We start from the raw sequence: 230,686 nt of genomic DNA on the forward strand, positions 1-230,686 counted from the left end.
GTAAAATCGAAAATGCTTTTGAAAGGACCATTTTCTGCCCTTTCTTCGATTACGGAATGTACAGCAGCTCCCCCGGCACCTTTAATAGCGGCGAGACCAAAGCGGATTTGTCCCTCTTGGTTTACAGTAAAGCCATCCTTGGATTCATTTACATCTGGCCCCAGCACTTCAATGCCCATTCGCTTACATTCCTCCATAAAGAACGTCACCTGCGTGATGTCATTCATGTTGTTACTGAGCACAGACGCCATATATTCTGCAGGATAGTGGGCTTTTAGGTAGGCGGTTTGATAGGCTACCCAAGCATAACAGGTGGAGTGGGACTTGTTAAAGGCATAGGAAGCAAAGGCTTCCCAATCCTTCCATATTTTTTCGAGTTTGGTTTTGTCATGGCCTTTTTCGGCCGCTTGGTTGACGAATTTTGGCTTCATCTTGTCCAAGACATCACGAAGCTTTTTACCCATGGCTTTCCGAAGTACGTCGGCCTCACCTTTGGTAAATCCTGCAAGCTTTTGAGAAAGTAACATTACCTGTTCCTGATAAACGGTAATCCCATAGGTCTCCTGGAGGTATTCTTCCATGTCGTCCAGGTCATAGGCGATGGGCTCTAGTCCATGTTTCCTTTTGATGAAACTTGGAATGTATTCCAATGGCCCCGGACGGTAAAGGGCGTTCATGGCGATCAAGTCAGCAAAAACCGTTGGTTTGAGCTCTCGCATGTATTTCTGCATGCCTGGAGATTCATATTGGAAGATACCAACGGTTTCGCCTCGCTGAAAGAGCTCATAGGTTTCCTTATCATCAATTGGGAAATTTTCCGGATCCAATTCGATACCATGGCGTTCTTTTACGATACGAACGGCATCTTTGATAAGCGTGAGGGTCTTTAGGCCCAAAAAGTCCATTTTCAGCAGGCCAGCATTCTCTACCACGGAGTTGTCAAACTGCGTACAGTACATGTCCGAGTCCTTTGCCAGTGCCACAGGTACAAAATTGGTGATGTCATCCGGCGTGATGATCACACCACAGGCATGGATGCCGGTATTCCGGACAGATCCTTCGAGAATCTTGGCTTGGTTGATGGTTTTGCTAAGGTCATCATTGCCTTTGGAGATATTGATCAGCTCATAGGCCTTGTCAATGTTCTCGGAATTGTTTTTAAGCTTCTCGGCCAGCTTTGCCCGGTCATTGGCCAGTCCAAAGAGTGCTTTTAGCTTGATGTCGGGCACCAATTTGGCCAGGCGGTCGGCGTCTGAGAGCGGTAAGTCCAAAGCCCTGGCAGTGTCACGAATGGCTGATTTTGCCGCCATGGTACCATAAGTAATGATTTGTGCCACTTGGTTGGCACCGTATTTTTCGATCACGTAATCGATTACTTTTTGACGGCCGTGGTCATCAAAGTCAATGTCAATATCGGGAAGGGAGACCCTGTCCGGATTAAGGAATCTCTCAAAAAGGAGGTCGTACGCAACGGGATCTACATTGGTGATGCCGATACAATAGGCGACTGCCGATCCTGCTGCTGATCCACGGCCAGGCCCCACGGATACGCCCATTTCCCGTGCTGCAGTGGTGAAGTCTTGAACAATCAAGAAGTAGCCCGGATATCCCGTGTTGGCAATAATGGACAGCTCAAAGTCCAGCCTTTCCCTGATTTCCTCGGTGATTTCAGGGTAGCGGCGCTTGGCCCCTTCATACGTCAGGTGCCGTAAATAGGCGTTTTCACCACGTTTGCCACCGTCCTCATCGTCCTGGGGATCCTGGAACCTTTCGGGGATATTGAATTTTGGGAGGAGTACTTCCCTCGCCAGTTTATAGGCTTCTACCTTTTCGATGATTTCATTGGTGCATTCAATGGCTTCTGGGAGATCAGCAAAGAGCTTTTTCATCTCTTCGGGTGTTTTGATATAAAACTCCTCATTGGGAAAGCCATAGCGGAACTCCCGGCCTTTCTTGCCAATATATCTTTTGGGTTTATCTACCTTCTCTCCATCTTTTACGCAGAGTAGGATGTCGTGAGCCTTCGCGTCATTCTTGGTGTTGTAATAGGTGTTGTTGGCCGCAAAATACTTGACGTCATATTTTTGGGCAAAGCGGAGGAGGACTTCGTTTACTTTTTCTTCTTCCGGAATGCCATGCCGGTTTAGCTCCACATAGAAGTCATCGCCAAACTGTTCCTTCCACCATACGAAGGCTTCTTCTGCTTGCGTCTCCCCGACATTGAGGATAAGAAAAGGAACTTCTCCCCAAAGGCCGCCAGTGGTGGCGATGATATCCCCTTTGTACTGGGTCAACAGTTCCTTGTCAATTCGGGGGACATAATAAAACCCTTGTGTATAGGCAAAAGAAGCTAATTTAGCCAAATTGTGATAGCCCGTTTTGTTTTTGGCAAGCAATACTGCTTGGAAGCCATCATCTTTTTGGGATTTGTTTTGGTGGTCACGGCAGATATTGAATTCACAACCTACCACAGGTTTTATGTCATTGTCCATAGCTGCTTTTACAAAGTGAAAAGCAGCCATCATATTGCCATGATCGGTCATGGCGATGGCAGGCATGTTAAACTCCTTCGCCCGGGCGACCATGGCCGGGATCTCAGAGGTGGCTTGGAGAATGGAGTACTGGGTATGGACGTGCAAATGGCTGAATGGAGTGTCCACCAAATCACTGATGTCAGCTTTTCGGGCCTGCTTGATCACATCTTGGGCGGCCTCCTTTTGCTGGTCCCTGGCCGCTGCAAAGTTGGCTGCATCCAGTTTTGGCGGCTCGTAAATGACTTCCTCTACGGCAAGGCCTTCTTCTGGCGGCTGTACCTTTGCAGTGATCAGGCCGAAGAAACATTTGGCGGTGGCATCCACGTCATAAGCAGCATCGTGGGCATCCTCGAAGCCTACACCGAAGAGTTTTTGGTGGAGCTCTGTGAGGGTAGGCCATTTGTATTTGCCTCCTTTTCCCCCAGGGATCGCACAGAAATCCGTGGAGATATCCTTGGTGTCAAGCTCTTTCTTTTCCAAGAGCTGCATGGGCAGGTCCACCCGTAAAAATTCCGCTCCGCAGACATTGATGTCGAAGCCAATATTGTGACCGACCAGGTATTGGGCTTTTTCTACATCCTTATGGAAAATCTCCAGAACTTCTTTCAGGTCATGCCCTTCTTTTAATGCTCGGTCGGTGGAAATGCCGTGGACCTTTTCCGCATTGTAGGGGATGGTAAAGCCTTCTGGTTTGACAATGTAATTTTGATTGGAAATCAGTTTGCCCCGCTCATCATGAAGCTGCCACGCCAGCTGTACCAATCGCGGCCAGTTGTCCAGATCAGTGATCGGGGCATTGTAATTTCTGGGTAAACCAGTGGTTTCGGTATCAAAAATAATGTACATATAGACTCCTTGGATTTTTAGAAATTGGGGAATCTAAATTAAGCCTAAACTTTTGAATCTGCCAGTGGGAAGACGGGAATTGTCCCAGTATTTTGATTCCCGTATCCAGGAAGATACCTCCTTTGTTATTATGAAGTTTACCCTCAAGGTTTTGGGGAAATCCACAGGACATGTTTCGGGATTACAGCAAATGGGTATTTCGTGTGATGACCAAAAAATGGTACAAAATTCAGGTTTTTAGGGCATGTTTGATGGAAAGTTTACTTTGTTGTATTCGATATTTTTGTTATATTGAAGTATGAAATTTTAGGCGGATATCTTGTCAAAATCACACCAAAATACAGCTTGTCTTCTCTTATTTTTAAGAAAACCACAAAATAATTATGGGAAAAACAATTATTGTCTCTAACAGGCTGCCTGTTAGTTTACGGCATAAGAACGGAAAATTTGAATTTAAACCCAGTGCAGGTGGATTGGCTACCGGTTTGGGCTCCATTTACAAGGAAGGAGAGAATATATGGATCGGCTGGCCAGGCAACGATGTGGAAGACCCGGAGCAGCGTGCTGAAATCATCATTGAACTGCACGAGTTGAAAATGGCACCGGTTTTTTTGACGAGGGAGGATATCGAGCAATTTTATGAGGGATTCAGCAACGAAACCCTTTGGCCGGCATTTCACTATTTCACCCAAAACATCAATTACGACGAGCACCATTGGGAAGCTTATGTGCGGGTGAACAAGATGTTTTGTGACGCCATTTTGAAAAAAGCAGACCCGGATGATACGATATGGGTACATGATTATCAGTTGCTGCTGCTGCCGCAAATGCTTCGGGAGAAATTGCCCAATGCTACTATAGCCTTTTTCCAGCACATTCCTTTTCCTTCGTACGAGGTGGTGAGGATGTTGCCTTGGCGGCATGAGATTTTGACGGGGATGTGTGGGGCGGATTTGATCGGCTTCCATACTTATGATGACATGAGGCACTTTTTGAGTGCCGTGGGACGGATCATGGGCTTGTCCAATGAAAGTGGCTATATCCAGGCAGAAAACCGCCTGATCAATGTGGACAGCTTTCCAATGGGGATCGATTACGATAAGTTTGCCAAGTCGGCCAAATCCAAAAAGACGCAGACCATCGCCAAGAAATTTTTGGAATTGCTTGGCGATCAGAAGCTTCTGCTTTCCATTGATCGGCTGGATTACTCTAAAGGGATTCCCAAGCGTATCAAAGCCTTCGATCGCTTTTTGGAAGAAAATCCCGAATACCACGGAAAGGTTTCCATGATTATGGTAGTAGTGCCTTCTCGCGACAAGGTGCGGTCTTATCAGCGGCTCAAAGAAGAAATCGATACGTTGGTGGGACGTATAAACAGTGACTATTCCACCCTCAATTGGGTGCCGATCCATTATTTCTATCGAAGTTTTCCATTTGAAGAGCTGAGTGCCTTCTATGCGATGTCTGATATTGCCTTGGTGACGCCTTTGCGGGATGGGATGAACCTTGTCTGCAAGGAGTTTGTGGCGAGTAAGGTGGACAAGAAGGGCGTGCTGATCCTTTCTGAAATGGCGGGGGCGAGCAAAGAGTTACAGGACGCTATTTTGGTCAATCCAAACAATAACAAGGGCGTGGCAGAAGCCATCAAGCAAGCCATCACCATGACCGAGAAAGAACAGCGCGCGCGCATCGTGTCCATGCAGGAGACCATTCAGCGTTATGATGTGTTCCAGTGGGTAAAAGTGTTTATGGACCGATTGCAATATGTCAAGCAAAAACAGCTGGATCTCCAGTCCAAAGAAGTGGATGCGGATGTGATCAGTGAGCTGCATGAGAATTTTAAAATAGCCAAAAAGCCTATTTTGTTCCTGGATTATGATGGTACGCTGGTCGGGTTTAAGGGCAAGCCGGAGGAAGCCAGTCCCGATGAAGAACTGAAAAGTTTGGTCAGCAAGCTGACCAAGAAATCTCAAGTAGTCGTTATCAGCGGGAGGGATAAGGAGACCCTGGGCAAATGGTTTAAAGGCCAGAAAGTGGATATCATCGCTGAACATGGCGTATGGCTGAAAATCAATGGCGGGAAAGACTGGGAGCTTTACGCTGACATAGATGACCATTGGAAGCCGGACATCAAATCGGTCATGGAATATTATGTGCAGCGTACGCCCGGTGCGCACATTGAGGAAAAACACCATTCCTTGGTATGGCATTATCGCAAGGTGGAAAGTGGATTGGGCGATCTGAGGATGCGTGAGCTCTTTAGCCACTTGAAATACATGGCCAGGGGACATAATCTACAAGTGCTGGAAGGAAACAAGGTGCTGGAGATCAAGCGTCCCGATATCAATAAAGGGCGAGCTGCCACTGCCTTTATGAAAGGAAATGAGTACGATTTCATCTTGGCCATTGGTGATGATTGGACCGATGAGGATACCTTCCAGGCCATGCCCGAAAATGCATTCAGCATCCGCGTAGGCTACAGCTATACCAAAGCCAATTACAATATCAAGAGCCCAAAAGAGGTGCGGTATCTGCTGAATAAGTTGACGTGATTGTATAAACCTGAGTTCGAGACTACAATGCAAGTAAAACTGTCAAAAACGTCATTGCGAACGGAGAGCAGCGGAGTGAAGCAATCTCGTATAAGGGACATTACCCCCTCGAAAAGGATGGACTTTGGGACAGGAGACTGCCACATCCTCCTTCCTCGGATTCGCAGTGACGGGAAACATAACGATAGGAAAGAAAAATGGAAAAAGGCGGATGCATTTACATATTGACAAACCAAAACAACACAACCCTCTATGTAGGTGTTACATCAAACCTTATTAAAAGAATACACGAACACAAATTCACTGAAAGTACTAAATCCTTTACATACAGATATAACATAAACAAACTCGTCTATTATGAAACTTTTCATTCCATTGAAGATGCTATTATTAGAGAAAAACAAATAAAAGGTGGAAGCCGAAAAAAGAAAAAAGAGTTAATAAACTCATTCAATCCTGACTGGAAAGATTTGTGGGATGATATTCAGAAATGGTGAAAATTTACCGCGAACACATCACTTACCCGTCATACGAACGCAGCGACAGCGGAATGAAGCAATCTCCTCTTCGGGACAGGGGACTGCCGCGTCGTTCCTCCTCGCAGTGACGAAATAGGAAAACGTCATTGCGAACCCTTTTTGGGGAGGCATGTGCGTTGGAAAAGGGTGTGGCAACTCGCCGCGGCGAGCTGCCACGGCTCCTCCACGCAAATCCATACTCACACCTCGCAGTGACGGTTTTTAAAATCGACCTGAGGTTATAAGGTATAAAGTCATCTGTTTGTAAAATCAATTAACGGTATAGGTTGACCTGGGAAACGTATAATGTTCTCAGGTCAACTTGTTTTTAAGTCATACGTTAATGTTTTAGATCGCTAAACTTTTAACCTCAGCTTTATGAAATTCAATCTGGTTTTTCTTTTGACGGCTTGTGTTTTTCTTTTTCAATGCCAAAAGTCAACTAAAACGACATCGGATATCCCCGTTATTCACATTGATCACGATGAGAAGAAAGCGGTTCATCTGGAGGATTTCGCGAGTGATTATGTAGAAATTCCATTAGAATTGACAAATTCTAGTATGATTAAATACGTCCAAGATATTGCTGTTTCGGATGAGCATCTTTACATTGTCGATATCAAGAATGGAGTTTTGCAGTTTGACCTAGAGGGTAACTTTGTTAAAAATATTGGGGAAATAGGAGATGAAGGTCCCGGGACGTATTTCACGCCGACTTCAATCGCATTTGATGATGATGAGCACGCGGTTTTAATTTCAGATATGTATCGGTTTTCATTGCATAAGTTTGATACAGCAGGGAAGTTAATGGCAGCGGTCAAAAAATTGCCTAGCAATCCCATTTTTATCAAAAATGCTATTGATGGCTATCAGGTGGTGGCAGAGAAGTTTGTCAATGGAGATGATGGTGAATATTATATTTCAGCGGAGATTTTTAGCACTAGTGAAGAATTTGATATTCAAAAAAAGATAAAGGTAGATCATCTAAAATTAAATGGCTCATCGGGAGCTGTGAGGAGTCAACCTTCTCTAATGTTTTTTTCAGAATACGACTCGATAAATTATTTTTATAACCCCATACTTCTTCCTCCTCGTGCATACAGGGGTAAATTCATTCGCGACACGTTGTATCAAGTGGAGAATGATCGTGTTTTACCAAAAGTGAGGTTTGAATTTTCAAGGAAAGTCTGGGATGGAAAGGAGAAAGTTTATCACCTCCGAAATGTCATGGCTTTCGACCATTTTTTCCTTGGTCAAATATGATTATCGGAACACGCCCTATTTGTTTATTTATGACAGGGATTCCAAAGAAGGGTTTGTGGTCAAAGAAGGCTTTAGTGTGCCGGGATATGAGGAAAAATATATGCCACACTCAAAATCCAATGGACAGATGTATTTGATCGTCCAGCATCCGCCCAAACCTGGCGAAGTCGAACCTAATCCATCCGTAATTCTTTTTTGACCTACCTATGATTCTGCCCTTTCCATCTGGGAGCGTGCTCCCAAAGGAATATCAATTACCGCCAGAAAGCCCTTTCCTAGCTGGCTTTCTATATTAAAAGTTCCTTTGAGCATCTGGACTTTCGCTTCAATGCCCAGCAGGCCAAAACCGCTGGAAGTTTTTTGTTGGTCCATGCCTGCCCCATTGTCTTCAATGGTGATGTTTATGGAGTCTCCGTGGTTGATAAGCTGCAGGTGAAGGTGGGATGCTTGTGCATGTTTGAGGGTGTTTTGGACGAGTTCTTGACAGATTCTGTAAATGGTAAGTTCTGTATGTTCAGGTAAGCGTTCGCTCAGTCCCAGGATTTGAAGTTCTCCAAACATTTTACCGCTTGCATTGATGTGCTCGATGAGGGTTTGTAATGCCGATGGAAGGCCAAAGCGTCTCAAAGAAACCGGAGACATATTATGTGCTATTCGCCGTACTTCTTCAATGGCTTCATCCATTTTATTCAGGGTGTCCAGGTTGCTTTTGGATGGAGACTTGGTAAAGCTTTGCAGGCCTTGCAATTGTATTTTGATAGTGGAAAGCAAGGATCCCAAGCTGTCATGTAGGTCTCCCGCGATGCGTTGTCGTTCGTCTTCCTGGGTCTGGATCAGGTCTTTGAGGTGATTGTTTTTTTGCTGTTCGATAAAGGAAATCAACTGCTTTTTTTCTTCTATCTCTTTGCTGATCTCCTGATTGAGCATGAGCGTTCTTTCGTGTGTTCGGGCATTTTCGATAATCATCCCGCCTTGGTTGGCGATGATACGGATCCAACGGGTCATGTCTTCGGTAAAATGTTCCTTGGCGTAACGGTTTTCCAGGTAGATGACCATGGAGAGGTAGCCGTTGATATTTATGGGCTGAATGAGAAATGATTTCACTCCACGGCTTTTCAGTGTCGCTATTTCAGAGAAACTACTTTCCTTGGCAAGGTCATTTACGATAAGTGGCATTTGGGTACGGTGGCACATGAGCATCAGTCCAGAAGGTACGAACGCGCCGTGCTGGGTTTTGGGAAGGAGGGCATGCTTTTTTTGGTCCAGTACATCACCATTGCTTTCGATCCATTCGATAGCGGTGCTGTCCGTTCCGGTAATTCTCATCAATAAGACCATGAGTTTTTTGCACAAAGGATCTAGCTCCAGGTCTCCGCTAAGTTCCCTTAGTACCGTTTCGATGTTGGGTTCAAGGTGGATAGCGCCCTCATTGAGAAGTACTTGGTATTGCTGGTACAATTGTTTTACTTTGGCAATTCCCTCCCATGCTGTATAGGCTTGGATAGCTATCTTAAGGTGTTTGGTGGCATCCTCGTTTTCTGATTTTTCGAGCAGGTATTTGGCCAGTAATTCGTTTGCGAGAGCAAGGTCATAATGGTTTTTACCGGCTTGATGAATGGATTTTTGATAAAGCTCTTTTACTGCATGATATGGCTGGTCATTTATCTTGGCCCACTCCGCTTGAAGGAGCCAAAAGATAGCCGCATAATTTTCGGGGGCATGATGGTACCAATGGTCACAGGCAGCAAGAATATCCCTAAGTTCATCAAGGTGATGATTTGCTTTATGGGGAGGCAGGTTATGCCAATTTTGGGTAAGGGAAAGGAACAGCAGTACCTGATTGGCTGGAACCAAAGGAGATCCCTCCTGTAGTTTTCGGTTTGCATTGGCTTCCCTGGCACTGTGCGAAGCCTGTTCGTAGTGACCCAAAAGAAAATAGTACCTTGCCCAAACGTGGTTGCGATAAAAGAGTTCCTCCTGAATGGTCAGTTTTGCAGCTAGCCAACTGGGCTGTTGTCGGGGAATGGAAAAAAATGTACGTTCTCCACAGAGGTAGCGAATTAGGCTTTTTTGGTAGTGGGTGATATAATATGTGAGCTCCATTCCGGGATAGGATTCCTCAAAGGCAAAATCAAGCAAAGACCGGATAGGGCGTCCGGAAAGAAAATGAAGGTTGAAAAGGTGGGTTTTGAGAATGTAAAGCCCAATGAGATCTCCTGTTTTTCTTCCCGCATCCATTCCTTCATTTAGCAGGGCAACGCTATGGTCAAAGGCTTTTTTCCACGGTTGGATATAAAATGCAAACACTCCAAAGACCCGGCACCGGTACTGCAGGTCTTTCCGGTATCGATTGATTTGGAGTCCTTGGGTGCCAAGCTGATATCCTTGGTCAATATTACCAGCGATGATGTTCATTCTCCCATAACTCACATAACCAATGGCTTTTACCCCTTCGTCTTCGCTGTTTTGAGACCTGTTGATGATTTGCAGGGCTGCCCAGATCATCAAGGTATCAGCGGTGTGGTGGAGGGCCATTCCGCCTACATACAGTAGTTTTAGAATGAAGTGTTGGTTGGTGCGGGCTTTGCGGGGGCTATTGCCAAGCGGCTGGTTTGCGTTATCGATCTCGTGTTTTAGTATTTTAATGGCCTCTTGGAGGGTTGTTTCACTTGAGGGAAGGATGAGGCCGAGTTCTGAAAGCGCCTCACGCAGGATAGACACCACTTTTCTATATCTTCCGAGATGGTTGTTGATGGTGATTTTAAGGATGTAACTTTCTGTCCTTTTTTCTTGATCCAGTAATCTTTCCAGTAAATGGTCCAGGTGGATTTCGGCTAGGTCATATTCTCCAAGATAATACTCCACCTTTGCCCTTTCCATATTGGTTTCCCAATAATGATCTTTTATTTCTTCCCAAGGGAGTGTCTTGAAGAGATCGGAGCTGATCTTTAAAAAATGGCGGGCCTGCTCGTGGCCATTGTCTTGCTTTTGCAGTTTGGCTACTTCCAAGTTGAGTTTGGCGCAAGTCAGGGTATGCCCTTTTCCCTTGACCAGGTCGAGAGACTGGTTGAAGTGCTGGGCTACCAGTACCTTTTCGGTACTGCTGAGTATTTCCAAGCCTCTACGGATAATGTGCTCGCCTATGAGGTAATGGATATTTGCTTTTTCGCTAAGTGGGATGCCATCATAGATTACTTCGCCAATGTACGTTTCTGCAAACCGGTAATCACCTTTTTGAAAAGTGAGCAGCCCCATTTCCAATGACTCCTGAAGGCTTTGCCGAAGCAGTTGCTCATTGCTTTCAAATAAGGAAAGCAATACTTTTTGGTTATAGTTGCCTATACAGGACAGCCAGGTGAGCAGCTTTAAAGACGGCTGGCTAAGTGCTTTTAGGCGATCCCATAGGATATCACGGGCATTCTGGCCATTGTAGCGCCGTTGGATTTTGTCGATGTTCCCGGACCATTTCCCCTTTTGACGGACGATCAGCTTTTCGGCTTTTAAGCTTTCGGCCAGGATTTGCATATAACTTGGGTTTCCCTCACAAAGTTTGTGAAACAAACGGTGGAGATGGGGCATGACAGATGCTCCCAGGATTTCCTCAAGAAAGCTATGGGTCTGTTCGGTGCGAAGGCCATGGAGTGGGATGATTTCCAGGGTTTTGGTTTCAAAGTTTAGCCATTCCATCAATTGGTTTACACGAAGGATATTTTCTTTGGACTCCCTACTGGCGCCGATTAGCCGCAGCTGCTGAGGAGATAAGCGAAGCAAAAGATAGTGCAACAGGTTAACGCTGGATCCGTCCATCCACTGCATATTGTCTGTAAAGACCAAAAATGGTTTGCCCAGAAAATCACTTAAAAAACCAAAAAGAGTGGTGAAAAGCGAATAGAGTTGGTTTTCTACTTTTGGGGTGGGAGAGGTGGGGGGGATCGTGTCCTTGCCAAGTAGTAAGGTCAGTTCGGGTATATAATCAAAAAGAAGCGGGAAGTGCTCGCCAAGTTTCTTTTTTAACTGCCCTGAGAAAACATCGAATTGGTCAGGAGTCAATTCTCTATAGACTTTTCTCAAAAACTCCCCGATACCGATTTTTATCCCTGCATACGGAATGTTGCGTTGTTGCTGTAAATGACTGATGGTGATCAGCAAATACTCGTCCTTATGTGTGTTTATGTAATGCTCTATCAAGTGGGTTTTCCCTACTCCGGAAGGTCCTGTGATGATGAGCCCACATGGCGATGACAGTCCTGTTTGGATAGGAGTCCCTATGAACTCATCCAGTTTTCTGGCGAGCTCAGGGTGGTGGGGGATAAGGGGCGGGGAAGAAGCGGGATAGGACATGGGTTGCATAATGATGTATTTGACCAGATTTCTGTATTGTCATTTCTGGTCAAATGATTTCTTCGCAATCAATTTAATTCTTTTACCTTTTTATAGCTAGCAACAATCCCAAATAAGTCAAGGCACCATTGACCAGTAGGATTTCAAACCCAAATTGATAGCCACCAAACCATGCTGCGGAATGGCTGTCCAAAATAAAGCAGATGACCGGGGAAGCCAGGCAAATGGCCGGAACCCACTTGTCTTTTACGGTGAGTTTGTTGGATAGGCCAAAGGCGAACAGCCCGAGCAGTGGGCCATAAGTAAATCCTGCTGCTTTGAAGACCGCACTCACCACACTGCTGTCATTGAGCAGGTCAAATACCACAATGACCAAGAAGATCAGCACTGTAAATCCGATATGAACCTTTAGGCGGGTGGCTTTTTGGTTGAGGTGCCGTTTGGTCGGTAATTTCATGATGTCCACACAAAAAGAAGTAGTCAATGCTGTCAAGGCCGAATCAGCACTGGAAAAGGCTGCGGCGATAATGCCCAGCAAAAAAGTAATGCCCGCCAAGGTGCCAAAATGATCCAATGCAAGGATAGGGTAGAGCTCATCTGTGCTTTCTGGAATGGCAATGTTGTTTTGGGCAGCAAAGTAATACAGCAAAACCCCAAGCGACAGAAAGAACAGGTTGGAAATAAAGAAGCTGATCGAGAACCACAGGATGTTCTTTTTTGCTTCTTTTTGGTCCTTGCAGGTGAGGTTTTTCTGCATGACGTTTTGGTCCAGCCCATTCATGGTAATGGTAATAAATACACCCGCAAAAAACATCTTGAAGAAGTTTTTATTGGACAAGGGATCCCATTCGAAAACGGTTGAGAGCGGGCTCTCCTGAATGACACTGGTGAGTTTTCCTACATTAAGATCAAGCTGTTGGCTGATGATGACAATGCTGATGATGACCGCCAGCAATAGGAAAGTCGTTTGCAGGGTATCGGTCCAAACGATGGTCTTGATACCGCCTTTGTAGGTGTAGATCCATATCAATGTGGCAGTGGTCAATACGGTCACAAAGAAGGGGATGTTATAGGCGTCAAAAAAAGCAATTTGTAGCACCGTTGCTGCCAAGAACAACCGGAAAGAGGCTCCGATCGTTTGGGAAACCAAGAAGATCACCGATCCCGAAAGGTAAGCTTTCGGCCCAAATCTATCCCGGAGGTATTCGTATATAGAGATAAGATGGAGCCGATAGAAGAGCGGGATCAGGATCATGGCGATCACGGCATACCCGACCATATTCCCCATGACGAATTGCAGGTAATTCCAGGAAGAATTGCCCACCTCGCCGGGAACAGAGATAAACGTGACACCAGATAGCGATGCCCCCACCATCCCAAAGGCTACCAAATACCATGGAGACTGTCGATTGGCTGTATAAAACGTCAGGTCATCAGTTTTTCTCGAGGTCAGGTAACTGATCAAGAGAAGCAGCAAGAAGTAAGATGCGATGACGATGAATACAAGTGATTGGCTCATGGGAATGCATTATTTGTTTTGACACGTTTCACTTCGTTTTTTATGCTAATCTTGATTTTTTACTCTCCATTAACCTGCTTTCTTTTGCCCTTGGTGTCAACGGTGATGATTGGGGATAACATGCTTTCATTGTGAAGCCTGTCCACGGCGGTGATGCCATAATGGTAGGTACTCCGTTGCTGAATGGTCGTGTCTTTCCAGTTTTGCAGGACGTATGGAGACTTTGGTACTTTGGCTATGATCTGCGCCGGATTATTGAGGTCCAAGGCTCCTTTATTTTCGCACCGGTAAATTACAAAATAACTGGCATCTTCCTTTAAGCTTGCCCGCCAATTCAGGATGATCCCCGTTTCAGGGCTGCCTTTCGCCGTGATGTGATCAGGAGCAGAAGGGGTCGATTGGTTGATCCAGGGCATTATGGGAGGGAGTGAAGGTTGGGGGTAAACTTTCTCCAATTGGGATTTGACGTTTTCCTTGTCTTGGACAATGGTCTTGGCACTGAAAAACATGCTTCCCTTGACGATGGGGAAATTTCTGTTGTACTGGATTTGATTGACCACTTCTTGGTGGTCTTCCCAGCCTTTCTGTCCCACACGATAAATCCCTTGGCCGATATAAACGTGGCGATTATAGCTGTTTTCGGCCCACCACTTCACCAGTGTTTTGTATTCTGCCAGTTCAAATCCAATGTGCCAGTATATTTGTGGCGTGACATAGTCGATCCATCCCTCTTTTAGCCATTTGAGGACGTCTGCATAGAGGTCGTCATAGTTGGTCTGTCCAGCCTTAGTGGCGGATCCTCTGGGATCTACATCGTCGTTACGCCAAACCCCAAATGGGCTGATGCCGAATTTTACGAAGGGTTTTTCTGCTTTGATCCTCTTGGAGAGTGCCTCGACAAAGTAGTCCACATTGTGCCTTCTCCATTCTCCAATATTCCCAAATCGTTTGCCATATTGAGCGAATGAGCCCCTGTCGGGAAATTCCTCTCCGGCTATTTTATAGGGGTAGAAATAATCGTCAAAATGAACCGCGTCGAGGTCGTAGTGTTTGACCACTTCAATGATGGACTGCAGGACAAACTCCTGTGCTTCTGGAATACCGGGATCGTAATACCACTTTCCACCGTATTGCACAAACCAGTCCGGGTGTTTTACCAAAGGGTGCTCAGCCGAAGGGACAAAATCAGGACTGTTAGAGGCCCTGTAGGGATTAAACCAAGCATGGAATTCCAAATTCCTTTTTTTTGCCTCATCGATCATAAAGGCCAATGGATTGTAAAAGGGTTTGGGCGGAGTGGCTTGTTTGCCCGTGAGGTAAGCGGACCAAGGTTCATAACTGGACGGGTAGAAAGTGTCTGCAGTAGGGCGGATTTGCATGACGATGGCATTCATTCCAGCGGCAGCCAGCGTGTCCAAAAGTTGGACGTATTCTTCTTTCTGCTCAGCTGCGGAAAGTCCCGGTTGGCTTGGCCAGTCGATGTTGTTGACCGTAGCGATCCACGCGGCTCGTAGTTCCCGTTTGGGAGATTCTTGGGCCATTGCCGACCCAAATATCAGGAGGCTTATAAAAAAGAATACCGCCGTTCGTGTCTTGGTAAACGTCATGATAGTTTTAGGTTTTTTGGTATGCTTCAATGGCTTTTTTTACAGAGCCGTGTGCTGTCAATAGGTTCAGTGCTGTTTCTTCGTCCAGATCAGGGATTTCTTCCTGGATCATCCCAATGCCTCTTTTGACCAATTTTTGGTTGCTGAGCTGCATGTTGATCATTTTATTGCCTTTTACCTTGCCGAGCAAAATCATCAGGCTGGTGCTGATCATGTTCAGAACAAGCTTTTGAGCAGTTCCGGACTTCATTCGCGTACTCCCCGTGACAAACTCAGGTCCCACTTCCACTTCTATGGGATAGTCAGCTTTGGTAGAGATCAGGGAATTGGTATTGCAGGAGATGCTTCCTGTCAGTATCCCGTGCGCTTTGGCGGTATGTAAACCTCCCAGTACATATGGAGTTTTGCCAGAAGCCGCGATGCCAATGAGGACATCCTTTTCGGTGATTTGCTGGGCCCTCAAATCCATCCAAGCTTGGTCGAGATTGTCTTCTGCACCTTCTACTGCATGGCGGATGGCCTTGTCTCCTCCGGCGATTAGTCCACAGACCAAATCCGGCGAAGCGCCATAAGTGGGCGGAATCTCTGAGGCATCCAAAATGCCTAGCCTTCCAGAAGTCCCCGCACCAATATAGAACAAACGGCCTCCATTGGCCAGTTTGGCGACAGCTGCGGTGACCAGTTTTTCGATTTGAGGAATGGCCGCTTGTACTGCCGTTGCGACTTTTTGGTCTTCCTTATTGATGTTTGTCAGGAGTTCCCTGGCATTCATGGTGTCCAATCCCTCATAAAGCGAGGAGGTTTCTGTAGTGAGAGCATTTTGAGCAGTCATGGTGTTATTTGATAGCAGGAACGGTTTGACAGTGATATTTTACCAGACCATTCATCGGGTGTTGTACGATTTTGTTGATTTCTAATCCATACTCCTCCGCGGTGGCATGCAGGAAGTCACTAAAGTGATAAGCGATGGATCCTGTGAAAGTAATGGCCTCGGAAAGATGCTGCTGGTCATAGGCCAAAACATAATATTCAAAAAACTTCCTGAAGTTGTCCTTAAGGATTTTTTCGCAAGCCTTATGGTGTGCATATTTGAGAAGAAACGGTGTAAAAGAGGCCAAGAAACGGTTTGCCTGTGGCTTGTTGTAGATTTTGTCGAGCATTTGCCGGAGATCCATCGGGTAGGTGGCATGGAAGTCATCCTTGATTTCGGAATCAATCTTTTCTTGTAGGATAAGAGAAATCAAGTCTTTGCAAAGGACCGTTCCGCTACCCCAATCTGCCAAAATGTATCCCAGTGAAGGGACATTGTCGATGATGCCGTGTCCGTCATAGACGCAGGAGTTGGCTCCCGTTCCGAGGATGCAGGTAATGCCCTGCTGATCCTGTAGCAGGCTTCTGGCTGCCCCGAGAATGTCTCCATAAACTTCTGTAGGATATTTTAAGGGAAGTACGGATTCGATGGCATTCTTTACTTGGCAAACCTTTTCAGGGAGCCCGCAACCGGCTCCATAAAAAATCACCTTTTCGATTCCCTTGGCGACGGGAGCTACTTCATTCTGGATTATTCGTGCAATTTCACTTTCTGTTAAAAAATACGGGTTCAGGCCCTTGCATTGCACTGCATCGATGGTATTTCCCTCTTCATCCACCAATCTCCAATCGGTCTTGGTGGATCCACTATCTGCGATTAACAGCATATTGATCGGTTTAATTTGACAAAATGGGTGACTTTTCCTTGGATCAAAGCGTCACTTCTGTTACAAAGATGTTGGTATTTGCTCCTTTAGGCATCCCTGAAAATAGGGATTTGGTATAATCACTGGATTATCCTCAAAGGTACTTCTTGTATAAATTATGTAATATTCGAATATCGTTTCGGCTTAGTGGCGATTCAATGTCCTGCTGGATAAAGTGAAGTTTGAACGACTGGATGGCTGCATCAGGGTCGCTGATATCGAAGCCAATGATCCGCAGCGCTTCCAAAGGGTTAAAGGATGCTGGAACAGCTTCCAGCATTACGGTTTCGGTTATATAGCCTGCTCCTCCAGTGGGGACATCGATTTCCATCAGGAGAAAGTCATCGTACCAATAGCCAAAGCCCTGTTCTGCCAGCCTTTTCCAAGGAAAGTGGACACTGGGATCTACCTTTCTTCCGGGAGCTAGATCAGCGTGACCAATAAAGTTGGCCGCTGGGATATTGTAATCTTCCTTGAGTCTTTTGAGCAGCTTGATGAGGCTTTCGATTTGGGCATCTGTAAAGGGTTCACTGCCGTTATTGTCCAGCTCGATTCCTAGTGATGAGGAGTTGAGATCAGTGTCATGGCCCCACTTTCCCCTTCCGGCATGCCAAGATCGGAGGTAATCATTTAGCATTTGGACGATGGTGCCGTCCCTGCTGATGACATAATGGGAGCTTACTTGGGAATGAGGGACAGTGAAGGTGTGGATGGTCTGTTCAATTGAATCCTGTGCAGTATGGTGGATGACGACAAAATTTGGTCTTCTAATACTGAAATTAGTCGTGCCTACCCAAAGGTCATTGAGGTGTGTGGTATCGGAGGCGTCCTGCTTTACTGTTGGAGTAGCGGTGATTTTTTCGACCTGTGCCTCTACCTGCTTTTTGTGGGCCTTGTTGATATCCGCATAGGGTTTAGGACTGCATGAAAAGAGCAATATTCCCAGTAAGGTAAAGAGAAAAAACGCTTGATAAGTGGTATTATTCAGCATAGGGGATTCCTGAGTGAGTAATGAATATACAAATATCAGGGAAATAAGTAGGTTTTAGCTCACCGAAAACAGGGATTTTGAGAAAAACGTGAGCATATTTATGGTATATTGTATAGGGTCACCAGCTGGGCACTTGGCTCAGATGGCAGCCTGAACATCTATATTTACCGAAGGGATGAAGAGGGCAAGTGGGAGGAATTCGCGGTAGTGTTTGGAGGTTTTGTATAAGTTCCCAAAAGGTCATTGTACTTTAGGGGGATAAGTCCATGGGCGGCGGGGACACAGGCCACGGTAGCCAAACCTTAAAACCTGCTAAACCTATCAACGTCCAAACCTCCTTCACCCGATCAACCTTCTCTTATATGCATTATTGACCAGTTCGGCGGTGTTTTTAGCTTGGAGTTTATAGAGCAGGTTTTTGCGGTGGGTCTCTACGGTGTTTTTGCTGATAAAGAGCTTATCGCCGATTTCCTGGGTCGTAAGTCCATTCGCAATGCAGCCCAGCACTTCCATTTCACGGTCAGAAAGCTTTTCGTTAAACGGATTTTTACCTGACTGCTTCATAAAGCTACTCAGCAGGGTCTTGCTGACTTCTTCTCCCAGATAGGTGCCACCATTATGAAGGGTTTTGATGGCTTCTACCAAGTCATCTTTTCCGGTGTTTTTGAGGATATAGCCTTGCGCACCGGTCTTCAGCATATCAGATACAAAATGCCTATCGTTATGCATGCTCAGTCCCAATACTTTCAGTGCCTTATGGGCTTTCAGCAGTTGTTTGGTGGCGGCTACACCGTCCATTACAGGCATATTAATGTCCATGATGACAATGTCCACCGGTTGGTCGATACAGTAATCCAAAGCTTCTTGTCCATTTAGGGCTTCGCCCACCACTTTGATTCCGGGAATGTCAAGTAGCATGGCCTTTAGCCCATCTATAAACATGCGGTGGTCATCCGCTATCAGTACATTAATCATGGTGCCAGCATTTTTATCCTTTTGGGAAAATAATTAACATTAATTTACAATTTTTTAAAATAGGATTTACATTAGCGGTAAGACGATATTCCCGGTAAATCAGTGATTTTTGCCTAAAATACAGGTTTAATTGCGCCTTCAAGGCGTTTATTGAATATTGCTTAAAATTGGCGGAAAAATAAAAAATCACTGTTTTCAGGGATAGGGGAGTATGCAGAAAATTAAAAATTTGTAAGCATGATATTTAGGTGCAATATCAACAACATGAGGATTGGTCCGTGTGGTGCACTGGTGGTTTTGGTTGCCTTGCTGGGTTGCAGCGGCCCTACCTACCGGGTGTTTGATAAGCGGGTCAAGTTTGATGAAGAAAGGAAGCAGTTGACCTTGGAATACCTTGCCTCGCATTACGGCTTGGTGCAGGATGAACCGACCATCGATCCAAGGATGGTGGTGCTGCACTGGACGGCTATTCCAGATCTGGAGCGGTCATATGATGCGATGAATCCGGTTCGTCTGCCTGGTAGTCGAGAAGGGATTGCTGCAGCAGGTGCCTTGAATGTGTCTGCCCATTACCTGATCGATCGGGATGGAACCATCTTTAGGCAGTTGCCGGATACGATCATGGCCAGGCATGTCATAGGCTTAAACCATTGCGCCATTGGCGTAGAAAATGTAGGTGGTGCGAAAGCTCCTCTTACCAAGGCACAGGTAAAGGCCAATGAAGCCTTGGTAAGACATCTGAAGAGAAAATATCCGATTGACTATGTGATTGGTCATTATGAATACACTGCTTTTGAAGGTCACGAACTGTGGCTGGAAAAGGATGAAGGATATCGGACGCAGAAAACTGACCCAGGAGAGGGTTTTATGAAAAAAATCAGAAAGCGGTTAACGGATTTGGACTTGAAGGAAGTTCCTCAATGATCTTTTTGGTTCTATATGATTTACTATGGGTAACTATTACTTTGCATGTCAAATTCTAGCTTGCCTTTCATCTTGTTGCCTTGTTACTTTTTCCCTTCAGGTGAAAAACGTAACCAAAAAAACCCGCTGCGGTGAGCTATATGACTAAAATCAAAGCCAGCACTCACGCAGGCAAACTCCTCTATTTGTGCAGCATACCAATTTTTTGTACTGATTCACGTCAAACAAGCCTGCGCTTTTTCCAGCCCACTTCTTTGATTTCTTAACGTCAAATACCTCAAGGCAGAATAGAAAATTGCCCACTGAAAAGGAACATGAATCAACATTAATTTAACCGGAATAATATCTTTACCCACTATAATCCATATAGAGCCATCTTTTTTTACCGTTGTAGTGACATTTTGGGGTGCCAGTGTTTTTGGAAAAAAACTACTGGCACCCAGTTTTATTCATTTAGTTTAACCTGTTTAAAAACCTGAAAAACTCAGAGTCTGTGGACAGGATGATACTGGTGTTTTCATCAAGTGATTTTTCGAAGCTTTCCATGGTTCGGAGAAATTTATAGAGTTCGATTGATTGCCTGTTTTGATTATACGCTGAGGCATAGATGTCGGTAGCTTCAGCATCAGCACGGCCTTTGATCTCTTCTGCCTCACGAAAGGCTTCAGATTGGATTTGGGCGAGGTCTCTTTCCTTGTCCCCTTGGATTTTTCGGGCTTCACCTTGCCCCTCTGAGCGGAACTGATCGGCGATACGATTTCGTTCACTGATCATTCGGTCATATACCCTGTCCCTTACTTCATTTACATAATTCATGCGCTTGAATTTGAAGTCAAGGATGCGGACACCCAGATCTGTTGTTCTTTCATTGGCCTTGGAAAGCACGATTTCTTCGATTTTTTCACGGCCGACAGTGATTTCTTCCAGGACTTCCAGTTCTTCCATAAAGTCTTCGGTTACCTCGGGGTCGCGGTTGGTAGAGCGTACCACATCCAGGAGGTTATGACTGGCAATGGCATTTCGGGTCTCTCCGTCGAGGATATCATCCAGTCTGGATTGGGCAGACCTTTCGTCCCTAAGACGGATGAAAAACTGCAATGGATCCGTAATTTCCCAGCGGGCGTAGGTGTCCACGAAAATGAATTTCTTGTCTTTGGTGGGGACTTGGTTTCGGTCACCGTCCCATTCCAGGTACCTTTTGTCAAAGAACTGTACTTTTTGCAAAAAAGGTACTTTGAAGTTGATCCCTGGCGTAGTGCGGGGTTCCCCAATGGGTTTCCCAAATTGTGTCACGATGGACTGCTGGGTTTCATCTTGAATAAAGATGCTGCTATTTACGGTGATCAGTAGGGCGATCCCTACAACGATATAGATGATAATGCGCTTTTTCATTTTTCGGTACCTCCTTGTTTGTTCAGGTTAAGCAATGGTAAAACATTATTGCCTTCTTCATCGACGATTACCTTATTGTCCAGTTTGGGCAATACTTTTTCCATGGTTTCCAAATAGATTCGCTGTTTGGTTACTTCAGGAGCCTTTTGGTATGCATTAAAAAGTGAATTAAAGCGTTCAGCTTCTCCTTTGGCGCGGTTTACCCTGTTCAGGGCATAGGCTTCTGCCAGTTCGATCGTCTCTAATGCTTCGCCACGAGCCCGAGGGATGACACGGTTGTAATCGGCTTCTGCTTGGTTGATCAGCGTTTCCCGTTCTTGCTGCGCTTCGTTGACAGCGTTAAAGGATGGTTTTACGGGGTCTGGTGGATTGACATCCTGAAGGACCACTTGGTCGATCCGAATGCCGTTTTCATATTCGTCACACAGTTCTTGCAAGAGTTGCTCTACACTACTGGCAATTTCTTGCCTGCCTACAGTCAGCACCTCGTTTACGGTGCGGTCGCCGACAATTTTCCGCATGGCCGCTTCGGACATGTCACGAAGTGTCTTGTCGGCATTTCGGACTTTGAACAGGTACTTGTAGGAATCGTTGATCCGGTACTGGACCACCCATTCTACGTCGGTGAGGTTCAGGTCACCCGTGAGCATGGTAGATTCACCGATATAGCCTTCTTTGACATATTCGGATCGTTGATTGGGGGAGCTGGTGCGGAAGCCAAATTCTTGTTTTAGCTGTCTTTGGACGGGGATTTTGTGCATTTTTTCGATGCCAAAAGGAAGGGTAAAGTTCAAACCGGGTGGTACTGTCCGGTTGTATTTTCCCATTTGGATGACGACGCCCTCTTCTTCAGGCCCGACCGTATGGATAGCACTGAATGCCGCAACAATGATCAAAAGCCCCAAGATTATTTTTCTCAGGTTCCTTTTGATCATGTCGGGATCAATATTAATGTTAAAATTTCTGTTACTCATGAGAAGTATGTGTTTTTTAAGCTAATGAATGATCAATCTTCAAAAAATTATTGAGACCACCTCGAGGAAAGGTCTGAAATGTCCATGTTTTTTCGAAATGGCCTTTATTAAGCCCGATAGTTTGGTTTCGTATTGTGGTGATTTTGGAATATCCCTGTTTTCAGGGATGGAATAGGTCGATTTTTTAGGAAAATTTGACCAAAGAAAATAAGAGAGGAATTCTGATGGGCAATTGACAGTAAACCCAAAATCAGTAAAGTGCCCATTTTTATTCCGCTCTTGTCCAAAATCAATTCACTTAACTATTACTAAAATGACAAACATGAAAAAACTTTTACGCTGTTGCTTCGTGGCAGTTTGTTTTCTCCTGTTCCATTTGCAGGTGTTTGCACAGACCGTGACCATATCTGGGACGGTCTCCAGTGCCGATGATGGAGGGACTTTGCCCGGAGCGAGTATCTTGGTAAAAGGAACCACCAGGGGTGTGACCACCGATGTGGATGGGAATTATCAGATCCAAGCCGAGCGTGGTGAGGTGCTGGTGTTTAGCTTTATCGGCATGATCGCTCAGGAACGTGAAGTAGGAGACCAGACGACTGTTAACGTGGCGTTGGAAGCAGAGGCCAAGTCACTGGAAGAAGTGGTGGTCGTGGGTTATGGTACGCAGAAGCGCAGTGACCTTACCGGAGCCGTGTCCACGGTGGATACCGAAGTACTGGAATCACGTCCAATTACGGATGTTGGCCGTGGCCTTCAGGGGACTACCCCGGGACTGACCATCACCACGCCGAGTGGACAGATCGGCCAAAATCCATCCATCAGGCTACGGGGCATGACAGGTACCTTGAGTAATTCTGGAGGTGCCCAGCCGCTGATTTTGGTGGATAACGTGGAAGTGCCCAACCTGCAACTGATCAACCCGGAGGACATAGAGTCCATTTCAGTACTGAAAGATGCTGCTTCGGCGTCGATTTATGGCTCCCGAGGTGCTTGGGGGGTGATTCTGATTACCACCAAAACAGGCAAAAAAGGAGAAGCTCCGAAAGTAAGCTATTCCAATAACTTTTCTTGGGCCACGCCTACCAAAACACCGGTAATCGCGGATGCTGCCGAAGGAGCCGAAATGGCCTTTAGTGCACTTCAACGTACGAATCCTTCCACCAATGTTTTTGGTGTAGTAGGGATGTATTTTGACCAAGAGGGCATTCAAAAGATGCGTGAATGGGAACAACAATATGGTGGTCAAGACCTTGGCAACGAAATGGTGCTGGGGAGGGATTTTGAGATCCGTGACGGTCGTCTTTTCTTCTATCGCCCTTGGGATGCAGGAGATATGTTTATGCGAGATTGGACACCACAGCAAAAGCACGATGTATCCGTGTCCGGCGGTAGTGACAAGACCACTTACCGTTTGGGAGTAGGATATTTGGGCCAGAATGGTGTGCTCAAAGTAAATCCCGATGAATTTAATCGCTATTCAGTAGACTTGAGTGTGAATACTTCTGTAACGGACTGGATGGATGTACGGGGAAAAGTGCTTTACAGTAAAACCAAATTTACCCGTCCGTTTTATTTTAGCTCTGAAACCTATGATCCTTGGTATTATCTGTTCAGATGGCCGAAAACCTATCCTTATGGTACATATGAAGGCTATCCCTTCAGAAGTGCAGTGACGGAAGTAAGTCAGGCGAAAATGAATGAGGAATCCACTTCTATGAGCCGAATCAATCTGGGAACCACCATTAGACCGGTAGAGGGATTAAGCATTAATGCCAACTATACCTTTGACTCCAACAATTTCCATGATCATAGAACAGGAGGCGTGATTTCAGCTTATAATTTCTGGGCTACTGGAGCCGATCTTGAATATGCTCCATATTCAAGTGCGTCCTATAATAGAGTGGAATACCGTTCTTCTTGGAGCAATAGGAATGTGGGAAAACTCTTTGCAACCTATGAGAAAAGTGCCGGCGACCATGAAATGAAGTTTATGGCAGGCGGAGATATAGAAGCTTACGAATACTGGTACCAAAGCAGTCAAAGAAGGGACTTGATGGACCTAGATCGTGGGGAGCTGGACTTGGCTTCCGGTGATCAGTTTGTGGATGGATCACGGAACCAATGGTCCACCATGGGGGTATTTGGTAGGATCAATTATAACTACATGCAAAAATACTTCCTTGAACTCAATGGACGATATGATGGATCTTCTAGGTTGTCCCCGACAGACCGATGGGCGTTTTTCCCATCTATGTCAGCAGGGTATGTGATTACGGAGGAGCCGTTTATGGAGCCTGTAACCAATGTGATGTCGTTCATGAAGTTGCGTGCCTCTTGGGGTGCGATAGGTAACCAGAATGCTTATTTGAGCGATATTTACCGGATCATGAACTCCTATTCTTCAGGGTGGCTTGTCGGCAGCGACAATCAGCTGACCTTTGGTACTCCCGGTGCATTGCCTTCATCCTTGACTTGGGAGACGGTGACCACTTTGGATTTTGGATTTGATTCCCGGTTTTTTCAGGATAAGCTAGGCGTGACATTTGACTGGTATCGAAGAACTACCAGTGATATGCACAGTGCCGGTGCTGTACTGCCTGCGTCCTACGGTACCAGTGCTACTAAGCAAAACTTAGGAGAGTTGGAGACCACTGGTTGGGAATTGGCAGTGGATTATTCCCATTCCTTTTCCAATGGCTTTAACCTTAATGCCACGGCCATGCTTTCGGATTTCAAAGAGCGAATTACTGAATTTGCGGACAATACCAGTATTTATTCCAATCGCAAAGGACGAGTTCTTGGCGAAATTTGGGGATATGAAACGGACAGGTTGTTTACCAACGACGACTTTGTGCAGGATGCAAATGGAGAGTTGATTACCGAAAACGGTAAATATGTCCTGAAAGAAGGTATTCCTTCCCAATCACTTTATGAAAGCGGGTGGTTCTTTTATGGCCCAGGGGATGTAAAATACAAAGACCTTAACGGGGATGGAGAAATCACCTATGGATCCAATACGGTAGAAGATCACGGAGACCTCAAGGTAATCGGTAACTCTACACCTCGTTACCAATATGGATTTAGATTAGGAGGAGATTATAAAGGAATCGATTTTAGCTTCTTTATCCAAGGTGTAGGCAAGCGGGATTACTGGGCGAATGGGCCGCTTTTCGTTCCCGGTTACCGTCCGGGAGAGGCATGGTTTGCGCATCAGCAAGACTACTGGACGCCAGAGAATCCAGACGCTTTCTACCCACGTCCTACGGATGCTGGCCAATCCAGCAATTCACGTAACTTCTTGAGGCAGACACGCTACTTGCTGGACATGTCCTATATGAGAATGAAAAACATCACTATAGGCTATTCCCTACCGCAATCCGTTATAGGAAAATTAAACATTGATAAGGTGAGGGTTTATTTCAGTGGAGAAAACCTGTTTGAGTTTGATAACCTCGACCTTCCTATTGACCCGGAAGTGGATTATACCAGTTCAGGATTAAATGACTCCAACACCTTTGGCAGGGTTTATCCTTACAGCAGGAACCTTTCTTTCGGTTTGCAGGTGACACTTTAAAACGCATCAAATCATGAAAATCAGAATATTAACATTATTAGCAGCAATTGTGACATTGGTGAGTTGTGAGGATTTTCTCGAAAAACCACCATTGGATGAGCTAACAGACGAGACGTATTGGTCCAGTGAAAATAACGTAAGAAGTTTTTCGTGGGGATTTTATACGGCTTACTTTAGTGGTTACGGTTCTGGGTATGCCTGGGGAGATTTTTTCTCCGGACAAAGCCTAAACGATGACTTTGGCCCTACCAGTCCGTCTCAGTTTAGACAAAATATCCCTACAGGGGCAACAAGTTCCTACTGGACTTTTGCTTGGGTAAGAAAGGCCAATATTTTCTTGGAAAGGATTCAAACTGTTCCAATGGATGAAGAAGCCATCAATCATTGGTCAGGAGTAGCACGTTTTTTTAGGGCTATGGAGTATCATGACCTCGTGAAGCAGTTTGGAGATGTTCCTTGGTACGACCATGAACTGGACGAAACCAATGAAGAAGACCTCTACCGGCCAAGAGATCCCCGCGAGTTTGTGATGGACAGGGTATTGGAAGATCTTCAATTTGCGGCTGACAATGTCCGTCAAGTAGATGGAGATCCTGGCCTTTCTGTAAATCGCGATGTTGTGTTGGCGTTTATGTCCAGAATTATGCTATTCGAAGGGACATGGCAAAAATACCATGAGGGAAACACGGAGAAGGCCCAGTCTTATCTGGAAGCAGCCAAATGGGCTGCCAACGAAATTATCAGTGCGGGGAATTATTCACTGGACAACTACAGGGAAGTTTTTACCTCTCTCAATCTTTCCGGAAATCCTGAAGTGATCCTTTATAGACACTATGAACCTGGATTGGTAACACATGCGCTCAATAGCTATAACAACAAGGAACCACAAACAGGTGTCTCCAAAGATGCCGTAGAAAGCTACTTGGCCAGTGATGGTCTGCCAATTACTATATCGCCTCTATATCAGGGAGACAAGGGGATAGATAATGTGATGGCCAATCGCGATGGAAGGGTTTACGGTACCTTGGTGACGGATGAGTTGCGGCTCAATGGAATCTTGTCAAATTACAGTACCACGGGCTATGCCACCCTTAAATTTCTCAATGAAGAAATCAAGGACGACCCAGAAGGCAGCTCTAACCTGAACTATACCGATTCCCCTGTAATGCGCTATGGTGAAGTGCTGATGAACTATGCTGAGGCAGTTGTAGAATTGGCCACTGTGGGTGGACCTGCCATGACTCAGGCTGATTTGGATATGTCCATCAATGTCCTGCGCGATCGCCCTGGAGTAGGAATGCCTCACTTGACACTGGTGGGCAATGAGCCAGGTGTGAACGGGGTGGCCTATGATGATCCGGAAAGAGATCCAGATGTGCCTTCTTTGATCTGGGAGATCAGAAGGGAGCGAAGGATTGAACTGATGATGGAAGGCTTTCGATTGGATGACCTGAAGCGTTGGGAAAAGCTGGAATATAGCGATACCGAAGCCAATGAGGATATCAACCGTGGTGCTTGGATCGACAAGGCAGATTATCCAGACCTACAAAGTAGTGTGACGCTAACTGACGGTGAGACAGGCTATATCATTCCCGCCACAGCAGCGGCATCACAAAGGAGGTTTGAAGATCCCAAAGTGTATTTGGATCCTATTCCCTTGGACCAAATCACCCTTTATGATGAACACGGGGTGACGCTTGAGCAGAATCCAGGCTGGGAGCAGTAGGGGAATATGCGGCGTTAAGTACGAAGTATTAAGTATGTCCCTCTTTTCCAAATGGTGAAGAGGGACATTTTTAAGCGTTTTATGGTTATGGAAACTTCTGTGCTGTTTACAAGTGCTGCAAGGGCCACTGTGCTGACCTTGTGTTGGCTGCTTGCTTTAGAAGTGGCTGGTCAACCAGGTAAAGGGCAGCTCATTTCCCATGGAGCGGTCATTAGAGGGGATACTGCTAAAAGGCAATTGGCACTGGTGTTTACAGGGCATCAATTTGCGGAAGGCGGATCGGCCATTTTGAAAGCACTGGAAGAGGAGCAGGTCAAGGCTTCCTTTTTCTTTACGGGTGATTTCTATCGAAGGATTGCTTTTCGACCACTGATAGAAGATATTAAGCGGCGCGGGCATTACCTGGGAGCGCATTCGGATAAACACTTGCTTTATTGTGATTGGGAGCAGCGAGACCGTCTTTTGGTCAGCAAGCAGGAATTTGCGGAGGACCTGAAAAACAATTACCGTGAGATGGCGAAGTTTGGTATTGGAAAAGAGGATGCCAGATGCTATTTGCCTCCTTATGAGTGGTATAACGATTCGATCAGTAAGTGGACAGCAGAAATGGGACTCCAGTTGGTGAATTTCACGCCCGGCACTCGCTCCAATGCAGATTATACATCCCCAGAGATGGAGAATTATGTGAGCAGTGAAGCAATACTAAGAAGTATTATGGATCAGGAAACCTCCAAGGGACTGAGTGGCTTTATACTCCTGATGCATATTGGCGTAAGCCCCAAAAGAACCGATAAGTTTTATGATAAATTACCTATATTGATTAGTACATTACGACAAAGAGGATACCACCTCGTGACCGTGGATGAATTGCTTTGTTTGCAGCATTAACCCTTTACGATGTTAACGATTTTAATTTCACTAGTAAGCTTTCTTGGTTTTTCGGCCCCTCATCCATCGAGTGCTGACACCGTTTATTTCCTTGTGAACCAATTGGGCTATCTGCCTGAAGATGCCAAAAGTGCCGTGGTGTTTAGCCGTGGAACCATCAGCGAGCGTGTACAGCTCATTTGTGTGGAGACAGGGGAGGTGCAGCTTGAAATCAAACCGCAAAAAAACAAAAATGAAGGTTGGGGAGCGTTTGATTATGCTACTGTAGATTTTTCATCTGTGGAGAAAGAGAGCGACTATTATTTACAAACAAAACGCTCAAAGTTCAGGTCCCCGTCTTTCCAAATTAATCAAAATGCCTATGCCCATCAGCAAGAGACTTTGCTGGAATTTATGCGGCAGCAGCGTTGTGGTTATAATCCTACCTTGGATATGGTCTGTCACCAGCATGACGGACGGGCGTTTTTTGGGCCGATGCCCGATAGCACGTTTGTGGATGTCAGTGGTGGATGGCACGATGCCGGTGACCAGTTAAAATACCTCATTACGTCAAGTTATGCTACGGCCCATATGCTGCTTGCCTACGAGATGTACCCGGATCGTTTTCAGGATAGGGTAAATGCTTTGGGACAAGATGGTGCAAATAGTATTCCTGATATCTTGGATGAGGCTAAATGGGGACTCGACTGGATATTAAAAATGCACCCAGAACCGGATCAACTTTTTCACCAAGTAGCCGATGACCGTGATCATAAAGGTTACAAAATCCCTGACCAAGACAATTCCGACTATGGCTGGGGAGCCAACAGCTACCGTCCGGTTTATTTTGCCACCGGGGAGCCGCAAGGTTTACAAAAGTATAAGAGCGAAGCTACTGGTCTGGCCAATTTGGCCGGGAGGTGTGCTGCGGCAATGGCCTTAGCTGCGCGGATATGGGAGAATGATGTGGAGGATCCCCTCTTGGCAAAAAAATACAGGGAGGCGGCAGTGAGCCTCTATGCCTTGGGTAGGGAGCAAGAAGGCTTCCAGCAGGGCAATTCCTATAGCGCGCCTTACCGCTACAATGAGTCCACTTGGGCAGATGACATGGAATGGGGAGCGGCAGAACTGTTTAAACTTACCGGTGAAAAAAGATATTTGGAGCAGGCCAAGGACTATGCCCTTCAGAGCAATACAGCCGATTCCTGGACGGTAAAGGATTCAACAGACCATTACAGGCTATACCCTTTTATCAATATGGGGCATTTTGTCCTTCATGACTTGGTGGACGAACCATTTCAGGAGAAATTGGAAAGTTATTACCAAGTCGGGATCGAATATACCCTCAATAGGGCCAATAAAAATCCTTTTCAGGTTGGTGTGCCTTTTATCTGGTGTTCCAATAACCTGATGACAGGCTTGATCACCCAAATGATCCTATTGAAGAAAATGACCGGAAGCAATCAATATGATGGCTATTTGGCACGTCAGCGGGATTGGCTTTTTGGGAGGAATCCTTGGGGCACATCCATGTTTACCGGAATGCCCGCCCATGGAGAATTTCCTGAGGCGGTACATACGAGCTTATATGTTTTGTTAGGGTTGAAGGTCCCGGGAGGATTGGTAGATGGGCCTGTTTACACGTCTATTTACAGCAATCTTCTCGGGCTTCATTTGCAGGAACCGGATGAATTTGCTGAATTTCAGAACGAGAAAGTGGTGTATCATGATGATTCGGGAGATTACAGCACCAATGAGCCCACGATGGATGGTACGGCAGGTGCCATACTGATGATGACACATTGGAGTGAGTGAGGAGGTTGGAAAATTGGAAGATTTAAAAAATCTTAATTTTGACTTTAGGCATTCTTGCCAGTAGATTTTATTTCTCACGGAAGGCACATAACACCCAGAATGAATTATGGGGCGTGTGTGTCGCCCTTCGACTCCGCTCAGGGTGACACCGTAGGCGGTTTGGATATTCACCCTTCGACTTGCACGGAGTCGATAATTATTAAACAAGAAAAGGACAAATTATACATAAACAATGAACTACCGATTACTAAAAAGCGGGTTGCTGGTACTGGCCATGGTCAGTGGGCTGAGTATGGTCAATGCCCAATCCGATGGTAAGGACAGTAAAATCCCATTTTTGCAGCAGAAAAGTACTTGGGCGGATTCCGTTTTTAAAACCATGAGCGAGGAAGAACGCATTGCGCAGCTCATCATGATTCCAGTTTATTCCAATCGCGACAGGGCTTATGAGGATTCCATTGCCCAGTTGGTGGAAGAATACAAGGTAGGTGGGTTGATCTTTTTTCAGGGAGGCCCGGGCAGACAGGCCAGCATGACCAACCGTTATCAGCAGATCAGTGAGGTGCCCTTGATGGTTTCGATAGATGCCGAATGGGGGCTGGGGATGCGTTTGGACAGCACCATGAGTTTTCCATACCAAATGGCACTCGGCGGAATAGAAGATGAACGTTTGATCTACGAAATGGGAGCTGAAATTGCCCGCCAGTGTAAGCGGATCGGTGTGAATGTGAATTTTGCCCCTGTCGTGGACATCAATAACAATGCAAATAACCCGGTGATCGGCTTTCGGTCTTTTGGGGAGGACAAGGAAAATGTAGCGTCCAAGGCCATGGCCTATATGCGTGGCATGCAGGATGAACACGTGCTGGCCAATGCCAAGCACTTTCCCGGACATGGAGATACCGACGTGGATTCCCATGTGGGGCTTCCTTTGATCAGCTTTTCGAGGGAACGACTGGAAAAGACCGAACTTTATCCCTTCCGGAAGCTGATGAATAACGGCCTGGGAAGTGTGATGGTGGCACATATGAGCATCCCTGTGCTAGATGATACGCCCAATTTGGCTTCTACGCTTAGCAAGCCGATCGTCACGGATTTGCTGAAAGGCGAAATCGGGTATGAAGGGCTGGTATTTACCGATGCACTAAACATGCAGGGCGTAGCGAAGTTTTATCCTCCCGGTATTGTGGATGTGAAGGCACTCCTGGCAGGAAATGACATGCTGCTCAACACGATGGATGTAAAAACCACCATTGTGGAAGTAAAGAAGGCCATAGCAAATGGTGAAATCACCCAAGAAGAGGTGGACAAGCGTGTGATGAAAGTGTTGCGCGCAAAGGATTGGCAAGGCCTTAGTGATTGGCAGCCAGTGGTCATGGAGGGAATCTATGAGGACCTGAACAGTTCGAAGGCAAAATACCTGAACCGGCAGCTAGTGGAGGCCTCCATTACGCTATTGAGAAATGAAGAGGAAATACTGCCCATAAAAAAACTTGCTGATGAAAAGCTCGCCTATGTGTCCCTTGGCACCGATGAGGAGACCGCCTTTCAGCAAGGCCTCAGCCGCTACGTGGAGGCCGACCAATTTTTTGTGTCGAAGGAAACTTCTTTGTCAGCGCTGGAGGGTTTGCTCGGAAGGCTCCAAGGCTATTCCAAAGTGATCGTAGGGGTGCATCATTTGGGGCTGAAAGCCAGTGTGAAGAATTTCGGTATTACCGCTGAAATGAATGTGATGTTGAAAAAACTGATTGCTTCCCGGCCGACAGTGGTGGCTGTCTTTGGCAATGTTTACAGCCTGGATAAGTTGGAGGATCTGGAGAAGGCGTCTGCGGTGATCGCTGCTTATCAGGAGTCGGAGCTGACCCAAGATGTGGTCTCCCAGCTTGTCTTCGGTGGAGTAGGCGCCAAAGGAAAATTGCCCGTGACGATCAATCGTCATTTTGCTTTTGGCGACGGGCTAACCACTGCAGGAGGTTTTCGTTTTTCCTATGTAGAGCCAGAGGCAGTCGGTATAGCAAGGCAGAACCTGGACAGCATCCAAGGATTGGTGGAGCAGGCCATAGCCGAAAAGGCCATTCCCGGTGCCTCTGTATTGGTGGCCAAGGACGGTAAGGTTTTTTATCAACAGGCATTTGGTCATCATACTTACGAAGAGAATGTGCCAGTGCAAATTACCGATCTCTATGATCTGGCTTCCGTGACCAAAATAAGTACGTCCCTTGCGGCGTTGATGCAACTCCATGGTGAAGGGGAATTTGACGAAAACAAAACCCTCGGAGATTACCTCCCCATGGCCAGGGGAACAAATAAGGAAGACCTTATTTACAAGGACATTTTGACCCACCAGGCCGGGTTGACTTCGTGGATTGCATTTTGGAAAAACACCGTGAGGAAAAATGGTTCTTTCAAGTGGTTTACTTTTAAGGACCACCAAAGCAAGCGATTTCCCATCAAGGTGGCCGATAATCTTTACATCCACCGACACTATGCGGACAAGATCTATAAAGAAATCATGAAGTCCCCTGTTAGCTCAGAAAAGGAATACGTCTACAGTGACCTTTCCTTTATCTTGGCTCCTAAAGTGGTGGAGCATATTACGGGAGAGAATTTCATTGATTACCTGAATGAGACAATTTACGACCATTTGGGGGCAAGCACCTTGACCTTTAATCCCTATCAAGACTATCCTGTGGACAGGGTAGTGCCCACGGAGTACGATAGTCTTTTTAGGCGGCAATTGCTGCATGGGACCGTTCATGATGAGGGAGCGGCGATGTTGGGAGGAATCAGCGGTCATGCGGGGCTTTTTGGTGATGCCAATGACCTGGCCAAGCTGATGCAGCTGTACCTGAATGATGGTGAGTATGCCGGAGAAATGTTGATCAAAGGGAATACAGTGAGTGAATTTGGTAAATGTCAGTTTTGTCCTGAAAACTACCGTGCCTTGGGATTTGACCGACCGAGGAAGCCTGGTGATCCCAATGGGAATTCAGCCCCCAGCGCACCAGCGAGCAGCTTTGGCCATACAGGGTTTACAGGTACTTACGCTTGGGTAGATCCAGAAAACCAGTTGGTCTATATTTTCCTTTCCAACCGTGTAAATCCTACTAGGGAAAACACTAAACTCTACCAGCTCAATACCCGCACGAATGTATTGGAAGTGGTATATCAGGCGATGAAGTGAGTGGGGAATATTGAGACTTTAGATGTGAGACTTGAGACAATTGTATATCAAATTCTTCCCCGCGGCGGGCAGGTTAGGTGGGATTGCTGGGTTTTGCGGGGGCACCAGCACTGGGAAGTTTTGAGTTGCTGAGACAATTAAACTGTTCCTAATTCCTGTCCTGAGCAAGTGGAAGGATGAAGTCAACAAATTGCGAAAATAAATAACTTAAATAACCAATAATCATTAACTAAGCTATGAAAAATTTACTGGCATTGCTTCTGGTGATGCAGTTCGGGGTTGCCTTTGGCCAAAATTTCAAGTTTGCCTTTGTGACAGATACTCATATTGGTTCTCCCAACGGTGCTGCAGAGGAAGATTTGGAGCGAACGGTGGAGGATATTAATGCGCAAAGCAATTTGGAATTTGTACTGCTCACGGGAGATATTACGGAGATGGGCACAGATGAAGAAATAGCGCGTGCAAAGGACATTATAGGCAAGCTGAACATTCCGTTTTATGTCATTCCCGGCAACCATGATACCGGCTGGTCCGAATCGGGAGGGGTGAGTTTTATCAAGGCGTTTGGGTATGATAAGTTTGTGTTTGAGCATGAAGGGTACAAGTTTATAGGGACAGCTTCTGGGCCTTATGTGCGCATGTCTGATGGGCACATCCCGAGGGATGCGGTGGTGTGGATGGACTCAGTATTAGCGGCCACGCCAAAAGACCAACGGATCATCAATGTGAACCATTACCCTTTGGACAATAGCCTGGACAATTGGTTTGAACTAACGGACAGGTTGAAGCGATATAATACGCAGTTTTCGATATGTGGTCATGGACACCGTAACAAACCTTATGATTTTGAAGGCATTCCCGGGGTGATGGGAAGGTCAAATCTACGTGCGAAAGATGAAGTTGGTGGGTATAATATCGTCACTATCTCGCAGGATACCGCTTATTTCGCGGAACGAACACCCGGGGTGAAGACCGACAGGCCATGGCGAAAAGTAGCCCTGGGCGATCGGGATTATCCATCCGACATTCCCTATGAGAGACCTGATTTTAGCGTGAATAGTCAATATGATCAAGTAACCGTTAAGTGGAGCTATCACTCTGACGCCAATGTGATCTCTACCCCCGTGGAAGCAAAGGGAAAAGTGGTTTTCGGTAACAGCGTGGGAAAAGTGGAAGCACTGTCCAGCGAAAGTGGAGAAGTGCTGTGGGATTTCCAGACAGGGGCAGGGATTTTTTCTTCCCCGGCAGTCCACGATGATTTGGTGATTTTGGGGTCGGGTGATGGTAATATCTATGCATTGGGCTTGGGCCAGGGGGAGCTGGTATGGAATACACCAACAGAAGCTTCCGTTTTGGGCTCTCCCGTGGTGAAAGAAGGGGTTGTTTACATTGGTGGCAGTGATGGTAAATTCCGTGCCTTGGATGCTACGGATGGGGATGTGTTGTGGGAGTTTTCCGGACTGGAAGGGCCAGTGGTGAGCAAACCGCTGCTGTATGAGGGGAAGGTGTATTTTGGGGCGTGGGATAAGCACTTATATGCCTTGGATAGCGATAGTGGAGAACTGGCCTGGAAGTGGGACAATGGTTCGGCCAACAGAATGTATTCACCTGCGATGTGTGTTCCAGTGGCTCATGAAGAGGTGGTGTATATCGTGGCACCTGATCGCTACATTACAGCGTTGGATGGGGCTACTGGGGCCGAACTTTGGCGAAGTAATGAAGCCACCGTAAGGGAATCCATTGGTATTTCAGCTAATGGGAAATGGGTATATGGTAAAACCATGAACGATGAAATTGTGGCTTTTGAGGTAGGTAGAGCATCCGCCAAACTTGCCTGGCGAATGCACTGCGGTTTTGGTTATGAACATGTGCCATCGATGCTGATAGAGAATAGTGGCGCGGTTTATTTTGGGACAAAAAACAGCACGGTTTACAGTGTTGATCCAGTTTCGAGAAAAATCAATTGGGTGCACAAAATCGATAATTCCATGGCCAATACGGTGAACGTGATCAATGATCACTCCCTGTTAGTAGCGACGATGGATGGAAAGGTGGAGTGGTTGGAGTTTTAGTTTTTTATTGGAATATCAAAAAGCTTAAAAGTAAAGGTATGAGAAAGTATAGATTAATGAGCGCATTGTTGTTTTGTGCTGCGGTAGGGCTGCTAGGCGGCTGTGGTAGTAGGACGTCAACAGAGAAAGAAGAGCGAACAACTGCCGAGGGGCAGCCCACGCGGGTAGTGATCGGAGCGGAAAGGCTGTTGGAACCTGATTATTTTTCTTTGGTAAAAGCAAAGAAAGTGGCCTTGGTGACCAATCATACTGGTCTGTTGCCAGATGGCAGGCATTTGGTAGATGTGCTTTTTGAGCATAAAGAAGTGGACTTGACGTTGCTTTTTGGGCCAGAGCATGGGATTCGGGGGGAAGAAGATACACATGTCGCTGATGGGAAAGACAAAGACACCGGTTTGCCAGTGGTTTCGCTTTATGGAAAGGTGCGTAAGCCAACTCCCGAGATGCTGGAAGGAATTGACGTGGTGCTTTTTGATATTCAGGATGTAGGAGCGCGGTTTTATACCTATATCGCCACGATGAACCATGTATTGGAAGCCGTTGCGGAGCAAGGGATTCCGTACGTCGTACTGGACAGGCCTAACGCTATTGGAGGTGAATACGTGGGTGGTCCAGTCGGCGATGATCAACTAAAACCGATTGTCGGGGTAGATCAGCTTCCTGTGGTGCATGGAATGACCGTGGGCGAATTGGCCCATATGTTTAACGAGGAGCGTGGGAAAAGTGGCTTGCCAAAAGCTGATCTGACCGTGGTAAAGATGATAAACTATCGTCGGGACATGTGGTTTGATGAAACTGGGCTGCCATGGATCAAGCCTTCACCGAATATGCTTACGCTGACGACTGCAACGCTTTATCCCATGACCTGTCTTTTGGAGGGAACCAATGTCTCTGAAGCTAGGGGGACGCTGCATCCATTTGAGCATATTGGTGCGCCATGGATAGATGGAAAGGCCTTAAGTGATCAGCTTACTTCTTATGGATTAGCAGGAGTGACGTTTGGGCCAAGCAAGTATGTGCCAGGCAGGGTGGTAGATGGTATTGAGATCTATCCGCCAAAATTCCTTGGGGATACCTGTTCCAGTGCCAGTATTCATATTACGGACAGAAATAGCTTCGAATCAGCCAAAGCAGCTGTCTATATGCTGGAGGCACTTTTTGAACTTTATCCCGATCAATTGGAGTGGAAGGAGAAAAGGATGGATGGTTTGTGGAAGACATCGGCTATTCGAGAACAGATCAAGAAGGGGAAGTCACCAGAAACCATCATTCAAGCTTGGGAAGGAGGATTACGTTACTTTTCAGAGGGAAGGTCCGGTTATCTCCTGTATTGAACAGTTGTATTTTTAGCATTCAAAAAAGAAACCATGTGGCCTTCCGCATGGTTTTTTTGTTTTTCCGTGTTAAGGGGGGAAATACTAAAATTGGTCTTTTCGCCTAATTAGTTAAAATATGATATTGTTTGTTTACTAGTTTGATTTGTTTGTCCCTAATTATTGATAATATTTTTACAATTGTTTTTATATTCTTGTTATTGAATGATATCAACTTTAAATTTAAACTAATCAATATTAGTTGTGCTTTAATACACCATTTCACTTTTATTTATTGAAAAATAGTCTAAAAACTTAATCTATATAAAGATTAAAATTCTTTATAATGTGTAGGTGGTAAGCCTGAGTGCATTCAGTATGAGCTTTCGAGAGAGAGCAGGTTCTCCATAAGGGGAGTTGTTAGAAACGAATTACCGTTTTGTAGTATTGATTTTTACATATTCAAACTAGAAATTAAGAATATTTATGGCGATTAAATTAATTCCAGGAGGTATTGATTCTGATGTCTTCATGGTAGGAAACAGGACCTTTACCAAAGGCAAATTTTTTCTTTACAGGAAAGGGGAAACCGTTTTGGTAAATAGTAATGAAATGGGAGCTGTGGTGGCTTTTGGGCACTATACGGACTTTGAAGATGAGCAGGGGAATTCCTTCTCATCCGTGGACGAATTGATGGAATACCTGAATGATATGATATTCGGGAAGAGTGGGGCAAATATGAGCCGGAGCCAGCTTGATTATCAATATACAGAGGGTAGTGTGCTACAATATGATAGAAAAAGGATGTTTGGTTCCCATACCAATCCCCTCTCCGGACAGATTATGGACTATAATGATGGTTCGATAGATTCGACTAGGGGGGAAGGGCTTATTTTTCACAGAGACGAAAATGAACCGACTTTTCCAAATGGTTTTATCCATGGTGGAGGTACCTATTCGCCAGGGGAATTGAATTTGATACGATACCAATATTTCACGAAAGGGTTTAAGCTTTATACCATCGAAAACTTATCGGGATATGAAGGCGGAGATGTGTTTGATGGGCTTGTGCTTTACTATGATTTTAGCAAAGGCGGGGATATTGAAAACTCGTTGCTTGACCAGAGCGGATATAATAATAATGGATATATAGAACACCCAGAAGATGCCATATGGGATGAAGAAGAGGGTACCATTACATTGGGCAATAATGAAGATGTGGAGCTTCGGAGCTTTATTCGGGTGCCTTTCTCTAAAAGCCTAGGGTACGTGAAACATCAATTTACCATTTTGGTTGATTTTGGAAAGCGGGGCCAGTTTTCAGGAGTGATTTTCGGGAGTAACACTACTGGTAGTGGAAACAATGGGATCAATATGGGGATTGTCAGTGACGGAAGAGTGGAGCTTGAGGTAAACGAAGAGTCGTTAGGGTCAGGGGGAAGGGGGAGATCTACTTCACCTGCGCTATATCCTACCGATGGAAGTACATCGAAGTTTGTGATTACATATGATGGCCGTGATGTCCGATTCTATTACAATGGATCGCTGAATAAATCCAACGAGATTTCTGAAGGAGAATATATGTACAATGAAGAGGATTGGTATATCGGAAAACAGAATGGCAGGACGGTAAGTGCCATTACTATTTTCAGGCATTTTGCCGTTTGGGACCGTGTGTTGTCGGACGAGGAAATTGCGAATGTTTGGAATCATTTTGAAAGTGTAAGGCAAGAGGAATGCTAGTGCCTTACCGTTTAATTTAGTTTTATCACATAAATAAAAATCTATGGCTATTCAGATATCTCCAGGCGAATTGGGTTCCGGTATTTTTTGGGTGGGGGACGAGTCGTATCCTGCAGGACAGTATTTTATCTATAGAGTGCAGGAAATCGTATTGGTCAACAGCAATGAAATGGGGAAAGTGGCCTTGTATGGTCATTTTTCAGAATTTGTAGATGAGCATCAAAATCCCTTTTCCTCCATAGAGGACTTTATTAGTTACCTGAACAAGGTTGTTTTTCTTGATGAAAGAGAATCCTCTGAGGGAAATCCATATATATACGAGTTTACTGGAGGGAGTACGATTGCTTTTGACCGGCGGAGGCGCTATGGGGCTCAAACCACTCCGTTGACCGGAGATATAACGGAGGATTTGTCAGATGATTATTTGCCAGGGGAAGGGGAAGGCTTCATCTTCCATAGAGCTGCTTCCGAACCCAACTTGCCGGAGAGTTTTATAAAGGAAAGTGGGGAATATGCTGTCAACCAACTGAATATAATTAAATATCATTTTGTCGATAAGGGGTTTGTGTTGTATTCGGTTATGAGTACTGCGGATTATCAGCCAAATGATGTTTACGACGGCGTCGTAATCCACTATAGCTTTAATCAAGATCCTGAGTTTAGGGATTATATTGAGGATATGAGTGGATATGGTAATCATGGGAAGATCGTCAATCCTGAAGATATTCAGTGGGAGTCCACGCTGACGGGATTCAAGGTGAAATTGGGGAATAATGAAGAAGCGGAATTGAGGAGTTATATATCTATACCTTTTGCCAAATCTCTAAGTTTTGTTAAAGAGAAGTTTACGGTTTTGGTGGAGTATGGTAAAGGATCGAAATCAGCAGGTTCATTTTTTGGCTCCTATACATCGGGCAGTGGAAATAATGGTTTTCGTTTGGGTACTGTTTCGGACGGAAGGATGGAAATGGGCATCAACCCTGAATCCGAAGGAAGTAATGGTAGGGGGAGGTCAACGGGGGCATCCGGCTCCTACCCTACGGATGGAGATACCTTACTGTGCGTGATTACATACGACGGAGAGTCGATGCGGTTTTATACTGACGGGAAGCTCAATAAATCCAATGACGTCACGGATGGAATGAATGTCTATAATGATGAGGAATGGACACTTGGAAAATTAAATGGCACCACAACCAGTTACAGGAGCGTCATCAGTAGGTTTGCTGTCTGGAAAAGGGTGCTTTCTGAAGATGAGATCGCTGCTATCGATAAGTATAGCTTGGAGAAGAAGCCTATTGAGATATTAAAATATTGTCCATTTCAGGATATTATTGAGAACAGTGAACTGGATGCTGAGGGCGCTACAGACTCTTGGGTTCAAAGACAGTGTTATAGAGACCCTAATGATATTATAGTAAGTTCTGATTATGCCAGAGTAGGGACCACCAGTGGTAGGTTTTACCTTAGGAAAGGATTGAGGTACCAGTTAGAAAAGCACCGTACGGAAGTGTTGTCCATGTCCGGGATGGAAACGGAAATGTCCAAGATGAAGAAATGGATGTCCTATTCGATCTTTTTTCCCTCGGACTACTATATAGATCCTTCACATACCATCGCAGAGGTTATACAGCAGCTCCATGTAGGGTTTAGTCAGTCACCACCAATTAGTATACGAACAGAATTGGATGGTTTCTATCTTCAAGTCTGTTATGGGGAGTTTGATCGTAAAGTCGAGGAGCACGCCGAACTAAAAGAGACCATGCGTAGATATTATCGATTTAAGGGCATAACCCCTGGTAAGTGGCATGACTTTATACTTTATTATGAGCTCGATCCGACGGATGGAATAGTGAAGTTGTGGCTGAACCGTGAATTGGTGGTGGATCATAAAGGGCCTACCATGTATTCCAATGATTTGGATTACCATTATTCTTGGAAAGTAGGGTTGTATTGTTCGCAATGGGGCGCCGGTACTTTGGAGACCATTCCCGAAGAACGCGTACTATACTATGATGAGGTCAGGATTGCCAATAATGTGGCTCCAGCCTATGTCATGTTTTCCAAAATGGATCCAGAAGGACGAAGGGCGCTTAGTGGAGTGGAGTATCCAAATTACTACTGGGAGAGGGCAATTGAATGAAACCATCAATAGTTAGTTTGAATAAAGAGATCGGTATTATACCGATCTCTTTATTACTTTACAAGAAGTTAGGTCTATCCAGTTTTTGGCCGATGCGATAGGCTGCATTCATGAGGCCTACGTGGCTGTAGGCTTGGGGGAAGTTGCCCCATTGACTGCCCGTTTTGTGATCGACATCTTCAGAAAATAGCTGGAGGTGGTTGCAGTATTTGGTAAGGGTCTCGAAGCCTTCTACTGCCTCATCAAGACGGTTCACACAGGCCAATGCCTCAATATACCAAAAAGCACAAATTAAAAATGTGGTTTCCGGCACGCCAAAGTCATCCATGTGCTTGTAGCGGTAAAAAAGGTAGTCTTTGGCCAAGAGGTCCTTTTCAAGCATTTTCAAGTGGTTGTTGGCACGTTCGATGTCATTGCCGAAGTATCCCATGGTGATAAGCTGTAAGGTACTCGCATCCATGTTTTTGGTGCCAATAGCCTGCGCATAAGCTTTCATCTCTGGGACATAGCATGCCTCTATTTTTTCGATCGATTGTAGCCGGAGCCTTTCGGCTTTTTCTTTCATGGAGTCATCCTGAAGACGATCGGCAATTTTGATGGCCGCACATGATCCTGCCCAATGGAAAATAAATGTATAGCAATGCTCTTGTGCCAAATTTCTAAACTCCCAAAGCCCCGCATCTTTCTCATTCATGGTTTCCTCTATTTTATCCAACAGGTTGTGGATAAAAGGTGCAGAGTGGCTTTTTTCAGATTCAATAAAACGCTTGTCAGCATAAAGGGGTAAAAGACTTACCAATACTTGGCCATATAGGTCGTTTTGAATGTGGGTGTAGGCTTGGTTGCCAAAACGGACTGGTTGGTTGTCAAGATAACCTGATAGGTCACTGAGTTCTTCCTCCAATAACGCAGACCCTGTAATGGAATAAAGTGGTTGATAGCGGCCATTGATATTGGTGGGTAGGTTTTGAATGTATTCAAAATACCTTTCCAATTCTTGGAAGTGGCCAAGCGAGTTAAAGACATTTAGCGTATAGTAACTGTCCCGTATCCAGCAATAGCGGTAATCCCAGTTTCTGGTAGAACCCGGCGATTCCGGGAGGCTGGTTGTGGAAGCAGCAATGATGGCTCCGGTATCTTCAAACTGGTGGATTTTTAGCGCCAGTGCAGACCTGACTACCAGCTTTTGATAGAAGTGGGGGATGCTGGTAGATTTAATCCACTCTCGCCAGTATTGGGTAGTGGCTTGCAGAAAACGCTCAGCAGTGCTTTCTACCGGTGCTTCCAACGGCTGACCATAAGTGAAAAACATGTAAATGGGGCGTTGAAGCCTGAAGGCACGGTCTTCCATGATGTAGTTTACAGAACAATTTGCCGTCAGCCGCACTTCCTGTTCAGCCCCCAAAAATTCAATATGGTTGCTGTTCATGCTGGGTTTGAGCTTCTTCTTCCCCCTGTTGGTGACCGGTTTACAGTTGATTTTGATTTTCGGCTCGCCTGAGATGGGCTCGATTTTTCTGACCACCATCAGGGGCTTGTGGTACCGTTCGAAGTTCATGAAGCGGGGGGCAAAATCCGTTACTGCATAAGCTTCTTCACCATTGTCGAGCGTGACGGTGGTTTTTAGAATATTGGTGTTTTCAAGGTATTCTTGCTCGGTGGTAAAAGCATTGTCTTCTGGTAAAATGCTGAACTCTCCCCCTTTTTCTCGATCCAGCATTCCTCCAAAAATGAAGTCACTGTCAAAACGTGGGAAGCAGAGCCAACTAATATTGGTGTTTTTTTCAATGTGGGCGATATAAGCACAGTTTCCGATCAGCCCTGTACCATAAAGATGTCTTTTTGTCATATATTTTTGGTTGAATGGTGTAAAAAAGTAGGCAACTTTGGGTTAACGCTGAATATAGTAAAAAAATGAAAAGGTAAGAAGGTTGTGCAGTTGAAATGTTGTAGGGTTTGAAAGTTGGCCATGAACAATGCTGCTTAATCGATGGCCAGCATCAGTCAAACAAACCCTTAGACTTCAGTAAAGCTAATGAATACTACCTTTTTCCTTCATAAGGAACATAGACCACTTTTTTGGTTTCGAAGAAAGGCTCTTTGAAATAGTCTGCCAAGTGGTAGGTTACATAAGAGATCGGTAGTTCTTCCATTTCTTCGTCCACATCTCCTCCTTTGAGATAAAGGATGCCATTCGTGAATTCATTGAAATCCTCCTTCTTAAATTTGCCTTTTACCCAAGGATAGAAATTGGCCATGCGCGTAACCGCCCTACTTACGATAAAATCATATTTTCGATGGAGTGATTCGGCCCGTATTTGCTGGGCTTCCACATTGCTTATTTTCAGGGTTTTGGCGATGTCTTTTACCACGGTGATTTTCTTTCCGATAGAATCCACCAAGTGAAAGTTGGTATCGGGAAATAAGATGGCTAATGGGATGCCCGGAAAACCGCCTCCTGTGCCAATGTCCAATACCCAAGTGCCAGGTTCAAATCGCATGACCTTGGCGATTCCCAAGGAATGTAGCACATGATGGAGGTAAAAAGCATCGATGTCTTTCCGGCTGATGACATTTATTTTCTGGTTCCATTCCCGGTAGAGGTTTCCCAAAGCAGCGAATTGTTCTTTTTGCTTGTCGGATAGGTCGGGAAAATAGGATAGGATCAGATCTAATTCCTGGTTCATATATGTTGTAGGCGTAATTCGTGTAACAGATTCATAGGACAAGCATTAAAAGGCGGGGCATATTGAATGGTTTTCCCCTTTCTGTGAAGCCTTAAATGAATTTTTGCTTTCCTTGAGCGATTTCATAGAGAAGTTCGCGAGAGCGGTGCAGCTGAGCTTTTACCGTTCCCAGTGGTTTATCCAGCTCTTGTGCGATTTCATCATAAGAAAGCTCATCAAAATACCTCAGCTTCACTAATTTGCGGTATTTCGCGGGGAGTTTGTCCACAAAAATACGTACCATTTCGATCCGTTGGCTTTTGATGAACTCATCCTGCGGGTTATTATCGTCATCTTCCACATCTATGTTTACCGAGTTTCCCCCGTCATCGGTGAGGGTATTGTTAAGGCTCATGGTTTTGAGCTTTTTCTTTCGGATAAAGTCGATCGTATTATTAGTGGCGATCCGAAAAAGCCAAGTGCTAAAAGTATAGTCTTTTTTGAACTTGTGAAGATTTCTGAAGGCCTTGGCAAAAGCTTCCATAGTAAGATCTTCCGCATCATCCGCGTCACGGATCATTTTTAAGATCATAAAATAGACCGCCTTCTTATAGCGCTTCATAAGTGTAGCATAAGCCTGTTGGTCTTTTTGTTCTACCGCTTGATCTATTAAGTCAAAATCTTCTAATGCTTTGTCTGAGAACCCTCTTTCGTTTATTTCCATCTAACTGTCTTTGATAGGTAACCTTTAGCCCCAATAATCCAAAAATAACTTAAATACATTAAATCGAAAAACATGGTCCATAACACTTTCTTCGGACCCTCGATTTTTTTAATAGCGCTATTGAATATGGAGAATTGAAGCACTGCCCTTGTTAATATAATACTGACAATAACGCCAATTGGTTCCCATTTTTGCGTAATACTGATCAAAGCTATGGCTGTAGCCCAAAAAAACAAATGACTTATTGCATAAAGTCCTATTTTGGCTTTATCAGTGGTCTTATAATATTTCCCTGCTTGGAAATGCCGTGTCTTCTGGAGATAATATTCTTTAAAGGTCTTTTTGGGAATTGAGCGGGTAATGCCTTCCGGATGGATGACCACTGCTGTGTTGTTCTTTTTTGCGTGCCTATTGACATAGAGATCATCATCTCCGCCAAGGATTTGCCAGAGATCTTTGAATGCCTTTTGGTCCATGAAATACTTTCGGCGATAGGCCAGGTTTCGTCCCACTCCCATGTAGGGTGCTTTCCATAAAGCAAAAGAAAAATATTGGATGGCGGTAAACCACGTTTCATATTGGATGAGGGCATTCAAGAACCCCTTGTCCCTGTCATAGCCTCCATAGCCTAGGGAAAATGTCTTCCCTGCATTTCGGATAGGGTTGGTCATTCGCCTGATCCAGTTTTCCGATACGGGAAGGCAGTCGGCATCGGTCAGTAAGAGTACATCGTATTTGGCCACTTTAATGCCCAAGGTAAGTGCGTATTTTTTGGCTGTTACATGCTCAGGGGTGTATTCGATGGTGACGGTACGGAGCAAAGGGTACTCAGTCATCATCTGCTCCAAGAGATGCCGCGTGCCATCATATGACCTGTCATTAATGATCAGCACCTCAAAGGCAGGGTAGTTTTGCTGGAAGAGTAATGGGATAAGTTTCCGGAGGTTTTGTTCCTCGTTATGCGCCGCAATCACAATGCTCACGCCCTCTTGGTTTTGGTCGGCAAGGGCATCGCTTTGGTCATCATAAAAAAAACTTAGCTTGCCGTAAATAAACAAAAAGTAGCTGATTTGTATAAATGTAGCAGCCCCGAAAATGAGCCAGAGCAAATCGATGATCATGTGTCGTTTGGATTTCCCTGCAAAGATAAAATCAAAAACAGCAACTCTTTTAAGGATAAGCTTATATTTTTGTGCTTAAATTGATAACTAAATCAGCACAAGGTCGTTTGACTTTGTTCGGAAAGAATGATTGATGAAATTCACTCTAGAAAATACAGATCAGAAGAGTAAGGCAAGGACGGGAGTGGTCAAAACTGACCATGGAGATATTCAGACTCCGATATTCATGCCAGTGGGTACGGCGGGTTCGGTCAAGGCGGTACATCAGCGCGAACTTACCTATGATATCAAAGCCCAGATCATTTTGGGCAATACCTATCACCTTTACTTGCGCCCAGGCTTGGATGTACTGGAAAAAGCAGGTGGTCTGCATAAATTTAACGGCTGGAATAAGCCGATTCTTACCGATAGTGGCGGATATCAGGTGTTTTCACTTGCAGGCACACGGCAGATCACGGAGGAAGGAGTCCTGTTCAAATCCCATATTGATGGGTCCAAACATAAATTCACTCCCGAAAATGTCATGGATATCCAACGGAGCATTGGTGCGGATATTATCATGGCATTTGATGAATGCACACCTTATCCTTGTGAGTTTGGCTATGCCAGAAAATCCATGGAAATGACCCACCGCTGGCTGAAGCGGTGCATTGACCAAGTGGACAGTACTTCTGGAAAATATGGCTACAGCCAAGCGCTTTTTCCGATTGTGCAGGGTAGCGTTTACAAGGATTTGAGAAAGCAGTCGGCCGAATTTGTGGCTTCATGTGGACGTGAAGGAAATGCCATTGGCGGCTTGTCCGTGGGGGAGCCTGCCGAAATGATGTACGAAATGACCGAGCTGGTGACCGATATCCTTCCAAAGGATAAACCACGATATTTGATGGGGGTGGGAACTCCTGCGAATATCTTGGAATGCATCGCCTTGGGGGTGGATATGTTTGACTGTGTGATGCCTACCCGCAATGCTCGCAATGGGATGCTATTTACCTCCGAAGGGATTATGAACATGCGCAACGAAAAGTGGAAGGATGATTTCTCACCGATTGACCCTAATATCAACAGTCATGTGAGCAGTTTTTATTCCAAGGCTTACCTTCGCCACCTTACCGTCAGCAAGGAGATCTTGGCCGCCCAGATAGCGAGTGTTCACAACCTCAGCTTTTACCTTTGGCTGGTAGCTGAAGCAAGGGAGAAAATCAAATCAGGGGAATTTGCCGCTTGGAAGGATGTGATGGTGAAAAAAGTAAGCACAAGGTTATGATAAAATTACTGGATAAACTGATCATTAAGGATTTTCTGAAGACCTACTTTTTTGTGGTCCTGATGCTGATCTTGATTGTTTTGGTGTTGGATTTCACCGAAAAGAATGATGATTTTATCCGAAACAATGTGCCTACTGGCGAGATCGCCAAGTACATGTTTAATTATGGCCTTTACCTCAATAACCTGCTGACACCCATCACGGTGTTTATCTCGGTGATTTTTATCACTTCGCGAATGGCAGGGAGAACTGAGATAGTGGCAATACTAAGCAGCGGGGTGAGCTTTGTTCGGATGTTAAGGCCCTTTTTGATTGGTGCTTCGATGATTGCTATTGCCAGTTTTTTGCTCAATGGCTGGGTGCTTCCTGGAGCCACTGCGGGGGTATATAGTTTTAAGGTGGAATACCTGGAAGATGATGCCCAGTACAACTATCAGAATTTTCACGTAAAAGTAGCCCCCGATGTATATGCCTATATCAGCAAGTATTATACAGGTCCCAAGACAGGCTATACCTTTACTTTGGAGCATGTTGAAGAAGGGAAATTGATTTCCAAGCTTTCTGCTGACCGTATCGTATGGGATACTGCTGCCAATGCATGGGAAGTGCGGAATTATAAAATCCGGACACTGGAGGATATGGGAGAAGCGTATCAAGTGGGTGAGGAGATGGATACGGTGCTATCCATTACCCCGGCGGATTTTGATCTTCCGCCAAATCACCACGAAACCTTGAACCTGCCCGAACTGGGGCGGCATATTAAGGTCCTGGAGGACAGGGGGGCTGACAATGTGAATTTTTACAAAATTGAACGTTATGTGCGTTTTATGTCTCCATTTGCCGCGATTATTCTGACCTTCATTGGGGTGATAGTGGCCTCTAAGAAAACGCGCGGAGGGTCAGGATTTAAGATAGCCTTGGGCTTCTTGTTGGCCTTTGTGTACATTATTTTGTTTTTGCTCTCCAGGACATTTGCAGAAGCTGGCACCGCCTATCCGATCTTTGCCGTGTGGTCTCCCAATATCATATTTGCGGTCACGGGAATGATTATGTACAAAACCATTCCGCGGTAATCCCATGACCGGTACTGCTGTAAAAGATTATTTGATGCTTCACCTTACGGTGTTGATTTGGGGTTTTACCGCTATTTTGGGGCTCTTGATCGTCATACCTGCCGTAGAAATCGTTTTTTATAGGACGCTTTTAGCTTCCTTGATTCTTGGCGTTTTGTTTTTGATCCAAGGGAGAAAAGTGAGATTGCCATGGAAGGAACTGGCGAAAGTGCTGGGGACAGGGATGCTGATAGGGCTGCATTGGATCTTGTTTTTTGGTGCGGTAAGGGTGTCTACCGCTTCGGTCTGTCTGGCTGGGGTGGCCACTTGCTCCTTATGGACAGCATTCATTGAACCTTGGGTAAACAAGACCAACATCAAATGGTATGAAGTGATGCTGGGAATAGTGGTCTTGGTGGGGCTGTATGTGATTTTTAGATTTGAGGTGGATCATTGGAAGGGACTGGCCATGGCGGTAGGGGCGGCTTTTTTAGGCGCTTGCTTCACCGTGAGCAATGGCCAGTTGACTAAAAAGCATGCTGCTTATGTAATTACATTTTATGAGATGATAGGCGCCTGTTTGTTTTCGTTGTTATTCATGCCTATTTATGTGAAGCTATGGGCAGGTGAAGAAGGTTTACAGCTAGTTCCTGCTCCTATGGATTGGTTTTGGCTCCTGCTGCTAGGGGGCGTGTGTACGGTATATGCTTTTTCTGTTTCGGTGGAATTGATGAGGCGCTTGAGCGTTTTTGTGATTAACCTCACGGTAAATCTTGAACCCGTTTATGGGATTGTCCTTGCCGTGCTGATTTTTGGTGAGCAAGAAAAAATGACCCCAGGATTTTATATGGGCGCACTGATCATATTGGCTTCTGTTATCATGTACCCTGTTTTTAATTTCCTTTATAAAAGAAAAAAGAACAAGCAATTGTTAAGAATGCAATAAATCCGAGGCTAGGAAATACTTTGATGCCAGAAGTTACAATTTCCCAGCAAAAGTAAAGTATTCCTCTGGCCATTCACCAAGGGCGGTTTCTGTATCAAAAAGCCCAAAAACGGTAGCACCCGAACCCGACATGGCCGCATAGAAAGCGCCTTTTTCATATAGTTTTTCTTTAATGGCAGCGATTTGGGGGTGTTTTGGGAAGATGCTGGCTTCAAAATCATTGACCAATCGGTCTTTCCATAGACTGCGGTCAGCAATGGTCTCCTTGAGGTCAAATTCGGGATGTTTGGGCGTTACGCCCGCATAGGCCTCCTTTGTGCCAATGTGTATGTTTGGATTGACCAAGATGAGGTGGCAATCTTTTAGATTGATGTTTACATCTTCCAATATTTCTCCTCTACCGGTGGCGATTTTAGGGGTGTTTTCGATAAAAAAAGGGCAGTCGCTGCCAAGTTGGGCAGCATAATCCTCCAAAAACCAGTCTTCCAGGTGAAGGTCAAAGATATTGTTCATCATGGAAATGGCAAATGCAGCATCGGCAGATCCGCCACCGAGCCCCGCTCCCATGGGAATGGCCTTATGAAGGTGGAAATGGACATTCGGAAGGTCGTTAAAATCCCTTCTCATAAGTTTAAATGCCTTCAGGATCAGGTTGTCTTTTTCTGCGCCTGGAATTGGTAGGCCTGTACTTTTGAAGGAGGTTTTGTCTGCAAAAGTGATTTCCAAGGCATCATGGAGCGGAACAGGCAACATGCAGGTGGTGATGTCATGATAGCCATCCTTCCTTTTGCCATTTATGGATAAACCCAAGTTGATCTTTGCATTTGGAAATAATACCATTTTCTAAGATTTTGAAGACTTCGGAGGTAAAGATAATAGGCAATGGAGAAAAAGTGTCCAAGGAAAGGGAGAAACAGGGTGAATGTATAAAAAAATGTCCCAATTTGCATTTATACCTACCGTTCCTGTGGAACTTATCCTTTTGTATGTAACCCTTATTGGTGCAGTTCGACACCCTCACCGCGTGTAAGATTTTCCGATAACGGCGGGTTAGGCAGCAGTATGCGCAGTCGCTGACTATAGAACCCAACTGTCCTTTAATAAGCCGCGCACCATACATGCACAAAAGGGGGAAGGAGCCAGTGGTACGGATGATAGCCATGCCAATACGAAACTTGTTTCATTTCAATAAATAAAATCCGTTTGTCTTGGAGGGAAAAGCCAATTCCTTTGTGGCATTAAATCGGTACTGTGCGTTGAAAATAAATAACTCAAAACGATGAAAAAGGAGATATTAATTATTGCGTTTTTTATAAAGTATCACTGATATGTTGGGGTTTGGCCTGAAAACGACCTTAAATATTGGTTTTACTGATCTATTTTCAGGTTTTTTTTAACAAAAATTTAATTTTTTTGGAAATCAGAAGAAAATTTCGAAAATTGAAAAAATGTTTTTCTAATAAAACATAAAAAAGCGTATTGCATAAAAAAGCCCCTTAAAACTGAAGCATTCTATCAAGTAAGCAATAGTTTAATTTTTAATTCATTTTAAAAAAAGAAATAAAATATTGTAAGTCTCAAATTAGGGTTTTACTTTTGTTAAGCAATTAGAAAAAACGAATATCAGATACCACTAAACACATAAAAAGCATGTTAAGAATAGTCAGCGTCATTAACCTTATTGTCATTCTCATTTTCAACTGTAAATGAGGCGCTAGACTATTGTAAAACATCCATAAAACAATAAAGTGCCTCATATCGTGAGGCACTTTTTTTTATAAGGGAATAACAGAAGATTATATATATAATGAGTGATTCAAAGAAATATAGTTGGGAAATCAGTGATAATGAGGAGAATCCGGCGGCAATGGCGATGCTGTATGCGACCGGTATCACTGATAAAAAGATGAAACAGCCTTTCGTAGGTGTGGCAAGCTGCGGTTATGAGAGCAATCCTTGTAACATGCACTTGAACAGTTTTGCGGAAGACATCAAGGCTTCCACAAACGAGGCAGACCTTTCAGGTTTTATTTTTAATACTATTGGTATTTCTGATGGGCAGTCCATGGGAACTTCTGGTATGCGGTTTAGTCTTCCTTCCCGAGAGGTAATAGCAGACTCTATCGAGTCCTTCATCCTAGGGCATAGTTTTGACGGTGTGGTGACGATACCGGGATGTGACAAAAACATGCCAGGTGTGGTCATGGGAATGCTTCGCGTAAACCGTCCGGGGATCATGGTCTTTGGCGGGACGATCAGGTCTGGAAACTATAAAGGGGAGAAACTGAACATTGTTTCGGCTTTCGAAGCTTACGGTAAGAAGATCAACGGGCAAATTTCTGATGAAGACTACATGGGGGTGATCAAGAATGCCTGCCCAGGTGCTGGCGCATGTGGTGGTATGTACACCGCTAACACGATGTCGTCAGCTATCGAAGCGATGGGCCTTTCCCTCCCGTTCAGTTCTTCCTATCCGGCTACCTCCAAAGAAAAAAGAGAAGAGTGCAAAAATATTGGGAAATACATCAAGCAGCTATTGGCTTTGGATATCAAACCTAAAGATATCATCACCAAGAAGAGTTTAGAGAATGCCGTTAGGGTGACTGTAGCACTCGGGGGTAGCACCAATGCTGCGCTACACATTTTGGCGATAGCCAAAACGGCTGGGATTGATTTTACCCTTGAGGACTTTAAGCGAATCAATGCTGAGACACCTGTGTTGGGGGACTTCAAGCCAAGTGGTAAATTCATGATGGAGGATCTTTACGAAATGGGCGGCTTGCCTGCATTCTTGAAGTATTTCCTGAACGAAGGATTGCTTCATGGTGATTGCTTGACCGTTACGGGCAAGACGATGGCCGAAAACCTTGCAGACGTAGAACCTGTAAAGGTATCCAAAGAAAGCGTGATCCATCCATTGGACAATCCTATCAAGGAATCCGGTCATCTATGTGTGCTTCATGGCAACTTGGCTCCGGAAGGTGCCGTGGCTAAAATTTCCGGTAAGGAAGGGAAATCCTTCACTGGGACAGCTAAGGTGTTTGACGATGAGTCTTCTGCTAATGCCGCCATGAAAAACAAGGAAATCCAAAAAGGTGATGTGGTGGTCATTCGCTATGTCGGACCAAAAGGTGGACCTGGAATGCCAGAAATGTTGAAACCTACTTCCATTATTATCGGTGCAGGCCTAGGTTCGGATGTGGCGCTGATCACAGATGGTAGGTTCTCTGGAGGTACCCATGGCTTTGTAGTAGGGCACGTGACGCCCGAGGCCTATGTGGGTGGCCCAATAGGCTTGATCCAGAATGGAGACAAGATTACTATTGATGCCGGAACGATGGAGATCAGGGTGGATGTAAGCGAAGCTGAATTTGCAGAGCGTAAGAAAAACTGGAAAAATAAAGACTTGAGCCATCTTCAAGGCACGTTAAAGAAATATGTCCAATTGGTGTCTACCGCGTCTGAGGGTTGTGTTACTGACAAGCAGTGATACAATAGACCAACCAAGATGAGACCTAAACCTCAAATATAATTTAGTTACACATGAAATCAAGCATGACGTCAATGACACATAGAGAGGTGACATTATCATGTGAGATTCTATGTGACCTTTAAAAATCAATTATAAACACATGAAAGATTCGAGAATCAGAGGAGCTGAGATCGTGATCAAATCCCTGGTATCTGAAAATTGCGATTACATTTTCGGATACCCAGGAGGTGCTATCATGCCTGTGTATGATGCACTCTATGATTACGCGGACCAAATCAAACATGTACTGACGAGACATGAACAGGGAGCAATCCATGCTGCACAGGGGTATGCACGCGTCTCCGGAAAAGTCGGTGTATGCATGGCTACTTCTGGGCCTGGTGCGACTAACCTGATCACAGGGATAGCCGACGCCCAGATTGATAGCACTCCTCTGGTCTGCATCACTGGTCAAGTAGCCTCGCCGCTGTTAGGTACAGATGCTTTCCAAGAAACCGACGTAGTGGGTTTTTCTATGCCGGGAACCAAGTGGAATATCCAAGTAAGAAAAGCAGCGGATATTGCTCCAGCCATTGCAAAAGGCTTTCATATAGCGAGGTCTGGAAGACCGGGGCCTGTACTGATAGATATTACCAAGGATGCTCAGAATGAATTGTCAGAGTTTAATTATGTGCCTTGCTTGGGCATCAGGTCTTACCGTCCATATCCTATAGTGAAGGACAGTGAAATCACTGCAGCCGCTGAAGTCATCAATGCCGCCAAAAAACCTTATGTGCTTTTTGGACAAGGTGTTGTAATCGGTAATGCTGAGGAAGAATTCAAGGCTTTTTTGGACAAAACAGGAATCCCCGCAGCTTGTACCTTGTTAGGTTCAGGAGCACTTTCTGAAGACCATCCACAATATGTAGGTAAGCTGGGAATGCACGGTAACTATGCTCCCAATCTGCTGACCAACCAATGTGATGTTCTGATCGCGGTGGGGATGCGTTTTGATGACCGGGTGACCGGTGACCTTAAGCGGTATGCCAAGCAGGCCAAAGTAGTCCACCTAGAACTTGACAATGCAGAGATCGATAAAAACGTGAAGTGTGCAGTGTCTGTACTGGGGAATTGTAAAGAAAGTCTTCCAATGCTGACCGAAAAAGTCAACGAAGGAACCCACGATGAGTGGTTGGCAGCGTTCAGAAAATTGGAAGAAAAAGAGAAAAGTGCAGTGGTATCCCTTGACTTGCTTCCTACCAAAATCGGCTTGACCATGGGGGAAGTAATTCGATATATCAATGACTATAAGAAAGATGACGCTGTATTGGTCACCGATGTAGGACAGCACCAGATGATAGCATGGAGATATTTTAAATATAAGACTACTAGGACACAAGTGACTTCGGGTGGTCTGGGGACCATGGGCTTTAGCTTGCCTGCTGCCCTCGGAGCGCAGTTGGCGGATCTAAGCCGACAAGTGGTCTGTGTGGTAGGTGATGGTGGTATCCAGATGACCATTCAGGAGCTAGGTACCATCATGCAGACCAAAGCACCGGTAAAGGTAGTCTTGTTGAACAATGACTTCCTCGGGATGGTACGGCAGTGGCAGCAGCTGTTCTTTGATAAACGGTATTCGTTCACAGAACTGGACAATCCAGACTTTATCAAAATCGCAGAAGCCTATAACATGAAGGCCACCAAAGTGACCGAACGGGAAAATCTAAGTGATGCCGTAGCGGAGATGATGATCCATGAAGGTCCTTATTTTCTTGAGGTAGTGGTAGAAAAAGAGGATAATGTATTCCCAATGATTCCTACAGGATGCTCTGTAGAGGAGGTCAGACTGAGCTAAGTGGTCATCATGACAGGCCTCGCGGATTCCGGGTGCCTGAATGGAGGATAGTCCAAAAATACCAGTTACTTGATACTAGATACTAGATACTAAATTATGAATCGATATACCGTATCCCTTTTTACCGAAAATTTCATTGGTATCCTGAATAGAGTTACCTTGATCTTTACCCGAAGGGGAGTGAATATAGATGCCCTTACTGCTTCGGAGAGTAAGGAAGATGGTGTGCACAGGATCACCATTGAGGTGACCACCACAGAAGATCAGGTGCTCCAGATCGTCAAGCAAACCGAGAAGATCATAGATGTGATCAAGTCGTTTTATTATAAGGATGACGAAGTGGTGTACCAGGAAATTGCCCTGTACAAAATACCGATCAGCAGTCTTGACCCGGGATTGGAGAAAGTGATCAGGCAATACAATGCCCGGATCATATCCGCCGAGAAAGAATTTGTGGTGATCGAAATGACCGGCCATAAAGAAGACACCAAGGCTTTACTGGAGATTTTGCAAGATTTTAATATCCTCGAATTTGCCAGATCAGGTAGAGTGGCCGTGGCCAAACCAATGGGAACAATTGAACAATATTTGAATAATTAAATTTAGAAACAATGAAACTGAAATTCGGAACAGTTGAAGAAGATGTAGTAACAAGAGAGGAATTCCCTCTTGAGAAAGCCAGAGAAGTCCTTAAGGACGAAGTGATTGCCGTACTGGGTTATGGTGTGCAAGGCCCCGGCCAAGCCCTAAACCTGAAGGACAATGGCTTTAATGTCATCGTCGGACAGCGTAAAAACTCCAAGACTTGGGACAAAGCCGTAGCAGATGGCTGGGTTCCTGGCGAGACCCTTTTTGAGCTTGAAGAAGCCTGTGAAAAAGGAACTATCCTTCAGTTCTTGCTTTCTGATGCTGGACAAATCGCTTTGTGGCCAACTGTTAAGAAGCACCTTTCTCCTGGAAAAGCACTCTACTTTTCCCACGGCTTTGGGGTGACATATAATGACCAGACAGGTATCGTGCCACCAGAAGACGTAGATGTAATCTTGGTCGCTCCTAAAGGCTCCGGTACTTCTTTGAGAAGGATGTTTGTAGAAGGTAGAGGATTGAACTCTTCTTTTGCCATCTATCAGGATGCCACTGGCAAAGCAAGGGAGAGAGTCATTGCACTTGGTATCGGCGTAGGTTCTGGATACTTGTTCGAAACCGACTTCTACAGAGAGGTGACTTCTGACCTTACTGGTGAAAGAGGTACCTTGATGGGCGCTATCCAAGGGATTTTTGCTGCTCAGTACGAAGTATTGAGGGAAAATGGTCACTCTCCATCTGAAGCATTTAACGAAACAGTGGAAGAATTGACGCAAAGCTTGATGCCACTTGTAGCAGAAAACGGTATGGATTGGATGTATGCCAACTGTTCTACTACTGCCCAAAGAGGTGCCCTTGACTGGTGGAAGCCTTTCAGAGATGCTTCCAAGCCAGTGTTTGAGCAACTTTACAAAAGTGTAAAAGACGGCAAAGAAGCTGCTAAATCCATTGAATCAAACAGTAAAGCAGACTACAGAGAGAAACTGGAAGAAGAACTTAGCGAGTTGAGAGATTCTGAGATGTGGAAGGCAGGAGCTACTGTTCGTAAGCTGAGACCAGAGAATAACTAATTTAAACTTAGTGGAAAGTCTAGCGATGGGAATTAAAACTAAGGCCTATTGTGTTATAGCTAATAGACTTTCCCCAAAGTGTACTTTTGGGAGGAATAGGTGAAAATTGGAGATGTTTTTACCTGTTCCTCCCGAACTTTATGACGATTGACAACAGAAGCGATGGAAAAGAAAACATTATTTGATAAAGTCTGGGACGAACATGTAGTCAAATCCGTTCCGGGTGGGCCTGATGTGTTTTTCATAGATAAACATTTTATTCATGAAGTCACCAGCCCCGTGGCATTCCTAAACCTCGAAAAACGAGGCAACAAAGTGCTCTTTCCCGAGCGCACGGTAGCCACTCCTGATCACAACGTGCCGACCATCGATCAGGACAAAACCATTAAAGATAAGCTTTCCCGCATGCAGGTGGAAAAGCTACGCGAAAATTGTAGCAAATACGGAATTGAACTGCACGATCTGGGGACAAACCACCATGGTATCGTGCACGTTATTGGTCCGGAATTGGGCATTACCCAGCCGGGTATGACCATTGTGTGTGGGGATAGCCATACGTCCACGCACGGTGCTTTCGGGGCGATAGCCTTTGGTATAGGTACCAGTGAGGTGGAAATGGTATTTGCTTCCCAGTGTATTATGCAGTCCAAGCCCAAGCGTATGCGGATTACTGTAAACGGTGAGCTTGGCAAGGGAGTGACCTCTAAAGATATTATCCTTTACATCATCTCAAAAATTTCGGCCAGTGGTGGTACCGGGTATTTCATTGAATACGCAGGTTCGGCCATCCAAAGCCTCAGCATGGAAGCGAGAATGACCATCTGTAACATGAGTATCGAAATGGGAGCAAGAGGTGGATTGATCGCGCCAGATGAGGTGACTTTTGATTACCTTAAAGGAAAAGAGCATGCACCAAAAGGAGAAGATTGGGATAAGGCCTTAGCCTACTGGAAATCCCTGAAAACCGACGAGGGTGCTAAATTTGATTTGGAATATACCTATGATGCCGAGGACATCGAGCCGATGATCACTTATGGTACCAACCCTGGTATGGGCATCAAGATCAAAGATATTATTCCTACCACTGACGGTATGGAAGGGAGCAACAAGAAAACGTATCTAAAGTCTTTGGATTATATGGGCTTCCAGCCTGGAGAGCCTATTAAAGGTAAAAAGATCGATTATGTCTTTGTGGGAAGTTGTACCAATGGCCGAATCGAAGATATCCGTGCTGTAGCGGAATTTGTAAAAGGCAAGAAAAAGGCTGACAATATTACTGCGTGGATCGTGCCGGGCTCAAGGGAAGTGGAAAGCCAAGCCATCGAAGAAGGACTGGTAACCATCCTTGAGGAAGCTGGGTTTAAATTGAGACAGCCGGGATGTTCTGCATGCCTGGCCATGAACGACGACAAGATTCCTGCCGGTAAATACGCTGTATCTACCTCCAATAGGAACTTTGAGGGACGCCAGGGGCCAGGGGCAAGAACCTTACTGGCATCACCATTGACAGTAGCAGCTGTGGCCATTACAGGTGAAGTGGCAGATCCTCGTGAAGTTTAATTAAAAATCGATCAAGAAAATGGCTTACGATAAGTTCAATTTATTAAAAAGTACTGTGGTACCGTTGCCTACCGAAAATGTGGATACGGACCAAATCATCCCTGCAAGATTTCTGAAAGCTACCGAAAGGAAAGGTTTCGGAGAAAGCTTGTTCATGGATTGGAGATATGACAGTGAAGGAAATCCGAAAGCTGATTTTGTGCTGAATGACCCTACCTACTCCGGTAAAGTATTGGTAGCTGGCAAAAACTTCGGATCAGGATCCAGCCGCGAGCACGCCGCTTGGGCGATTTATGATTATGGATTTAGATGTGTGGTGTCCAGCTTCTTTGCGGATATCTTTAAAAACAATGCCCTGAACGTAGGCATTCTGCCAGTGACTATTTCACCAGAATTTTTGGATGAGATTTTTGCAGAAGTAGAAAAAGATCCTGCTACGGAAGTGGAAGTAGATATCGCCAAGCAAACCATCACCCTTCTAAGTACAGGAAGTTCAGAATCGTTTGATATCAACGCTTACAAAAAACAAAACATGCAAAATGGTTTTGATGATATCGACTATTTGCTGAACATGAAAGATCAGATCGTTGAATTCGAGAAAACGAGATAATAACACGTCCAACAATACTTATCCAAGCCATGGTGATCTGTACCACGGCTTGGATACTTTGTTGGTCCAGCCACTTGATCCTTAATACCAGACACTAATATAATCATGCGTTTTGATAAGAAAATAGAAATCATGGATACCACACTGCGGGATGGTGAACAGACCTCAGGCGTGTCCTTTTTACCTTCTGAGAAACTCCAGATAGCTAAGCTGTTGTTGGAGGAGCTGAAGGTGGACAGGATTGAAGTGGCATCGGCAAGGGTTTCTGAGGGAGAGCTTGAGGGAGTAAAGAAAATTACGCATTGGGCTGCTGAGAGAGGGTATTTGGACAAGGTAGAAGTGTTGGGTTTTGTGGACACGCCGGCATCGGTGGATTGGCTGACTGAGGCTGGAGCTAAAGTACTTAACCTCTTGACCAAAGGATCCCTTAACCACCTTACTCACCAGCTAAAAAAAACACCTGAGCAGCATTTTGCCGATATCCAAAAGTGCATTGCCTATGCCAATGAAAAGGGGATTGCGGTGAATGTTTATTTGGAAGATTGGAGTAGTGGAATGCGCCACTCTAGGGATTATACCCTAGAGCTGATTGCTTTTTTAGCAGAGCAAAATGTAGAAAGGATCATGTTGCCGGATACCTTGGGGCTTCTTAAGCCTGCTGAGGTGGCGGAATTTGTGGGGTTAGTAAGCAGTTCTTTTCCTAAGGTGCGTTTTGATTTCCATGCTCATAACGATTACGACCTGTCTGTGGCAAATGTCCTGGAAGCCATAAACCATGGTGTGTCAGGTGTGCACTCCACCGTGAATGGTCTTGGAGAGCGGGCCGGAAATGCACCATTGGAGAGTATAGTGGCCACGATTACGGACTTTACAGATGTAAAGCTGAATGTCCAAGAAAATAAAATTTACCGTATCAGTAAGCTGGTAGAGCAGTTTTCAGGACTTCATATCCCCTCCAATAAGCCAGTGGTAGGCGAGAATGTTTTTACCCAAACGGCTGGCATCCATGCAGACGGGGACAACAAGAAGAATCTTTATTTTAACGATCTCTTGCCAGAACGATTTGGCCGGACAAGGAAGTACGCTTTGGGTAAAACTTCAGGCAAAGCCAATATCCTTAAAAACCTGTTGGAGCTGGGCATAGAACTGGAACCTGAAGAGCTGAGCAAGGTCACGCAAAAGATCATTGAGTTGGGAGATCGGAAAGAACGGGTGACCACGGAAGACCTTCCGTATATCATTTCCGATGTACTTCAGAACAACTCCATCAAGAAGGACATCAGCATTGAAGGATACCACATGACGCACTCCAAAGGCCTTAAGCCTACAGTGCAGCTGAAGCTGAAATTTTACGATCAATTCTATGAGGCCCATGCTTCTGGCAATGGACAGTTTGATTCGTTTATGCTGGCACTTCAAAAAATCTATAAGTCCCTGGACAAAAAACTTCCCAAGTTGACCGATTTTAGTGTGAGTATTCCTCCCGGTGGTAAAACAGACGCCTTTGTGGAGACGGTCATCACATGGGATTTTGGAAGGATCATCAAGACCAAAGGCTTGGACAGTGACCAGACCGTGGCTGCCATGATGGCCACAGAAAAAATGCTCAATATCATCGAACAAATCAATTCAGGAAATCGTGCAGGACAAGAGCATCTCACGAAGGCATGATGATCAATCAAGCGAGATTCAATGTGACCATTAAGCATTATTTATAGTAGATTAAAACCAGAAAATAAAAATTTATATGGAAATGAATATAGCGCTGCTGCCAGGTGATGGTATCGGCCCTGAAGTGATCGAACAAACGGTGAAAGTGGTTAAAGCCGTAGGAAAGAAATTTGGCCACAACATGACTTTTAAGGAAGCCGTAGTAGGGGCAGCAGCGATAGATGCCACAGGGAATCCCTATCCTGATGAAACCCATGAGGTATGCCTACAGGCGGATGCTGTACTATTCGGCGCCATTGGTGATCCAAAGTACGACAATGATCCCAAAGCCAAGGTGAGGCCAGAGCAAGGGCTGCTGGCCATGAGAAAGAAACTGGGACTTTTTTCCAACGTACGACCTACCTTCACTTTTCCTTCATTGATCCATAAGTCACCCTTAAAAAAAGAGCGAATCGAAGGCACCGATTTGGTGTTTTTGAGAGAATTGACCGGTGGTATTTACTTTGGAGAGCCTAGAGGGCGTAATGAGCAAGGCACCAAGGCATTTGATACCAATGTATATACCAAAGAGGAAATCACCCGGTTGGCTCGGATGGGGTTTGAATTTGCCCAAAAACGAAGAAAATTATTGACCTGTGTGGATAAGGCAAATGTATTGGCCACTTCCCGACTTTGGAGAGAAACGGTGCAGGATTTGGAGCCAGAGTATCCTGATGTTAAGGTAGAGTATGAATTTGTGGACGCCGTGGCCATGCGCCTGATCCAGTGGCCAAAAGCTTATGACGTGTTGATTACCGAAAACCTGTTTGGTGACATCCTTACCGATGAGGCCAGTGTGATCAGTGGGTCGATGGGTTTGATGCCATCTGCTTCCTTGGGCACCGACGTGAAGTTGTTCGAACCGATCCATGGTTCTTATCCCCAAGCCGCAGGAAAAGACATTGCCAATCCTTTGGCGACGGTACTTTCTGCTGCGATGATGTTTGAATATGCCTTTGACCTGAAGGAAGAAGCAAAGGCCATCACTGATGTGGTGAACCTTTCCCTGGCCGAAGGCGTGGTGACTGAAGATATCGCCGAAGAAAGCAAGCCAAGCAAAACCTCTGAAGTAGGGGACTGGCTGGCTGAGCAGATTCTAAAATAATGGAGATTTAATTGATATGAATAGTGGAAGACGGAGCCCGAGTTGGGTTCCGTTTTTTAGTTTTGACCATGGCCGACTGGGAAATACAAAAACCTCAGTTCGATTATAAAACCGTTTCCATACAGTGCGGAACATGCACTGCGAGCTTGTCTGGAGCCAAACAGGGCTTAGGGGGAGATTTGAGAAGTGGAAGCCGTAGCAGTCTTCGTATTTGGGGATTGCCACACCCTTTTTCAACTCTCTAGTTTCGCATTTGAAATGCGAACTGCCGAGAATGGCATTTGCAATGCCTCCTTGCAGTGAAGCCACCAGAAATATGGTTTGATCCGAATTGAAATCCCCATATGTAAAAAACATAGAAACGGATAAGGAGTATCAGGGCCTTCCATGTAGTATTTGAAAGGGGTATGCTTCGGTTTGTTTCTGGCGCCACTGCATCAAATGTTGTGTGATTTTTTGCTAACTTCACCTCCATGACCGATAACCTTGTCAATACGATACAGTCCATGATTTACCTCGACGAGACAGGGGTCAGGGGGCTAAAAGCCATCAGCCAAATCAAAAGGTTTTCGAGTGGAGAGCATTGGATTAGAGAAGGACAGGTGCCGAGCTCTTTTGGTTTTGTGGACAAGGGCCTATTTCGGATTTATTATGCCGATGCCGATGGACATGAAGTGACGAAGGGTTTTTTTCAGGAAGGAAGTTTTCCTACTGCTTATACTTCTTTGCAGACCGAAAAGCCTTCTTATTTTTTTATTCAAGCATTGGAGGATGCCCAGTTGGTGACCATTGATTATAAAAAGTGGTTGGGGATGTACCGTGCCGATCCCGTTTGGAAGGATTTTTTGATTGCCATGCTGACGAAAGGGTACGCCAAAAAAGAAAAGCGTGAAAGAGAACTTTTGCAGCTTTCTGCGGAAGAACGGTATCGTGGCTTTTTGACAGAATACCCAGGATTGGACAAGCGCATCAAACAACATTACATTGCATCGTACCTAGGGATTACCCCTGTGGCCCTCAGTCGTATTCGAAGAAAAATGGGACTCGTTAACCTAGGTTAATGTACAGGTGGTCATAAAGGGCGAAATTGGCAGAAAACTAATCCGTTATGAAACTTCACGACAACACGATTTTGATCACTGGGGGCAGCTCGGGGATAGGGTTGGAATTGGCGAGAATGCTGGCCAAAGACAATGCCATCCTGATCTGTGGAAGATCAGCAGAAAAACTCGCGGCAGCAAAGCGCCAAATTCCCACGCTCTACGCCTTTGCCTGTAATCTGGCTGAGGAGACCGATCGCCATAATCTTTATAAGTGGGTGAAGCACCATCATCCAGACTGCAACGTACTGATCAATAACGCAGCTTTGGTCCATCGGACGGCGTTTAAGGACGATCCTGAGATGAATCGCAAAGCAAAATTGGAGATCGAGACCAATCTGGTAGCCCCTATGGTGTTGTCTAAGTTGTTTTTGCCGCTTTTGGAACGCCAAAGGAGTGCTCAGATCATTAATATTACCTCCGGTCTGGTGTACGCTCCAAAGGCGACGTATCCTATTTATAATGCCACCAAAGCAGCCTTACACAGTTTTTCCCAGACCTTGAGGCTACAGCTAAAAGAGACGCAGGTAAAGATTAGGGAAGTGATGCTGCCGGTGGTGGATACACCATGGCATGACGGCCAGGTGCCCAAGATGGCCATCAGTGCCAAGGAAGCAGTGGGTAAAATGCTGAAGGGATTGCAGTCTGACAAGGATGAAATCCATGTGGGCAAGGTGAAATTATTATATTTCATTTCACGCTTGTCTCCAAGGATCGCCTCAGGGATCATCAACAGGGCTTAGCTCCTTAATTGTCTCATGATCTCTTGCACCCCTTCAAGATATCGGTCGGTTACGTCCGCATCTGGTGTGGTGTCCCAATTGCCGTTGATGCCATTTCCGCCAAGCATTATCCCATCTTGGCGGGGAATAAAGTACACGCCTCCCATGCTGGCCCGATAGTGTAATTCCGGCTGTGGTACCAAAAATGCCAATTGACCTGAAATCGGCATAAGCTCTTCATCGCCAAATAACTCCAGCGAGCCCAGTCCGGTGCAATTGGCAATACACATTTGTGGAAGGGCAACAATATCTTCAGGTCGCTTGAATGTTCTGATCGCTATTTTCCCACCGGCCAAGAGGAAATCATCCCGTAGCATTTTCATATAGGTGGGGATGTTGAAGATTGTTGTCGGCGAGCGATATACCGTAGGTTGTTTAAATGGGTTCTCTCTTTTGCCCAATAGGGTGGGGGATGGATAAAAATCCATAGAGGAAGTGTAAAGCTTATCATGAAGCCCTTGGTGGTTATAGGAGTTTGACGATGGTTTACCACTTCTGATGCGGTAACTTTCCATCCAATCCACCATGTGATGAATGCCCAAAAGCCGCTGAAAGGTGTCATAAGAATATTGACATGCTTTCTGAAATTTGACCGTAAATTCTGGTGTAAGCCTCTCAGGATCTAATAACCTGGAAGTAGGTGACCAAGTACCGGTGGCCAAAGCAGAAGTGACATTAGGATATACCTCTTTGGTGTAAATGGTGACTCGATATCCTTTGTTCTGGAGGGTTCTGGCAGTAGAAAGTCCGCTAATACCACAACCAACCACTGCAATGTCCTTAGTTCCTGTTTTTTCAATAAGTTCCGTTGCGAGCATGGCTGTTCCCCAAGATAATGACCAACCACTGCCACCATGACCATAGTTGTGGACAATGGTCTTGTCTCCTAAATTTTGGCTTTGGATTCTGGGGCCACTTTGGCGAAATGGTCTTAACCCTACGGTCTCTTTAATGATACGCTTCCGTGATACGACTACCTTTGGCAGTTTGGGATGGTTAATGTAGAAGTTTGCGGTAGAGGCTTGGGGTACGTAACTGGTACATGCTCCTAAACTGGCCGCTCCGATACTGAATAAAGCAGTTTTTTTGAGAAAATCTCTCCTGTGGTTTTTCATATTGTCCCCTTTTATGATGAATGATCGTGAGATTAGTAATGGGGAATTCCGCAGAAAGATCGAAATGGGTATTGCTATGGATAGCAAGTACTAAACTAATAGATTTATTTGAATTTTAGTACAAAGTAGGATGCGTAAAGGAAAAAAATTCGATGGAAAAAATGTGAAAAGTGCCAGTTCTTTTGGCTCAAAGAAAAGTCTCATTCGGGTAAAGGGACAACACCCAAAGGGGAATAATGCCTTGGCGACTATTCAGGCAAATGCCGATGTCCCCAAGGCACTCATGTTTTATTTTTGATCAGAAAACTTTTCCATGATTTCTTCAGAAATACCCGTATTGGAGTATCCGCCATCATGATAAAGATTCTGCATGGTGACCATTCTGGTGAAGTCCGAAAACAAAGATACGATGTATTCTGCACAAGCTTCAGCAGATGCGTTTCCAAGTGGAGATACAGAATCAGCGAAATTATAGAATGCGTCAAATCCACCGATACCGGAGCCGGCAGTGGTTACGGTAGGAGATTGGGAGATGGTATTTACCCGTACTTTTTTACTTTTTCCAAATCGGTAACCAAAGCCCCTTGCGATGCTTTCCAGCAACGCTTTGGCGTCAGCCATATCCGTATAAAAAGGGAAAACCCGTTGGGCAGCGATATAAGAAAGGCCTACGATCGATCCCCATTCGTTCATAATGTCTTTTTTCTCTGCCACTTGCATCATTTTGTGAAAAGATACCGCTGATACATCATAAGACTTCATGGCCCAGTCGTAGTTTAGGTCACCATAAGCACGTCCTTTTCTAATGTTTGGAGACATTCCGATAGAATGGAGCAAAAAGTCGAAGTTTCCCCCTAAGTATTCCTTGGCTTCGTCATAAAGCTTTTCCAGGTCTTCTACAGAAGTGGCGTCAGCCGGGATGACGATGGTGTCACATTCCTTGGCCAGTTCGTTGATGGCACCCATCCTCATGGCGATAGGGGCATTGGTCAGCACAAACTTGGCACCCTGCTCCTTGGCTTTCAGGGCGGTTTTCCAGGCAATGGAATTTTCGTCCAGTGCACCGGTAATGATTCCTTTTTTTCCTTTCAGTAGGTTCTCAGGCATGATTTATTTTTAAATTGATTATTCCCTATTTGCTAAGTGGTAAAATTAATTAAATTTTCCCCTTTTCTAACTGTATGTTCCTGAATATTGCCGTTTTCGTGGTGTCAATCAAGCCAATATCTTATCATCTAAGTAAATCCATGGCACTTTGCATGGCACTTTCAGAAGGATTGGCTCCGGCGATCATTTTGGCAATTTCCGTAATGCGTTCTTTCTGGGTCAAGGCGCGTATTTTACTCATGGTTTTGGCGGCACTGTTGTCTTTATATACAAAGTAGTGCTTGTCCCCTTTGGCAGCGACTTGTGGAAGGTGACTGATACAGATTACCTGGTGTCTTTTGGCAATTTCCTGCATCATCTTGACCATTTGGAGTGCTACTTCACCAGAGATTCCTGTGTCGATTTCATCAAAAATCAAGGTGGGCAGGGCGATTTTGTCAGCCATGATGTATTTGATCGCAAACATCAGCCTCGAAAATTCTCCACCGGAGGCTACTTGACGGATAGGCTGGGGTTTTACACCTTTATTGGCTGTGAAGAGGACCTCTACTTCATCTATCCCAGTGGCCGTCGGAGCGACTTTCTGATGGGAAATTTCAATGGTGGCATTCTCCATGCCCAAATGAACCAACAGTCCTGTGATCTCCTTTGCAAAGCCTTTAAAGCACTTTTGACGCTTTTGGGAAAGTAGTTCGCCGGCTTTGGTAAGGGTATGGGAAGCCGCTTCAGTAGCTGATTTTAACTGCTCCAATTCCTCATCGAGGTTGCCGATTTGAAAGGCTTTGTCCGCCAATTCTTTTTCCAAGGTCATCAGCTCTTCCACTGTTTGCATTCCATGCTTTTTTTGGAGTTGGTAGATTTTGCTGAGGCGCTCCCTGATTTCTTCCAATTTGTCAAAATCTACTTCCACTTTGCCGTCCTCATCTTCCAGCGTGGCAGCAATATCGTTTACTTCGATGCATACACTGTCAAATCGCTCTTTGAGCTCATTAAAGCGGTTGCTGTACCTGGTGAGCTGTTGAAAACCTTGATTGATTTGCAATAGGAGGGTGGAAACCCCTATTTCATCACCTTGAAGCAATTGGAGGTTTTCGTTGATTTTGGACTTGATTTCCTCGGCATTGTCCAAGACTTCCTGTTCGTTTTCCAGTGTTTCCTGTTCACCTTCCTGCAGTTGGAGAGCGGATAGCTCTTCCAGTTGAAATTGATTGAAATCGGCTTCTTTACGTAATTCTCCTGCTTCATGAAGCAGCTTTTCGTATGCTTTTCGTGATTTTTTATAGGCTTTGAAGGCTGTCAGATAGCTTTCCTTTTCCGCTTGGGTATTGGCAAAGGCATCGATCAGGCTCAGCTGGTATTCACCAGCGGCCAATAGCAGGGTGTCATGTTGGGAATGGATGTCCATCAATGACTTGCCCAAGGATTTGAGGATGTCCAGTTTTACAGGAGTGTCATTGACAAAGGCCCTTGATTTTCCCGAAGGGGTTATTTCCCTACGAATGATACATTGGGCTTCATAATCCAGGTCTTCGGCTTGAAAGTAACTTTCCAGGCCATAATTACCGATCTCAAACACCCCTTCAATAATGCACTTTTTTTCGTCATCGAAAAGTGCTTTGGTATCCGCCCTGTTTCCGAGGAGTAAACCGATAGCACCGAGCATGATGGATTTACCGGCTCCTGTTTCCCCGGTAATCATGTTGAGTGCAGGGGAAGGTCCCATTTCCAGGGTTTCGATCAGTGCATAGTTGGTGATGCTCAGGTTTTTTAGCATAAAATAAGATCCGTTTTCAGCTTAGCGAGTGTAAAGTTACAAGGAATTTTATGGATATAAAGTGGGAATATCGTAACCTTGTCTAGGTTCACCGTGAAATTTCAACCCATTTGCTTTTAACCTCCATTCCTATATCATAGGTGTGTCCTACATTATTTTCCTTTACAGGATATCATTGTATTTTCTGGCATTGTTAGGATCCACCTGTAGGAGGTAATCCACCGCTTGTTCTTTGATCTCCAATGGAGCATTTTTGAGAATTTTAGTGACTTCATCAGATTTTGCATCCATAAATGTAATGGTCAAAATGCTATTGGGTTGTGTGTTGTTGACTTCAGCAAGTTTTCCCAATGCCTGTAAGATATTGGTATAGGCTTCTTCCGGGTTTTGGGTGAGGAGATCAAGGCCCCGGCGATGGTATAGATAATAGGCTTCGCGGATCGCTCTGGTAACTTGGGAACTGTAAAGCTCGTCGATCAACCAGTAGCGGTTTCGACGATTACTTGGGTCTTGGTCCCATCCAAGTCTAGAAGATTGCAGGGCATTGGAAACGATGTTGTTGGCAATTTCAAAATGGGGCTCGCCTCCTTCCTGTGAAAAGCTGTCATAATCTATGCCGATGACGATATAGGCGTAATAGGCCAGTAGCGAAGTGATTTCGTTTAAGTAGGAATAGCGGTTGAACTCCATTGGCTGGGATTCCTTAAATTCAAAATTCCAGTTTCTATCCACAAAATTAAAGGTCAAGGTCTCATAGCTGGTGCCATATACCGGTCGGACGGCTTGAATCTGAACAGTGGCTTCAAAATAACCTACTTGTGGCATGTCGTTAATCGTGATCAGCATATTGCCTTGGATACGCTCCGAAGCATCGTATTGGTCATTGGTCCAACTGCGTCCATTTAAAAACTGCTCAAAGGAATTTTTCATTTGATCAAAAATATCCTTGTTCTGTGTTCTCGCTCGTTCACTGTTGATGGTAACGGTGAAGTTGAGCTCCTGAGCAGTCACTTGGATGGTGAAGGATAAAAATAATAAGAGTAAAAAGAGTCTATTTCTCATATGCTCTGAATGTTGCCTATAAATATAAAAAAATAAAGTCGGAATGGGCTTTCCGCTAGAGGTCTTTTACGATCGTGTTTACGATCAAAGCCGCAATGTCTGTTTTGGATAATAATGGAGAGGTCTCTTGTTTGCCACTTTTATGATAGATAGTGATTTTATTGGTGTCATGCTTAAACCCTGCGCCTTCATCCTTCATGGAATTGAGCACAATAAAATCAAAGTTTTTCTTCTTAAGCTTTGCCAAGGCATTTTCTTCCTCTTTGTCGGTTTCCAAGGCAAATCCCACATGGTATTGTTCATTGGACTTATTTTCTCCAAGCGTAGCGGCGATGTCAATATTCTTTTTTAGGGAGATGCTAAGGTCGTTGCTTGATTTCTTTATTTTTTCCTTGGCAGGATTAGCGGGAGCATAGTCAGCTACTGCAGCAGCGAAAACATTGATCTTGGCATCAGGGTGGGCTTGCAGGGCCGCCTCGTACATTTCCTGAGCGCTCGTTACATGGATAGTAGTGATATTGGGATGATGGTTTTTTTCTTGTGATGGTCCCAAGACAAGGTTAACCTTTGCTCCTCTTTTGGCCATGTTTTCAGCGATGGCTACTCCCATCTTTCCACTGGAGTGATTGCCGATGTAGCGTACCGGGTCAATAGCCTCCTGGGTTGGCCCAGCAGTTACCAAAGCGGTGGTGCCGCTAAGGTCATTGGATGCCTCAAAGTGCCTAATCGCCATTTCCAGAATATGTTCTGGCTCCATCATTCGTCCTTGACCGCTTAATCCGCTTGCAAGTTCACCACTTTCGGCATCCAAAAGGATATTGCCATAGTTTTTAATGATGGAAAAATTGTGGGCTACCGAAGGGTGCTGGTACATGTCCAAATCCATGGCGGGAGCCAGCATCACGGGGCATCTGGCCGATAGGTAAGTGGCGGTAAGTAGGTTGTCGGAATTGCCGTTGGCAAGTTTGGAAAGCGTGCTGGCGCTTAATGGCGCAATCACAAACAGATCGGCCCAAAGGCCCAGTTCGATATGATTGTTCCATTCCCCGGTCTCCCCCTTGTGAAACTGGTGATAGACCGGTCTTTTGGAGAGTGTGGAAAGGGTAAGTGGGGTGATAAAATCAAGAGCAGAAGTACTCATAATGATTTGTACTTCTGCTCCTTCTTTGACCAGTAGCCTGGTCAGATGAGCTGCTTTGTAGGCGGCAATACTGCCCGTAATGCCCAACAATATGCGTTTGCCCTGCAGCTGCATCCGCTATTATAGTTCTTCCTCGCTTTCTTCTTCAGGCTTTCTGAAGTGTACTTTGCCTTCCATGTACTCTTCCATGGCCAAAGTAGAAGGCTTAGGCATTCTTTCATAGAATTTGGAGATTTCGATTTGTTCTTTGTTTTCGAACACTTCCTCCAGATTGTCCACAGTAGAAGCGAACTCTGACAATTTAGTGTTGAGTTCTTCTTTAGTGGCCAAAGAGATTTGCTTTGCTCTTTGCGAAACGATGTGGATGGACTCATACAAGTTTCCGGATACTTCGGCTACTTTGTCCAAGTCTCTAGTGATAATTGAAGGATTAACTGCCATATGATTCAATTGTTTATTTTCTCTCTTTAATTGGAATTGACTTCCGTTTCAGGCGTAACGGCCTCTTCAAGCTCTTGTGATTCTTCCTCTTCCTTTTCTTGTTTTTCTCTCGCCTCCTGCTCTAGCTTTCTGAGCTCATCGTATTGTTTTTTCGTCTTTTGATGAGAAGTAAGCTCCTCTTTCGTTTCTGCCATTAAGGCTGTCACCTCGTTTTGGTATTCGCTTTTTGGATATTTGCGTTGGAATTCACTGCCAAATTCTAGTGCTTGGTTGAGACGTTCTTCTTTTTTGTTGAAAATGCTTCGCTCAGCATAAGCAGAACTGACTTCTACCAGTTTATAGGAGAGCTCTTCGTTATGCTCACTGTTTGGGTAGGACTTTACGAAATTCTGGAAGTTTACAATGCAGGCCAAATAAAACTGTCCTGGGAACAACCCTTCAGTCAGACGGTAATACATGCTGGCTTCTTCATAGGCTTTTTTCTCAAAGCGCGACTGTAGGTTGTCGATCATGCCCATTGCCCGCTCATAGGAATCCGACTGCGGAAAACGGTTGATGAATTGCTGTATTGCAGCTACTGCTTCACGGCTACTTTGTTGATCCAAGTTGTAATCAGGAGCGTCCAGGTACAGCGAATAGGCATGCATGAAAAGTGCTTCTTCGGCTAATGGGCTTCGGCTAAAGCTTTCATAAAAGGTGTTGAAATAGCTGGCTGCTTCAATGTACCGTTTTAGCCTAAAGTGCGCATATGCGTAATTGAACTGCGCCAATTCGGATTTCTCACTCCCTCGGATGACAGGTAATACCTTGTCATACAGGATAATGGCCTTATTGTACTCTTCTTCTTCGTAATATTCATTGGCAGCGGTATATACTTCGTCCCAATTGGTGCTTTTTTCCAGTTTGTAGAACTTTCCACAGGCACCAAGGGTCACTACCATTGCCAATAGCAAGATATGTTTAATTGTATTCTTCATATTTTCAATCTGCAAATATAAGGGAATTTGGTTCGGTATCAAAGTTACTTTGCGGTGATGTATGGATACTTATTTTTTGACAACGAGCTTTTTGGTGACTATATTTTTTCCATTCACCATAAGTGTGTAAAAATAAACCCCCGGGTTGAAGTCACTCACGTTGATGAGTACGGTTTTTTGTTGGGGAGAAAGGGTGAGCTCTTCGATAGGGTTACCGATAAAACTATTGATGAGCAGTTTGATGTTTGCATTGGGGTTTTTTATTTGGTAGTCGATTTGCGCAATTCTATTGCTGGGATTTGGGTAAACGCTTCCAAATGAGATATCTCTATGGTTTACCGCTTCGTCGTCTTTTGGAGCGAAGGTTTCGTACACGCCTTCGATAATGAACACATCTCTTAGGTCAGCAGTATTGGAGAAGTGAAGGTCAAAGGTGCCCTTCGTCTCGGTAATTCCCAATTTAAACTCTATATACAGGTCTGTGAATATTTCATTGGGCTCTAAGGTGACCTTGATTTTGGAAATGTCTTTACGGGGATCCAGACAGGTGTCCCCAATACATACACTAATGTCTTGGGAAGAGCCTATTTGCCCTCTCATAAACTTCATGATGTATTCTTTCTTTTCGTCAGAAGTGTTTTGAAGAATGACCGATTTACGCTGGATGTCGTCAATTTTACCTGTAAACTGTATTTTTTCGCTTAAGACATGCACCTGCTGGGCTTCAGCTGTTGGTGGCTGAAAAAGTAGGAAAACTAGCATAATTAGCGATAAAAAATTTTTCATGTAGATGCTCTATCGATATGATATTCGTTTAAATGAGTGGGTTCCTTTATCTTATACGTATAAAAATACCGATTTGGTTCGTGCTTTTAAAGGAAAGTGGGTTAAAAAATGTTAACCCCTTTAAAATTTTTTTTAAGCGGTAACGTTTGTTAAAATTTGTTAAGGTGACGATGGGGTTATCTTAGAGGTTATTCTTGTGTTTTTATCCATTCATTGATGATGGTTTGGATGTCATCTTCATCCGGATAAGGGATACGTATATTGGGTTCGTTAAAGAGGTTTTGAGGGTTTTTGGGCTGTTTTTTGGGAGTCCTCCACGCGTGGATCATTTTCAATGTAGGCCGTTCTTCGGCTCTCCATACAAATCCCTCAAGCTGAGTGTTTTCCTCATTTAGCATATGCGGTGGGGTGAACGATGCATCGGGATTAACGGTGTGGTTTATTTTTGTCACATTGCCATTTTCGAAGTACATGAAAATTTTGCCACAAAGCAGGGAGTTGACACCTTGTAGTGTGGTGTCATTTTCCAAGGCAAAATAAAGGGATTCGCCATTGCCCTCCACTTCCAGTTTGTTCATATCCCCATCTTCAAAGAAGCCGATCATCTGGCGGCCCTTGATCTGGTTAAAATTGGCAATAGTGTCGGAAGTGATGGCGAAGGCATTGTCTTTCAGAAAAGCCCGGTCAATATCTTCATTGGCAATGAGAAAGTGGATGCTGTCAGCGGAAATTTGACTTTTATTGTTCCATAGCAAGGGATCGCCATAAAGGAAAATGGTGGAGTCGGCATACATGTACACCGTGGAGTCAGCCCTTCCTGACATTTCCCCTTTGATCATGCGGGTGTTTGGGTAGGCCAGCATGTGGCGGTTTGCAGCTGCCTCACTATCTTGGCTGATCAAAGTGTCTGCCGTCATGTACATGGTGTCCGCTTCAAAATATTTCTGCACCAAGGCATTACCAAAGACCTCCGAATACTTTTTTTCTTCCCAATACTTGCCTATATCCCCAAAAACTTCAATGTTTCGTTCTTTGTTAAAGATGCTGACATTGTCTTTTCCTTCGTAATATTTTTTGTTTTCATCATAAAAAAGTTCATCTCCTGAGACCTTGCTGGTTTCATTCTCCACATCGCCTTCGTAGAATCTAAATAGCTTGTTTTGGGTATCATAGAAGCTGCCTTTTTTGGCGTTGAGCTCATCGCCTTTTTCTGATCGGATATTGGTGATGCCTTCTGTTTCTGCAATTTTGGGTACAGTAAAATAGTAGAGGATATTTGACTTTAAGGTGTATTCTGGGTTGACCAAAATAACATTGTCCGTGAAGGTGATTTTTTCTTCTTGGGTTTCGTACCGTCCTTTTTGGCTGGTAAGTACATTGGTACTGTCCACCACTTTTCCGAAGTTAAAGTAGTCGGCCATCCCAGACTTTCTGTTGTAATCCAAAAAGTCGGTGTATAAGGTCGTTCCTGCTTTTACGAATACGACATCGTCCCGTAATTTGGCCAAGTAGTTGTTGCCATTGTAGTCTGCATAGAAACAGGTGATGGTGACGGTGTCTTTAGGGTTTTCTATTCGTACATTACCAAAAAGTTCGGACTTGTTGCCCTTTTGATCATAATAAGCCGAGTCACAATAGATGGTGAACTCCCTTTGCTTCATGATGATATTGCCATAAACTTTTTGTATTTGTGTGGCTTCGACCCTGTGGATGCTGTCAGCTTTGGTCAGGCCAAGAAAATCCCTTGATTGTTGTGCATTTGTGAGACGGGCAATGAAAAGCAAACAGCAAAATGTAAGTGTATATGTAAGGGTCTTTTGTAGCATTTGGATAGTTATCAACGACAAAATTAATCAAAAATGGTATTTTTGGGTTATGCTCGATCAGTTTATCAATCATATACGGACAAAAAATATTTTAGATACTTCTAAGCCCTATTTATTGGCGACGAGTGGAGGCGTGGATAGTGTGGCATTGGCCTGGTTGCTGAAAAAGGCAGGCGTGGGGCTCAGGATTGCACATTGCAATTTTGGGCTGCGAGGGACGGAAAGTGACGGGGATGAGGTGTTTGTGAGGGAACTGGCCGAAAAACTTGGCGTCCCTATTTCGGTTCGTCGGTTTGACACCAAGCGCTACGCTTCTGCTCATGGGATATCCACCCAAATGGCCGCCAGGGATTTGCGTTATACGTGGTTTGATTCGCTGAGGAAAGAGTATGCCCTCTGTGGGATTATTGTAGCGCATCATGCCGATGACCAACTGGAAACAATCCTGCTTAACCTGATGCGTGGAACGGGGATCGAAGGGGTGTATGGGATGGCCGAAATAAGGGAACATGTGATCAGGCCCTTGTTGCCCTTTACCCGTCGGCAGCTGGAAGTCTTTATGGCAGAAGAGCAGCTTTCATGGAGGGAGGACAGCTCAAATAGCCAAAGTGATTATAAGCGGAATTTCCTGCGAAATGAGGTGCTGCCACTGATGAAGTCACATGATGACCATGTGGAGGAGAAGCTTCACATGAGCTTTGAGAGGATTAAGGATACAGGCAAGGCATTCTTTTATTTGTATGGCGCGTGGAAGAAGCAGGCAGTCAAACAGGAAGGGAAGGTGTTTTTTCTGGAGAAGGCTTCGCTGGAGAACGTACCTGGAAAGTCCAGTTTGCTTTATTATTGGCTAAGGGATTATGGATTTAACGCTGCACAGGTAGATGATATGCTGGCAGTCCTTTGGTCGGCCGAGGTGGGGCAGCGATTTGAGTCAACGGATTTTATGGTGAATATAGACAGAGATCATTTGCTGTTGGGCCGGAAACAGGCTCCTTTTGTGGCCTTTGAGCTTGCCAAGACTGATTTGGAGCTTTCTTTTGAGGATAAAGTGTACGATGTGTTGGTGATGGGAGGAGATGTGCCGGTGGATGTGAAGAAAATAAATGCGATGCTGGACAGGAATAGCTTGGAATTTCCGCTGAAATTGAGAAAGTGGAAGGAAGGTGACCGATTCAGGCCTCTGGGAATGAAAAAGTTTAAGAAAATAAGTGATTTTTTAATAGATTTGAAAGTACCTGTAATTGTTAAAAATAACGTAAAGGTACTTTGCGATGCCAATGGGGAAGTGGTTTGGGTAGTGGGATACCGGGTGGATGATCGTTTTAAGATCACCTCCACAACCAAAGAGGTCTTGTATTTTAAGTTAAAATAATAATTCTATGCTTAATCCTTTTAAAAGGACTTACACGGAGGATGAATTAAAAGTTTTTGAGTTTTTAGCAAGGACTCAATTTTTTAATCACCTAAAATATGCTGAAATGTACCGGTTTCTTCCTGCGATCCATTATCGAAAATACAGCAAGGACGAAGTGGTGTTTTTCAGGAATGACCCCAGCCAAGCACTTTATATTGTAAAGGGAGGGATTGTGTCTTTGAATGTGGACATCAAGGAGAGTTTTGAAACCATCTTCAAAGTCCGGGAGGGGGTAGCTTTTGGTGAAAACTCCCTGCTGGACAATGCCAAGCGGATTTATACTGCTGTGGTAGAATCTGAAGAGGCAGCGCTGATGGTCATCCCCAACTATGCGATCAAAGAGATCTTTGACAGCTCACCCAAAGTAAAGGCCAAGATGCTCACTTCACTAGCAGCCTATTATGACAATAGGAATCATCAGCTTTTCTCTTCTTACCGCAATTCATTTGGTTTTTTCAACCTTAGCCAAATGTTTGAATGAGGTTTGAAGATTGAAGTCCGAAGAGGGAAGTGGGAAACAACCTCCAAACCATATAACTTTCAAACCTTATAACCTTCAAAGGCCTAAACTATCCCCAACTAATCAATTGATTGCTTTAAATAATAGCCATTCTTTAATATCTTAGCGGAGCTTTTAAAAAATCTACAAATTAATTAAACAAATCATAAATCATGACTAAAGTAACCGTAGTTGGAGCTGGTAATGTGGGCGCTACTTGTGCTGACGTATTGGCTTACAGAGAAATTGCTGAAGAGATCGTTTTGGTAGATATCAAAGAGGGTGTTGCCGAAGGTAAGGCACTTGATATTTGGCAGAAAGCTCCTATCAATGCTTATGACAGCAGAACAACAGGCAGCACAAATGATTACGCCAAAACAGCCGGGTCTGATGTTGTAGTGATCACTTCAGGATTGCCACGTAAGCCAGGTATGACCCGTGACGACCTGATCGAGACCAACGCAGGTATCGTAAAGTCTGTGACTGAAAATGTGGTGAAGCATTCTCCAGATGCCATCATCATCATCGTTTCCAATCCATTGGACGTGATGACTTATCAGGCACATATCACTTCTAAGCTTCCTCGCACCAAGGTAATCGGTATGGCTGGTATCCTGGATACTGCGCGTTACCGTGCGTTTTTGGCTGAAGCCCTTGATGTGTCGCCGAAAGAAATTCAGGCCATCCTGATGGGCGGTCATGGAGATACTATGGTGCCACTTCCTCGATATACTACAGTGGCAGGTATTCCTGTTACGGAGCTTATCGAAAAAGACAAGCTTGATGCGATCATCGAAAGAACGAAATTTGGTGGCGGTGAGCTGGTGAAGCTGATGGGTACTTCTGCATGGTATGCGCCAGGTTCTGCTGCTGCTCAGATGGTAGAGGCAATCCTTAAAAACCAACGAAGAGTATTCCCTGTTTGTGTGAAGCTGGACGGTGAATACGGTATTGACGATTGCTACTTGGGTGTTCCTGTAATCCTAGGCAAAAACGGTATCGAAAAAGTGATCGAACTCGACTTGAATGATGACGAAAAAGCCCTTCTGGAAACTTCCAGAAAGCATGTGAAAGAAGTGATGGCCGTACTGGATAGTGTCGGTTCCAAATAAACACGTTCTGCGCAGCATGAATTAGTTAATAAAATCCCGGCAAGTGCCGGGATTTTTGTTTTTTTAACGCCCTATTTATTTGTAAGAACATTTTCATGTCTTTATTTTACATCAATAAGTAAACAACATTTTCCCGGTTGAGTATGCTAAAGCGTTTATTAGTAATCCTGTTGGCCCTTGTGATTGGTTTGGCCGGTTATCTTTTCTATACTTCCAGGGCATTTACAGGGGAGTTGGATGCCATTGATTTGGTGTCCGATGATGCCATTTTTGTTTTTGAAACCAAGGAGCCCGTAAAAGTCTGGAACCAATTGGTAAGCCAACCCATTTGGCAGCGCTTGTCTATCGTGCCGTCGCTGAAAGATGTAGAGAATCAGCTGGTAGTCCTGGATAGCCTCACAGGAAGGGGCGGGAAGCTGGAGAGTACCCTTAGCGGGAATAAATTTATCGTTTCACTGCATCCAACGGCTAAGTCGGAGTTTGATTTTTTGTTCTTGGTGGCGTTTGAGGATAAAAATCAGGACCAATTTATCCAGTCCATAAGTGATAAAGTGGATCCCGGACAGATCCAGTCAAGGAGCCACAGCGGCGAGACGATCTATGAGTATAAAGGCCCTGACCGAAATACTACACTATCCTATGCGATGCTGGAAAATGTGGTGGTGGCCAGTTATAATTCTTTCTTGATAGAAGAGGCCATTCGGTATGTGCATTCGGATCAGCTGAAGAGCTTTAAAGATGCGTATAAGGAGCTATATGCTTCCCAAAATGAATCGAAGGATGGCTTGGGCATCTTTAGGCTTGGCAGTGCGGGCGTTTCCAGTTTTATGAATGGAATAGCCCAAAAAGAACAGCTGGATTTTTCCAATAACTTTTCACAGCACCGTTTGTCTGCAAATTTGGAATTGAAGTTTGCCGAGAGCAAGATTTTCTTGGATGGATTTACGTTTTATGAAGACGGTAATGAAGTGGATTTTTCCAATGACAAGAAAGGAGGAGGAAGTCTATTCAGTAATTTTATTTCCAATAGGACCGCGGTTTATTTTCAGTACAACGTAAATGAAATCAGTCAGATATCGCAAATTGGAAATGCCGCTTTTGAGCCAAAGAATACCCTGATGGGAGAAGTGGACAAAAACCTGAAGCAACAGGGCTTTTTGGATAACCTTAGTGGTGAGGTAGGCTATATGGTCATGGAGAAACTACCTAATGCGGATACAGACAAGGTGCTGATCCTAAAGGCAACAGATCCTGAAAAGGGAATGGACATGTTGAAGCGATTTACGCTAAACCTTAACCAAGGAGACTCCTCCAAATTACTGAGTGACCATTATAAGGATCAAGAGTTGTTTTTGATCAACCAACCTGAGTTTCCTGCCCATTTGTTTAATGGCCAGTTTTTGGGGTTTTCACATACCTATATCACCCAATACCAAGATATGCTCGTCATGGGAAATACCATGAAGGCCATAAAGATATTTGTAGATGATATTTACAATGACAATACTTGGGGCAGGTCCCTGAACCAACGTCGTTTTCTGGAGGGAGTGTCCAAAAATGCTGGGTTTAATTTTATCATTAACATTCCCCGTTTTTGGAATACACTTTTGGAAACGAGCTCAGCGCATTGGAAGGGACTGTTTCAGAAGTACGCTCCGCAGTTAAAGTCCATTGACCTGATGGCGCTACAGCTGAGTGAGATCGGAGACGAGCAATATGTCAATTTAGAACTTGGCTATAACCTGAAGCCCATAAAATCAGTGAAGGACATTGTCCTGACCGAAAGCATGGGGCTGGAATTTAACGAAGTCCTGACCTATGGGCCCAAAACACTTGAAAACTTCAATGATAAAAGTACCGATTTTGTGGTTCAGGATGCTTCGAATGTGATTCATTTTTTCAATGACGAAGGAGAGCGCATATTTAACAAGCAAGTGGAAGGCAAGGTCAAAGGGGATGTTTTTCAGATTGACTATTATAAAAATGGAAAACTGCAACTGGTCTTTGCAACGGAGAGCATGATCTATGCATTTGACCGCTTAGGGACCGCTTTGCCAGCTTATCCGATCAGGTTGCCCCAGCAAGAAGCAGTGACGCACATGAGTTTGGTGGATTATAACCATACGCGTGATTACCGGTATTTTGTCTCCACGACCAATGGAGACCTTTATATATTCGATAAGCGCGGCAATAACCTGGAAGGTTGGACACCGCGAGGCACTTCTGGAGCATTGGCGTCACCTCCTGCACACCACCGTCTTTCCGGAGTCGGGGATTATATGATTGCGCTCAATAGGAATGGCGAATTATATATCATGAACAGAAGAGGTGAACTTCAGACAGGCACTCCGATCAACCTCGGCGAAGGAGTGGCAAGTGATTATGCATTGATTCAGCGTGGAGACAAAGGGGATACCCAAATCGTCACCGTGACGGCCGATGGCGAAGTCATCCGCGTCAACTTTCGGGGAGAACTGACCTTCCGTGATCAACTGCTAAGGCCTGACAGGAACACAAGGTTTTCGCTGGTCAAAGACCAATTGGGTGACCGCTATTATTTTGTGGTGCAGGAATACAATAAAATCACCGTACTGGACAGTGAGCTTGAAGTTGTATTTGAGAAAAATATGATTTCCGAAAACTTGGACTATCAGTTTTTCAGCTTTGGTGGTGACAAAAATATTTTTGTGGTGATCGACCGGGTGCAGGAATTTATATTCTTATACAATCTGGATGGAGAGCTGCTGAATACCAGACCGCTTGGAGGCAGCCATAAAGTGGAAATCAAATACTCAGGGAGTAAAAATGAATATACCATCTATGCTATCCACCAAAATCAATTTTCAGCCTATAAGCTTCCGCTGTGATCGTTGGGGTGTTATCCTTGTAAATGTGTAGTTTTGCGAAGAATAAAAAAAGACTAATCATGGCGTCGCGATTTAGATTGATTTTACTTGGACTGGCTCTTTTGGTGAGTAACTGTCTTTTTGGATTTGCTGGAGGAATCGATGAGGATTTTCCCCAAATTCAAGATACTGCTTCCTATGTGAACCTGTCCACTCCCTATACCACTACGCTTACTTTTTTCCTGAACTTGGAAGAAAAGAATTTTAAACCGGAAAATGCTGCGAAAACCCTGGGGGGGGATTTGACTCCCGAGCAAGCCAGGAAACAGGTCGTTAAGCTCAAACAGGTTTTTGATGGACAAGGGGTTTTTGTGGATGTCGAGCAAGTGCCAAATGAGGCAAATTATGCGGATTCTACCAGAAGCTATCAGGCCAAATACTTTTTTAATAATAATAGGCTGCCGAAGATATTCTTGGAGAAGACGGGAGACAAATGGAAGTTTTCCAGTTATACCGTTTCTCAGATCAATGAACTTCATAAAGAAACTTATCCGTACGGCACCGCCAAGCTGCTGAACCTGTTGCCAAAAATCGGCCAGCAGGTTTATCTCGGATTGCACTTGTGGCAATTATGTGGAATATTTTTGTTGGTGCTTTTTGTCTTTACGGCGCATAAGCTGTTTACTTTCATAGTAGATCGGGGAATGTTTCATGTCTCCAAAAAACTCGGTTATAAGCAAGTAGCTGAGACGTATCTTCTACCTGTCGCGCGCGTGATCAGTATCTATTTTGTGGTGTTGTTGGTGGATATATTCATCCGTGTATTGCAGCTGCCGATAGAGGTGGTTTCTTGGATAGTGATCATGCTGAATGCCGTCAAGCCGCTTATCATTACCATCGTCTTTTATAAACTGGCGGATTTATTGTCGGCATATTTCGAAAGACAAGCAGACAAAACCGAATCCAATTTGGACGACCAGTTGGTGCCATTGGTTAGGAAGACACTGAAGGCCTTTATCATTATAGTAGGCTCGCTGTTTATTTTGAAAGATGGCTTGCAAGTAGATATTTGGCCTTTTTTGACGGGGCTATCCATCGGTGGTCTGGCATTTGCCTTGGCCGCGCAGGATACCATCAAAAACTTCTTTGGGTCGGTAATGATTTTTATCGACAAGCCTTTTCAGGTGGGGGATTGGATCACCAGTGGTGATGTGGATGGTACAGTGGAAGAAGTAGGTTTTCGATCTACGCGAGTACGGACATTCAGAAATTCCCTGATGTACATTCCTAATGGCCGTATTGCTGATGCGACGATCGATAACCATGGTTTGCGGCAATACCGAAGGTTTTATACGACCATCACCATTACTTATGGTACACCTCCCGAACTTATCGACGTGTTTGTAGAGGGGTTGAGGGAAATTGTGAAAAGCCATCCTTTGACCAGAAAGGACTATTATAATGTGTACTTTAATAATATGTCGGCCTATAGCCTGGATATCATGTTTTATGTGTTTTTTGAAGTGCCCACGTGGGGGGACGAACTACAGGGCAGGCATGAAATTTTGATCAAGATCGTTAAGCTAGCAAACGAACTGGGCGTGAATTTCGCATTCCCTACCCAGACCTTGCACATGGAGACATTCCCGGAGAAGGAAGGGCTATCGCCGATCTATGAAGATAATGCGGAGGCATACAAGCAGCGATTGGATGCCTTTGTACAGCGGGAAATGAAAAGATAGGAGCTCTTAGGAGCTGGATTTAAAGAATCGGCCGATTCCCCAAATGCTCACCGCCAAGAGCGTTATAAACAGCATTAACTGCAAGGTGTCAGTCCTGTTTTCCAAGGCTTCTGAAAGCGAATTGGCAGCCAGCCCGATGCCAAATGCCATTAGCGTCCGGGGAAGCATGCCCAAAAAACCGTAAATCAAGATGTTTTTCCAGCCCGCTTTGATCATGGCAAAGAGGATATTGGATAAGGCAAAAGGAATGATTGGGCTGATCCTGGTGAAGAAGATAAGGGTTCCCATTCTGTCACGGTTTTTCTGGAAGAGGGCTTTGGCCTTAGGGTAATTGCCCAAGAGGGCTTCAAAACTGTTCTTGTCCAAGCTCAATCCAATAAAATAACCCAATAAACTGGCCAAAGAATAGGCCATGATGACCGCTGGAAACATTGCCCATCCCCACCAATACCCGGTAAGAATGGCCAATACGGTCGTAGGACATAGCGCCAATCCCATCAAAAAAGTGCCTGAAACGATCACGATTAGATAAAGCGTTGGATAAATTTTATCGGAAATTCCCGGATAACTGTAGACATAGCTGGCCAATACCAAGCTGCCTACGGCAGGAACGGCCATTACCCAAATGACAGCAATGGCCATCAGCGGATTTTGTCGATAAAGGGAGGCAAGATGGGGTAAGAAGGGAGACTTTTGTGCCATGGCTGGATATAATCTGACCCGAAAATAGGTAAAATTATTTGGTTCTAACTGGGATAGGGATCACCGTGCTAACTCACCCCGCGGAAGTTCAAGTATTTTTCAGGTTTTATGGGTCTGGATAAGAGGAAATTTATTTTCTTTGGTTTACGTTCATGTGCCTAAAAGAAATAAACGATAGCAATATGAAATTCGGAACCAAAGTTATTCATGCCGGGGTAGCGCCAGACCCCACCACAGGAGCGATCATGACCCCTATTTTTCAAACATCCACTTATGTACAGAAGTCCCCTGGACAGCATAAGGGGTTTGAATACTCCAGAACTCACAATCCCACCCGCGATGCCCTCCAGAAGAGCATCGCCGCGCTTGAAAATGGCAAGCATGGGCTCTGTTTTTCCTCAGGAATGGGAGCGATAGATGCGGTCATCAAACTGCTCAGCCCTGGCGACGAAGTGATCAGTACCAACGACCTCTATGGTGGCACGTACCGTATATTTACAAAAGTCTTTGCCAAGTATGGCATTAAGTTTCACTTTGTGTCTATGGACGATCCCACTTCCATCGAGAAGTACATCAATGATAAAACGCGATTGATCTGGGCCGAAACCCCTACCAATCCGATGATGAACATTATCGATATCAAAGCTTTGGCAAAAATAGCTGATAAGCATGATCTGTTGCTTGGAGTGGACAACACGTTTGCGACGCCATATCTGCAAAACCCGTTGGAGTTGGGAGCTGATTTGGTGATGCATTCTGTGACCAAGTACCTGGCAGGCCACTCTGATGTGGTAATGGGTGCCTTGGTTGTCAATGACGATCGGTTGGCAGGAGATCTTGGGTTTATCCAAAACTCCTGTGGTGCCACTCCTGGCCCCCAAGATTGCTTCTTGGTGTTGCGAGGGATCAAGACGCTGCACTTGCGCATGGAGCGGCATTGTCAAAATGGTAAGACCATCGCAAGTTATCTGCGACACCATCCCAAAGTGGACAAGGTGTATTGGCCGGGATTTGAGGATCATCCGAATCATGACATTGCCGCTGGTCAAATGCGGGATTTTGGAGGGATGATCAGCTTTTCCATCGTTGGGAATAAGCAGGAAGATGCCATGAAGGTACTGGAAAACCTACACTATTTTTCCCTTGCAGAATCTTTGGGAGGGGTGGAGTCCCTTTGTGGCCATCCTGCATCCATGACCCATGCGAGTATTCCCAAAGCAGAAAGGGAGAAAGTGGGATTGACAGACTCTTTGATTCGCTTAAGTGTAGGGGTGGAGGATGCTGAAGATCTTAAAAATGACCTGTCGGAGGCATTGGATTTGATTTAAGTTCCTATCCCAAAATATCGGAAAATAGGTGTTGACATTGGCTGACTGCTTTGGCGGTCAGCTTTTTTTTGTTGCTTTTTAGTTTCTTCAGGAGTGATTGATATTTTTTGGAAGGTATATTTTCTGCTTTCGAAAGGCTAAAGGTGAGGTGCTGAAGAAAGAGATGGTTTTGGTACCACTTGTACAGCAACTGGCTGAGGTCATTCATGCAGGTATGGATGGGGTCCGTAAAAGTGGGGTTTAAACCTGATACCATACGGATATTTTCCAAGCTGATAATTAGCTGCAGGCCTTCGTAAATGTCCTTGATTTCTTTTGCTTCTAGCTGTTGTTCACTGTCAAATTTAAAAAAAGCCAGTTCCTCGTTGATCAGTTGGGTGGTAGCGGTGTTGATCTGAAGCGGCCGGAGTTGCTTGCTGTGGTCAAATGCCTGTTTGTAAAGTTCTTCCCAGATGTTAGTAGGAGTGGCTAAAATCTCATCGTATGCGGTGGCATAAATGCCATCCCTGTCCTTCCACAACTTTTTTTTGTAACTGGCAAATTGAATTCCAGTGCTTTCTGTCTCTTCCTCCAATGCCTGCGTCACCAGCTTGATGTGTAAAACTTTCTTGAGGCTCTTAAAAAGGGCTTTATATGGGCCAAAAAGGGTGAACTTAAGCTTTTCTTCCTTAAAGTGAATTCGGCTTATTAGCTCAATATAAATTTCGAGGAAAATCAACTTTTCTTCCAGCTCCACGGCCTTTTTGGACTTAAAGAACTTGGCCAAATCGGTGAATAGCTTTTTTGCCAACGTGTAATGTTGGTCAAATGATTGGAAAACGGGGGAGACGTTTTGAACCTGCATGGGCGTTTAGTTTATACGTACAAGGGTAGCACCATATCCAAAGCGGTTCTTTTGGGTATCTTGAAAGTACTTAATATTTTCCAATTGGCTGAGGTATTTGTGGATTTCTTTCCGCAGAATGCCATTGCCTATGCCATGGATAAATGAAATTTCGTCCATTCCTGAAGCGATGGCATAGTTTAAATTCCTCTCAAAGGTCTCCATCTGAAGTCGTAGCATTTCGCTGTTGCTCATGAATTCATGGTCATCTGCCAGTTTTTCGATATGCAGGTCAATTTCCTTTTCGGGACGCTTGAATTGTTTTTCTACGGATTTTGGCTCAGATTCTTTGTTCAGTTCTTGGTTGAGCTGGTTGATGTCCAGTGATTTGGTCTGCTGGTCCAGCGGGAACAGATAACTTTTCTTGCCCGTAACCGGTGCGGTCTGTTGGCTCTTGAAAAAAGAGGAGGCTTTAAATTTCACCTTCTTTTCAAAAGCCAGCATGGTCTTTTCGGCTTTGTGGTTTATGGGGATAAAGCGAAAAAAGAGTTCTGGCCATTTTTCAAACTGGGGAATGGCTTTTTCGTCTATTTTTTGACTGGTCTTGGCGGAGAAATTTCCCGAGGCCAAGGTCCTGGAGTTATCACCAAAGACCTCAGAAGCCATAAAAAGGTAATCCTTATCCGTATTATTGATCAAGTGGACACTGAGGTCTTTGTCGTTTAGTGGGACATAGCTGATATACAGCCCTGTCTGGGTCTGATGGCTTTTGACAGAAGCAAGGGGTTCTGCATTGGAAGGGGTACTGGTTTTCTCTTCGCCAAAATACGCTTTCTCAGTTTGATGGATGACGACCACCTCGTTTTTCATGGCGGGAATTTTAAACCCATCCTCTATTTCGATTTCGATCCTTCCGTTTCCGGATATTTTGGTGATCGTACCTTCTTCATTTCCGTGCAGCAGCCGCACCTTATCGCCGATGTTCATTTGTCCAATGCTGATTTATACGTTTTTAGTGCCCTTTCGCGGGCTTTTTTGTGATCTACCATGGGGGATGGATATTGGTCGGAGCCAAATTCCTTCACCCATTTTTTAATGTATTTGAGGTCTTTGTCAAACTTCTTTACTTGGGATTCTGGGTTAAAGATCCTGAAGTATGGCTGGGCATCGGTGCCTGTTCCTGCGGCCCATTGCCAGTTGCCATTGTTGGACGCCAGTTCATAGTCCAGCAATTTTTTCGCAAAATACGCTTCTCCCCAACGCCAGTCAATTAAAAGATGCTTTGTTAAGAAACTCGCGGTAATCATTCTTACCCGATTGTGCATGTGTCCGGTGGTGTTGAGTTCCCTCATACCTGCATCTACGATAGGATAGCCCGTATTTCCTTTGCACCATTTCTCGAATTCTTTTTCATCGTTACGCCAAGGGATTTTGTCGTATTTTGTCTTGAAGGATTCAGTGACTACTTGAGGGGTATGAAACAGAATCATCATAAAGAACTCCCGCCAGATCAATTCGCTCAAATAGGTTTCGTTTAGCTTTTCAGCTTCCAAGGCAAGTTTTCTGACGCTGATCGTACCAAACCGCAAGTGGATCCCAAGGTGTGATGTCTTGTCCTGCGCTGGGAAATCCCGCGTTTCATCATACTTTCGGATGATAGGCTTGTTGATTTCCAAAGGTGGAATGGCAATGTCGGATTTGGTGAACCCCAGCTCCTTGAGCGTAGGGAAATCGAAAGGGTCGGTTTGGTGCAACTGCTTGAGGTTGGGTTCAAGCAGTGTTGGGGGATTTGCCTTGAATTTTTTTAACCAAGTATTTTTATAAGGTGTATAGACTTTATAAAAATCCCCACTTTCATTAAGTATTTCGTTTTTTTCGTAGATGACTTGGTCCTTGAAATCCAAAAAGTCAATGTTACGTTCCTTTAGCAATTCGCTGATTTCCTGATCTCTAGCAATGGCGTATGGCTCATAATCCCTGTTAGTATAGACCGCGGAGATAGCGTGTTGCTCCACCAGCTGCTTGAAAATGGCCAATGGATTGCCGATTTTTATCAAAAGCGATGATCCCTTGGCTTGAAGCTGCTCATGTAGTCCCTTAAGTTGGCGGTGAATAAACGTTACCCGAGCATCCGTTTTGTCTTCCAGTTCGTCCAGGATATCGGTGTCAAAAATAAATAGCGGCAACACATTTTTTTCATTCTGACAGGCATAAAACAATCCCGTGTTATCGTCGAGTCGCAGGTCTCTCCGCATCCAAAAAAGCGTGATATTTTTCATTTGTCTCTAGGGTTTAGGTATCCGAAGGCGATGAGGTGCCAAAGATGTCGGTGCATGTTACATTCCCCTTTACAACCTAAAATATTCCTTAATTGTTTGGCTGTTTTTCAATGTACTGCTCTTCGGGTTTGGTCTCGATGATGTTTATTTTTAGGGAGTCGGAAGGAGTATTGGGCATTTCCGAATCGGGCAGCTTGTTTTCTTCCTGGTAATTTTCTCTGAGGAAATCATCCGAATCGTTAATGAGCAGCCTTTCCTTTTTCTTCTTTTTGCCAAGGTTTTGGAAGAGTTCTTTGAATGAACTGAAGAGGAGTGTCTGGGAAAGGGATACACCATAGGTGTTGACCCGTTCGGCAAGCTGGAGAGATGTGAAGGTGTTAAAGTTGTTGCGGTTATAAATGCGAATGCGATAGCGGCCATCATCGGTAATGAGGTATTCGGCCTGCCAGTCCCCGGCGATACTTCCCAGGTCTGCATTTCCTTGGGGATCGGTGAAGCTCCCGTCCCTGCTAACACGCAGCCTGCCATCCAAAAAGGTATAGGCGACGCTCAGCTGAAAGGTCTCCAAGGCCGTTTCATCCAGGGAGGCCAGGTCGATGTTGATTTCCAGGTTTTGGTCCACTTGGGAGATCAGCGCATTCAGCTGAGAGGATACCAGCTGGCTGAGATTAGAAAAGCCTATTCCGGCACTATTAAACTGCCCTTCCGGAGAGAATCTCCGCAGCATGATAAGTGAGAATACTTGCCTGTTTTTTTCCTGCTCGTCATTGGCGATGCGATTTTTAAAGGCCGATATGGTCGTCTGGGCTTCACCGTCCGGGAATTCGGAAAAGTCAAAGTCAAAGTTGATTTCCGGTGACATCAGTGGCCCGTCCAAGTCCATGATCACCTGGACAGGATATCTTCTGTACAGCTGCGCATCTTCAAACTCTGAGGAAGTTTGGCTGTTTTGCAAACTGGTGAGCGAAACGTTTTCCTTATAAGTAGCCGTGATGTCCATTATTCCCTCATAGGGATCGCCAAACCATGATATCCTACCGCCCGGTTGAATGTTGAACTGTCGATTGATAATGTTGTAGAGGGAGAAGTTGTACTTGGCATCGACGATTTCATAATTTCCGGTCATGTTAAAATTGCCTTGAGTATCAATGTTCAGCGTGAGGTTTCCCCGTCCCCGCCCTTGGATGTTTTCACCCGTCCGTGGGTCTATTTGTATTTCGGCGTACGCATCGGGAGTGATGTCCAGTACGAAATTCATCCGGACATTCTTGATTTCCAGTTTTTCCACCGCCTCCTCGATGCTGATCTCCCTTGTGGTGTCGCGGACATTGATGATGTTGATAAACTCTTCCTGAGCTTGGTTTTCGGTAGCGCCCAAAGGGATGAAGATTTCCGTTTTTGGCTGTGTGGTAGCTTTTGCGGTGATGTCCAGGTTTTGGGCAGCGCCAAAAATATCCAAGGTGCCACTGGCAAAGGCCGTCCCATAAAAAAGGCTATTGTCCTCAAGGGAAGTGTTCAGCACCTGGAAGTTGTTTAGGTTCGATGAGATGTCCAAAATGAAATTACTGAAGCCATCATGGGCAATACCTCCTGTCATTCGCGCCGTGTTTCCTTGGGGATCTGCGATGTTAAGGCCTTTAAAACTTATTTCATTAGGGGTGAAGTTGATGTTGCCATCTACGGTATAGTGTGTATTAAGGTAATTGACAAGCACGGTGCCACCGGTAAGCGTGCCGAGTCCTTGTACGATGGGCTGGCCCACTGTTCCTGATACATCGATGTCCCCAGAGACTGTCCCGCCAAATTCCGTCAGGTAGTCTGAGAGAAAAGGCTCCAAGATGTCAAGCTTGGTTTTGCTGAAATCCCCTTTCAGCGACAATTGGTCGTTTTGGGTATTGATAAAGCCGGTGACTTCAATGTTTTTTTGTGCTTCTCGTGTATTGGTCAGGCTGAGGTTGATCTTGTCGTTTTCAAAATAAGTGGCTGCCTCCATATTTCCGATTAGGAAGTTATTGACCGACAAGCTGTCCAAGGTCAGGCTTCCATATGCCCCGGTTTTTTGCATAAAATTGTTGAAGGCAAAGATCCCATTAGCCGTACCACTGTACGTTCTGGTCGCAAAAGTATTGATGAAATCAAGGTTGACATCGTTCATCTCAAAGCTCAGGATTTCGTCTGGGTTTTCGTTGATTCGTCCATTGAGGGCTAGAAACTGTCCGTTGTTGGAAAGCCTTAGGTTGTCCACGTCAATTCTGTCCTGGGAAATAATGATGGAGTTTTCAGGGTCAAACTCCCAATAATTGTCCAATATCTTGATGTTGGAAGGTGCAAAGACAATAGAAGTTTGGTCCTTTGATAGCTCAATTTGGCTCTCTATCTGCGCATAACTGTTGGTTTTCAGTTGATCTATGCCCACATTAAAATCAATGGCAGACTCATCCCAGATAGCTTCCATACTGAGGTTGTTAAAGACAATATCCGAGGTCAGTTGTTGCTCTTTGGAGTTGATATAACAGGCCGCCAACACTTCCCTTGAATTCTTGATTTTGGCCGTGTTAAAATCCAGGTCATTCTGGAGGAAGAGCTTGTCGTGATACCGGATGGTGTCAATGCCCGCATAAAAGTTAAAGATGGTATTTTCGGAGGTCTGGTAAAAGGCTCCTTCCACTGAGGTATTTTTGGAAATGTAAAGGGAAGGTTCGAAGAGCTGCAGGATGGGGTTGATGTCATGCAGGCTCATGTTGATGTCGATATTGTATTGGTTGGGACCGTCGCTGCGTTCATCGGATTTGTCCAATTCCGAATTGGTGAGAATGTCCGCATAGTCCCTGAGCAAATGCTGAATATCACCAGCGACTTCCTTCGCTTTGAAATTCCCTGAAATATTGGCCACCAGCAAGTCAGAATTTAGGGAGATCATTCTGGTTTCGTCCGCAAAGACCGATTGGAAGAAGAAGTTGTCTATGTTGAAGTTTCGACCTTGGTGGCTTATCAGTAAGTCCCTGAACCGGGCGATACCTTCCACTTTGTCCAGATCAGTACCTTTCGTGTCCAGCTCGACCCCACCACTGACGAAGTATTCTTCTTCGGTAAAGTTCAGTTGTTGGAGAAATGCAGTGTCCACTTGCATGTTAAGCCTTGCAGAGTCTATGGCGTTTCTCAGGTCCAGTGTGCCATTGACCTTCATCTTGAGATTAGGGTCATTGATGGCCAGTCGGCCACGGAACAAATCTTTACCAAAGGTGGCGTTGGTGGTGATGCCTTTATAGTTGTATTGATTGATACCGATGCTATTTACCTTGGCGTCAAGGTTTACAAGTATGGACTCCAGTTTCGTGCCACTTCCACGGATGTCCCCGCTAAGGGATACTTTTTGATAGGTTTTTCGATCATTGAGGAGGATGCCCAAGTCCAGCGCTTTGACCGAGAGCTGGCCATAGTACCTGGGCTGCTTTTCTTCTACCAGGTAATCCAACCTGCCGGAAATATTACCTATGGCTGTCCTGAACTCACCAGTGGTCCTAAAGCGTGATAGGTAACCGGAGAAATCAGTGTCAAAGTGAATGTCCTTGAATTTGGCGATTTCCTGCCGGGTTTTTATGTCCAGGTAAGGCGATAGGTCTTCACTGGTGAGCATGGAGTTGACCAGGGAAAGCTGGAAGAAAGTACTGTCAATTTTGGGAAGTCCGTCGATTTGAAACTGACCAAACAAGGCACTTCTTCTGCCAAATCGGATCAGAAGCTCTTCGGATTGCAGGTCACTGACCTTCCCGGAGACATCCCCGCTCAGGAAAATCCTATCGTCAAAATCAGGTAAATTATCGGTGAAGTATTTCAGGTCTTTGATGTCCAGTACAGCTTCGTCCAGGCTGGCATCAATGGTCACTTGGTTATTGAAATCACTCAAGGAACCGACACTGTCGTAGCTGAATTTCAGGTAATTTTTGACCACTGTCTGGTTGGATTTGAAAAAAAGGTCTTCAAATTCCATGTCGGTTTTAGAATAAGAAAACCGGGTGAGGAGCTGTTGGATTTCCACGCCAGAGTTGGCTTCCAATCCTCTCAGGTACCTGATGTCAAGGGAGATTTCCCCATCCTTTGACAGGAAATCTCTTGCTCCACCTACGAGGTTGCGAAAGCGGAGCCGGGTATAGTCAAAGCCATTTTCTATGGGGTCCTTCCTGAAGTCCATAATGTCCAATGAAACTTTTTCGAAGGACATCCTGCTGATGGAAAACTGACTATTGCTTTCATCCGTTTTTTTCTTTTTAGGAGCAAAAAGGCTGTTCAGTTCATTGATGAAATGGGAGATATTGGGTAGCCGTTTGCCATGATGTGTCAAAAAACGGAGCTGTCCACCTTTTAGTTGGATTTCATCGATACCGGGCTGGTCAGGATCCAGTATAGTGGAGGGTGAAAAATCCACGTACACACTTTCCAGGTTGGCCATAAGGCTGTCCTGCGGATCACGGACGGTCAATCCCTTTACACTCAGTGCATCCCACCAGCGGACATGGACATTTTGGATGGTGGTCTCGAAGCCGGTCCGTTCGCTGAGCTGCTGCGCCAAAAACTGGGAAGCAATGGTTTGGATGAAAGGGATGTGCAAAGAACCTGCTACAAGCAAAAACAAGATGAGGAGATAAACGAGAACTTTTAGTATCCTTCTGATGGTTTTCTTCAGGAATAAATTAAAGAAAACATAGGGAACGGACAAGATGCGTGATGCTCCCCCCCATGCTTTCTGCAAAAATTCCGTAACTTTCGATTTCTTTTCCAAAGGATTATGAAGAATATTAATATACTCGCTATAGAGTCCTCCTGTGATGAGACCTCCGCCTCCATTATATCTGATGGCAAAATACTTAATAATATTGTCGCCACGCAATCCGTACACGAAAAATATGGAGGGGTAGTTCCTGAGTTGGCCTCCAGGGCTCATCAGCAGCACCTTATCCCGGTCATTCATGAGGCTATTTCCACTGCTGGCATATCACGGGAAGACCTTTCGGCAGTGGCGTTCACTCGCGGGCCTGGATTGATGGGGTCTTTGATGGTCGGGGTGTCTTTTGCAAAGTCCTTCGCGTATTCGCTTGGTATTCCATTGATCGATGTAAACCATATGCAGGCGCATATTTTGGCCCACTTTATTGATGAGCCAACGCCGTCCTTTCCGTTCATTTGCCTGACCGTGAGTGGTGGACATACGCAGTTGGTTCTGGTGAAGGATTATTTAGAAATGGAAGTGATCGGAGAAACACTGGATGATGCAGTAGGGGAAGCTTTTGACAAGACCGCCAAGCTGCTGGGACTGCCCTATCCGGGAGGACCACTGGTGGACAAATATGCCAAAGAGGGAAGCCCTGATGCTTTTCAGTTTCCATTGTCTGAAATGCCTGGGCTCAATTATTCCTTTAGTGGCATAAAAACTGCGGTGCTTTATTTTCTGCGGGATCGGCTAAAAGAGGATGCGGAATTTATCGATAAAAACTTGGCAGACATCTGCGCCTCGGTTCAGTTTACCCTTATCAAAATGCTGATGCAAAAGCTTAAAAGAGCAGCAAGAGAGCATAAGGTAAAGGAAATAGCCATAGCGGGAGGCGTTTCTGCCAATTCCGGGCTGCGGTCAGCACTGACAAGCCTTGCCGATGAGTTGGGATGGGGCGTTTACGTGCCGAAGTTTGAGTATTGTACCGATAATGCTGCCATGATCGCCATGGCAGCGCATTATAAGTTCTTGAAAGGGGAGTTTTGTGGTCTCGATGTGAGTCCTGTAGCCAAGATGAAGATTTGAGGCAAGTAGTGTAGGAGTTATGTAATCAGTGAAGAAATGAAAAAAGATAATAGATTTAGTAAAATAGTAAATATCAAAAATCGGAAAGCCAGTTTTGAGTACGAGTTTTTGGACAAATATATCGCTGGGATTTCCCTTAAAGGAACAGAGATCAAGTCTATCCGTGAAGGAAAAGTCTCTCTGAAAGAAGCCTATTGTTATTTTAAAAGAGGGGAATTGTTTATCAAACAAATGCATATTTCACCCTATACACAGGCCGCTCACTTTAACCATGATGCGGTAAGGGAGCGCAAACTGTTGTTAAATCGAAAGGAGCTTGATAAATTAGAAAGTAAATTGACCGAAAAAGGGCTTGCTATAATTCCTGTTCGTATATTTATCAATGACAGGGGCTTAGCAAAAGTAGAGATAGCTCTTGGTAGGGGTAAAAAACTACACGACAAACGTCAGGATATTAAAAAGAAAGATGCAAAACGAGAACTTGACCGAATGGCCTATTGAACATCAATTTGGAATTTGCCGAATGAGCTTGATGAGCGTGTATCTGGAGCCATCACGGGGTATTGGCTTGATCACGCAACTGCTATTTGGCGAGACCTATGAAGTGCTGGGGGTAACTGGGGACGAAAAATGGTTGAAAGTGAAGACTGCTGAAGGGGCATCCACCGGGTGGATACTCAGGGCACAGCACTATAGCATCAGTGAAGAAGATTATGATTTTTATAATCACGAGGATTATCAAGTGGTCACCTCGCCCGTTTCCACCGTGAAATACCAAGGAGAGGAGATTTATATTTTAGCCGGTAGCCATCTTCATATAGGATCAAGTGAACTTTTTGATATGGGAGGGCAAATGGGATTTAAAGGAAATGCCCGCCATGTCAAGCAGAAGGCTACCCGCGAGGAGCTTGTTTCTCTGGCCAAGTTATTTATGCATGTGCCCTTTCTGTCCGGCGGAAGGGGCTTTTTTGGTATTGGGGCTGGAAGTTTTATTCAATTGGCTTATAAGATGGCCGGTTATAAACTTCCAAAATTTATATCGAAACTTACCGAAGTCGGGAAAAGCATTGCTGAAGAGAATATTCAACTTGGAGATATTGTAATATTTGGAAATAACAAAGATATTCCTCATCATGCAGGAATATATGTGGGTGAAAACCAGGTGATTCATGTGTGGGGATTGGTGAGATTGGATAAAATCAAGCTCGATGGCTCCATAATGGCAAGAAACAATTCGCCCTTATATAGGGTTTTGGATATCAGGAGTTTGTTATAAAAAATGGAAAAGAAGGTACTTGTGCTAAACCTGGATCATACGCCAATCGCTGTAGTGAATGTTCAGAAAGCGATGATTCTCACGCTATTGGAAAAAGTGAGTGTGCTAGCGGATTATCCTTTGCTGAGCATTCGTACCATAGACAGGGAGTTTAAGTATCCGGCAGTGGTGCGTTTGGATGAGTACAAAAATGTTCCCTATCGGGGTGTTTTGCTGACCCGCAGCAACCTTTTCAGACGTGATGATAACGAATGCCAATACTGTGGATCTCCCAAGCACCTGACGGTAGATCATGTAGTTCCCCGTTCGAAAGGCGGCAAAAGCAGTTGGACCAACCTGATCACGGCCTGCCACCGGTGCAATGTCCAAAAGGGGGACAAAACCCCCGAGGAAGTAGGGATGTTGATGCGTAAGAAGCCTTTTAAGCCCACTTTAGCCTATTTTTTGACAGAATATGCAGAGCGAAATGCAGCGGAATGGATACCGTTTTTAAGTGTCAAGGCCGTACAGACAGGGTGAAAACTTAGAATACTGAATACCCTAGGATGAATGAAATGGCGTTATAGTAGGAATAAGGGATTTCTTCGAATACTAGCCCTCTTTTCATTAGGTATCTTGTTTCTATGCTTACTTTATCTTGGTATTTATACCCCAATCCGATGGCAAAACTGCTTTTCGATAATTTATAGTCATAAGTATTAATTATACTATCATCCTTACGCTTGGCTACAATCGAGGAATTGAAGCCTAGGTCGATCACCAACGCCGCATTGATATATAATTTTGATTTTTCATGAAGAAATAGATAGTGGCGCAGTCCCATGGGGATTTCGATTGAGTTATATTCCACATCTCTGGTCAGAATGCCTGCAGAAACATTAGTGCTTTCGATAGTTGTTGTTTCTTTAAACTGACGAAATGTCGGTTCGAAGAAGATTGACCATTTTCTATTATTGCCAGGCATAATATATTCAAGTTCCAGCCCAAGAGCTGCTGAAAGATGATTGTTAATATTGTTTTCTTTTAAATGGGAATCGTTTACCACTTTAAGGTTTGCAATATCCATACGTGGCCGTATGGTAAGGTTGAAATCACCGGATTGCCGATTTTCTTGATAAACATTCCTTAGCTCATTGTTCCGGTTATTGTAATGCTTAAAGTAATTTGTTAAGTCTTTGTTTCTGTAGTCGATACCCTCAAGCTCCTTTGGGGTGATTTCAGGATAGTTTACCTCGCTCCATAGCTGCTGTCTAAATCTGCTGTTAGTTCCTATTTTAGTTTCTTTGCCTGACTTGGATGGTTGGTTTTGAAACCTGAATTTTTTGTAGATTAGCTGTTTTATGGTATCGTTATCAACACTGTAAAAGTATCTCCGGATATTGCTGTCCTCAAAATATAACAAGTTTGCTTTTCCCTCTACCAGTAATTCTAAAAACAACCGTTCCTTTTTAAATAAAGGTGCGCGGGAGGCACTTAGAGAGGATATGTTGTCACTGGAGCGATCAATATCAACAGTACTTCTTATAAAGCGGCTCTTATTATAGATTCCAAATTCTTTGGCGGAGTCGATGGGGATTGAGCTTAGGTTACTTTGCTGATTTCGTTTGAAATCAAAACTATCCGGGGTGTTTTTCCAGTCAAGGTCTTTGATATAGCCCTCGATTTTTTTGTTTTCATTATCTATATAATATCCTGGTTTTAATGCCGTTTAGTTAAGGTCATTTCCCTGTTTTCACCTGCTAGGAGTTTCCTTTCTATTTGACTTTAACTGTATGGCTTTGGCCATTTTTGTGGATTTTATCCTTTTCCTTTTTTCCATTGATGAAAAAAGAAAGAAAAAAATCTAGGCCGGTGGTCTGCCTTTTAAAATGGAACATGGATTTACCCTGCGACGGGGATCCGTCACCCATTTTAATTTCCACCCGATGGCTACGGCCTAAAAGTGAGTGGGTCTCGCTGTTCCACGACGCGAGCCAACTCACTTTTTTAACGGCCTCCACCATCGGCTGGAAAACAGGCATACCAAGGGCCGTAATAAGGAAGCGATACCTTTTTTGGCTCAGGGGGGTATAGTTCCGGCTCAACTTGGTTACTTAAGAAAATATACGACTAGATGGAATAATGATGATAATTTATCCATAAGAAACTTATTAATCGGATCCGCCTTGCAGGTATTGGGCGTTAAGAAATTAAAAAGCGGGTGGGCAAGAAGGCAGGCTTGTTTGACGAAGTGCTGCCCAAAAAGAATGTTGGCAGCTAAAGAAGGTACCTGGCTTTAGATAGGCCTGCTTGGCTTTAGAAAGGAGGAGTTTGCCTGCATGAGGGAAGGTTTTAATTTTAGGCCAATAGATGCACAGCGGCGGGGTTTTTTGGTTACTTTTTTGACCTGAAGCAAAAAAGTAACAAAGGTAAAGGGATGAAAACCACCTAGGGATTTAGCTAGAATAATAACTGCCCAAGGAAAAAATATAGAACCCATATTTTCCAGATACACACTAACTAAACGGCATTGATTCTGGTTTGAAAGCAACTTGGGCATAGCCATAGGTGTAGCTCAGAAAAATGAAAAATGGTAAAAATACCTTTAAAATAGAGTTGTAGTTCATTGATAGTAGAAGTTAATTAAGCGACAAAGATATTAGATTCATGTGTTTAATGGTAGGTGATTGTAAACGAAATTAATGGGTGAATACGATTTGGATGTAAGTTTTTTGCGTTTATCAATTGCATGTTGGGTGCTTTTCCTTGGAAATTTTTATATTGGTTCTTTTAACCAAAACCCAGACAGCCAGTGACCATCCTCTTTGTGCTCCTAAGTATTTTACTGCTTGTATTACTTATCGTATGGGCAAAACTCAATCCTTTTTTGGCATTTTTGATTACTTCTATCGTGGCAGGGCTGCTGTTGGGAATTCCACCGGAGCAAGTAGCGGTGTCCGTGCAGCAAGGAATGGGAAGCCTCTTGGGAGATTTGGTAATTATCATAACGATGGGCGCCATGCTTGGTAAGCTGGTCGCCGAAAGTGGTGCGGCGCAGCGGATCGCTGACTTTCTGATGCGGGTCTTTGGCAAGAAATATATCCACTGGGCCATGATGGTGACCGGCTTGGTGGTAGGGATTCCGTTATTTTATAATGTAGGGTTTGTGCTGTTGGTGCCATTGGTGTTTACCGTGGCCCATCAGTATAAGCTGTCGGCAGTATATGTTGGGATTCCTTTACTGGCCGCTTTGTCCGTAACGCATGGGTTTTTGCCGCCACATCCATCGCCAGCAGCTTTGGTGGCGCAGTTTGATGCGAATATGGGGATGACATTGCTTTATGGGATGATGGTGGCCATCCCCACTATTTTGGTAGCGGGACCATGGTTTGCAAGGTACCTGAAAAATATTCCCGCCAGTCCCCTAAAGAGTTTCCGTGCCAGTAGTAAGCCAGAGGAAGACTTGCCCGGTACATGGAACAGTTTCTTGTCAGCTTTGCTTCCGGTGGTGCTCTTGGTGGGCACGACCCTATTGCTAATGCAAACGGATGAAGGAAGTACCCTGTACGGTTATGTGAAGTTTATCGCTGATCCGGGCATGGTGATGCTATTTTCGTTGTTGGTGGCCACATTTACCTTGGGGCTTCATCAAGGAGCAAAGATGAATCACTTGATGGATATTTATGTGGATTCAGTGAAAGATGTAGCCATGATCATCTTGATCGTGGCAGGGGCAGGAGCGCTGAAGCAAGTGCTGTTGGACAGTGGTGTGAGCCAGGTGATCGCTGATGGGCTGGAAGGATGGAATGTGCATCCGCTGGTGCTGGCCTGGACGATTACTGCCGTGATCAGGGTATGTGTGGGGTCCGCCACGGTGGCCGGATTGACCACAGCCGGGATTATTGGTCCCTTGATCGAGGGGGCAGGTGTAGATCCTAATTTGGTCGTGCTAGCGATAGGGGCAGGGAGCTTAATGTTTTCCCACTTTAATGATGCCGGATTTTGGATGTACAAGGAGTTTTTCAATGTCAGCATCAAGGATACTATCAGATCGTGGTCCGTTATGGAGACAATTGTCGCAGTGGTAGGGCTTGCAGGGGTGATGGTGCTGGATTGGATAGTAGGGTAGCTGCTTCTTTTGGCATTGTACGGAGTACAATTTCGGCCGTGCTGGAGGATACAATCCACCCAAGAAACAATAAAACGATTCAACAAATCAACAATCAAATAAAGCAGCATGTCAGCAGAAGAAAATTTTAAAAAATTAGGATTGACTTTACCACCAGCACCAGGACCAAAAGGTGTGTACAAACCATGTCTTATCGATGGCAAATATTTGTACCTTTCGGGACACGGCACAGTGCAAGATGATGGTAGCTTGATCATGGGGAGAATAGGGGACGCGCTTGACGAAAAAGAAGGCAAGATGGCAGCCAGGCAGGTCGGATTGGCGATGCTGTCTACGATCAAAGCGAATTTGGGTAGCTTGAACAAGGTCAAAAGGGTCATTAAAGTCTTGGGTATGGTCAATTGTGTGTCGGATTTTAAGCGACACCCTTATATCATCAATGGCTGTAGTGAGCTTTTTGCAGAAGTGTGGGGAGAGGAAAATGGGGTCGGCGTGCGCAGTGCCGTCGGTTTTGGTTCATTGCCCGATAATATCCCCGTGGAGGTAGAGGCGATGTTTGAATTGCATTAGAACACAAAAGAAGAATAAATGGATTGGTACGAGATTAAGGATGTGGAAGCCATTGATTCACCGGTGCTTGCGGTTTATCCCAAGCGCGTGAAATCCAATATCGGAAGACTAAAATCTATGGTAAAAGAGGTCTCCCAGCTTCAGCCGCACATCAAAACGGTGAAGTGCCTGGAAGTGGTAAAAATGCTGATGGATGCGGGGATTGACAAGTTTAAGTGCGCCACCATCGCGGAAGCTGAAATGCTGGGGATGGCTGGTGCCAAGGAAGTCCTGATCGCCTATCCCATGGTGGGGCCAAAAGTGGACAGGATGATTAAGTTGATGTTGGTTTATCAGGACACGGAGTTCTCCTGTTTAGTGGATTGTCCAGAGCAGGCGAGGCACCTTTCTGCCCATACGTATCAGGCGGATGTTTACCTGAGGGTGTTTATGGACCTGAATGTGGGTACTGACCGTACAGGGGTGAGGCCATTGGCGGAAGCCAAGGAGTTATATGATTATTGTAAGGCCACCAGCCACTTGATCACCATGGGGCTGCATATTTATGATGGCCATATCAGGCATCAGGATTTTGAACAGCGAAAAGAAGCCTGTCAAGCGGCATTTGCCCCGGTAGAGACTTTGGCCAAATGGGCAAGGGAAAAGTACCCCGTGGAATTGAAGGTGATTGCTGGAGGTTCGCCCACCTTTCCGGTCCATGCCGAGCGGGAAGCGGTTACTTGCAGTCCCGGTACATTTGCGTATTGGGATAAAGGCTACCAAGAGAGCTTGCCGGAACAATCCTTTGATTTTGCTGCCGTACTGATGACCCGGGTGATTTCACGTCCTGGGAAGAATTTGCTCTGTCTGGACTTGGGCTATAAGTCGGTTGCGTCTGAAGGGCCACTGGAGAAGAGAGTATGGTTTCCTGAATATCCTTCTTGGGCTATGGTGAGCCATAGTGAGGAACATTTAGTGGTAAAGGTGCCCGAAGGAGAAGTTTTGCCCGTCGGCAACGTAGTGTACGCCATTCCTTATCATATTTGTCCCACCGTAGCCATGTATGACAAGGTGCTAACGGTGGAAAATAATAAGGTAGCAGGGGAATGGAAGACCTTGGCACGAAAGAGAAGGATCAATATTTAGAAGTGAGATATGAGATTTACAAATGCTGGGTTGTGCGGGGGCTTTGCCCCAGCACTGGCAAGTTTTGAGTCCCTGACTCAATTAAGCTGTTCCAGATTTGTAACCCTCCCAGTTGTTAACATATTTAATTATTGTCGTCCGAGTAAAGATTTTAGGATTGTATAAAAATCGTCCAAATCTGCCCCTAAATCCCTTAAAGGGGACCTTCTTATTATCCATTCCAAGAACGGGTAGTTTTACGAAATCAAATAAATCTTATCTGTTTTCATTTAAAGCTACGTTTTCAGCGTAATTGAAATTTAATCAGACGACAGTGATATTTAAAAACCTGAGCTTGACTTAATTTTAGTATAAAAAGCGTCATAGCGAACCCTTTTAAGGAGGATGTAGGTTGGAAAAGGGTGTGGCAATCCCGAAATACCGAGACTGCCACGGCTTCCACCCCTCAAATTTCCCTCTAAGCCTCGTAGTGACGATTTTATAATCGAACTGAGGTTAAAAATGAATAAATATTAATCTGGTCAACGCTAATCAGGGAAGTACATGGGGAAATTCCTTTCCGGCGGAGAGGTTAGGTGTGATTGTGTACTCCATTTAGTGTTGACTTTATAACCCTTTTTACATTTAAACCTTAGTACTTTCATAAACCTTTCAAAACCCATAAATATGTTTACCATCGATGCCCATTTGGACCTCAGTATGAATGCCCTGGAGTGGAATAGGGACTTGAGGCTGTCTGTATCCGAGATCAATTCCCGTGAAGCCAAGCTGACCGATAAGCCTGATCGAGGTAAGGCTACAGTTTCATTACCAGCTCTTCGGGAAGGAGGGATAGGGTTGGTAGTGGCCACGCAGATAGCTCGCTATGTAGCGCCAGACAATCCTCTTCCCGGGTGGCGTTCTCCTGAGCAGGCTTGGGCCCAGACACAGGGGCAATTGGCTTGGTACAGGGCGATGGAAGATGCCGGCGAGATGGTACAAATTACCGACTTGGATAGCTTGGAGAAGCACTTGGATGATTGGAATTGGGGTGGTGATAAGTTGCCCGTCGGTTATATACTTTCCTTGGAAGGGGCGGATTCTATTGTGGACCTGAGTTATTTGGAAAAGGCCTATGCCTATGGGCTGAGGGCTTTGGGACCAGCGCATTATGGCCCCGGGAGATATGCACAGGGGACGGATGCCACGGGGGGGGTGGGGCAGAAAGGCCAAGACCTACTAAAGGAAATGGAACGACTGAACATCATTCTGGACGCTACGCACTTGTGCGATGACAGCTTTTGGGAAGCCATGGGGTACTTTAGTGGCCCGGTGTGGGCAAGTCATAATAATTGTCGGGCGCTGGTAGACCATAACCGTCAGTTTAGCGATGATCAACTTAAAGAGCTGATCGCCCGAGATGCGGTGATAGGAGGAGCGCTGGATGCATGGATGATGGTACCTGACTGGGTAAGGGGTAAGTCCACGCCTGAAGGTACTGGCTGCAACTTGGAGATAATGATCGATCACCTGGACCATATTTGTCAGCTGGCAGGAAATGCAGATCATATCGGTATTGGGTCGGATCTGGATGGTGCTTTTGGCAAGGAGCAATGTCCACATGATCTTGAAACCATCGCAGACCTTAGCAATGTTCCAGATCTATTGCGCAAGCGAGGGTATAAGGAAAAGGACATAGAAAAAGTCATGCATGGCAATTGGTTGAGGTTTTTGCGGAATGCATGGGGGTAGCATGGGGAGGTTTTCGAGCCAAGTACTTTTGTACAGTGGTGTGATGCTAGATCTTGGAAAGGAGTGATTTTGCTATTTACGGGGTACAGAGTGGTGCTTAAACCCGGAATATGCATTAGCCTATCTGTTGCGACCTTAAACTGCTTCAAAATCAGCCGTTTCACTTTAGTTTTCGGCATAACCGTAGCGGTGCTACGCTAATGCCTCCAAACTAACTGATTTTCTTGCAATTTCAGCTCTCAATACGATTCCTAATGCATAATCCGGGTTAAATTTAGGAGGAGGCTAAAGCGGTTTTGGCTGGGTATGATTGTCTGGTCTTTTAACGATTGTTGATATTTTTATGGTTAATGAGCTGACAGTCAGTGGTTGGTCAAGACTTAATTTTTTTATCGAAATTGTTTTAAGTCGTAAAAAATCAGTACTTTTGCAGTCCGTTCAAGAGGACGGTTTTCAGTGATCATGTCGATAGCTGGAGATATCTATAACTAAAAACCTCAGCCTGACGACACTAGGGCTGTTGAAAGTCAGTGTCAATTTACTAATATGTCTAATAACGAAGATTTTAACTGGGACAAGTTCGAAACCAAAGGTTTTGGTGAAGGCTACACTTCTGCAGAGAGAGCAGAGATGGAAAAGCTGTACGACGAGACTTTGACCGAAATCAGCGAAAAGGAAGTTATCAAAGGTACTGTAGTAGGTATCAACGACAAGGATGTTATCATCAATATCGGATTCAAGTCTGATGGTCTAGTGCCAAGAACTGAGTTCCGTGACCTTCCTGACTTGAAAATCGGTGATGAAGTAGAACTTTTCATTGAAGAGCAAGAGAATTCATTGGGTCAATTGGTTCTTTCTAGAAAGAAAGCCAAGATGGTACGTGCATGGCAGGACATCGAAGATGCGCTTGAATTTGACAATGTGATCGAAGGTCTTGTAAAGAGAAGGACAAAAGGTGGTCTTATCGTGGATATCTACGGTGTTGAAGCCTTCTTGCCAGGTTCTCAGATTGACGTGAAGCCTATCAGGGACTTTGATGTCTATGTAGGTAAGAAAATGGAAGTGAAAGTGGTTAAGATCAACCACGCTAACGATAACGTAGTAGTTTCTCACAAAGTACTGATCGAAAAAGATCTGGAGAAGCAAAAAGCAGAGATCCTGAACAACCTGGAAAAAGGTCAGGTACTGGAAGGTGTGATCAAGAACATGACCAACTTCGGTGTATTCATCGACCTTGGTGGTGTGGATGGCCTACTTCACATTACGGACATTTCTTGGGGACGTATCAATCATCCAGAAGAAGTGCTTAATCTTGACGACAAAGTTCAGATTGTGGTACTTGACTTTGACGATGACAAGAAACGTATCTCCTTGGGTATGAAGCAGCTTACTGCTCATCCTTGGGATTCTCTTTCTGCTGAGCTTGAAGTGGGCTCTAAAGTGAAAGGCAAAATCGTAAACGTGGCTGACTACGGTGCATTCCTTGAGCTTGCTCCTGGTGTGGAAGGACTTATCCACGTATCTGAAATGTCTTGGTCTCAGCACTTGAGAAACCCTGCTGACTTTGTGAAAGTAGGAGACGAAATCGAAGCTGTAGTACTTACCTTGGACAAAGAAGATCGTAAGATGTCTCTTGGTATCAAACAACTTACTGAAGATCCATGGACCAAGCAGGACATGGTAACGAAGTATGCTGTTGGTACGAAGCACAAAGGTGTCGTTAGAAATTTGACCAACTTCGGCCTGTTCCTAGAACTGGAAGAAGGTATCGATGGGCTAGTGCACGTATCTGATCTTTCTTGGACCAAGAAAATCAAGCACCCGTCTGAGTACGTGAAAGTAAATGACGAGCTTGAAGTGATTGTTCTTGAACTTGACGTGGACAACAGGAGATTGGCTCTAGGCCATAAGCAACTTGAAGAGAATCCTTGGGATACTTTTGAAGGTGTGTTCCCTGTGGGATCTACCCATAAGTGTACTGTAGTGTCTAAAAACGACAAAGGTGCTGTCCTTGAACTTCCTTACGGACTTGAAGGATTCGCGACCATCAAGAATCTTGACAAAGAAGACGGTTCACAAGTAGAAGTAGGTGACGCGGTTGATTTCGTGGTGACTGAATTCTCTAAAGATGACAAGCGAATTGTACTTTCTCACACGGCTACCTTCAGAGAGGATGCGATGCCTTCTAAGCAACCAGCTAAGAAGACTACTTCCGCTCCTAAGAAGAAGCCTACTGGTGGAGATGCACAAGAAAAATCTACCTTAGGTGATTTGGATGCACTTTCTGCATTGAAGGAGAAAATGGAAGGTGGAGACAAGAAATAATGCTTAGTCCCTCCACTTAATGGAAATAAAAAAAGCATCCGCCGTGGCGGATGCTTTTTTTTTATTCGTTTGGAATTTTCAGGTCAAGATCGAACTGCTTGTTTAGCTTTTTGATAAAGTAGGCAGAAAGCAACGGGGATTCTTTTTCGATGTTTTGATGGACAAAAAAGTAGAGTTTTTTAAGGCCTAGTTTTCTCCACTCGATGATTCGTTCCAGCCAATCATCGAGTCTGGAGTAATCACTATCGGCATTGGCCCCAACATATCGGATAAATGCGGCATCACTGGTCAGCCGCATATGGAGCATGTCTCTCCTTCCAGCTGTGTCCACGATAATGTTGGTACGGTCGTTTTCTACGAGTAGCTTACAGTAGTTGTCCAGTATCTCTTCGTCGGCAAACCACTCTTCATTGCGTAGCTCAAGAGCGAGAGGGATTTCTGGGGGAAAGGCTTCCATAAACTTCTCCACACGGTCAAAATCCTTCGGTTTGAAGTTGTTGTGCATCTGAAGAAAGGCCATGCCCAGGCGATCTTCAAAATTGGCAATGGCATCGCCAAAAGCCATTACAGGTTCTTGTACGTTGATCAGGCGTTTAAAATGGCTGACTGTATTGGGGATTTTCGGAAAGAATTTAAACCCTTCAGGAGTTTTGTTCGCCCAGGTTTTCACTTGTTCTATGCTAGGAGAGCTGTAGAAGGTCGCATTAAGCTCGATGGAGTTAAACTGTGTCGAGTAATACGTGAGTTCGTCTTTGGTTCCTCTTGGATAAAACCCTTTTAGATCTGCCCGGTTCCATTTTGCGCAGCCTACATATACTTCAAATGGATCGTCGGATTTATGTTTTTGAAGGATTCTACTGGTTTCGGGATGATCGGGTGGTAAGGTGAAATCAATCGACGAAGGATCTTCTACACTTCCAAACTTCATGGCTTCATTTTTATAGTTAGATAAAGATATAAGTTAGTTATTAATGCGAAATTTTAAAACGGAAGTCCCCTTAAAAAGTTTAGCTGGAGGATGGTGAAGTACGGGGTACTAAGCACGATGAACAAAGAGGTATTTGGTAGCTGGCTTTGGAAACAGGTTTTTGAAAAGCCATTATTGATGGGCACCGCTAGAAATTTTCCGCTTGATGTGGTAAGAATCAAGCCTTTTTTTTGAGGGAATTAATTTTGACATGGTCTCGTTGAGGGGCATTACAGGCCGTTAAAACGATGGTTTTTCTCCATCCGCAGGAATGGGCTTTAGCGGGAATTTGTGGAGAATAGGAGGGGAAATGCAGCTAAAACTGAAAACGTTGGATGGACAATTTACCACGGGCTTCATCCATGGCTATGAACATGTCGCTCCTCTGGGGCTAGCTTTCGAGTGTAAACGTTCAATGCAGGCCCAACATGCGCTTGGTGTCTTTGCGACTTTGCGGCATTTTTATGTATCGACGGTTTGTCCATTAAGAAAACTGGCAGCCCCCAACTTTTCGGCTTGATCCCCGAAATCCACCAAAATAGGTACAGCTTCACCGTAAAATAAAACAAAAAAAGCATCCGCCTCGCGGATGCTTTTTGATGGAGGTCGAGAGCGGATTCGAACCGCTGTACAAGGTTTTGCAGACCTCTGCCTAGCCACTCGGCCACTCGACCATCTAAATCGAGAGGCAAATGTATGCAAAAACTCTTTTTATGCAAAATTAACTGCTTAAATTTTCGGTAAAAAAATCCGTCATAAATTCAGGAAATGATAATCAATAATGGCGGTTCACGGCAAATTCATTGCCTAAAAGGCTCCGTTTTTATGATTATTATTGGTTTGAGGTTATTTATAAAGGTTCTAAATAGGATTTGACCTAGCTATTTGCTTGTTAAATGGTTGATATTAAGGTTATTAATTGATTTGTTTACATCCTGTATAAATTAGGCGTCCTGCATTATACGGGTTTGAAAAATAGAAGCTGGGTAGTACATTTGTGGGGAGTTTTAAAAACCGTGAAATAAACTGATTAAAGAGTCATAAATATGTCAATCAAACGCTCGTTATTAAGTGTTCCCTTCAGATTTTGCAACATGGCGTTGATTTTTTCCTTTTTGTTATTAGGAATTAATGCTTTTGCTGCTGACCCTGAAGTTTCTGATAGTGAAGAAGCCATTAAGGCTGGTGAGTCACTATTTAACGCCAACTGTAAGACCTGTCACAAGCTAGATCAGAAATTTACCGGCCCAGCGCTACGAGGGGTTAGTGACCGAAGAGACATAGCCTGGATTCAGGAGTTTGTAAAGAATTCTCAAAAAGTGATCCAAAGTGGTGATGCCGCGGCGACGAAGCTTTTTGCTGAGTTTAATAACACGGTGATGCCAGCTCACCCATTCTTGAGTGATGAGGATGTGATGAGTTTGCTTTCCTACATTGAGTATGGAGGTCAGGAAGAAGCTGCTCCAGCTGAAGGTGGAGCGGATGGTGCTGCTGCCGGCGCAGCCAGTAGTGGAGTGCCTAGCGAATACCTCACCATTATTTTAGCGGTTTTGGTAGTGGTGCTGTTGTTGATCCTGATCGTATTGGGATTGATCGTTTCGGTATTGACCAAATATTTGAACAAGCAACCTTTAGAAGAGGAAGATAAGGAGTTCATCAACCAAAAGACGGATTTTAAGAAGGTACTTAAGAGTGATGCCTTTATCATTATCGTCACGGCTATTGTGGTTGCTTTGGTAGCCAAAACGGCAATTGATGGATTATATTCAGTAGGTGTACAGCAGGGCTATCAGCCTACTCAGCCAATTGCTTTTTCCCACAAATTGCACGCAGGTGATAAGGAGATCCCTTGTCAATACTGTCACACAGGAGTGGAGATCGGCAGATCTGCCAACATCCCTTCTCCAAACATCTGTATGAACTGCCATATGCACGTACAAAACGTAGCAGGCAAGGAAGGGGTTTCTCCTGAGATTCAGAAAATTTACGACGCAGTAGATAATAATCAGCCTATAGAGTGGGTAAGGGTACATAACCTACCTGATCTGGCATACTTTAACCACTCTCAGCACGTGAAAGTGGGCGGTATTGAATGTCAGACTTGTCACGGTCCTATTGAGGAGATGGAAGTAGTGCGCCAGCACAGTGCCCTGACCATGGGGTGGTGTATTGACTGTCACAGAAAGACAGACATCAAGACTGCTGGTAATGAGTACTATGACAAGTTGGTACAGCTGCACGCAGAATCCAAGGATGCGCTGAAAGTAAAAGACATCGGCGGTCTGGAGTGTGCTAAGTGCCACTATTAATTAAAAAATCTTTTAAGAACATTCTTTTCTTTAATATAAAATGAAAGAAAATAAAAAGAAATACTGGAAGGGATTAGAACAGTTGACAAACGATCCGGAATTTGTGAAGAATGCAGATAAGGAGTTTCCTGAGTACCTTCCAATCGGCGGACAACAAGAAGGGGGCGCATCCAGAAGAGATTTCCTTAAGATGATGGGTTTCAGTTTAGCAGCAGCTTCATTGGCTGCTTGTGAGGCTCCTGTCAGAAAGGCCATTCCATATGTGAACAAGCCTGTGGATGTCAATCCATCAATTCCAAACTACTACGCATCTACTTTCTTTGGAGGTGGGGAATATGCATCAGTAGTAGTGAAAACCAGAGAAGGTAGGCCTATTAAAGTAGATGGGAACAAACTTTCTCCAGTAACTAAAGGTGGTACCAGCTCTATCGTAGAGGCCTCAGTACTGTCACTGTATGACAAAGAAAGATTAACAAGCCCTTATAAGAATGGTGAAAAATCCGATTGGGCTACTATTGATAAAGAAGTAGCGGCCAAGCTTAAGGCGGCAGGAAACGTAAAAGTGGTGACCAATACCATTATGTCTCCTTCTTCCGAAAAAGCATTGAATGCCCTTACTGATGCCATTGGTGGTGCTGAAATCATTACTTATGACTCGTCATCAGCTTACGGGATCGTAAAGGCTAACCAAACCTATTATGGTACTTCTGTATTGCCCAATTATAGCTTCGACAAAGCCGATGTGATCGTCAGCTTCGGGGCTGATTTCTTGGGGACTTGGATTGCTCCCATCGAGTATTCCAAACAATATGCCCAAGGAAGAAAGATAAGCAAGGAGCATCCAGAGATGTCCCGTCACTACCAATTTGAATCCAACCTGTCACTTGCCGGAGCCAATGCTGACTACAGAACGCCCATCAGGGCCTCTCAGAGTGGCTTGGCCGTATTGGCATTGTATAATTTGCTTGCCAAAAAAGCCGGAGCTCCAGCCGTAAAAGCAGCAAGTGTCGAAATCGCACATCTGTCGAAAGCGGCAAATGAACTCTGGGCAAACAGGGGGAAATCTTTGGTAGTTTCAGGATCAAATGATCCTAATGTACAAGTAGTGATCAATGCGATCAACGATCTACTTGGCAATAACAACAATACTATTAGCTACACCAAGTCGGTAAACTTCAAGCAAGGTAATGATGCGGCGATTGCCCAATTTACCAAAGACTTGTCGGCAGGTAGAGTGGGTGGTGTGCTGTTCTATAACTGTAACCCTGTGTATGATACTCCACAAGGAGAAGCATTGGGGCAGGCCATCGCGAAGGCCAAAGTATCCGTGGCCACCAACGGTACCATGGATGAAACGGCTTCATTGGTACAGTATATAGCACCAGATCATCATTATTTGGAGTCTTGGAATGACTTTAACCCTAAAGCGGGTGAGTATAGCTTGTCCCAACCAGCGATTTCTCCGCTATTCGATACACGCCAAGCTCAGGAATCATTCCTTACTTGGGCCGGTGTGGCGACCAATTACTATGATTTCCTTCAAGACAATTGGAAGGAGCTTTTTGCCGGACAGTCTGAGGTCAGTACTTTTCCGGAATTTTGGGACAGGGCCTTGTATAATGGTTTCTATTCAACACCGTTAGCCAGCGAGACGGCCGAGCTTACTCCTATAGGAGATGTCAGCAGTGCTGCTGCCGCAATTGCTAAAAACTACGCTGCGTCCAACAGTGGTGCCGAACTCGTGATGTACCAAAAAATTGGTATCGGCGACGGTACCTATGCCAATAACCCTTGGCTGCAGGAAATGTCCGATCCCATCTCTAAAGCTACTTGGGATAACTACCTGACGGTTTCCCAAAAATGGGCGAATGAAAATGGCCTTAAAATGGTAGAAGGAGCTACACAAAAGGCTAAAATCACCGTAAATGGAAAATCACTGATCGTTCCAGTGTTGATCCAGCCTGGTCAAGCAGATGGAACCATCGGTTTGGCTTTGGGATACGGTAGAACAAAAGCCGGTAGAGTGGCCAATGGAGTAGGGGTAAACGCCTACCAACTTCTAGATGTTTCCAAAGGCTTTGTCAATAATGAAATTACTTCCGGCGTAAGCATAGAGCTGACCGGAGATAGCTATAGAATTGCCCAGACACAGACCCACCAGACGTATATGGATCGTGGCAATGTGATTCAGGAAGCCACCTTGCCCGAATACAAGGAAGACGCCTCTGCGGGTAGAGAAATGCCAAAAATCTACAAGGATGGTGAATTTGTAAAACCGTCTAAGATTTCACTGTGGAACGGACATAAATATAGCCAACACCACTGGGGACTTGCGATAGACATGAACTCTTGTGTAGGTTGTGGTGCCTGTACAGTGGCTTGTCAAGTAGAGAATAACGTAGCGGTAGTAGGTAAGGAAGAGGTCTTGAACAGAAGGGAAATGGCTTGGATCCGAATCGACCGTTACTACAGCTCAGATGCGGAAGCGGGTGATTTGGAAGGGCTGGAGAAGGCTTCTGATAACCCAGAGGTGACCTTCCAGCCGATGATGTGCCAGCACTGTAACAATGCTCCTTGTGAGACAGTTTGTCCAGTAGCGGCTACCACGCACAGCTCTGAAGGGCTGAATCAAATGACTTATAACAGATGTATCGGTACACGTTATTGTGCCAATAACTGTCCTTATAAAGTAAGAAGGTTCAACTGGTTTAAATACCATGATAACAAAGATTTTGCGCAGGTCAATGTGGCGCAGAATGATGATCTAGGTAAGATGGTACTGAACCCAGACGTGACTGTACGCGCCAGGGGTGTGATGGAGAAATGCAGCATGTGTGTGCAGCGTATCCAAGCAGGTAAACTTGCTGCCAAGCGTGAAAACCGTAAGGTTAAGGATGGAGATATCAACGTAGCCTGTGCAGTAGCTTGTTCTACGGATGCCTTGGTATTTGGTGATTTAAACGATCCGAACAGCAAGGTTTCTCAGATGCTGAAAATAGAAGAGAATACTACTTCAGCAGTGAAAGAGGTAAATGAGGAAAGAGCCTATCACGTGTTAGAGGAAATCAACGTAAGCCCTAACATTTGGTACTTCACCAAGATTAGAAATAAGGACAAAAACGAAGCGTAAATAATAATTTTATAAGATATGCAGGTTACTTCATCCGTACGCGAGCCGTTAGTTACGGGCGGTAAAACATACAAAGACGTCACCCATGACGTGGCTAGACAAGTGGAAGGCAAGCCAACCATCGGCTGGATGCTTGGTCTGGCAGTATCCATTGGGGTACTGTTATTGGGCAGTATTGCCGTGGGTGCCACGGTCTGGGAAGGTATAGGCATGTGGGGACTGAACAAGACCGTAGGTTGGGCATGGGATATCACCAACTTCGTGTGGTGGGTAGGTATCGGTCACGCCGGTACATTGATTTCGGCGGTATTGTTGCTATTCAGACAGAAGTGGAGAACTTCCATTAACCGGGCTGCAGAAGCGATGACTATTTTTGCCGTGATTTGTGCGGCGATGTTTCCCGTACTGCACATGGGCCGACCTTGGCTTGGAGCGTATTGGGCACTTCCGCTGCCAAACGTTTTTGGATCACTTTGGGTAAACTTTAACTCCCCATTGCTTTGGGACGTGTTTGCGATCTCAACTTATTTTTCGGTGTCACTCGTATTCTGGTACATTGGGTTGATTCCTGATTTTGCCACCATACGTGACAGGGCTACAGGCTTGAGAAAAATAATATACGGAGCATTGAGTTTCGGATGGACGGGAGCTGCAAAAATCTGGATGAGGTATGAAGCTGTTTCGTTGATCCTTGCCGGTTTGGCTACACCATTGGTACTTTCGGTACACACCATTGTATCTTTTGACTTTGCGACATCGGTAATTCCAGGATGGCACACCACGATCTTCCCTCCTTACTTCGTAGCAGGGGCCATTTTCTCAGGTTTTGCCATGGTGCTTACCTTGATGTTGATCACCAGAAAGTTATTTAAACTGGAGGATTACATTACAATGGTGCACATCGAGTTGATGAACATTGTTATTATCATCACTGGATCCATTGTAGGTATCGCCTATATCACGGAATTCTTTATCGCATGGTATTCTGGCGTAGAAGCTGAACAATATGCTTTTATCAACCGTGCTTTTGGACCATACTGGTGGGCATACTGGTCGATGATGACCTGTAACGTGATCTCCCCTCAGCTTTTCTGGTTCAAAAAGATCAGAACATCCATTGTGTTTACCTTTGCGCTTTCGATTGTGGTAAATATCGGGATGTGGTTTGAGCGATTTGTAATTATTGTAACCTCACTTCACAGAGACTTCCTACCGTCTTCTTGGGCGATGTTCTACCCTACTTGGGCCGATGTTGGAGTTTACCTGTTCACATTTGGTTTATTCTTTACACTCTTCTTGTTGTTTGCGAAATTTTTCCCAGTAATCAACATGGCAGAGGTGAAATCTGTACTGAAGTCTTCATCTGAAAAAGTAAATAAATAATGGAAAGAGATACGAATTTTGTCCTCGGTATTTATGATGATGAGGATGTTTTGAAAGAAGCTGTAACCAAAGTGCGAGAGAGTGGAGTGAAAATCCATGAGGTGTTTACCCCATACCCTGTACACGGTCTGGAAGATGTGCTAGGATATAGAAGAAGTAGATTACCTATTGCTGCTTTCTTGTTTGGGTTGTGTGGGACATGTTTGGCTTTGGCCATGCAGCTTTTGATGATGGCAGTGGATTGGCCAATGATCATTGGTGGTAAAGACCATGCGGCCATTCCTGACTTTATTCCGGTTACTTTTGAGCTTACTGTACTGTTGGCTTCTTTTGGAATGGTAGGGGTGTTTATGGTGAGCAGCGATCTTAAGCCTTGGGCCCAGCCTAGAATATTTGATAAAAGAAGTACTGACGACAAGCACGTGATGGCGATCGATATTGCTGTAAATTCCGGCTTGGAAGAAGCTAAGATTAAAGAATTGCTGGAAGCTTCAGGAGCTTCAGAAGTGAATAATAAAAGTTTTGAATAGTAGGTAACGAAAAAGATATGAAAATTTTAAAATCCATATATTTAGTTGCGCTTTCCGCTGCTTCATTGGGAGTAGTATCTTGCGGGGCTTCAGGAGATGATCAGGGGCTGGAATATGCACCGCAGATGTATCACTCCGTAGCTTACGAGCCGCTTACCCAAATTCAAGACGAAGCGTCTGGAAGCTGGTTATCCAACAGAGAGGATGGTAAGGGTGAATTTTACAACAGTAATATTTACAACCCCCATAATATGAATATGAGGGAGCCTGTTCCCAATACAGTAGCCAGGAACAAGTACGATATGCTTCCCTATAGATTGGGGGTAGCAGACCTAGCGGCTTCGGACAGCATTGCCAACCCTATCGAATTCAATGATGAGGTATTGGCAGAAGGCCAGCAATTGTTTATGCAATATTGTCTTCCCTGTCATGGTGCTGGAGGGGAAGGCGACGGTAAAGTAGGTGAAGTAATTGGTGGTGTGGCCAACCTAAAAGGTGGTGCATACATTAACCTTACAGAAGGACACATTTTCCATGTGATCACGCACGGAAAAGGTAGGATGGGAGCCCACGGCTCGCAGATTTCTCCTGAGAGAAGGTGGAAAATTGTTCACTATGTTAAACAAGAAATTCAGAAACAATAATAATGGCGCACGTTACAAATTTTAACCTGGATCAGAAATTTGACTTCACGGCAGCCCTGAAAAAGTCCATCTTTATCATGGGAGGAATTGGGTTGCTCTTGTTAGTCGTTGGGCTCTTCACAGCAGGTGGTGGAGATCACGGGCATGGAGATGCCGGTCACCAGACCGAGCATGTAGAGCCTGCGGTAGGACATGGGGATGATCACCATGCAGAAGCAAGTAGCCATGAAGAGCATGGAGGAGCGCATGCAGAATCGGGTCATGAAGAAGCTTCCCATGGAAGTAGCCCTACATTAAAGCGCTTCTTTGCTAACCTTTGGATCAACAACGTATATTTTGCAGGAATCGCCATTATTGGAGTATTCTTCTTTGCTATACAGTATGCTGCACAAGCAGGCTGGGCTACGGCCATCTTGCGGGTGATGATCTCTTTTGGTAACTGGCTGCCTTTTGCTGCAGTTGCCATGATAGCTACCTACTTTATAGCTGGACACGATTTGTTCCACTGGACACACAGTGATCTGTTTAATCCAGAAAGCAGCCACTACGATAGCATCATCGACGGTAAAGGAGGCTTTTTCTACTGGCCATTGGCAAAAGGAAGCTTTCCGATCTTCTGGCTGGTGAGAATGGTTGTTTTCTTCGGTTTGTGGATTTTCTTTTTCAATAAACTTAAAAACCTTTCCTTCCAAGAAGACATTAACGGAGGAGATAGCTACTGGTATAAAATCAGAAAATTCTCTGCTATTTTCTTAGTAATCTTTGCCGTTTCTTCTTCCATCAGTTCTTGGGATTGGGTGATGTCCATTGACACGCACTGGTTCTCTACCTTGTTTGGATGGTATGTCTTCTCCTCATGGTTTGTAGCTGGATTGTCTTCAATCTGCCTGGTAACCATTATGCTGAAGGAAAGAGGTTACTTGGAGATGTTTAATGAAAACCATCTTCATGACCTTGGTAAATTTATCTTTGGGTTTTCGATTTTCTGGACTTACCTGTGGTTTTCACAGTTCCTATTGATCTATTATGCCAATATTCCAGAGGAATCCGTTTACTTCATTGAGCGTCTGACAAGTGACAAGTACAGTGGCTTCTTCTTTGCCAATCTGATATTCAACTTTGTGATACCGTTTTTGGTGTTGATGACCAGAGATTCAAAAAGACATTTTGTTTTCTTGAAGGTGGTTTGTACGATCATCATTATTGGTCACTGGTTAGATTTCTTCTTGATGGTTCAGCCAGGTACATTGGGACACAATGGCGGCTTTGGTCTTATGGAAGTAGGCATGTTCTTGTTATATGGTTCTGTGGTGATCTTTGTGGTATTGAATGCTCTTTCTAAGAATAACCTTATCGCTAAGAATCATCCAATGCTGGAAGAGACATATCATCATCATATTTAATACGTATCCGAAAAAGATAGAATTATGTACGGATTTCTTATAGCACTAGGTGTTTTAGTATTAGTATCCATCATTTGGATGGTTTATAGGATACAAACGTTGGTTTCGGTAGTCAAGGGTTCAGATAAAAAAGTGGCTACGGGAAGCAATAAAGTCAATGCAGCTTTATTTATTCTCTTTTTGATAGGAGCTGGAGGCTTGTTTTTTTGGTATTCTTTTAAAGAATTCGATAATTATCATTTGCCAATTGCATCTGAGCATGGGGTGGTGACGGACAACCTTTTCTGGGTCACTACGGCGATTACCGGTGTGGTATTCATCATTACACACATTCTTTTGTTCTGGTTCAGTTATAAGTACCAGTACAAAGAAAGCGCCAAAGCCTCTTACTTTCCTGAGAATAACAAATTGGAGATCATCTGGACCTTGGTACCGGCCTTAGTGCTGACCGTATTGATTGTGTATGGCTGGAAATCCTGGACGGACATTACGGCACCTGCACCTGAAAATGCACACGTAGTAGAGGTAATGGGATATCAGTTTGCTTGGGAATTCAGATACCCCGGTAAGGATCAGCAGTTGGGGAAATATGATTATCGGTTGATCGATCCTTCTAACTCCAGGGGCATCGACTTTACAGATAAGAATTCCTTGGATGACTTTCCTGCTCAAAAGGTCGTGATCCCCAAGGGTGAGCCTGTGCTTTTTAAAATCCGTTCCAGAGATGTATTGCACTCCGTGTTTGCGCCTCACATGAGGTTGAAGATGGATGCAGTGCCTGGTATGCCAACAAGATTTTGGTTTGTACCTACGAAGACAACTGCTGAAATGAGAGCGGAGCTAGGTGATGAAGAGTTTGTTTATGAGATCGCTTGTACCGAAGTGTGTGGTGGTGGCCATTTCTCCATGAGAAGAGAAATCGAAGTGGTAGAACCAGAGGAGTATCAAAAGTGGTTTGCTGAGCAGCAGACATTTATTGAGATGGATCCATCGTTGGTAGCTGATGCTCCTGCAGAAATCCAGGAACTGGCTCAGATACAAAGTGGAGAATAAGATATTAATTGATATAATAACATAATTATGGCAGTAGCTAACATATCAACACACGGTACTACGGCACATGATCATCACGATGATCATCATGAGCATAGTGATAATTTTATCACGAAGTATATCTTTAGTACCGACCATAAAATGATCGGTAAGCAGTTTTTGGTTACCGGTATTGTATGGGCGCTTATCGGTGGTTTTCTATCCATTCTTTTTAGGCTGCAGTTGGGTTTTCCAGATATGGACATGACTTTCCTGAAGCCTATCTTGGGAGGATGGATCGATGAATCCGGCTCATTGGATACCAATTTCTACCTAGCTTTGGTAACAATGCACGGTACGATCATGGTATTCTTCGTACTGACAGCTGGGCTTAGCGGTACTTTCTCCAATTACCTCATCCCGCTCCAAATCGGTGCTAGGGACATGGCCTCCGGATTTATGAATATGTTGTCATACTGGTTGTTTTTTATCGCTGGTGTGATCATGTTTATTTCATTGTTCATTGAGACAGGCCCTGCAGGTGGTGGCTGGGTGATTTACCCTCCTCTTTCAGCATTGGAGCAAGCCATTCCAGGATCTGGTCTGGGGATGACGCTTTGGTTGGTCTCTATGGTGTTTTTTATCGCTTCTCAGCTAATGGGAGGGATTAACTACATCACCACTGTCATAAACCTCCGTACGAGAGGGATGTCTTTCAGCAGGCTACCGTTGACCATTTGGTCATTCTTCTTGACTGCTGTGATTGGGTTGCTTTCATTCCCGGTATTGTTTTCTGCAGCGTTGCTATTGGTGTTTGATAGAAGTTTTGGTACATCCTTTTACTTGTCTGATATTTATATTGGTGGTGAGGCATTGCCTAACACGGGAGGTAGTGCCGTGCTATTCCAGCACTTGTTCTGGTTCTTGGGACACCCTGAAGTGTACATCGTATTACTTCCAGCATTGGGGATCACCTCAGAAGTGATCGCTACCAATTCCAGAAAACCAATTTTCGGTTATAAGGCCATGATTCTTTCCATGCTTGGGATTACTGTATTGTCCTTCGTCGTTTGGGCACACCACATGTTCGTATCTGGTATGAACCCTTTCTTGGGATCCATATTCATGTTCTTGACATTGATCATTGCGGTACCTTCAGCAGTAAAAGTATTTAACTATTTGACCACGCTATGGAGAGGTAACTTGGTGTTTACACCAGCGATGCTATTCTCTATCGGTTTGGTATCGTTCTTTATTTCCGGTGGTTTGACAGGGATATTCCTTGGGAACTCTGCCGTGGATATCCAGCTGCATGATACCTATTTTGTGGTAGCACACTTCCACTTGGTGATGGGATCTGCTTCCTTTTTTGGATTGATGGCTGGAATTTATCATTGGTTCCCTAAGATGTTTGGGAAAATGATGGATGCCAAGTTGGGCTATATCCACTTTTGGTTGACTTTTGTAGGGGTGTACATGGTATTCTTCCCAATGCATTATATTGGAATTGCGGGCTTCCCTAGAAGATATTACAGCTGGACCAACTTTAACTTTGCAGACATGTACACTGACCTTAATATGTTTGTGTCTGTAGCTGCCATCGTTACTTTCGGGGCACAGTTTATCTTCTTGTTCAACTTCTTCAATAGTATGTTTAGAGGAAGAAAAGCTCCGTTAAACCCTTGGAGATCAAATACACTGGAATGGACTACTCCACTTCATCCTGGGCACGGTAACTGGCCAGGAGAAATCCCGGCTGTATATAGATGGCCATACGACTACTCCAAGCCTGGAGCCAAAGAGGATTTTATACCACAAACGGTACCATTGTCTTCCACTCCAGAATCCAATCTTCCACATGAAGCTGAGCAAGTGAAGCTTGAACGTGAGATCATGGCAGAAGAGGGAGGAGATGTTTTGGTAGCAGATGAATCAAAAGAGTCATAAAAATATCCGCAGCTTTCGCAGGATCAGTTTGGTCACTGCGATCGCTGTATATTTTCTGATACTGGTCGGTGGAATAGTCCGCAGTTCAGGATCTGGAATGGGCTGTCCTGATTGGCCAAAATGCTTTGGAAGCTGGGTGCCACCTACAGCGGTCAGTCAGCTTCCAGATAACTATCAGGAAATCTATCTCAACAAACGGTTAGAGAAGAACGACAGGTTTGTTAAAATGCTTCATAGCCTTGGATTTCACAAGAAAGCTGAGGAAATCAAGCAAAACAAAGCCATACTTGTAGAAGGGGAGTTTAATGCCATCAAGACCTGGATTGAATATATAAATAGGCTGACAGGAGCCGTGATTGGTTTATTGGTCATCGCCACCTTTGTGTATGCTTATAAGCTGCGTAAGGAAGATAGGACATTGGCCTTCTTGTCGTTTGCCAATTTATTGCTGGTGATATTTCAAGGATGGATCGGGTCGATTGTCGTATCTACCAATCTTCTTCATTGGATGATTACCGTGCACATGCTGTTGGCATTGTTGATTGTGTGTTTGCTGTTGTACGTGCATTACAGGGCGTATAAGTTAAACCATACATTCCATCAAAAGACAGAGAAGCCAGGATCCTTATACCGATTATTGTTGATTGGTTTTGTGCTAATGATCGTGCAAGTGGTCTGGGGTACTCAGGTAAGGGAGGAGATCGATATGATTGCTTTGCAGTTTGGCAACCTTTTCCGTTCTGAATGGATATCGCACCTTGGTGTGGATTTTATGATCCACAGATCGTTTTCGTTGGTGTTGTTGATCGTTCATCTTTGGTTTGTTTATAAGGCATACGTTTTCTCTTTAAGGAGATCGAGTATATTTAAATGGTCACAAGTGCTGCTGTTATTGATCTTTATCGAGATCATTACTGGGGCGAGCATGGCATACTTTGGTATTCCGGCTTTTTTGCAACCTCTCCACCTTTTGGTGGGATCATTGATTATCGGGGTGCAATTTGTGATCCTATTACAGTTAAGTGATCAAAAAAGAATAGTGTTAAATACAACTAATTCATGAGGACAGTCAATTTATCAGAAGCGTCCTTTATTGACAGCATAAGTATTCGTGCAAAAGCCTACTATGAACTGATAAAGTTCAGGCTTTCAGCATTGGTTACGTTTTCCGCTGTATTCGGGTTTGTGTTGGGAGACAGTGGAGCGTTGTTTTCATGGGGTACTTGTTTTGCCCTGATGATAGGTGGATTTCTAATTAGTGGTGCTTCAGGTGCTGCTAATGAGATATTGGAGAGGGATTATGATAAACTGATGAAGCGTACGCAAAACAGGCCGCTACCATTGAATATCATATCCGTGAATGAAGCATATTGGTTTACCGTATTGGTAGCATTGTTGGGTGTGGGGATTTTATGGTTCTTCACCAACCCGCTGACAACAGGCCTTGGTGTACTTAGCATGTTGCTGTATGTTTTTGTATATACGCCTTTGAAACGAGTGGGGCCAATAGCTGTTTTTGTCGGAGCTATTCCTGGTGCAATGCCTCCTCTTTTAGGATGGACGGCTGCTACTGGAGGGATATCTTATGAGGCATTGATCATCTTTGGTATCCAATTTATCTGGCAATTCCCTCACTTTTGGGCGATTGCTTGGGTAAGTGATGAGGATTATAAGAAGGCAGGGTTTAAATTACTTCCTTCTGGAGGTCGGAAGGACTTGAACACGGCGATACAAATTATGATTTATACCTTGTTTTTATTACCACTTGGGCTTTTGCCTAGTTATTTTGGTTTGACAGGGCTTAATTCAGGCATCGTAGCGACCGTATGTGGGGCTTTGTTCTTGGCACAGACCTTTTCCTTGATGCGGGATTGCTCCAGAAAATCAGCCTTGAAGATTATGTTTGGATCGTTTTTATATTTGCCGATCGTGCAGATTGCATATTTATTAGATAAAGTGGCGTAATGGAAGAAAGATTAGCATATATAGAGGGGGCAGAACAGCCTATTGCGATGCACCCAAAGAAATTTGCATTGTGGTTATTTATCGTCAGTGTTGTGATGATATTCGCTGCAATGACCAGTGCATTCATCGTAAGGCAAGGTGAAGGGAATTGGTTGGATTATGATCTTCCTTCGATATTATGGGTTACTTCTGGAATTATACTGCTTAGTAGTGCGAGCATGCATTGGGCATATTTGTCCGCAAAGAACGATCGTATCAGTCACCTTAAAATAGCCTTGACCATTACTACGGCTTTGGGGCTTGTATTCCTTGTAGGGCAGTGGTTTAGCTGGGTCGCATTGGTAGAAAGAGACGTGTACTTTGTGGGGAATCCCGCAGGATCATTTATGTATGTTTTGACAGGATTACATGCAGCGCACTTGATCAGTGGTGTGATATTTCTAATTATTGTATTAATTTCGTCCTTTAGGTATAAGATCCATTCCAAGCGAATGAATTCCATGGAAATGTGTGCTACATATTGGCACTTTCTGGGAGGCTTATGGATTTACCTGTTTATGTTTTTGTTATTGAATCATTGAAAATATTAAGTTAAAACCTAGAATATATGTCATCGACTGCAATTGAAATCAACTCCAAGAGAGGAATCTGGGGTGGTGGAAATGAGCCCTTAAAGGCTAGTTACGGAAAGCTTATGATGTGGTTTTTCCTCCTTTCCGACATCTTTACTTTTGCCGCTTTCTTGATTACCTATGGCTCCATAAGGGTAAGTTATCCGGCATTTGAGGGACACGTGTCCGAATTTGTGAAATCGAATGAGCATTGGCCTATCCCTGAAATGATTTTCAATGCATTTCCCTTTTTTCATGGGGTTCATTTACCGTTGGTATTTGTAGGGTTAATGACCTTCATTCTTATCATGAGTTCTGTTACCATGGTGCTAGCAGTGGAGGCAGGACACAGAAATGACAAGAACGATGTGGTGAAGTGGATGTTATGGACCATGCTGGGCGGAATCACTTTCCTTAGCTGTCAGGCATGGGAGTGGAGCCACTTTATCCATGGCAGTGATCAGGGAACGATGATGACCTATGTGAACAACTTCGGAGAAACGATCAAAGAGGTGGTTTATGGAGCCAATCTTCATGTAAATGAATATGGTCCAGCGCCTTTTGCCCAGTTGTTCTTCTTTATCACAGGATTCCATGGTTTTCACGTGACCATTGGCGTGGTATTACTCTTCTTGGCCTTCTATCAAGCCGCAGTTGGCGTTTATGAAAGAAGAGGACATTATGAAATGGTAGAGAAAATTGGGCTTTACTGGCACTTTGTAGATTTGGTTTGGGTATTTGTATTTACCTTCTATTACCTGGTCTAGATTCACTTAAAAACATTATTAGCTATGTCATCACACGGAAATAACAGCACTTTAGAAGTATTACCTAGGAATAAGGAAAAGATCAAAAAGATCTGGAAAACAGCGGGTATTCTACTGGCTATTACAGCGGTTGAATTTCTTCTGGCCTTTACCATGGAGCGGGGTATGTTGCTTTTTGCCATCTTTATTGGCCTTACACTTGTAAAAGCAGCTTATATCATGATGGAATTCATGCACTTGAAGGATGAATCCAAAACATTATTTTGGTCCATTATGCTTCCCCTGATTTTCTTGGTTTGGCTATTGATAGCCCTTTTTAAGGAAGGCGCAGAGATCTTTATGTACAGATGGTAATGCCATCTTTATAAAAAAAAAAAAAGTAGGTTGGAGGGAATGCTTCCAACCTACTTTTTTGTTTGTATTGGTGTTATGAAAATGATTAGAGTATTACAGGGCTTGGTGCTGGTTTGCATCCTGATGGTTCCCGTGTTGATTATCCTTTTTCTTCGTAATTTTGGAGAAAATAACTATGAGATTCCGGTTTTATATGAAAATGGGGTAGAAGATCCATTTGGCGACTGCAATGATATCAATACCGGACAACATTACATTCCTGACTTTACCTTTATCAATCAGGATAGTGTGCCGATTGGAAGGGCTGACATGAAGGGGAAAGTAACGATCGTGGATTTCTTTTTTACCAGCTGTCCAAGTATCTGTCCGGTGATGTCACTAGAAATGGAGCGGGTCCAGGATGCCTTTAGAAATGAGGAGACCGTGCAGCTGTATTCCATCAGCATCGATCCCGCTTATGATACACCTGCGCGGCTTAGTGAATATGCCCACCTACACAAGGCCAATCCTGATAAATGGCATTTTCTTAATGGCCCAAAAGACGAAGTGTATCAATTGGCAAGGTGTGGCTTTATCCTCCCTACGATAGATGGAAAAGGTGTTCCAGATGATTTTATCCATAGCGATAAACTGGCGTTGATTGATGGAGAAGGGCGGATCAGGGGCTATTATAGTGGTACCAATCGCGAAGATGTGGACCTGTTGATTTTGGAGACAAAAATATTGTTACATGGAAAAGACTGAGCTTTCAGGACAACATAGCAGCAAAGGGATTTATAGGCTCATTACTGTCATTTCAATAGCAGTTCCCGTTGTAGTTGCCATCCTACTATTTATGCCTGCCAAATTGGATTTGGCCAGTGAGTGGGTGTATTTTCTGCCGCATTTAAACGCGGTGATCAATTTTACGGCAAGCTTGGCATTGATTGCAGGGCTGTTTTTCATCAAACTTAAGATGATCACCTATCACCGTACTTGTATGACGATCGCCTTTGGTTTAGGCGCTATATTCCTGGTTTCCTATGTGATCTACCATGCATCGGCAGAAAGTACCAGTTATGGAGGTGAGGGAATGATTCGAACGCTTTATTTTGTCATACTGATCAGTCATATTATCTTAGCCGCGGTGGCGTTATTCCCCATCTTGCTGGCCTACTATTATGGCTATAGAGGGTTGGTGGAAAAGCACCGCAAGATTGTACGGTATGCATATCCCATTTGGTTGTATGTGACGATTTCAGGTGTGGTGGTATATTGGATGATCAGTCCTTATTATAATCACTAAAACCCAAATATAGATTAAGGCGTAATAGATTGTATGAAGAAGTACTTGATAAATATCCTTCTGATTGGAGCGTTTGTGGTCCTGCCAAAAGCCATCGCAATAGCGCAATGTGCCATGTGTCGGGCCTCAGTAGAAAATAACGTGTCCAACGGCGATACTACGGTCGGTGCCAGCTTGAATTTGGGAATCCTTTATCTTTTTGTAGCACCTTATTTGTTGGCTGCTGTCATTGGGTTCTTATGGTATAGAAATTCCAAAAGGAAGAAACTTGCAAAGGTTTTATAAACGGTAAATAAGAAAGCAAAGTTTGAAATTAGACTTTGCTTTTTTACTTTTAGTGCTACTGTCAGGTGAACTATGCTTAAGAAGAGAAGGCTAATTATTGTTTTTGGAATCATGTTAATGGCGATTGTCCTGGCCATTAATTTTTTCTCAGGAAGTCCTGATGTCTCAAAAGTAGGGCTAGAGCAAATAGAGGCTACTACCCAAAATGTAGCCGAGGAATTTGATGAGGATTTTATTCAGCTTTTGATGAATTATAGGCCTGAAAAGCAAATTTCCTTCTCCACGCTAAATTTCGACTCCAAGCATCCGTTTTATCTTTACAGCGAAAAAGGTCAACTGTTATACTGGTCCAGTATTTCGATGATACCCGAATTTCAGGATATAGATACCGGGGCATCGTTTAAGCCTTATCAGTTATTGGATAATGCAAAAGGCACCTATTTCTCCAGGGTAAGGAGCATTAACCGGAACAACAAGCAATATTGGCTGGTCCAAGTATATTCATTATATGATAAGGTAGAGATAGATAATCAATATTTGCATGCCGGTTATAATAATGAAGTGTTTGGAAACGACCGGTTTATATTATCTTCAGAGCCTCGTGGTGAATATGATAAGGTGACCGGAAAAAAAGGGGAATACTTCTTTTCGGTTTCTCTTAGAACAGGTTATGCTCCGGTGGGACATAAATCCAGCACTGCATTGTTGTTGTTTTTCTTTTCGTTGACGGGCTTGGTGTTTATCCTGGGTGGGGATTTTGTCGCACGTCTATGGAGCCATGGTAAGCGGAAGTTAGCGTTACTGTACACTATCTCCATTTTGGTCAGCGTCAGGGCAATAATGTTGGTGTTTCATTTTCCCCAGGATTATTTTGAAGTGCCGTTGTTTGATGCCACCTATTATGCATCGTCGATGTTGAATCCCAGTTTGGGAGACTTGTTGTTGAATGTTGTTTTTGCTGCCATAGTACTGGCCATGCTGATCAGCATGTTGGGGAGAAGGGAAGTGATCGTGGCTTTTGCCAGAATCAGAAAACGCTATTACCAATGGGTGTTTTATCTGGTGGCCTATTTACTGTCGGGCTTTTTCTTGTTCCTGTTTTTCAAGCTGTTTACCAATATCTCCAATAATTCCCAATGGAGTTTAAATATCCTTGATATTCCCACTTTTGACTATTTCAAGGCCTTGAGTATATTGATTTTGTTTTTGGGAGGGGCCGGTTATTTGATGTTTACCCTGATGTCCTTAAACCTCGTTTTTTATAAGGCCAGGGCCAAAAAGGCATATGCATTGAAGGTATTGATTGGTCTTTCTGTACCTGTTTTTGCCATTACGGCGTGGGTGGATTTTATCTATCTCATTGTGTACCTCGCACATTTGATCTTGTTGGTAGCGATTATTTCCTTTGAGTTGTACGATAATGTACTCAAATTACAGCTCAATACTTTCCTTACTTTTTTCTTTGGGTGTCTTGTCGGGGCAGTGATCACAGGGGCGGCGTCGTACCAAGATTATGGCAAACGAGAGATACACGAAAAAGAACGCTTGGCCAATCAGGTGTTGAGGGAAAAGGATGTCATGGCCGAATTTCTGCTGAGCGATGTGATGCAAAGGGTGAAGGAGGATCTGTTCATCAAAAATCGTATGACAAATCCATCGCTTTCCAAAGAGCCTGTGGAACAAAAAATCAGGAAAATTTACATCTCCAATTACTTTGACCAGTATGAGCTCAATATCATGATTTTCAATCCCAGTGGGGAGGATATCCTAAACCGAAATAATGAGCAGTCCCTTGACGATTTTAGGTATCGGTATATGAACAGTGACTATGCCACGAGTGTGCGAAACCTTTACTTTGTCAAAACCGGAGAAGGCCTGGAAGGGAATAAATTTTATGGATTTATGCCTATGGTGAAGGGAGGGGATTTTATTGGGACCATTGTCATAGAATTGGTGCAGCAGCGAATAAAGTCCACTAGCGTATTCCCAAAACTACTTCTCGACAAGAAGTATATCGATGATGTCTATGATAGTAACTTGGATTATGCCCTGTTCAGGGATAGTGTGCTGCAATATAGTGTAGGGGTATATAACTACCGGAATCCGGATGTCGTTGAGCTTTTGGAAAATAATGGCTTGTACAAAGGTGGTGTAAGTAGGGATGGGTATCATCATTATGGTGTGCGAAATGGCTCTAGTACCTTGATCGTGTCCAGCCCCATCTATCCATACAATTACATCTTGGCGGATGTGTCGTTCTTCTTTATCAGTTATATCGCATGCACGCTCTTCTTTATCATTATTTATGCCTTGCTCAATGGGCTCAATAAGGTGCGGTTTAATTACGCCACCAGACTCCAGTTTTATCTGAATTTTGCCTTCTTTGTGCCTATGCTGGTGATAAGTGCTATATCTATTGGCCTATTGAGTAAATCCTATCTTGAAGACCTCCATCGACAGTATTTTGAGAAAGCAAATATCATTCGCAATAACCTTTTCCAATACCTGGAACAAGAGACCAAAGGCGTGATGGATAGGGATGAGTTTTTGGCAGAGGTGTATCGCTTGGCAAACACCACCGCTACGGACATCAATGTATTCTCCTCTGAGGGGAAGCTAATGGCTACCAGTCAACCTAATATTATCGAAAAGAAGGTGCTTACCAGGCACCTGAATCCTGAAGCATATGCAGAAATTATAGAGGCACAAAACAACCAGGTGATCTTGGACGAGCAGGTTGGCAGCTTAAAATATAAAACGGTATATATTAGCCTTAGGGAGATGAAGCGGCAAAGTACCCTAGGGATAATCTCCATTCCGTTTTTTGAATCGGAGGACGAGCTGAATGTGCTGATTGTGGATGTGTTTAGTACCATTATCAATATTTTTGTGGCGATTTTTATCGTGTTTTTGATCGTTTCATATTTTGTGTCGAAACAGCTCACAGATCCTTTCAAATTGCTGACGCAAAAACTAAAAGTTACTAATCTGGAAGATAACGAGCCGATGTATTGGCCTACCAATGATGAAATTGGCTTGCTGGTAAAGGAATACAATAACATGCTGTACAAACTTGAAGCCAGTAGAAAAGTCCTTGCACTGAATGAGAAGGAGTCTGCTTGGCGGGAAATGGCCAAACAAGTGGCGCATGAGATCAAAAATCCTCTTACGCCGATGAAACTTACCCTTCAGCATTTGTTGAGATTGCAGGCTGAAGGGCGGATCGACGACCCCGAAAAACTCAAAAAACCCATTTATAACCTGATCAATCAGGTGGATACGCTCAGCGATATTGCCACATCATTTTCTACTTTTGCAAAAATGCCCTTGCCCAAAAATGAGCTTATGGATTTTTCACACGTAGTGGTCAGTGCCGTAGAGCTATTTAAAAACAATGAGCGAGGCAAGGTGGTGTTTTATGATAAAGTACAAGGGAGGCTTCCCGTCATGGGGGACGATAAACTTTTTGGTCGGGTGATTTCTAACCTGATCATTAATGGTATCCAATCGGTGCCGGAAGACAAGGCGGCCACAGTGACCGTCACCTTGACTACTGAAAAGGAATGGGCCAGATTGGAGGTGAAAGATAACGGAACGGGAATCCCTGAAGACCTTAGGGAGAAGATTTTTATTCCAAACTTTAGCACGAAAAGTGAAGGCTCAGGCTTAGGGCTTGCCATTGCCAAAAGAGGCGTGGAGACAGCAGGAGGAAATATTTGGTTTGAAACTAGTATGGGAGAGGGGACATCCTTCTTTTTGACGTTCCCTTTAGTAAAAGAAGCAAAGCCAAGTGTCCCATAAGCGGTAAGGAGTATGAAGTGGAGTGGGAGTGTATTCGTGCCGATAATTTTCAAGCTTTTGGTCATCTTCGTGGGGCTCATATGGTGTGTGCCTGCTCTTGGCCAAAGTAGCCTGTGCAAATGGCTGGAAACAGCCCCGTTAGCTGATTCTGTCCATGTCAAATTGGACTCGCTTACGGTGGAGGAAAGGTCGATTTCCATTTCAGGAGAGCAGGATTATCCATGGTCATATCATTCCGATTCTGGCTTTCTCACCATTTACCGTGGAGAAGAGCCTTTTCCAGATTCGTTGAAAGTTTGTTATCGGCGCTTTCCCTATGCCCTGAACAAGACCTTTTCTCATAGGACGCTCGAAGCAAATTATGATTCCATGGCGTACTTTAAGAAGGTAAAAGACGTAGAAGCAGAAGTATATGATTTCCGTGAAGAGATTTTTCCGTCAGGAAAGTTGAACAAATCAGGGAGCTTAACACGGGGGATCTCTTTTGGTAATACCCAAAATGTCTTTGTCAATTCAGCCTTAAACCTCCAGATGGATGGGCAGCTCACGGATGATCTCTTCATCCGTGCAAGCATTACGGATCAAAATGTCCCTTTTCAGCCCCAAGGAAACACCCAGCAGGTACAGGATTTTGACAACGTCCTGATAGAACTTTACAACGACAATTTTAGCCTTCAAGCGGGAGATGTAGTCTTTCGCCAGCGGCAATCAACGTTTCTGAGGTATTATAAAAATGTTCAGGGACTTCAGCTGACCACTGATTATAGTGTCAATGAAAAATGGAAGGCATCCACTCAGGTGGGAGCGTCCATCGCCAAAGGTAAATTCAATTCCGTGCAACTGGATATTCAGGAGGGAGTCTTAGGGCCGTATCGAATACCAGGGCCTGAAAATGAACGCTTCATTATTGTAATGGCCAATTCCGAACGGGTGTTTTTGGACGGCAAGCCGCTAAAAAGAGGGTTTAACCACGACTATATCATTGATTATAATCAAGGCCAGATCACCTTTACCACCAATGTACTGATCACACAGTACTCTCGCGTGAGGATAGATTATGAGTATTCAGAACGGAATTTTTCCAGGTCGATCCTAACAGCCAACCATGTCCAAGAGAGCGAGAAGGCTACCTTTTACGTGAATTATTACAAAGAGCAGGATAACCGCAATCGACCATTGTTTGAGGAATATACTGAAGAAGATAAGCTGCTATTGGCAGCAGTAGGAGATGATACCAATGCCGCGGCAGTCCCCCGGGTAGATAGCGTGGCCTTTGATCCACAACGGATTTTGTATAGAAAAGTGACAGCAGGTAATGGAACTGGGGCATCCAACCATTATTATGAATATTCGACAGATCCAGCCGAGGCGAATTTTGATGTGATCTTTTCGGAAGTGGGGGCGGGGAGGGGAAACTATCGGCGACAGCGTCAGCTTGCCAATGGTTTTGTCTATGAGTATGTTCCTCCCGTAAATGGACAAATGCAGGGAGATTATACCCTATATTCCATTCTGCCTGCTCCCAATAAAAAACAAATGATGACGGCTGGTGGAGAGGTGAAAGTGGGGGCATATGAGAAAATTTATGGAGAAGGAGCGCTGTCCAATCACGATGTAAATCTGTTTTCTGATTTGGGCAATCAGGATGACAAGGGGTATGGACTGAAAGGTGGGGTGGTTTCTGAAGGACGTCCCCTGGGCTGGCTAAAAGGCTACCAATTGGAGGCAGCGACAGAACTGGAATACAATTCTGTGAATTTTCAATTTATCGACCGGCAACGGTACATCGAATTTGATCGTGACTGGGGGATTTCGCAAGAAAATCTAGCGGTAAATACCAGTGAAAAGCTGATCATGGCAAAGGCAGGGATTCGGAAAGATGCTGCCAATGAGCTGGCCTATCAGCTCAACTATCGAAAACGCGGCGCCCAATTGGAAGGGACGCAGCAACGGGCTAAATATTACCAACAAATCGATGAAAAATGGTTTGCCAGACAAGACCTATTCCTTCTTCAAAGCGAAATGCCTACCATGACCTCCGACTGGGTACGCTATGATGCAGAAGTCTTTTATCGATCTAAAATCCTGGTTCCTGGCTATCAATTCAATGTGGATCGTAATCGAAATTTGGACAGTGAACAGGATTCTGTAATCAGTAGCGCCATGAATTTCCTTTCGCACAAATTCTATGTGCGGTCAAATGACACCTTGCCTTATAGCTTTTTTGCAGATGTCAGCTGGAGGGAGGATCGTTTTCCAGTGGAGGGCAGCATGGTTCCCGACACCAAAGCCTTTACCACCAATTATGGGTTGCAGAAGCGATTTGGAGCACATGATGTAAAGGGTACGCTGACCTATAGGCGGTTATACCAGCTAAGAGGCAGTGAATCACGGGAAAGCACGGTGATGGGACGGCTGGATTATGTCAGTGCTTTATTGGACAATAATCTCCGGAATGAACTAAGCTATGCCATTGGCAATGGGCGGGAGCTGAGGCGGGAGTTTGTTTACCTTCCGGTGCCAACTGGAGAAGGCACGCATACCTGGCGGGATGATAATGAGGATGGAGTACAGCAGCTTAGCGAGTTTTACTTAGCCATCAACCCAGAAGAGAAAAACTATATCAGGATGTTTACCCCGACCGACGACTATATCCAGGCCTATACCACCCTGTTCAACTACAGGTTAAATGCGCAATTCCCAGATCAATGGCGCAAGGAAGAAGGAGTAAAACGAGTGTTGAGTAAATTCTCGAATACGACGAGCTGGAATGTGGAAAAGAAGATTACCGCTGGGGATTTTTGGATGAGGATAAGTCCGTTAGCCAGTGCGGTGGTACCTGAAGATTTGGCGTCACTGAGGGAAGTGTTTCGATCCACATTGTTTTTTAACCGCACTTCATCGTCTTATGGTGCTGACTTGGGGGTGTTTAAAAGCAGTAATAAGCAATTGCTGACCGGTGGTTTTGAAGATATCAAACAGGAAGACTGGCGAATGAATTTCAGGATGAACTTTAACCGCTTGGTTAATCTCCGGATAAAGGCCAATCTGGGACAAAATGTAGCTCTTTCCGATTATTTGGAAAACAGAAATTACCATGTGGACCAGATGTCCACAGGCCCTGAATTGTCTTGGCAGCCATCGCCCATTTTCAGGACTTCTTTCCAATATAATTTTACCCATAAGGAGAATGCCGAAAATATGGAATTTGAGGAGATGGCTTCTTTACATGAAGTAGCCGCAGAAATCCGATATGCCAAAGCCATCAAGACGACGGTAAATGCCTTAGTCAAATATACCCAGATAGACTATAATGGACAGCCAAACTCTCCCGTAGGATACGAAATGCTGGAAGCACTTACGGTGGGGAGCAATGTTTCCTGGAGCATCAATTGGATACAGAAAATTGGAGAAGGATTACAGATGAACCTGACCTATGAGGGGAGGGATTCAGAAGGGTTGGATCGATTGGTGCATACCGGCAGGATGCAAGTATCGGCGTTATTTTAAATGCCTAGAAATACCAGGGATTATTATCTGAAGTCACCTGCTGGTCATTTAAGGTTCTCTTCTAAGAATCGATATATTAGGCGCAAGTCTTGCGTTCTTTTGGGTACAGAGTGTCCGCATCCGTAGTCTTTCAGGATAAAATGTGGGATGTGTAGGCTGTCCAGTTTTTGCGTTAGCACGGTGGTTTGATCTGCGTAGTAGGGGGCATCACTGGTGTTGTAAAAAAGGAAAACAGGAGGAGTAGCAGAGGATTTTATCAAATAGGCGGCACCCATGGTTTTCCATTTTTCTCGGTTTTCAGCCAAATTTCCCCATGCCCAAGGACAGCGGCTTTCAAGGGTTTCGTCACCATCATTTTGATGCCTATAAATTTGAGTATAGTCAAAAACACCCGGTCCGAGTACCGCGGCCTGTACAGCATCAGAGATTTCCCGATACCACCCGGCATTTTCGAAAGCCGGAACAAGGCGGTCACCTATGGCCAATGCCCCAGCAGTGGATCCGCGGGAGAATCCATAAATGCCTATTTTTCCCGAAAGCCCTAACTCGGTCCCTTTTGCTCTTAACGTGCGAATGGCAGCTTTCACTTTTTGGGCGGCATCTGGATTGGTTTGGTAGGATTTGTAGGTCTCATTTTTCCCATTGCTGGGTTGACCACTTCCCCAAGGGCAGTATTTTGGGTGATCGGCTATGGCCCAGGCCATTCCTGCGGCGGGTGCTCCTTCCAAAATACTGTCGTCAAATCCCGCAAAAGTATAGGGTAGAAAGGTGCGCTTGTTGTGGTTGGCGGCGGTGAGGACGCCTTTTTCTTCATCAAATGTAGCGAAGCTATTGCTGTATGAAAAAGAAAGAATAGTGGGGACTGGGCCGTTGGGATTGGCTGGATAGATGATATCCATGCGCAAGCTGTCACCATCGGTATATTGTTCTGGGTAATTGTACACACTGGGATCATCTTTGAAATAAGCTACATTTCTATCTATCCTATAGCCATCAAAGAGTACGTATGATTGCATAATAGAGCAGTCTGCCAATCCACAAAAATCACTTGCTGCCAAAGCATCGTTGATGGCGATGATATCTTTATTGATATGGGGAGACCTGGCCTTGCTATGGCTGTTATAGTCTAGCGTTACCACTCGGTAGCCTTGCTCCAACAACCATGTTACATCCTCTTTGGTGGTATTGCTACCGGTCTTCTCAAAACCTGGATTTATAAGATAAACAATGGTAAGGAAATTGCCATCAGAATCTTTCAGCGGAAAAGCAGGATGTTGAATGGTGAAGTTTATTGGGGAATTTAGCGTTTGGCTCACCCATTGTCCGGCTTGGCGACAAGAAGCCTGCTGTGTTTTCAGAAAGCAAACAAACGTAAAGGCAATTTGAAGGAAATATCTTAAAGGTATAATGGGCACTGGCGAATGGTGTTTGTTGATGGACAATTTATTGATAAATCCTGTTTAAACCATCCAGTTCACCGTCGAAGACGATGAATTTTTCACCTGTCCTGAAGTGGTTTTCCTGTTGATATGCGGCTAGCGGAATCCAAAAAACCTCATGATGGGGCTGTTGGATTTCATTGAAGGTCTTCTGAGGTAGTGTATGAAAGGCCAGGTTATAAAGCCCATGAGGGAGCAATCCGAGTATTTTCAGGAAAGGATTGTGAAATTCATGGACCCAGGTGGCCCTTTTATAGCCAGTACAAATTTCTGCCAGTTCCTTGGACATTCCTTTTGTGTCTTTTTGGATGAGCGCCAATAAATACCGGATAAGTGAACGGTCAAATTTGCCCACTTTTTGGGTAAGGTATTTTTCGGCCTTTCCAGTACTTTCATCAAGCCATTTTGGATCTTGGTGGATAAGGGAAATCAGGAGATTGGCACAGGTGATGGAAAATTTATGGCCGTTTTTGGTCAATCCTGCCCCCTGCGGAAACATTTTTAGCACCAGCGCTAGGTCATTTCCGGCATAACTTTCTATTACCTGATTGAAATAGATGCAATGATCCGTCCCAGAGGCAAGCAGCCGATGGCGATAAAAGGATAGCCTGTTGTAGCTGTAAAGTGCATCGTTTAGCAGCTTTGGGTTGTTTTTATAAAAGGCATCATGGATCCCGATATTTAATAAGGCTTCGATATCTGAAGGTGATATTATTCTAAAGTAGCCATCAGTACGATCCAGCTTGCTCAAATGTTCAGGCACCTGCTCCTGGGCTAGAATTTCGTCCAATTTCCGGGCACGTTTCCGGAAACGCACTAAGCACTCTTCTACAGATTTCACATCCAGTGAAGCATATAGCTTATCCAACAGTTTTTTGTCGATTTTGGGGTTGGTAGGCATAATTAAAAAACTTGGTATATCGTTCAAATATAGTTGTTATCCTCCCTCATCCAACAAAAGTCGGGATATAGTCCTCAGTCGGGAACTGATTGGTTAGTTAAAAAAATAGCCAAAGATGGTTATTGATGATAAAAATTTTTAATTTAAGCTTTTGATAATTAATAACCCATTACCTTAAACACTATGAGGAAAATATTTACCCTATTGTTTGCGGTCAGCGTGCTGGTGAGTTGTTCAGGCAACAAGCAACGGCAAGAGACCGAAATGCAAGAAGTCAAAAAGAGTAAAATACCTGTTCACGCTTGGCTGGGCGGCTATAATGACAAGTCGGAGTCTGAAATTCGTGAGGGATTCACCAAGTTCAAGGAACACGGTATTGATGCCTTGATGTACAATGGTGGCCATAATCCCGAAGATTATAAGAAAATAGGCAGGATCGCCAAGGAGGTGGGGCTGGGCTTTCACGCTTGGATTCCTACCATGGTACAGCATAAGACCGATGAACTCAAGGCGGAGTGGTATGCCGTTAACCGCAATGGAGAATCAGCCCTCGAAAAGCCTGCATATGTGCCTCATTATACCTTTCTGTGTCCGAGCAAGGCAGGTACCTACCAGTTTTTGGAAAATATGTATTCCAATGTGGCCAGAGTGGAGGAAGTAGATGCCATTCACTTGGATTATATCCGGTTTCCTGATGTGATCCTTGCGAGAGGGCTGTGGGACAAGTACGGCCTAACGATGAACAAAGAACACCCTCAGTTTGATTATTGCTATTGTGATCAGTGCACTGGTGATTTCAAAGAAAAAACAGGAATCGATATTAAGGAAGCAGAGGACCCCACGCAAGTGCAAGAATGGAAGCAGTTCCGCTATGACCTCATTACCAGCATCGTCAACAGGCTCTCAGAGAAGGTGCACGAACAAGGCAAAGAGATCAATGCGGCCGTATTCCCGGGGCCGTCCACTGCGATGAAGCTGGTGCGACAGGAATGGAACAAGTGGAACCTGGACGCAGTCTTTCCGATGAACTATAATGATTTTTACCTAGAAGGTACAGATTGGATCGGTGAGGTGGTCAAAGAAGAAGTGACCAGTGTAAATGGCGAGCGTCCGATTTTTAGCGGCTTGTTTATTTGTCCAGATCCAGAAAAGAAAGCGGAAATCGAAGATCCAGAAGGTCACGGGCTGCTACCAAGTGAGCTGGGTGCTGCCATCCGCCAGTCCATGGAAAATGGAGCTACTGGAATTTGTCTGTTCACGCCCGGAAGAATGATAGAAGAGCATTGGATGGAGTTGGAAAAAGCGATTTACCCAAGTGGTAAGTAGTTGATATTTTGTACTAGGTATAGGGTATCTAGAATGATCAAATCAATAAAAAGCCATCCAGCGCATAGCTTCAGCGCCGGATGGCTTTTTGAATTTATTGTTGTTTGAATTACGGTTGATTACCTGGTTATGCCGGGGCTCCGCCCCGGTATTTAGTAGCCTTGAGTCTCTGACTCAAGTAAGTCAATAGCAGTGTCATGACCCCACTCCTGTGATCCTATTATAAAGTAGGCTGGACAATGGGGGGGCAGCCAGGTTGTTATGCAAAAAGGAAGTGGATCTGCTAAAATTTCTCCAAATTCAAGCTATGGGCGGTGACGGTGATCCAGTATTCCGGGCCTATCAGCACTTTACTTGGATAGGAAATAAAACAATGGGCTATGGTGTCGGTCAAATTCTCTTTCCTTACTACACAAGCCACGATAAACCCTTCTCCATTACTCCCATTGAACCTTGGTTTCCACTTGAAGCTGGTGGCAGAACCGTCTTCTGACAGGTGGAAAGTCGTCGAATCAGTCGTGTGAGCATAACCCGTGGTGATGCCGCAGAGCTGTGCTCCACCAATGTCATTTTTCTAATGGAATGCTAATGTGGGCTTCCTGTCTTCATTGTTTGAAGTACAGGAAAAGGAAAGAATTATTAATGAAATAACGATCAGTTTCATTTTTTTTAATTTACCTATCAATAAAATATATCAAATTTTGCCTCTTACTTCATCTACTCCGGTTTAGCAGATAAAGCAATGCCTATTTGCTTGCCCTGTTCAGTACCTACGGCACTGAAGAGATGCATTATCCGCCTTCTGTTACCAAGCTAATGCACCTAACGGAGCATCCCTGCTGATTCTTCTGCCGGCTAACCTGAGTTCGATATCATTAAATAAGTATGATATCAAATCTCCGAAAAAAAGCAGGACAAGCAAGCGACGGGGATAAAATAGGCTTTGGTGCCGATAAAGGTTGTTTTATACTATTTTAGGGTGTCTTTTTACTCGTGATTTTCAGTGGTCTTCACGTATTCGTCCAAGAGGTTTTTTAAGGATTCATTGGAGGGGTTGAGTGATTGTCCTAGCTGAAGGACGGTGATGGCTTCATCCATTTTCCCTGATTTTTTTAGCGTGCCAGCATACAGCGCATAGCCGTTATAGGAATCAGGGTAAAGCTGGGTGATGATCTGGAAGAAGGCCATTGCTTCTTGGTTTTTGGAAGCTTTTGTAAGTCGGAACCCGACATTTATCAGTTTGTTTTCCGAAACGTCATAATCGGCGCTTTTGCCTTTCTTAAATTGATCTCGAATAAGCGCCATTGTTTTCTTGATGGAGTTGGTTTTGGCATAGAAGTCACCGACTGATTTTAGGTTCATTAGGCGTTCTTTTTCCTGTTGCTGGGCAAGGGTTTCCACGCCATAATACTGGCGTTCTTCATCCGAAACTTTTACCGTGTCGATTTTATAACGTTTGAATTTGCCTGTGGATGGCTCTTGGATATACTGGGTGCCATAGACCTGTGGCTTGTCCTTTCGCATCAGGTCCCTATCGACTGCCGCAGCATACCACCATTTGTTTAAGGTGGAATCCATCAAGATGGCCTTTCCGAAACATTTGACAGCGAGGTTAGAGGCGACAGTGTCGTGGCCATGTTGGAAAATGATACCGGCATTGTAGTGGTCTTTGGCCGTTTTGATTTTCCCTTGGTCCATCAGGGCCATGACCCGTTTCATTCGGATACTATCCTGTCTGTTCAGTTCATTCCAGTCGATGTTCGGGGTAAAACGGGCTTGCTGATCAGCATCTGCCATTTTTTGAAGTTCGGGATTGTCTTGGGCAAGGGCCACATTGATCATGACAAGGACAGCCAAGACAAGGTTCAGTAAGTAGTTCATAAAGTATGGAATTTGTTAGATTAAAAAGCATAGGTACCATAAAGTTAATAAATTGCCTGACAAAGTGTTGTTGAAACCATAAGTTATTGGAAAGCCCTTAAAAAAAAATGGCAATAAAATTTCGTTTGCCTGATTAACCACCCTCAGTGTTGTGTTCCATTTGCTGGTGATTTCCTTTAGGTTACTATATCAATGAAAATGCTCAGGGAATAAATGATAATATAAACTTCAAACAAAACCCTAGAACCAATGAAGTGGTGAAGTTTACCATCGTCCCTGCAAGGAAAAAGCCTGCATTGTCATTGATGTTTATGGTCAGCTCCATTTAATATGGTGTTTAGGTTGCTTTCAGCTTCATGGATCAATTCCATTTTTGATGTTTTTGTGATCTTGGAAATGTATTGTTGGGATACTCCTGCTTTTGTTGCTAATTCCTTTTGTGTAAGGTTTGTCTCCTTGTTATGATAGATTTCCCATTCTATTGCTTTTCAGTCTCCTCTAATCGCCAAGATTAGGTTAAGGATAGTGTTGATGGTCGTTGTTTCTAATGGGCTCGCAATGATTTAACATCGATTTAATAGTCAACCTGAGGATATAGGGGAAATTATTTTTAACCTGCTCCCTGAAAGGGAAATTTACATTAGTCCAATGGAGCCCATTGGACCAGAAGGGTGAGGATAATACTCCTTACGGCCTGTAAGGCCAATTAAGAATAATGGCCGTTAAACTTTGCTATATTCCTTAGGAGGCGCAATAGGTAGGCTAGTGCGAGTTAAAAGGATCCGGTAAAGGTGTTGAGCTGGGCTTTCAGCCTGCGGGAGGAATACGTTTGCCCCAAGGCCTAGCCTTGGAGCTAAAGTGAGGAAAGGCTTTCAGCCTTCGGCTTCCGATTGGGTTTAGGGAAGAACAAAAATGTCCCTCAGCAATTGCCAAATCGACATGAGGTTAATAGCGATTCCTGTAAAAAAATGTAACTTTGTGAATGAAAATTTAGTTGTCATACTAATTAATTGACACTGAATAATTACTTGTTAATTAGCGTAATAAGGATGTTTACCGTTTGGGACTGGTGTGAATTCCAATATTTTGTGAACAGATAAAGAAAAACTACCCATATGCCAAAGAGTATATTAGTGACAGGAGGGACCAAAGGAATAGGCAAGGCCATCATCCGTAGATTTGCAGCGGAGGGATTTGCTATTTTTACCTGTGCGAGAAATGAAGATGACCTAGCGCAGTTGAAAAGAGAGATAGAGGGCGATTTTCCTGCTGTTGAGTTTTCCTATAAGGTCGCCGACCTTTCCAAGAAAGAAGAGGTAAAGGCATTTGCCTCGGCAGTGAAGGAAGTCTTCATTCCCGATGTCCTGATCAACAATACAGGTGTTTTTTTGCCTGGTGCCATCTTTGATGAACCAGAGGGTAATTTTGAGTTGATGATGCAGACCAATCTATACAGTGCTTATTACTTGGTGAGGGAATTTGCCGACGAGATGATAGCCCGCAAGTCTGGGCATATCTTTTCGATGGGATCCATTGCCGGCCTGACCGCTTATGCCAATGGGGGCAGTTATGCCATTTCCAAGTGGGCCATGCTGGGCATGACCAAATGCCTTCGACAAGAGCTGCTGCCACACGGGCTCAAAGTCACTTCAGTCATGCCGGGTGCCACCCTTACGGCCAGCTGGGAGGGGGTGGATATTCCTGAGGAACGTTTTATGAAGGCCGGTGACGTGGCCGAATCAGTTTGGTCGGCCTATAACCTTTCACCCCAATCCGTAGTTGAAGAGATAGTGATCAGGCCCCAATTGGGTGACTTGTAAAAATAATTTAAAATGGATATCAAGGAAACCATTGCGAACCCCGCTTATTGTAATAGCTTAACCAGCTATTCGCGGCGTAAGACCATCCCCGTTACCATTGGAGATGTCGTCATTGGTGGGGACAATCCCATCGTCGTACAGTCTATGACCACCAAGGACACTATGGACACGGAGGGCTCCATTGAGGAGTGCATCCGGATGGTCAAGAGTGGCTGTGAACTGATTCGCATCACAGCGCCTAGCATCAAGGAGGCCGAAAACCTCCGCCATATCAAGGCGGGATTGGCCGAAAGAGGCTATCAGGTGCCGTTGGTAGCGGATATTCACTTTACTCCAAATGCCGCAGAAATTGCTGCAAGGATCGTGGAGAAAGTGCGTATCAATCCGGGAAATTATGCAGACAAGAAGAAATTTGAAGAAATCGAATATACCGATGAAAGCTACCAAGCCGAGCTGGAACGGATCCGGGAGCGGTTTTTGCCCTTGGTGAAGATCTGCAAGGAGCACGGGACAGCTATGCGGATCGGTACCAACCACGGATCCTTGTCCGATCGGATCATGAGCCGGTACGGGGATACACCGCTGGGGATGGTAGAGTCAGCCCTGGAGTTTTTGAGGATTTGCGACGAAGAAAACTACCACGATATTGTCATATCCATGAAGTCTTCTAACACCCAGGTAATGGTACAAGCGTACCGTTTGCTGGTGCAGAAACTGGATGAAGGAGGTTTTCAGCCCTATCCGCTGCACCTTGGAGTGACTGAAGCGGGGGACGGTGAAGATGGTCGGGTGAAGTCGGCGGTAGGCATCGGAACACTGCTGGAAGATGGGTTGGGAGATACTGTGCGCGTGTCACTGACCGAGGATCCAGAGTTTGAAGCTCCTGTCGCAAAGGCGCTGATCGATCGGTATTCCAGACGTCTGGCCCATGAGACCGTTGCTCCGATTTCGCATTATCCCTTAAATCCCTACGAATATGAAAAAAGGGAGACCATGGAGGTGTATAATGTCGGTGGTGCCAATGTGCCCCGCGTGATTACCGACATCTCACGGGTAGAAAACATTACTGAAAAGGAACTGAAAAATGTCGGCCATTTCTATTTGCCAGAGCTGGACAAATGGAAAATGAATGATGTGGGCTGTGATTTTGTTTATTCTGGTAAAAATCCCATTTGCTTTATGCTGCCCAATGGCCTCAAAGAGATCATTGATGTGGCCAAGTGGGCGGAGATGGAGGATCATCACCATAAATTCCCCGCTTTTACTCTTGAGGAATTGGAAACTGTCGATGTGCGGCATAACGCCTTGAACTTTTTGAAATTAAAGGATACTGAAGTAGAAAGGGCCATTCCGTTATTGAAGGAGCGAAGTGATCTGGTCATTATTCTCCACAGTGAAAATAAGCATAACATGCCGGCCTTGAGAAGAGCGTATATAGCCTTGATCAATGCGGGAATCCGATTGCCCGTGGTGACGGAAGCCGGCTATCAAGAGCAGGATGCTGACCAAACCATGCTTTATGCCGCCACTGATTTGGGCGGATTGTTGATTGATGGCTTGGGAGATGGGGTCATGCTTGGGCTGGAAGAGAAAGCCTCCCCTGATCGTAAAGCACTGATGGATACGATCAAGCTACACAATTCAGTAAGTTTTGGGGTGCTCCAGGCGGCAAGGACCCGGATGTCGAAGACGGAGTATATTTCCTGCCCATCCTGCGGGAGAACTCTTTTTGATCTTCAGGAAACCACCGCTATGATCCGGAAAAGGACAGATCACTTAAAAGGTGTTAAGATCGGCATCATGGGCTGTATCGTGAATGGCCCTGGGGAAATGGCCGATGCGGATTATGGATATGTAGGTTCTGGAAAGGGAAAGATCACATTGTACAAAGGGAAGGAAGTGGTCAAAAGAGCCGTTCCTTCCGAGCATGCCGTGGACGAGCTGATCAATATCATCCGTGAAGATGGACAGTGGATTGAACCCGAAGCGGTGGAGTAGTTGTTATAAACCTAGTTCGATTATAAAATCGTCACTGCGAGGCTTAGAGGGAGATTTGAGGGGTGGAAGCCTTGGCAGCTCGCCGCGGCGAGTTGCCACACCCTTTTCCAACCCACATCCTCCTTAAAAGGGTTCGCAATGACCCTTTTAACATTAAAATTAAGTCGAGCTCAGGTTATTAGCAAGTAGGTGGTATCAAGCAACTAGGTAAGGAAGTGGCAAAGGCAAGATTCCCCAGCGCATAAAAGGGCTCAATACTCACTACTCAATACTATAAACATAAAAACATGGCCGATAATAAATTCAAGGAATTCTTTCAGTTGGGCGAAGTAGGAAACTATTTCTTCAGGGTGTTTAAAAAACCAGCCCCCAACCAAAAATCCAATTTTAACCTTCGGATGATGCACGGGATCAACAAGATTTCGATCTTGGTGTTTTTGGCAGCGCTGATCATCTGGATTGTGCGAAGATTAATGTAGGACTGAAAGGGCAAACCGCTGAATTGCGGTGAAGTTTTTGTTTTCAAGTCTTTACATCGAAATCTGCCATCCTATCGGGGATGGTTCAATAGACCAATTACAGACGCGTTTACCAATTACTCAAGATTCACGTATCTATACTCATATCTCTCAATTCAATACTACAACCATGGATATCGTATTTTTTAGAGATTATTGCCTTCAAAAATCCGGCGTGACCGAGGATACCCCTTTCGGGCCGGATACGCTGGTTTTTAAGGTGGGGGGTAAAATGTTTGCCCTGATCGATATTGAAAAGTTTGAGAGTGTGAACCTAAAATGCAATCCTGAGCGGGCAGTAGAATTACGAGAGCAATTTACGGGAATCATTCCGGGATACCACATGAACAAGAAGCACTGGAATACGGTGTCTTTTGATGGTTCGGTTCCTGATCCCTTGATTATGGAATTAGTGGACCACTCCTATGAGCTGGTTTTCCATAGTTTGCCCAAAAAACTCCAAAACGAAATTAACGGATGAGCTATCTTAAGGTGAGTGAAGTGAGCAAGCGCTATGACTCTGGCAGCTTGGCACTGGAGGACTTTAGCCTTCAGGTGCAGCGTGGTGGTGTGGTATCCATGGTTGGGGAAAGCGGTTCTGGCAAAAGCTCTCTTTTACGCATCATCGCGGGATTGGAGGTCCAGAGTGAAGGGGTCGTTCATTTGGGGGATCAAAAGATCCTGAATCCAGCACAGAAGTTGGTACCGGGATATGATGAAATCCAACTCATCCATCAGGAATATAAGCTATACCCCAATTCTACCGTAGAGGAAAACATCGCCCGGCCGCTGCTACTTTATGACAAGGAGTATCAAAAAGAACGGACTGAAGAGATTTTGGATTTACTGTCCCTTCAGGAATTTAGGGATAAAAAGCCACGACAGCTTTCTGGTGGGCAGCAGCAGAAGGTTGCCATAGGGAGGGCGTTGAGCATCGAGCCAGAGGTGCTTTTATTGGATGAACCTTTCAGCAGCTTGGATGTCATCCAAAAAAGGGAGTTGATTGAAGAGTTAAAAGGCATCTTCGAAACTTTGGAAGTGACTGTGATTTTTGTGACCCATGATGTGGATGACGCCCTGCTGATGAGTGAGGAGCTTTTAATTATCCAAAAGGGCAAACTCGTGCAGCAAGGAAATGTCAGGGGCATCTTTTGGCATCCCGCCAATGAGTATGTGGCACGTTTGTTTGGCTACTTGAATCCGGTACCAGGACCGGAAGGGGCTTATGTGCGTCCATCAGAGGTAAAGGTTACCGGTGAAAATGGCCTCAAAGCAAAGGTTGTCAGCCAGCAATTTCTCCTTCACTATAACCTGTTGACGGTAAAATTAGCAGACACTGATGTGGTTTGGAAGGTCGATGACCCGAACAGGGTGTTTGAAGTAGGGGACGATGTCTGTTTAACATACGAAAATGAGAGCTTGATTCGTTTTACGGCTTCCTGACTAGAAAAATGCAGGTGCTCAAGAACGCAAAAACCCGGATGGTAATATCCGGGTCAGTGTGTGAGAACCTTCATGACGATTTACGCCTGTTGTATTTGCATTTGCTTTTACCTGATCCTTACAGCGATATAGCAACGTTGTCAATGCTGGTGGCCATTTAACCCGTGTACATGGCCATGGTTCAATTCCTCTTCAGTGGCTTCGCGAACCTCCTTCACTTCGCCATCAAAATGAAGGCGGAAATTTACCAGCGGGTGGTTAAAGTCCAAGAGCAGTTGATCGCCCATGTCTTTTAGTATTTTTGCCTGCATGGGATACCCTTCTTCATCAACAAGAGGCAGGAAGTTGCCTTCTTCTAGCATTTCAGGCTTGAAGCCTCTGGCTTCAGTGAGTTGGTCTTTGGAAATGTCCACAATCAGTTCGTCATCTGCCTGACCGTATGCTTCGTCCACTTCAAGTGTAAAGTTAAAATTGTCCCCTTGCTTCTTGCTGACCAGGTATTCTTCGAATTTTTTTGGCAAATCACTGTTGCCAAAAATGAAGTAAAAGGGATCTTCTTCATTTCTTACTTCTACACTGAAGGGGGCGGATTCTTCATCTACGCTGCTCACTTTTAATTCATAGGTGAGGCCTACCACTGTATTGTTGGCTATTTCCATGTGCTTCATTTTGCTTTTTTACAAAGATAGTTGCTTAAGCTTGGCCTCCAAATGGAGTAAGGGCATATCAACTAAAAAGGGTTGTTTTCCATAAAAAAACAACCCTTTTTATTCGTTAAAACCTTATTAGACCACAATGTTGACGATCTTGCCTGGCACGACAATGATCTTTTTGGGCGCTTTGCCATCGAGCCACTTTTGCACATTGGCGTCTGCCAGTGCTGTTTTTTCAATTTCCTCTTTGCTTAGGCTAAGCGAAATTGGGAGCTTGACCCTCATTTTACCATTGATAGAGATAGGGTATTCATGTGCATCTTCGGTCAGGTATTCTTCATTGAATTTCGGGAAGCGGGCTTCCAGAACGGACCGATCGTTGCCCATCAATGACCACAGTTCTTCGGCAATGTGGGGTGCATAGGGCGAAACGATGATGGTCAGTGGTTCCAATATTTCTTTTTTATTGCATTTCAGAGCTGAAAGTTCATTTACACAAATCATAAAACTGGACACCGAGGTGTTGAACGAGTAGTTGCTCATGTCCTCCTCTGTCTTTTTGATGGTTTTGTGCAGTGTTTTCAGCTCCTCTTTGGTAGGGGTCGCGTCGGATACAGTAAAGTTGCCGTTTTTATCGTGGAAGAGCCGCCAGAGCTTTTTCAGAAACTTGGACACACCGTCTATTCCGTTGGTGTTCCAAGGCTTGAACTGCTCCAAAGGTCCCAAGAACATTTCGTAAAGGCGCAGTGTGTCCGCACCATAGCGTTCGATGATGTCGTCAGGGTTGACCACATTGTACTTGGACTTGGACATTTTTTCCACTTCCGCTCCACAAATGTACTTGCCGTCTTCCAGTATAAATTCTGCATCTGCCAAATCAGGGCGCCAAGCTTTGAATTTTTCCAAATCCAATTGGTCGTTTTGCACGATGTTGACATCCACGTGCATGGCTGCTGTTTCATGGTCTTTGCGAAGGCCATGACTTACAAATTTATTGGTGCCTTTGATCCTGTACACAAAGTTTGATCGCCCTTGGATCATGCCTTGGTTGATCATTTTCTTGAACGGTTCCACGATATTGATAAAGCCTTTATCGTAAAGGAATTTGGTCCAGAAACGGCTGTAGAGCAGGTGACCTGTAGCATGCTCTGCTCCTCCGATATACAAGTCCACGGCTTCCCAGTATTGTTGGGCTTCTTTGCTGACAAATTCCGAATTGTTTTGGGGATCCATATAGCGAAGGAAATACCAAGAGGATCCTGCCCAGCCTGGCATGGTGCTTAGCTCAAGCGGATACGATATGCCGTCCACTTGGTAAGTCCAGTCCCTGGCACGGCCCAATGGCGGTTCTCCATCTTCGGTCGGGAGGTATTTGTCCACCTCAGGAAGTACGATTGGGAGGTCCTTTTCATCTACCAAATAGGGAATCCCGTCGTTAAAATATACAGGAAGTGGCTCACCCCAGTAGCGCTGTCTGGTGAAGATGGCATCACGCATCCTGTACTGGATTTTACCCTTGCCTATTTGCTTTTCTTCGAGGAATGCTATGGCTTTTTCCATGGCATCCTTCATGACCAATCCATCGAGGAAGCCCGAATTCATGGCAATGCCGTCCCGTCCTGGAAAGGAACCATTTTCCATGCTGCCTTCCAACACCTGCCTCACTTCCAATCCAAAGTGGTTGGCGAAGTTGTAATCACGCTCATCATGGGCTGGTACGGCCATAACGGCTCCCGTACCATAGCCTGCCAAAACGTAATCGGCTATCCAGATAGGGATCTCCTCCCCATTAAATGGATTAATGGCATAACTTCCGGTAAAGGCACCGGAGATGGTTTTGACATCACTCATGCGGTCTCTCTCGGAGCGGTTTTTGGCCACTTTGATATAGGCTTCGGCCTCTTTGCGTTGGTCATCGGTGATCAATTCGGCAGCTAAATCGCTTTCTGGGGCGAGGGCCAAATACGTCACTCCATAAATGGTGTCTATACGCGTGGTGAAGACTTTGATTTTTTGTGCTTTATCCTTTACCTGAAAGACCATTTCGGCACCGACAGATCGTCCGATCCAGTTACGTTGCATTTCTTTGATAGGCTCTGGCCAATCTACCTTTTCGAGGTCATTGAGCAGTCGTTCTGCATAGGCGGTGATGCGCATGCTCCATTGCATCATTTTTTTGCGCTCTACAGGATGTCCCCCACGTTCGGAAAAGCCATCTTTCACTTCGTCATTGGAAAGTACCGTGCCCAAGGCAGCGCACCAGTTTACGGTGGTTTCGGCAAGATAGGTCAAGCGATATTGTAGCAGGGTCTGTTGCTGTTCCTTTTCGGAATAAGCTTTCCAATCGTTGGCTGTGAAAGTTTTGATGTCTTCATCACATACGGCGTTGACATTCGCATTGCCCTCTTTTTCGAAAACGCTGATCAGGTCGTTGATGTCCTTGGCCTTGTCTTCGGTCTTATCGTAATAGCTGTCAAACAGCTGCATAAATATCCACTGGGTCCACTTATAGTAGGAAGGGTCAGAAGTCCTGACCTCTTTGTTCCAGTCGAAGGCAAACCCGATGTTTTTCAACTGTTCGGTATAGCGTTTGATGTTTTGTTCTGTGGTGATGGCTGGGTGCTGACCCGTCTGGATGGCGTATTGTTCTGCGGGAAGCCCGAAGGAATCGTACCCCATAGGGTGGAGGACGTTATATCCTTGTAGGCGTTTGAAGCGTGTGACGATATCCGAAGCAATGTAACCCAGTGGATGTCCTACGTGCAAGCCAGCACCGGAAGGATAGGGAAACATATCCAGACTGTAGAATTTAGGTCTTTGTGGGTCTATTTTGGCATTAAAAACCTGGGATGCTTCCCATCTTTCTTGCCATTTCTTTTCGATTTCTTGAAAATTGTAATCAGCCATTTTTTAACAAAATTGTTACTTGGTATAGGATTGGTTGCAAAAATAAAAAAATAAATGGGATATGCCGATGGATTGGGGAAGTATCGGTAGTATCGGGAAGTTTCTAGTATCAAGTATTTAGATTTGGGACATTAAACATGAGATTTGAGAAATGTGTCCTTCCCTCGTTAGTGTTGACCGGATTAATATTAGTTTTCATTATTAAATATGGTAATAATTGGGAGGGTAAAAAATCTGGGACAGCTTATTTGAGTCAGATACTCAAAACTTGCCAGTGCTGGGGCGGAGACCAACACAGCCCGGAGCCCGGCACAAACCAGCATTTGTAAAATTGAGCTATTGCCAAGAAGGGGAGCTGCCCTGTTTGCCGAATGAGACAGGCCAAGTACTGAGAGGCTTTGAGCCTTTGGCATAATAAAATGGATGCCGATAATTGGTTCAAGCCTTCTTGCTACTAATCATTACCAGAATCGCCATCCTCTTTGCTTGGTGCGGCCACGTCTTAGCCAGTTTTCCCAGATGTCTTGGGAGAAGTAGATTTCGACACCGATGTTCAGTGTGAAGTAGCCGTCATATCGGTGGTCCAAGCCACTTCCACGGCGGATTTTGTGTTGGAATTCACCGTTTTTGTCAAAATAGACGGCTTCTCGGATTTTTTCAGTGTCAGGTAGTCCATTGTCATCCAGGTATTTGGGATTCTTTATCGCCAGTCGGAGCCTTTCGGGCATAGGGCCGTCGCCGTATTCTCCATAGCTGGCCAATAAGCTGAGGTAGGAGTCTTTGATATTATAAGCGCTGATATCGTCCAAATAATCTGAAAGTGTAAAACGGTAATTTCCTTCTATAAAAAGATCCGTGTAAACATTGAGTTTATATTTCATGCCCAGTCCCATAGGGAAGACCATGACCACTGCTGGATATTCATTATTTTCCAGTGCCAATGGCCTTAGGTTGTACCATTCTCCGTCCAGTTGGGCTTTTGGGGTGTTGGTAGTGGCCCCTACACCTGCAAAGACATACCAATTAAGGAAGTGCCGGGTGATGTTGTAAAGCTTGACAGGTTTCCAGTGGTATTCTGCCATCAAGGCCATTTCTACATTTCTGGCCCTGAAATGAAGTTCTCGAGGATAGCGGTAAGCCCTAGGATCTGATGGGTGATCTTGCCCTGACATCTGGATATACGACATATCCAATCGAAGCCGAGTGTTTGTCCCAATGGTTCTGCGGGCATTGATGTTGATATTATAGTCGGGTTGGACGCCCTCATAGTATTTCCAGAGTGAATATAGCTCTCCAAAATACTGTGTGACACCACCGCCTACACCGAATGACCACGGTTCTTCAAACTTAAAGCGATTAAAGCTCTGGGCGTTCGCTTCAAGCAAAGTGATCGCTAAGAATACTAAACAGAGTAAGTATCTCATGCATTTAATACGTAAACATCAACCTGAATTGGGTGCAGGTTTAAATGACTTGTTGTTGGTTTTAAACGTGTTGATACCGTAAATAAACAATTAATTGTCCAACTTTTCAAATCCTGTTTTTAAATGCAAATCTCTTTGTGGGAACGGGATTTCAATGCCTTCTTCATTGAATTTTCGGAAGATTTCATAATAAAGTTGGCTCTTGAGCACCTTGGGTTTGTTGATGTACTGAGAGGTCCAGACACGGAGGATAAAGTTGATGCTGTTGTCGCCGTATTCCACAAAAAGGACGTCGGGTGGAGGGGTTTTGAGCACACCATCATTGGCTGTGGCCACTGCCATTAGGACAGATTTGATCTTTTGTGGGTCTTCTTTGTATGAAACACCTACAGGGAAATTAAAACGTATGTTTCGGTCATTATGGGACCAGTTGATTACAGGACTGTCAATAAACTGGCTGTTGGGTACGATGATGGAGATGTTGTCATTGGTGACGATCATGGTGGATCGGGAGCTGATCTTGATGACATCGCCATTTACATCGCCCACTTCGATACGGTCACCGACTTTGATAGGCCGCTCGAATAGGATGATCAGTCCACTGATAAAGTTGTTGGTGATGTTTTGCAAACCAAAACCAATACCTACCCCTAATGCACCGGCCAGAATCCCCAGTGCACTGAGGTCTATTCCCGAGTTTTGGATGATGATGACAAAACCACCGATCAGCAGCACGTATCGTATGATGGTTCCGACAGATTGGCGGGTGCCAATATCCATTTGGTAGCGGGACAGGACTTTGTGGACTATGATTTTTTTGATCCATTCGGTAACTATTACCAGTATAAAGACCGAAAAGACAAGGGCTATCACCAGCCCAACAGTGAGCTTAGAGCTTCCCAATGTCACTAATGTATATTCCAAAAAATCATTCAAGCGCTCCAAAAATGCGCCAAATCCATCTTTTTTGACATCTTGCAAAAGATCTTCCATAACAATCGTTCAATGTAAATCCTGTGATAAAGTACCTACAAATTAATAATATTTATATTGTGAAACTAGTCGAAAACTGACTGATTTTGTTATTATTGGCATGGGTTAACTACGGATAGTTTAAGATATTTGTGGCGGATAACAGTAAACAATTATGAGCAAACAAAAAGAGGAACTGGAGCATAGGCTCAAGCTCAGGAACGTACAATTGTCAGATTATGATGACATTCGTGAGCTGATGACCCTGATATATGAACAGAAGGGCATGGCTTATACCAGACAGGAACTGAAGAATCAGATAAAGGCATTTCCTGAGGGGCAGATCTGCATAGAGGATAATGGCAAGGTCGTAGCAGTAGCGCTGAGTGTGGTAGTGGAATATTCCCAGTTTGGTGATAGCCATACCTATGATGAAATTACCGGATTTGGCAAGTTTGATACACATAATCTCGAAAATGGAGACACGCTCTACGGGACTGATGTGTTTGTTCATCCTGAGTATAGAGGGCTGAGGTTGGGGAGAAGGCTGTATGATGCCAGAAAAGAGCTGTGCGAAAACCTTAACTTACGCTCCATCATTGCTGGTGGGCGGATTCCCGGGTATAGCAAATATGCTGAGCAGATGACCCCGAGGAAGTACATAGATTTGGTAAAGAACAAGGAGATTTACGATCCGGTACTCTCTTTTCAGCTGGCCAATGAATTTCACGTCCGAAAAGTCATCACCAAGTACTTACCAGAGGACAAGGATTCCAAGGCATTTGCGACACTTTTGGAGTGGAACAATATCTACTATGAGAAAGATGAAAAGCTCATCGGTAATAGCAAATCCATAGTCCGATTAGGGCTGGTGCAGTGGAAAATGCGGCGGTTTAAGGATGTGGACGATCTGATGCAGCAGGTAGAGTTTTTTGTTGATACCGTTTCCGGTTATAAATCGGATTTTTGTCTTTTGCCAGAGTTTTTCAATGCTCCCTTATTGGCAGACTTTAATGATATGGATGCCTCTGAAGCGATCCGGAATTTGGCAGACTATACCGAAGAGGTACTGTCACGCATGAGGGATTTGGCACTTAGCTATAACGTGAACATCATCGCAGGGAGCATGCCTGAATATGATGGAAAAAAACTAAGAAATGTAAGCTACCTCTGCAGGCGGGACGGTACCATAGATAAGCAATATAAATTGCACATTACCCCGGATGAACAGGCCTATTGGGGCTTACAGGGTGGAAATGGGATCAGTGTATTTGATACAGATGCAGGGAGAATTGGGATTTTGATTTGCTATGATGTGGAGTTTCCTGAGTTGGGGAGGATTCTGGCTGAGCAGGAGATGGATATTTTGTTTGTGCCTTTCTGGACAGATACCAAAAATGCCTATCTTCGCGTAAGCACTTGTGCAAAGGCCAGGGCGGTGGAAAATGAGTGTTATGTGGCCATTACAGGTTCTGTGGGGAATCTTCCGAGAGTTGAAAATATGGATATTCAGCATTCCCAAGCGGCTATTTATTCACCATCAGACTTTTCTTTTCCCCATGATGCGGTAATTGCAGAAGCGTCTTTGAATACGGAAACGACCATTGTGGCCGATGTGGATTTGGATTTGCTGACCAAGCTGCGAAAAATGGGCAGCGTAAGGAACCTTGCTCAGCGGAGATTGGACCTTTATTCTATTCAGTGGAAGCGAAATTGATAGCTGTAGAAAATGATGCGGTCCATACCCAGTGCCAATTTTCAGAATAACGTAATTAACCAATAACTATTATCCCAATAACGAATCATGGAAAACTACCTCAAGGGTATAGACGAAAAGGTCATTAAGAAAGCCTCTAAAATCAAGCTGTTAATAACTGATGTTGACGGAGTGTTGACGGACGGAGGGGTCATTTATGATGACCATTACCTCGAATTCAAAAAATTCAACGTCAAAGATGGGCTGATCGTAAAGGTACTCCAAAAGCACGGCATAAAGGTAGGCGCCATCACAGGAAGGAACTCGCCCGTGGTAAGGAGCCGATGCGAAGAGCTTGGCTTTGACTTTCACTATCATGGCATTAAAGATAAGCGGGAAAAACTAGAAGCAGTACTGGACGGTATGGACTTGGACCTGGAAGAGTGTGCCTATATCGGAGATGACCTTATTGATTTGCCTTTGCTGGTCATGGTGGGTCTTTCCGTGGCGCCAAAAGATGCTTTACCCTACATCAAGGAAGAGGTGGATATGGTTTCATCCCTTGATGGTGGTGGAGGTGTTTTCAGGGAAGTGGCTGACCTGATCTTGCGTTCTCAGGGTAAATTAAAAATGATTATTAACCAACTGAAGGAAAAATAAATGATGCCTGTATTTACACAGCCCATGCACATCACCGATCAAGTGGTGCTTGGCAAAGAAAAACCTGTTTTATTTTCAGGTCCCTGTGCAGTGGAGAGCTTTGATATCTGTATGGAGATCGGGAGTACCATAAAGGACGAGGCCGAGAAAAATGGTTTTTCATATGTTTTTAAAGCTTCTTTTGACAAGGCAAATAGGACTTCGTCCGGTTCTTTTAGAGGCATTGGGATGGACAAGTCGCTGGAGGTTTTGCAGCGCGTGGGCAATGAGTTGGGAGTGCCTTTGGTTACTGATATTCATGAAAGCTATCAAGCTGCCGAAGTAGCTGAAGTAGCGGATGTACTGCAGATTCCAGCGTTTTTATGCCGTCAGACAGATCTTTTGCTGGCAGCAGGGAAGACCGGTAAGGCGATCAAGATCAAAAGAGGCCAGTTTATGGCTCCTGAGGATATGCAATATGCGGTGAGCAAGGTAAGGTCCACTGGCAATGAAAACGTATGCCTGACAGAAAGAGGTTTTTCATTAGGCTACCATAATTTGGTGGTGGATATGCGGTCATTGCCTACCATGAGGCAGTTTGCGCCGGTTGTATTTGATATTACCCATTCGGTACAGCAGCCCGGAGGCCAAGGAGGAAGTAGTGGCGGGCAGCGTGAATTTGCTCCGTTTTTGGCAAGAGCTGCAGCGGCTGCGGGAGTGGATGGCTTCTTTATCGAAACCCATCCAGAGCCGGCCAAAGCTCTGAGCGATGGGCCAAATATGATTCCATTACATAGGATGGCTGATTTTCTTGAAATGCTCAAGGAGTGTTGGGAAACTGGAAATAAGTATAGTGCCTTTCAAGTAGAATAGTGAAATGTCTTTTGGCTGCTTTTGACGGGGTGATGTCACCTGTTAAGGGCAGCTTTTTTAAATTGTTGGTTCTATATGATTTACTGAGGGTAACTTTTGTTTTGTTTGCTAAATTATAGCTTGAATATCACTTTGTTCCGTGTTGCTTTTTTGCTTCAGGTCAAAAAAGTAACCAAAACCTGTCCGCCAGTGGTGGAAAATCCGCTGCAGTGAGCGATTTCGGCTAAAATCAACGCCAGTACTCGCGCAGGCAAACTCCTCCTGTCTAAAGCTAGGTAGAGCTAAAGGAAGCCAGGTAAACCATTTGAGCAGCAAACCAACTTTTTGTGCTGATTCACGTCAGACAAGCCTGCGCCTTTTCCAGCCCACTTCTTTGGTTTCTTATCGTCAAATATCTCAAGGCAGAACAGAAAATTCTCCATTGGAAAAGATTATGAATCAAGGGTTAAATAATCGACATTATATCTTCACCCACTATAATCGATTTAGAATCAAATTGATTGTGCTAACTAAATGGTGAAATCCTCATTTTTTATTTTTAATTTACTTGTGTTAAGCGAAATTTTATGAAAAAATTAATTTGGCTTGGCTGCTTTATGTCATTGTTCTATTGCACGGCAGCAGCACAAGTAATGGGTTCCACAGCGGAAGTATCACTCGAAATTCGTAACATTTTAGAGTCATTTGCTCCTGGTAAAGCCGCTCAGGTAGGTGAGCAACATCTTCATCATCCTGATTTATTGATTGCGTTTTATAGCAATAGGCAGTTTGAACCTGTCTGGGTAAATGACGGGAAATGGCATGAATCGGCAAGTGATCTTCTTGCCCAAATAGAGGAGTCAAAATACGATGGCCTCCTGCCTGCTTCCTATCACCTGTCTTCAATCAAGGAAGTGATCTCACGGGATAAACAACAGTCCATCGACAATGGACATCCCGTTCACCAAGCCTATGTGGATCTCCTGCTTGCTGATGCCTATTTTAGCCTTGCCAATGATCTGTATTTAGGAAAGGTAGTCCAAAAAGGACTTCAGAATTCGTGGGAAATCACCCCAAAACGCGTCAAGGTGGATTTTGGAGAGGCCATGGAAAAAGGGCTTGAAAGTGGTGATGTTTCAAAAAGTCTGGAGGATTTTTGGCCGAGGTATAAGGTGTATAGAAGCATGCGAAAAAGCATAAAGGAGTTTTATGAGATGGACGATTCCTTGGAGGAAAAGTGGGAAAAGGTCGGTGGCAAAACCCTTAAAGTGAATGAAGAGAACAAGTCGGTACCAGCGATTAGGGAGCGACTTTTTTACTGGAACGATTTGCCGACCTATTCAGTCCCCAATGAAGAGCTTTATGACAGTACGATGCTGGCAGGGGTGGTGCACTTTCAAAAACGCAATGGACTGGACGCAGATGGTGTTATTGGTAAGGATACGTATAGCGCACTCAATGCGAGCCCCGCAGATATGATAAAGAAAATTGCCGTCAATATGGAGCGGATGCGTTGGCTGCCGGATACCGTGTTGGATGGACGTTTTGTCATGGTAAATATCGCCAATTTTCAACTGGATTATTTACAGGATAATGGTCTTGATACTGTCTTTACCTCAAAGGTGATTGTCGGTAAGGAATATCATACCACACCTGTTTTTAATGGTGAAATGGCCTATATTGTTTTGAGCCCTACTTGGACGGTACCAAGCTCTATTATCAAAAGGGAGATGATTCCCAAGATCAAGAAAGATGCAAGTTATCTTACCAAGAATCACCTTAAGATTCTCACGTATTCGGGCAAAGAGGTCAGCCCTACTTCGATCGATTGGTCAAAGGCCGCTTCTGGTAATTTCCCCTATATGATAAGGCAAAGTCCAGGCCCTTCCAATTCCCTTGGACAGGCCAAGTTTATTTTTCCAAACAAACACAACGTGTATATCCACGATACCCCTTCAAAATCCCTTTTCAGCAAAGATTTGAGAGCATTTAGTCATGGGTGTATCAGGATTCAGCAGCCTGCGGAGTTTGCAGAAATACTATTAGAAGGCGATAGCAAATGGGACATGCAGCGTATCCGTGAAGCAATGAATAAGGGAAAGGAAACGACTGTGATGCTTAAAGAAAAGGTGCCTGTAGTCTTGATCTACTTGACCTTTTGGGCTGATCCATCGGGCAAGGCACATATCAGAAAAGATATTTATGAACGTGATGATGCCGTCGCCAAAGCGTTGCTAAACTGAAAGGAGCTGGTGTTAAATATTTGTTTTAGGTTATTTATTTTTAAGATGGCATAGTCATTGATATTTTAAATGGTACTAAACCAATTAAAATTTTATGAATAGATGCCAGAAGTGGATCGTATTGAGCTTTTTGTTTTTTGCTGCTTGTAGCCCAAAAGTAGATGAGGATACATTACAAGCAATCAAACAGCAACTTCAAGGAGAAGTGCTGGAAAAGGTATATGGGGAATTTGATTATCAGCCCATTTGGATCAGTGCTGAGGGATTGAGTGAGCATGGAGAAAGGTTTTTGAAGGTGATGGAGGAGGATATTCCTGTGGATGGGTTGGATAAGGATGATTATCACTATGGACTGATCAAGCAGCGAGTAGATAGCATAAGCCAAGGTGGAGGAGTGGAACTATTGGCTGATTTGGAATTGGTGGTTTCCGAGGCTTTTGTCCATCTGGCAAATGATCTGCATTATGGTAGTGTGGATCCGAATGAAATGTCTTCCAAATGGAAGATGGAGCCAAAAGCAAAAGATGTGGACGTGGAATCCCTTTTGGTAGAGATAGGGAAAGGCAATCTGGAGCTAAATGAAGCGCTGAGTCAATTGCGTCCTGATAATCAGCTTTATGCAGGGCTCAGGGAGGAAATGGAGAAAGTGTTGGCGGCTAAAGACCATTCAGACAAACCTCATATTAAATTTAATGGGGCATTGGAAGTAGGGGATCGTGACCCGGTAATTACACAAGTGCGCAAGGCACTCGAAGAAACGGGTGAAGCGGGGATTTCGGACTACAAGGAAGCCGATGTTTATGATAAGGAATTGGAGCAAGCAGTAAAGCGATTTCAGAAAAGGCATGGGCTCAAGGAAGATGGTATTTTAGGAGAAGATTTTTGGCGTGCCATCAATTATAGCAGGGAAGATTTGCTTGCCAAACTAAAAGTCAATTTAGAGCGGTTGCGGTGGTTACCGGATTTTTTAAGCACAGATGGCCCAAAAGTACTGGTAAATATCCCCAATTACTATATGGATTATGTAGTGGATCAAGACACCGTTTTTTCTACCAAGGCCGTGGTGGGCAAGGAATATCACCAAACACCTGTATTTACCGCAGAGATGAGTTATGTGGTGTTCAGTCCATATTGGAATCTCCCCGATGGCATTCTCTGGGAAGAGACCATACCGGCTATTCTGAAGGATAAAGACTACCTTTCCGAGCACAATATGGAAATCGTGGACCAGCAAAGAGAAGTGGTCAAGCCAAGCAGCATTCGCTGGAAGAAACTGTCCAAGGAAGAGGGTTTTCCCTATTTGATCCGCCAGTTGCCAGGCGATGACAATGCCTTGGGGAGGGTAAAGTTTATGTTTCCCAATTCTTATAATATTTACATCCATGATTCTCCTGCCAAGGCATTGTTTGATAGGGATGAAAGGACCTTCAGCCATGGCTGTATCCGGATAGCAGACCCAGACGGCTTTGCCGAGGTATTGCTGAAGGATAAGAAAGAATGGAATAAAGACTCCATCAATAATGCAATGCAGCTGGAAAAGGAGAAGCAAGTGAATTTGGACACCAAGCCGGCAGTTTGGATACTATACCTCACGGCATGGAAATCGGCAAATGGGCTTCAGCTCAGGGAGGATGTGTATGATAGCGACAAACAGCTGTCCCAGAAGATGGGGGCTAGGGTGAGTTCCGTGTATTTTTAAGAAGCATCAGCTTGAAAACAGAAGGGATTAGGTGGTCATGTCCGTATCAAGTAAGGCAGTTGCCCGAAGGTAGTCGGTGTTGGGAGCATAGATAAACAAGCAGCTCTCTTCCTTGATGCTGTCGATGATCGCCTTGTATTGGTTCATGGGCAGAGCAGGGCATCCCAAGCTCCTTCCTAGCCGCCCGTATTTCTTAATAAAGTCAGGGTTTGCATACGTTGCGCCATGGATGACAATTGCCCTTTGGCGGGCATTGTCGTTAACTCCCTTTTCGATCCCATCGAGTCGGAGCGAATAGCCGTGTTTGCCGGAATAGGTTTCTGCCGTACGGTAAAAGCCGAGGCTGCTCATGTAACTCGAATTGGTATTGGAAAATTTCTTGGCCATCAATCCGCCACTGTTCCGTCCATGAGCCACCCAAGTATGGTGCAGGATTTTACCAGAAGTAGGGTCAATTGTCCAGAGCCTTTTTTGAGAAGATGGAAGGCTGAAATCAATGATGGTGAGCGGTTTTGTAGAAGAAACTTTGCCGGTTTCGCTCAATTTCAAAAAGCCGTTGATGCCCATTTCCAGTGCTTTTGAAGAAATGGTAATGTTGGTATTTTGGCCGTTCAGGTTTTCGAGTACCTTCTGAATGAGTAACTCAGCGGTAGTATTTGCACTAGACGCGATGGGCTTTAAGGCGATGTTTCGCTGGGGAGTGTACGCAAATAGGGCTGTGCTTAGCAGCAGTGCCAGCATAAGTCCTGTTTTTCTAAGCATATATTATTTTTGTATTAAGATGATAAGGGTGTTAATTGTTTGAACACTAGTGTGTTACTTCTGTAATAGATAACGCAAAAGTAAAGTAATCATTGTAAATATGAACTGAAAGGTTGTTTATTTTTGTTAAAAAAGCTGGAAATATTTCTTCGATGGCAGCTTAAAGTGGCAAGATTACTGATCTTAATCATGAATTGAGATGTAAATGAAATAATATTTGGTTAATTTTGCCGTCCGAATTCACTTCAACTTTTTGATTAAAAAGGAGTTGAGGGAAGGAAGGCATCGTAGGGCTTAGGTTGCGAAAAACAAATAAGAGGAAATAATTGTTCTGTATAAGGATAGTTGAAATTCATTTCGCCATTCTTTCAGAAAACATCGTAAATGGAGTTAGTAACATGAGAGTAGCGGTTTATCGCAAAGAGCATTTTAATGCGGCACATCGATTACACAATGCCGATTGGTCGGAAGAGAAAAATGAGCAAGTTTTTGGTAAATGCAATAACCCTAGCTATCATGGTCATAATTATGACCTTCATGTGAAGCTGGTGGGGCCGATAGATCCTGCTACCGGCTATGTTTATGACATGAAAGTCCTGAGTGATATGATCAGGACGAAAGTAATAAAGAAGTTTGACCATAAGAATTTAAACCTGGATACAGATGAATTCAAAGAACTCAACCCAACTGCAGAAAACATTGCTGTGGTTATTTGGAATATTTTAAGGAAAGAAATTGAAGAAAAATACGATCTAACGGTTCGATTATATGAAACAGAAAGGAATTATGTTGAATACGACGGGCATTGATATAGACAGGTCAGTAGATGAAATAGGGGATGAGCACATTGGCACATCCCACGAGACTCCCTTGCGAGAAGATGCCTTTGAAATGGATGATGAGCTCAAAATGGAGCTGATCGAGAAGCACTTCAAAGATATCATGCATGTGCTGGGGCTGGACTTGACCGATGATAGCCTGAGCGGGACTCCGCGTCGTGTAGCGAAGATGTTTGTACAGGAAGTGTTTAGTGGGTTAGACCCAAAGAACAAGCCTGATGTAAAGCTTTTTGAAAATAAGTATAAGTACAGTGAGATGCTTGTAGAAAAGGACATTACCTTCTTTTCACATTGCGAGCATCATTTTGTGCCTATTTATGGAAAGGCCCATGTGGCTTATATTTCCAATGGCAATGTAATCGGACTGTCCAAGATCAACCGTATCGTCCAGTATTTTGCTAAAAGACCGCAGGTTCAGGAGAGGCTCACCATGCAAATAGGAAATGAGCTGAAGGAAATCCTTGGTACAGATGATGTGGCTGTGGTCATTGACGCCCATCATATGTGCGTATCCTCCCGCGGAGTACAGGATGTAAACAGTAAGACCGTGACCTCTTTTTATAGCGGGAAGTTTGATAAAGATGATGGTACTAGAAAGGAATTTATGCAGTATATAGCATTGAAATAACATAAAATACGTTAAATAAGGAAAAAAAAGCCAGAGGAATACTCTGGCTTTTTTTATGTAAAATAGGGTGAAAGCCCTATTTATTTGTCGAATCCTTTTGAATAGAGTATGTAATTATTTTATTTCTTTATTATTTGAAATTTTGATTTTTATAAAAATTTCATTTACCTTCAAATCTATTATTCAATGTTTCAGATGCATCCTGTTTAAGATTACGATCTTTTATTTGGGGTGGTTTGATTTACGTTTTGAATGATATTAACACCACTAACCCTTTAATCCCCTTTCCAATGACTTCATTAAGTCTTTCATATTCCGAAAAAGGTGATACCCAGCTTTGGTTGGATATGAAGGCAGGTGATTTGGAAGCTTTTGAACAGATCTATCGCGACCATGTGGATTTTATCATCCGATATGGAAACAGCTTTACGGATGACCAAACGGTGATTGATGACTGTGTCCAAGAAGTGTTTTGCAGGATTTGGCAAAAACGGTCCTTGCTAAAGGTGACGAATAATGTCCGCTATTATGTGATGGCGGCTTTTCGGAAAGAGTTATTGAAATTCTTGAAAAAAAGATCCAAGAGCAATTCACTGTTCGGAGTACTATTTCCTGGAGCCGGAGTGAATTTTGAGGCTTCCTTGGAGGTGGATATTATTAGAGAGGAATCGAGGAGGAGTCAAATAGAACTGCTCAATAGGGCCATGGTAAAACTGAGTTCCAGGCAGCGGGAAGTGGTTTACTTGAAGTTTTACAATGAACTGTCCATAGACGAAATAAAAGATGTGATGGCGCTAGATCGCAAGGCTGTGTACAATGCCCTTTCCAAAGCAATGATGGTCATGAGGAAAGAGCTCAAAAAATAATTTTAGTTGAAGTGTGCTTTGTGTCAAAAACGACCTGAAAAGGTCGTTTTTTTTAGTTTTCCTTACACCAAAATTCTAATACTTTGAGGAAGTAACATAAAGTAGCCAACTTATTTGACAACCACAGAGGGCCCAATAGGGAAAGTGTCGCTAAGCATTCCCCTCCCTTAGGCTGAAAGTCTAGTTCAAGAGCTCCCTTTAGCCACACCAAATTCCACGATATAATGGCTTTTCGAAGTTAGATGGAAATATGTATTAGCCTGACGGCTATGGGCGCAAGGCAGGCTCACCATCGCGGCGGATGCCCCAATCTCCAAACAGCCTGATTGAGTTTTTTACTCAAGACTACTTGCTGGAATTATTCTTTCGGATATGATATGACGCTAAACTAGTTGTTAATCCAATTAAGATAAAAATTCAGATTAATTATTGATTTGCTCTTATTCTTTTGATAATCATATGGTTATGTTTTTAGGGTGAAGGCGGTAAATGGTGCAGGCCTAAAAAGAATATATTTTTTCCCTTTTTCAGGGAGTAATTACCAGTATCTGGGGATTATTAGGTTGTATTAATATTCTTTTACGCTTTGAAAAAAACAAATAACCATTACTCGGATTACAAAATCCAGGACTTTTTGACAGATGAGTCCTTTATCGATTGGGCGAGAGGCCTGTCAGTCGAGGAGGATTGGACTTATATTTTGGAACAACACCCGCACTTAGTTCCCTTAGCAGCAGCAGCAAAAAAACAGTTATTGGCCATTAAGTTTGGAGGAGAAGAGGTCGAGGAGCTCCGTAAGGACAAGCTCTTTAATAAGGTCCAAAGCAGGATCAGTAAAGAAAATCGCGAGGACAATATCGTCCCAATAAACACCAAGTATCCCCAAACCGAACGAAGCAAGCATTTCCTATGGCTGGCAGCGGTCAGCATAGCGATATTGTCCCTGGCAGGGATAGCATGGTGGCAGGGAGGGCTACACTTCGGCTTGGAGACCAAGTCAGGAAAGTACTTGACCAAGGAAACGGCCAAAGGACAAAAGCTGACCGCTATTTTGAGTGATGGCTCGAAGGTAATGCTAAATGCAGGAGGGAAGATTGGGTACCGGGAATTTTTCAGTGATACCGCAAGGGTCGTGCACCTAGAAGGAGAAGCTTTTTTTGAAGTAGCAAAAGATAAAAAAAGGCCATTTCGTGTGGTCACTGGCAAGACAGTTACTACGGCATTAGGTACATCATTTAATATCCGAGAGGGCTTAGAGGATGTTGCTATTTCATTGTTAACGGGGAAAGTGGGTGTGGATATTTCGGATAGCGAAGGAGTGAAAGTGGCTACGTCCCTTTTACCAGGAGAGCAGGTGGTAGCGGATTTAGGTGAGGAAGTGTCCTTTGTGAAAGAGGCTTTTAACCCTGATGAGGTCACTGCTTGGCAAAGGGATATTCTGCTCTTCAAAAATGCCTCCAGCAGGGAGGTCTTTCAGAAAATAGAACTGTGGTATGGAGTAGAAATACATACCAGTGATGATAGTAAGTTTCGAAAGGACTGGAATTATACCGGAAGTTTTGAAGGAGAACGCCTTGAAGACGTGTTGGCGAGCATTGGCTTTGTCAAAGGATTTAACTACAGCATAAAAAAAAATAATCAAGTCTACCTAAACTAAAACACCTATGTAGAAAAACTACAGCAAAAGAGGAAAGGAGTAACCGCCATTACTCCTTTCAGGGCCGGCGAACAGCCGGAAATTTTTAACAAAGTGGATTATTCATTAAAAACTTTACAAAAGTATGAAATTAAATGTACCAAATCCCCATTTGGTATTGAAAAGTACTGCCCTATGGCTTGCCTTTCAATTTTTGGGAATGGGATTGCTCATGGCCGAAGCTACAAACGACAGGCCAACTAATCAGGAAAAGGACCTATTTGTCAATTTGTACTTTGATCAAAATAGCCTTGCTGAAGCCTTCGGTGTCATCGAATCAAAAACTGATTTCAAATTTTCGTACGATGCGACCGATCTTGATCCCACGCTTAGGATCAGTAAACAGTTTATCAATGCTCCACTCGAAAGTGTATTAAGTTACCTTGGTAAGGAAGGCCACTTGGAATTTAAACGGATCAATAAGACCATTAATGTAGTGGCTTTGGGTCCCCCCTCGGAGAATCTTTCAGAGAGAACGATCAAAGGGGTGGTAAAAGACCCGTCCGGAATTACTATTCCTGGTGTGAACATCATAGAAGTGGGGACTACCAATGGTACTGCCACTGACATCAATGGTGAGTTCAGCATGACGCTCACGACCACTAATCCCGTGATAAAATTGTCTTTCGTTGGCTATCAGGCCAAGGAAATCAAAATAGGCGCCTCCAGCGTGTATGAGGTGGTGTTGGAAGAAGATCAGAAAGCACTCGATGAGGTGGTTGTGGTAGGCTTTGGAGAACAAAAAAAGGTGTCAGTAGTCGGATCCGTGACCACTATCGAACCCAAGGAGCTGAAGATTCCTACCTCCAATCTCTCCCAGTCATTTGCTGGCCGACTTTCAGGAGTGGTGGCCGTACAGCGTTCGGGTGAGCCAGGTCGTGATGCGGCGCAATTTTGGATCAGGGGATTGGCCACTTTTGGCAATACCAACCCCTTGGTGTTTATGGACGGAATCGAAATTTCCATCAGTGACATGAACAGCATAGATCCCATGAATATCGAGAATTTTTCTATTCTGAAAGACGCTTCTGCGACGGCCATATACGGTGCCAGAGGGGCTAATGGCGTGATATTGATCGAAACCAAGCGTGGCGAAATCATGGATAAACCCCAAGTGAATATCATGATGGAAAATTCATTTATGGGGCCTACCCAGCTGCCGGAATTTGCTGATGCGGTGACCTTCATGGAAATGTACAACACAGCACGTAAAAACCAGAACCCTTTTCAGCCTCCGAAGTTTACCGAAGCGAAGATCGAAGGCACCAGACAGGGCCTCGACCCCTACGTTTTTCCAAATGTAAACTGGATGGATGAGCTTTTTAAGGACTTCTCTACTCGCCAATATGCCAATGTAAACGTCCGTGGAGGCGGTAAAATGGCCAAATATTACATGGCGGTGTCCTATTATAAGGACCAAGGGATATTGCAAAAAACTGATGTCAATGATTTTAATAACAACATAGATCAGAACCGCTATAATTTTGTCAATAATATCACGGTAAACGTTTCCCCTACTACTGAACTGGAACTGAATATCAATGCAGATATTATTGATTATAATGGTCCTGCGGTAGATGCTTCGGGGATATTTAACAATGTGATGAATTCCAATCCGGTGCGTTTTCCGGTGACTTATCCTGCGCAAGAGGAAACAGGCTATATCTGGTTTGGTAACAAAACGGGAGGTTTTGTCAACAATGCCTTTTATAATCCCTATGCGGACATGGTGAAAGGCTATAAGGAACGGAATAATTCCACTTTGATGTCCACAGTAAGGATCAGGCAAGATTTAAAAGCGATTACCGAAGGACTTACATTTTCGGGAATGGCCTCTTTTAAAAACTGGTCATCTTCAGAGATTATCCGTTCTTTTGAACCTTATTTTTATGAAATGACCTCTTACGAGTATGATGAAGCCACAGGACAGTACAATTATAATCTTGGGCTGATCGGGCAAGGAGGACAAGAGGCCTTGAGCCAGGAAGGGGCAAATAATGGTGATCGTTCATTGTATTTTCAGACATCCTTAAATTATAACAGGTCTTTTGGTAAGCATGATATTGGTGGTCTTTTTGTTTACCTTCAGCGGCAGTATAATACCAACATAGTAGGAGGTAACCTGACAGCTTCATTGCCAAGTAGAAACCAAGGGATTTCTGGCAGAGTGACCTATGCCTATGACGAGCGCTATTTAGTAGAGGCCAATTTTGGGTACAATGGCTCCGAAAACTTTATAGAGGGCAAAAGGTTTGGGTTTTTTCCCAGTGTGGCATTGGGCTATGTGATCAGTAATGAAGATTTTTTCTATGGACTTACCAATACCTTTAGTCTTCTGAAACTGAGAGGATCATTTGGGGTGTCAGGAAATGATCGGATCGGTAATGAGAGATTTCCATATCTAAGTAATGTCAACTTGGGTGCAGATAATGGTTACACCTTTGGGCAGAATTTTAATAACAGTAGAAGTGGGGTGATGATCAATCGCTATGCGAATCCTAACATCACTTGGGAAGAAGGCCAAAAGCTGAACCTCGGAATGGATGTAGAGCTTTTTGGTAAAATGATGCTTAACGTGGATGTGTTCAAGGAAACGAGGAGTGGGATCTTTATGCAGCGGAACACCGTGCCGGGCACCATCGGTGTGGGGGATGCCAAGCCGTATGCCAATCTAGGGAAAGTAGAGAACAAGGGCGTGGACTTGACCTTGGCCTATACACAGTCATTTGGGAATGACCTGCTCGTTTCCACCCGGGGTACGTTCACCTTTGCTAGGAATAAGGTACTCGAACGCGATGAACCCAATAGGTTATATCCTTACTTGAGCGGGATAGGTAGACCGATCAACCAGCTATGGGGGCTTCAAGCAGAGCGCCTCTTTATCGATCAGGCGGAAATAGACGCTCATTCCACACAGACGTTTAGTGGGCAGTATTACCCTGGGGATATTAAGTATACAGATGTCTCCCAAGCATACGATGAACTGTCCCAGATCGATGCCAACGATAAGGTGCCGATGGGACATCCCACTGTGCCTGAAATTACCTATGGTTTTGGTGTCAATGTCATCTATAAGAAATTTGATGTAGGCATTTTGATGCAGGGAGTGGCCAATACATCTTTCTTTATCAATGACATCCAGCCTTTTGCCCAAAATGAACGCAATGTGCTGAAGGCCATAGCGGATGACTATTGGACAGCCGAAAACCAAAACTTCAATGCCTTTTACCCTCGGCTGTCAGAATTTGACAATCCAAACAATACCCAGAACTCTTCTTGGTGGCTTCGCAGCGGGGCATTTGTTCGCCTGAAACATGCAGAGATCGGCTATCAGTACAGCCCCAAAGTACGGTTCTACTCCAATGGAGTCAACTTGATGACATTTAGCAAATTCAAGTTATGGGATCCAGAGCAGGGTGGAGGAAATGGACTGGGCTATCCGCCACAACGGGTGATCAATATTGGTGTTCAGATTAACCTTTAAAATTGAGAAAAGATGCAAATTAAGAATATAATAAATAAACTGTCTGTAGGCCTGCTGTTGTCAGGAGCGCTTTCTATGGGGGCATGTGATTATTTGGACATTGTGCCGGATGATGTCAGTACCGTCGAAGATGCCTTTAAACGCCCCAATGAGGCCATGAATTTTCTGTACTCCCTGTACGGATTTATGCCAGCTGAGAATGACATGTTCAGTGCCATAGCACTTTGGGGTACGGATGAGCTGGTGACACCTTGGGACAGATCCCACTATTATGCCAAGCGAATGATGCGGGGAGAGTTAAATGCTACCGATCCGTTTTTTGACTACTGGACTCCCAGTGGCGACATAGACATGTATGATGGGATCAGACAATGTTATATTTTCTTGGACAACATTGACGGTACACCTGGTTTTTCGGAGGCAGAAGTGACGCGGATGAAAGGAGAGGCGACTTTTCTTATTGCCTATTATCACTTCAATCTTCTTCGTCAGTACGGGCCGATTGTATTGATGAGGGGAGAGGTCGCTTTTGATGCGCCAGAAGAAGAATATTTTGCAGCAAGGGAGCCTTATGATGAGTGCGTCTCTTTTATAGCTGGGAAATTTGATGAGGCGATCTCCTTGCTCCCCAGCAGTGTGGCTTCGGCAAGTGAACTGGGACGGGTAACCAAAGTGATCGCCCAGTCCATAAAATCCCGCATGTACCTTTATGCAGCCAGTCCGCTGTTTAATGGTAATGCAGAATTTTATCAGGATTTCACCAACAAGGATGGGACTCCTTTGATGAACACACGATACGCTGAAGAAAAGTGGCTTTTGGCTTTGGAGGAAACCAAAAAGGCAATTGACCAAGCGGAGGCGTTGGGCAAGCAGCTATATGAACATGAACTGGTGGATGGAGCGCCAAGCGAGCAAGGGAAGCTGAACTATCGGTATTCGATGGTGCAGCCGTGGAATGAGGAAGTGGTGTGGGGCTACAGCCGTCCAGAGCCTTATTATGGCTGGCAAAGGCACAGCATGCCAAGGGTGGCAGGTGCCGCATATAACGGGCAGGCACCTTCCATATCCATGGTGGAGCGGTATTACACCAAAAATGGACTGCCAATTGACGTAGATCCTGAATTTGACTACACCGATAGGTACGATCTAGCGGATAGTACTATTCTGCTGCATAGAGACAGGGAGCCGAGGTTTTATGCTTCCATTGCCTATGATCGGGGAGTGTTTTTGGCCAACAGTACCGAAGTGGTCATGCATATGCGTGAAGGGGAAGAGCATGGGTGGTCCAGTGGCCAAAACAATTATTCCCCTACCGGATATTTAGTCCAGAAAGGAGTCCACCCTGAGTCCATCATTACCACCAGTCAAAACCAAGTCATCAACTATCCTTGGCCATTGGTAAGGCTCGGAGAGTTGTATCTCAGCTACGCCGAAGCCTTGAACGAATATTATGGCGCAGCCAGACATACCGAGGTGATCGAGTACCTAGATGAGATCCGACAAAGAGCCGGAGTGCCGACTATTCAGGAGGCTTGGTCACGTGTGGGTAAGACCTCCTTCTCCAAAGAGGAGATGAGAGAGATCATCAAGCAAGAAAGAAATATCGAGTTGGCTTTTGAGGGTCATCGTACTTGGGATGTCAGAAGATGGAAAGAAGGGGATGAAAACTTCAATACAGTGGCCAGAGGATTGGAGATCACTGCCAATGCTCCTGAAGATTTCTATAAGGTGGTCAATGCAGAAAACAGGATTTTCAACACTCCTTCTTACTACCTGTTCCCCATTAGGATCTCCGAGTTGGAGATCAACCAAAACCTAGTTCAAAATCCCGGATGGTAAAAAATACTGACATGAAAAAAATAACATTATATATTTCTGCCCTATGTTTTACATGGTCATTGGTCACAGGATGTGTCAGTGACGAAGACATCAGCCTTCCTACAGGCCCGTCGAGTATTGAGACGGAGGCAGGTTACGGTGAGGTGGTGTTTACTTGGGTGTTTCCGGAAGATCCCGCGGCTGAATTTGTGCAGGTAAATTATCAAAATGCCGAAGGTGAGGAATTGCACCAAAAATTCAGTAGGCATGCCGAAACAGCTATAATAGCAGGGCTTGAAGAGCGGTCCTATACGTTTGATGTCATGGTGGGTGATAAGGAAGGCAACCTGTCGGCTCCACAGTCGGTGACAGTGACTCCAAATAAACCGCCACATCTTTTTGTTGCTGAGACGGTGAAGTTAGAGCCGGACTTTGGTAGTATACAAGTGCTTTGGGAAAATGCGACTGAGCGCGAAGTAGCCGTGAATGTGGCCTACATGGACGTGAATGGGCAGTCTAAAGTGGCCGTTTTCAATTCCAGTGATCCTGAGGGGCTTGGAGAGATTTCTGATGCCGCATTCGAAGAACAGCACTACGAAATTCATGTGAGCAATCCCGTGGGTGCACAATCAGCAGTACAGACTGTTTTGCTGGCACCATTTGCGGAATCCGCCTTTGATAAGAGTGAATGGGAGGTAGTCGAGATCTCCGCTGAAGAAGAGGAAGGTCAAAAGTATAACCTATATGACGATGATGTCAGTACCATCTGGCACTCGCCTTGGTCTTGGTCCCAGCCAGATTACCCCCATTATTTTGTGATCGACCTAAAAGAACAAAAAATCATCAGTCGGGTGGGACTTGTCAATAGACAAAATGACACCAGGGGGATGACCAAAGTGGGTTTTTCAGGTAGTGTGGATAATGAAAACTGGGTGGATTTTGGCGAGTTTGATTTTGAGCAGATCAATGAGGAACAAAAATTCAGGCTTTCTGCCAACCCCTCTATTAGGTATTTAAAAGTAACTCCTCTCGAAGGAACCAATTTCTTTACCTTTTTGGCGGAGGTAAATATTTATGGACAATAAGTGTTTTAAACCCAGTTTATGCATTAGCCTATTTACGCCACGGCGCACAGGTATTGCGGTTTGATCCGCCGAGACGGACAAAGTCAGTCGCCTCACTGCTGTATTTGATTCTATCTGGCCGCTAGATCATAGCCGTCAGTTTAACCCGGATTATGCGTTAGGAATCGTAGTGAGAGCTGAAATTGCAAGAAAATCAGTTAGTTTGGAGGCATTAGCGTAGCACCGCTACGGTTATGCCGAAAACTAAAGTGAAACGGCTGATTTTGAAGCAGTTTCAGGTCGCAACAGATAGGCTAATGCATATTCCGGGTTTAAGCAGATATCGGCACACCAACTGCCACAATTTAGCGGTTCGGGATTACAATTCCCGAACCGAGGTAATGGGGACTTGAAATTCCTGTAGACATGTATAAACACGGGCATAACTAAAAAACAATGAGACAACGATATTTTATGATTTTATCGCAGGTGATTTTGACTGTATGCGTGTCCTGTGCGACAGAAATCACAGATCCAATTGTAGAGAATAATGATACCACGGCTACTGATGTGGTCTATAAAGACTTCTTCATTCCGGCAAATAAATCCTATATGGAGCCTTGGGATGGCCAGGCCCCGGCCATGCAGTACAATCCAGATGCTGACCAAGATGTGGTCACTGGGTGGCAATCCCTGGATCATGACCTAGTGGGCTACTACGAGCTCAGTCCGGGCCAGTACATCACAGGACTCTCCCTTAAGACAGCAGCTGGCGAGCAGACCGATTTTCAATTGACTATTTCTTCCCCAAATGACGTGGCGTTTCAGGCCGTTTCTACGGCGTCGCTGGCGGGTAAAGGGGATTTTGAGGAAATCATATTCGATACCATTCAAGTCGCCCAGACCGGTTTTTACAGGTTTGAACTGTCCCCCATTTCCAAGTCAGGCTCGGAAGTGGCAGAGGTGGAGCGTTTTGTGTTCAGGACAGAAAGTGGATCGGCTCGTTACGCCCATTGGCTTTCTTCGCCATCGGTACACTTGAGCTTCAAACCCGGTGATCAGGTCTCCCGAGATTACGATTGGCTCTATGGCCAAATCAATGTGCCGCAAGGGTACGATCCCATGTATACCTTTTACATGTGCATAGGGTTTTATAGGGGCTATTTTGGGATTCAGGTAAATAGCGCAACCGAAAGAAGGGTGCTGTTTTCGGTTTGGGACAGCTCGGATGTACCGGATGACCGTGAAGATGTGGATCCGGAGGATTTGGTTACGCTGATTGATAAAGGTGACCAGGTACACGCAGGTGGGTTTGGCAACGAGGGAACAGGAGGACAGTCTTACTGGAAATACCCTTGGGAAACAGCCGTTCCTGTAAAATTCATCATGAATGTCCGCCGTAACAATGACAACACCGTGCTGTTGTCTGCTTGGTTTATGGATGTGGAGAGCGAAGGGTGGAAATACATGGCCACTTGGAAGGCCCCACAAGAGCAACGGTATTTTGATGGGTTTTATTCATTTTTAGAAAACTTCGGCAATCGAAACGGTCAAAAGGTAAGGATGGCAGAGTATTACAATATGTGGGGAAAGGAAGTAGGAGGAAGCTGGATCAACTTTAATCGTGCTACCATGACCCATACTGACGGAGTGCCCGAAGGTAGGGACGATTATGCTGGGGGGCTTTTGGACGGGGCATCACAGCGGTTTTATATGAGTTCTGGAGGATATACCCATGCAGATGAACAAGCAGTCAGTACCGCCACTGCTTCGGCCAATGCACCTGCGGCAGACCTTACTGCTTTGTCCGCAAGGGTAGACAAGGCCTTGGATAATCAGGTCATTCCCTTTGACAAAGCAGCATGGATCGTGACGGATTTTTCGTCCGAAGAGGTCTCTGGTGAAGGAGCAGACAATGGCCACGCAGCAGATGCCATCGATGACAATCCCGCTACTTTTTGGCATAGTCAGTGGGCTGGTGCCAATCCGGGTTATCCGCATCACATCACCTTGGATCTAGGGCAGGAATTGACCGCTAAGGGATTACTGATTCAAAACCGGTCAAAACAAAACGGTCGTCCGAAAACCGTCCAAGTGCAAGTAAGTGATGATAACCAGACATGGAGCTCCCTCGGGACGCTGAGCTTTCCCCTAGATGGAGGGGCGGTGGATTTTACTAATTCTGAAAATTTTAGGTTCATAAAATTGACTATTACCGAAGGGTATCACGATGGGACTGAAAGTGACTTTTTCGTGCATGCTGCAGAAATAGGCCTGTACTGATTAGAATCGGATATTATTGTTTTAACCATAACCATAACCAAAATGACTATTCGAAATCAACTAACATTTTGCCTGATACTGGCTGGCTTTTTTTTTCAAGGTTGTACCTTGAAAAACAATGTGAACCCTGTAGAGGAAGAGGAAATAGAAAAGGAGTTGGAGCTCGGGAACTATGAATCAGATTACAATTATAATCTTAATGTGGTATATTTTGTCCCCTCAGACATTGAGCCGTTGGCTAATTACCATGAGCGGCTATCTGGTGTCATGTTGTTCATGCAGGATTGGTTTAAGGGTGAGATGACAGCATTGGGCTTTCCTGGGAAGACTTTTGGATTGCTAAAGAGTGAAGTGGACCCTTCTTATGTAAAAGTAATCCTGATTCGAGGAGAGGGAGGACAGGATGATTACCCTTATCAAGGCGGGGGCAGTTCGGCAGGAGCAGAAATCCGTCAATATTTCCAAGCCCACCCAGCTGAGGAAGCGAGTGACCACACATTGGTGTTTATGCCCAGTAGGACTGGAGGTAATGGCTGGGATGCAGGAGGGGTGCCCTTCTATGGGCTTGGTAAGTGGTGCTATGCGCTGGACTACCTTAATTTTGACATGAGCTATTGGCAAGATGGTTCCCGGCAGGGAGACGAACTTTGGATTGGGGGCACGATTCATGAATTGGGACATGGGCTGAATTTGCCCCATAACAAACATAAGGCCACGGATAATTGGACGTCCATGATGTCTTGGGGCAATCATGAATTTAACGATACACCCGATCAGGTGAAATTGACTTTGGCAGATGCCTTGATCCTCAACAATAACCAAGTGGTCAATGAAAGTACCGGAAGTGGACACTATACGGGAGAGGTGGGGTTTAACTTGAAATCCATGCGTATCCACGCTGATAACCAGAACCTATATTTGAAAGCACGTGCCGAATCCGACATTCCTTTTAATGGCGTGATCGCATACAATGATCCGAAAACCAGCTTGGGAGATGGGAATTATAATGCCATTACTTGGGCTACCAATAATATAATTGAGGGGGACAGTGTATCATTGACCATGCCGCTGGCAGGAATAGATCAGGATTTTAAACAATATCCTTTTGAATTGCGAGTAAGGTTCCTGCATACCAATGGGAAGCATACTGAATTAAGCTATCCCTACTCCTATTTGGCAGGAAAACCAGCTATCGATGTAGATCTCAAAGAGGTGAAAGAACTCTCTAAAGACAATTGGTCAGTAGTCGATGTCTCCTCGGAAGAGTTGGTAGGAGGAGGGACCAACAAAGGCGCAGGTACTCATCTTATTGATGGTCAGGATGACACCTTTTGGCATTCCCAGTGGTACCAGGCTAGTCCACTATACCCACACTACTTTGTGCTAGACTTGGATCAAGTGGAAACTGCAAATGGGATGGTTTTCAGCCAGCGATTGGACAAGTACAATGGTAGGGTCAAAACCATTAATGTAGAAATCAGCAGCGACAATTCCTCTTGGATTGGCCTAGGCAATTTCCAGGTTGGGGACGGAGCAAGAGATGTGGTGGAATGGACTTCAACGGAGAGTTTCCGCTATATCAAAGTGACGGTGACAGAAGGCCATGACAATGGTAGTGGGGAAAATGTGTACTTTTCACATTTGGCTGAGTTCGGTCTTTATTGAGGATATCAGGGCGGGGCTGTCTTGTTTTGTAAGATAGCCTCGTCTTTTTAAGATTGCGTGGGTCATCGCTAAAAAAGGAATTGTCCATATTGTTTGTAAATTAAGGGCTACTAAATTAATATGCCCAAAATGAACCCTTCTTCACAGCAGCGCCTTTTGTCACTTGACTTCTACAGGGGGATTACCATGTTCCTGTTGATTGCCGAGTTTTCCCATCTTTTTTCTTATTTGGTCTCTCCTGAATTTGAAGGGACTTTTGTTTATGCTTTGGGGGAGCAGTTTCATCATGTGGAATGGGAAGGGCTGCACTTTTGGGATTTGATCCAACCGTTTTTTATGTTTATTGTTGGGGTGGCCATGCCGATGTCTTTTGCCAAACGGATGGAAAAAGGAGCCAATTACAGTGAGGTCAGCCAGCATGCCTACAAAAGGGCTTTTGTCCTGCTTGTCTTGGGTTGGGGGCTTTATTGCATAGATCCGGGTGAGATCGTGTTTAGGTTTCAAAACGTACTTGCCCAGTTGGCAGTGACCTATCTTTTGGCCTTCTTGGTCATGCGAAAGACGGTGGCTTTTCAGATTGCCTTTTCACTGTTGCTCTTGCTTGTCAGCGAATTGCTTTATCGTTTTTTTCCTGTGGAGGGCTTTGACTATGCGTTCCAAGCTGGGGAGAATTTTGGTGCCTGGTTCAATGTCTTGATTGCCGGTGAAGAAGATTCGGGGCACTGGGCCATGTTCAATGCTCTTCCGACAGCAGCACATACGATCTGGGGCGTATGTGCAGGAAAACTATTAATCGGTCCACTGTCTGGCAAGCGAAAGTGGAGGCTGTTATTGGTAGGAGGACTCGTGGCGCTTTTCCTAGGATATGCTTTAAGCACTTTCACACCGATTATCAAACGCATAGCGACAAGTAGTTTTGTTATCATTTCGGGGGGATGGTCTTTGATTGGCTTGGCAATATGCTATTGGTGGATAGATGTCCGGAAGCATCAAAAAGGCGTGTGGGTCTTTGCGATTGTAGGGATGAACCCTTTGTTTATTTACCTTTTTGCCCATGTGGGAGGAGCTGACTTGGTTCGGAAGATTTTATTGCCCTTTTCCAATGCGATCTTTGGATGGACAGGTGAGCTTGGAGCTGGGCTTGTCCTCAGTTTGCTGGTATTATTGGCGATGTGGTATATCTGCTTTTGGCTGTATAAAAGAAAAATATTTTTTAAAGTATAAAATCGAGGAAACAGGGCGAAGGCAATAAAAAGAGAATGACTATCTGTGATTTTGCACGTAATGGAACAATTACATAATATGATTTCGAAAGTTAAGGAAATTCCTTGGAGAAACCGCTTTAAGAAATCTACCGTTCCTATGGAATTTAGCTTCATACGTGCTACAATTTTGGGCGCAGGTGACGTCAAAGGCCGCAATAGATAGGCTAATGCATTCCGGGTTTAATGCCGTTTAGTTAGTATATACCTGGAAACATTGGTTCTATTGTTTTTCTGCTAAATTCCAAGATGGTTTTCATCTTTTTACCTTTGTCACTTTTTTGCTGCAGGTCAAAAAAGTGACCAAAAAACCCCGCCGCTACGCCACGGCGCACAGGTGTGCATCTATTGGCCTAAAATTAAAACCTTCCCTCATGCAGGCAAACTCCTCCTTTTTTAGCTGCCAACATTCTTTTTGGTTAGTATTTCGTCAAACAAGCCTGCCTACTTGCCCGCCCTCTTTTTAATTTCTAACGCCCAATACCTGCAAGGCGGATCCATTTTGTACATATTTTAAAAGGCCATGGATTAAAATCATAACTCTCTCAATGGACGATCCGTATTGGAAAATCTTCTTAACTAAACGGCATTGAATCCGGGTTAAACACAGGTAGCTAACTATGGACTACTCCTTCACCCTTAGCCTCTTATTGTAGATCATTTCTCCTTTGACAAAGACTTGGAAGAAATAGCGGCTTTTGGGATAGCGGGTCAGGTTTAGGGTGAACTTTCCTTCTTTAAGGTCTTGGTAGATGTGTTCTTCCACTACTTCTCCGCTCGGGTCCTTTACCAGTTTTATGGTGACTTCTTCGGGGTAATTGGATAAATAATCGAAGGTAGTGAAGTCCTGTGCGCGGGTAGGGAAGACGCCTAGCGAAATTTCCTTGTCATTGATTGGTGATATGGCCTCTCCTACTTCGAAATCATAGATGATGCCACTTCCAAAATCCGAATCGAAGCTTTTTACGATCTGCCCGTCATTGTTCAATAAGATGACCTTTCCTCTTCCTGCCTTTGTCTTGTACCAAAACTCAAGACCATCTCCTCCAGTATCGGTAAAGTGCAGGCGATAAGCTCCTTTGGAGAGGTTTAGGCTGTCTTTGTAGGTGGTGTCGGCCACCATGGATCCCACAGTTCTTTCGAATAAAACATTGCCTTCTGCATCGGTGACCGTGTACCCATTTTCCTGGGCAGCTTTATTGGTTTCAATGTGCAGAATCAGTTGCTCGCCATGTACGGCTATCTTTTCATAAGGTGATATGGTTTTATTATCGCCGAGGTATCCATCTTTTTTTCCGTTGGGTTTTTTGAGTTCAAATTGATAGTTCAGGCTACCCTCCTGAGGGATTTTTCCTTCAAGCGTGACTGTGTCTGATTTGCCGGGAAGCAACTCTCCTGACCAAGAGGATTTTTGTGGTTGTAGTCCGACGGTACCGTGTTCGATTTCTAGGCTTTTCAGTGGATGGCTCCCATTGTTTTTAATCACAATAGTAGGCCCGAAAGCAGCTGGGTTTTTCCTGCTGTGAACGGCTTTTTTGGAAGGGATGATAATGTCTTCGACGGATGCGTCCTGCTTTTTCTGATAAGACTTGTATTGGATCACATAGGCTGCTATCAGCTCGTTGGCGCTGGGTTTTGGAGATATATAATCTTCCATCTGGAGTTGGACGGTATGCTCAGGTGCGTTCAGGGCAAAGTCATAAATGTCTGGCTGTACCAAGTCTCCCGGGCACCAATTGGCGCGGTCAAAGATCCAGGTGCCGGCTTGCGGGTAAAGCGGGTTGTTGCCGCATTGCTTCCACATTTGTCTGCTGGCTACAAGTTTGCCATCCAGGTAAAAATCCCGGTACTTGTTGCAGAACTCCCCGCATCCATCTGGGCTGTCCATGCCATGTCCGGTCTGGATGACCCTAAATCTGCCCAAAGAGGCTCCCTCGTCAGTGGTGATGGTGGTGGCCTTCAAGGTCTCCTCGATGGGGTTCCCCTTGTCTCCGTAGCGATAGGAGCCTTGGTAAACCTTGGTGATGCTGACGGGCTCCATGATGGGTTGGCCTTTGATTACTTCAAAATCAACCGTGACTTTCCAACCCCGGTCTTCATTGGGCTCGTAGCCCGTGTGTTTGTACTCGACCTCCACGCTGTCCCTAAGCAATAGACTGAAGTCGGTGACATCCACTTCCCATTCGAATTCCCAGTCTTTTCCAAAAGCTCCACCGTAAGGAGTGAGCATTCGGGCAATTTCATAATCCAACATTTCGCCGTTTTTGCCACCGGCTCTTTTGAGGGTGATGTGGTCTACATAATCCCAGTCCGCACAGCGCATCCCGTCCGGACAGCCAAAGTTGATTTTTAGGATGATTTGGCGAATGGCTTCGTCCTTATCAGGAAAAACCGCCCAGTTGGTATAGCTGTTTTCGCCTTTTTGGGGATTGGTAACGACGGTGATCTGGTCATGGCTGATGATATGGACAGTATCTTTCTCACCGGCCAAAACGTTTACTGCAATAATAAAGACTATTAGAAAGCTGAAAAGTGTGGTTTTCATTTGTTTTTCTATCATTTAGAAATTAATAGAGGCTCTCGTGAGGCTCGAAAGGCTTTATCAATGTACGGGTTGGTGGCTTTTATTTGCTTTGGTGTTTTAGCTCAATCATTTCTTTGTTCCATTCTTGATGGAGCTGGAGGAGTTCTTGTAGGATTTTCGGGTTTTCTTTTGCTACGTTGGTCGTCTCGGTGGAGTCGATAGCCATATTTACCAAATAAAGCTTGTCATCTTCACCAAACTCCAGTTCTTTTTCAGCATCCCAGGGATTGCCCAAAAGCTTCCAATTGTTTTTTCGAATGGCCCAGGAGTTTGACGTGCTTTCAGGGTCACCAGTGGCCCAATGGAGGACTTCGTGCTGGCTAGGTGCATTCTTGTCGTTGATAATGGGCATCAGGCTTTTGCCGTCAATTTCCTCTTGGTTAGGGATTTCGGTATCGGTCAGCTCCGAAAGTGTAGGGAGCCAATCAATGCTGTTGGCCATTTGGTTTCTGACTTGGTTGGCAGGAATGGCATCAGGGTAACGGATCATAGCGGGTACTCTTATCCCTCCTTCGAGCATGCAGAATTTGGCACCATGGTAAGGGCCGTTATTGCCACCACCAAAGAAAGCGCGTTCTTCTGTGCTGTGCCCATGATCTGATTGGTACACGATAATGGTATTGTTCAGCTGGCCAGTGGCTTCCAAATGATCCAAGACCTCGCCTATCATTTCATCATAAGTACTGATGAAAGCTGCGTATTCCCTTCGTGGCGAAGGAAGGTCTTTGTAGTGCTCGAGCCATTTTGGCCGGCCCTGATAAGGGTAATGGGGCATGTTGATGGCCCAATAGACAAAGAAAGGATCTTCCGTTTCTGAAGCAGTGAACTTTTTGACCTCATCCACCATCAGGTCGCCGAAGAATTGGCCGGGATAATACACTTCTTCCTCGTTTCGGTACAGGTCGTGCATGTTAGGTCCTGCCCAAAAGAAGAAGTGGGAATAGTTATCGATGCATCCTCTTTGGTGACCAAAGAAATAATCGAAGCCTTGGCCATTGGGGAGTTTTTCGGGGCTGTGCCCAAGGTGCCATTTTCCGATCAGCCCAGTTTTATATCCATCGGCTTTGAATACCTCGGCCATGGTGGTTTCGTCTGTGGGCAGACCAGATTTGAATTCCGGATCAGCATGTGGAGGGGCCACGTTGCCAAACAACCGGGCGTGTTGGTTATATTTTCCTGTCATCAAGCTTGCCCTGGATGGGGAGCAAACCGGGGCCGCTGCATAAAATTGGGTGAAACGTGTGCCTTCACGGGCAATCCGGTCAAGATTTGGAGTTTCCAAGTCTTTTGATCCATAGGCATTCGTGTCAAATGTGCCTTGGTCGTCTGCGAAGATGACAAGGATGTTGGGCTTGTTTTTATGCCGAACACTGTGCGAGGTCTTTTCCTGTTGGTCAGATGCTCGTTGGCAAGAGGCCACAGTTATAAGCAGGCAAAGAGTAGCGAGGGAAAATGGATGCAGTTTCATGATGGGGACTAGTTTGCTATGTGCATTAGTTGTTGCTTTACGAAATTACCTTTATCTCAGGAGTGAAGCAAGTTAATATAGGGTATGATATGTTAAAATTTACCCAAAGATAGTTTGAGTTATTTTAAAAAATTATTTAAACATAATGAAATTAAAAAAAAATGGTTCTATATGATTTGTTATGGTTAACTGGTGTAACCTTCTTATTCCATTTTAGCTTACTCTTTAGCTTCTACTATTGCTACTTTTTTCTACAGGTAAAAAAGAGTAACCAAAACCTAAAGGTCGTGGTTAAGCCGTAGAGGTACTGCATCTTCCCCAAACAAGCTATAATCCGTGCACGTTCGGCACTCTTGGTAATTCCAAATGCATTAACTGGGTTGAATGGAAAATTATCAGGGTGAATGGTTTTCTGTTTCGAAAGTTGACTTTTGATTTATTTTTATTTTCAAATTATTTCATATTACATTATAAAGTATTCGTTTTATTTCCTTTTTTTGTAGGGTACTGAGCTTATAAATAAAAATTAATTTCATGAAGTCGATCATTACCTCGGTGTTTTGTGCGCTTGTCTGCGTGACACAGCTATCTGCCCAAAACAGGAAAGCCGACCCGATATTTGAAAATCCCAACGTCCAAGCGGAAAACCGGTTGCCGATGCGCAGTTCTTATTTTCCTTATGAAAATGAAGCGTTGGCCGAAAAAGGTGAAAAAGCTGCTTCTGAGCGTTTTTTTGACCTCAACGGAACTTGGAAATTCCTTTGGATTGACCATTATTCGAAACTTCCTGATGGTTTTTATGAGGTTTCGTTTGACGATGCCTCTTGGGATGATTTTCAAGTGCCTGCAAACTGGGAGTTCAATGGGTATGGTACACCGATATATGTAAACCATCCTTTTGAGTTTGCCGTGGATAATCCAAACCCTCCTTATATTGAAAATGAGAAAAATCCAGTAGGTGTTTACCGCCGCAGGATTGCCTTGCCGGATGGTTGGGAAGACCAGCAAGTCTTTATCCATTTGGGAGCGGTCAAAGCGGCATTCAGGTTATATGTAAATGGAGAATATGTGGGAATGGGGGAAGACAGTAAGCTGGAGTCAGAGTTTGAATTGACCGATTATGTGCAGGACGGCGAAAACCTGATCACCATAGAAGTGAGAAGATGGCATGATGGATCTTACCTGGAGGCGCAAGACTTTTGGCGTATTTCAGGGATAGAGCGGGATGTTTACCTCTACAGCCGTCCGAAAGTGCATTTTTATGACCTGTTCGTAAAAAGTCCTTTGACCAATAGTTATAGGGATGGTAAGTTAAATGTGACCGTTGATCTTTGGAATCGTACTGATGAAGCGCAAGGGGGAAATACGGTTTCCGCAAAACTTTTTGATCCTGAAGGGAATGTGATCTTCGAAAAAGAGCAGAAGACCATTGGTCTGAAGCGTAAGCTAGGTAAGACGGTCTTGAATTTTACCACTGAAATACCCAGTGTCAAGGCTTGGTCCGCGGAAATTCCGACACTATACCAGCTGGAACTGACCTTGGCCAATGCAGCGGGAGAACCCCTTGAGATCATCCGCCAAAATGTAGGTTTTAGGACGTATGAAATCGTAGGAAACCAGTTTTTAGTGAATGGAAAAGCGGTACTCTTTAAGGGGGTAAACCGTCACGAATCCCATCCGGAGACGCACCATGTGATCACGAAAGAGCAGATGGAAACTGATGTCCGGATCATGAAAGAGCTGAATATGAATGCAGTCCGCCTTTCACATTATCCCAATGATCCTTACTGGTATGAGCTATGCGACCAATATGGTTTTTATGTGATCGATGAGGCCAATATCGAATCGCACGGGATGTATTACAGTCCGGAGCGTTCATTGGGCAATGCCCCAGAGTGGCTGTACGCCCATATGCTGAGAATCAAAAGAATGGTGTTCCGGGACAAAAACCACCCCTCTGTAGTCGCTTGGAGCATGGGAAATGAAGCAGGGAATGGCTATAACTTTTATAAAGCCTACGAGTGGATCAAAGCTTACGATCCTTCGCGACCAGTGCAGTACGAGCGTTCGACATATGAATGGAATACCGATATTATCGTCCCTCAGTATCCGCATCCAAAATCCATGATCAGGTACGCAGAAAGCAATCCTCCAAGGCCGTATATCATGAGTGAATATGCCCATGCCATGGGGAATAGTATGGGGAATTTCCGAGAATATTGGGAGGTGATCAAGGCGTACCCGATGCTTCAGGGTGGATACATTTGGGACTGGGTAGATCAAGGAATTTACCTGGAGAAAGATGGGAAAAAGATTTTTGGTTATGGTGGCGATTGGGGGCCCGAAGGGACGCCTAGCGATGATAACTTCTTGATCAATGGGGTGATCATGCCGGACAGAAGGTGGAACCCACATGCCTATGAAGTGAGAAGGGTGCATCAAGAGGTTACTTTTGAATTGACTGCCAATGACCGTTTGGAGATATTTAACGAGTACTTCTTTAGGGACCTTTCCAATTACACATTTGAGGCGATCTTGCTAAAGGACGGTGAGGAGGTCAAGCGCGCCGCCATCGGTTCGTTTGCGCTGGCGCCAAGGCAGCATACTACAGTGGAACTTCCTTTTGAACTGACCCGGGAAGAGAGTGCCGAATACCGTTTGCAAGTAAAAGGTAAGATCATCGAAGAAGAGGGAAGGATGGCGCCAGGTACGCTATTGGCGGAGGAGGAATTTGCCTTGACAGATCCTGTGTTGATGACATTTGAGCCTGTCCGGGCAGCACTCGAGGTGAGTGAAGAATCCGGCAAGTTGCTGATTGGCAATAAGAACTTCAGTGTTTATTTCGATACTTCTACAGGGCGTTTTCATGATTATATGGTTGGGAAGGAAACGTTGATTGTGGACGGTCCCTCCTTGTCCCTTTTCCGGCCACTTGTGGATAATGACTTTGGTGGTGGTCGTGGGAGCAAACTGGACTATCAGCATGGAAATGTGACGTCGCTTAAAAGTTTGGAGCACCAAGCTGCAGCGGACGGGACCTATCAGGTGACAGTTACGTACGAAGTGCTTGGAGGGGATGCTGCTTTTACTCAAGTGTATAGTTTTGACAACACCGGTAAAATCAAAGTGGACAATGATTTTAAAGCCTTAAAAGGAGAGCACGATTATCTGTTGAAGATCGGAAACGACCTGAAGCTCCCCGGTAAGCTTGATCATTTTAAATGGTATGGTAGAGGGCCGTGGGAAAGCTATTCAGATCGAAAGTACAGTGCCCAGGTGGGGCTTTACGAAGGCAGTGTTCTGGAGCAATACCATCCCTATGTCAGGCCGCAGGAGTCTGGCAATAAAACCGACGTTCGTTGGGCTTCTGTCAGTAGGTCCCAAAAGGAGGGTGTGACGATCTATGCAGTGGATGATCTGCTGAACGTGAGCGCACTTCCATACGGAATTGACCAGCTGTATCCAGGCAAGGAAAAGCAAAACATCCATAGTGGCGAACTGGAGCCAAATGGTTTCACCAATTTGCATGTGGACCTGGTCCAAACCGGTGTGGCGGGAATCAATAGCTGGGGATCCATTGCGCTGGAAGAATATAGGGTCGCTTTTGAGGATTATGCCTATAGTTACGTGATTGCACCGTTTTAATTAAATCGTTAAGAAATACTAAAATAAAACCCAATATGATGAGTATTAAAAGATTGTTGCCAATGGCCGTTCTGGGAGTATTATTGGCCTGTGAGTCTTCAGGACTTCAGGAGGTAGCCAAGGAATTCCAAGTGACGACCAAAATCCCGATAGGAGGCAATTCATATTTGACAGCCGGTAAAGGGTTAAAAGTGACCCGGAATGGCGTGCAGGACTGGACTTCTGAGGAAGCGGTTTTGAGTACCTATTTTAAAATGGAAAGGCCACAGCAGGTTTTTTTGCAACTGGTGTTGGATGGAAAATCGTCATGTACATTTGAGGTAACAGCAGCTGGACAACGTAAGGGTGTTACGGTTTCTGCAGAGGGTTCCGATACGGTGAGTGTGGGGACATTTGATCTAGGGCAGGGGTATGTGAATGTAGATATTAAAGGTAAAGCAAAGGAAGGGGCACATTTTCCCTCCGTTGAATCCCTTTTGGTGAACGTGAAGGAAGAGGCGCCAATTGTCTTTGTGAAAGATAATGAAAGCAACCGCTATTATTGGGGGCGAAGAGGGCCATCCGTTCACTTAAGCTATACCTTACCGGGTGATAAGGACTTTAAGTGGTTTTACAATGAAATTACCGTTCCTGAGGGTGAAGATCCGAATGGCTCCTATTATATGGCCAATGGTTTTGGAGAAGGTTATTTCGGGATACAAGCCAATTCAGATGATGAGCGCAGGGTGCTGTTTTCCGTTTGGAGCCCCTTTCATACGGATAACCCTGATGAAATCCCTGAGGATCAGCAGATCAAGCTGCTGAAAAAGGGAGACGGTGTTTATACAGGTGAATTTGGAAACGAGGGATCTGGTGGACAGAGCTATTGGAAATACAAGTGGATCACGGGAAATACCTACAGGTTCCTAAATTCCGTGGAGCCTGACGGGAAGGGCAATACCATTTATACGGCCTATTTCTATGCGCCAGAGCTAGGTGAGTGGAAGTTGATTGCCAGTTTTCTGAGACCTCAGACCGACACGTGGTATAAGCGGCCACATTCTTTTTTGGAGAATTTTATCGACAGCAATGGATATATTGGGAGAAAGGCTTTTTATCATGACCAGTGGGCAATGGATGTGCAAGGTAATTGGGTAGAGCTTACGGAGGCGAAGTTTACGGGGGATGATATTGCCAATAGAGGCTATAGAATGGATTATGCTGGGGGAGAAGAAGCGGGAAGGTTCTTCTTGCGCAATGGTGGTTTTTTCGATGCGTTTGAAGCGCTTAACAGTATGCACCAACGAGCCCCAACCCATAATTCTCCAGAAGTGGATGTGAACAGTTTGCCTTAACAGCAAAAAAAGTAAAGTTTTCAAAAGAGCCTATGCGTTTTAAATGTATAGGCTCTTTTTTTTTGGTGGTCGTTGATGGTAAGACCAAAAGCTACTTTTTGGAGACGGTGGATTGCGGGTTTGAGGTTAATATTATTCTTTAAAAATCTTTTCGTAAGTAATTTTCTTTTGTTTTCTAATTTTATCTGTATAATGTGATCCATATTTATTGATTCGAAATATTTATTTGTTACATTTAGGATGGTAATGAAACAAATAGAAAAGAAAGTGAAGGTGGTTTGCGTTTTTCTTTCTGGTATTTGTTTAACCCAATGGTTGAAAAGTACTATTTCTGTCATGGGTGTACATTGAAATGGGACCTTCAGAAAGCAAGGGGTATCCTGGTCAGTGAAATCGCCTCTAACCCAGTGTTGTTGCTTCATTCAGGTGATAAAGGGTCGGATCGAGCAGGGTCGAGGTGCTGTGTCTAGCCCTTGATTCCGCTCAGGCGGACATCTCTAAATTGATGGCTTAATAGCGATTTCCTTGGTGTCCCGGTATGATTTAGCATTAAACCCAAGTACTAACGATAACAAGAATGAGTAGGAGCCCCAGGAGGCTTGGAGTCTGGGGATCTGTAAACTGTTTACCAACACAAATCGAAAATTATGATGAAAAAACTACTTACCAGATTAGGGTGGGTAGCCTTAGGAAGTTTTTCCCTATCGGCGACCGCATTCCCGGTAAGTGCCAGTCCCTTAAAGGGAGAGGTGCTGAAAATTGACAGCTATGAGGGCAGCAATTTTGCAGAGGAAGCAGAAATAGATATTCAAGGAACCGTTTCGGATTCTTCGGGAGAGCCGCTTTTGGGAGTGAGTATCTTGGTGAAAGGTACCACCAAAGGAACCATTACCGATATGGACGGTAATTTTATACTAAAGGATATTCCAGAAGACGCTGTGCTTCAAGTATCGTTTATTGGTTTTAAGAGCCAAGAGGTCACGGTAGGAGGCAGCAGCCAATTGGAGATTGTTTTAAAAGAGGATACGCAAGGATTGGAGGAAGTGGTGGTTACCGGTTATACTTCCCAAAAGCGGGAAAACCTCACCGGTTCGGTAGCCATTGTGGACGGAGATAAACTCCAGGACATTACTTCTCCAAATGTCGGGAACATGCTGCAAGGTAAGCTGGCAGGTGTCGATGTAAGTGCTTCATCTGGGGCCCCGGGATCACTTCCCAAAATTAGAATAAGGGGTAAGAATTCCATTCGGTCTTCGGTAAATCCTATTTGGGTAGTGGACGGTGTGATTTGGCACGGTACGCCAAATATCAACCCTGCAGATATCGAGAGCATTTCCGTTTTGAAAGATGCGGCATCTGCAGCATTGTACGGTTCTCGCGGGGCGAATGGTGTGGTAGTCGTCACCACCAAAACCGCTCAGGGAGCAAATACCAGTACTATTAATGTAAGTGCCAAGACGGGGGTTTCTCTCTTCAATACGGGCGGATTTGAGATTTCCAATAGCCAAGAAATGTATGACTTGTGGGGTCAGTTTCCAAATGAAAGTGCGATTCCCGATTATTACAACGAATCACTTCTTGACACGGATACGGATTGGTTGGATATCGGTACGCAAGCGGGGACTGTTCAGGACTATAACCTGAGCTATACAGGTACCGCCGATAAGACCAGGGTTTTTGCTACGGGCAATTATTTTAAAGAAGAGGGTTCGGTGAAAGGCTATACATACGAGCGAATGACCGGTCGAGTGAATTTTGAATATGATATTTCACCAAAATTCACCATCAAACCAAAACTCGCGGCCACCTATATCAATACCGAAAACAGACAGCACAGCATTTATGATATGTACCGCAACCTTCCTTGGGACAATCCCTATGGAGAGGATGGCAAGCCGGTAAATCCGCAAGAAGGGGACGTGACCTGGTATGGCAGGGACAATAGCAATTATCTCTACGACCTCCAATGGAACTACTCTACTGGCGATACAGTAAATGTGATGGCCAATGTGGATTTTCAGTATGATATTACGGAAAATTTATCCTTTATCTCTACCAATAACATCACTTATTATGAAGCAGAGACCTTTTCGTACACGGATCCTCGCTCCAATAGTGGACTGGCGGACAATGGACGCTTGTATAATGGGATAGGTAAAAGAACCACGCGATTTACCAATCAAATGTTATCGTATAATAAGACCATTGATGACCATACAATCAGTGCTTTGATAGCCTACGAGTATAATGATTACGTCTATAACAGTCTAAGCGCCACAGGTAAGGGGATTGTGCCTGGTGCATCGATCATTAGCAGTACTTCCGAGCCCACGACGATAGGAGGGACCAAAAATGATTATGCATTCCAGTCTTACCTCTTCAATGCCAATTACGGATACAAAGGCAAGTATAATGCACAAGTTTCTTTCAGGCGCGATGGGGCTTCGCGTTTTGGGGCAAATAACAAATATGGAAACTTTTTTGCGATCAGTGGATCCTGGAATATTAATAGAGAGGAATTCTTCAATAGCCAGGCGTTTGATTATTTAAGGTTAAAAGCATCCTATGGTGGTGTAGGAAATACACCTAATTCATTGTATCCACAGTACGAGCTTTATTCCCTCAATGCCCAATATAATGGTGATCCGGCGGCCGTAGCTTCTACGCTTGGCAATGATGACCTGACATGGGAAAAAACATACGATACCAATATTGGAGTGGAGTTTGGCCTGTGGAGCAGGCTGACCGGTGTGCTGGAAGTCTATAACAAAAGCACCAGTGGGCTGCTTCACTTTGTGCCCCTTCCAGATGTGTCAGGATATACGGGATATTTTGACAATATCGGTGGTGTAAGAAACAGGGGGATTGAGTTTACCTTGGGGGCTGATGTGCTGAACACTGCATCAGGTTTTAACTGGCGATTGGATTTTAATATCGGCAAAAACGACAATGAGATCACGGAACTTTATGGCGGAAAGAGCCAAATTTCAGGAAATACGATCATTGAAGAAGGTGAAAATATCGATACCTGGTACATGAGAAAGTGGGCCGGTGTAAATCCAGAGGACGGTACACCGCAGTGGGAGCAGGTAGATCCTGCAACTGGGGAAACCACCATTACAGGATCATACTCAGCAGCGACCCTTCAAAAAGTGGGGACTTCCACACCGGATTTCTTCGGTGGTCTAAGCTCCAGTATGGAATACAAGGGAGTGTATCTAAACGCTACTTTTGCTTATTCTGAAGGGGCAATGGTTTATCAATCGGCTCGAGAGCTGTTTGACAGCGATGGCGCATATCCTACTTATAATTTCATGAGGTTACAGGATGGCTGGTCCAGATGGTCACCTGACAATCCAAATGCCACACATCCACAGCCTATATATGGAGGGAACAATAATGCGCACAAAACCTCTTCCCGATATTTGGAAGATGCGAGCTATTTGAGAATGCGTAATGTGACCTTGGGATATACCATTCCTTCCCAAATTACAGATTCCTGGAAGATTGGAAGCCTGAGTGCTTATTTCTCGGCAGACAACTTGATTACGATCACCGATTACTCTGGTTTGGATCCTGAAGCAGCCGTAAATGGGGATACCTCATCTCCTTACCCACTTCCTAGACGCCTTACCTTCGGTGTAAATCTTTCTTTCTGATCTAAAAAGTTACGAAATTATGAAATACCTAAATAAAAAATACTGGATTGGGCTGGCTGTGCTCACCCTTTCTGCCTGTAATATAGATAGAAGTCCATACGATTCCATTACTTCCGATGACTTGGCCAATTCAGAAACAAGTGCCCAGTCGGTAACCTTGGGAAACTACAGTAGAATGAAAGGATGGAGCGACAATTGGCACCGCCTTTTTGAATATCCTTCGGACAATGTGGCCCTAAGTGGGACGACTACGGATCCGCTGTTTTTCACCTATAATTACCAGCGTATTCCCAATGGCTCCCGTGTGGCAGGTTTCTGGAGAAGCTCTTACCAGATCATTGTGGGGACCAATAAGGTGATCGAAGCGGTAGAGGAAGGAGCGTCAGATGCAGATGATCAGCTATTGGCTGAAAACTATTATATCAGGGCATTGATGCACTATCAGTTGGTGAATATTTTTGGCCGGCCTTATGTACAAGGCAGGGACAATGAAGGTGTACCGTTAAAGCTGGATGGTGATCCTGAGAGCATTCCTGTGCGATCCACCGTTGGGGAGGTTTATGATCAAGTGGAGTCGGATCTGCTACGCGCTGCATCCCTCTTTACGGAAGACAAATCCAATGTGTATGCTACACAAGAAGCTGCATGGGCACTGCTGTCAAGACTCTATCTTTACATGGAAGATAATGCCAAGGCCATTGAATTTGCCGATAGGGTAATTGATTCAGGGAAGTTTGGTTTGGTGGCGACCGAGCGGCTATCTGACTACACCAAGCTGGCTCCAGAGTCAAACTCAGAGACAATCTTTGCGATCAAGTTTATACCGGATGCTGATTATGCGAGCAATGGGTGGTACACCGTGGGCTCTTTGTATGCCAATATTCAAGGTACTGGATGGGGTGAGATGTACGCTTCCAGAAGATACTTGGAAATGGTCAGGGAATATCCTGAAGACCAGCGATACAATTTCATCAAGCCCGTGGTGGTGGACGAAAGCATTACTTGGGCCCTATACGTAGATGATACCTTTTCGTATAAATGGAAAGAAGTGACTGCCTCTGGAGATGACTATGTGTACACTGAAGACGGTCAACAAAAGATGTTGGCGAAAGAAAGCGACGGCCATGGTGGCTACCACTATTTTATCGAAACAGCAGAAGGTACCAAGCGGGTTTTGATTGATAATAAGTTGGATGTACGAAATGGTTTTCCTAAATATTATGTCCTTAAGTGTTCTGGTCAAGAAGATCAGGTACACCTTTGGTCTCCTGTCATATCTAGATTGGCAGAAATGTACCTGAATAGGGCAGAAGCCAATGCCAAACTAGGAAATGATGCCGCGGCATTAGAAGATGTAAACACGATCAGGTCCAGGGCGGGCATTCCAGATATCGGACTGCACACGATGGCAAATCTGGGAGACAAGTCTGTATTGGACGTGGTTTTGGAAGAGCGTCAGCTGGAATTGGCCTATGAAGGGCATCGGAAAATGGATGTTTTCAGAAACGACAGGACAATGAATCGCGAGTATCCAGGTACTCACTTGTCTGGAACCAGCCCGATCTATACCATTCCTGCAAATGATAATGCTGTGATAGAATATTTGCCAGAAGGACAATTGCTCATACATGAAGGATTGACACAAAATCCTTGATGGTAAGAATTAGCCAAATGAAGAGCCACCCGCTAAAACGGGTGGCTTTTTGTTTGCCCAGCCATCTGATGATACTTTTGGTGGGGACACAAACTTTCCCTGATGAGACAGTTGGTACTGGTCTGCTACTGTGCGGTGCGTTATAGAGATTTATGTTATTGTTTTTATTAAATATAATCCATAAGTGAATCTTCTAAATTTTTTTGGTTCTATATGATTTACTATGGGTAGCTATTACTTTGCATGTCAAATTCTAGCTTGCCTTTCATCTTGTTGCCTTGTTACTTTTTTCCTTCAGGTGAAAAACGTAACCAAAAAAACCCGCTGCGGTGAGCTATATGACTAAAATCAAAGCCAGCACTCACGCAGGCAAACTCCTCTATTTGTGCAGCATACCAATTTTTTGTACTGATTCACGTCAAACAAGCCTGCGCTTTTTCCAGCCCACTTCTTTGATTTCTTAACGTCAAATACCTCAAGGCAGAATAGAAAATTGCCCACTGAAAAGGAACATGAATCAACATTAATTTAACCGGAATAATATCTTTACCCACTATAATCCATATAGAGCCATTTTTTTCAGTCCGATGGAGACTAGTACACTGATATTTATACCGAAATGTTCTCTATTCATATCCATGATTGTAGCAGGAGGCACCCGGCAACCAATGCCGTTTAGTTAGTATGTACCTGGAAATATTGGTTCTATTGTTTTTCTGCTAAGTTCCAAGATGGTTTTCATCACTTTACTTTGTCACTTTTTTGCTTCAGGTCAAAAAAGTAACCAAAAAAAACCGCCGCTACGCCACGGCGCACATGTGTGCATCTATTGGCCTAAAATTAAAACCTTCCCTCATGCAGGCAAACTCCTCCTTTTCTAGTAGCCAACATTCTTTTTGGCTAGTATTTCGTCAAACAAGCCTGCCTTCTTGCCCACCCGCTTTTTAATTTCTTAACGCCCAATACCTGCAAGGCGGATCCATTTTGTACATATTTTAAAAGGCCATGGCATGGATTAAAGTAATAACGCTCTCAATGGACGATCCGTATTGGAAAATCTTCTTAACTAAACGGCATTGACCCGGCAACCCATAAGAAGGGGGATCTCCATGAAGGATCGCCCGCACTTAGAGATGTTGCTTGCTTCTTTTTAGGGCGGTTGTCTTAGGATTGGTGCGATGGGTTTTGAAGTTAAAATGACAAGAAACAGGTGAATTATGGCATATTTTCACCATGCTGTATCATATAAATATTTTTAATAATAATTGATTTTTTTGTGGTTAATTTTGATAAGTGTATGAGTCGGTAATTGGTCTTTTTAGTAAGGGTATTTACTGCTTATATAGACTTTTGGGTGCTTTTTTAACGTGATTTGGTGTTTTGTCCTAATTATATAACGTGATGAGTATCCAATTATTTACTGAGGGGTGTTTTTATTAACAATATATAATATATGTAAAGTTATATTTTGTTGTTCTGCCGCTAGGATATGGTGGTAAATAATACGCCTTCAGTCGTGAAGAGAGAAACATAAGACCTTTACAATTATTAAACGATTTTAATTTTATGGCATCGATTTTTACCAAACCAATAACGTGTAGGGACGTTACGGTTTTATTTCTACTACTTCTGCTATCCTTCCACGGATTATATGGGCAGGGGACTAAAATAGTAGCAGATGAAGTGACCCATTTCAGCCCAAATGTTCCTGCAGGACTTTTGGATTTTCCTCCATATGATAAACACACAGTAGAAAATCCAGAGAATGCAACGGTGGATGACGAACATTTCGGTCGACTACTGGCCAGTCCGGGACTGCTTGCGGGGCTCGGATCGTATCATGGAGAGTTGGAATTAAAATACCCCCTTACCATTCCTGCCAATACCACTACTTATGTCCGGGTGGATGGAAGCAGTGGTTTGTTTAATTTACTGCTAGGTGGAAGCTTGGGCAATTTACTAGGTGACGTGCTTAGTTTGGTGGCCCTAGGGGAGCAGGAGTTCACGATCATCGCTCGTAATGGAAATACAGAAGTGTTTTCGAGGAGTACTGACCAAGGCTTCAATATTGAGAGAGCTAGGGTAATCACAGGAGCTGATGGAAACTTTTACATTGCCATTACGCCCGATGCTGAATATGATAGGGTCTTCATAGAAAATGGGTCCTTATCCCTAATCGGATTAGGGGATGAGGTAAACTTGGATGTGTTTACTGCCTATACTTACGAGTCTGCCAGTATCTGCGGAAACCCAGTCGGTACCTCATATGATGTGAGCGGGGTAAACCTCGATCTGCTGAATTTGTCCGGCTCTGCTGCGGATGATCTTCATCTTGCCATTGATGGTGACGAAAGTACGTTTACCGCTCTCAGTCCGGGTGTTTTGAGCATTGCCGGAGTATTGGAGCAACACTTTTACTTTGATGGCATAGGCAAAGATACCGATGAAGTAATGGTGACATTCAGCGCCGATCCGGATGTTTTGGATGTCAATTTACTAGGAAACATAGAACTGGTGGCTTACAATGGTGATACCGAGGTGGGCCGTCAGGATTTAGAAAATCTAGGCAGTGAATTACTAGGGATTGCGCAGTTGGACTTATTGGGTTTATTGGCAGATGGGGAAACCGTTACCTTTACGATGACGCCTGGGGCTGCCTTTGACCGGTTTGAGATAGAAGTGAGCACATTGCTGGATCTTGGGACATCCCAGAGCTTAAGGGTACATGAAGTCACCCGTACGCCAGGCCGTCCTGTGATCGATGGCGTGGATGATGAGCAAAACATGTTGGTTTGTGCTGGTGAAGATGTGACGCTGAATGCAGCAGTGGCCAGTGGAGACCAAATAAAATGGTACGATGCACCTATTGGCGGCAATTTATTGCATACTGGTGCCAGTTTTAATATTGGTGAAATAGGTGGTAAGTCCACGTATTATGCATCTACTGTACGACCGGGCTGTGCAGAAGCGTCCATTCGTGTACCGGCTACAGTAGATATCAATAAAAATCCAAGGATTTCATTAAACGGATCGGCGGTTTATACCATGGCTGTAGGGGAGTCATTTTTCCTTCCCGCCGCGACAGCTGTCAATGAGGACGGCAGCGATGTCCCCGTCACATGGACGGGCTTGGAAGGTGCACCATTTACCGCACCGAACATTGCAGGGCAATTTACCCAAGGCGGTCGATATGTATATCGCGTATCGGCAACCGGGGCTGAATGTACCAATTTTGTCGATGTGGTCGTGAACGTCTTTGATCCTGAAGGATGTCCGCCGGTTTACAATAGAAGGTACGCCACTAGTGCCGAGGATTTTACTACCAGTAGTCTGTTAGGCTTGCAGCTTGGCTCGGTCAGCAGTACGGAATTGGCAGCAGGAAGTAACATGCAGGATTACTCCGAGCTATTGGAGACAGTAGGTACCAGCCTATTGGGACTGACAGGAGAAACTTCCCAAACAATTCGCTGGAATACCATGGTGCCTGCTGGTACGCCGGTTTCCATCAAGTTGGGCAGAGAATATGGTGCTGCCGGTGTAGCTGGAGGAATCTACGTTCAGGCGGTGGATGGTGATCCGGTGAACGGGGATGAACTTTTGGGCATTCGCCAAGTCGCCGATGCCAACCTCGTATCTGCCGTAAATGGCATTAATGAATTTGTCTATACATTTATCCCTGTGGACGCCAATGGTGTTCCAGTGCCTTACAATGCTGTGAAAATCTCTTTGGCCTCCTTGCTAAATGCTGTTCAGCAAGTAAGGGTATATGGAGCTTATTATCATGAGACCAGTACTACACTAGAGAGTTGCACTTTTGGAGCGTTGGACTATTTGGCTGGTTTTGAATCGATTATTGGCGGGTTGGATGTGGCCAGTGGATTGACATCAGTAACCGATCCAGCATTGGCTTTTGATAATGATGAAAGCACTTATGCGGTCATGAACAATGCCGTTGGTGTCAATGTCAGCACCAAGTTGGATGTGACCTTTGCTGCTCCGGCGATTGCAGGCGACTCTGTATTTATAAAAGTTGGTGCGGCGACAGGACTGTTGGATCTGACCTTATTGGAAGGATATACTATACAGCGCTATCTGGGCAATCAGGAAGTCGGTGAGCCTTTGGAAGTGGGGTCAAGCCTTCTTGAGCTGCGTTTGCTGGAGGGTGATACCGAACAGGCATTGACCTTTATCAATGACACGCCTTTTGACCGGATTAAAATCCTCACAGGTGGAGTGGTGGAGGCCATCGATAACCTTCGTGTATATGAAATAAAGCTCATCCCTCTGAGTGAGTTGGATGGAGAGCAGCACGATGATACTACAGGAAAGGATTATATAGAGATTTGTCCAGGGGATATTATCGAATTACCAGATGCCAGTTGTGATCAAATCAAATTCTATACTGATGAGACTGGAGATACCGCGCTCACTACAGATGAAATAGCTGCTTGGGCACCAGGTACCGTGCAGACAGTTTATTTGCAGACCGTGCGATTTGGCTGTGAAGATGGAATCGATAGAAGGCCAATCGAAATCCGAGTAAAGGAATCTTCGGGAGATCTGTTGGAAAATATCTTGGTAAATGGGATCGATGCAGGAGCATTTTGCCCTTCTTCTGAGCCGGTTACCTTGGAAGCCAGCTTGATTTCCGGTGCGCCATCCAGTGTGGATTATCAGTGGTTTGTGGACAATGCCGGTACCCCAGAGCCACTTTCTGATGAGACCAATGCTAGCGTAGAACTGTCAGGTCTTACAGCTGGCGATTATACCTATTATTTGTCACTTTCTGCAGATGGTTTCTGTACACCAGGTCCTATTGCGGTGGATTTTACCATCAATAGAAACGCTACTGATGACGACATCAACATCGACGACCTCACACAATGTGTGGGCGTGCCAGCGATGTTGTCCCCATCCAGCGGTATAGCAAACCCTGTATTTACGTGGTACTACGATGCTGCTAAAACCGCTCCTATTACCGATGGGGACACAGATGGCGGAATATCCTATGCCATAAATGCGGATGGCGAGCTGACCATTACAGGAATAGCTGATGGTTCCAGTGAAGTAGTTTATGTGACGGTTACTGGTGATGAGGTTTGTGAAAATATAGAAGGCAAGAAAGTGACTGCTACTGTATCCGATAACCTACCTGCACCTACGTTCAGCGTCGCTGATGTGAGTCTGTGTGGAACAGGACAAGACGCCGAATTTGAAGTGACCAACTCGGCGGGAGGATTTACATATACGGTATATGATGCCGCGACTGGAGGTACGGAAGTAACTTCAGGAGTCAGTATAACAAATAATATTATTACCATTAGCGATGTGGCTGCTGGTGCATCTTATTGGGTTGCCGTAAGTGGTGCCGGAGGCTGTGTCGGTACCATCAGGAGTGAGATCAGCGTGACTGTTCTGCCAATTGCGGATGAATCCGATCTGGAAGTGATCGGCGCTCCGATTTGCGAAGGACAGACCACCACATTGTCAGCTTCAAGTGCTACCGTAACCAATCCGATTTTCAGGTGGTACAGTGATGCAGACCTGACCAATTTGATCCATGAAGGCTTTGAATACGAAGTTTCACCTGCTTCGACTACCACCTATTATGTGACGGTTCAGGGAGATGGTATTTGTGAAAACCTTCCTGGAACAGCCACTGCAGCAACATTGACGGTAAACGAAGTGCCAGATGTACCAGGCGTTTCCGGGGATGTAAGCATCTCGGAAGGCTTTGGCACGATGCTAAGCGCATCAGTAGGTGACCCCGCTCCGGCAAATGTGGAAATTGTTTGGTACGATGAAGCAGGAAATGAACTGGCCACTGGTGCCTCGTACAATACCGGGCCGTTGAGCCAAGGGACCTATACATTCTATGCTCAAGCCAGAAATTCGGCATCCGGCTGTACATCAGCGGGCAGAGGAGAGGTGACCGTCACCGTAGGCCCTCCAAATCCAATTGAGGATTGTACGATTGCCAATGCACAGACCAATGGCACCGACCCGATATGTGTGCTTTGTTCCGTGGAAGACCCCAATAATGCGGTGGACGGCAACCCCAATACCTACGCCAGGTTTATAGCGCCGGCTTCAGTATCTGGAGGTGTTTGGCAAGAGCTTAAGTTTCCATCCAATGGCACTGCAGGCGATACCATCATCGTGACCATCGGCAGTGGTGGATCATTGATCGATCTTGATTTGCTGAGCGGGCTACGATTTGAAACATACAATGGACAAACTTCCAATAGCGATGGTGGAGTAGTGGATGATAATGTCATTGATTTAAGGCTTTTAGAAGGACAAGAAGATAAAGCCGAGATTGTATTTGCGGCAGGTGGTAATTTTGATCGCGTCCGGATAAGCTATATGCCATTGGCAGGGATCCTGAACAGTGGATGGAGAGTGTATCAGGCACAGACCAATTATTCCTCACCCACATCGATCAGTTCTGGCACAGAAGTATGCGCTGGCGATATGGCCACACTTTCCGCAACGGCAAGTGATGGAACGACTTTGAGGTGGTATGATACGGCTACTGGTGGCACTATGCTAGAAGAGGGAGCGTCCTACACCACAGGAGCGTTGATGACGCCTGGTACTGTAACGTATTATTTGGCTGTGGTGAAAGGTACGTGCGAGGATCCCGAAAGAATCCCAGTGGATGTATTGGTGAAACCAAGTCCTACAGCTGCAGATATAGCCGTGTCAGGAAATGAGAATCCTGTATGCGCTGACGTGCCCGTGGTATTGACGCCTTCAGTGGCCCCTGGCAGCACGTTAGTGACTGGTGCGGGTGCCTTTAGCTGGTACTTGGATGCTGCCCGCACCATGCCGATCGAGGATGGTGATGTGGATGGAGGCATTAGCTATGCTATTGACGCTAATGGTGTGCTGACCATTACAGGCCTAAGTGGCGCCGATAGTCCTTACCGTTATTACGTAAGCGTAGTGGGAGATAATGGATGCGAAAATGCTCCAGATATGCTCAAAGAAGTACCTGTTGAAATCAACCGCAACGCTACGGATGCTGATATTGGGTTAGCCGATGAAATCACCCAATGTGTGGGCACGCCTGTGACCTTGACGCCAAGCACTGATGTGGCTGATCCAGTATTCAGTTGGTATTTGGATGAAGCCAAGACCATGCCGATAAATGATGGAGACAGCGATGGAAGCGTGACCTATAGCATTGCTCCTAGTGGAGCCTTGACGATCGAGGGAATTGCCGAGAACAGTAGTGAGATGTTCTATGTCACCGTAAGCGGAAGGGACGTATGTGAGAATATTGCAGGGAAAGGGGTCAATGTCAGGACCTCAAATACGCTCGACAAGCCAGTCCTTAACATGGCTGACATGGTAGTGTGTGGCACAGGCAATGATGCGATTTTTGAAGTCACCAATTTTGCCGGTGGATTGACTTATAAATTATTTGATGCTGAAATAGGTGGAAATGAGGTGACGGATGGAATTTCTATTGTCGATAATATCATCAGCCTGGAAAATGTCAGCGCCGATGCTACCTACTGGGTAGAAGTAAACGGTAATTCGGGATGCACCGGTAGTGAAAGAACCAGCATATCGGTAACCGTAAATGCGGTGGGAACTCCAGAAGATATAGATGCGGCTGATGCGACCATTTGTGCCGGAGATACTTATACGTTGAGTGCTGGTACCAGCACAGTGGAGAGTCCGGTATTTACATGGTACACCGATGCAGCCCTGAACAATGTGGTGACTGATCTAACGGTATCACCGTCGAGTACAAGGATGTATTATGTAACCGTAAGTGGAGATGGCGTATGTGAAAATCCTCCCGGAGAAGCCAAGGCCGTTACCATTACGGTAAATAGAAATGCTGTAAAAGCAGATATAGATGCCGATGGAGGGACGATTTGTGCAGGAGATACGTTTACACTTTCTGCTACCAGTACAACAATCCAAGACCCTGTGTTTACTTGGTTTACTGATGCCGCGTTGACGATGGTAGTCTCAGACCCAGAAGTAATGCCGGCCGCTACCAAGAACTATTACGTGGCCGTAAGTGGAGATGGTGTATGCGCCAGTAACACTGATAATGCGGTCATGGTGACCGTGACAGTAAATAGAAATGCTACCGCTTCTGATATTCAGGCTGATGACGCCACCATTTGTGAAGGGGATAGCCATACCTTGAATGCGAGCAGTACTACGGTCGATGATCCGGTATTTACGTGGTATTCAGATGCAGAATTGACAAATGAACTGACCGATCCTACCGTTAGTCCCGAAGTGACGACTACTTATTATGTGGCCGTGAGCGGTGATGGCGTCTGTGCCAATAAGCCAGGACAAGGAAAAGCAGTGACCGTCACGGTGAATAGAGGGGCTACTGCGGATGATATCGAGGCTAGCGGAGCGACGATCTGTGCGGGTGAAAGTTTTACCCTTGAAGCGACAAGCACGATCAGTAATGCTTCCTTTACATGGTACAGTGATGCAGCCTTGACCAACCCGATCAGCGACCTGGAAGTTTCGCCAGCGAGTACCACTACTTATTATGTGACCGTTACGGGTGATGATGTGTGCGAAAATACATCTGGTAGCGCCAAAGCTGTAACCGTGACGGTCAATAGGATCGGTACCGCCTCAGACATTCAGGCAGAAGGAACTACGATCTGTACCGGCGAAAGTTATACACTTACCGCCAGCAGCAGTATCGAAAATGCTACATTCACATGGTATGCAGATGAAGACCTTACCGATGAAATCACCGATGCAGAGGTAAACCCTTCAGTGACGACTACTTATTATGTGACCGTCAGTGGTACCGGGGTTTGTGAAAATAACCCTGGCACTGCCAAAGCAGTAACCGTCGTGGTGAATAGAAACGCCACCGCTGATGATATCGAGGCCGATGGCGGGACTGTATGTCCTGGCGGCAGCTTCACCCTTACTGCCAACAGCAGCGTGCCCGGCTCAGTATTTACCTGGTATGCAGATGCTGATCTGACGATGGAGCTGGAAGATATGGAGGTAATGCCTACCGCCACTACAACATATTATGTAACAGTTCAGGGTGACGGTGTTTGTGAGAACAGACCTGGAGATGCCTTGTCAATAACTGTAACCGTCAATACAGTTCCCACTCCGACTACCGACATGACTACCCAGACCTTCTGTGGTACCGGTGGAGGTACGATCGCAGACCTACAGGTAAATGAAGCAAGCATTGTTTGGTACGATGCCGCTACTGGCGGAACCCAACTGAATCCATCCGATGCACTCATGGAAGGCATGACTTATTATGCCGCCCAGGTGGATGTCAATACGGGATGTGAGAGTGTCGAAAGATTGGCGATCATGGTTGAGGATTGTGCCCACTTGGAAGTGACCAAAACAGCAGAACTGCCAACCGTTGTGGTCGGACAGATGTTTAATTACACCATTGCCATTACGAATTCAGGAGCAGTTCCCGCCCAAAATGTGGTGGTAACCGATGATGTGCCTGCTGAGCTACAGGTCTTGGAAGCTTCTCATGAAGGTGCCGTTTCGGGTAACAATGTCACTTGGACAATTGCTGAAATTGGAGCAGGTGAGACCTTGGAGCTGACACTTGGTGTGATGGCATTGACAGAAAGCCAAGGGGTAGTAAACAGTGTCACCGCGGATAGTGATAATTCCGATCCAGACGATGACGACTCTGATCCTACGACCATCCTAAGCGATGATGTTGACTTGGCAATGGACAAAACAGTGTCCGCACCAGTGATTGAGATCGGTCAGGAATTTACTTACATCCTTACCGTGACCAATAAAACGGCCACACCAGCACTGAATGTGACCTTGACAGATTATATGCCAGATCAGGTGAGGTATTTGGGATCCAATGCTCCTGCGGATATAATTGAAAATTACGACGCTAATTCTGGGGAGTTGACCTTCACTATTCCTGAAATACCAGGAGAGACCGTGGTAGAGATCATGCTTCGTGTAGAGGCACGGGACCGCGGCTTGGTGACCAACTCAGCCACAGTGGAAACAGCGGATCAAATCGATCGTTTCGAGGGCGATAATACCGCTACCATTAGTCACGATCAGTTGAAAGTCACTATACCTAATGTGTTCTCTCCAAATGGTGACGGCATCAATGATACTTGGGAGATCGAAGGATTGACGGAGCTATATCCTGACAATGAGATCATCGTGGTCAATCGATGGGGTGGGGAAGTGTTCAAGACTTCCAACTACAACAATGATTGGGATGGTGGATCCCTTGACGAAGGAACCTACTACTACAGGGTGATCATCAGGGATGGAGATTCAGGAAGAGAAACCGAGTTTACAGGATACGTAACCATTTTAAGATAAAGAATCGATGAAAAGCTTAAAATACATCTTGATCGTAGCGGGGATAATTTTTACTTGCTTGGATGCAAAGGCCCAGCAGGCTCCCGTTTTCAGTCAGTATATGTTTAACCCCTTGTTCTTGAACCCTGCCTATGCAGGGTACAAGCAACAAATATACCTTCAGAGTTATTACAGGAAACAGTGGACAAGTGTACCGGGAAGCCCGGAGACATTTGCCATCTCCGGTGATGGATTGATTACCGATACCAATGTCGGGATCGGTGGTCATATCATGGTGGATCGTTTGGGTGCGCAGAAAACCACCGGTGGATATGCCAATACAGCCTATCACCTTAGGGTCTCCAATGAAGGTTATTTAAGTTTTGGACTTGGTGCCGGGCTAGTGAATACCAGCTTGGATGGAGCCATGCTAAATCCGATGGATCCTTCGGATCCGTCGGTCTCCACTGGTAACGAAAGGGTCCTTTACCCTGATCTCAGGGCGGGGTTATTTTACTATAACCCAAAATTCTATGCTGGGCTGTCCGCTGACAACTTGTTTTCTTCCAGTTTTAATTTTGACAATGGAGCCGTGCTGGTACAGCCTTCTTCCAACCTGTACCTGACAGCAGGAACCATCATCGATGTGTCCTATAATGTGGCCATAAAGCCCTCCATACTTTATGCAGAGGACTTTAACGGGCCTTCTAGGTTGGATTTGAATGCATTTGTGCTGTTGGGTGAAAAATTGTGGGTAGGAGCTTCCTATCGAACATCGGTAAACCTCCAAGGAGAGGAGTTTCAAGGGGAAACCAAACGACCGGTATCCGTGGTGGGCTTAGTAGAGTTTTATGTGAATGACCGCCTCAGGATTGGGTATGCTTACGATCACAATGTATCGGGATTCAGTACCAAGGCCTTTTCTACACATGATTTCTCTGTGGGGTATTTGTTCCCGCCAAAACGCGTGAAATTAGTTTCTCCAAGATATTTTTAATTCAGATATATGATGAAAAGAACTACCTACTATTTTCTTACGGTATTGATATTGGCAGGGGTCTGTTCATGTTCCAGCTTGAAAAACAGGGACCTGATCAAGGGCGACCAGCAGTATGAAATGCTTAATTATGCCGTGGCAGTAAATCACTATAAAATAGCTTGGGAAAGAACAGAACTTCCGGAAGTAGCAAGAGGGTTGGCAAGATCCTATTTTGAGATGCGGGAGTTTGACCTGGCTGAATCATGGTATGCAAGGCTGGACAGGGAAGACCAACTTTCCAATCAGGACAGGCTTGATTTTGCCAAGGCACTCATTGCCAATTCCAAGTTTGATGAAGCGCGGATGCAACTGATCAAGTACAACCGCTCTGAGGCCACCGAAGTAAGCCAAGATGAAATCAATAACTTACTCGAAACGGTAAAAGAGGCCAAATCCCTGCTCAATGCATCCAAGGATGTGCGCATGACCAATCTTCAGGATGTGAATTCCCCTTTTGCTGATTTTGGTGCTTTTATCAAGGATAGCACTTTGGTTTTTGCCAGTGACCGAATGGACCAAGATCCTGATAAAATGAAAGTGGATCAGTACAATGCCCTGAGGAGTGATATTTATGGATGGACTGGAAACGGTTATTTGAGCGTCTATGAAGCCACGGGGGACTGGGACAATTACGACGTGGATACGGTCATCAAGTTGGATAAGTATAAGAGTGACCATCACAGTGGTCCTGTATTCGAGACGGAGAGCATGGTGTTTTGGGTAAAGGCCGGTAAACCCGGCAATAAACAAAAGGGTGATAATATAAACAAGAAGAACTATACGCTCTATCCGCAGGTGTTTTATAAAATAAAGAGAGATACCGTTTGGGGAGCACTCAAAGGGCTGCCTTTCAACAATCCCTATGAGTATTCTGTAAGTGATCCGTTTTGGGATGAAAAGGAAGAGCGGCTTTATTTTTCATCAGATAAGCCAGGAGGGCATGGCAAGGCGGACATTTATTACAGCAAGTATATGGGCGAGGACAAATGGTCCGAGCCGATTAATCTTGGAGATGAGATCAACACCTTTGGAGATGAACGGACACCATTTGTGGATAAGGACGGACAGCTTTATTTTTCCTCGGATGGTCGAAAAGGGCTCGGCGGATTGGATGTTTTCATGAGCAAACCCAATGGCAATCATTGGCAACAGCCAGAAAACCAAGGAACACCGATAAACTCCACCCGTGACGATTTTGCCTATTTTATCAATCCCGAAATTCCTGACAGGGGAGTGCTTTCTTCTGATCGTCAAGGCGGTGAAGGATGGGATGATGTGTATGCCTTTGTACTGGACATAAACTCTAAAATTTTTCTGAGCGGTACCGTAAAGGACAAAGAATCCCTTGAGCCACTTCCCAATGCCGTGGTGGTGCTGTCCGATAAAAGCACTGGAACCGAATTTACCTATGTGACTGATGAAAAAGGGGAATATAGCTTCCAGCTGAATGAAGAGACCGTTTACGATGTCGAGGGCAAAAAGACCGACTACATTACCGCAGAGATCAAAGGGCTGAGCACAAAAGGGATCAGGTTGTTTGCCGATAGCACCATTGTCCGGGACCTGTATCTGGATAAAATCGAGATAGGCAAAACCATCGAGCTGGAGAATATTTACTATGATTTTGACAAGTGGGAGATTCGGCCGGACGCGGCGTTGGAGCTGGATAAGCTGGTCAAAATCCTGGAAGACAATCCAACCATGAAAATTGAGCTGAATTCCCATACAGATAGCCGTGGATCAGATTCCTATAACCAAACCCTTTCTGAAAAACGTGCCCAATCAGCAGTGGATTACATCATTTCCAGAGGTGTGTCCCGGGTGCGGATTGAGGCAAAAGGCTATGGGGAGTCGAGATTGCTGAATGAGTGTGACGATGGAGTAGAGTGTACCGATGAGCAGCATCAAGATAATCGTCGCACGGAATTTACGATCGTGGATTATTAAGGAGAGAAGTTTTTTCAAATAAAACTTTCAACTAGGAGGGATGAGTTCGGTAGTAGTTAATAATACCCTTCACGTTAATTTTTTAGGTGCCAAGACTGCCCGCAGGGCGGTCTTGGCCTTTTTTTGCTTGTGTTTTATCTGGCCTGCCGAGGTCAAGGGGCAGAAGGTTTATGCAGATAATTATATAAGAAAGAGTAATAATGTCCCTGCGGGATGGTGGGATTTATTACCTCCATATAATAAAAAAACAGTATTAAATGAAAACGGGGCGGCTAATGGAGGTGATGAACAATTTGCAACATTACTATCTAGTGCAGGTCTCATTTTAGACATAGGCGCTTATAGTGGGTATGTTGAAATCCAGTATGATGAGATTGTTCCTGCCAATACCCCGACTTATATCAGAGTGGATGGAGATGAGGGATTACTTGAACAATTATTAGGAGGGACGCTGGGTGAGCTTTTGAGTGGGGTGGCCGGCAGCATCTTGGGAAAGCAAATAATCAAAGTGGAAGCAAAGGATTCAAATGGGGTTCTGCTATTTGCTCAAAGCACACTAGGTGGGCTTGGATCTGCTGATCTTAAAATGGTCAAGGATAGAAATGGTTATTACCACTTAATGTTTACCCCAGACGTACCATATCAAAGGCTAAGAATCACCAATCTAGCGACGGCTTTAGCTGGTCTGGGTATTGAGTTTTACTTTGATGTGTATGAAGCTTTCTATTATGATGAAGCATGCAATTATGCTCCCGAATTTATCTCTTACGATGGCAGAGGGATTAACTTGGATGCGTTAAACTTAGGAGGAGGAATCGTGGAGCATCCTGAAAATGCCATTGATGATGATCCGGCCACGGCATCTTCAGTGAGTCCAGGCTTATTGAACGTCCTTGGGAGTTCTACACAGCAGTTTTATTTCACACAAGCTTCCGCTCCTACAGACGAGGTGATGGTGACATTGAGTGGAGACCCTTCTCTAGTGGACATAGAATTGTTGAGCAATGTTTCTTTTAAAGCTTTTAATGGAGATTCGCAGGTATTTGAGCAGGATTTGGGAGCTTTGTCAGCAGAACTGTTGGGCTTGATCAAGCTGGACCTGCTGGGACTTCTTGGGGATGGAGAGGCGGTGACCTTTCCAGTTTCGCCGGGTGTTCCATTTGATCGGTTTGAGATCAGTGTGGGCTCTTTTTTGGATGTCGATGTGGGGGAAGCCCTGAATGTCCACGAGGTGCAACGCACTGTAGGTATGCCGGATTTTGGCGGGGTGACAGGTAACAATTATTCCATTTGCGAAGGACAGCCCCTGAGTGTATCACCGCAAAGCTATGGAGGAGCCTCTCTCCGCTGGTATGAAGCACAAGAGGGAGGTACTCCCATTGGCACCACCGAAAGCTTGGATATTGATGAAGTGACAGAAGATAAAACCTATTACGTATCCAGTGTGGATGAATGCAGCGGGGAGGAAATAGAGTCCGCCAGGGTAGCGGTGGAGGTGGATGCATTGGCTGTTCCGGCACAGGAGGATTATGAGGCACTTCCCAGTCAGGCGACATATGGTGAAGGCGAAGTGGTGGTTTTGGGACCAAACTTGGAATTAAGTGCCGGTATAGAGAACCCACAGTTTAGCTGGTCTTTGGAGCCAGATGGCGTACCCACGATCACGGATGAATTGGTCGTGGATAAGGGGGGGCATACCGTGACTTACCGTTTACGGCCGGATGGGGCGTTGGAGATCGAAGGGCTTCTTCCAGAAGAAGAAATCGATGAAGTTTACTTGATCTTACAAAATGGTGATACGGGATGTAGCGCCATCGAAGCAGTAGAGCAGGTGTTTGTTATCCTGCCGGTCAGCTGGTTACGGTTTGAGGGTTATGCGAAGGAGAATGGAAATTATTTGAACTGGGAGTTTAGTGCTCAGAATCCCCTGATGCAGTTGATTGTCCAGCGAGCTGGTCCAGGACTCGAGTGGTACAAAATAGGGGAGATTAGCCTGTCAAGTGACCACATTTTTGGAGGGGTATTTGATTTTCCGGACGAAGCACCTGCTTCTGGCATAAACTTCTATCGGATCAAAGCGGTACAGCTCAATGGTAAGGAAAATTATTCCACTGTAATGCGGTTGGATAGCGAGATTGAAAGGCAGCAGGAATTTAGCATTTTTCCAAACCCCGTCATGGATATTCCTGTATTGCGAAACCACAGCCCAAAGAAGTTTGATCATATTACGGTACAGGTCGTCAGCCAAAGCGGTGCTGTGGTGGATCGTTTTACTTTAGACCAATTGCTTCCGGGGCAGGCTAAAAAACTCTATCAAGGCAAGTCGCTCAAGCCTGGGGGGTATGTTTACCTGATCTATACCCAAGGACATGCCCAGCAGATAAAAGTGATATGGTAGCCCGAAGTGAGGGGCGTATTTTAGCGGGTGACTTGGTTTAGTCTGGAAAGGATATTTTGGTAGTAATTTCTGCCTACGGGAATCGATTGTTCTTTGATGATGATTTCTTTGGAATTGAGGGCGTCTATTTTGTCGAGGTTAACGATAAATGCCTTGTTTACTTTACAGAAAAGCATGGAGGGGAGTTTTTGGAGAACATCCTTGAGGATATTTCTCAGGGTATAGACTGTGTTATCGCCTGTGCTGATATGCGTATATGAACCATCGGCCTTGATCCAATCGATATCTTTTATGGCGATTTTTTTCAAATAGCCTTTGTCCCGGATAAATAAAGAGCCTTTGATGATTTTATCGTGCAGGATAAGTTCCGAGACCTTGTCGGTATTTTTGGTTTCGTAGTTGCTAATGGCCAGTGTCAGTGTGGTAATCAAGGTGTCCTTTGAAAAAGGTTTGACGATATATCCGTCGGGTGATACTTCTTTTACCTTATTTAAGGTTTCTTTATCCGTAGAGCTTGTAAAAAAGACCACCGGGATGTTGAATTTATTCCGAATGTTATGTGCAATGTCGATTCCATTGCTATTGCCCTTAAGGTGAATGTCCAAAAGGACTGCTGCGGGGAACTTTTCAAACAAGGTGTCTTCGATTTTTTCGTCTGAATCCAGGATATCGCAAACCTCAAACCCTTCAGCTTCCAACAAGTCTTGGGTATTGTCGGCCAATTCAAGGTTATCCTCTACGATCAGTATCTGCGTTTTCATGTTTTAACTACTTATATTCCTCCAAATTGTGTCAATAATACGTAGAATTTCGGGTAAATAATACGAGATTTGCCTAAAAAAGAAAAAAATATAATGAGATATTGTTGTAATATTTTCAATACGTAATAATCGCAAGCTTTATTTGTATATTTTTACGTTTTTATAAAAAATCAGCAGGTTTTAGTTAATAAAAGGCCGAATTATGTTATCTTGACGTTCGGATAAGTGGTAAAATAAACCTGTCCAAGCCATGTCATCAATGTGTTATTTTTGAAATTTCAGTTGAAATTGAAACATCCGGTTTGACTCCTGAAAGGAAGTTGAAGAAATGTTGGTAGATTTGTAAATGGGATGAGGGCCTGGTCAATTTAGCCAACTGGTAAATGGGCGAAATTTTAGGTAAAAAAAGGTAATTATTAGTATATATATTGGTCAATGAATTGCTAAGTTTAACCAACTATTTAGTACAAGACCGAAAATCCTGTGTTGACCATTGCCATCAAAAAGGTGTTGTCTGCAAATAATGTTTGATGGCAAGGATGACCTATGAGGATCAAGAGTATCTACCTTTTTTGGCCAATACTAAAAATTCTTTTGGGATTATGGAAAAAGAAGTAAATCTTTTATTTTAACGAGGAGGGATATGTTGAGAGCATCGTATTCAATAGACCGAAATAACCAAAGTAAAGTAGATCAAGAAGGTTTATCCAAGACCAGAAAAGATCAAGTTATGATTTTAAAGCATAAACAGCAGGATGCAGGAACAATCTATACAGCACTTATCAATATACAGCGGCAGCATCAAGTAGGAGAACTTAGCAGCTGTCAGGCCTTTGATCAGTTGAGGTCAATTGCTTTTGGGATAGTGTCGCACGAGTCCATACTTTTTGGGAAAGCTGTTTCGGGGAAGGTGGATGGATATACTTATTTTTTTTCTGATAAACATGACCGATCAGACTTGGTTTATTGGACCCAAACCAAAAATGTGGTTAATGATCTTTTTCTCCATAATGCAGCATCAATGGATAAAGGATCGATTATTCAAGGAGATTTTACCTCGGGAGTAAAAGATTATGAAGGTTTGAAAGGAGGCTATGCTCTGATCCCTACATTTTTGGATAAAGAAACCCACAGTTTTTTGGTCTTGTTGAATGCCAATTTGTCTGACCTAGATGATTGTTGTGAAATTCTTAAGCAATTGGCAGCCACTTTTGAAATGATTTATTTATCCGAGTGTCGGCTTGGTGGTAAAGTAGAGGGGGGCAACGGTAAAAGTAAAAATGAGATTTTGGATATGTTGATGAAATATTCATCAGATGCTATCGGAGTGTTTAATGTGAATTGGTCGCCCAAGTTTCTTTCTCCTTCCTTTGAGCATCTTTTTGGGTTTACGAGAGAGCAATTGATGAATCCTTCTTTTTTTGAATGTTTCCGGAGTGAGGTGAAAGACATGAAAAAGGTGGTAATAGATGGTATAGAAAGATACCGTTTCACCAATCTTAATGCAAATAAGGAAAGGATGTGGTTAGAGAGTATTTTTGACACCTTGTATGATGATGATGGAGAAATCCAAGGGCATATGGCTATTGTGCGAAATATTTCCGAGGAAGTGAAGGGGGACAAAAAAATGTCCGAGGCTTTGGAAAAAGAAATAGCACTGAACAAAATGAAATCCCAGTTTATTTCCATCACTTCCCATGAGTTTAAAACGCCGCTTTCTACCATTAAATCAAGTATAGAAATCTGCAATATTGAGCTGCAGCGCCAACTGGAAGAGCATCCGTCTGAGCAAAAATTTAAAAAACATTTTAATCGGGTAAACAATGAGGTGGACCGGATGAACTCGTTGTTGGTCAACCTTCTGAACCTCGAAAAGATTAATCAGGGCGTAATTCAAGTCAGTTCTAAAACAAAAAAGATCAATTCATACCTCCGTTCTGTTCTGGAGGACTGGGTCGATCAAGATGCAGTTCAATTTGAAACAGCATTGCCTGACGATTTTACCCATCCCATCGATGTCAGTCTGATGAATCAGGTCATGACAAACTTGGTAGAAAATGCATTGAAATATGGCAGTAGGGAGGATGATGTGCTCGTACGGGCCAATATAGCTGAAGGTAAGCTCATCATTTCAGTAAAAGACTATGGCGATGGGATTTCCAAAGACGAACAAGAGCATCTGTTTAAACCGTTTTTTAGGGCATCAAATGCCAATAAATATGACAAGGGATCAGGGTTGGGGCTGATGATAACCAAGAAATTCATCGAACTCCAAAACGGAACGATCCATTTTGAATCTGAGGTTGGAGAAGGGACTTGCTTCTATCTTACGTTTTCGTTGACATAGCAGGTGGGCGAAAATTGTTAGATGTCGTGGTTTTCTTGTGTGCCTAGCCCGAAAAGCGAATCTAATGTGATTGTAAAAAGCATAATTTCTTTTAAAATAGGTCTTGTTTGTCCTTTTTCTGCACTATTTTAACGGTTTGTGAAATTTAACCTGATTCAAAAACATGAAAAACCTACTATTGCCCATTTTAGCCATCTGTATCTGTAGTGCCTGCTCCAAGTCCAGTCAGCAGTCCCACGAATCCGAAGGAGAAGATACTTCTCAAGTGGTCATTGATCTTCAAGATGGGTGGGTATCATTATTTAATGGGGAGAGTTTGGAGAATTGGAAGGTGAAGATTTCAAAACACGAACTCAATGATAATTATGCCAATACCTTCAGGGTAGAAGATGGCATGATGAAAGTGCGTTATGATGGTTATGAGGATTTTGACCAGCAGTATGGTCATATTTTTTATGATGAGTCTTTTTCAGCCTATTTACTTCATCTCGAATACCGGTTTGTGGGTGAGCAAGCACCGGGAGGTGAAGGTTGGGCATTGAGGAATAGTGGTGCGATGCTCCATGGTCAGTCTCCCGAAAGCATGTTAAAGGATCAGGATTTTCCGATTTCTATCGAAGGCCAGCTTCTTGGCGGTGATGGAGAGCATGATCGTACCACCAGCAACCTGTGCACCCCTGGTACTAATGTGGTGATGGACGGAGAGTTGTTTACGCCACACTGTGTAAGTTCGACCTCAAAGACCTATCATGGAGAGCAGTGGGTGACAGCTGATTTTTTAGTGTTGGCGGATTCATTGGTCCAGCATATCGTGGAGGGAGACACGGTGATGACCTATTATGATCCTCAGATTGGCGGCGGAAATGTCTCGCCTGTCGATCCGGAGGTCAAGCAGGATGGTAAATTACTTTCGGAAGGCTATATTTCCTTGCAGAGTGAGAGTCATCCTATCGATTTTCGCAAGGTGGAGTTGTTTGATCTCGCCCCTTATATGGATGATCAAGCTTCCCTTAAAGCCGTCCTTGAAGAGTTGAGGAACCGCTAAAGTGTCGTATGGAAACGAATCTCTGCTTAAACCATCGGGATGATATTGGGATAAGATAAATTATTTATTGGATTTCTTTCGCTCTTCTTCTGCCTTTTGGTTTTTGGGTTTCTTATAGAAAAACCACCAAAATATGCCCAAGACAATTACCACAAGAGGAAGTACCAAATAAATAATGATGTCTGAAGTGGTGCTTAGGTCAATCGGTTCATCCGTTCTTGGTGTTCCTGTTGGGATTTGTGCGAATACATCATTAGATAAAATGGCCATCAATCCCATCAAAATAGGAACTACTCGAAAGATTTGTTTAGTCATCTGCTCCATAGTTGTTTAAGTTTACTTAAAGTTATGGAATAGATGAGGGAAATGTAAGCGATTGAAGATTAAAAATGATTATTCTGAGAGGACTGGTGTCTGGTAAGAAGAGACGTTGTGGTATTTATGGGGCAAGCCAAAAAGTGATGTACTGGCATACTATTTTAAAAATAGCCGGTGAAAATTATTTTCACCGGCTATTGGTCTTAAAATGAAATGGCATGGTCTGCTTGGATGCTAATGCCATTCCAAGCCTTTTTAGCTGTCCAGTCTTCTTCTTGAGCTGTCCAGAAGGAATGGTCAGCAGGAAGTCCCAAAGGCAGGAAGCCCAATGTGCACAGGTAAAGGCTTCCTGTAGAGATGTATGAATCTCCCATTTCTGGTTGATGGCCACAAAATCCGATAGTCAGCCAGCCGTCTCCATCAAATGTACCCGGTGCTTCAAATTGCCTTTTGATGATTGCACTCAATGCACTGCGGACTTGTGCTCCTGAAATAGCTTCGGGCAGGATGCCCAGTAATGCCGCTTCTGCCAGTGGCTGAAAGGCTCCCACACGATAGGTGATGGACCTTCCTACTGGTGGATAGGTACCTTCTGGGGAGATCAAGCGTTCTTGTTGCTCAGCAAAACGGGTCATTCTCTTACCGACTGTCTCATAAAGTTTTTCGTAGCTCTTCTTTTTGGATGCGGCTATTTTTAGTACTTGGAGCATCATGGGCTGGATGACATAGCCGTTATAGTAGTCCATGTGGAAGTTTTGGCCATCACCATACCAACCGTCTCCTACATACCATTCGTCATGTTTTTTGACCGCAAAATCAATTCGCATAAAATCACCTCCCTCATCAACAAAGAGCAAAAAAGCATCCAACATCGCCCCAAAGAGCAGCCAGTTGTTGTAATAAGGGGGGATGGCTTCTTTCTGGTTTTTGATTTCCTGGACAAACCGTCGCTTCACTTCATCGTCCAATGGCTCCCAAAGTGCTTCTGGAGCACGCATGATACCGTGCACCAAAAATGCCCCGTCCACAAGCGGCTGGGAACCTTTGGTCCAGTTGAGGTAGTCAGGGGATTGGGGATCTACACTGTGGGCGATGCTTTTCAGCGCTTTTTCTTTGAGGTCTTTACGCATTTTTCCTTCTTCATCCGTGGATTCGGGCAGTGCAAGCCACGGAGCCACGCCGGCGAGTGTTCTCCCTAATGCCTCTAGGTGAGTGACGTTTTCACGACCTCTGTAGGCTTTAGGAGGGGTTTCCACGGGCATGGTCGCACGCAGTTTCCCTTGGCTCATCTGGGTGAGCATAGGAGAGGCGATTTTATATAAAGTCTTTGCCCAATAGCTTCTCGTATTGGCGTTTTCTGGAGCTGCCGAGGCGGTGTTTGCGGACAGGGTGTTTGGCAAAACACCAATGGCTCCTACTGCTGGAATGTATTTTACAAAAGATCGTCTATTCATAATGTACGGTTTTAATATCGCTTAAAATTAGTCTGATTGCACTAATTTACAAGTAGGTTCTTGGGATCGATGGTTATTTTGCCATGATCGGTTCTGGGTGAGTGTCAGGATCAAAAGGATCATGGTAGTAAATTCCTGCTTTTTGATAAAGTGGTAGGTGCTTTTTCAGTCTGGCAGAGAAGCCTTCAAAATCTTTTTGCTCTTCGGATGTCCAGGTGATTTCAGCAAGTGCTGCCAGTCTCGGAAAGGTCAAGTAGTCCAATCGATCTTCATCAGTGACCGTCTCTGTCCATAAGTTAGCCTGAAATCCTAAAACCAAAGGTTTTTTGGAGTCGGGAATGTTTAGTTTTGATAGGCTAAAATCATAGACCCGTTGGACAGGGTTGAATTTGCCGCCCCATTTTCTACCATAGCGGTCATTTTCTTGCTGAACAAAATCAAAGTATAGTGGTATTCTCGGACAGATGACGGTGGGGATATCATTGTCCAAGAGTTTTTGGAGCTGCTGAGGCTGGTCGTGCCGCCACCATAGCAAGATGCTTTGGCCCGTAGGTAGGCCGGCTTCGGCCATTTCGTCCCAAGCAAGAATGGTATTGTCGAGTGAAAAAAGCGAGTCTGCCATTCGTTTCATAAAGTAATCTTCCACTGCCTTTAGATCTTTCAATTGCTGGGAGGCCATCAATTGTTTTACTTGCGGGTCATTTTTCCACTGTTGGTTGCCGAAGCTTACTTCGTCTCCCCCTAGATGGATCATCTGAGCGGGAAAAAGCGCATCGACTTCCCGAAGAATATCCGTCAGATACTGATAGGTGCCCTCTTTAGCAGGATGGAAAGTGAATTCTGGGTATTTTACCGATCCACCACCACTAAATTCAGGGTAAGCTTTGTTGGCGGCAGTGGCATGTCCCGGCATGTCGATCTCGGGAATGATATCGATTTTTCGTTCTGCTGCATAGCGCACGATCTCTTGGATTTGTGCTTGGCTGTAGTACTGGGCAGGAGCTAAGGGATCGCTATTATTGCCTATTCCGCCAATCAGCGCCAACCTAGGGTATTTTTTGATGGCTATTCTCCATCCTTGTGCATCGGTAAGGTGCCAATGGAATTTATTGAGCTTATAAAAGGCCATCCAGTCAAGGAGGGATTTTACTTTTTCCACCCCAAAAAAATGCCTAGACTCATCCAGCATGAATCCCCTCCAAGCGTATGCCGGGGTATCTTGGATTTTCCAAGTGGGAATGGCCAGCTGGTGTTGGGAAGGCTCCGCTTGGTCGATCAATTGCAGCAGCGAGATAATGCCTTGGAATATGCCGGTTTCGGTTGCTGCAGTGATAGTGACCCCGGTGGACTGGTCGATATACAGTCTGTAACCTTCCTGAGTAGTTTTCCTTAGGATCAAACTGATACCAGGTGCCGTGGCTTCGGATGATTGTATGCTAATGGGGAATGATTTTCTCCCTAGGAGTTCTTTTTGCAGAAAATAAGCCTCCTCTTTCAGAAGATCATTTGTGTAGTGGATTTTAGTATTGGAAGTGATAGGGAAAAAAGATGCACCTCCTTCATAAGCACTGGGGAGCGGAATGATCGCAGGGCTGCTTTGGCCGAAGCAAACCAAAGAGGAGAAGTATGCAGCAAAAAGGAGAATGTAAATTTTCATGGCTATGGCAATTGAGGGGGAGAAATACGACCAGTGCTAAAGTAGTAGTGGGAGAAAACAAAAAATGCTGACAAGTCAAGTGTTTACTGATTGTCAGCATTTTTGAGTACTGGGTTACTCAGTTAAGAAACCAGTCTTGGTAGCGCTTCAATGCTTCGATATAATAGTAGTCGGCATAGGTCAATGGTACATCTACCTCAGAATTGTGAGGCAGGGAGCCCACACTATGCAGTAAGATAAAGCCTCCATTTTGGCCGAGCTTTGCACGGTATTTATCGGAAGACAGGCTGAGGATCGTTTTTTCAGCGGCATCTATGTATTTTTCTGATTTTGCTTTATCCTCCGTGTATCTGCTCAGTTCTAGGAGTGCGGATGCATTGAGTGCTGCTGCAGATGCATCCCTATAAGTGGAGTCAGTAGCAGGCGCATCATAATCCCAGTAAGGAACCATGTCTTCTGGCATGTTGGGATGATCAAGGATAAAGGCTGCGATATTTTCAGCTTGGTCGAGATAGGCAGGGTCTTTGGTATCACGATACATGACAATGTATCCGTAAAGTCCCCAAGATTGTCCGCGGGCCCAAGCGGAATTGTCTGCCTTGCCTTGGTGGGTTTTCTTTTCGACCACTTTTCCGGTTGTAGGGTCATAATCTACTACATGGAAGGAGCTATAATCATCCCGGAAATGGTTTTTCATGGTGCTGTCGGCGTGGGAAATATTGATGTTGCGGTATTTGTCATCACCAGAAACCTCGGACGCCCAAAAAAGAAATTCCAAGTTCATCATATTATCGATGATTACCGGGTAGTTCCATTTGCCGTGATCCCAGGATTTGATCAGTCCCGTTTCTGGGTGGAAGCGGGTGGCCAATGATTCGGCACCTTGTAGCATTACCGCTTTATAATGCTCGTTTCCCGTGATCCTGTAGGCATTTCCGAAGCTGCAGAATAACATAAAGCCCAGGTCATGGGTGCCTGTGTTGTCTTTTTCTTTCTCCAAGATATCCAATTTCTGCTCGGCCAGCTCCAGCATGCTGGAATCCCCCGATAGCTCATAGAGGTACAGCAAAGTGCCCGGATAGAAACCTGAAGTCCACCAGCTGGTGCCGGAAGGGACGGATTTGTCTTCATCTTTAAGGTAAGTCCTCGGTAGCTTGTCTTCCGGTACCTGTGTACTTAGGTGTTGGTATTGCTTGACGGAAAATGCTACGTTTTCCTCAATAAATTCCTGGGTAATGGCTGTTTCATTTGATACCTTTTCTTTTTCCTTTTGCTTGGACTGACTACAAGCACTTGCCAAAAAGCCCACCGCCAAGAGAGAAAAGGTTATTTTGTAATGTAGTTTCATGAGTGTTTGATTGTTAAAATCTTAATAAAGCTATTTTTTTAATGTTTCACAGGTGTATAGAGCTGATTTTTGTTAAAAAGACCACTTGTAAATCCATATTTTTTATAAAGTTGTTGCTGGAAATTGCTCCTATTGTCATGCCAATATATTAAAATAAAGTAGAAATTATTGCCTTTAAGTTTTGATTAGTTTCATTTTTGTTAGTAAATAGTAAGATATTGAAAATATAATATCAGTTCTGTGCAGAAACTGGTCATTTCTTTTTGTGTAGAGAGTGCCGCATAAAATGCTTGACCTGCCATAGTCAAGATAGGATAAAAATCGGTAAAGCAGATAATGTCATGATAGCAAAGACCCAGAATTTAGAGAAAGCTTGGAGTGCGTTTTTGGAAGGAGATGATGAGGCGTTGGGCTTTATTTATGCTGAAAACATAGACAGGCTTTATAATTATGGGCGGCAGTTTACCAGGAACAAATCATTGGTAAAGGATACGATCCAGGATGTATTCTGTCAGTTGATCGATGATCGTAAAAAGCTGCGGCATGCCCACTCCGTGAAGGCATACTTAATGGCTTGCTTTCGCAGGAGATTAATGGGTGCATTGAAACAAGAGCGTAGGGATGTCGATGCCGTATTGGACGACGAAGCTTTTTTTATTTCAGTGGATGCCACTTCTTATTTTATCGATTCCAATTTGTCGATGAACCAAAAGAAACTTCTGGAGCAGTACTGCAATGAGCTTCCTGTGCGGCAGCGAGAGATTATCATGATGAGGTTTTTCGAGAACATGCCTTATGAGGAAATTGCCGAAGTGATGGGGCTTGCCAATGCCAAGACCGTTAGAACTATGATGTATAGGGGACTAAACAAACTTTCGGATTCCCTGACTCCTTATAAATCCCAGCTCTTACAAGCACTGATCATAATGGAACTGATGAGGTGATGTGCCGGCGTGAGAATCTCCCCACTTTTTCTTAACAAAACGGCATTGAAACGGAGTTAAAACACAGCTCGCCGATTCCACAGTCCAGCTGTCGGAATTAAATTTTTCCCCACCCCTTAGTGTCTTTGCGCCTTCGTGGCCCTGTTTTTATTGCCACAAAGACCCAAGGTCACCAAGAAGACCTTGGTTTACTTTTTCTATTTTTTGGCATCCAAGCTATTTCCCAATGTAAAAAGCAAGGTGTACTATGGAAATAATAATCCAAGTCCCTGATTCCACAGTCCAGCTGTCGGAATTAAATTTTTCCCCACCCCTTAGTGTCTTTGCGCCTTCGTGGCACCTGTTTTTATTGCCACAAAGACCCAAGGTCACTAAGAAGACCTTGGTTTACTTTTTCTATTTTTTGCATCCAGGCTTATTTCCCAATGTAAAAAGCAAGGTGTACTATGGAAATAATAATCCAAGTCCCTGATTCAGAAGACCTTGGTTTACTTTTTCTATTTTTTGGCATCCAAGCTATTTCCCAATGTAAAAAGCAAGGTGTACTATGGAAATAATAATCCAAGCCCCTGATTCCACAGCCCAGCTGTCGAAATTAGATTTTTTTCCACCCCTTAGTGTCTTTGCGCCTTCGTGGCACCTGTTTTTATTGCCACAAAGACCCAAGGTCACTAAGAAGACCTTGGTTTACTTTTTCTATTTTTTGGCATCCAGGCTTAGCTCCCAACGTAAAAAGCAAGGTGTACTATGGAAATAATAATCCAAGCCCCTGATTCCACAGCCCAGCTGTCTGAATTAAATTTTTTTCCCACCCCTTAGTGTCTTTGCACCTTCGTGGCACCTGTTTTTATTGCCACAAAGACCCAAGGTCACCAAGAAGACCTTGGTTTACTTTTTCTATTTTTTGGCATCCAAGCTTATTACCCAATGTAAAAAGCAAGGTGTACTATGGAAATAATAATCCAAGTCCCTGATTCCACAGCCCAGCTGTCTGAATTAAATTTTTTCCCCACCCCTTAGTGTCTTTGCGCCTTCGTGGCACCTGTTTTTATTGCCACAAAGACACAAGGTCACCAAGAAGACTTTGGTTTACTTTTTCTATTTTTTGGCATCCAAGCTTATTACCCAATGTAAAAAGCAAGGTGTACTATGGAGATAGTAATCCAAGCCCCTGATTCCACAGTCCAGCTGTCGGAATTAAATTTTTCCCCACCCCTTAGTGCCTTTGCGCCTTCGTGGCACCTATTGTTTTGACTTAAAGCCACTTTGAAAACTTCAATGATTATAGGCAATTAGGCCATTTGACCATTGCGTAATACCTAGTATTCAGAATTTTTTGAAAAAAAATAGAAAAAGGAGTGGTCGTTTCACCTGTTCTTCCCTCTACCCTCAAAAGAACCTACCATAAGGTATTGTAATAAATGGATTTCAAAAGCAATGTTTTTAGGGAGCTGTTGGAGGATGAGTATTTCATCCAATGGCTAATTTCGCCTGATCAAGCGTCGGACAAGTATTGGCAATCCTGGATGGTAAATAATCCAGACAAAGCAGCTGTTTTGAGAGACATCAAGGCAGTGGTCAACGCGATAGAGCCGAAGCACATCCACCGGCTGCGAAGTGGTGAAAAAGACGATATACTAGGGCACATCAAGCAGTATGCCGATCAGAAGCGTCGGCAGGAGTCTGCCTGGGACAGGATCAAGACAAAACCAAGAAGAAGGACCAACGCCGTACTAATGGCTGCGTGTATGGTCATTTTGGGTATTCTTACAGCCAATTATTTTGGCGTTTTCGATCCGATAACGATACAAGAAGAGCAGCCAGCCCAGGAGCGGATGGTCGTAAAGCAGACCACCAAAGGCACCAAGTCAAGTTTTTACTTGCCAGATGGCACATTGGTAAAGCTGAATTCCAGCAGCTCGCTAGAATTTCCGGTTGTTTTTTCAGACACGCTACGAAAAGTAAAACTTGTGGGGCAGGCATTTTTTGAAGTGACCAGAAATGAAGCGGCACCTTTTATTGTGGAGGCAGATCAGGTGGATGTCCAAGTGCTAGGGACATCTTTTGATGTCCTGAGTGATCCGGCAGGGGAGTGTTTTGAAGTGGCAGTGGCCTCTGGGAAGGTAAAAGTCAATTCATATACAGGCAATCAAGAAATCCTTACCAAAACACAAATGACCCGATTGGATGTAAACAGTGGCGAATTGATCACCAGCCATTTTGACCCCATATTTAAGTTTGGCTGGAAGGACGGGATTCTGGTATTCGAAGACGAGACTTTTGAGGAAGTCTTTGAGCGGTTGGAGAATTGGTATGGGGTCACGATTACGGTACCACCAAACATGGCCATTGGTAAGTCCTACACGGGTAAATATGATAATCAGTCCCTTGAAAATGTCCTGCTAGGAATATCAACTGTTCTTGATTTTCAATTTAGAATCGATGGCAAGCAGGTAGAAATAATGCGCTAAAAACGAATCAAACGGTAACCCAAAATTGAATGAATGTAAACCATAACCAAAGAAAAATGAAAACACACCTACTTTCTAAAATGAAATATGTAGGGATATTCGTCATGACTATGCTCATAAGTCTTGGCGATATTTCTGCCCATCAATATGCGCTTGCCAATTCCTCTTGGAAAAGGCATCAGAAGCTGGCAGACGTAAAAGTCTCGTTAAATATGAAAAATGCCAGTTTGCTCCAAGTGCTCAAGGAAATTGAGTCTTCGACCACGTTCCACATAGCATTTATTGAGGAGGAGCTTTCTGACGAGAAGGGTATTTCCCTCAACGTATCTGGCAAATCTTTGCTGCATGTTTTGGAAGAGTTGTCACGGGATCATAATGTCCGGTTTACCCAAGTGAACAATACCATTCATGTCTCCACAAAAAATGCTCCCCTTCCCCAAGAAGTCCTTGAAGAAAGGAATATCTCAGGGAAGGTGCTGGATGAAGAAGGGATTCCTATTCCCGGCGTCAATGTAATCGTCAAAGGTACCAAAAGAGTAACCGTGACAGATCTGGATGGGGTGTTTTCATTTGATGATATAGCAGATGATGCTGTGTTGGTGTTTTCTTTTATAGGTTTTGAGTCACAAGAGATTTCGGTAGCCAATAAGGAAACGATATCGGTGACGCTGCTGGAGGATTTGGGAGATCTCGAAGAAGTAGTGGTCGTGGGCTATGGTACTCAGAAAAAAGCCAATCTTACAGGAGCTGTATCCACCGTGGAAGCAAAGGCTTTGGAAAACCGTCCGGTTACCAATGTGGCCAATGCCCTTCAAGGAACCACACCAGGCCTAAACATTACCAGGACTGGTGGACAGCCGGGAAATGAAAATGTGGGTATCCAGGTAAGGGGAGTTACTTCTGCCAATGGTGCTGTGGATCCGTTGCTGATGGTGGATGGAGTGCCTTCACCTTTGTTTACCTTGCAGACGATAAACCCAAATGATATTGAATCAGTGACGGTGCTGAAGGATGCTGCTGCCGCCGCCATTTATGGTGCCCAAGCTGCAGGTGGGGTGATTTTGGTGAAGACCAAAGCCGGGAAAACAGGAAAGACCACTTTCGAATATAGTAATCAGTTTGGTACTGAGTGGGCTTTAAATGTTCCGGAAAGGCTTTCCTTGTTGGATGAAGCCCTTTATTCCAATTTGGCCAGAGCCAATGCTGGCTTGGGGCCGGAGTATAATGACCAGGCACTTCAATATATCCGTGACGGAGTAGAGTTTGTTCCAAGCGAAACCAACGAAAACAGGTGGGTGACCTATAACCAGCAAAGTATCCGAGAACAAGTCTTGCGAAAGACTTCTCCTATGCAGACCCATAACCTAAGTGCCAGAGGTGGTTCGGAAAGTGTTAATTATTTGGTTTCTCTCGGGTATTACGATAAGAAGGGTGTATTTAAAATTGGCCCAGACAGCTTCGAGAGGTACAATGCCCGGTTTAACTTGGGGGCTAAATTGACCAAACACCTTTCCATTGATTCAAGGATTTCATATGCAAATCATTACACCGAGGCACCTTCCATAGGAGCGAGCGGATACGGTTTGCTTCAGCAAGTGTATCAAGCACGTCAACGGTTTCCAGTTTTTATGCCAGATGGCCGCCTTTTTGGTGGAGCGGGTACTTCTGGAAACAATACCTACGCTTACCTTTCACAAGGGGGCTATAACAATACCCAGAGAAATGATTTTGACGGTGTCTTTACGGGGACATTAAAAGATGTGGTCAAAGGCCTTACCATCCGGTCGATTTTTGGACGACAGTATAGGAGGGCCGACAGGGAGCGCTTTGCCAGGACAGTGGATTTATGGGATCGTGGTGGAGATAGCCCTGCTTATATCCTCAATAATCCAAATGCCTATGAGCTGACCCAGGACAATACCATTAACACAAGTTTCCAGATGTTGGTGGATTATGACCTGACCGTCGCGGAGAAACATGTCTTCCATGTTTTGGCGGGTTACCAGTGGGAAGACTACAGGTGGACAAGACTGTATTCCCGGGCGACCAATTTGATCAATAACGATCTGCCTACGCTCAACCTCGGTGATGATAATACCAAGGTGACCAATCAGTCCATTAGTACCTATGCAAACCAATCGGTTTTTGGCCGGATAAACTACAGCTTTGACGAGCGTTTCCTTTTTGAGGGGACTATCAGGATGGATGAAAGTTCGCGATTGGCACCGGGACTGCGCACGAAGGTGTTTCCTGCGGCTTCGGTGGGGTGGAATATGCACCGGGAAGACTTTTTTGCAGATGCGCTGCCGTTCTTTAGCGAATTTAAGTTGAGAGGGTCTTGGGGACAGCTAGGAAGTGCCTTGGGGGGCGATATCATCGGTTATTATGATTATCTAAATGTACTTTCCAGAGGCTCAGGTCTGATCATGGGCAGTGACGAAACGCGGTCCACTTATTTTTATCAGTCTTCGGTGCCTTCTTCTGAGCTTTCATGGGAAACCATCGAAACCTGGAATGGCGGTGTAGATCTAGGCTTGTTAGAGAATAAGCTTCAAATGAGCTTTGATTATTATGTCAAGCACAACAGGAATATGCTTACCCCGCTTCAGTTGCCAGGGACTTTTGGTGTGGGCACACCCAAAATCAATAATGGCGTATTAAAATCCTGGGGATGGGAGCTGGCGGTCAATTATCGTGATCGGGTAAGTGAAGATTTTAATTATAATATTGGTTTTAACATCAGTGACAATCAGAATGAGTTGATAGAATATTCAGGAAGAAATGTAGTGGGGGCAGGAAATAACAATATCATTGAGGGATTTCCATTGAATACGATTTGGGGATATGAGACTGCACCGGGTTACTTCACCTCGGCGGATCAGGTAGATGCCGCTCCATTCCAAGACAACAGAACAGGTCCAGGTGATATTCAATATGTCAACCAAGACGGAGATGACCGCATTACAGTGGGGCGGGGAACCACCGATGACGCAGGAGATCTGGTGCTCTTGGGCACAAACCAGCAGCGTTATCTATTTGGGATGACCGCCTCTGCCCAGTGGAAAAACCTTGACTTTTCTGTTTTCTTCCAAGGGGTGGGAAAAAGAAGCTTCATGCCTACCCGTGACATGATCATGCCACTCAGTCAAAGTTGGTTTATGCCGATGAAGCATCACCAGAATTATTGGACACCAGAAAATCAAAATGCCGATTTTCCAAGACCTTTTTTGAACGGGCATCATAACTACCTTCCCTCTGACAGATGGGTGCTGGACGGGAGTTATATCCGGCTGAAGAATTTCCAAGTAGGCTATTCGCTGCCGGCAGCACTGGTAAGCAAGGTAAAGGTAAACCGGGCCAGGGTGTTTGTTACAGGTCAAGACGTATTGACTTTTACGAGAATGGGCGTCTTTAACGGAGTCTTTGATCCAGAAAACTCCAATAACGTCCGTGCGGACTATCCATTCTTTGGCACCTTGGCGATAGGCTTGAACCTTTCCTTTTAACCACGATCACGAAATTAAAACTCAAGAAAATGAAGTATAACATAAAAAATATAGCTGCAATCTTGCTGGTGCTCCTTGTGGGCATCACCAGTTGTGATGTCGATAGGCTTCCCGAAACCCAATTGAGCGACCCGGCGTTTTGGAGAAATGAAAACGACCTCAAATTAGCTTCCAATTACCTATACACGTATCTCCCTTCCATTCCGGTGACCTCGGACGTATGGTCGGATGATGCCTTTGGGACATCTGCAAACAGTATCAGTGATGGTACCCGTATAGCACCGGCTACGGATGGAAATTACAATAATGCCTATTCCCTGATCAGAGCGGCAAACAACATCATCGAAAAGGCACCTAGGGCGATTGAAAATGGTGTGGATCCCCAAGTGGTGGACCGGTATTTGGCAGAGGCCAAGTTTTTTAGGGCTTGGGCTTATTTTAGATTGGTCAAGCGGTATGGTGATGTGCCGTTGATTTTGACGACGCTTTCTGAGGATGCAGAGGAGCTATATGCACCTGCAGCTCTCCGAGCGGAAGTGTTAGAAGTCGTGTACGATGACCTTGATGAAGGTGCCCAATACCTTCCGGCACCGTCTGAGCTTGCCAGCGGAGATTATGGACGCCTCACCAATACCGCTGCATTGGCTTTTAAATCCCGCGTGGCCTTGTTTGAAGGAACCAGGGCCAAATACCATGGCTATGGAGACCCCGAATTTCATCTTACTTTGGCCAAAGAAGCCGCAGAGGCTTGTATGAATGCTGGAGAGCACGCATTGTTGAATGTTTATTTTGACATTTTCCAGTATGAAGGAGAGGGACCGGGAAATAAAGAGAATATTTTGGTGAAGCAATATGGGGTAAATGTTTCCGAATCGATCGTGAGCCATACTACGCAGAGAACCTTGGAAACAGGCGCTGCCAATCCTACCAAAGCTTTAGCGGATGCCTACCTTATGGAAGATGGGTTGCCAACGGACAAATCGCCCCTTTATGCTACTCCGGAAAGTATTTTGGAAGTTTTTGAAAATAGAGACCCCAGGATGTTGGATACTTTCTTCAAGGAAGGTGATGAGTATATCGGTACACAGCCGGTGTTTAATGTGCCCAACCTTTCATTCCAGCGTACCGGTTTTGCCAATAGACGGTATGCTAATCTGACGGATTGGCAAAATAGCCGTTCTTACATTGATTATACCATTATTCGATATGCAGAAGTACTGTTGAATTATGCAGAGGCTACGTATGAACTGAATGGAAACATTACGGATGAAGAGCTGAATAGCAGCATAAACCTCCTCAGGCAACGGGCCGGGGTCGCTCAGATCAGCAATTCCTTTGTCAATGCAAATGGGCTGGACATGTTAGAGGAAATCCGTAGGGAAAGAAGGGTAGAGCTTGCCTTAGAAGGGTTCCGCTATTGGGACTTGATCCGCTGGAAGACGGCTGAAGATATTTTGCCTCGGACAGTTTTGGGCAACTATTATTTCGATGAATATGGTACCGATGTGACCCCGAATGTGAACGAAGACAATATCATCGTATTGCAGGAAGCAGAAAACAGGAGTTTTGACCCCGATAGGGATTATCTATGGCCTTTGCCTATCAATGAACTGGGGCTTAATCCGGCATTGGAGCAAAATCCAAATTGGTAAAATAGGTTGAAAGGAGGACTTTGGCTACGGCCAAGTCCTCTTTTGGTTTATGCTAAATCAATTGACAATGAGATGGAGAGCGTTTTTGGTGCTTGTATGGCTGGGATTAGGTGTACAAGTGCCCTCATTTGCCCAAAATGATTTTGATACTATCATGGAGCGGATTTTTGACAATTTTCAAAACACCCCTTCTACCGGCAGCTTGGACAGTCAAGTAGCTTCTTTGCGAGCAAGTATGGATATGGATGGGAGCTGGCCGGATATCCATTACGCAGACCAATCGCAGACCAATTGGCAGCCAGTAATGCATTTCGAAAGAGTCAGCGTGCTAGCCAAGGCCTATTCTAGGCCGGAGAGCAGTTACTTTGGAGACACGACGGTATTGGCAGACATTACCGATGCTATGAACTTTTGGCTGGGGCTGAATCCGGCTCCCTACAGTACCAATTGGTGGTTTCTCAGTATCAAGGTTCCCAAGGATATTGGGAATATCCTAATTGCCCTAAGGAATTCACCCGCGGGCATTGATCCTTTATTGGAAAGCAGTATGACCGAATGGATGGACAAAGGGGGTTCTTTAACCGTTTCCCCCGGAAAGGACGGCTCCAATCTTACCGATATTGGCCAGCATTATATCATGCGGGCATGTCTTACCGAGGATAGTACATTGATGCAACACGCCGTGACCGAAACGGGCAATTCGATCAAGATCAGTCAAGGAGAAGGTATCAAGCGAGATCATTCCTATATGGCCCATGGTGCGCAACTTTACATCTATGGTTATGGCAGGGAATACGTTTCGGGCATTCGGAATATCGCAGTAAACATTACCGGAACTTCCTATGCATATTCCCCCGAAAAAATAGCTGTTTTTTCTGATTTTGTCCGAAAAGGATTCATCAAAAGTTCGCGTGGCGCCTATGCCGATTTCAATGTTTTTGGCAGAAGCATTACCCGCTCAGGTGTGGGGCGGGCTGATGTGAATTTGATCGAGCAGGTCAGGGATTTTGATTTGCCGGAACACCAAGCGAGCTACGACACCGTGATCATGAGGATGAGTGAGCAAGAAAGCCCCGATTACGGGGTGGCTCCTGAGCATATCAACTATTGGCAGTCAGATTATACGGTGCACCATCGGCCTGCTTATATGGTGGGACTGCGTAAAGTCTCCACTCGGACCGTAAAATCCGAAATGGGCAATGGTGAAAATATCAAAGGACATTTTCTGACGGATGGTGCCACTTATATCGCCGTAGAAGGAAATGAGTATTTTGGGATATATCCTGTGTGGGACTGGAATAAAATCCCAGGTACTACCACACCTGCCATCACTTCTTTTTCGCCAAGGTCTTCTTGGGGTACCAATCCCGGAAAGACATCTTTTGTGGGAGGAGTGTCCGATGGACGCTATGGAACTTCTGTTTATGATATGGGTGATTATAACACGACAGCCAAGAAAGCCTGGTTCTTCTTTGATGAAGAGGTGGTTTGTTTGGGGGCGGAAATCAGTTCCTCAGCTACAGAGACCATCAATACTACTGTCAACCAAGCTTTGCTCAAAGGAGGTGTTAAGGTGGATACCGGAAACGGGAGCACGGTATTGGGACAAGGGAGTCATGCCTTTGATAATGACCTTAAGTGGGCTTGGCACAATGATGTGGGCTATGTATTTCCAATGGGTGGACAAATAAAACTAAGCAACCAAAGTCAAGCAGGCACTTGGAATAGTATTAACCAAACACAATCTTCTGCTTCAGTCGCCGAGGAAGTGTTCAAGTTGTGGATTGACCATGGCGTAACTCCTTCAAATGATCACTATGCCTATATTTTGCTCCCGGGAGCTACACAACAAGAGGTAGCAGGTTTTGATGATCAACAGTTGGAGCTGTTGTCCAATTCCGATTCTGTGCAAGCGGTCAGGCATGCAGGATTGGATTTGCTACAGGCGGTGTTTTACTATCCCGGAAATTATGTGCTGGGGACGACAGAACTGAACGTCAATCAGCCATGTGTACTGATGCTGAAAGGGGCCGTTACTTCAAATGTGACCGTAACCGCTGCTGATCCTTCACAGGGAAATTCACGAAAGCTAAGGGTTGGGTTGAAAAATGAGAGCTTTAGTGAAATGAAAATGGTGGACTTGGACTTGCCGACAGGGGATTTTTTAGGAAGCAGTTTGGATGGCACGATAGATCAGGGGGCACCCGTCTTTGAGCCATTGAAATTGCCGCAAACGCTGGAGGCCGTAGCGGATGTTTTTGTACGGGACGGAAGCTATGCCGACACCAATTATCCCACAGGTAATTTGGTGGTAAAGAAAGACGGTTCCGGGTACAGTCGGGAAAGTTTTCTTAAATTTAATACGGGAGTGCTGAGCAATCAACTGGATAGTGTAAAGCTAAGGTTGTGGGTGGAAAATGCGAACACTACTGTGACCGACACCAATTGGGAAATTCACCATTTGACAGACAACACTTGGCAGGAGTCAGGAATTACCTGGAATACCAAGCCTGGGAAGGATAGCCTTTTGGGGCAAATCCCAGGGGTGTCGGCGGGACAATTTGTGGAATTGGATGTGACCAGTCCGGTTATGGAGAGCTTGTTGGAGGATGGGGTGTTTTCCGTCGCCATCTCTGGGACCTATCATGGAAGCAAGACCGATGCGCAATTTGCGTCAAGGGAAGACAGCGATCCAAGCCATCGCCCTGCTTTGGTGGTGTACAAAACCCTTGAGCCGGGAGGCGAAGAGGGGAGTTTGCAGGCCATTGCGGATACCTTCGTACAAAGAACAGATGCCAATGGAGATGCTAGCCATAAGAATTTTGGCACGGCCGGTTACTTGGCCGCTCAAAATGGAGGCTATGATAGGGAGGTTTATCTTAAATTTGCCATAAGTGAACTCACCGGCTCCGTTCAGGAAGCAATGATCCAGCTGTATAGCTTGGCTCCGGCGGGATCTACTTCTTGGGAGCTGTATGGTGTGGAGGATCTTTCCTGGGAGAAGGGAACTGGTAATTGGCAGGGGAATAGCCAAGAGGGGCTTACATGGGGCACTAAGCCCATTTCGAGTACCTTGCTCACTACCATAGAAGGGCTGAGCCAAGAAGGTCCGGTGACTTTTGATATCACAGGATATTTGCAGCAAGTGGCTCCTCAGCAGGATACCGTGGCGTTTAAGGTGGTTTCCACTGCGTCCGGTGTTTACACTTCCTTTGCCTCGAGAGAGAGCACTGACAGTAGTCGGCATCCAATGATCAATTATGTGCTGGCGACGCAATCGGAGCCTGATCCTATGGAGAAAACCAGGCCAGCACCTAAAAACAAGGTGTTACTTTTTCCAAATCCATTGGAAGGAATGGGGACCATTGCTTCTGAACGGCTCATTCGACAGGTAGTAATCAGGAAACGCACCGGGGAGGTCATTATGGAAAAACAAGACGTCAATGGCTATGAGTATGAACTGGACCTGACTGGAATGAAAAATGGCTTGTACTATGTAGTCATCATAGGCGATGACTATACCGAAGTACGAAAGGCCATAAAAAGAAAATAATGATATCCAATAGACCAACGGGCTTGGGAGTCCTTTGGTCATATTTAAAATAATAACTGATGAAACGTAACGTAATTTTTACCGGAAGAGGAATGTTGTTGTGTTGTTTATTGGGCTGGATAGTGCTTAGCACATCGGCACAGGAAAAACGAGATCTGCTGACCAATGAAATCAAACAATTTCCTAATACTTCTTACTTGGATTCGAATCCCTTATCGGTTTTTCCCGATAGAGGTACTGTTCATCAATCGCTCAGCCAACTTCCGGAAGAGATTCAAGATCGGTTGGTAGAAGAGGGTGACGAGGCCATCGAATACGAATGGCCGGCCATACCCGTTTCGGCATATTTGGATTTTGTGCGCAATGGAAACCGCACCAGGATGCAGTCTTATCAAAACCAACGGACAAAAGCATTGAAGAGCTTGGTGCTGGCCGAAATGCTCGTACAAGATGGGACTTACCTTGACGCCATCATGGATGGTGTTTGGGCGATGTGTGAACAATCTACGTGGGTATTGTCAGCCCACCTGAGTGCACAGAAGGATAAATCAGGCATGCCGGATGTGGAAGAGCCAGTGATTGATCTGGGGGCTGGGGAAGTGGCCAATCTGCTTTCTTGGATCCATTTTTATTTCAGAAGTGATTTTGAAACCGTTTCACCGCTTTTGGCCAGGAGGATAGAACTAGAATTGGAGGAGCGAATCATTGCTCCCTATCTGGCAAGGGACGATTTTTGGTGGATGGGGTTTGATGCTTCTTTTGTAAATAATTGGAATCCTTGGTGCAATTATAATGTGCTGATGACAGCCGCTTTGGTGGAGAGAGACCAAGAGAAGCTTCGGCAGGTCGTAGAAAAGAGTGCACATTCAGTGGACCAGTTTATCAATTATTATAAAGCTGATGGTGCCTGTGAGGAGGGGCCTGCTTACTGGGATCATGCAGCAGGAAAAATGCTGGAATATTTGGAATTGCTGAAGCACCTGTCGAATGGAAAAGTAGATGTCGGTAGTCAGTCGGTGATCCAAAATATGGGGAACTACATTCGGAAAGTCCATATTGAAGATGATTATTATGTGAATTTTGCGGATGCATCAGCTAGGCTAAAGGCGCATCCAGGGATTATATTTAGATATGGTCAGTATATTTCGGATGAACGACTGAAGGGATTTGCTGCCGATGTGGCCCAGAAGGAAGATTTGGATCAATGGCTGCTGAAAGGAAGCTTGGATCGCACGATTCATAATCTGATGGAGTACCGGACGCTGGAAACCCAAAAAGCCTACCAAGAGAAAACTCCTTACTTTTGGTATCCGGAAACAGAAGTCGCTGGAGGACGGGGTGATGATGGGTTGTTTTTTGCCGCAAAAGGTGGCCACAATAATGAAAGCCATAACCATAATGATGTGGGGACATTTGTGCTTTATTATCAGGGGAACCCAGTTTTTATCGATGTAGGCGTAGAAACGTACTCCGCCAAAACCTTCAGTAAAGATCGCTATGATATCTGGACCATGCAATCGGATTTTCATAACCTCCCCCAGATCAACGGCGTGTCGCAGCAACAAGGCAATGACTTTAAGGCTTCGTCGGTGGATTTTTCCGAAGGAAAGCGGTTCATTCGTTTTGGTGTGGAGATAAGGCATGCCTATGGTGAGTCGGCGGCGAGTGAATTTTGGAATAGAAGCTATGAGTTGGACAGGAAAAAAGGAGCATTTACGATTGCGGACCAGTTCTCATTGGATAAGAGGGTGGCCGCATCTGAGGTGCATTTTATGAGCCTTTATCCTCCAGTAAAGAAGGAAAATGGCAGCTTGAGCATCTCACTGCCCAACGGCCAGGATGTAATCATGCATTATCCTTCCGATAAGCTGTCTTTAGCCATCGAGGAGTGGCCAGTAGAGGATCCCCGGCTGTTAAAGGTTTGGGAGCAGCAAGTAGTTTACCGTTTAGTATTTGAGCAAGTAGGGGAGCAAGTAAAGGATAAATGGGAGTTTGAAGTGACCACGCCCTAAATCCCCCAGCTAGGACCTTTGCTGAGGGATTTAGCAGAGGTCGGCTAATCAGTCTTCAGGTCAGTCTCCTACTCCCGACACCCAGGCGTTTTTACCGGATGTTGGGACGAAATAGGGATGGGGGAGTTGGGCGAGCCACTGGTCATACTTTTCCTTCATTTTCAGGAATTGTTGGGGATTGTGTTCGATAAGGTTGTTTTTTTCTGATAAGTCCTCTTTGAGGTTGTAGAGCTCATGGCTGTCTTTGTTTACGATTAGTTTCCACTGCCCTGATCTGACGGCGCCATTATATTGGCTGGTGTGCCAGTAAAGTTCACGATGGTCCTGTTCCTGAGTTTTGTTGATAAGTTCCAGTACCGATTTACCTTCCAGGTTTCTTTTGGAATATCCTACGGCATCCAAGATGCTTGGCAGGATGTCGAGGCTTGAGGTGATGGAGTGACAGACGGTTTCACGTTTGATCTTCCCGGGCCACCTTACTGCAAAAGGAACCCGGATGCCTCCTTCATATAGTTGGCCTTTGTAGCCTTTCAGGGGACTGTTGTTGGCGCTGATGTGCTTGGAACCGCCATTATCATTGATGAAGAAAATAATCGTGTTTTCCAACTCGCCAATTGTTTCCAGCTGATCGAACACTTTGCCGATATTTTCATCTAGGGAGTAGGTCATAGCGGCCAGGATGTCCCTTTTAGGATCGCTGGGGAATTTGCCTTTAAACATTTCCAGATGTTCAGGTTTGGCCTCTAAGGGGCTGTGTACGGCATTGTAGGCCATGTACAGGAAGAAAGGGGTGTCGGTATTTTGGGTAGCAAAGTCCAGTGCCTCATCGGTGATAGCATCGGTCATATAGGGGATTGTATTTGAGTCAACGGGCCTTCCATCGTCGATGACATCGATGGCTTTTCCAGTATGGTAGTGGTTTGATCCCCATAGGAATCCCCAAAAATGGTCAAAGCCTTTTTGCTGGGGCTGGAATTCTTCGGCAAAACCTTCATGCCATTTACCAAATGCTGCGGTAGCATAGCCTAATGGCTGAAGATATTCCCCGATCATTTTGACATTGTGTGGTAGTCCATATTCATCTTGGTCAATGCTGTAGGTTACACCTTTGATATAGTTATAAATATGGCCAAACTCAGGTTGGTTGATACCGGAAAGTAGCCCGGCCCGTGAGGGGCTACATACACTGGCGGTGACATAGGCGTTTGTGAATTTTACCCCTTCATGAGCGATCCTGTCAATGTTTGGTGTGGCCGTGAGTTTGTCCGATTGGAAGCTGAAGTCGGCGTAACCCGCATCATCACTGACAATGACGATGATGTTTGGTTTTTCTTGGGCCAAGCTGCCGCTCATTGCAAAAAGGAAAAGCAGAAAGAAGGAATAGTATGGTTTCATTTGTTTATGTTTGGTCGTGATTTAATAGGGTAAAGTAGTGTTTTTTATTGTGTTATGAAAGTTTACCCTTTTAAAAGGTAATGTTTTGATATGTTTTTTTGTTTTATTTCTCCAATTGAGTAAAATGGATGTTTTTGATTTGTTGATAAGTGGCTTTTTTTAGTGGTGATTGGTTTATGGTGGGCTTAAGCCTATCAATTATAAAGAATGTCTTTAAATGGGGTGTATTTTATAATTGTGTAGAGCAATTATACTTTCAATTGCTTTCTTTTAAAAATAAACAGGTAGTTTTTATCTATTTTATAAATAGAATTAATAGTTTTTTAGGCGTTTAAAACATAAAAAGTTTTACTTTGTTGTTTTTTTTGTTTAAAAATATTTATGTTTAAGAAATGTCTGGTTATGAGAAAACTAATAAAATATAAAGAAAAGGAGTTAGTTGCTCTAATGAAAGAGGGGGAGATGACAGCTTTTGATGAGCTGTATTATCGATATGCACCTTGTGTAATTGGGTTTGCTAAAAGTGTTTTTCATAATCAGGATATTGCAGAAGAGTCCGTGCAGGAGGTTTTTGTAAAGTTATGGGAAAAGCGTCGTGACATGGATGAAGCACTGAATTTTAAAAGCTATTTGTTCACAGCTGTCAAGCATCAAGTGTACAATAGAATCAGGCGGGTGAAGCGTACCGTAGCATTGGAAGAAATGGCTCAACCCATGTATTGCGAAAATACCGGTTTGGAAGCTTTGGAGTATAAAGAATTTGAGCAGTCCACACTGGAATTGATCGATACCCTTCCGCGTGTGCAGCGGCAGGTATTTAAGTTGAGCCGATTTGAGGGGATCAGCCATAAGGAAATAGCCGAAAAGCTCGGGGTTTCGGTTCGTACGGTAGAGCATCATTGTTACTTGGCGACTAAATTCCTGAAAGGACAATTATTAAAGCAGGCATCTGTCATTTCCCTGACGTTGTTCAGTTTGATTTTTTTTGAACAGTTAAACTGTTGATTTCTAGCTGGTGTAGTGTTTTATTTTTTTTTTCATTCTTAGCATGGGATCAAGCGTAAAATTTGGGGGCTACCAGTTTACTTAATGGCAAAGCCACCGATACATAAAATGCCACAAAGGCCTAAGTGCATGTTGGGCCTACATTGAAACATTACACTCGAAAGCTAGCCCCAGAGGGGCGATATATTTATGGCCATGGGTGAAGCACGTGGTAAATTGCTAGGCGGCGGGGTTTTTTGGTCACTTTTTGAACTGTAGCAAAAAAGTGACAAAGGTTAAAGGAGCCATTTCACTGAAATTTCATTATTTATCCTAATACTTACCCACACTAAATCATATAGAACCTTTTTTTATTGGACTATGTCAACATTCGTTCCCCCAGAAATATTGCTTGATCCTTAGCATGTCGGTTTTCGGAAAGTCCACTGTTTTTTGTCCGGTATGTGATCATTGTTAAGTATAATCTCTTCTTTACTTACTATTTTATGAGCTGATAATCAACTATTTATGTGAGTGATTAAATTTTTTTATAGATAAATTAAGTAGTTGCTCCCTGTCAAGTGTACTACCCACAAATAGAAGCAAAATTGGAAAAAGAGATACTATTAAAATATCTAGCGGGCACTGCTTCCCAAATGGAAAAAGTAGCTGTAGTTGATTGGCTTAAAACTGATGAAGGAAAAGCTCAATTGGAATCCTTGATGCAGGAGGAATGGGAAAAAGAGCATAATGAAGTTCGGGAAGATGAGGTGGAAAAAATGTTGACAGGGATTCACCTTCAGATGGGTAGAGCAGTTCCCCATAAAAACCTGTCCAGGTCAAAGCACTACGATTGGGGTAAGGTACTTAGAATAGCTGCATCGGTGGCGCTGGTCTCATTATTGACTGTATTACTCTACAAGCAGCTGGACTATACTGCCCCTAAGATGCCTGAAGCCTTCAAGACCTATACTAAACAGGCAAGAGCAGGAGAAAAGCTAAAGTTACGTTTGCCGGATAAGACTTTTGTGATTTTAAATTCCAACTCTACGATTAGCTATACCTCGGAATTTGGTAAGGCAACCCGTGAGGTGGAACTGGATGGGGAAGCTTTTTTTGAAATCACCCCAGATAAAGAAAGACCATTTATGGTAAGGGCTGGTAAAGTAGTGGTCACCGCTTTAGGTACTGCTTTTAATACAGAAAACAGGGGAAGTGATGTTTCGGTAGCGCTCACAGAAGGCAAGGTGAGCGTGGAGAATGACGTGGAAGGAGATGCGGAAAGTGTCATCTTGATCCCTGGTCAAATCGCCTCAATTGATCGTAACATGATCGGAAAATTAACGGTCGAAACATTTGACCTGGAGGATGTTACGGCTTGGAAAGAAGGAAGGATCCACTTTAGGAGCAAACCGCTTGGGGAGATTTTAGCTGATTTGGAAGAATGGTATGGTGTTGAGATCAAGTTGGCAAAAGGTATAAATGCCGCTCGAAAAGTATCAGGTACTTTCAACAATGAAAATCTTGAAAATGTGCTGAAGGGACTCACTTTTTCCCTTGGCTTTGAATATAGAATTGATAACGAACAAGTGATACTCAAAAAATAATATTGCCTATGTAAAAAGAAATCAGGACAGCCCTCCATCGCCAAATGAATTAACTGTCCTGAAAGTTTCAAGTGATTAACCTTAAAACATTTAACAAAACTATGAAAAGAAAATTACTGAGCCTAATTAAAATGGTGTCTAAGAACCTGTTATATGGTATAATAATTCAGTGTATATTTCTTACTTCGCTAATGGCAGCGGAGGGAAATGCACAAATCAAGCCCTTGGACAAGGCTTTTGTGAAACTGGATCATCAAGCTCGAACAGTACAATCGCTGTTTGAGGAGATGGAGTCCAAAACAGACTATGTCTTTGTCTATCCAGATGATTTGCTTAACAATAACCCAACGGTGACTTTGGATAGAGGAAAAAAGTCAGTAGAAGAAGTACTGATCGAAATTGCCAAAGCCACCAAGCTAAAATTTAAACAGGTCAACAATACCGTCTATGTCGGCGAAAATGTACAGAATAGGGCTGATGTCGTGGAGATTAATATTGTGAAAATAGACCTGGATGGTGTCGTCACCGACGAAGGAGGCAATCCGCTGCCCGGTGTGGCGATCGTAGAAAACGGCACTACAAATGGCACCGTAACGGACTTGGACGGCAAGTATAGTATCAGTGTCCAAGAAGGTAGTGAACTGGTGGTTTCCTACGTAGGTTACAAGTCCCAGACGGTGCAGGTAGGGAGCAGTTCCCAGCTGGATATCATGCTGGAAGAGGACCTAGGTGATCTGGAAGAAGTCGTTGTAGTAGGATATGGTACTCAAAAGAAAAGTACCTTGACTGGTTCTGTGACGGACCTGAAAGCCGATAAGTTGGCAAAGAACCCTACGACCAATGTGAAAGGACTTTTGGTTGGTCAAGTTCCTGGATTGGTAACTAACCAAAATCCAGGGCTCCCCGGTGCTGATAATGTAAACATCAGTATTCGTGGATTTGGGGCTCCTTTGGTAATTGTAGATGGTGTAGAGTCGCATTTGGATCGATTAGATCCGAATGATATTGAGAGTATTTCAGTTCTTAAGGATGCTTCAGCAGCCATTTACGGTGCACGAGCGGGTAATGGAGTTATTTTGGTGACCACCAAAAGAGGGGAGTCAGGCAAGCCAAAGATTTCTTACCATGGCTATTTTGCTTCTCAGAAAAGACTGACCTTTCCTGAGCAAGTGGATGCCGGGAGCTTTATTCAGCTCGGCCGTGATGCGATTTTCAATACCCAGTATGATCCTGCAAATCCAAATGCGGAAATTCCTTACGGTACCACCTTTACCGAGGAAAATCTGGAAAAATACAATGCTCCCGGCGCACCAAGCTATGATTGGGCGAATGCCACTGTAAAAGAAGGTGGGTCTCCATTGCAAAATCATAATTTGAGCTTAAGGGGAGGTAGTGAAGATGTCAGGTATTACGTAAGTGTTGGCATGCAGGACCAATCGGGCATTTTTAAGGGAGATTATGATTATCGTAAACTGTCGGTAACCAGTAATACTGATATAAAACTTTCAGAAGGATTAGACCTGAAACTAAATGTCAGCCATATCAACGAGCAGCAGGATTACGCCTCTTCCAGTATTGGAGATGTTTGGAATGACTTGAGGACTGCACAACCCATTTACCCTACGTCCTTACCTGATCCTTCCAGGAATCCATACTCCGGATTCAATGCGAGGTCTCCTGTAACACGCATCAATAAAGATGTGGTAGGATATGAAAACACCAATAAAAAGACTACAGCAGGTGCTGCTGAATTGAGTTATAACCTGCCATTCTTTAAGGACTTAACTGTAGGCGGCAGAATAAATTTCCGTTTTAGAGAAGCGGTAAGGGAGCGATTGACCAAGTTTTATGAGGTCTATTCTTATAACCCGGAAGAGGTTACAGCAGATTTTGACGGTTATACATTAGAAGGGTCACAAGGGATAAACGCTTATAATAAATCCATTTATGGCCCCAGTGACCCGAGAAGTAGGTTCTTATATAGAGGCTATGCTCGATATAATAAAGATATTTCTAAGCATAATTTGTCTGCCTTGGCGTTTGTAGAGCGCGAGGATAACATCTATAACAGTTTGGCCGTGACCAGGAGGGATTTGCTTTCTCCTGATATTCCCCAAGTGAGTGGCGCCAATGAATTGACCATCACAAGTGGTACCGGGCGTGATATAGAATACACTAGAATAAGTGTTGCTGGGCGTTTTAACTATTCCTATGATGAAAAGTACCTTTTTGAGGCGACCTTACGGGCTGATGCCAGTTCTAAGTTTGGCCCCAAGGTAAGATGGGGTTATTTTCCTTCTGTTTCTGCTGGATGGAATATTGCCAGAGAGGAATTCCTGAAAGATGCAGCTGCAGTGGACCAGTTGAAGCTTAGGCTTTCATACAGTCAGACAGGAGTAGACAATAACCTGAGCAATACCTCTTTTGAATACCTTTCTGGATTTGAAGAAAGAGTCGGTAATATTTATGTGCTAAACGGTTCGCAAGTTCCCCAGATTCAGTCAAGTGGGTTACCTAATGAGTTGGTGACTTGGGAAGAGACCACTTTGTACAATGTAGGGGTGGACTATACCTTGTTTAATGGGCGGGTATTTGGTAGTGTCGATGGATTTTACCGGTACAGGGATGGCCTGTTAAGGACTCCATTGGAAGACCTACCAGGCACTTTTGGCGCCCCCCTGCCTGCTGTAAACCTGGATGCCAGGAGTAATAGAGGTTTTGATGCATCCCTTGGTGTTCGCGGATCTGTCGGTGAATTCCAATACAATATCGTGGCCGGTGTAGGATATACACGCGAAAAGTATGAAAAGTACCAAGAGGATATCGACGAGTCAGATCCTGTTCAGGTAAAATTCAATAAGCGCACGGGAAGATGGGTAAATACTGTGTTTGGGTATAAGTCTGATGGATTGTTTAACTCTCAGGGAGAGGTGGATGAGTATTTGGATACCTATACCTTTGAAGACCTCAACGGCAGTCCTAAGCCTGGCGATATCCGTTATGTGGATATTACAGGAGATGGGGTGATCAATAGAGAAGACAGGTATGAAATTGGATTTGGAAATGATCCCCAATTGACTTACAGTCTTCAGCCTAGCCTGACATATAAGAATTTTAACCTGACCATGCTATGGCAGGGCGGTTCACAGTTTAATGTATTTGTAGTAGGGGCCTTCCAGGCGCCATTTGGAAATGAACAAGTGCCATTAAAGCTGCATGAGCAGTACTCGTGGACCCAAGATCCCGCAAATCCTGGCGTAGGGGCAAATCCCGATGCACAATTGCCGGCATTTAACCGCGATGGTGCCAGAACTTGGAATGAGGCGCAGTCTGATTTTTGGATGAAGGATGGTACCTACATGAGGTTGAAGACAGCGACACTTTCTTATACGTTTACGCAGCAAATTCTGTCCCGAATTGGGCTGGATAGACTGACGATGTACGTGTCTGGAGACAATCTTGTGTCATTTAACAAGCTTGGTATTTTCAAAGGCAATATTGACCCAGAGGAAGCGTCCAGGCCAAATGCCTTTAACCTTCCCCTGTTAAGGACAATGTCTTTTGGTGTTCAAGTAGCATTGTAATTTAAAGCTGACCGTTATGAAAAACATTAGAAATATAATTATACCATTTTGCGTCTTCCTATTGTTTTCCTGTGAAGACCAATTGACCAAGGTTCCGAATTTTATTTCGGAGGATAATATTTTTGAATCGGCTCCATTGACGGAGGCCTATATTGCTAAAATATACCAAGACTTAAGGTTTATTAATTTTAGTGGTGACAATGGCTATAATGTCGCTATGATTCCTGCGATTGGAGGAGAGCATATTTGTTTTGCAGATTGGCAGACCCCAAATACTACCTATCAGCGTACCTATTCTGCTGCGGCCGGTGATGGCCCCATCGGTTACTACCCTTGGGGTAATATTCGAGATGCCAATTATGTCATCGAAAACATTGCCAAAAGTACATCCTTTGACCAGGCATTTATCGACGCCAAGACTGCTGAGGCGAAATACCTGAGAGCGCATATGTATTTTGAAATGGTAAAGCGCTATGGTGGTGTGCCATTGATCACTGACGTACAAAAGGTGGATGATCCTGAAGAGGTACTATATCCCAGCAGGAAAACTGAGCAGGAAATTTATGATTTTATCATTTCAGAGCTGGATGCAGCCATTCCTTTCCTTAGTTCAGAGCCGACCGGAGGCTTGGGACGTGCCGACAGATGGACGGCCTTGTCCCTGAAAAGCCGTGCAGCTTTATATGCTGCTAGTATCGCCAATTTTGGAGAAGTTCAGTTGGACGGAGTAGTGGGTGTACCAAATTCTGCAGCGGAAAGCTACTACCAGATGAGCTATGATGCTTCTAAGGAGATCCTAGAGTCAGGTCACTTTAACCTTTATAATTCCTACGAAGACAAAGTGGAAAATTATATCAATTTGTTTTTGGATGATGGAAATAGTGAATTGATCTTTTCACAGGTATTTGAGCCAATTGTAAAAGGTACTGGTTTTGATCGATTGGCTTTTCCAGCTGAGTTTCGTGGTGGATGGGGATGTAACTTCCCCGTAATATATGACTTAGTGGAGTTGTTTGACTTTCAAGATGGAACTTTGGGGACTTCTATTTCTAGGGACCAGCTTACCAGTGATAATATGTGGGATATGGATGAGTTTTTCGGAAATAGAGACCCGCGTTTTAGAGCCGCTGTTTTTTATCCTGAGACGACCTTTAAGGGA

General features: G+C 44.6%; 152 protein-coding genes and 1 tRNA gene (2 of these 153 running past the window's edge). 102 read left to right on the top strand and 51 right to left on the bottom strand.

Annotated features, from left to right (window positions below):
- A protein-coding gene (dnaE, locus tag FDP09_RS09145; RefSeq protein ID WP_137402372.1) for a DNA polymerase III subunit alpha crosses the window boundary here: on the bottom strand, positions 1-3,380 show its 5' portion. 907 nt of this gene lie to the left of the window's left edge; the window shows 3,380 of its 4,287 coding nt (coding positions 1-3,380); the start codon lies at positions 3,378-3,380; the stop codon falls past the left edge of the window.
- Between the two features lie 383 nt (positions 3,381-3,763).
- Here dnaE and FDP09_RS09150 point away from each other — a divergent pair, with 383 nt between their 5' ends.
- The 4 genes from FDP09_RS09150 (at position 3,764) to FDP09_RS09165 (ending at position 7,912) form a co-directional block, all read left to right on the top strand.
- A complete protein-coding gene (locus FDP09_RS09150) occupies positions 3,764-5,932 on the top strand; it encodes a bifunctional alpha,alpha-trehalose-phosphate synthase (UDP-forming)/trehalose-phosphatase (protein WP_137402373.1) in 2,169 nt (722 codons plus the stop codon).
- 197 nt (positions 5,933-6,129) lie between these two features.
- On the top strand, positions 6,130-6,429 hold the full coding sequence (locus FDP09_RS09155; RefSeq protein ID WP_137402374.1) for a GIY-YIG nuclease family protein: 300 nt from the start codon (positions 6,130-6,132) through the stop codon (positions 6,427-6,429).
- A gap of 399 nt (positions 6,430-6,828) precedes the next feature.
- Complete coding sequence (locus tag FDP09_RS09160; RefSeq protein ID WP_137402375.1) at positions 6,829-7,713, top strand: 6-bladed beta-propeller; 885 nt, start codon at positions 6,829-6,831, stop codon at positions 7,711-7,713.
- A complete protein-coding gene (locus FDP09_RS09165; RefSeq protein ID WP_137402376.1) occupies positions 7,673-7,912 on the top strand; it encodes a hypothetical protein in 240 nt (79 codons plus the stop codon). The genes FDP09_RS09160 and FDP09_RS09165 overlap by 41 nt, the downstream gene beginning before the upstream one ends.
- Positions 7,913-7,917: 5 nt before the next feature.
- On the opposite strand, the gene FDP09_RS09170 is transcribed toward FDP09_RS09165, so the two are convergent.
- From FDP09_RS09170 to FDP09_RS09200, 7 genes are all read right to left on the bottom strand, one after another.
- Positions 7,918-12,054, bottom strand: a complete 4,137-nt coding sequence (locus tag FDP09_RS09170; RefSeq protein ID WP_137404979.1) for an AAA family ATPase — start codon at positions 12,052-12,054, stop codon at positions 7,918-7,920.
- 82 nt (positions 12,055-12,136) lie between these two features.
- Complete coding sequence (locus FDP09_RS09175) at positions 12,137-13,573, bottom strand: sodium:solute symporter (RefSeq protein WP_137402377.1); 1,437 nt, start codon at positions 13,571-13,573, stop codon at positions 12,137-12,139.
- Between the two features lie 59 nt (positions 13,574-13,632).
- Entirely contained in the window at positions 13,633-15,180 is a 1,548-nt protein-coding gene (locus FDP09_RS09180) for a glycoside hydrolase family 10 protein (RefSeq protein ID WP_137402378.1), read from the bottom strand.
- 7 nt (positions 15,181-15,187) lie between these two features.
- Entirely contained in the window at positions 15,188-16,012 is an 825-nt protein-coding gene (gene murQ, locus FDP09_RS09185) for an N-acetylmuramic acid 6-phosphate etherase (protein ID WP_137402379.1), read from the bottom strand.
- Positions 16,013-16,016: 4 nt separating this feature from the next.
- Complete coding sequence (locus FDP09_RS09190; RefSeq protein WP_137402380.1) at positions 16,017-16,877, bottom strand: BadF/BadG/BcrA/BcrD ATPase family protein; 861 nt, start codon at positions 16,875-16,877, stop codon at positions 16,017-16,019.
- Between the two features lie 133 nt (positions 16,878-17,010).
- The gene (locus FDP09_RS09195) at positions 17,011-17,907 is read right to left on the bottom strand and encodes an N-acetylmuramoyl-L-alanine amidase (protein ID WP_137402381.1); all 897 of its coding nucleotides are present in this window, start codon (positions 17,905-17,907) and stop codon (positions 17,011-17,013) included.
- Between the two features lie 339 nt (positions 17,908-18,246).
- Positions 18,247-18,882: a response regulator gene (locus FDP09_RS09200; protein WP_137402382.1), complete on the bottom strand. Its 636-nt coding sequence runs from the start codon at positions 18,880-18,882 to the stop codon at positions 18,247-18,249.
- Positions 18,883-19,119: 237 nt separating this feature from the next.
- On the opposite strand from FDP09_RS09200, the gene FDP09_RS09205 reads away from it, so the two are divergent.
- Positions 19,120-19,806 (top strand): N-acetylmuramoyl-L-alanine amidase, encoded by a 687-nt coding sequence (locus FDP09_RS09205; RefSeq protein ID WP_229683284.1) that lies wholly within the window; start codon positions 19,120-19,122, stop codon positions 19,804-19,806.
- 453 nt (positions 19,807-20,259) lie between these two features.
- Here the strand turns inward: FDP09_RS09205 and hflC are convergent, their stop codons facing one another.
- Positions 20,260-21,198, bottom strand: a complete 939-nt coding sequence (hflC, locus tag FDP09_RS09210) for a protease modulator HflC (RefSeq protein WP_137402383.1) — start codon at positions 21,196-21,198, stop codon at positions 20,260-20,262.
- Entirely contained in the window at positions 21,195-22,172 is a 978-nt protein-coding gene (hflK, locus tag FDP09_RS09215; protein ID WP_137402384.1) for an FtsH protease activity modulator HflK, read from the bottom strand. The genes hflC and hflK overlap by 4 nt, the downstream gene beginning before the upstream one ends.
- A gap of 322 nt (positions 22,173-22,494) precedes the next feature.
- On the opposite strand from hflK, the gene FDP09_RS09220 reads away from it, so the two are divergent.
- The 9 genes from FDP09_RS09220 to FDP09_RS09260 all read left to right on the top strand — a co-directional run bounded on the left by FDP09_RS09220 (position 22,495) and on the right by FDP09_RS09260 (position 40,609).
- The gene (locus tag FDP09_RS09220) at positions 22,495-25,746 is read left to right on the top strand and encodes a SusC/RagA family TonB-linked outer membrane protein (RefSeq protein ID WP_229683283.1); all 3,252 of its coding nucleotides are present in this window, start codon (positions 22,495-22,497) and stop codon (positions 25,744-25,746) included.
- A 13-nt stretch (positions 25,747-25,759) separates the two neighbouring features.
- Positions 25,760-27,472 (top strand): RagB/SusD family nutrient uptake outer membrane protein, encoded by a 1,713-nt coding sequence (locus tag FDP09_RS09225; protein ID WP_137402386.1) that lies wholly within the window; start codon positions 25,760-25,762, stop codon positions 27,470-27,472.
- An 87-nt stretch (positions 27,473-27,559) separates the two neighbouring features.
- Positions 27,560-28,360: a polysaccharide deacetylase family protein gene (locus FDP09_RS09230; protein ID WP_137402387.1), complete on the top strand. Its 801-nt coding sequence runs from the start codon at positions 27,560-27,562 to the stop codon at positions 28,358-28,360.
- A gap of 9 nt (positions 28,361-28,369) precedes the next feature.
- Entirely contained in the window at positions 28,370-30,154 is a 1,785-nt protein-coding gene (locus FDP09_RS09235) for a glycoside hydrolase family 9 protein (RefSeq protein ID WP_137402388.1), read from the top strand.
- Positions 30,155-30,386: 232 nt separating this feature from the next.
- The gene (locus FDP09_RS09240; protein ID WP_137402389.1) at positions 30,387-33,338 is read left to right on the top strand and encodes a glycoside hydrolase family 3 N-terminal domain-containing protein; all 2,952 of its coding nucleotides are present in this window, start codon (positions 30,387-30,389) and stop codon (positions 33,336-33,338) included.
- 236 nt (positions 33,339-33,574) lie between these two features.
- Complete coding sequence (locus FDP09_RS09245; protein ID WP_137402390.1) at positions 33,575-35,410, top strand: outer membrane protein assembly factor BamB family protein; 1,836 nt, start codon at positions 33,575-33,577, stop codon at positions 35,408-35,410.
- Between the two features lie 38 nt (positions 35,411-35,448).
- Positions 35,449-36,744: an exo-beta-N-acetylmuramidase NamZ family protein gene (locus FDP09_RS09250; RefSeq protein WP_137402391.1), complete on the top strand. Its 1,296-nt coding sequence runs from the start codon at positions 35,449-35,451 to the stop codon at positions 36,742-36,744.
- 465 nt (positions 36,745-37,209) lie between these two features.
- Positions 37,210-38,466 carry a LamG-like jellyroll fold domain-containing protein gene (locus FDP09_RS09255; protein ID WP_137402392.1) on the top strand — a complete coding sequence of 419 codons (1,257 nt, stop codon included), beginning with the start codon at positions 37,210-37,212 and terminating at the stop codon, positions 38,464-38,466.
- 43 nt (positions 38,467-38,509) lie between these two features.
- Entirely contained in the window at positions 38,510-40,609 is a 2,100-nt protein-coding gene (locus FDP09_RS09260; protein WP_137402393.1) for a heparin lyase I family protein, read from the top strand.
- Positions 40,610-40,667: 58 nt separating this feature from the next.
- Here FDP09_RS09260 and FDP09_RS09265 read toward each other — a convergent pair whose 3' ends face one another.
- The 4 genes from FDP09_RS09265 to FDP09_RS09280 form a co-directional block, all read right to left on the bottom strand.
- Positions 40,668-42,458 carry a glycoside hydrolase family 15 protein gene (locus FDP09_RS09265; RefSeq protein ID WP_137402394.1) on the bottom strand — a complete coding sequence of 597 codons (1,791 nt, stop codon included), beginning with the start codon at positions 42,456-42,458 and terminating at the stop codon, positions 40,668-40,670.
- A 193-nt stretch (positions 42,459-42,651) separates the two neighbouring features.
- A complete protein-coding gene (rsmG, locus tag FDP09_RS09270; protein ID WP_137402395.1) occupies positions 42,652-43,296 on the bottom strand; it encodes a 16S rRNA (guanine(527)-N(7))-methyltransferase RsmG in 645 nt (214 codons plus the stop codon).
- A 91-nt stretch (positions 43,297-43,387) separates the two neighbouring features.
- Complete coding sequence (locus FDP09_RS09275) at positions 43,388-43,999, bottom strand: RNA polymerase sigma factor (protein WP_137402396.1); 612 nt, start codon at positions 43,997-43,999, stop codon at positions 43,388-43,390.
- Positions 43,990-45,120 carry a glycosyltransferase gene (locus FDP09_RS09280; RefSeq protein ID WP_137402397.1) on the bottom strand — a complete coding sequence of 377 codons (1,131 nt, stop codon included), beginning with the start codon at positions 45,118-45,120 and terminating at the stop codon, positions 43,990-43,992. Before FDP09_RS09280 ends, FDP09_RS09275 begins: the two co-directional genes overlap by 10 nt.
- A 133-nt stretch (positions 45,121-45,253) precedes the next feature.
- On the opposite strand from FDP09_RS09280, the gene tgt reads away from it, so the two are divergent.
- The 3 genes from tgt to FDP09_RS09295 are packed head-to-tail and all read left to right on the top strand — an operon-like array spanning position 45,254 to position 48,382.
- Positions 45,254-46,384 carry a tRNA guanosine(34) transglycosylase Tgt gene (tgt, locus tag FDP09_RS09285; protein WP_137402398.1) on the top strand — a complete coding sequence of 377 codons (1,131 nt, stop codon included), beginning with the start codon at positions 45,254-45,256 and terminating at the stop codon, positions 46,382-46,384.
- Positions 46,381-47,457 carry an LptF/LptG family permease gene (locus FDP09_RS09290; RefSeq protein WP_137402399.1) on the top strand — a complete coding sequence of 359 codons (1,077 nt, stop codon included), beginning with the start codon at positions 46,381-46,383 and terminating at the stop codon, positions 47,455-47,457. Before tgt ends, FDP09_RS09290 begins: the two co-directional genes overlap by 4 nt.
- A gap of 4 nt (positions 47,458-47,461) precedes the next feature.
- Positions 47,462-48,382 (top strand): DMT family transporter, encoded by a 921-nt coding sequence (locus FDP09_RS09295; RefSeq protein WP_137402400.1) that lies wholly within the window; start codon positions 47,462-47,464, stop codon positions 48,380-48,382.
- 33 nt (positions 48,383-48,415) lie between these two features.
- Here the strand turns inward: FDP09_RS09295 and ispE are convergent, their stop codons facing one another.
- On the bottom strand, positions 48,416-49,222 hold the full coding sequence (ispE, locus tag FDP09_RS09300) for a 4-(cytidine 5'-diphospho)-2-C-methyl-D-erythritol kinase (RefSeq protein ID WP_137402401.1): 807 nt from the start codon (positions 49,220-49,222) through the stop codon (positions 48,416-48,418).
- 967 nt (positions 49,223-50,189) lie between these two features.
- On the opposite strand from ispE, the gene ilvD reads away from it, so the two are divergent.
- The 10 genes from ilvD to FDP09_RS09350 all read left to right on the top strand — a co-directional run bounded on the left by ilvD (position 50,190) and on the right by FDP09_RS09350 (position 62,192).
- The gene (ilvD, locus tag FDP09_RS09305) at positions 50,190-51,872 is read left to right on the top strand and encodes a dihydroxy-acid dehydratase (RefSeq protein WP_137402402.1); all 1,683 of its coding nucleotides are present in this window, start codon (positions 50,190-50,192) and stop codon (positions 51,870-51,872) included.
- A gap of 142 nt (positions 51,873-52,014) precedes the next feature.
- The gene (gene ilvB, locus FDP09_RS09310) at positions 52,015-53,709 is read left to right on the top strand and encodes a biosynthetic-type acetolactate synthase large subunit (protein WP_137402403.1); all 1,695 of its coding nucleotides are present in this window, start codon (positions 52,015-52,017) and stop codon (positions 53,707-53,709) included.
- Between the two features lie 96 nt (positions 53,710-53,805).
- A complete protein-coding gene (ilvN, locus tag FDP09_RS09315; protein ID WP_137402404.1) occupies positions 53,806-54,309 on the top strand; it encodes an acetolactate synthase small subunit in 504 nt (167 codons plus the stop codon).
- A gap of 11 nt (positions 54,310-54,320) precedes the next feature.
- The gene (gene ilvC, locus FDP09_RS09320) at positions 54,321-55,364 is read left to right on the top strand and encodes a ketol-acid reductoisomerase (RefSeq protein ID WP_137402405.1); all 1,044 of its coding nucleotides are present in this window, start codon (positions 54,321-54,323) and stop codon (positions 55,362-55,364) included.
- A 162-nt stretch (positions 55,365-55,526) separates the two neighbouring features.
- Entirely contained in the window at positions 55,527-56,924 is a 1,398-nt protein-coding gene (gene leuC, locus FDP09_RS09325; protein WP_137402406.1) for a 3-isopropylmalate dehydratase large subunit, read from the top strand.
- Between the two features lie 19 nt (positions 56,925-56,943).
- On the top strand, positions 56,944-57,534 hold the full coding sequence (gene leuD / locus FDP09_RS09330; protein ID WP_137402407.1) for a 3-isopropylmalate dehydratase small subunit: 591 nt from the start codon (positions 56,944-56,946) through the stop codon (positions 57,532-57,534).
- A 105-nt stretch (positions 57,535-57,639) separates the two neighbouring features.
- A complete protein-coding gene (locus FDP09_RS09335; protein WP_137402408.1) occupies positions 57,640-59,205 on the top strand; it encodes an alpha-isopropylmalate synthase regulatory domain-containing protein in 1,566 nt (521 codons plus the stop codon).
- Positions 59,206-59,281: 76 nt separating this feature from the next.
- Entirely contained in the window at positions 59,282-60,349 is a 1,068-nt protein-coding gene (gene leuB / locus FDP09_RS09340; RefSeq protein ID WP_137402409.1) for a 3-isopropylmalate dehydrogenase, read from the top strand.
- Positions 60,350-60,822: 473 nt separating this feature from the next.
- Entirely contained in the window at positions 60,823-61,410 is a 588-nt protein-coding gene (locus tag FDP09_RS09345; protein ID WP_137402410.1) for a Crp/Fnr family transcriptional regulator, read from the top strand.
- A 47-nt stretch (positions 61,411-61,457) separates the two neighbouring features.
- On the top strand, positions 61,458-62,192 hold the full coding sequence (locus FDP09_RS09350) for an SDR family oxidoreductase (RefSeq protein ID WP_137402411.1): 735 nt from the start codon (positions 61,458-61,460) through the stop codon (positions 62,190-62,192).
- Here the strand turns inward: FDP09_RS09350 and FDP09_RS09355 are convergent.
- Positions 62,189-63,346, bottom strand: a complete 1,158-nt coding sequence (locus tag FDP09_RS09355) for an FAD-dependent oxidoreductase (protein ID WP_137402412.1) — start codon at positions 63,344-63,346, stop codon at positions 62,189-62,191. The two genes, FDP09_RS09350 and FDP09_RS09355, sit on opposite strands and share 4 nt — an antisense overlap.
- Before the next feature lie 130 nt (positions 63,347-63,476).
- On the opposite strand from FDP09_RS09355, the gene FDP09_RS23765 reads away from it, so the two are divergent.
- Positions 63,477-63,644: a hypothetical protein gene (locus tag FDP09_RS23765; protein ID WP_187328829.1), complete on the top strand. Its 168-nt coding sequence runs from the start codon at positions 63,477-63,479 to the stop codon at positions 63,642-63,644.
- On the opposite strand, the gene FDP09_RS09360 is transcribed toward FDP09_RS23765, so the two are convergent.
- The 8 genes from FDP09_RS09360 to FDP09_RS09395 all read right to left on the bottom strand — a co-directional run bounded on the left by FDP09_RS09360 (position 63,635) and on the right by FDP09_RS09395 (position 72,460).
- Positions 63,635-64,453 carry an enoyl-ACP reductase FabI gene (locus FDP09_RS09360; RefSeq protein WP_137402413.1) on the bottom strand — a complete coding sequence of 273 codons (819 nt, stop codon included), beginning with the start codon at positions 64,451-64,453 and terminating at the stop codon, positions 63,635-63,637. The two genes, FDP09_RS23765 and FDP09_RS09360, sit on opposite strands and share 10 nt — an antisense overlap.
- 124 nt (positions 64,454-64,577) lie before the next feature.
- Entirely contained in the window at positions 64,578-66,227 is a 1,650-nt protein-coding gene (gene recN, locus FDP09_RS09365; RefSeq protein WP_137402414.1) for a DNA repair protein RecN, read from the bottom strand.
- Positions 66,228-66,389: 162 nt separating this feature from the next.
- Positions 66,390-67,289 (bottom strand): type IX secretion system protein PorD, encoded by a 900-nt coding sequence (gene porD / locus FDP09_RS09370; RefSeq protein WP_137402415.1) that lies wholly within the window; start codon positions 67,287-67,289, stop codon positions 66,390-66,392.
- A gap of 55 nt (positions 67,290-67,344) precedes the next feature.
- The gene (gene coaBC / locus FDP09_RS09375) at positions 67,345-68,544 is read right to left on the bottom strand and encodes a bifunctional phosphopantothenoylcysteine decarboxylase/phosphopantothenate--cysteine ligase CoaBC (RefSeq protein ID WP_137402416.1); all 1,200 of its coding nucleotides are present in this window, start codon (positions 68,542-68,544) and stop codon (positions 67,345-67,347) included.
- A 6-nt stretch (positions 68,545-68,550) separates the two neighbouring features.
- The gene (locus FDP09_RS09380) at positions 68,551-68,871 is read right to left on the bottom strand and encodes a DNA-directed RNA polymerase subunit omega (RefSeq protein WP_137402417.1); all 321 of its coding nucleotides are present in this window, start codon (positions 68,869-68,871) and stop codon (positions 68,551-68,553) included.
- 26 nt (positions 68,872-68,897) lie between these two features.
- Positions 68,898-69,848, bottom strand: a complete 951-nt coding sequence (locus FDP09_RS09385) for an outer membrane protein assembly factor BamD (RefSeq protein ID WP_137402418.1) — start codon at positions 69,846-69,848, stop codon at positions 68,898-68,900.
- A 69-nt stretch (positions 69,849-69,917) separates the two neighbouring features.
- Complete coding sequence (locus tag FDP09_RS09390) at positions 69,918-70,634, bottom strand: T9SS type A sorting domain-containing protein (protein ID WP_137402419.1); 717 nt, start codon at positions 70,632-70,634, stop codon at positions 69,918-69,920.
- Positions 70,635-70,822: 188 nt separating this feature from the next.
- Entirely contained in the window at positions 70,823-72,460 is a 1,638-nt protein-coding gene (locus FDP09_RS09395; RefSeq protein ID WP_137402420.1) for an OstA-like protein, read from the bottom strand.
- 49 nt (positions 72,461-72,509) lie between these two features.
- On the opposite strand from FDP09_RS09395, the gene tilS reads away from it, so the two are divergent.
- From tilS to FDP09_RS09420, 5 genes are all read left to right on the top strand, one after another.
- Complete coding sequence (gene tilS, locus FDP09_RS09400) at positions 72,510-73,832, top strand: tRNA lysidine(34) synthetase TilS (protein ID WP_137402421.1); 1,323 nt, start codon at positions 72,510-72,512, stop codon at positions 73,830-73,832.
- 7 nt (positions 73,833-73,839) lie between these two features.
- Positions 73,840-74,355, top strand: coding sequence for a Crp/Fnr family transcriptional regulator (locus FDP09_RS09405; protein WP_137402422.1), 516 nt, complete (start codon positions 73,840-73,842; stop codon positions 74,353-74,355).
- Between the two features lie 191 nt (positions 74,356-74,546).
- Complete coding sequence (gene mdh / locus FDP09_RS09410) at positions 74,547-75,485, top strand: malate dehydrogenase (RefSeq protein WP_137402423.1); 939 nt, start codon at positions 74,547-74,549, stop codon at positions 75,483-75,485.
- Positions 75,486-75,628: 143 nt separating this feature from the next.
- A complete protein-coding gene (locus FDP09_RS09415) occupies positions 75,629-78,352 on the top strand; it encodes an NHL repeat-containing protein (RefSeq protein ID WP_137402424.1) in 2,724 nt (907 codons plus the stop codon).
- A 59-nt stretch (positions 78,353-78,411) separates the two neighbouring features.
- Positions 78,412-80,073, top strand: coding sequence for a mechanosensitive ion channel family protein (locus FDP09_RS09420; RefSeq protein ID WP_137402425.1), 1,662 nt, complete (start codon positions 78,412-78,414; stop codon positions 80,071-80,073).
- Positions 80,074-80,079: 6 nt separating this feature from the next.
- On the opposite strand, the gene FDP09_RS09425 is transcribed toward FDP09_RS09420, so the two are convergent.
- On the bottom strand, positions 80,080-80,775 hold the full coding sequence (locus FDP09_RS09425) for a TVP38/TMEM64 family protein (RefSeq protein ID WP_137402426.1): 696 nt from the start codon (positions 80,773-80,775) through the stop codon (positions 80,080-80,082).
- Between the two features lie 182 nt (positions 80,776-80,957).
- On the opposite strand from FDP09_RS09425, the gene FDP09_RS09430 reads away from it, so the two are divergent.
- Positions 80,958-82,103: a trans-sulfuration enzyme family protein gene (locus FDP09_RS09430; protein ID WP_137402427.1), complete on the top strand. Its 1,146-nt coding sequence runs from the start codon at positions 80,958-80,960 to the stop codon at positions 82,101-82,103.
- A 4-nt stretch (positions 82,104-82,107) separates the two neighbouring features.
- Here FDP09_RS09430 and FDP09_RS09435 read toward each other — a convergent pair whose 3' ends face one another.
- The 4 genes from FDP09_RS09435 to FDP09_RS09450 form a co-directional block, all read right to left on the bottom strand.
- On the bottom strand, positions 82,108-82,947 hold the full coding sequence (locus FDP09_RS09435) for a hypothetical protein (protein WP_137402428.1): 840 nt from the start codon (positions 82,945-82,947) through the stop codon (positions 82,108-82,110).
- Positions 82,948-82,953: 6 nt separating this feature from the next.
- On the bottom strand, positions 82,954-83,913 hold the full coding sequence (locus FDP09_RS09440; RefSeq protein ID WP_137402429.1) for a Smr/MutS family protein: 960 nt from the start codon (positions 83,911-83,913) through the stop codon (positions 82,954-82,956).
- On the bottom strand, positions 83,910-85,205 hold the full coding sequence (locus FDP09_RS09445) for a cryptochrome/photolyase family protein (RefSeq protein WP_137402430.1): 1,296 nt from the start codon (positions 85,203-85,205) through the stop codon (positions 83,910-83,912). The genes FDP09_RS09440 and FDP09_RS09445 overlap by 4 nt, the downstream gene beginning before the upstream one ends.
- 88 nt (positions 85,206-85,293) lie before the next feature.
- Positions 85,294-89,985, bottom strand: a complete 4,692-nt coding sequence (locus tag FDP09_RS09450) for a translocation/assembly module TamB domain-containing protein (RefSeq protein WP_137402431.1) — start codon at positions 89,983-89,985, stop codon at positions 85,294-85,296.
- Between the two features lie 6 nt (positions 89,986-89,991).
- On the opposite strand from FDP09_RS09450, the gene tsaD reads away from it, so the two are divergent.
- Genes tsaD through FDP09_RS09470 form a run of 4 tightly spaced genes read left to right on the top strand, consistent with a single transcriptional unit; the run spans position 89,992 to position 92,794 of the window.
- Positions 89,992-90,999 (top strand): tRNA (adenosine(37)-N6)-threonylcarbamoyltransferase complex transferase subunit TsaD, encoded by a 1,008-nt coding sequence (tsaD, locus tag FDP09_RS09455; protein ID WP_137402432.1) that lies wholly within the window; start codon positions 89,992-89,994, stop codon positions 90,997-90,999.
- A 36-nt stretch (positions 91,000-91,035) separates the two neighbouring features.
- A complete protein-coding gene (gene smpB / locus FDP09_RS09460) occupies positions 91,036-91,500 on the top strand; it encodes an SsrA-binding protein SmpB (RefSeq protein WP_137402433.1) in 465 nt (154 codons plus the stop codon).
- A complete protein-coding gene (locus FDP09_RS09465; protein WP_137402434.1) occupies positions 91,466-92,275 on the top strand; it encodes a C40 family peptidase in 810 nt (269 codons plus the stop codon). The genes smpB and FDP09_RS09465 overlap by 35 nt, the downstream gene beginning before the upstream one ends.
- A 3-nt stretch (positions 92,276-92,278) precedes the next feature.
- A complete protein-coding gene (locus FDP09_RS09470; RefSeq protein WP_137402435.1) occupies positions 92,279-92,794 on the top strand; it encodes an HNH endonuclease in 516 nt (171 codons plus the stop codon).
- 4 nt (positions 92,795-92,798) lie between these two features.
- Here the strand turns inward: FDP09_RS09470 and FDP09_RS09475 are convergent, their stop codons facing one another.
- A complete protein-coding gene (locus tag FDP09_RS09475) occupies positions 92,799-93,713 on the bottom strand; it encodes a hypothetical protein (protein ID WP_137402436.1) in 915 nt (304 codons plus the stop codon).
- 316 nt (positions 93,714-94,029) lie between these two features.
- Positions 94,030-94,296, bottom strand: coding sequence for a hypothetical protein (locus FDP09_RS09480; protein ID WP_137402437.1), 267 nt, complete (start codon positions 94,294-94,296; stop codon positions 94,030-94,032).
- 770 nt (positions 94,297-95,066) lie between these two features.
- Between FDP09_RS09480 and FDP09_RS09485 the strand changes: the two genes are divergently transcribed.
- From FDP09_RS09485 to rpsA, 5 genes are all read left to right on the top strand, one after another.
- Positions 95,067-96,383 (top strand): gluconate:H+ symporter, encoded by a 1,317-nt coding sequence (locus tag FDP09_RS09485; RefSeq protein WP_137402438.1) that lies wholly within the window; start codon positions 95,067-95,069, stop codon positions 96,381-96,383.
- A 108-nt stretch (positions 96,384-96,491) separates the two neighbouring features.
- Positions 96,492-96,953, top strand: coding sequence for a RidA family protein (locus tag FDP09_RS09490; protein WP_137402439.1), 462 nt, complete (start codon positions 96,492-96,494; stop codon positions 96,951-96,953).
- Between the two features lie 18 nt (positions 96,954-96,971).
- Positions 96,972-98,078 (top strand): D-TA family PLP-dependent enzyme, encoded by a 1,107-nt coding sequence (locus FDP09_RS09495; RefSeq protein WP_137402440.1) that lies wholly within the window; start codon positions 96,972-96,974, stop codon positions 98,076-98,078.
- Positions 98,079-98,744: 666 nt separating this feature from the next.
- Positions 98,745-99,809 (top strand): dipeptidase, encoded by a 1,065-nt coding sequence (locus FDP09_RS09500; RefSeq protein ID WP_137402441.1) that lies wholly within the window; start codon positions 98,745-98,747, stop codon positions 99,807-99,809.
- Between the two features lie 546 nt (positions 99,810-100,355).
- Positions 100,356-102,134 (top strand): 30S ribosomal protein S1, encoded by a 1,779-nt coding sequence (gene rpsA, locus FDP09_RS09505; RefSeq protein WP_137402442.1) that lies wholly within the window; start codon positions 100,356-100,358, stop codon positions 102,132-102,134.
- 61 nt (positions 102,135-102,195) lie between these two features.
- On the opposite strand, the gene FDP09_RS09510 is transcribed toward rpsA, so the two are convergent.
- Both FDP09_RS09510 and FDP09_RS09515 read right to left on the bottom strand, forming a co-directional pair.
- Complete coding sequence (locus FDP09_RS09510) at positions 102,196-103,062, bottom strand: DUF72 domain-containing protein (protein ID WP_137402443.1); 867 nt, start codon at positions 103,060-103,062, stop codon at positions 102,196-102,198.
- Between the two features lie 639 nt (positions 103,063-103,701).
- A tRNA-Cys gene (locus FDP09_RS09515) sits at positions 103,702-103,775 on the bottom strand.
- Between the two features lie 372 nt (positions 103,776-104,147).
- Here FDP09_RS09515 and FDP09_RS09520 point away from each other — a divergent pair.
- From FDP09_RS09520 to FDP09_RS09605, 18 genes are all read left to right on the top strand, one after another.
- Positions 104,148-105,410: a c-type cytochrome gene (locus FDP09_RS09520; protein WP_137402444.1), complete on the top strand. Its 1,263-nt coding sequence runs from the start codon at positions 104,148-104,150 to the stop codon at positions 105,408-105,410.
- 40 nt (positions 105,411-105,450) lie between these two features.
- Positions 105,451-108,540, top strand: coding sequence for a TAT-variant-translocated molybdopterin oxidoreductase (locus tag FDP09_RS09525; RefSeq protein WP_137402445.1), 3,090 nt, complete (start codon positions 105,451-105,453; stop codon positions 108,538-108,540).
- Between the two features lie 18 nt (positions 108,541-108,558).
- Entirely contained in the window at positions 108,559-109,923 is a 1,365-nt protein-coding gene (nrfD, locus tag FDP09_RS09530; protein WP_137402446.1) for an NrfD/PsrC family molybdoenzyme membrane anchor subunit, read from the top strand.
- Positions 109,923-110,453 carry a DUF3341 domain-containing protein gene (locus FDP09_RS09535; protein WP_137402447.1) on the top strand — a complete coding sequence of 177 codons (531 nt, stop codon included), beginning with the start codon at positions 109,923-109,925 and terminating at the stop codon, positions 110,451-110,453. The genes nrfD and FDP09_RS09535 overlap by 1 nt, the downstream gene beginning before the upstream one ends.
- A 17-nt stretch (positions 110,454-110,470) precedes the next feature.
- Positions 110,471-111,097: a c-type cytochrome gene (locus FDP09_RS09540; protein ID WP_137402448.1), complete on the top strand. Its 627-nt coding sequence runs from the start codon at positions 110,471-110,473 to the stop codon at positions 111,095-111,097.
- Positions 111,098-111,099: 2 nt separating this feature from the next.
- Positions 111,100-112,500, top strand: a complete 1,401-nt coding sequence (locus FDP09_RS09545; protein ID WP_137402449.1) for a quinol:cytochrome C oxidoreductase — start codon at positions 111,100-111,102, stop codon at positions 112,498-112,500.
- 24 nt (positions 112,501-112,524) lie between these two features.
- Positions 112,525-113,553 (top strand): cytochrome c oxidase subunit II, encoded by a 1,029-nt coding sequence (locus FDP09_RS09550; RefSeq protein WP_137402450.1) that lies wholly within the window; start codon positions 112,525-112,527, stop codon positions 113,551-113,553.
- 27 nt (positions 113,554-113,580) lie between these two features.
- Positions 113,581-115,479, top strand: a complete 1,899-nt coding sequence (locus FDP09_RS09555) for a cytochrome c oxidase subunit I (RefSeq protein ID WP_137402451.1) — start codon at positions 113,581-113,583, stop codon at positions 115,477-115,479.
- Positions 115,460-116,542: a COX15/CtaA family protein gene (locus tag FDP09_RS09560; protein WP_137402452.1), complete on the top strand. Its 1,083-nt coding sequence runs from the start codon at positions 115,460-115,462 to the stop codon at positions 116,540-116,542. The genes FDP09_RS09555 and FDP09_RS09560 overlap by 20 nt, the downstream gene beginning before the upstream one ends.
- Positions 116,539-117,444, top strand: coding sequence for a heme o synthase (cyoE, locus tag FDP09_RS09565; RefSeq protein WP_137402453.1), 906 nt, complete (start codon positions 116,539-116,541; stop codon positions 117,442-117,444). Before FDP09_RS09560 ends, cyoE begins: the two co-directional genes overlap by 4 nt.
- Positions 117,444-118,025, top strand: a complete 582-nt coding sequence (locus FDP09_RS09570; protein WP_137402454.1) for a cytochrome c oxidase subunit 3 — start codon at positions 117,444-117,446, stop codon at positions 118,023-118,025. The genes cyoE and FDP09_RS09570 overlap by 1 nt, the downstream gene beginning before the upstream one ends.
- Before the next feature lie 26 nt (positions 118,026-118,051).
- A complete protein-coding gene (locus tag FDP09_RS09575; RefSeq protein ID WP_137402455.1) occupies positions 118,052-118,822 on the top strand; it encodes a cytochrome c oxidase subunit 3 in 771 nt (256 codons plus the stop codon).
- A 24-nt stretch (positions 118,823-118,846) separates the two neighbouring features.
- Positions 118,847-119,176: a cytochrome C oxidase subunit IV family protein gene (locus tag FDP09_RS09580; protein WP_137402456.1), complete on the top strand. Its 330-nt coding sequence runs from the start codon at positions 118,847-118,849 to the stop codon at positions 119,174-119,176.
- Between the two features lie 75 nt (positions 119,177-119,251).
- The gene (locus FDP09_RS09585) at positions 119,252-119,920 is read left to right on the top strand and encodes an SCO family protein (RefSeq protein WP_137402457.1); all 669 of its coding nucleotides are present in this window, start codon (positions 119,252-119,254) and stop codon (positions 119,918-119,920) included.
- Positions 119,907-120,461, top strand: a complete 555-nt coding sequence (locus FDP09_RS09590; RefSeq protein WP_137402458.1) for a DUF420 domain-containing protein — start codon at positions 119,907-119,909, stop codon at positions 120,459-120,461. Before FDP09_RS09585 ends, FDP09_RS09590 begins: the two co-directional genes overlap by 14 nt.
- 33 nt (positions 120,462-120,494) lie before the next feature.
- Entirely contained in the window at positions 120,495-120,746 is a 252-nt protein-coding gene (locus tag FDP09_RS09595; protein ID WP_137402459.1) for a hypothetical protein, read from the top strand.
- A 72-nt stretch (positions 120,747-120,818) separates the two neighbouring features.
- Positions 120,819-124,547, top strand: a complete 3,729-nt coding sequence (locus tag FDP09_RS09600) for a sensor histidine kinase (protein ID WP_137402460.1) — start codon at positions 120,819-120,821, stop codon at positions 124,545-124,547.
- A 12-nt stretch (positions 124,548-124,559) separates the two neighbouring features.
- Complete coding sequence (locus tag FDP09_RS09605; RefSeq protein WP_137402461.1) at positions 124,560-128,057, top strand: hypothetical protein; 3,498 nt, start codon at positions 124,560-124,562, stop codon at positions 128,055-128,057.
- A gap of 44 nt (positions 128,058-128,101) precedes the next feature.
- On the opposite strand, the gene FDP09_RS09610 is transcribed toward FDP09_RS09605, so the two are convergent.
- Together FDP09_RS09610 and FDP09_RS09615 are read right to left on the bottom strand one after the other, a co-directional pair.
- A complete protein-coding gene (locus FDP09_RS09610) occupies positions 128,102-129,373 on the bottom strand; it encodes an alpha/beta hydrolase (protein ID WP_137402462.1) in 1,272 nt (423 codons plus the stop codon).
- A 127-nt stretch (positions 129,374-129,500) separates the two neighbouring features.
- Positions 129,501-130,397: a hypothetical protein gene (locus tag FDP09_RS09615; RefSeq protein WP_137402463.1), complete on the bottom strand. Its 897-nt coding sequence runs from the start codon at positions 130,395-130,397 to the stop codon at positions 129,501-129,503.
- A 183-nt stretch (positions 130,398-130,580) separates the two neighbouring features.
- On the opposite strand from FDP09_RS09615, the gene FDP09_RS09620 reads away from it, so the two are divergent.
- On the top strand, positions 130,581-131,723 hold the full coding sequence (locus FDP09_RS09620) for a glycoside hydrolase family 10 protein (RefSeq protein ID WP_137402464.1): 1,143 nt from the start codon (positions 130,581-130,583) through the stop codon (positions 131,721-131,723).
- Positions 131,724-132,710: 987 nt separating this feature from the next.
- Here FDP09_RS09620 and FDP09_RS09625 read toward each other — a convergent pair.
- The 3 genes from FDP09_RS09625 to FDP09_RS24290 all read right to left on the bottom strand — a co-directional run bounded on the left by FDP09_RS09625 (position 132,711) and on the right by FDP09_RS24290 (position 134,086).
- Entirely contained in the window at positions 132,711-133,604 is an 894-nt protein-coding gene (locus FDP09_RS09625; protein ID WP_137402465.1) for a tetratricopeptide repeat protein, read from the bottom strand.
- Positions 133,605-133,806: 202 nt separating this feature from the next.
- Complete coding sequence (locus FDP09_RS24180; protein WP_262710657.1) at positions 133,807-133,929, bottom strand: hypothetical protein; 123 nt, start codon at positions 133,927-133,929, stop codon at positions 133,807-133,809.
- The gene (locus tag FDP09_RS24290; RefSeq protein WP_137404981.1) at positions 133,904-134,086 is read right to left on the bottom strand and encodes a helix-turn-helix domain-containing protein; all 183 of its coding nucleotides are present in this window, start codon (positions 134,084-134,086) and stop codon (positions 133,904-133,906) included. The genes FDP09_RS24180 and FDP09_RS24290 overlap by 26 nt, the downstream gene beginning before the upstream one ends.
- 633 nt (positions 134,087-134,719) lie before the next feature.
- Between FDP09_RS24290 and FDP09_RS09635 the strand changes: the two genes are divergently transcribed.
- From FDP09_RS09635 to FDP09_RS09655, 5 genes are all read left to right on the top strand, one after another.
- A complete protein-coding gene (locus FDP09_RS09635) occupies positions 134,720-135,424 on the top strand; it encodes an SDR family oxidoreductase (protein WP_137402466.1) in 705 nt (234 codons plus the stop codon).
- A gap of 12 nt (positions 135,425-135,436) precedes the next feature.
- Positions 135,437-137,422 (top strand): (E)-4-hydroxy-3-methylbut-2-enyl-diphosphate synthase, encoded by a 1,986-nt coding sequence (gene ispG / locus FDP09_RS09640; RefSeq protein WP_137402467.1) that lies wholly within the window; start codon positions 135,437-135,439, stop codon positions 137,420-137,422.
- A gap of 287 nt (positions 137,423-137,709) precedes the next feature.
- Positions 137,710-137,901, top strand: coding sequence for a DUF6728 family protein (locus FDP09_RS09645; RefSeq protein ID WP_137402468.1), 192 nt, complete (start codon positions 137,710-137,712; stop codon positions 137,899-137,901).
- 169 nt (positions 137,902-138,070) lie between these two features.
- Positions 138,071-138,421, top strand: a complete 351-nt coding sequence (locus FDP09_RS09650) for an MmcQ/YjbR family DNA-binding protein (protein WP_137402469.1) — start codon at positions 138,071-138,073, stop codon at positions 138,419-138,421.
- Positions 138,418-139,383 carry an ABC transporter ATP-binding protein gene (locus FDP09_RS09655; RefSeq protein WP_137402470.1) on the top strand — a complete coding sequence of 322 codons (966 nt, stop codon included), beginning with the start codon at positions 138,418-138,420 and terminating at the stop codon, positions 139,381-139,383. The genes FDP09_RS09650 and FDP09_RS09655 overlap by 4 nt, the downstream gene beginning before the upstream one ends.
- Positions 139,384-139,523: 140 nt before the next feature.
- Here FDP09_RS09655 and FDP09_RS09660 read toward each other — a convergent pair whose 3' ends face one another.
- The 4 genes from FDP09_RS09660 to FDP09_RS09675 all read right to left on the bottom strand — a co-directional run bounded on the left by FDP09_RS09660 (position 139,524) and on the right by FDP09_RS09675 (position 145,360).
- Positions 139,524-140,042, bottom strand: a complete 519-nt coding sequence (locus FDP09_RS09660) for an FKBP-type peptidyl-prolyl cis-trans isomerase (protein WP_137402471.1) — start codon at positions 140,040-140,042, stop codon at positions 139,524-139,526.
- 126 nt (positions 140,043-140,168) lie between these two features.
- Positions 140,169-142,943, bottom strand: coding sequence for a leucine--tRNA ligase (gene leuS, locus FDP09_RS09665; protein ID WP_137402472.1), 2,775 nt, complete (start codon positions 142,941-142,943; stop codon positions 140,169-140,171).
- A gap of 461 nt (positions 142,944-143,404) precedes the next feature.
- Positions 143,405-144,367 carry a hypothetical protein gene (locus FDP09_RS09670; RefSeq protein WP_137402473.1) on the bottom strand — a complete coding sequence of 321 codons (963 nt, stop codon included), beginning with the start codon at positions 144,365-144,367 and terminating at the stop codon, positions 143,405-143,407.
- Between the two features lie 90 nt (positions 144,368-144,457).
- Positions 144,458-145,360, bottom strand: a complete 903-nt coding sequence (locus FDP09_RS09675) for a mechanosensitive ion channel family protein (protein WP_137402474.1) — start codon at positions 145,358-145,360, stop codon at positions 144,458-144,460.
- Between the two features lie 154 nt (positions 145,361-145,514).
- On the opposite strand from FDP09_RS09675, the gene FDP09_RS09680 reads away from it, so the two are divergent.
- The 5 genes from FDP09_RS09680 (at position 145,515) to FDP09_RS09700 (ending at position 152,468) form a co-directional block, all read left to right on the top strand.
- Positions 145,515-147,056 carry a carbon-nitrogen hydrolase family protein gene (locus FDP09_RS09680; protein WP_137402475.1) on the top strand — a complete coding sequence of 514 codons (1,542 nt, stop codon included), beginning with the start codon at positions 145,515-145,517 and terminating at the stop codon, positions 147,054-147,056.
- An 87-nt stretch (positions 147,057-147,143) separates the two neighbouring features.
- Positions 147,144-147,695 (top strand): KdsC family phosphatase, encoded by a 552-nt coding sequence (locus tag FDP09_RS09685; protein WP_137402476.1) that lies wholly within the window; start codon positions 147,144-147,146, stop codon positions 147,693-147,695.
- A 3-nt stretch (positions 147,696-147,698) separates the two neighbouring features.
- Positions 147,699-148,547 carry a 3-deoxy-8-phosphooctulonate synthase gene (gene kdsA, locus FDP09_RS09690; RefSeq protein ID WP_137404982.1) on the top strand — a complete coding sequence of 283 codons (849 nt, stop codon included), beginning with the start codon at positions 147,699-147,701 and terminating at the stop codon, positions 148,545-148,547.
- Between the two features lie 566 nt (positions 148,548-149,113).
- Entirely contained in the window at positions 149,114-150,769 is a 1,656-nt protein-coding gene (locus FDP09_RS09695) for a L,D-transpeptidase family protein (protein ID WP_137402477.1), read from the top strand.
- 94 nt (positions 150,770-150,863) lie between these two features.
- Positions 150,864-152,468, top strand: coding sequence for a L,D-transpeptidase family protein (locus FDP09_RS09700; protein WP_137402478.1), 1,605 nt, complete (start codon positions 150,864-150,866; stop codon positions 152,466-152,468).
- 27 nt (positions 152,469-152,495) lie between these two features.
- On the opposite strand, the gene FDP09_RS09705 is transcribed toward FDP09_RS09700, so the two are convergent.
- Complete coding sequence (locus FDP09_RS09705; protein ID WP_229683282.1) at positions 152,496-153,230, bottom strand: murein L,D-transpeptidase catalytic domain family protein; 735 nt, start codon at positions 153,228-153,230, stop codon at positions 152,496-152,498.
- Positions 153,231-153,628: 398 nt separating this feature from the next.
- Here FDP09_RS09705 and FDP09_RS09710 point away from each other — a divergent pair, with 398 nt between their 5' ends.
- The 10 genes from FDP09_RS09710 (at position 153,629) to FDP09_RS09755 (ending at position 168,797) form a co-directional block, all read left to right on the top strand.
- The gene (locus FDP09_RS09710) at positions 153,629-154,039 is read left to right on the top strand and encodes a 6-pyruvoyl trahydropterin synthase family protein (RefSeq protein WP_137402479.1); all 411 of its coding nucleotides are present in this window, start codon (positions 153,629-153,631) and stop codon (positions 154,037-154,039) included.
- On the top strand, positions 153,999-154,697 hold the full coding sequence (gene folE / locus FDP09_RS09715) for a GTP cyclohydrolase I FolE (RefSeq protein ID WP_137402480.1): 699 nt from the start codon (positions 153,999-154,001) through the stop codon (positions 154,695-154,697). The genes FDP09_RS09710 and folE overlap by 41 nt, the downstream gene beginning before the upstream one ends.
- Positions 154,698-154,987: 290 nt before the next feature.
- Positions 154,988-155,563 (top strand): RNA polymerase sigma factor, encoded by a 576-nt coding sequence (locus tag FDP09_RS09720; RefSeq protein ID WP_137402481.1) that lies wholly within the window; start codon positions 154,988-154,990, stop codon positions 155,561-155,563.
- Between the two features lie 586 nt (positions 155,564-156,149).
- Positions 156,150-157,220 carry a FecR family protein gene (locus tag FDP09_RS09725; RefSeq protein WP_137402482.1) on the top strand — a complete coding sequence of 357 codons (1,071 nt, stop codon included), beginning with the start codon at positions 156,150-156,152 and terminating at the stop codon, positions 157,218-157,220.
- Between the two features lie 124 nt (positions 157,221-157,344).
- Positions 157,345-160,743: a SusC/RagA family TonB-linked outer membrane protein gene (locus FDP09_RS09730; protein WP_137402483.1), complete on the top strand. Its 3,399-nt coding sequence runs from the start codon at positions 157,345-157,347 to the stop codon at positions 160,741-160,743.
- A gap of 12 nt (positions 160,744-160,755) precedes the next feature.
- Positions 160,756-162,582, top strand: a complete 1,827-nt coding sequence (locus FDP09_RS09735; RefSeq protein ID WP_137402484.1) for a RagB/SusD family nutrient uptake outer membrane protein — start codon at positions 160,756-160,758, stop codon at positions 162,580-162,582.
- Between the two features lie 11 nt (positions 162,583-162,593).
- Positions 162,594-163,646 (top strand): DUF5126 domain-containing protein, encoded by a 1,053-nt coding sequence (locus tag FDP09_RS09740; protein WP_187328830.1) that lies wholly within the window; start codon positions 162,594-162,596, stop codon positions 163,644-163,646.
- A 435-nt stretch (positions 163,647-164,081) separates the two neighbouring features.
- A complete protein-coding gene (locus FDP09_RS09745) occupies positions 164,082-165,908 on the top strand; it encodes a DUF3472 domain-containing protein (protein WP_137402486.1) in 1,827 nt (608 codons plus the stop codon).
- 42 nt (positions 165,909-165,950) lie between these two features.
- Entirely contained in the window at positions 165,951-167,573 is a 1,623-nt protein-coding gene (locus tag FDP09_RS09750) for a discoidin domain-containing protein (RefSeq protein ID WP_137402487.1), read from the top strand.
- A 129-nt stretch (positions 167,574-167,702) separates the two neighbouring features.
- On the top strand, positions 167,703-168,797 hold the full coding sequence (locus tag FDP09_RS09755; protein ID WP_222840319.1) for an acyltransferase family protein: 1,095 nt from the start codon (positions 167,703-167,705) through the stop codon (positions 168,795-168,797).
- Between the two features lie 663 nt (positions 168,798-169,460).
- Here the strand turns inward: FDP09_RS09755 and FDP09_RS09760 are convergent.
- Positions 169,461-171,380 (bottom strand): peptide-N-glycosidase F-related protein, encoded by a 1,920-nt coding sequence (locus FDP09_RS09760; RefSeq protein ID WP_137402489.1) that lies wholly within the window; start codon positions 171,378-171,380, stop codon positions 169,461-169,463.
- Between the two features lie 79 nt (positions 171,381-171,459).
- Entirely contained in the window at positions 171,460-172,887 is a 1,428-nt protein-coding gene (locus FDP09_RS09765; RefSeq protein ID WP_229683281.1) for a sulfatase-like hydrolase/transferase, read from the bottom strand.
- A gap of 534 nt (positions 172,888-173,421) precedes the next feature.
- Between FDP09_RS09765 and FDP09_RS09770 the strand changes: the two genes are divergently transcribed.
- The 8 genes from FDP09_RS09770 to FDP09_RS09805 all read left to right on the top strand — a co-directional run bounded on the left by FDP09_RS09770 (position 173,422) and on the right by FDP09_RS09805 (position 198,889).
- The gene (locus FDP09_RS09770) at positions 173,422-176,532 is read left to right on the top strand and encodes a glycoside hydrolase family 2 TIM barrel-domain containing protein (protein WP_137402490.1); all 3,111 of its coding nucleotides are present in this window, start codon (positions 173,422-173,424) and stop codon (positions 176,530-176,532) included.
- Between the two features lie 35 nt (positions 176,533-176,567).
- A complete protein-coding gene (locus FDP09_RS09775; protein ID WP_137402491.1) occupies positions 176,568-177,866 on the top strand; it encodes a DUF3472 domain-containing protein in 1,299 nt (432 codons plus the stop codon).
- A gap of 647 nt (positions 177,867-178,513) precedes the next feature.
- A complete protein-coding gene (locus FDP09_RS09780; protein WP_229683280.1) occupies positions 178,514-181,525 on the top strand; it encodes a SusC/RagA family TonB-linked outer membrane protein in 3,012 nt (1,003 codons plus the stop codon).
- A 19-nt stretch (positions 181,526-181,544) separates the two neighbouring features.
- Positions 181,545-183,179 (top strand): RagB/SusD family nutrient uptake outer membrane protein, encoded by a 1,635-nt coding sequence (locus FDP09_RS09785; RefSeq protein WP_137402492.1) that lies wholly within the window; start codon positions 181,545-181,547, stop codon positions 183,177-183,179.
- Positions 183,180-184,745: 1,566 nt separating this feature from the next.
- Positions 184,746-193,526, top strand: a complete 8,781-nt coding sequence (locus FDP09_RS09790; protein ID WP_137402493.1) for an Ig-like domain-containing protein — start codon at positions 184,746-184,748, stop codon at positions 193,524-193,526.
- Positions 193,527-193,533: 7 nt separating this feature from the next.
- The gene (locus FDP09_RS09795; protein WP_137402494.1) at positions 193,534-194,502 is read left to right on the top strand and encodes a PorP/SprF family type IX secretion system membrane protein; all 969 of its coding nucleotides are present in this window, start codon (positions 193,534-193,536) and stop codon (positions 194,500-194,502) included.
- A gap of 9 nt (positions 194,503-194,511) precedes the next feature.
- On the top strand, positions 194,512-196,491 hold the full coding sequence (locus FDP09_RS24250) for an OmpA family protein (protein WP_137402495.1): 1,980 nt from the start codon (positions 194,512-194,514) through the stop codon (positions 196,489-196,491).
- A 40-nt stretch (positions 196,492-196,531) separates the two neighbouring features.
- The gene (locus FDP09_RS09805) at positions 196,532-198,889 is read left to right on the top strand and encodes an immunoglobulin domain-containing protein (RefSeq protein WP_137402496.1); all 2,358 of its coding nucleotides are present in this window, start codon (positions 196,532-196,534) and stop codon (positions 198,887-198,889) included.
- Positions 198,890-198,909: 20 nt separating this feature from the next.
- Here the strand turns inward: FDP09_RS09805 and FDP09_RS09810 are convergent, their stop codons facing one another.
- A complete protein-coding gene (locus FDP09_RS09810; protein ID WP_137402497.1) occupies positions 198,910-199,650 on the bottom strand; it encodes a LytR/AlgR family response regulator transcription factor in 741 nt (246 codons plus the stop codon).
- A 643-nt stretch (positions 199,651-200,293) separates the two neighbouring features.
- On the opposite strand from FDP09_RS09810, the gene FDP09_RS09815 reads away from it, so the two are divergent.
- Both FDP09_RS09815 and FDP09_RS09820 read left to right on the top strand, forming a co-directional pair.
- Positions 200,294-201,997, top strand: coding sequence for a PAS domain-containing sensor histidine kinase (locus tag FDP09_RS09815; RefSeq protein WP_137402498.1), 1,704 nt, complete (start codon positions 200,294-200,296; stop codon positions 201,995-201,997).
- Between the two features lie 163 nt (positions 201,998-202,160).
- Positions 202,161-203,042, top strand: a complete 882-nt coding sequence (locus tag FDP09_RS09820; protein WP_137402499.1) for a 3-keto-disaccharide hydrolase — start codon at positions 202,161-202,163, stop codon at positions 203,040-203,042.
- A gap of 60 nt (positions 203,043-203,102) precedes the next feature.
- On the opposite strand, the gene FDP09_RS09825 is transcribed toward FDP09_RS09820, so the two are convergent.
- The 4 genes from FDP09_RS09825 to FDP09_RS09840 all read right to left on the bottom strand — a co-directional run bounded on the left by FDP09_RS09825 (position 203,103) and on the right by FDP09_RS09840 (position 207,819).
- Complete coding sequence (locus FDP09_RS09825; protein ID WP_222840320.1) at positions 203,103-203,357, bottom strand: hypothetical protein; 255 nt, start codon at positions 203,355-203,357, stop codon at positions 203,103-203,105.
- A gap of 206 nt (positions 203,358-203,563) precedes the next feature.
- Entirely contained in the window at positions 203,564-204,814 is a 1,251-nt protein-coding gene (locus FDP09_RS09830; protein ID WP_137402500.1) for a DUF2264 domain-containing protein, read from the bottom strand.
- Positions 204,815-204,887: 73 nt separating this feature from the next.
- Entirely contained in the window at positions 204,888-206,471 is a 1,584-nt protein-coding gene (locus FDP09_RS09835) for a beta-N-acetylhexosaminidase (RefSeq protein WP_137402501.1), read from the bottom strand.
- Between the two features lie 118 nt (positions 206,472-206,589).
- Positions 206,590-207,819: a glycoside hydrolase family 88 protein gene (locus FDP09_RS09840; RefSeq protein ID WP_137402502.1), complete on the bottom strand. Its 1,230-nt coding sequence runs from the start codon at positions 207,817-207,819 to the stop codon at positions 206,590-206,592.
- 341 nt (positions 207,820-208,160) lie between these two features.
- Between FDP09_RS09840 and FDP09_RS09845 the strand changes: the two genes are divergently transcribed.
- From FDP09_RS09845 to FDP09_RS09870, 6 genes are all read left to right on the top strand, one after another.
- Positions 208,161-208,763, top strand: coding sequence for an RNA polymerase sigma factor (locus FDP09_RS09845; protein WP_137402503.1), 603 nt, complete (start codon positions 208,161-208,163; stop codon positions 208,761-208,763).
- Positions 208,764-210,184: 1,421 nt separating this feature from the next.
- Positions 210,185-211,234 (top strand): FecR family protein, encoded by a 1,050-nt coding sequence (locus FDP09_RS09850; RefSeq protein WP_137402504.1) that lies wholly within the window; start codon positions 210,185-210,187, stop codon positions 211,232-211,234.
- A 56-nt stretch (positions 211,235-211,290) separates the two neighbouring features.
- Positions 211,291-214,740: a SusC/RagA family TonB-linked outer membrane protein gene (locus FDP09_RS09855; RefSeq protein WP_137402505.1), complete on the top strand. Its 3,450-nt coding sequence runs from the start codon at positions 211,291-211,293 to the stop codon at positions 214,738-214,740.
- A 29-nt stretch (positions 214,741-214,769) separates the two neighbouring features.
- Entirely contained in the window at positions 214,770-216,392 is a 1,623-nt protein-coding gene (locus tag FDP09_RS09860; protein WP_137402506.1) for a RagB/SusD family nutrient uptake outer membrane protein, read from the top strand.
- Positions 216,393-216,459: 67 nt separating this feature from the next.
- Entirely contained in the window at positions 216,460-219,945 is a 3,486-nt protein-coding gene (locus FDP09_RS09865) for a polysaccharide lyase family 8 super-sandwich domain-containing protein (RefSeq protein WP_187328831.1), read from the top strand.
- A 59-nt stretch (positions 219,946-220,004) separates the two neighbouring features.
- Entirely contained in the window at positions 220,005-221,957 is a 1,953-nt protein-coding gene (locus tag FDP09_RS09870; protein WP_137402508.1) for a heparinase II/III domain-containing protein, read from the top strand.
- 60 nt (positions 221,958-222,017) lie between these two features.
- Here FDP09_RS09870 and FDP09_RS09875 read toward each other — a convergent pair whose 3' ends face one another.
- Positions 222,018-223,352 (bottom strand): sulfatase-like hydrolase/transferase, encoded by a 1,335-nt coding sequence (locus tag FDP09_RS09875; protein WP_137402509.1) that lies wholly within the window; start codon positions 223,350-223,352, stop codon positions 222,018-222,020.
- Between the two features lie 402 nt (positions 223,353-223,754).
- On the opposite strand from FDP09_RS09875, the gene FDP09_RS09880 reads away from it, so the two are divergent.
- From FDP09_RS09880 to FDP09_RS09895, 4 genes are all read left to right on the top strand, one after another.
- The gene (locus FDP09_RS09880) at positions 223,755-224,357 is read left to right on the top strand and encodes an RNA polymerase sigma-70 factor (RefSeq protein ID WP_229683279.1); all 603 of its coding nucleotides are present in this window, start codon (positions 223,755-223,757) and stop codon (positions 224,355-224,357) included.
- Between the two features lie 587 nt (positions 224,358-224,944).
- Positions 224,945-225,943: a FecR family protein gene (locus tag FDP09_RS09885; RefSeq protein ID WP_137402511.1), complete on the top strand. Its 999-nt coding sequence runs from the start codon at positions 224,945-224,947 to the stop codon at positions 225,941-225,943.
- 101 nt (positions 225,944-226,044) lie between these two features.
- A complete protein-coding gene (locus FDP09_RS09890; protein WP_137402512.1) occupies positions 226,045-229,527 on the top strand; it encodes a TonB-dependent receptor in 3,483 nt (1,160 codons plus the stop codon).
- Between the two features lie 16 nt (positions 229,528-229,543).
- Positions 229,544-230,686, top strand: partial view of a RagB/SusD family nutrient uptake outer membrane protein gene (locus tag FDP09_RS09895; protein ID WP_137402513.1) — the 5' portion only. The gene runs 618 nt beyond the window's last position; the window shows 1,143 of its 1,761 coding nt (coding positions 1-1,143); it begins with the start codon at positions 229,544-229,546; its stop codon lies beyond the right edge, outside the window.

The organism is Echinicola rosea (assembly GCF_005281475.1).
Classification (GTDB): Bacteria; Bacteroidota; Bacteroidia; order Cytophagales; family Cyclobacteriaceae; genus Echinicola; species Echinicola rosea.

What these genes read in the sequence shown, in the direction of transcription:
- FDP09_RS09150 (WP_137402373.1), top strand. Translation starts at nt 3,764, where the DNA reads ATGGGAAAAACAATTATTGTCTCTAACAGGCTGCCTGTTAGTTTACGG.
- FDP09_RS09155 (WP_137402374.1), top strand. Translation starts at nt 6,130, where the DNA reads ATGGAAAAAGGCGGATGCATTTACATATTGACAAACCAAAACAACACA.
- FDP09_RS09160 (WP_137402375.1), top strand. Translation starts at nt 6,829, where the DNA reads ATGAAATTCAATCTGGTTTTTCTTTTGACGGCTTGTGTTTTTCTTTTT.
- FDP09_RS09165 (WP_137402376.1), top strand. Translation starts at nt 7,673, where the DNA reads ATGTCATGGCTTTCGACCATTTTTTCCTTGGTCAAATATGATTATCGG.
- FDP09_RS09170 (WP_137404979.1), bottom strand. Translation starts at nt 12,054, where the DNA reads ATGTCCTATCCCGCTTCTTCCCCGCCCCTTATCCCCCACCACCCTGAG.
- FDP09_RS09175 (WP_137402377.1), bottom strand. Translation starts at nt 13,573, where the DNA reads ATGAGCCAATCACTTGTATTCATCGTCATCGCATCTTACTTCTTGCTG.
- FDP09_RS09180 (WP_137402378.1), bottom strand. Translation starts at nt 15,180, where the DNA reads ATGACGTTTACCAAGACACGAACGGCGGTATTCTTTTTTATAAGCCTC.
- murQ (WP_137402379.1), bottom strand. Translation starts at nt 16,012, where the DNA reads ATGACTGCTCAAAATGCTCTCACTACAGAAACCTCCTCGCTTTATGAG.
- FDP09_RS09190 (WP_137402380.1), bottom strand. Translation starts at nt 16,877, where the DNA reads ATGCTGTTAATCGCAGATAGTGGATCCACCAAGACCGATTGGAGATTG.
- FDP09_RS09195 (WP_137402381.1), bottom strand. Translation starts at nt 17,907, where the DNA reads ATGCTGAATAATACCACTTATCAAGCGTTTTTTCTCTTTACCTTACTG.
- FDP09_RS09200 (WP_137402382.1), bottom strand. Translation starts at nt 18,882, where the DNA reads ATGATTAATGTACTGATAGCGGATGACCACCGCATGTTTATAGATGGG.
- FDP09_RS09205 (WP_229683284.1), top strand. Translation starts at nt 19,120, where the DNA reads ATGATATTTAGGTGCAATATCAACAACATGAGGATTGGTCCGTGTGGT.
- hflC (WP_137402383.1), bottom strand. Translation starts at nt 21,198, where the DNA reads ATGAAAAAGCGCATTATCATCTATATCGTTGTAGGGATCGCCCTACTG.
- hflK (WP_137402384.1), bottom strand. Translation starts at nt 22,172, where the DNA reads ATGAGTAACAGAAATTTTAACATTAATATTGATCCCGACATGATCAAA.
- FDP09_RS09220 (WP_229683283.1), top strand. Translation starts at nt 22,495, where the DNA reads ATGAAAAAACTTTTACGCTGTTGCTTCGTGGCAGTTTGTTTTCTCCTG.
- FDP09_RS09225 (WP_137402386.1), top strand. Translation starts at nt 25,760, where the DNA reads ATGAAAATCAGAATATTAACATTATTAGCAGCAATTGTGACATTGGTG.
- FDP09_RS09230 (WP_137402387.1), top strand. Translation starts at nt 27,560, where the DNA reads ATGGAAACTTCTGTGCTGTTTACAAGTGCTGCAAGGGCCACTGTGCTG.
- FDP09_RS09235 (WP_137402388.1), top strand. Translation starts at nt 28,370, where the DNA reads ATGTTAACGATTTTAATTTCACTAGTAAGCTTTCTTGGTTTTTCGGCC.
- FDP09_RS09240 (WP_137402389.1), top strand. Translation starts at nt 30,387, where the DNA reads ATGAACTACCGATTACTAAAAAGCGGGTTGCTGGTACTGGCCATGGTC.
- FDP09_RS09245 (WP_137402390.1), top strand. Translation starts at nt 33,575, where the DNA reads ATGAAAAATTTACTGGCATTGCTTCTGGTGATGCAGTTCGGGGTTGCC.
- FDP09_RS09250 (WP_137402391.1), top strand. Translation starts at nt 35,449, where the DNA reads ATGAGAAAGTATAGATTAATGAGCGCATTGTTGTTTTGTGCTGCGGTA.
- FDP09_RS09255 (WP_137402392.1), top strand. Translation starts at nt 37,210, where the DNA reads ATGGCGATTAAATTAATTCCAGGAGGTATTGATTCTGATGTCTTCATG.
- FDP09_RS09260 (WP_137402393.1), top strand. Translation starts at nt 38,510, where the DNA reads ATGGCTATTCAGATATCTCCAGGCGAATTGGGTTCCGGTATTTTTTGG.
- FDP09_RS09265 (WP_137402394.1), bottom strand. Translation starts at nt 42,458, where the DNA reads ATGACAAAAAGACATCTTTATGGTACAGGGCTGATCGGAAACTGTGCT.
- rsmG (WP_137402395.1), bottom strand. Translation starts at nt 43,296, where the DNA reads ATGAACCAGGAATTAGATCTGATCCTATCCTATTTTCCCGACCTATCC.
- FDP09_RS09275 (WP_137402396.1), bottom strand. Translation starts at nt 43,999, where the DNA reads ATGGAAATAAACGAAAGAGGGTTCTCAGACAAAGCATTAGAAGATTTT.
- FDP09_RS09280 (WP_137402397.1), bottom strand. Translation starts at nt 45,120, where the DNA reads ATGATCATCGATTTGCTCTGGCTCATTTTCGGGGCTGCTACATTTATA.
- tgt (WP_137402398.1), top strand. Translation starts at nt 45,254, where the DNA reads ATGAAATTCACTCTAGAAAATACAGATCAGAAGAGTAAGGCAAGGACG.
- FDP09_RS09290 (WP_137402399.1), top strand. Translation starts at nt 46,381, where the DNA reads ATGATAAAATTACTGGATAAACTGATCATTAAGGATTTTCTGAAGACC.
- FDP09_RS09295 (WP_137402400.1), top strand. Translation starts at nt 47,462, where the DNA reads ATGACCGGTACTGCTGTAAAAGATTATTTGATGCTTCACCTTACGGTG.
- ispE (WP_137402401.1), bottom strand. Translation starts at nt 49,222, where the DNA reads ATGGTATTATTTCCAAATGCAAAGATCAACTTGGGTTTATCCATAAAT.
- ilvD (WP_137402402.1), top strand. Translation starts at nt 50,190, where the DNA reads ATGAGTGATTCAAAGAAATATAGTTGGGAAATCAGTGATAATGAGGAG.
- ilvB (WP_137402403.1), top strand. Translation starts at nt 52,015, where the DNA reads ATGAAAGATTCGAGAATCAGAGGAGCTGAGATCGTGATCAAATCCCTG.
- ilvN (WP_137402404.1), top strand. Translation starts at nt 53,806, where the DNA reads ATGAATCGATATACCGTATCCCTTTTTACCGAAAATTTCATTGGTATC.
- ilvC (WP_137402405.1), top strand. Translation starts at nt 54,321, where the DNA reads ATGAAACTGAAATTCGGAACAGTTGAAGAAGATGTAGTAACAAGAGAG.
- leuC (WP_137402406.1), top strand. Translation starts at nt 55,527, where the DNA reads ATGGAAAAGAAAACATTATTTGATAAAGTCTGGGACGAACATGTAGTC.
- leuD (WP_137402407.1), top strand. Translation starts at nt 56,944, where the DNA reads ATGGCTTACGATAAGTTCAATTTATTAAAAAGTACTGTGGTACCGTTG.
- FDP09_RS09335 (WP_137402408.1), top strand. Translation starts at nt 57,640, where the DNA reads ATGCGTTTTGATAAGAAAATAGAAATCATGGATACCACACTGCGGGAT.
- leuB (WP_137402409.1), top strand. Translation starts at nt 59,282, where the DNA reads ATGGAAATGAATATAGCGCTGCTGCCAGGTGATGGTATCGGCCCTGAA.
- FDP09_RS09345 (WP_137402410.1), top strand. Translation starts at nt 60,823, where the DNA reads ATGACCGATAACCTTGTCAATACGATACAGTCCATGATTTACCTCGAC.
- FDP09_RS09350 (WP_137402411.1), top strand. Translation starts at nt 61,458, where the DNA reads ATGAAACTTCACGACAACACGATTTTGATCACTGGGGGCAGCTCGGGG.
- FDP09_RS09355 (WP_137402412.1), bottom strand. Translation starts at nt 63,346, where the DNA reads ATGAAAAACCACAGGAGAGATTTTCTCAAAAAAACTGCTTTATTCAGT.
- FDP09_RS23765 (WP_187328829.1), top strand. Translation starts at nt 63,477, where the DNA reads ATGCGTAAAGGAAAAAAATTCGATGGAAAAAATGTGAAAAGTGCCAGT.
- FDP09_RS09360 (WP_137402413.1), bottom strand. Translation starts at nt 64,453, where the DNA reads ATGCCTGAGAACCTACTGAAAGGAAAAAAAGGAATCATTACCGGTGCA.
- recN (WP_137402414.1), bottom strand. Translation starts at nt 66,227, where the DNA reads ATGCTAAAAAACCTGAGCATCACCAACTATGCACTGATCGAAACCCTG.
- porD (WP_137402415.1), bottom strand. Translation starts at nt 67,289, where the DNA reads ATGAGAAATAGACTCTTTTTACTCTTATTATTTTTATCCTTCACCATC.
- coaBC (WP_137402416.1), bottom strand. Translation starts at nt 68,544, where the DNA reads ATGCAGCTGCAGGGCAAACGCATATTGTTGGGCATTACGGGCAGTATT.
- FDP09_RS09380 (WP_137402417.1), bottom strand. Translation starts at nt 68,871, where the DNA reads ATGGCAGTTAATCCTTCAATTATCACTAGAGACTTGGACAAAGTAGCC.
- FDP09_RS09385 (WP_137402418.1), bottom strand. Translation starts at nt 69,848, where the DNA reads ATGAAGAATACAATTAAACATATCTTGCTATTGGCAATGGTAGTGACC.
- FDP09_RS09390 (WP_137402419.1), bottom strand. Translation starts at nt 70,634, where the DNA reads ATGAAAAATTTTTTATCGCTAATTATGCTAGTTTTCCTACTTTTTCAG.
- FDP09_RS09395 (WP_137402420.1), bottom strand. Translation starts at nt 72,460, where the DNA reads ATGCTACAAAAGACCCTTACATATACACTTACATTTTGCTGTTTGCTT.
- tilS (WP_137402421.1), top strand. Translation starts at nt 72,510, where the DNA reads ATGCTCGATCAGTTTATCAATCATATACGGACAAAAAATATTTTAGAT.
- FDP09_RS09405 (WP_137402422.1), top strand. Translation starts at nt 73,840, where the DNA reads ATGCTTAATCCTTTTAAAAGGACTTACACGGAGGATGAATTAAAAGTT.
- mdh (WP_137402423.1), top strand. Translation starts at nt 74,547, where the DNA reads ATGACTAAAGTAACCGTAGTTGGAGCTGGTAATGTGGGCGCTACTTGT.
- FDP09_RS09415 (WP_137402424.1), top strand. Translation starts at nt 75,629, where the DNA reads ATGCTAAAGCGTTTATTAGTAATCCTGTTGGCCCTTGTGATTGGTTTG.
- FDP09_RS09420 (WP_137402425.1), top strand. Translation starts at nt 78,412, where the DNA reads ATGGCGTCGCGATTTAGATTGATTTTACTTGGACTGGCTCTTTTGGTG.
- FDP09_RS09425 (WP_137402426.1), bottom strand. Translation starts at nt 80,775, where the DNA reads ATGGCACAAAAGTCTCCCTTCTTACCCCATCTTGCCTCCCTTTATCGA.
- FDP09_RS09430 (WP_137402427.1), top strand. Translation starts at nt 80,958, where the DNA reads ATGAAATTCGGAACCAAAGTTATTCATGCCGGGGTAGCGCCAGACCCC.
- FDP09_RS09435 (WP_137402428.1), bottom strand. Translation starts at nt 82,947, where the DNA reads ATGCAGGTTCAAAACGTCTCCCCCGTTTTCCAATCATTTGACCAACAT.
- FDP09_RS09440 (WP_137402429.1), bottom strand. Translation starts at nt 83,913, where the DNA reads ATGAACATCGGCGATAAGGTGCGGCTGCTGCACGGAAATGAAGAAGGT.
- FDP09_RS09445 (WP_137402430.1), bottom strand. Translation starts at nt 85,205, where the DNA reads ATGAAAAATATCACGCTTTTTTGGATGCGGAGAGACCTGCGACTCGAC.
- tsaD (WP_137402432.1), top strand. Translation starts at nt 89,992, where the DNA reads ATGAAGAATATTAATATACTCGCTATAGAGTCCTCCTGTGATGAGACC.
- smpB (WP_137402433.1), top strand. Translation starts at nt 91,036, where the DNA reads ATGAAAAAAGATAATAGATTTAGTAAAATAGTAAATATCAAAAATCGG.
- FDP09_RS09465 (WP_137402434.1), top strand. Translation starts at nt 91,466, where the DNA reads ATGCAAAACGAGAACTTGACCGAATGGCCTATTGAACATCAATTTGGA.
- FDP09_RS09470 (WP_137402435.1), top strand. Translation starts at nt 92,279, where the DNA reads ATGGAAAAGAAGGTACTTGTGCTAAACCTGGATCATACGCCAATCGCT.
- FDP09_RS09480 (WP_137402437.1), bottom strand. Translation starts at nt 94,296, where the DNA reads ATGCCTGTTTTCCAGCCGATGGTGGAGGCCGTTAAAAAAGTGAGTTGG.
- FDP09_RS09490 (WP_137402439.1), top strand. Translation starts at nt 96,492, where the DNA reads ATGTCAGCAGAAGAAAATTTTAAAAAATTAGGATTGACTTTACCACCA.
- FDP09_RS09495 (WP_137402440.1), top strand. Translation starts at nt 96,972, where the DNA reads ATGGATTGGTACGAGATTAAGGATGTGGAAGCCATTGATTCACCGGTG.
- FDP09_RS09500 (WP_137402441.1), top strand. Translation starts at nt 98,745, where the DNA reads ATGTTTACCATCGATGCCCATTTGGACCTCAGTATGAATGCCCTGGAG.
- rpsA (WP_137402442.1), top strand. Translation starts at nt 100,356, where the DNA reads ATGTCTAATAACGAAGATTTTAACTGGGACAAGTTCGAAACCAAAGGT.
- FDP09_RS09510 (WP_137402443.1), bottom strand. Translation starts at nt 103,062, where the DNA reads ATGAAGTTTGGAAGTGTAGAAGATCCTTCGTCGATTGATTTCACCTTA.
- FDP09_RS09520 (WP_137402444.1), top strand. Translation starts at nt 104,148, where the DNA reads ATGTCAATCAAACGCTCGTTATTAAGTGTTCCCTTCAGATTTTGCAAC.
- FDP09_RS09525 (WP_137402445.1), top strand. Translation starts at nt 105,451, where the DNA reads ATGAAAGAAAATAAAAAGAAATACTGGAAGGGATTAGAACAGTTGACA.
- nrfD (WP_137402446.1), top strand. Translation starts at nt 108,559, where the DNA reads ATGCAGGTTACTTCATCCGTACGCGAGCCGTTAGTTACGGGCGGTAAA.
- FDP09_RS09535 (WP_137402447.1), top strand. Translation starts at nt 109,923, where the DNA reads ATGGAAAGAGATACGAATTTTGTCCTCGGTATTTATGATGATGAGGAT.
- FDP09_RS09540 (WP_137402448.1), top strand. Translation starts at nt 110,471, where the DNA reads ATGAAAATTTTAAAATCCATATATTTAGTTGCGCTTTCCGCTGCTTCA.
- FDP09_RS09545 (WP_137402449.1), top strand. Translation starts at nt 111,100, where the DNA reads ATGGCGCACGTTACAAATTTTAACCTGGATCAGAAATTTGACTTCACG.
- FDP09_RS09550 (WP_137402450.1), top strand. Translation starts at nt 112,525, where the DNA reads ATGTACGGATTTCTTATAGCACTAGGTGTTTTAGTATTAGTATCCATC.
- FDP09_RS09555 (WP_137402451.1), top strand. Translation starts at nt 113,581, where the DNA reads ATGGCAGTAGCTAACATATCAACACACGGTACTACGGCACATGATCAT.
- FDP09_RS09560 (WP_137402452.1), top strand. Translation starts at nt 115,460, where the DNA reads ATGAATCAAAAGAGTCATAAAAATATCCGCAGCTTTCGCAGGATCAGT.
- cyoE (WP_137402453.1), top strand. Translation starts at nt 116,539, where the DNA reads ATGAGGACAGTCAATTTATCAGAAGCGTCCTTTATTGACAGCATAAGT.
- FDP09_RS09570 (WP_137402454.1), top strand. Translation starts at nt 117,444, where the DNA reads ATGGAAGAAAGATTAGCATATATAGAGGGGGCAGAACAGCCTATTGCG.
- FDP09_RS09575 (WP_137402455.1), top strand. Translation starts at nt 118,052, where the DNA reads ATGTCATCGACTGCAATTGAAATCAACTCCAAGAGAGGAATCTGGGGT.
- FDP09_RS09580 (WP_137402456.1), top strand. Translation starts at nt 118,847, where the DNA reads ATGTCATCACACGGAAATAACAGCACTTTAGAAGTATTACCTAGGAAT.
- FDP09_RS09585 (WP_137402457.1), top strand. Translation starts at nt 119,252, where the DNA reads ATGAAAATGATTAGAGTATTACAGGGCTTGGTGCTGGTTTGCATCCTG.
- FDP09_RS09590 (WP_137402458.1), top strand. Translation starts at nt 119,907, where the DNA reads ATGGAAAAGACTGAGCTTTCAGGACAACATAGCAGCAAAGGGATTTAT.
- FDP09_RS09595 (WP_137402459.1), top strand. Translation starts at nt 120,495, where the DNA reads ATGAAGAAGTACTTGATAAATATCCTTCTGATTGGAGCGTTTGTGGTC.
- FDP09_RS09600 (WP_137402460.1), top strand. Translation starts at nt 120,819, where the DNA reads ATGCTTAAGAAGAGAAGGCTAATTATTGTTTTTGGAATCATGTTAATG.
- FDP09_RS09605 (WP_137402461.1), top strand. Translation starts at nt 124,560, where the DNA reads ATGAAGTGGAGTGGGAGTGTATTCGTGCCGATAATTTTCAAGCTTTTG.
- FDP09_RS09615 (WP_137402463.1), bottom strand. Translation starts at nt 130,397, where the DNA reads ATGCCTACCAACCCCAAAATCGACAAAAAACTGTTGGATAAGCTATAT.
- FDP09_RS09620 (WP_137402464.1), top strand. Translation starts at nt 130,581, where the DNA reads ATGAGGAAAATATTTACCCTATTGTTTGCGGTCAGCGTGCTGGTGAGT.
- FDP09_RS09625 (WP_137402465.1), bottom strand. Translation starts at nt 133,604, where the DNA reads ATGAACTACTTACTGAACCTTGTCTTGGCTGTCCTTGTCATGATCAAT.
- FDP09_RS24180 (WP_262710657.1), bottom strand. Translation starts at nt 133,929, where the DNA reads ATGGAGCTGACCATAAACATCAATGACAATGCAGGCTTTTTCCTTGCA.
- FDP09_RS09635 (WP_137402466.1), top strand. Translation starts at nt 134,720, where the DNA reads ATGCCAAAGAGTATATTAGTGACAGGAGGGACCAAAGGAATAGGCAAG.
- ispG (WP_137402467.1), top strand. Translation starts at nt 135,437, where the DNA reads ATGGATATCAAGGAAACCATTGCGAACCCCGCTTATTGTAATAGCTTA.
- FDP09_RS09645 (WP_137402468.1), top strand. Translation starts at nt 137,710, where the DNA reads ATGGCCGATAATAAATTCAAGGAATTCTTTCAGTTGGGCGAAGTAGGA.
- FDP09_RS09650 (WP_137402469.1), top strand. Translation starts at nt 138,071, where the DNA reads ATGGATATCGTATTTTTTAGAGATTATTGCCTTCAAAAATCCGGCGTG.
- FDP09_RS09655 (WP_137402470.1), top strand. Translation starts at nt 138,418, where the DNA reads ATGAGCTATCTTAAGGTGAGTGAAGTGAGCAAGCGCTATGACTCTGGC.
- FDP09_RS09660 (WP_137402471.1), bottom strand. Translation starts at nt 140,042, where the DNA reads ATGGAAATAGCCAACAATACAGTGGTAGGCCTCACCTATGAATTAAAA.
- leuS (WP_137402472.1), bottom strand. Translation starts at nt 142,943, where the DNA reads ATGGCTGATTACAATTTTCAAGAAATCGAAAAGAAATGGCAAGAAAGA.
- FDP09_RS09670 (WP_137402473.1), bottom strand. Translation starts at nt 144,367, where the DNA reads ATGAGATACTTACTCTGTTTAGTATTCTTAGCGATCACTTTGCTTGAA.
- FDP09_RS09675 (WP_137402474.1), bottom strand. Translation starts at nt 145,360, where the DNA reads ATGGAAGATCTTTTGCAAGATGTCAAAAAAGATGGATTTGGCGCATTT.
- FDP09_RS09680 (WP_137402475.1), top strand. Translation starts at nt 145,515, where the DNA reads ATGAGCAAACAAAAAGAGGAACTGGAGCATAGGCTCAAGCTCAGGAAC.
- FDP09_RS09685 (WP_137402476.1), top strand. Translation starts at nt 147,144, where the DNA reads ATGGAAAACTACCTCAAGGGTATAGACGAAAAGGTCATTAAGAAAGCC.
- kdsA (WP_137404982.1), top strand. Translation starts at nt 147,699, where the DNA reads ATGCCTGTATTTACACAGCCCATGCACATCACCGATCAAGTGGTGCTT.
- FDP09_RS09695 (WP_137402477.1), top strand. Translation starts at nt 149,114, where the DNA reads ATGAAAAAATTAATTTGGCTTGGCTGCTTTATGTCATTGTTCTATTGC.
- FDP09_RS09700 (WP_137402478.1), top strand. Translation starts at nt 150,864, where the DNA reads ATGAATAGATGCCAGAAGTGGATCGTATTGAGCTTTTTGTTTTTTGCT.
- FDP09_RS09705 (WP_229683282.1), bottom strand. Translation starts at nt 153,230, where the DNA reads ATGCTTAGAAAAACAGGACTTATGCTGGCACTGCTGCTAAGCACAGCC.
- FDP09_RS09710 (WP_137402479.1), top strand. Translation starts at nt 153,629, where the DNA reads ATGAGAGTAGCGGTTTATCGCAAAGAGCATTTTAATGCGGCACATCGA.
- folE (WP_137402480.1), top strand. Translation starts at nt 153,999, where the DNA reads ATGAAACAGAAAGGAATTATGTTGAATACGACGGGCATTGATATAGAC.
- FDP09_RS09720 (WP_137402481.1), top strand. Translation starts at nt 154,988, where the DNA reads ATGACTTCATTAAGTCTTTCATATTCCGAAAAAGGTGATACCCAGCTT.
- FDP09_RS09730 (WP_137402483.1), top strand. Translation starts at nt 157,345, where the DNA reads ATGAAATTAAATGTACCAAATCCCCATTTGGTATTGAAAAGTACTGCC.
- FDP09_RS09735 (WP_137402484.1), top strand. Translation starts at nt 160,756, where the DNA reads ATGCAAATTAAGAATATAATAAATAAACTGTCTGTAGGCCTGCTGTTG.
- FDP09_RS09740 (WP_187328830.1), top strand. Translation starts at nt 162,594, where the DNA reads ATGAAAAAAATAACATTATATATTTCTGCCCTATGTTTTACATGGTCA.
- FDP09_RS09745 (WP_137402486.1), top strand. Translation starts at nt 164,082, where the DNA reads ATGAGACAACGATATTTTATGATTTTATCGCAGGTGATTTTGACTGTA.
- FDP09_RS09750 (WP_137402487.1), top strand. Translation starts at nt 165,951, where the DNA reads ATGACTATTCGAAATCAACTAACATTTTGCCTGATACTGGCTGGCTTT.
- FDP09_RS09755 (WP_222840319.1), top strand. Translation starts at nt 167,703, where the DNA reads ATGAACCCTTCTTCACAGCAGCGCCTTTTGTCACTTGACTTCTACAGG.
- FDP09_RS09760 (WP_137402489.1), bottom strand. Translation starts at nt 171,380, where the DNA reads ATGAAAACCACACTTTTCAGCTTTCTAATAGTCTTTATTATTGCAGTA.
- FDP09_RS09765 (WP_229683281.1), bottom strand. Translation starts at nt 172,887, where the DNA reads ATGAAACTGCATCCATTTTCCCTCGCTACTCTTTGCCTGCTTATAACT.
- FDP09_RS09770 (WP_137402490.1), top strand. Translation starts at nt 173,422, where the DNA reads ATGAAGTCGATCATTACCTCGGTGTTTTGTGCGCTTGTCTGCGTGACA.
- FDP09_RS09775 (WP_137402491.1), top strand. Translation starts at nt 176,568, where the DNA reads ATGATGAGTATTAAAAGATTGTTGCCAATGGCCGTTCTGGGAGTATTA.
- FDP09_RS09780 (WP_229683280.1), top strand. Translation starts at nt 178,514, where the DNA reads ATGATGAAAAAACTACTTACCAGATTAGGGTGGGTAGCCTTAGGAAGT.
- FDP09_RS09785 (WP_137402492.1), top strand. Translation starts at nt 181,545, where the DNA reads ATGAAATACCTAAATAAAAAATACTGGATTGGGCTGGCTGTGCTCACC.
- FDP09_RS09790 (WP_137402493.1), top strand. Translation starts at nt 184,746, where the DNA reads ATGGCATCGATTTTTACCAAACCAATAACGTGTAGGGACGTTACGGTT.
- FDP09_RS09795 (WP_137402494.1), top strand. Translation starts at nt 193,534, where the DNA reads ATGAAAAGCTTAAAATACATCTTGATCGTAGCGGGGATAATTTTTACT.
- FDP09_RS24250 (WP_137402495.1), top strand. Translation starts at nt 194,512, where the DNA reads ATGATGAAAAGAACTACCTACTATTTTCTTACGGTATTGATATTGGCA.
- FDP09_RS09805 (WP_137402496.1), top strand. Translation starts at nt 196,532, where the DNA reads ATGAGTTCGGTAGTAGTTAATAATACCCTTCACGTTAATTTTTTAGGT.
- FDP09_RS09810 (WP_137402497.1), bottom strand. Translation starts at nt 199,650, where the DNA reads ATGAAAACGCAGATACTGATCGTAGAGGATAACCTTGAATTGGCCGAC.
- FDP09_RS09815 (WP_137402498.1), top strand. Translation starts at nt 200,294, where the DNA reads ATGTTGAGAGCATCGTATTCAATAGACCGAAATAACCAAAGTAAAGTA.
- FDP09_RS09820 (WP_137402499.1), top strand. Translation starts at nt 202,161, where the DNA reads ATGAAAAACCTACTATTGCCCATTTTAGCCATCTGTATCTGTAGTGCC.
- FDP09_RS09825 (WP_222840320.1), bottom strand. Translation starts at nt 203,357, where the DNA reads ATGACTAAACAAATCTTTCGAGTAGTTCCTATTTTGATGGGATTGATG.
- FDP09_RS09830 (WP_137402500.1), bottom strand. Translation starts at nt 204,814, where the DNA reads ATGAATAGACGATCTTTTGTAAAATACATTCCAGCAGTAGGAGCCATT.
- FDP09_RS09835 (WP_137402501.1), bottom strand. Translation starts at nt 206,471, where the DNA reads ATGAAAATTTACATTCTCCTTTTTGCTGCATACTTCTCCTCTTTGGTT.
- FDP09_RS09840 (WP_137402502.1), bottom strand. Translation starts at nt 207,819, where the DNA reads ATGAAACTACATTACAAAATAACCTTTTCTCTCTTGGCGGTGGGCTTT.
- FDP09_RS09845 (WP_137402503.1), top strand. Translation starts at nt 208,161, where the DNA reads ATGATAGCAAAGACCCAGAATTTAGAGAAAGCTTGGAGTGCGTTTTTG.
- FDP09_RS09850 (WP_137402504.1), top strand. Translation starts at nt 210,185, where the DNA reads ATGGATTTCAAAAGCAATGTTTTTAGGGAGCTGTTGGAGGATGAGTAT.
- FDP09_RS09855 (WP_137402505.1), top strand. Translation starts at nt 211,291, where the DNA reads ATGAAAACACACCTACTTTCTAAAATGAAATATGTAGGGATATTCGTC.
- FDP09_RS09860 (WP_137402506.1), top strand. Translation starts at nt 214,770, where the DNA reads ATGAAGTATAACATAAAAAATATAGCTGCAATCTTGCTGGTGCTCCTT.
- FDP09_RS09865 (WP_187328831.1), top strand. Translation starts at nt 216,460, where the DNA reads ATGAGATGGAGAGCGTTTTTGGTGCTTGTATGGCTGGGATTAGGTGTA.
- FDP09_RS09870 (WP_137402508.1), top strand. Translation starts at nt 220,005, where the DNA reads ATGAAACGTAACGTAATTTTTACCGGAAGAGGAATGTTGTTGTGTTGT.
- FDP09_RS09875 (WP_137402509.1), bottom strand. Translation starts at nt 223,352, where the DNA reads ATGAAACCATACTATTCCTTCTTTCTGCTTTTCCTTTTTGCAATGAGC.
- FDP09_RS09880 (WP_229683279.1), top strand. Translation starts at nt 223,755, where the DNA reads ATGAGAAAACTAATAAAATATAAAGAAAAGGAGTTAGTTGCTCTAATG.
- FDP09_RS09890 (WP_137402512.1), top strand. Translation starts at nt 226,045, where the DNA reads ATGAAAAGAAAATTACTGAGCCTAATTAAAATGGTGTCTAAGAACCTG.